Raw genomic sequence first — 224,699 nt, 5'->3', positions numbered from 1 at the left:
CGCTGCGCACCGAGAGCCACGACGGTCTCGCGACGGTGCGCGTGCAGGTGTCGTCGGGGCGCCCGGCGTGGGACATCGTGCAGCTCGGCGCGGAAGAGTGCGCAACCGGTAGCGCGCAGGGGCTGTTCGAGAAGCTCGACTACAAGCTGATCAACGTTGACGGCATCCCGGCCACCGCCCGCGCGGACGACTGGATCGCGAGCAACTACTACTCGGTCGTGCTCGCGTATCGCACCGACAAATACAAGAACAACCCACCGAAGACCTGGGCGGACTTCTGGGACGTGAAGAAATTCCCTGGGCGCCGTGCGTTGGCGCTGCAGCCGCAGGAAACGATGGAAGTCGCGCTGCTCGGCGACGGCGTGAGCCCGGACAAGCTCTATCCGCTGGACCAGAAGCGCGCGCTCGCGGCGCTCGGACGGCTGAAGCCGGACGTCGCCGCATGGTGGACGAGCGGCGCGCAGTCCGCGCAATTGCTGCGTGACGGCGAGGTCGACATGGAAGCGATCTGGGGCAGCCGGATCGCGCCGGTGATCGACTCGGGCGCACCCGTCGCCTTCACGTTCAACCAGGGGCTGCTCGCGTATGCGTGCCTCGCGATTCCAAAGGGTGCGAAACACGTCGCCGAAGCCCGCAAGGTGATCGCCGACGTGATGACGCCGCCGATCCAGGCCAACATTCCGGAGGTGATGCCGTTCTACGGGCCGGTCAACATGAAGGCGTTCGACGTGCGCAAGTTCACCACGGACGTGCTCGCGAAAGCGAATTCGTCGCCGCGCAATCGAACGATGCAGGTGCAGATGAACGGTACGTACTGGGGACAAAACCAGAACCTGCAGCAAGGCAACGAGGCGCTGCGCGCGCTGATCAGCCGGTAACGGCATGCCGCACGGCGGCTTTTGAGCGAGGTTGAAATGGCATCGCAAGTGTCGATCAGGAATGTCTGCAAGACGTACGAGAACTTCACGGCGCTGCGCGACGTGTCGCTCGACATCAGCGCGGGCGAGTTCGTCACGTTGCTCGGACCGTCCGGATCCGGCAAGACCACGCTGCTGATGGTGCTCGCCGGATTCGTCCGGGCCACATCCGGCAGCGTCATGGCAGGCGGCGACGAACTGCTGCTGAAGCCGCCGCACCGGCGCGGCATCGGCATGGTGTTTCAGAATTACGCGCTGTTTCCGCACATGACGGTCGCGCAGAATGTTGCGTACCCGTTGCGGCTGCGCAAGATGGAGCGGGCGCGGATCGCCGAGAAGGTCCGGCATGCGCTGTCGGTCGTGCGGCTCGACGATCTTGGCGGGCGCAACATCGCGCACCTGTCCGGCGGTCAGCGCCAGCGCGTCGCGCTGGCCCGCGCGATCGTGTTCGAGCCGGACATCATGTTGATGGACGAACCGCTGTCGGCGCTCGACAAGCAGTTGCGCGAGCACATGCAGATCGAGATCCGCCGGCTGCACGAACAGCTCGGGATGACGACCATCTACGTGACGCACGATCAGACCGAAGCACTGACGATGTCGGACCGCATCGCGATCATCAATAAAGGGCAGCTCGTGCAGTTCGATACGCCCGACACGATCTACGAGCGGCCGGCGAGCAAGTTCGTCGCCGATTTCATCGGCGAGACGGCGTTCGTGCCGCTCGACGAGCAGCGCGGCGAATTCTCCGCATTCGGCCAGCGGTTCCGGACCCGGGGGCCGATTCCGGACGGCGTCGGCCGGCCGTGGCTCGCGCTGCGTCCGGATCGCGCGATCCTGCTCGACGCGCCGGCGCCGGAACTGAACTGCCTGCCGGGCGTCGTGCGCCAGCGCATCTACCAGGGCGATTCGCACCTGTTCTATGTCGACCTGCCGCACGGGCACGAGATCATGATCCGCCGCGGCACGGGCGGCACCGACGGCGGCGCGCGCCGGCTCGAGCCGGGCGACCGGATCACGGTCGGGGTGCGCGCGGAAGACACCGTGGTGGTACGGGACTGACCATGAAAGACGCTACCGTGATGATGCATCCGATGCCGGCCGGGGCCGGCGGCGCCGAGAACCAGGCCGCGCTCGCGCGCAGTCGCTTCGTCGAACAATTGCGGCTCGGCGCGCTGATGGTGCCGGCGCTGCTGGTCGTGCTGGTGGTGCTGGTCGCGCCGATCCTCTGGCTCGGCTGGCAGTCGCTGTTCGACCTGTCCGGCATGCTGACGCTGTCGAACTACACGCGCCTGCTGACGCCGGTGTACCGCCATGCGTTCGTGTCGACGTTCGAAATGTCGGCGCTCGTGACGGCGCTCGTGCTGTTGCTCGGCTACCCGCTCGCCTACCTGCTGTCGCAACTGCCGGCGCGCGTCGCGTCGATCTGCATGGTGTTCGTCGTGCTGCCGTTCTGGACCTCGACGCTCGTGCGTACCTACGCCTGGATGGTCCTGCTGCAACGCACCGGGCTGATCAACACGTGGCTGACGAGTGCCGGCGTGATCGATCATCCGCTGCAGCTCGTCAACAACTTCACTGGCACCGCGATCGGCATGACGCACGTGATGCTGCCCTGCCTGGTGCTGCCGCTGTACGGCGCGATGAAGGCGATCGACCCCGTGTACATGCGGGCCGCGGCGAATTGCGGCGCAACGCCGGTACAGTCGTTCTGGCAGGCGTACTTCCCGATGACCGTGCCGGGGCTGTCGGCCGGCATCGTGCTGGTGTTCGTGCTTTGCCTCGGTTTCTACGTGACGCCGGCGCTGCTTGGCGGCGGCCGCGTGAACATGCTGTCGATGCAGATCCAGTCGGATGTCGCGATGTCCGGCGATCCGGGGGCGGCGAGCGCACTCGGCATCGTCCTCGTGATCCTGACGATGATCGTGCTCGCCGCGATCGGCAGGCTGTTCGGGATCGAACGCATGTATGGAGGGAAATGACATGTTCGGCTATGCCACCGACACCCAGATCACCCATGCGCAACGGCTCTGGCTGTATGCGTTCTGCGCGGTCGTGATGCTGTTCCTGATCGTGCCGTGCGCGATCGTCGTACCGATGTCGTTCTCGAACGCGAGCTTCCTGGAGTTTCCACCGCGCGTCTGGGGGCTCCGCTGGTATCACGCGTATTTCTCGTCGCACGAGTGGCAGGCGGCGACTGGCGTGTCGCTGCGCGTCGCGGTATCGGCGACCCTCGCGGCGGTGATCGCCGGCACGGCGGCAGCCTACGGGCTGCGCGCGATCGAGAGCCGCTGGGCGAAACGGCTGCGCACCGTGCTGATGCTGCCGATGATGGTGCCGCTGATCCTGGTCGCGATCGGCACGTTCTTCGTCTACGTGCGAGCCGACCTGAACAACACGCTGACCGGCCTGATCATCGCGCATACGATGCTCGCGTTGCCGTTCGTCGTGATTTCGGTCAACGGCGGCCTCGAGACCTACGACGCGAACCAGGAACTCGTCGCGCGCAGCCTCGGCGCGTCGCGGCTGACCGCGTTCCTGACCGTCACGTTGCCGCAGATCCGGCTGTCGATCTACGCCGCGGGATTCTTCGCGTTCGTGACGTCGTTCGACGAGGTCGTGATCGCGCTGTTCGTGTCCGGCGGCGAAAACGCGACGCTGACGCGGTTGATGTTCGAGGACATCCGCGATCAGCTGGATCCGACGATCACCGCGATCTCGACGCTGCTGATCTCGATTTCGGTGATCTCGCTGATCGCGCTGCAATGGGTCGGCGGGCGGCGCCGGGCGCGCGCCTGATCGCGCGACGCGGTCCAGCCGGCTTGGGCGGACCGGACCGCGGTTGACGCTCTGATAGACTGTGTGACGTTGTCATGCAATTCCGCCTGTCGTCGGACAGGCATCGTGGCGGGAGCAGAACGTGAGTACGTCGGAAAAAAAGAGCGGGCAGAAGCATCCGGATTCGAGCGTGGTGGGGCTGCGCGATTTGCGCGATCTGGTGTCGTTCCAGTTGCGCCAGTTGACCAACATCTACACGAAGGGATCGTCCAGCGCATACGAACGGCGCTTCAACCTGACGATGAACGAATGGCGCTGCATCGCGTTGCTGCACGGGCGGCGCGGCATCTCGATGAACCGTCTCGCCGAGCATGCCCAGTTCGATCGCGGCCTGACGAGCCGTACCGTACGCGGGCTCGAGGAGCGCGGACTGGTCGCACGCGAGGCCGACGAGCATGACGGCCGCGGTGTCGTGATTTCGTTGACCGACGCGGGCCGCACGCTGGTCGCGGAGGTCTTCCCGGTGGCCGACGAGCGCAATTCCCGGCTGCTGTCGTGCCTGACCAAAGCCGAGCGCGACATCCTGCCCAGCATCCTCGAGAAACTGACCCACCAGGCGCGCGCGATGCTCGACCAGGAGCGGGAGGAGGCTGGGGGGCACGACGAGCCCGGCGCACGCGAGCGCGCCTCCGGCTGACGTGACCGCACAGGCTGGCCGACGGTCAATCCGTCGACCGGCCGCGCACTTCCGATTCGTGCGCCGCGACCGGCGCACTCCCTGAACGAAGAACGATTCGCGTCATCCGGCGAAGGGTGTCGCTCGACTCAGGCCAGCATTGGCAACCGGATATTTTACTTAGCAGTGCAAATCTGTAGTGCAAGCCGATGGACCACGCAATTTCAATTCGGAGGAGACCAGGATGAGCAAGCGGGTGATGGCGGCAGGCGGATGGATCGTGGTGACGGGGCTCGCGCATGCACAAGGCAGCGTGACGCTATACGGGCTGATCGACGAGGGCGTGAACTATACCAACAACGTCGGCGGCAAGGGGCTCGTTGCGATGTCGAGCGGCGACGTGCAGGGCGGCCGCTGGGGGATGAGGGGCAATGAGGACCTGGGCGGCGGGCTGTCGGCTGTGTTCAGGCTCGAATCGGGCTTCGACGTGAACACCGGCAGGCTCGGGCAGCAGGGCCGTGCGTTCGGTCGGCAGGCGTTCGTCGGGCTGTCGAGCACCCGCTTCGGCACGCTGACGGTCGGGCGCCAGTACGATTCGGTCACCGACTACCTGGCGGGGCTGACCGCGAACGGCAACTGGGGCGGCGGCATGTTCACCCATCCGTACGACAACGACAACACCGACGATACGTTCCGGCTCAACAACGCGATCAAGTATGCGAGTGTCGATTACCGTGGTTTCAGTTTCGGCGGACTGATCGCGCTCAGCAACGGCACGTCTTTCGGCCGCAACCGCGCGGTGAGCGCCGGCGCGCAGTATCGGAACGGCCCGCTCGCGCTCGGTGCCGCGTATCTCGACATCGACTATCCGAACGCCGATTCATCGGGCGCGGTGTCGATCGGACCGAACGGCAATCCGGACGGCAGCTGGACCGCACGACGCCAGCGGATCTGGGGCGCCGGCGTGAACTATACGATCGACGCGGCCACGCTCGGGCTCTCGTTCATTCGGACCGATCTGGCGAATCCGACCGGCACGCAGTATGCGAACTACGCGGCCAGCTCGACCCTCGGCGCGGCATCGTCGATCCGCTTCGACAACATCGAATTCAACGTCAGGTATCAGTTCACGCCAGCCTTCTATGCGGGCGGCATGTACACCTACACCCGCGCGACGCTCGATGGCACGTCGGGACACAGCGCATCGCCGAAATATCACCAGTTCGGCGTGATGGCCGACTACAACCTGTCGAAGCGAACCGACGTCTATACGCAGGCCGCCTACGTGCTCGTCGCGAATGCGTCGTCGGTGGCCGGCACCGGTCTCGAATTCGCGGCGAATCCGGATACCGCCGGACCTTCGTTCACCAACCGTCAGGTGATGGCGCGGATCGGGATCCGTCACAAGTTTTGAGCGTCGTGTGCGCCGGCTCGGCACATGCCGCGCCGATGCGTGCCGACGGGTTCGATTGCGTCGGCGGCAGTGTGTGAATCGATCATGCACGTGCCGTCGATACCGCAGCGGCCGCGCGCGCGGCCGAAGAGGAGGGGAGTCGTGCTGGCTGTCTACCACCCGGATCAGGAAGCCCATCGACCGTTGACGCGGCTCGTCTACGGTGTGCTGAAAGACAACTTCGAAACGCCCGAACGCGCGACGCTGCTGCTCGACGCGTTGCATGCCGAGCGATCGCCGATCGTCGAGCCGAACGATTACGGACGCGATCCGTTGCTGCGGATCCATTCGAGCGACTACCTCGCGTTCATCGAGCACTGCCATCGCGAGTGGCAGGCAATTCCCGGCGCCGGCCCGGAAGTCAGGCCGAGCCTGCATCCGAATCGCTACATGGATCGTCGCCCGGACGACCTGCTCGGGCGCGCCGGCTATTACATGGCCGATGCGGGCTGCGTGGTGCTCGACGGCACGTGGAAAGCGGCGTACGCGGCGGCACAGACGGCGATCCATGCCGCCACGCTCGTCGCCGGCGGTGCGCGCGCCGCCTATGCGCTGTGCCGCCCGCCCGGGCATCACGCCTATCGCGATATGGCAGGCGGCTTCTGCTACCTGAACAACGCTGCGATCGCGGCCGGCGTACTGCGCGAGTCGTTCGGCCGCGTCGCGATCGTCGACGTCGACGTGCATCACGGCAACGGCACGCAGGAGATCTTCTACGCGCGGCCGGACATCGCGTTCGCATCGGTGCATGCCGACCCGCTGACGACGTATCCGTACTACGCCGGCTACGCAGACGAAACCGGCAGCGGGGCGGGCGCGGGCCTGACGTTGAACGTTCCACTGCCGCCTGGCAGCGGCGATTCCGCATGGCTGGACGCCGTCGGGCGGTGCATGCGGTTCGTGACCGGGACCGGGGCGGAAGCGCTCGTGATTTCACTGGGTCTCGACGCGTCGGCCAACGATCCGTTCCGCTGCATGCAGGTGTCGCATCGCGGGTTCGCGGCGATCGGGCAGCGGCTCGCGGCAGCCGGTCTGCCGACGGTGATCGTGCAGGAGGGCGGTTATGTATCGCCGTCGCTACCGGTCGATCTGGTTCATTTTCTGCGCGGATTCGGAACGGTTTGAATTCGCCGGTTCAACCCCGGGTGCGGATGCGTACGGTACCGGCCCGTCAGCGAGGAGAAGTCATGCGAAAGCAGTTCGGAATCGGCGGCAAGGCATCGCGATGCACATGCGTCGCGATGGCGGCCGCAGCCCTGTGTGCGTCCGCGCGGGCGCAGGATGTGGTCACGTTCGCGAGCTACGGCGGCGAATATCAGAAGAACATCGTGAAAGCGTTGATCGGGCCGGCAGCATCGGCTGCCGGTGTCGGGTTCCGGCAGGAAACGCACGACGGTCTCGCACCGGTCCGGTTGCAGGTACGCTCCGGCAGGCCGGCGTGGGATCTCGTGCAGCTTGGCACGACCGAGTGCTCGATCGGCAGCGCGGAAGGACTGTTCGAAGCGGTCGATTACCGGCAGGTATCGAAGGACGGACTGCCCGCCGATGCAACGAGCCGCGACTGGGTCGGCACGAACTACATATCGGTCGTGCTTGCATACCGGACCGACAAGTACCGCGATCGTCCGCCCCAAACCTGGGCCGACTTCTGGAACACGGCGAAATTTCCAGGCAGGCGTGCGCTGGAAGGGACGCCGGAGGAAACCATGGAGATCGCGCTGCTCGCCGACGGCGTCGCACCGGACAAGCTCTATCCGCTCGACCAGTCGCGCGCACTCGCCGCGCTGAAACGGATCCGGCCACAGGTGGTCGCGTGGTGGACGTCGGGGGCGCAGGTCACGCAGTTGCTGCGCGACGGCGAGGCGGACATGGTGCAGATCTGGGGCAGCCGCGTGCCGCCGCTGATCCGTGACGGTGCGCCGGTGGCATACACGTACAACGGTGCGCTGCTGACGTATTCGTGCATGGCCATTCCGAAGGGGGCACGTCATGCCGCAGCGGCGCAACGATTGCTCGCGCACATCGTATCGCCGGCCGTCCAGGCGAATCTGATCACGGTGATGCCGTATTACGGGCCGGTGAATACGCGCGTTTTCGAGCGCGGCAACTACACCGCGGCCCAACTCGCGGAAACCAATTCCGCGCCGGGCAATCGCGCGAAACAGGTCGTGCTCGACCCGGGTTACTGGAGCCGGCCGGGGTTGCAGCAAAAAGCGTCGCTCGCGTTGCGCGCGCTGATCAGCGAATAGCGGGCGCCGACATCGTGACGCACCATGCGCCTGCCGTCGTCGCGCATGGTGCGAGCGGTTCGACGTGATTGGGCGTGCAATCGGGCCGGCGCAATGTCGAGGTGGGTAAGGAGGCGCTTGAGAAAACCGGAAATAAAGGACGTTTAGCGGTATGAGGCCAAAGCGCCGCATTGGCATGAATCATCGACCCAGCGCTTTTAGCACGGCTATCAGCGCCTCTTGGTCCTCAACGACTTCAAAGAAGGCACGATCTGCATCTTCGACAACCTTCACCGCCCGGACGGCGAGGTCTGCGCCCGCGGGCGTGATGTCGATGATCCGGGCTCGCGAATCAGATGGATCAGGCATTCGCGTCAGCAGCTCTCGCTCAGCGAGTACACGGAGGACCTGCGAGGTCATCATCGGGTCGGTATTGGCGTGATCGGCAATACGGCGCTGACTTGGCGTCTCCCCGGCAACGCGTGTAATCCACCAGGTACTGGCCAGCAGGACGAATTGAACGTGCGTCAGCCCCAACGGTTTCAGCGCGGCGGTAATACGACGCTGCCAGCCCAGCGTCGCTCGCCATAGTAGAAGTCCAGGACTTTCGCCAGGGTGAAGGGATTCACTCACCCAGCTGCTCCGCCCGCAAACCAAGGGCAGCAATCACGTCTGCGAAGTCAGCCGTGACAGCCGCACCCACCGTCCCGGCTACCGGCTCGGGTCCATCGACTTCGCAGCGATACGTGATCTTCGTGCCGCGCTCGGTCGGCGACAGTTCGTGACGAACGCGAACAACCACGCCAGCGTCCGGTACTTCGGTGACATCCTCGAAGCCTTTGTCAGCCTCAACCCACGCGAAGCGGAACGGCAACCTCGTCAAGTCCGGCAGAACCATCACCGCCGTCGTGCCTGCCTGGAACGACCCGTGCATCTCGATGCTCAGGACACCTTCGTTCCATTCCGACCATTTCTCCGGCTCCGCCAGGACGCTGAAGACCTGTGCCGGTGTCGCGGCACATTCGCCTGTGACCTCAACTGTCCACATACCTGCTCCTTTTTTATAAATAGTATGCGCGCATACTATTCTGAACCAGGTTCCGTCGTCAACCATCTCACGGCCAGCAGCCGTGAGCCACGGTACTCCGGTAAGTGACGATGCTGCGGATGCTCGGCGCCGCTGGCATACAAACGGAAACGCTATTGGCGCGGCAGAGAGTGGGGCGACAACGGTCTGTCGCACGACGAGATATCGCCCCGCTATGCGTTACAGGCCGTGCAACGCCACCATCTCGTCGATCAGTTCGCGCTGAAGTTCGTCGAAACGACGGCCGGGCTGCATGAGCGCGAGGAAGCCGGACAGCGGATCGACGGCGTGGGTCTTGTGCCCGGTCAGCTCTTCCAACAGCGCAAGGCCGCAGAAGGGCACACAGGCCTCGGAGTAGCCGCCCTCGTGCACCAGCACCAGCTTGCCGCCGGTGTGGCGCGCGGCGAGTTGCCTGGCCTGTCGGGCGAGGAAGCGAAAGGCCTCCGGCGTGAGCTGCATCCGCGACAGCGGGTCCAGCGCGTTGGCGTCCAGACCGCTGGCGACGATGATGAGCTCAGGCTTGAAGCGGTCGATCGCCGGCACCACCATGCGCTCGAAGGCGTACGTATACGACGCGAGGCCGCCGCCGGGTTGCAGGGGGATGTTGATGTTGAATCCCAGGCCGTTGCCGGAGCCGCGATCCTCCGCACCGCTGTAGCCGGGCGGGAACGCGTGCTCCTGGTGCAGCGAGATGGTCAGCACGTCGTCCCGCTCATAGAAGATCTCCTGCGTGCCGTTGCCGTGGTGCACGTCCCAGTCGAGCACGACCACGCGGCCAAGGCCGTGGCGTGCCTTCATCGCCTCGATGGCCACCGCGATGTTGTTGAACAGGCAGAAGCCGAGGCCGAAGTTGCGGGTGGCATGGTGGCCGCAAGGCCGCGTCATTGCATAGGCGGTCGTGTGGTGTCCCAGCAGCACCGTCTCCACGGCGGCCAGCGCGAGGCCTGCCGACACGCGTGCAATGTCGTAGCCACCCGGGCCGTAGGCGGCCAACTGGCCCATGTCGCCGCCGCCGGCCTCGCTGCCCGCCTTGAAGCGATGCAGATAGTCCCGGTCGTGTACGCGCAACAGGTCTTCCTCGCTCACCATCGGCGCGCGGCGCACGTCCATCACGTCGCTCAGGCCGGCGACGTCGAGCAGCGACACCATCCGGCGCTTGCTCTCCGGCGAATCGACATAGCCAAAGCCCGACATCGGCTGCACCGAATGGCCGACCGGCGCGATGAGCGCGTACAGATTGCCGGGGGCGTGCCAGAGGGTCCGCTCGTCGTGGAAGAATGCAGTCTTGGTGGTCATGGCTCTCTAAAGAGTGAAGTGAAGAAAATGCCCGGCCAGGCTGTCGCGCCTTCAACCAGCGTCAACAGGCTGCGACGGGGGCGGCAGCGCGTCGGGCGGCACGCCACACGGCTGCGATGCGATCTTCCTGTCGTGTCACTTCCTGACGCTGATCACGTGTGGGCGTGTCAGTGTCTTCAGGCCTTCGATGCCGAACTCGACGCCCCATCCCGAGCGCTTGGCACCGCCGAAGGGGACCATCGGGTGGACGGCGCCGTGGTGGTTGATCCACACCGAGCCAGCCTCCAGCCGCTGCGCGATCGGCCTGGCCTGTTCCACATCGGATGTCCAGATCGACGCGCCAAGCCCGACATCGCCGCGGTTGGCGCGAGCGATCGCGTCTTCGATGTCGTGGTAGCGGATGATGGGCAGCACCGGGCCGAACTGCTCTTCATCGACCAGCGGCGCGCCGTCGGTGATATCGGTCACCAGTGTCGGCGGATAGAACAAGCCGGGCCCCGGCTGCGGCTCGCCGCCGCAGACGATGGTGGCGCCGTCGCTGCGCGCACGGTCCACCAGACGCGCGACCTTGTCGAACTGCATGCGGTTCTGCACCGGACCGATCGCGATGTCGGGCTGCATGCCGTCGCCCATCGGCATGGTCACGGCCAATTGCGCGAGCTCTGCCACCAGCGCATCGTGCTGACTCTCGTGCACGTACAACCGTTTGATGCACGCGCAGGTCTGGCCCTGGTTGAGGAAGGCGCTCCAGAACAGGCGCTTCGCGATGGCCTCGATGTCCGCCCCCGGCAGGACGATGGCCGGGTCGTTGCCGCCCAGTTCCAGTGTGGTGGGCGTCAGGTGTCTGGCCGCGGTGGCGGTGATTTTGGCGCCGGTAGCGCCCGAGCCGGTGAACACGACCTTGGCGACTTCCGGGTTGTCGACCAGCCAGGCCCCCACCTCGCCGGCGCCGGTGACCGTATTCAGCACGCCCGGCGGCAGCACTTCGTTCATCAGGCGCACCATCTCCAGCGTGCCGATGCTGGTGTACTCCGACGGCTTGATGACGATCGTGTTGCCGGCGCGCAGTGCGGGCACGATCTGCCAGATTGCGATCATCAACGGCCAGTTCCAGGGTGCGATGGCCGCGATCACACCCAGCGGCTTGCGGTGCACCTCGTCCCGGCGGGTCTCGTCCTCGAACACCACCTCGGGCGGCAGCGCGAGGCTGGCCGGCGCGCGGGTCCATGCCTCGCAGGCCCAGGCCTCGAAGCGGGCGCCCGGCACCTGGTCCGGGCCGACGCCGCCCAGCGGCTTGCCCTGTTCACGGGTGACCCAGGTGGCCAGCAATTCGGCGTTGTCGCGCAGTGTGTCGGCCACGTTCATCAGCATCGCCTGGCGGTCGGTATCGCTGCGCGCGGCCCAGTCGGGCTGAGCCTGGCGGGCTGCAGCGACCGCGGCGTCCACCTGCTCGCGCGTGCTGTGCGGCACCAGGCCAATCGTCTCGCCGTTGGCGGGGTTCCTGGATTCGAAGGTGGATCCGGCGCTCACCGCGCGCCCGTCGATGATGTTCGAGAAAGTCTGCATGGTCTTGTCCTGAGGAGGTGGCCCGCCAGCGAGTACGTGAGGATGCCTGCGACGTCAGGCGCTGAAGCCGCGACGCTTCGCGGTTTCGTCGACTACCGCGTTGGGCATTTCCTTGGCCAGGATCTCGTTGGCAGCCGCCAGCACCTCCGGCGGCGCGAGTTCGGGCAGGCCGGCGTGGTACGGCGGTTTCGGCGCGTACTCCATGCACAGCTGGGTCAGTTGCCCCGAGAAGTCACCGGCCCAGAGGCCAATCATGCCGAGCGCGAAGTCGATTCCGGCAGTCATGCCGCCGCCGGTCGCACGGTTGCGATCGACAACGATGCGCTCATTGACCGGCTCCGCGCCGAACTTGCGCAGGTAGTCGCGCGAGTACCAGTAGCAGCCGGCCTTGTAGCCCTTCAGCAGGCCGGCGGCGCCCAGCAGCAGCGAGCCGTTGCACACGCTGGTGACCCAGCCGGCCTTGGCGCCCAGGCGGGCTACGTGGTCGATGAAGCGGTCGTCCTGCAGCGCTTCGAATACACCGCTCGCGCCACCCGGAACCAGCAGCACATCGGGCTCCTGGAAGCAGTTGTCGAAGTCGTGCGTGGCGTTGACGGTCAGGCCGATGTCGGTGACCACCGGGCCGGCCGTTGCGGCCGCCAACTGGATCTGGACCCCCGGGATGAACATCCAGGTATTGGTGGGGCCGATCAGGTCGATGGCGGTGAAGCCCGGGAACAGGACGGCGAGAATCTTCATGCTGGGTCTCCGTGGGTGCGATGGTCAGTTGCCGGAGCCCGACGCGGCGCCGGGCATGACGAGCTGGATGTGCTGGCGGAGCATGTCCGGCGGGGCCACCAGTGTGCCGCCGGCGTTGACGTGCTCGAAGTAGTCATACCAGCCGGAACCGGCAACGGCCTTCTGAAACTCATCGAATAGCGCCCGGTTGGGCATGCGGTATACGCCGAAGGCGTCGTAGTCGGCACGACGGTCCATGCCGGGGTCGTTGTAGCCCCACGCGACGATCTCGATTCCCGCGGAGAGGAGGCCCTGCAGCGCAGGCAGCAGGTTTTCGACGTACTGGGTTCGAACGTCCACACCGGCGTTCTTCCAGCTGTCCTTGAATTTCCAGAGTTCGATGAAGATGTGTTCCATGACCAGCGCTCCTGCACGAGTTGACGGGGAAGGGTGTCGGTAGAATAAGCAGCCCACTCTTCACGCTTCGGACAATTGACTGTCAAATCCTGCCAGGGCTGCGGCAGTTCGATCGCGGCCCATCGTCGGCTCTCAAACGCTCCGCTACCATGACCCTGTCCTTTTCAGCTGCCCGTCAGCCGACCGCCGACGCGGCATCGCCGCGCACCGTCGTCATCCTCGCCTTTGACGAAGTGACCGCGTCGGACATCTCCAGTGCCGCCGACGTCTTTGCCGTGGCCACGAAGTTTCACCAGGGCCCGCGCAACTGCGTCTATCGGGTCGTGGTCGCCTCGGTGCACGGCCAGCCGATCACGAGCTTCTCGGGCATGACCATCGCCACCACGCCGCTGTCGGCGATCGACCCGGCATCGATCGAGACGTTGATGGTGCCCGGCGGCGGCCCGCCGGAGGCGCCGCCGGTGCCGCGGGACGTCGTCGAGTGGCTGGCACGCGAGGGGCGGAAGGTGCGGCGCCTGTGCGGCATCTGCACCGGCACCTTCCTGCTGGCCGAGGCCGGGTTGATTGGCCAGCGGCGGGTGACCACCCACTGGCAGGCGACAGAGGCGTTGAAGACGCGCTACCCCCGGTTGCGGGTCGAGCCGGACCGGGTCTATCTGCACGACGACGGGCTCTGGACCTCGGGCGGTTTCACCGCGGGCCTGGATCTCGGCCTGGCGCTGCTGGAAGAGGACCAGGGCCACGCCACGACCATGGCCGTAGCGCGCTCGCTGCTGCTGTTCGTCAAACGCCCGGGGGAGCACGCACAGGTTTCCGCCGCGCTGTCCAGTCAAGCCGCGTCGGATCGGCAGTTCAGCCACCTGCATGCCTGGATCCTGGATCACCTCGACGAGGACCTGCGGGTGGAGGTGCTCGCCGAGCAGGCCGGCATGACGCCCCGCACCTTCGCACGCCACTACACCAGGCAGACCGGCCGCACGCCGGCCAAGGCGGTGGAGGCCATGCGCATGGAAGCGGCGTTGCGCGAATTGAATGATGCCGGCACGAGCCTGAAGCAGGTGGCGCGCAGATGCGGTTTCGGCAACGAACAGAACTTGCGTCGTACTTTCCTTCGGCTGCGCGGCACCACACCCGAGCACTACAGCCAGCTGCGCCCGGGGCTCGATGGCACGGCGGGAGGGTGATCGCGCGCACCAACCGGCGGCGTAGGCCCTCTCAACCAGGTGGCAACGGCCAGCGCCACGCGTCGCAGGGTGGGGGGCTTTCTTTTGCTGCCGTTTTACGCGAACGCGAAAGGCCCCGTGCGCCGCTTCAGCGCCGCCCGCGAACGTGCGAGACGGCCCGCATCCGGACACGGGAAAGTCATTGCGTGAGCCACATTCAGTTGAAGTCGAAAGTGCGCTTCGACGCCTAGAGATCGATCACCAACTCGCTGGACCTGGCGCGCGAAACACAGATCATCAGCGATCGATTCGCCTTCTGCTCGTCGTCGTCAAGCACATAGTCGCGATGGTCCGCCTCGCCCGACAGCAGCGCAACTTCGCAGCTCCGGCACAGGCCCTCTCTACACGAATGCGCCGCCCGTACGCCGTGGCGCTCGAGACATTCGAGAATCGATTCGTCAGGCTCGACAACGCATCGCAGGCCCTGTCGGGCAAGCACGACGGAGAACGATCCGTTTTCCGCGACGTCCTCGCTTTTGGCGGGCGCAGCAAATCGCTCGAAGTGAAGCCGCTCCGGCGAGAGCGCTGCGTGTACGCCCTGTGCCGCAACGGCGTCCATCAGACCTGCCGGTCCGCAACAATAGAGATGCTCATCGGGAAACACATCGCGCATCATCGCGCCGACGTCGTGCGGAAGAGACCCTGCGTTCTCGTCGTCGGCGTACACGTGCACCGGTCCACCGAACGAGCGCAGTTCGTCCATCCATCCCGCATGGGCACGCGAACGAACGCAATAGTGGAGCTCCCACGGCAGTTCGTGACGCACGCACCAGCGGATCATCGCGAGTATTGGCGTAATGCCGATGCCGCCTGCAATAAACCGATGCCGCTTCGCGACAGGCGACAACCCGAACAGCGCGCGCGGCTTGCCGATCATCAGCGTGTCGCCGAGTCGCAGCCGTTCATGAACGTAGGCCGACCCGCCTCGCGACGTCGCGGATCGGCCGATCCCGAGGCAATAACGCGACCTGTCCCACGCCTCGTTGCACAACGAGTACTGACGCGTCATGCCATCGGGTAGATGAACATCGACATGCGCGCCCGGCTCGAAGGGCGGAAGCGGCGCGCCGTCAGTGGGACGCAAGTCGACCCCGACGATTCCTTCGGCCTCGATCCGCAGCGCCGTCACCTTCATCTCGATCATGTCAGCGCTCCGCACCGGCCTGTGTTCGGGCCTCGCCTTCTTCTTCCAGACGGGCTTTCACGGCCCAGCGAAACTGGGAAAGCGCCGAGTCGATACCGAAGGGCGTCATTTCAAAGCCGGGGTCGAGTGCGAGGTTTCTTTGCTGCGCCGTAATGATGTCCCGGTCTTCATCGAATGCATCGACGACGGACTGGTGAACGGAGTGGGTGACCTCAGGGTTATCGATCGCAAAGTTGTGGGGATGGGCGAAGAAGTAATGCGTCGAACTTTCCGTTTCGGGCGTCAGCGCCTGACATCCGCGAAATTCCGCCGCATCGACACGCACGCCGTCGCGCGCGCCCGTTCCCGTCGGCGCCATGCCCGAGTCCATGCGCAGAATGGCGGGCAGGGTGAAGTCGTAGATATTCCATCGATCCACCTTTCCGGGCCAGCCCTTGACAGCCGCCGCGAACGGCGGCGCATCGGTATCCAACACCCAGCGCGTGATGCGCACGCCGTTTTCGATACGCTCGACCTTAGGCTGCACTTTCGCGTAGTCCTCGGAGCCGCCGAGCGTCGTCGGATGAACGAAGGGCAGATGCGAGAAGTCGAGCAGGTTGTCGCAGATGAGCAGGTAGTTGACGTGATAGTGAATGTACCCGGGCAGGCTGCGCCATGAAGGATCGTCGACCCAATGCGTGTCGGGAATGGTGTTCGGGTCGGCAAGCGCGGGATCGCCCATCCAGATCCAGATCCAGCGATGCCGCTCGACGACGGGGTAGCTCCTGACTTTCGCGCGCGGCGGAATGCGCTGCTGAGCGGGTGCTTCAACGCATACGCCGGCGCTGTCGAACTTGAGTCCGTGATACATGCAGCGCACGCAATCGCCTTCGCGCCGGCCGACGGAAAGCGGCGCACCGCGATGGCAACACCGGTCTTCAAGGGCAACGATGCCGCCGTCATCCTTGCGATACATCACCACCGGTTTTCCAATGACGACGCGTGAAAAGAGAGCATCGGATGCGACTTCGTGAGACCACGCGACCACGTACCACGTGTTCTGGATGAACATGCTCGTCTCCTTGATTTCTTGTCTGCGCCGGCTCGTCGGGCGCTTGACGGCAAGATAGGATCGACGTGATGATGCGTCAAGCTAATGCCATTAATGGAGACAATGCACGCCATGCATATCAGAGACCTGGATCTGAATCTGCTGGTCGTGTTCGAAGCCCTGTTCCGCGAGCGGAGTGTGACGCGCGCGGCGCAGGATATCGGGCTGACGCAGGGCGCGATGAGTCACGCGCTCAACCGCCTTCGGACATTCTTCGAAGACCCGCTATTCGTGAAGACGGCGGAAGGCATGATGCCCACGGCGAAGGGCGATCAATTAGGCGGCACCATCTCGGAAGTGATCGCATCGATTCGGGAGAACGTCGTAGCCGAGGCCGGCTTCAACCCGCTGACGGCTCGGCGTGCTTTCGTGCTCTGCATGACCGACATGGGGGAGCTCGTCTTTCTGCCGCCGTTGATCCGCCGGCTGCGCAAGATGGCGCCGCACTGTACGTTGCGCTCGGTACAGGGGCCGCTGGAACAGATCGAAGGGATGCTGTCCTCCGGTGAAGCGGATTTGGCGCTTGGCTCGATTCACGCTGCGCCGGAAGGGCTGTATCAGCAGCAGCTCTTCATGCATTCGCTCGTGACGCTGGTGAGCGTGCGAAACCGGAAGATCGGCAAGACACTGACGCGTGAGCAATTCGAAGCGATGCCGCAAATCGTCGTCTCTCTGACGGGGCGGGCCAGCGCAGCGTACGACAGTGCCTTCGACGCCTATGGCATCAGACGGAACATCTTTCTTACCACGCCGCATTTCCTGGCCGTGCCGCATCTGATCGATGCACAACCGGACCTCATCGCGACCGTTCCGCTGGAACTGGGCAAGGTCTTCTCGAAACTGGGTACCGTCAGGATGTTGCCGCCGCCCGTCGAACTGCCGCCGTTCGCCCTTCGTCAGCATTGGCATTCCCGGTTGAATACCGATCCAGCCAACGTCTGGCTCCGCCATCTGATCAAGGAGACGTTCGAGGACTATCCGAACATCAATGAGCAGGATTGACGTCAAGGGCCGTTGTCGCGGTGCAAGCAGATGTTTGCGGAGTTGGCCGAGTTCGGCCGCCGGCATGCCCGGCTCGGCTTGCTTCAGTGCAAATCATCGCCGCGATCAAGAGGGGGGGCCGACGTGTCTATCGTGCCGGATATCGCCGTGCGATACGTGTGATGTCGCGGCAACCGGGCGCGCCGTGTTCCGAGGCGCGCCCGTTCGCAGGCATCAGGTGGTGAAAATCCGGCGTTGATAGTCGAGGATCAGCCGGTCGATGTCATGACCGGAACGCCGCGGCTGGCTTTTCGGCTCGAGCCAGATCCATCGCATCATCCGGTAACGCGCCTCGACGCACATGAGCCATGCATCCCAATCCGACCAGTTGCGCAGCAGCGGGATGTTGCGAATGTCCCGCAACCCGTCGCGAATCTCGTAGACGTGGAAATGCTCGCTGGCGCGCTGGCTCAGTTCGTCGAATGCGCGTGCGGCTTGCTCCGGGTCGGCAAGCAGGAAATCGTGGATTTCGATGATGACCTGGCTGCCGGAAAGCTGTTCCAGCAGCGCATTGTCGAACAGCTCGAACTCCGCGCCCTCGATATCGCACAGGATGACCCGTTCGGCCGGATCGCCACCGTGCTCCGCCAGGACGGCGGGCAGGTTGCGATCGGCCTGGCCGAACACGGCGACCCGATCCGCCAGCCCCATCTCCGCGGCCCGATGCTGGATAGCGTGGCGGCGTTGCTCGTCCATTTCGAAACACACGCTGCGGGCGAAGACGTTATTCCGGACCAGGCCGATGCCGAAAATCCCGTCGGCGGCCCCCAGGTCGACCAGCACCTTTTCGGGCGATCCGAGCGCTTCGAGAATCGCGCAAACGGCGATCTCGTACGTGCCGAGCAGGTAGCCGCCCACCGCGACTTCCGCCCAATGGCTGACGCCGATGGGCAATCCCCGCAGGATGCCGTACTGGACGATCGAGCCGGTCTGCTCACGCAGTAGCTGCGTCAGATAGTGCAGACGAAGATTCGCGGCCTGAATCGAGCTTTGGCTGAAGTACTGCGCGTGGTCCATTTTTCTCGGTCTCCCGGGGTGAAGAAGCGCGTCGGCAATGCGGCGATGACGGGTTGTCGTCTGTCGATGCGACGCGTGTTGCTTTGCGTTGCCTGGGAGGAGAATATAACGTGCTTGTTGCGGCAGGGGGCGAGAGCGGAGGGCGGCTGACATGGCATCGGTCGCGGATTCGCGAAGAGATGGATGCGGCGGCATTTTGGCGCCGTTCGCCCGCCGCCCATGTGGCACCCATCCAATTTCATTTGGAGGACTCCAATGATTGAACTCGAGCAATACTACGAAGGAGATGAATCCTGGGAACAGTTCTCCAGTTTATTTGCCAAATACATCGATCTCCCGGAAGTCAAGGAATTGGCTACCGATCTCAACGGCCATATTGATCTTGCTTATACAATCTATTGGGTGGCTGGCCCGAAATCGGCCAAAAAATGGATTGATTCGAATGTGCCGGCACTCGACGGAATTCGACCTGTCGATTGCGTCAATGATCCAGAGCTTGTCAAGCGTCTACGCGTGTGCCTGATGCGAATGCCTAGTTGAGAGGCGAAATACGTCTGAGATCCGGCGCCTATGAAGCCGTTCGGGTGCGTAGGTTCGTCAGGGGGATTGTGCTTCGATATTTCAGGCGCCCGTCACGTGAATAGAGTTTCGAGGCTTAATGAGAAATTGCGGGCAGCATATCCCCTTTGCAATACACTGCAAATCAAATTTAAATCGGTTGAAGTGTGCGCATGAAATTCAATGAAATTTACTTCTCCAGGGAAGACAGGTACTCGATAGGAGTTGAGCTTGACTCAGGCGCGCACTATCTATCGATTCCAGTCAGCAATAGACTGATTGATTACGAGGAATATTACGAAATAACCGAATCCCAATCGAAGGATTTCCTCGAAGACAGAATACTTGCCAATGACTTTGCGGATAAATGCAGGAGTCGAATGATGGATGATTTCCTGATAATCAAACCGGGAGCGGATCGTGGAATGCCATCCTGATGGGGGATGAAATATGCTTTACCACCATCGCGAACAAGAGTCCGAACGGATCGCCTCGACCTGACGAGGATGGTGTGGATGATCACTCGCCATGAAAGACATGATTTGACATAATCATAGTGATCAACATTTTTAATGTAGGAGCAAAGTAGTAATGTCGCATCTGAGCAAAGTTGAAATGTCGTAGTTCGAGGGTTTCGGCGCATGCTGGCGGCGGTTCGAACTGCCGGAGCGCATCGTGGGCCAACCTGGACTGATCACCATGAGCATGCGGGAGCTGGATCGTCTGAAGGTCGTGGAAGCCGTGATCGAGCAGCGTCTGATGCCTTGGCGAGCCGCGGAGCGGCTTGGGATCAGTCGACGGCAGATTGAACGGCTGGTCGCCCGGTATCGGGCTGCTGGCCCGGCCGGTCTGCTTTCGCAGCGCCGTGGCCACGCGAGCAACCATCAACTGCCCGAGGATTTGGCGCATCGTGCCTTGAGCCTGGTTCGGGAGCGCTACGCCGATTTTGGGCCGACGCTGGCCTGCGAGAAGCTTTGCGAATGCCATGGGCTGCAGTTGTCGAAGGAAACCGTCAGGAGGCTGATGACAGACGCTGGGCTCTGGATTCCGCGCCGGCAACGACCGCCGAAGGTCTACCAGCCGCGAGCGCGACGGGCGTGCCTGGGTGAACTGATCCAGATCGACGGCAGCGATCATCGGTGGTTCGAGGAACGGGCGCCGGCCTGCACGCTGCTGGTGTATGTCGACGACGCGACGAGCCGGCTGATGCATCTGCACTTTACGGCAACCGAATCGACCTTCAGCTACTTTGAGGCGACGCGGGCGTATCTGGAGCGCTATGGCAAGCCGGTGGCGTTCTACAGCGACAAGTACAGCGTGTTCCGCAGCCCGAATGCGGGCAAGACCGGCAGCAGCGTGACGCAGTTTGGTCGGGCGATGTATGAACTGAACATCGACACGTTCTGCGCGAACAGCAGTTCAGCCAAGGGGCGTGTCGAGCGAGCCCATCTGACGTTGCAGGACCGGCTGGTCAAGGAGATGCGCTTGCGCGGGATCAGCACGGTAGCCGACGCCAACGCGTATGCGCCCTCCTTCATCGCCACGTATAACGCCCGCTTCGCGAAGCCACCACGCAGCGACTTCAATGCGCACCGGCCGCTGCGTAACGATGAGAATCTGGATCGGCTGATGACCTGGCGCGAAACGCGCCGGGTATCGAAGTCACTGACGGTGTTGTACGACCGTGTGCTGTATCTGCTGGACGATACGCTCGAGAATAGGAAGCTGGTTCATCGCTATATCGACGTCTGGGAGTACCCGGACGGACGGATCGAAATACAGGCCGATGGCGAGGTATTGCGATGCCGCCTTTACGACAAGCTGGCGGAGGTTGATCAAGGCGCGATCATCGAACACAAACGCTTGAGTCACGCGCTGCAGGTCGCTGAAGCGATCCAGGCGCAGCGCGACAATCGACGGATCTCGGGATCGCCGTCGCGCGCCAATCGGGGGCTGCCGGTACGCGCCAAGGCATCGTTGCCCGGTGCCAAGAAGCAGCGTGCGTTCACCGAAGCCGACATCGAAGCAGCCATCCTGCAGGTCGCTTCGCAGACACATCAAGCAGAGTCGAACCGGCGGTCTGCCAAGGCCCGTGGGTGAACGTAAGCGCCCTGCTGCTTCAGGCTCGGCGCTTCAACACTGCATGACGGAAAACCGATGAAACATGCGACATCTGTATTTAGCTGGCGCTACGACATCTGAATCCGGGTATGACATTTAATGTGTAGCAGCCATATCCTAATGTCGTATTTTTGGTCGCTGGCATGCCATGCTACCCATTGGCGTCGCCGGATGCCCACGGGCCAAAAATCGCAATCTAGCCGTTTCCCGCAGCCTTGCGCCGTTACCTGTCCGGTTCCGGCAATTTTCTGGCCTTCGCCAGCGTACGAAATTGCCCATTTTATTGACCCGGACTGCAACCGTGTACAGTGGGCGCATCCCCGGAAGACGCAGCATCGATCGTTTTTCTCACCCCCCCGGGCTCCCCGCATACGCAAAGAAGATCCGCCATGCAGACTGCTGCCTTGCCGATCGAGCCGACGCTGCTTCGGCGCTATCGCTATTTCGAATCCGACGACCTCGACGACACGCGCGAACGCATTGCCGCGGTGCTGCAGCCGCATCGGCTCACGCCCGGCAGCTCGCGCGGCGGCTATTCCGCGTACATGGATCACGTCCGGATCGACAGCGTCGGATTCGGCACGATCGGCTATGCCGGCACCATGAGCGTCGATGCCGGCGAGATCGAGGACTACTATCTGGCCATCCTCAGCCTCGGCGGCTATGCGGACCTGAACGTCGGCGGCCGACGCACGATCGCCGGGCCGACCCAGGGCGTGATCGTCGGGCCGGCCACCCGGTTCGGCGGCACGTTCTCGCGCGACTGCGAGCAGTTCTTCGTGCGCATCGACAAGCGCGCGATCCTCGCGCATACCGGCTACGATCATCTGCAGATCGAGCCCACGCTCGACCTGACGCGGCCGGAGCTGCAGCCGTGGCTCGCGCAACTGCGCGTGATGGCGTCCTCACCGGAGACGGTCGCGCTCGCGCAGCGCGACCGCCGCATCGCGCTCGAATTCGAACGGCTCATCGTCTCGCTGCTGCTCGCCGGCCAGCCGCATCACTGCCAGACGCGGCCCGGCGGGACGGCGCTCGTGCCGCGCACGGTCAAGCGCGCGGAGGCCTATATCGCCGAGCACGCATGCGAGCCCATCACGCTGGCCGATATCGCGCTGGCGGCCGGCGTGCCGGTGCGCACGCTGCTCGACGGTTTCCAGCGCTTCTCGCACGGCAGTCCGATGCAGCTCGTGCGCGAACGGCGTCTCGAACGTGCGCGCGACCAGTTGTTGCAGGCGCGCGAGGCCGAACGCGTCGCGGACGTCGCGCTCGGCTGTGGCTTCGCGAATCTCGGCCGCTTCGCGATCTTGTACCGCGAAACGTTCGGGGAATCGCCGTCGGATACGCTGCGCCGCGCGCGCCGGTCCGCCAGCTGAGCACGTAATTCTGCGCACGCCGGACAGGCGCTGCGCTTGGTGGATATTCGCGGCCAATTCGTCCGCATACAGTCGATCCGTCCGAATTCGACGGAGCCGCTGGATGTCCCTGCTCAGAATCCGCGTCGCGCGCATCGAGGCGCTGACGCCCGCAATCAGACGATTGCACCTCGTCGCCGCGAACGGCGCGCCGCTGCCCGGGTTCGACGCCGGCGCGCATATCGGCGTGCACGTGCCGCTCTCCCCTCGCCCGCAACGACGGGCCTATTCGCTCGTGAACGCCGGCGCGGGCGCCGCTTCCGTCGACCACTATGAAATCGCCGTGCTGCGCGAAGCCGCCGGAAGCGGCGGCTCGCAATGGATGCACGCATGCGTGCCCGGCGACGAATTCGAAATCGATCCGCCCCGAAACGATTTCCCGCTCGCCACGAACGCACAGCGCCACCGGCTGATCGCGGGCGGCATCGGCATCACGCCGATCTTGTCGATGGCGCGCGAACTGGCGCACGCCGGGCACGCGTTCACGCTGCACTACGCCGCGCGCGACGCCGCATCGATGGCCTATCGGGGCGAAGTGGCTGCGCTGCCCGACGCGACCTGCTGGTTCGACGACGGCGACCCGGCGCGCGGCATGCCGTTGGCCGACACGATCGGCGCGCCCGAGCCCGGCACGCATCTGTACGTATGCGGCCCGACCGGGCTCATCGAGGCAACGCTCGCCGTGGCGCGACGTCTTGGCTGGCGCGACGAGGCGCTGCACAGCGAGCGCTTTGCGGCGGCCGTTCCGGCGGGCGGCGACGCGCCGCTCGAAGTCCGGCTCGCGGCATCGAGGCGCATGCTGGACGTGCCGGCCGGCACGTCGATCCTCGATGCGCTGATCGACGCAGGGCTCGACCCGCTCTACGACTGCCGGCGCGGCGACTGCGGTGTCTGCGCGGTCCGCCTGCTCGACGGCGAGCCCGATCATCGCGACATCTGCCTCACCGACGACGAACACGCCAGCGGTTCGTTTTGCCCGTGCGTGTCGCGCGCGAAAGGCGCGCGCCTCGTCCTCGATCTGTGAACCCGTCCCTATCGTCCCTCTCCGAGCAAGGAAACCGCATGAGCCTGACCAACGAAACCCTCGCGGGCCTGGTCCGCCCCGACAGCGTGCACAAGCGCCTCTATACCGATCCCGCGATCTTCGATCTGGAAATGCAACGGATCTACGGCCAGGCGTGGATCTACGTCGGCCACGAAAGCCAGGTGAAGGCCGCCGGCGACTATCACACGACGCGCATCGGCGACCAGGACGTCGTGATGGTGCGCGGCACGGACGGCGCGGTGCACGTCGTCTACAACCGGTGTCCGCACAAGGGCGCGAAGATCGTGCCGGACGGCGACGGTTGCGTCGGAAAATTCTTCCGGTGTCCGTACCATGCGTGGACGTTCAGGCACGACGGCACGCACCTGTCGGCGCCACTGCGCAACGGCCTGCAGAACACCTGTTTCGATCCGAAACATCCGGATTTCTCGATGCGCCGCGTCGCGCGCGTGGACAGCTATCGCGGCTTCGTGTTCGCCAGCCAGTGCGCCGAAGGGCCCGATCTCCGGACGTTCCTGAACGGTGTCGTCTCGTCGATCGACAATCTGTGCGACCGCTCGCCCGTGGGTGAAGTCGAAGTGACGGGCGGTGTGTTCCGCGTGCTGCAGCGCTCGAATTGGAAAGTGTTCTACGAGAACCTGCACGACACGATGCATGCGCCCGTCACGCATGAATCGTCGGTGGTGTCGGCCCGGGAGAAGGCCGCGAAGATGGGCGCGATGCCGTTCGAGCTGCTTATCATGGACGGCAACGGCGAGCCCTACGCGTTCTGGGAAAAACTCGAACTGCGCGCCTACGCGTACGGCCACGGCTATATGGAGGGGATTTTCGATCCGGCGGCCGCCGAGCGCGACCCCGTGTCGAGCGCGCATTTCGCGGTGCTCGCCGACGCCTACGGCGACGAACGCGCGCGCGGGATTCTCGGCATGAACCGCCACAACACCGTCATCTACGGCAGCGGTTCGCCGCATACCGTGTTCCAGCAGTTTCGCGTGATCCGGCCGATCGCGGTGGACAAGACGCTCGTCGAAATCCAGCTGTTCCGGCTGAAGGGCGCGCCCGACGCCGTGTTCGAGCGTGCGCTGACCTACGCGAACGTGATCAATTCGCCGTCGTCGAACGTGATGCCCGACGACGTCGAGGTGTATGCACGCTGCCAGGAAGGCAACCGGACGCGCGGCGGCGAATGGGTCAGCATGCATCGCTATGCGGGCACCGATCGCGCGACGGAAGACGGCTTCGTGTCGATCAACGGCACCAGCGAGCTGCCGATGCGCAACCAGTTCGCCGCGTGGAAGCGCTTCATGGCCGATGAAACCACCGCCCCCACCAACACTGTCGAAGGAGCTGCCTGATGCTGCACGACCCGGCTTTCGATCTGTCGACCGTGGCGGTCGACGCCGTCGCCCCTGACGCCACGCTGCAGGCGAACGCGGCCCAATTCCTGTTTCGCGAGGCGCGGCTGCTCGATACACGCGCGTTCGACCCGTGGCTCGACCTGTGGACACCCGACGGCATGTATTGGCTGCCGCACGAGCCGGGCCAGGCCAGCCCGCGCGATCATATCTCGCTGTTCTGGGAGGATGGGACGCTGCGCGAGGTACGCGCGGGCCGCGTGACGAATCTCCGCAACTGGTCGCAGCAGCCGACGACCCGCACGGCGCGCATCGTCGGCAACGTGATCGTCGACGGTCGCGATGCGGCCGGCCGGTTGATCGTCCACTCGACACTGATCGTCCACGAATGGCGGCTCGGGCAGCGCACGCTGGCGGGGCTCGTCACGCACAAGCTCGACACGAGCGGCGACGACTGGAAGATCTATCTGAAGCGCGTCGATCTCGTCAATTCGACCGACGCGCTCGCCAACCTGGAGGTGTTCGTGTGACCACCCCATCGCTGTCGGGATCGCTGGCGCGCACGGCCGTGATCGCACTGCATTACCAGAATGACGTGCTCGATCCGCGCGGCAAGATCCGCGTGGGGTTCGACGCGGACCAGCCCGAACGCGCGGCGGTGCTCGATGCGGCCCGCGCGCTGCTGGCCGGCGCGCGCGCACACGGCTTGCCGATCGTCCATGTCCGCATCGCGTTCCGCGACGACTATGCGGACCTGCCGCGCAACGCACCGATTTTCGTGCGCACGGCCGAAATCGGCGCGGTGCGCGACGGCAGTTGGGGCGCCCGCTTCCATCCGACGCTTGAGCCCGATCCGGCACGCGCGCTCGATTACGTCGTGCATCACCGGTGCACGAGCGGCTTCATCGGCACGCCGCTCGAACAGATGCTCACGGCACACGACGTGCGTCACGTGATCGTCGCGGGCGTCGCGACGCATTCGACCGTCGAAATGACGGCGCGTCACGCAGCCGATCTCGGCTACCGCGTGACCGTCGCGGCCGACGCGTGCGCATGCGCGGACCGCCGGCAGCACGACGCGTCACTCGAATCGATGCGATTGATCGCGACCATTTCCACCGTCGCCGAGCTGTTCGGCACGGGCTCGCAAACGGAGGGCGAATGAGCACGACGCCTACCCCGGAAGTACGGTCGCGCAAGGCGGCGGAGCGCCTCGAGGGCAAAGTTGCGATCGTGACCGGCGCGACGCAAGGGCTCGGCGCGGACATCGCGCGCTGCCTCGCGGAAGAAGGCGCGTGCGTGCTGATCGCCGGGCTCGACGCCGATGCGGGCCATGCGCTGGCTGCTTCGATCGGCGCATCGGCGCGCTTCGCGTCGACCGACGTCACCGACGACGCGCAGCTCGAACGCGCGATCGCGACGGCCATCGACGCATTCGGTGGCCTCGACGTCATCGTGAACAACGCGTGCAGCTACGACGACGCCGGCCTTGCGTCGACCCGCGCACAATGGGCGCGCCTGCTCGACGTGAATCTCGTGTCGGCGGCGATGCTGGCGCAGAAGGCGGCGCCGCATCTGCGGTGTGGCGGCGTCATAGTCAATCTCGGCAGCGTCGGCGGAAAGTTTGGTGCGGCCGGTCGCGCGTTGTACCCGGCGTCGAAGGCTGCGCTGCTGCAACTGACGCGCAATCTCGCAGTCGATCTCGCGCCGCGCGGGCTGCGGGCGGTCAGCGTGTCGCCGGCCTGGACGTGGTCGCCGTCGCTCGAGCGCCTCGCCGGCGGCTCGGTCGAGCGGGCGGATCGCGTCGGCCGGCCGCTGCATCCGCTCGGCCGCGTCGGCCGCGGCGACGAGATCGGCCGCGTCGTGGCGTTTCTCTGCTCGGACGATGCATCGTGGATCACCGGTGTCGACGTGCCCGTCGACGGCGGTTTCTCGATGCTCGGCCCGGATCAGGGCGTGTCGCCGCGCGAGTGGTTCGAACGACAGCATCCGCAGTAACGCGCGGTGCAAATCCGCGGTGTCTCCCCCCTACTCCATCGGGAATCCATCCATGACGAAGCAAATCAGAATCGGCAGCGGCGACACGGCATTCGACGCCTATCTCGCGCTGCCGGAAAGCGGCAACGGACCGGCCATCGTGCTGCTACAGGAAATTTTCGGCGTGAATGCCGAGATGCGTGAAGTCGCCGACCTGTATGCGGCGGAGGGGTACGTCGTGATCGCGCCGGACCTGTTCCACCAATTTGCACCGAACATCGAGCTGGGTTACGGCGATGAGGATCATGCGAAAGCCTTCGACTATTACCAGCGCTTCGATGTGGCGCGTGCCATCGCCGATATCCGCGCGACCGTCGATTACGCTCGCGTGCTGCCCGAATCGACCGGCAAGGTCGGCGTGCTCGGCTTCTGCCTTGGCGGCAAGCTCGCGTATCTCGCCGCGGCGCAGTGCGGCGTCGATTGCGCGGTCGGCTATTACGGCGTGGGCATCGAGCAGTCGCTCGATCTCGTGGAACGTATCGCGTGCCCGATGGCGCTGCATTTCGGTGCCGACGATCCGCTCAATCCGCCCGACACCGTGACCGCGATCCGCGCGGTGCTCGGCAGCAAGGCGAACGTGAAGCTGTACGAATACGCGGGCGCCGGCCATGCGTTCAGCCGCAGCGGCCCGACCTTCGTGAAGACGGCCGCGATGTCCGCGCATACGCGCAGCCTCGCGGTGTTCCGCAAGACGCTGGGCCCCGATTACGATCTCGGCGCGCTTGCCGATCATCACTTTTATCTGGAGTTCGCCGCGCGCGACCCGGAAGAAACGATGCAAACGATGGTGCCCGAACCCTACGTGAACCACGTGCCGACGATGACCGGCGGCACGGGTTACACGGAGCTCAGGCGTTTCTACACGCATCACTTCATCCACAACAACCCCGCCGACATGGCAATGGTGCCGATCTCGCGCGTGGTCGGCGTCGATCGCATGGTGGACGAGTTCATCCTGACGTTCACGCACGACCGGGAAATCGACTGGCTGTTGCCGGGCGTGGCTCCTACGGGCAAGCGCGTGGAGATTCCGATGCTCGTCGTCGTCGCGTTTCGCGGGCCGAAGCTCTACAACGAGCATATCTACTGGGATCAGGCGAGCGTGCTGGTGCAGCTCGGGCTGCTCGATCCGCAAGGGCTGCCGGTCTCGGGCGTCGAGGCCGCGCGCAAGCTGCTCGATGAAACGCGGCCGTCGAACACGCTGATGGCACGCTGGCGCGACAGCGAACCAGCACGATAGTGGCGCGCGCCGGAGGCGGCCCTCTGTTGTCCGCCTCGCGCGCGATGATCGGCGCTCGGGCCGGTGCGTCGCCGGCTCCCCGACTGCCTCGGCATTTGCGGATTTCCATGACGCGTACCCCGACGGTCAGCCCGTTTCAGTGGCTGAACGCACCGCCATGACCATGCGCGAACCGGACAAATTCACGGTCACGACGCATCAAGCCAGATACGCGGCAACCTCATCCGCCGTCAGGAACCGCACCAGCGTCACGGACGGGTTCTGTGCCGGATGGCAGACACCATTGAAGCCGTTCCAGCTCCGCTTGATACCCTCTTCCGTGTCCAGCGCGATCAGCACGCATTTACCGTGCTTGCGGTGGCTGCGCAGCGGCGCTTCCCCCCAAGCGAGCGCAAGGTTGTGGACCAGCACGCCGTTCTCATACGCATGCGCCTGCAGCCAGTGAAACTCCGACGTGTCCTGATCTTCGTCACCGCTCCTCGGCGCAATCGGCTTGCCGACGCGCAGCGTCTGCGCGTGCTCGCCGATCAGGCGCTGCAACAGCGTGAACGCGTGGAACGTGTTGTTGACCGCATGCACGCTGGCCACGAAGCCGGTGCCGGAAGCCGGCAGCACGACGACGCACTCCGGTTCATTGCTCATCGCCGACGCGAGGCACAGAAAGTACAACTGGTCGAACGGCAAACTGCCGTTGTCGGCCATCCGGTCCAGCAACGACTGCAACGCGGTATCGGCGACGAGATCGCCGTGATTGTCACGATCGCGCATCAGCATCGCCATCAGCGGCAGGACGAGCGTATCGACCGCGTCCCGCAGCGCATCGACCTCCCAACTCTGCTGCGCGCTCAGTGCATCGAGCCGTTGCCGGGCTGCCTGCCAGTCGCGCCGTTCGTCATCGGTGGCTTCATCGTCGCCCTCTTCGACTTCCGTTGCGCAAAACGGCGCGAGTTCGGGCAGCCATGCCTCAAGCCTCGCCTGCGCGGCAGGAAACAGGATGCGCGGATCGGCCCCGCGCTCGACGATCGCGCCACCGAGCAGCGCCAGCAACGCCGCGCGATTCGGATGCAGCGCCGGCAGTTCGGCCGCACACGCGCGCAGGATGGCGTCGGCGCGGGCAGGATCCTGCGCCTGCTCGCGCAAGTCGTCGACTTCGGTCAGTTCGAAGAAGTCATCGATCGTGAAAAGATCGGCTTCGCTGAGGACGGGCCGGTGCAGGACGGCAAGGAATTCAGGTGTGAGCAGCGTCATGGTGGGTGTTGTTGCAAGCAAGAACGATCGACGTTGAAGTGACCGAAGCGGACGGGGCAACGCCCACCCGCTTCAGTGGCAAGCGCGCGTTACTCCCGCATCCCTTCCAGATCGCGGATCAACTCGCTGGCCGAGATCTCGTCGAGCGTCGACAGCGCATCAGGCTCGCGAATGCTGCCCCAGCTCGACGGCGCACCGGCCTGCAACGCACCGAGCGCCTGATCCGGATACATGTCGATCGCCCCGACGATGATCCCCGGATCGAGCGACAGCTCGATCACCTTGCCGGCGCCGAGCGGCTTCGTGAAATACCAGATGCAGCCGCCATCCTCCACCTGGCCGCGGCGCCAGCCCTTGTTGACGAGCCCGAGCACGCTGCCGGTCGGTACCTTGACGCCCTTCCAGCGTTCGAGCAACCGCCCGTTGCGCTCATCGTCGGTCAGCCGGTACACGTCGCGGCCGAGCTGCGCGAACGGCTGCAGCAGTTCGTAGTCGGCGAACACCTGCCCGAACGCGGCGGCATCGGCCGGCGCGATTTCCAGCGCATGCGGGGCACCGATGCGGATCGTCGCGCCTTCCGGCAACGTGAACGCATCGTCGTCGGCCGTGGCTGCGGTGCCGTCTTCCGCCACGCGGAAACAGGCCTTCAGCGTGCCGCCGAAGTTGCCGCCGTCGTCGACTTCGTACACCCCCCACACGAGGCGCTGCACGAGGTGGCGCACCAGCGGATGCTCGGCGAGAAACGCGCGAAACACCTCGGGCGTCCAGCGGCGGCGTCCGCACATCGCGACCTCGAGCCGCGCAAGCTGCTGGCTCGCGATGGTGCGCGCATCCTTCTTCAGCAGCTTGAAGCGCTCGACCGCGTCCTTGCCCTTCACCGGATCGTCGGTCTTCTTCGGTTTCGGCAGGTCCGCCAGCCGCGCGCCGGGCACGCCGTCGGCCCCCGTCTCGCGCACATACGGTTTCAGCGTCTCGTCGAAGCCGACCTGGAACACGCGCGGACCGAAGTCGAGCAGCATCGTGCCCTGCGCATCGAGCCCGAGATCCGGCGCCAGGCGATCCTCCAGTTCCTCGGACGACAGCCCGCGCGCTTCCGCGATCGCCTCGATCTTCTCGCGCGCGCGGTCCTGCAGCGCGCGGAACTTGACCTTCTGTGCGATGCCATTGAGCAGCATCAACGCAACGTCGCTGCCGATCGAGGCCAGCACGTCGAGGCCGGTCGCCGCGCGAGCATGCGCCGATTCGCCGGGCCACGTGCGGATCAGCGGCGTCAGCTTGCGTGCGGTGTCGTCGTTGCCGAACAGGCCCAGCGCGGTCAGCGCCCAGCCTTCCTTGCCCGGTGCGCCGGCATCGAGCCAGGCGTTGAAGCAGTCCCACGCGAAGTCGGCCAGCGACTCCGCCGTGCACGCGTCCTTCACGACGTCGATGCCGCCGTAGATCTCTTCATTGGTCGGGAACGTCAGCATCTGGCCGAGATGGTCGAGCGCGTCGTCCGGCAACGCCTTGCCGTTCTTCAGCACCGGCCGGCGCCAGCCGCGCGGCTGCCAGAATTCGGGCAGCTTGCTGCGCTTGGTCGGGAAACGGTCGAGCGGGCTCTCGTCGAGCACCGCACGCACCGCCTGCTGCACCGTGTCGTCGGCATAGCGCGCGGCGACGTCCATCAGCAGCGCCTCGTGGCCGTTCGCCTGCAGCAAACGCAGCGCGGCGCCGGCGCAGTCGCGTGCTTCGCCCGGCTTGCCGAGCGACGGCGCGATCAGGCCGCTGGCCGCATGCTCGGGAAACTTCAGCAGCCACGTACGGCCTTCGTCGCGCAACGTCTTCAGCTTCGCAAATGCGCGTGCCGCGATCGGCGCGCATTCGACAGCGCCGTAGTTCAGCGCGCCGCCGAAATTCTCCGTCGGCTTGCTGCGCACGGCTGCGATGAGGCCGGGCAACGCGGGCAAGCCGAAGGTTGCCATCATCATGTTGACGCCCGCCGTGCTGAAATCGCCCGCAATCGCATTCCAGATATCGACCGCCACCGCGGCCGGCAACAGCGTCAGGTACTCGGCGCGCAACGTGTACCAGAAGTACCGCTCGCGCTTGCGCTCGTCGATCATCCCGCGCCACGCGGCGACGAACGCCGGTGCGTCGCCTTGCCGGATCGCCTTTGCCGCGGCCTCGCCGAGCGGCCCGTAGTACTTCTTGCTCGCCTCGAAACCGAGGCCGGCAACCAGCGTCAACGTGTTCTTCGCCGCCTCGGCAAGTCGCTTCGCCTCCCACTGGCCAGGCGTTTTCGCCTGGTTGCGCTTCGCTTCATCCCAGCATTCGATCGCTGCCAGTTCGAGCGGCTCCAGCGTCAGCGCAGCGGCCTTCTTCTGTCGCGCGGCAAGCCACGGCGGCGCGGCCAGCACGCCCGGCAATTCGTCGGCCGATGCAACGTCGACCGGGCCGGCCAGCAGCGCGAGCAGCTTGTCGATCACAGCCTGTGCCGGCGCGTCGAGCCACGGCCGCAGCCCGTCGACCTGCGCCGCCTGCGCGCGCAGCAGGCGCGTCAGGCTCGGCGTCAGCAGCCCGGCATCCTTGCCGCCCGCGGCCACGAGCCGCGACAGCGCGACCATGCCCGCCACCGGCCAGCGATCGAGCGCCAGCGACAGGCGTGCAAGCGCGCCCTTCGACCCGCTGGCGACCTTGCCCAGCGCGGCCACCGCGTCGGGCGTGCCGATCGCGGCAAGCCCATCGCCCGCCGCATCGTCGGCGGCACCGCGTTCCAGCGCATCGAACGCCGCCGCGCCGCGCTCGCGCAACACGGTCGCGACCATCCGCGACATTCCCCAGAACGAATAGCCAAAGCTGTCGGGCCGGATCTTCGCGGCAATCGCGATCGCGTCAGGGTCGGTCGCAGTCAGCAGCATCCAGTGCAGCGTCTCGGGCACGTTGCGCTCCGCACCCAGCCGGCGCGCCAGTGCATTCGACACGTGCGGCGCGTCGGGCAGCAGCAGTGCCGGTATCGGCTGGCGGGTCGGGTGCAGCGCCGGCAGTGCGGCCTCGATCCTGTCGACGCAGGCCTGCCAGTCCGCCTCGCTCGCGGCGGCGAGATACTCGCGCAGCGCCGCCTCGCCGCCGAAGATCGGCCCGCGCCAGCTACCGCGCACCGGGCCTTCGACATTCGTCGTGAAACGATGGACGCGGCGCTGCGCCTGACGGTCGTAGTCGGTGTGCACCTGGATTTTCAACGCGTCGAGCAGCACGTCGATCGCACCCGTCAGGCCGTATTGCGCGATCAGGTAGCCGACGACCGGCCGGCCGATCGTGGTTTCGCCGTGATAGTCGCCCAGGGTCATCGCGAGCGCGAACAGCGCCGCGTCGGCTTCGGCATCCGCCACCGGCCCGGCGATCGGCGTGCGCGCGGCCAGCCGGTCGAGCATCCGCTGGACGGCCGGGCGCAGCGCCGCGTCGGTCGCGCCGATGTCGATCGAGTAACCGTCCTTGTCTTCGATCTTCAGCCACGCGGCACGCACGTCGAGCACGGTCACCTCGACGGGAAAACGGCGCGATGCAAACGCTTCGCGCTGCATCTGCGGCGACAGGCGCACGGGGTCGCCGTGCGCAAGCCACGGCGGCGCGCCGGCGTCGGCGACCGCGGGCGCTGCGGGCGCCGGTGCGGCGGCCTCGGTCGCCACCGCCTCGCCAAGCGCCACGGCGGTCGCCTGCGCGTGGTCGTGCACGGCGGCCGACGTTCCCCAGCCATACAGCAACCGGCGCGCCTTGAGCAGGTCGAACGCCATCGCGGCGCCCTGGTCACCGACGTTGTAGCGGCGCTTGATCGCAGCGACCGTCAGCCGCTCGCCAGGCTTCATGTCGCCGTTCGCGATCTCCGCGCGCATGGTCTCGACGACGCGCTCGCACTGGGCATCGAAACTTTCGGCAGCAACGGGCGGCACGGGGGCGGGGTTGGTGGTGGAAGTGGTCGTAGAAGTCGGTGTCGATGCGGCCAGCTGGGGCGACGGCGTGGGCGCCGCGCTGTTCCCCGCCGTCACCGCCGCGGGTTGCGTACTCGCCGCCGGTTCTGCATCTGTCGATGCCTCCGACACCACGGACGAGCTTGCCGACGGCGCCGCGGCCGGCGGCTTCGCGGCGGTCGCGCCGATGCTGGCGCCGGCCGCCACCGCAACTTCCGCGTAGCCCTTGCCGGTCTTCTCCTTGACGAGCTTGTCGAGCGCGGCGCGCGCTTTCGCGTCGTCCGCGAACGACTTCGTCTGGCTCTGGCCCGCGGTGCCGATGCGGCCCCAGCGGATATTGAGCCCGGAGCCGTCCTGCTCCACTTCCCAGAACTTGCTGGAATTGCCTTCGATCAGTTCAAAACGACGCATCCGTTCCCTCTCACTCGGATCGACGACGCAGCACGATGCCGCGCCTGCATGCCGTGGCCGCCAGGCAGCCACGACGCCCTCTCGTTCATTCATCCCGCGATCCGTGCATCCTGCACGACGACTCGCGATGTCGGGCGCGACCTGCTCGCCCGGTCGACGGTCATGCCGTCATTGCTCGACGATGCCCAGCAGCAGCAACGTCAGCGAACCCAGTTGCGCCAGTAGCGACGCCGGTTGCGCGGCCCGCAGGCCGTCGGCCAGCAAGCGCAGCAGGCGGCCCGCGTGAGCGAGGCCGGCCCGCTCCAGCCGGGTGGCCTGCGCCCGCGCCCGCTCGACCGCGCCGCCACCCTGATGGCGCATTCCCTGGCGCAGCCACTCGGCCAAGAGCGCCAGCGTATCCTCCGCGAGCGCGACCAGCTCGGGCAACGGCGCGCGCCCGCCGGCCAGCGGCAGCGGTTGCGGCGCCGTCGCTTCGGTCTGCAGCACGACGGCGCGCTGTGCGGTCAGCACGGCCAGCGGCCGCATCACGGCCGTGCCCGCATGCAGGCGCACGGTGCCCGCCAGTGCGCGCAACCCGCCCCATTCGCCGGCCAGCGCGCGCGCCAGTGCATCGACGGCGCCAGGCGCCACGGCGCGATGCGGCAGCGCGAGGTGCAGCACATCGTCGCCGTCCACGCCGGTTGTCGCGGCTTCGCCGTGCGCGAGCCGGGCGTGAAGCACCTGCGCGGCCGCATCCCAGTGAACCGACCGCACGACCATCGGCTCGAACGCGACGACGTGCAGCGACCCGGCCGCACCGGCCGCCGCCCCATTCGCCGCCTGTCTCGGCCGCACGAAATCGGGCAGCGCGTCACGCAGGTGCGCGACGAGCGCCGCGATGCCCGGCTGGCGGATCGGCGCGGCAAGATCGTCCCAGGATTTCGGTGACAGCGGCAGCACGCCCGTCTGTCGTACGCCGGCGGCGATGTCGACCGCGCCGTTCGCGCGCCGCTTCGCGGTTTTCGTGACGACCTGCCCGGCCGCGATCTGCCGCAGCGGAAAACCCGCGACACGGCGTCCGGCCAGATCCGGCGCCCGGCCGCCGGCTGCGATGTCGGCGGCACGCGGCCAGTTTCGCGTGAGCACCATTACGGTTTGCGTATCGGGATCGGCGAACAGCACGCTCGCCCCCTCTTCCGCTTCGTCGGCCCACAGCTCGACGCCGAGCGACACCAGCCGCAGATGATCGAGTTCGACCTCGCCCTTCACGCCGATGCCGAGCATCTGGCGGGCCGGTACCGTGGCGCTGTCGGGCTGCGTCGCGGCGCCCCTCGCCGCGCGCAGGCGTGCCCACAGTTCGGCCAGCACGCGCACGAGCCGCAGCGGCTCGAAACGGCTGCTGCGCGCATGCTGCGCGAGCACGAGCTGCCAGGCTTCGTCGAGCGCGTCGTCGACCCACTGCCAGCCGCGCTCGCGCAGACGGCCGCGCAGTGACTCCACGCGCGCGGCCAGCGCGATCGGCGGCTGGCTCGAACCGTCCAGCCACAGGGCGTGTACCAGCCCGTCGAGGTCGGCGATCAACGCACGCGCCGCGTCGTCGCGCAGCGGTGAACGGTCGTCGTCGCTCTCCGCTTCATTGCCGGCCGGCGGGCGCACCTCGACGATCGTCTCCGTTGCGCCGTCGGCCGGTGTACCGGCCTGGCGAAACGCCCAGACGGCCACCACGACGTGCGCGCAGCCGCTACCCTGCCGGCAGTCGCAGCGCGCATGCGCGAGCGAGCGCCGCGAGAAGAACCGCACGGTGCACATCGGCAGGCGTGCAATCGGCGACGACTGCGCGTCGGACCACGGCTGCACGGCCACGACGGGGCGCGCGACCGCCAGGCGCGCGGCCTGTTCGAGCACCGACGGCGCGAAACTCGCCGCCAGCGCGGCATCGTCGAAATCGGCCGGGCTCCATGCGCGATCCGCGGACGACGTGCCGTTCGTGTCGTTGTCCGATGACGCATCGTCCGGGCCGTCGCGCGTTTCGCCGTTCGTTGCGTCATTCGGATCGCGGATCGATTCGTCGCGCGGATCGGCCTGCCCCGCCTTGCCGTCCCCGCCTGCATGTCCATCGCCCGACGCAGCCGATTCGGCCGCTTCGTTCGCCGGCGTGCTCGCCTGATAGGCCAGCACCAGCATCACGCGATGCCGGCACATGCCGCTCGCGGTGCAGCTGCACGCCGCGTCGCGCAAGGTCCGCCCCGGCGGCAGGCTGGTCCGCACGCCGTCGTCGAACGACGCATGCACCGTACCGTCGCCGTCGACCGCCAGCGCAGGCATCGCGCCGGCCGCGACATCCTTCTGTGCGCGCTTGACGAACCCGGCGTTGGCGAGCGCGGTCAGCGCCTCCGGCGTCAGTTCGAGCAGGTCGTCACGCATCGGCGCGCTCATCCCTGCACCTTCTCGGCGAGCCACGCGGCCAGTTGCCCGGGCGTCATCGCGCCGACTTGCGCACCGGCGTTCACGAGCCGCGCGGCCATCTCGCGGTCGTACGCAGGCTCGGCCGCCGAATCGAGCGCGGCCAGCCCGAGCACGCGCGTGCCGCTCTCGGCCAGCGCCTTCACACGGCGCACGAGTTCGTAGCCGCTGCCGCCTTCGTAGAAATCGCTGACGAGCACGACCACCGTGCGCGCGGGATTCGCGACGCAGGATTGCGCATACGCGACGGCCTTCGCGATGTCCGTGCCGCCGCCGAGCTGTACCTTCATCAGCAGCTCGACCGGGTCGGACACGTCGGCGGTCAGGTCGACCACCGACGTATCGAAGGCCACGAGCCGCGTGCGCATGCCCGGCAATTGCCACAGACACGCGGCCATCACCGCGCTGTGGATCACCGAGTTGACCATCGACCCGCTCTGGTCGACGAGCAGCACGATGTCCCACGGCTCGACCTGGCGACGCGTGCGGCTGTTGAAAACCGGCGTGTCGAGATACAGCTTGCGCCGCTCGGGATGCCAGTGGCGCAGGTTCGCGGCCAGCGTGCGCGTGTAGTCGAAATTGCGCGCGATCTTCATCCGCGAGCGCCGGCGCCGGTCGCGCGTGCCGCTGAAGGCCTGCCGCACCTCGGTCGCCAGCCGCTCCATGATGCGCCGGACGACTTCGGCCACCAGCCGCCGCGCGGCCGCCAGCACCTCGGGATTCATCAGGTGCTTGGTGTGCAGCACGGCGCGCAGCAGCGATTCGGACGGCTCGATCCGCTCCAGCACGTCGAGGTTCGTGACGACTTCGTCGATACCGAAGCGCTCGACCGCATCGCGTTCGAGCCGGTCGATCACCTCTTTCGGAAACAGCGTGTGGATCGTGTTGATCCAGTCCGGCGTGCTCAGCGCGGACGGCCCGAGGCCGGCACCGCGCTCGCCACGCTGCGCGCGGTCGCCGTCGCGGCCGTACAGCCATTCGAGCGCCGCATCGGCGGCCTGTGCATCGGCACCGGGCGTGCCGCACGCGGCTTCGGCCGGTTCGCCGAGCAGCAGCCGCCAGCGTTCGAGCGGACCGGGAATGTTCAGCGGCATGGCAGGACTCGTGGAAACCGCGTCGCGCAGTGCCGTGACGGAGCGACATCAGGGTGAAGGAAGGAGAAGCCGGGCGCGCGGCGGCCCGTTGATCGGCGCGTCACGATGCCTCCGGATCGGGCGTCAGCCCCCAGCGCCGCAAGCGGCCCAGCACCTGTGCCTCGATGCGTGCCGCATGCGCGGCCGCCTCGGGCGATGCCTCTTCCGCGTGCCGCTCGGTCAGCACGCGTCGCGACAGGTGGGTTGCCTGGTGCAGCGCGAGCACCTGATCGGCAAGCCGCCCGCGCTCCTGCGGCGGCAACCACGCGAACGCGCCGCGCAGCCCCGGCAGCGCAAGCACGAAATCGGCGTCGTCGAGTGCGCGCACGGTCGCATCCATGCCCGCGACGAACGCGGGCGCGCTCGCCAGCGTCTCGCGCGCCAGCGCCAGCAATCCGCCGAGCGCATCGCCGAGCGCGGCGGCCGGCATCGCCTGCAGCAGCGCCATCGCATCGTCGATGCCGGCGACGGGTTGACCGTCCTCGGCGCAGGCATGCGCGGCGAGATCAAGCAACGCCCCGAGCGCCGCGCCGCGACTCGCGGGTGCCGCCGCGGTATCGGCCGCCTTGCGCCGCCAGACGGCCAGCGCGCGCAACGGCTCGATCGCGAGTGGCGTGTGGGTGACACCCTCGGCGCCGGCCAGCACGTCGGCCACGATCCGGCGCAGCGCGACGTGCCCCTGCACATGGGCATCGAGATCGCCCGGCGCCAGCGCGGCGGCCGGTTCGAGCAACCACAGCGCGCGATCGAAACCGGCCTCGACGACGATCCGCAATACCGGCGCATTGTGCATGCCGAGCAGATGGCCGTGACGCAGCAACGTATGCAGATTCCCGAGCGCCGGTGCGAGCGATTCGAAGCGCTGCTCGCGCGCGACCGCGTCGTGCAGCGTGCCCAGCAAGCTGTCGCTCAGTGCCGCCAGCCCGGCCCATGCGGCGCGGTTCAGCCCGTCCGCGAGCGGCGCGATGCGGCCGCCCGCCTCACGCAATTCATCCTCGAGCCGCGCGCGCGCCGCGTCGGCCAGCGTCGCGCCCCACGCGCCGGCTTCGATCAGCGCGGCCTGTTGCTCGAGCGGCTCGCCGAGCTGCCAGACCTCGTCGCGCTCGCCCGACATCGCAAGCTGCGCGCCCTGGCAGCGCACGATGCCGGGCACCCGCAGCAGCGCCAGCCGGTGCAGCACGCGGCTGCGCGCGCGACCTTCATCGGTCAGCAGGTCGAGCGTCAGCGTGCCGCGCAGCACGATGCCGAGCGTGGCCAGCTCGTCGCGCACCGCGGCGACGAGCGGCGGTTGCGGCGTGCCGGGCGCAAGCTCGCCCGCGACGTCGCCGGCCAGCGCCGCCATCGCCTCGACCAGCACCGGATCGGTGCCGGCCCGCAGCGGCCCGCGATAGGTCCACGGCAGCGGCGCGTCGAGCGCGTCCTTGACCAGCGCGCCGGCCAGCGCGTCGAGCCAGTCGCAGCGCAGCGGCCGCGCGTGCCCGCGCAGGCGTGCCAGCCCTTCGGCCCGCACGTGCACGGCAATCAGGTCGGCCGTCGATACCGGCAGCTTGCGCGCGCGCAGCCGCTGCATCACGCTCTCGAGCACACGCCGCGCGGCCTCTTCCGCGCCGTACGCCCAGACCCACTGGTAATAGGCCGGCGAAGGCATGCCCGACGCGTAGCCCGCGAATGCGTCGAGGCGTTTGAACGTGTAAGGCACGAGATAGGAACCGTAGCGGACGCTGCGCGCGGCCCCGTCGGCGGTATTCGCATCCGTCCCGGGCACGCAGGCGTCGTCCGTCTGTTCAGCCTGTTCTTCGAGCACGGTGCAGGCGCCGCCGTCGAGCGCGCCGGGTTCGGGCGTATCGGGCAACGCGGCCGGCAGCGTGCGCCAGAGTCGTGCCAGCGCCGGCGCGTGATAGCCGCCGCAGACCACCAGCACGTCGTCCGCCCGCCCGCCGGCTTCGGCGACGGCCCACGCGATCCAGCGCGCCATCATCCGTTCGCGTGCCTGGTTGCCGAGCGAGCCCGGATCGGCGTCGCGCAGATGCGAGAAGTAGGTCGACAGGCGCTGCGCGAGCTCGTCCAGCGCGTCCGGCGTCTCGCCGACGTTCTCGAACAGGTGGTCCCAGAGCGCATCGCGGCCCTGCACGGCAAGCGTGTCCGCCAGCGCGCGCTCGTAGGCGTCGGCGCGTGCCTCGTGTTCGGCGTCCGCGACATCGGCATAGCGGTTCTCCCGCTGCGAGAACGCCGCGTGCCACGCGGGCAGGTCGATGAAGCGCACCATCGCGCCGACTTCGCGCCCCGCCTGCAAGGCCTGCCATTCCGGCGAATGCTCGGCGAACGGGGTCCACGAGCCGTAATGTGCGGCATCGCCGGACAGATAGCTGTAGATCGCGATCGGCAGGCGGTGCGGACGATACAGCTCGTCGAGCCGGCCATTGAAGTCGGCCGGCCCTTCGATCAGCACGTAGCGCGGCCGCCGCGCCCGGATACGCTCGGCCACCAGCCGCGCGCAGGCGGGGCTGTGATGCCGGATGCCGACGATGTGCGGGTTGCTGGACGTCTCGGTCTGCATGCGGCGCCCGTCAGTGGACGTCGAGGCATGCGGCGCCGGCGATGGCGCCCGACCTGCCCTTGTCGCCGTGCACGCAGTGCATGCCGTGTGCGTCGAACGCGTCGGGCGTAATCCGTCCCCGCCCCGGCATGCCGCCGTGATCGGTCGCCTTCATGTCGCGCGTCACGGCAGACGGTGGCGTGCCGCGTAGTACGCGCGCCAGTGCGCCCCTTCGCGCCGCGCCGCCTTCTGTTCGAAGTAGCGGCGCAGCTTCGCGCGATCGTCGGCGTTGTCCTTGACGACGGTGCCGGCGATGCAGTCGACGAGATCCTGCGGCGATCCTTCGCGTTGCTCGAGGAACCATGCGCGCACCCCGACCGCATGCGCGACGTTCACCGCCTCGGCTGTCGACATCACCGCCGTCAACCGATCCATCGCGCCGTCGCTGCCTGTGCCGTCGCCGGTCCCGCCGCGCAGATCGCGAAACGTGGTGATCAGCAGTTCCAGCACCGGCTGCGGCACGGCCGCCGGAATGCCGCTGCCGGCCAGCAGGCGTGCGCTGGCTTCGCGCACGAGCGCGAGTTCGCTGTCGAAGTCGAGAATCGGAAACACGGTTTCGAAATCGAAGCGCCGCTTGAGCGCCGCGCTCATCTCGTTCACGCCGCGATCGCGCGTGTTCGCGGTCGCGATGATGTTGAAACCCTCGCGCGCATACAGCATCCCGTGTTCGCCATGCAGTTCGGGCACCGCCATCACGCGATCCGACAGCATGCCGAGCAGGCAGTCCTGCACCTCCAGCGGCGCGCGTGTGATTTCCTCGAAGCGCACGATCTTGCCGTCGTGCATGCCCTGGTACAGCGGCGCAGGCACGAGCGCGCGCGGGCTCGGTCCTTCGTTGATCAGCAACGCGTAGTTCCAGCCGTACTTGATCTGGTCTTCGGTGATCGATGCGCCGCCCTGGATCGTCAGCGTCGACGTGCCGCTGATCGCGGCCGCCAGCAGCTCGGACAGCATCGACTTCGCGGTACCCGGTTCGCCGACCAGCATCAGTCCGCGGCCGGTGGCGAGCGTGACGAGCATGCGCTCGATGCTTGCGATCGGCGCGACGATCTTCGGCGCAATGCCGAGCGAGCGATCGCCGGCAATGAAGGCACGGGCGGCCGTCAGGCTCAGTTGCCAGCCCGGCGGACGGGGTTGGCCGCCATCCTGCGCCTTCAGCTCGGCGAGCTGATCGGCGTACAGGACTTCAGCGGGCGGACGCTGCAATGCATGCGGTTGAGACGGAGCCATGTCTGCTTCTTCTTGTCTTGTATTCGCGGTCGGGCTCGAATGCCCTCGGAGCGCGAATTATATCGCTGCGCGGCGACAAGATCCGTCAACATGCGTTTTGGCGATCGCGCGACTCGATCGCGGGCACCGGTTCGCGATGGAGTGGGTGCGATGAACACCGCAACAGGCTGCTCATCGCGCGTTCGACGCCGCTCGTTCGCCACCTTCGTCACCGAACGCCAGCGGCATCTCGCGTCTCACGTCGATATCAACCCGCGATACCTGCCAGTCGGCCGCGAATGATCTCCGTCGCCTCGTTCACGATGCGCTCGACGAGTTCCTTCACGGTCGGAATATCGCGGATCAACCCGACGACCAGGCCGCACGACCAGGCGCCCGCATCGAGCGCACCCTCCTTCATGATGCGCGGATACACGCCGGCGACCTCTTCGACGATATCGTCGAACCGGATGCTGGCCCCGAGCCTGCTTTCCTTTTCGAGGATGCGGTCGACCGCGGCATTGCGCAGCACGCGCTCGGTATTGCGCAGCGGGCGCATGACCAGCCGCGTGTCCAGTTCGGTGGCCGCGACCAGCGCCTGCTTTACATTCTCGTGCACCGGTGCCTCGCGGGTGGCGATGAAGCGCGTCCCCATGTTGATGCCGTCCGCGCCCAGCGAAAGTGCGGCAACCAGCGACCGGCCATCCGCCATGCCGCCGGAGGCCACGAACGGGATCTTGAGCTCGTCGGCCGCGCGCGGCAGCAGGATGAAGTTCGGAATGTCGTCCTCGCCCGGATGGCCGCCGCATTCGAATCCGTCGACGCTGACCGCATCGCAGCCAATGGATTCGGCCTTGAGCGCATGACGAACCGACGTGCACTTGTGGATCACCTTGACATGCGCGTCCTTGAGCGCGGCCAGGTAGGGCTGCGGGTTGTTGCCGGCCGTTTCGACGATCTTGACCCCGCCTTCGACGATGGCCCGGATATAGCCGGGATAGTCAGGGGACGTGACCGTCGGCAGGAACGTGAGGTTCACGCCGAACGGCTTGTCGGTCATCTCGCGGCAACGCCGGATTTCGGCGGCGAGATCCGCCGGCGATCGCTGGGTCAGGCCGGTAATGATGCCGAGGCCGCCGGCATTGGAGACGGCTGCCGCCAGCTCCGCGTACCCGACGTGGTGCATGCCGCCCTGGATGATCGGATAGTCGATGCCGAAGAGTTCGGTGATCCTGGTTTTCATGATGTTTTCGGTTCAGGTTGAGACGAAAGCGCCTTCGCAAGCCGGAAACGCGACTGGCCCCCGGTGGACCTGGACAGTTTCCTCGCAGTTCGGATTGCCGTACATTGGCTAAACTGACACATTGAGTGCGATATCCGACACGCCATGCCCCGCGCCGCCATCCTTGCGTATGACGATTGCTACGCCTCCAGCCTGGGCGGGTTCGCCGACATCCTCCAGATTGCGAACTCGCATTTGCGGCGACAGCGGGGCGATGGACATACGCAGTTCGAATGGCGGTTCGTTTCTCCGACGGGGAAGCCCGTCATGGCGAGCAACGGGCTACAACTGAACACGGAGCCGATCCGGCCGCAAGAGCAGTTCGACCTGGTTTTCATTCCCAGCGCGCACTATGCGAGCGGCAAGGCGTTCGACCAGTTGCTGGCACGACAGTCTGCCGCATGCGACTGGCTGGTTTCGCAATGGAACGCGGGGGCCTACCTTGCGGCAAACTGCACCGGCACGTTCGTGCTGGCCAACACCGGCCTCCTGGACGGACGGCCTGCGACGACCACGTGGTGGCTGGCCGACCAGTTTCGCCGGCGGTTTCCCCGTGTCGACCTTCAACTGGAACCCGTCGTCACCGAGGCGGATCGACTGATCTGTGCCGGTGCGTCAGCGTCCTACCTGCTGCAGACCATCCATGTCATCGAGCGGTTCTCCGGGGCGGTGATCGCCGCGCAGTGCGCCAAGACGATGCTGATCGACGTGAGCCAGACCAGGCAATCGCCGTACCTCCCGTTGCTGACGGACAAGACGCACGCCGACTCGCTGGTTCACCGCGCACAGCATTGGCTGCAGAAGAACATGGCGAAGGACGTGAAGATGTCGGCGATGGCGCATGACCTCGGCGTGAGCGAGCGCACGATCATCCGCCGATTCCAGGCCGCGCTGAATCAGCCGCCCTTGCGGTATTTGCAGAGCCTGCGCATCGAAGCCGCGCGCGGTTTGCTGGAGACCGGCGATCTCAGCCTCGAGCGGATCACGGCCCAGGTGGGATACAGCGATACGAGCTCATTTTGCCGGCTGTTCAAGGAGAAGGTCGGCCTCAGCCCGGGGGCGTATCGCGATCGCTTTCGACCCGCTGCGGAATCACAACAATGACCGATCGGCGGATTGCGGATGACAGTCCACCGGTCAGCATCCGCTCGCCATCGCCTCCCTTCCCCCACCCACGCGATTCGTTTGTAGAATCGGCGTGTTCGCCCTTCATGACACGGTAAAAGGCATGATCGTCAGCCGCCGCCCCGGCGGCGCCCTGCGGCCTTTCATCGACTCGGTCTGGGCGTCGGACCCGCCGCCTCCGATCCGGAATGAACTTTGCCGCGGGCTAGGCCGACCAGCCGCATTTCAACCGCGAGTTTCGCGCGTTCACGGGGCTGTCGCCGGAAGAGTGCCGGCAACGCGCGAACGCGAACGGCTTTCACGTTCCGCTCTGACCCGATGCCGGGCGAGGCGGTAAATTTTGTTCAACACCGGGCCCGCGAGGCCCGACAGGATCGAGCGACACCCACCCCATCACCCGGAGAGCACCATGGCGATTCACGAAGTCTTTCCCTATTTGCGCGCCAAGCACGCAGACGACGCTATCGCGTTCTATGCGAAGGCGTTCGGCGCGCAGGAGAAATTCCGCCTCGTCGAGCCGTCGGGACGCATCGGCCACGCGGAATTGCAGCTCGGGCCATGCACGCTGATGATCTCGGACGAGTTCCCCGAATACGATATCCTTGCCCTCGACCCGGATGGCAAAGCGCCGATGTCGCTTCACCTGCATGTCGACGACGCCGACGCGACGATCGCCGCCGCAATCGCGGCCGGCGCGCAACTGACACGCGCGATCCAGGACCAGTTCTACGGCGAGCGCTCCGGCAAGATTCGCGACCCGTTCGGTTACGAATGGCTGATCGGGCATACGATCGAAGCGGTCGAACCTGATGAAATGCAGCGGCGTTATACGGCACTACTGTCCGGCGACCAGCAGAAAACCTGAACGGCGCACCGCGCGCGCCGGTCGATCACTCCGACATTCGCGATGCACTATCACCCCGACGACATCCACCGGCTCTACCGGAGCGTGCCGACGCTGCTGCTGAACCGTCCCGCGCCGGCCGAACAATTCCTGGCCGCCGCCGTCGAGACCGGCGCCGAACTCGGGCATGTGCTGCGCGACTACCCGCAGGTCCGCTACCAGCCGCTCGACTTCCACTACCTGTGCCAGCAAAGCCTGTCCGTGCTGGACGACGCGCTGCTGGCCGATCTCACGTGCGACATGCTCCTTGGATGGCGCGGCGCGCAATGGGCCGCGCTGTTGATCGCGTTATCGGGCGACGCGCGCCATCTGCCGCACCTCGACGAAGTCAAGGGCCACCGCGGCGTCGAGTGGACGGCCGAGCTTGCCGAAGCCGCGTCGGGCCCCGATGCACGATCGTCGGCATTCCGTGGCTGCCGGTCGATCGTGCGCCTGCGCGATCAGCTTGCCGCGTTGCCGCGCGTCGCGGTTCGGTTGCGGCCCTGGCTCTCGCCGGAAGCGCTCGAAGCCCGGGCGATCGCCGTCCGCGCCGCGTATCGCAGCGGTGGCGTCGAAGCCGCGCTGCCGGTTGCTCGCCGTTAGACTGCTCGCCGTCGATCGCTCGACCGACGATCACGCGATGGCCGCCTGAATCCCCCGACGTCCCCCTCGAACGCATCGCCAACCCGGCGCTTTCGTTCCACCGCACCGCACGTCCTCGTCTTCCGTCCCGCCGCGATTCCGAGCGATTTCGCAGAGGACCTTTCCTGTGCAACGCCTTAATCGACCGCCGCACGATCTCCAATAATGCCCGCTCGATCCGCCGGCCACCGGGCCGGGAAAACGATAAAAACTCCTATGCATTCCTACAAAATGAACAAGCACGCCAGCACGCGACTCGCGGGGACCGCCATTGCCGCCAGCCTGACCGCCTTCGCGCCGGGCGGCGCGCACGCACAGAGCAGCGTGACGCTGTACGGCCTGATCGATACGTCGATCACCTACGCGACGAACCAGCGCACGCACGGCGCCGGCTCGCCGGGCAGCGGCACCGTCGCGATGACGAGCGGTGCGCTGAACGCGTCGCGCTGGGGGCTGCGCGGCCGCGAGGATCTCGGCGGCGGGACGGCGGCGGTCTTCACGCTCGAGAACGGCTTCTCGGGCACCACCGGCGCGCTGTCGCAGAAAGGCGTCGACATGTTCGGCCGCCAGGCCTGGATCGGCCTGAGTTCGAAGACGGCCGGCACGCTCACGTTCGGCCGCCAGTACGACCTGATCCTCGATTTCGTGACGCCGCTCGGCGCATCCGGCCCCGGCTGGGGCGGCAACCTGGCAGTTCATCCGTACGACAACGACGATTCGAACCGCAACCTTCGCATCAATCACGCGGTGAAGTACACGAGCCCGACGTACCGGGGGCTGACGTTCGGCGCGATGTACGGGTTCTCGAACACGGCCGGCCAGTTCGCCAACAACGCGGCGTGGAGCGCGGGGGTGTCGTATGCGAACGGGCCGGTGAAGCTCGGCGCGGGCTACCTGAAGATCAGCCGCGACCGCAATGCGCCGAACCCGAATGGCGCGCTCAGCACGGTCGACGGCTCGGCGACGATCACGGGTGGCAACCAGCAGATCTGGGCCGCGGCCGGCCGTTATGCGTTCGGGCCGCATTCGGTCGGCGCCGCGTGGTCGCATTCGACCACCGATGGCGTGACGGGTGTCCTCCAGGGCGGCGGCATCGCACCGCTGAAGGGTGAATCGCTGGTGTTCGACAACTTCACGGTCGACGGGCACTTCTTCGTCACGCGTGCGTTGAGCCTCTCGGCCGCGTACACGTACACGATGGGCCGCTTCGACACGCGCACCGGCCAGACGCGCCCGAAATGGAACCAGGTCGTCGCGCAAGCGGACTATGCGCTGTCGAAGCGCACCGATGCGTATCTCGAAGGCGTCTACCAGAGCGTGAGCGGCGGCAACGGCAATCCTGCATTCAACGCGACCGTCTGGACGCTGACGCCGTCGGCGAACAGCAACCAGGTCGTCGTCGCACTGGGGCTGCGGCACAAGTTCTGACGACGCGGTGCGGCGCGGTGCGGTGCAACGCCGCTACGCCGACCGCGTAAGGCATGCGTTCCGGCACTGCCCGATCGTCACGCCCCTGAGCCGAAAAGGCCGCGCCCGTGCGCGGCCTTTTCGCTGTGGCATCGCCCCGCACGAAGGCAAGAATGCCGCCCGGTCTGTCGCGTCGGCGCAAAAAAATGCGGAGAAACTGGTCACGCTGTGACATTTTTCCTAATCTGTTTGCAGCGACGCCGAGATTTGGCGTTCCGGTCGCGACACTCTTTCATATGGCGCACCACCGGCTTACGAACACGATTCACGTCGTGGGTGCCGGACCTTTCGCGCTGTCGAGGCCGGATACGGACGTGCCGATCGCACGCCCCACGCGTTCAACGCAGTCAACCGCAGGAGACGAACGATGAGCAAAACGAACCGAATTGCGGTCCTGGCAACCGTCGTACTGCTGGCCGGTTGCCACCACGCGGCCAAGACGCCCGAGAATGCCGGCATGGCGCCGACGCCCTCGAGCGAAGCCGTCGCAACGGTGACGGCCGACGAGCTCAATAATCCGAACAGCCCGCTCGCGAAGCGCAGCATCTACTTCGATTTCGACCAGTACTCCGTCAAGCCCGAATACCAGTCGCTGCTGCAGGCGCATGCCGACTACCTGCGCAGCCATCCGGCGCGGCACGTGCTGATCCAGGGCAACACCGACGAACGCGGCACGTCCGAATACAACCTCGCGCTCGGCCAACGCCGGTCGCAGGCCGTGATGAGCGGGCTCGAAACGCTCGGCGTGCCGGCCACGCAACTCGAGGCCGTCAGCCTCGGCAAGGAAAAGCCGGTCGCGCTCGGCCACGACGAGGATTCCTGGGCACAGAACCGCCGCGCCGATCTCGTCTATCGTTGATCGCGGGCCGCCGCGACGGCGGCTTCGGCTTCAGGACCAGCATGGCAGCCCGCAGGCCGCAGAAGCGGCCGAGCGGCGCCCCCGCTGCAGGCGCGCGATCGACGAGCACCCGATCGCGCACCGCTTCACGTTCAACGCCGGCGTTCGAGCCGTCGATGCAGCCAATACGACATCACGGCCGACGTCACGATCGCATCGAGCGTGGCGATCGCGTTGATGTCGCCGAATTTGTCGGATTTGATCAGGACCATCTCGAGTTCGACGAAGCCGATCATCGCGCCGGCGCCGACGATCATCCCCAGCAGCACGAACCAGCGCCGCCGGATCCGCGTGCCGATTGCACCCATGATGCCGCCCGTCACGGTCGCCGGCAGGAAATAGCCGAACAGGAACGATGCGAAGAAGATCAGCAGCACCATGCCGGCGCTGACTTTCAGCACCTCCCATGACGGGCCGTCGATCAACGACCACGCGATCAGCATCACGGCCGGCCAGGCGAGCGACGCGACCAGCGGACCGCCGACGGCAAATGACACGCAGCCGAGCACGACGGAATGGGACGGACGCGACGTCGGACGTTCAACGGTGGCACTCATGTTTTTGTAGTCGGAATCGGAATGGCGGCGTGCCGCAGTGTACCAAGGCACCGCGCGACGGCTCCGATCCGGCCCCTTCGCGTTCGACGATCCACAAAAAGCATGGAATAAACGGCCATCCCGAAACGTTTCGTGTTTCGTCAGCGCGCAGACGTGCGGTTCACGCGAACCGGCCTTTCCCGCGGCCTGCGCGTGGCAAGGAGGCGGACATGAAATCGGCAACGTTGGCCGCGGCGCTGATCGCCGCGCTGGTGCTCGTCCTGTCGGCGGGATGCATGTCGTCGGGGAGTGGCCCTGCGCAGGGACCGGGCATGAGCCGGTATGGCGGTGGCGGCGCGGGAGGCAGCGGAGGGGGTGGCGGAGGTGGCGGCGGCTACTGAAGAACCGCCGCAAGAAATCGGGCGACGCGTCGCGCGCGAGCACCGGAAACCGGCTGAATCGCGCGCGACGCCCTGCCCGGCGGCACGACTTAACGCATGGCCTTCACGTCGGCCGGCGTGACGCTCGCGGGCTGGCCGCCCCACGTCGCACGCAGGTAGTTCGCGAGCTGCGCGAGTTCGTCGTCGCTCAGCGTGTGCGCGAAACCCGGCATCGGCTGCAGGTTCTCGAACCCGGCAAACTTCTGCTCGCCGATGCCATCGAGCATCGCGACCAGCAGGTTGCGCGAATCGCCCTGGCGCACCGTCGAATTGCCGTTCATCGGCACCGCCACGTGCGGCTTGCCTTCGCCGTTGAAGCCGTGACAGCCCGCGCAGACCGCCAGATACACCGAGCGGCCGGCGGCGAGTTGCGCGGCGTCGGCCGACACCGGCTTCACCGGTTGCGGCGCGGGCGGCGTATCGCCCAGCAGGTACACGGACAGCGCGCGCAGGTCGTCCTTCGCCATGTACTGCGTGCTCAGGTGCACGACCGGGTACATCTCGCCGAATGCCGAACCTTGCGGTGCGATGCCGACGCCGAAGAACGTCTGCAGGTCGGCCCCCGTCCAGCCGCGCGCGGCCAGGCCGGCCGGCGTGATGTCGGGCGCCGCCACGCGGCCGAGCGCCGCGCCCGCGAACGGCTTCGCGCTGTCGAGCTGGCCCGTGAACGCGCGCGGCGTATGGCATTCCGCGCAGTGGCCGAGCGCGCCCGCCAGATAGCGGCCGCGCTGCCAGTCGGCGGACTGGCCGGTCGATGCATCGGGCAGGCTGTCCTTCAGGAACACCATGTCCCAGAAGACCATCCCGAAACGCAGGTTGTACGGGAACTTCAGCTCGTGTTCGCGGTTTTCCTGCGCGACCGGCTTGACCGACTTCAGGTACGCGTACATCGCGTCGGAATCGGCGCGCGTGAGCTGCCGGTACGACGTATACGGCATCGACGGATACAGGCGCTTGCCCGGCGCCTTGCCGTCATGCAGCGCGGCGTAGAAGTCGTCCGCGCTCCAGCTGCCGATCCCGTGATCCTTGTCGGGCGTGATGTTCGAGCCGTAGAACGTGCCGAACGGCGATTCGAGCGGCGCGCCGCCGGCGAACGGTGCGCCGTCCTTGGCGGTGTGGCACGCCGCGCAGTCGGCGGCCTTGACGAGATAGCGGCCGCGCGCGACCTGGTCGGCGCCGGGCGCGCCGGAAGCAGCGTTCGAGGCCGGTGCGTCATGGCCGCCGCACGCAGCGAGCAGCAGCGCGCAGGCCGCGGCGAGCGCGGGCAGGCCCGCAGCCCGCGCGACACGGTGAGCGTAGGTGCGTTTCATGCGGCGTCCTTCACGAGTCCCGGCGTCGTCAGCACCACGTCCTTGACGGCTTCGTAGTAGCGGACATAGCCCGTGCAGCGGCAGATGTGCGCGTCGAGCGATTCGGTGATCGTGCGTTCGACGTCGGCCTTCGCGATCGGCTCGCGCTTCAGGCGTTCGATCAGCACGGTCGCCGCGTTGACGAAACCCGGCGTGCAGTAGCCGCACTGGAAGCTGAAGTGCTCGAGGAACTTCTGCTGGATCGGCGACAGCTCGACCACTTCGCCGGCTTCGTTGCGCTTCGCGTGGCCTTCGATCGTGCGGATCGAGCGGCCGTGGAAGAAGTGCGCGCCGGTAATGCAGGTGCGCATTTCCTCGCTCGTGCCGTCCGGCTTGTCGACGATCACGACGCACGCGTGGCAGATCCCCTGCCCGCACCCGAGGCGCGAACCGGTGAGGCCCGCGTACTCGTGCAGGAACTCGATCATCATCAGCCCTTCCGGCACCTGCATCGGGCCGACGGACTTGCCGTTGATGTTGATCGACAGCGGCTTCGACTGGAACCGGACGAGCGGACGCTCGACGGCGGCCGGTGCAGATGCCGCAGCCGGCACTGCCGGGGCCGAGGCCGGTGCGGCCGAAGCCGCGCTCGGCGCGGAAGCGCCGGTCGCAGCGGCGCTGGCGCTCGCGGCCGAAGCCGCGGTTTGGGCGGTCGTCATGCGAGCACCTCCTGAATCTTTTGCGGGGTCACCGGCAGGTCGGTGAAACGATGGCCGATCGCGTGCGCGATGCCGTTCACGATCGCGCCGACGACGGGGATCATCACCACTTCGGCGACGCCCTTCGGCGGATCGGTCTCGGACAGCGGCGGCAGCACGTCGCCCGTCTGCGTCCACACGGCGACGTCGGACGCGCGCGGCAGCTGGTAACGGTTGAAGTTCCACGTGCCGTTGCCGGGGCCGTCTTCATACAGCGGCAGGTACTCGTGCAGCGCGTGGCCGATCCCCATCGCGAGACCGCCCTGCAGCTGGCCCGACACGAGCTGCGGCGAAATCTGGTTGCCGCATTCCATGACCGAGTGATGCGTGAGCAGCTCGACCTTGCCGGTCGCTTCGTGCACGGCCAGCTCGACGAGCGTGCCGACTGCCGTGTAGTACGTGACGGCCGCGTTGTTGCGGCTCGTCGGCGGGATGAACACGCGCTTGCGGTCCAGCACGCGATAGCCGTTCGCGGTCGGCGCCAGCGTGCCGCGCATCGCGGTCGCGCCGGCCGGCGCGGCGGTGCCGGGCACCGGGCCGTTGTCGCCCGTCTTCGGCGCGCCGACGCGCAGCGACAGCCCGTCGATCGGCAAGCGTTCGACCGTGCCGCCGACTTCGAACTCGGCGTCGGTCCACTGCCAGCGGTTGAACACGTGCACGACGGCGCCGGTCGGCAGGCCGAGCGCATAGGCCTGCTTCGCGAGCTGTTCGAAGCTCAACGGCTCGAGGCCGTCGGCGGTCAGCTTGCCGTCGACCCAGCGCGCGTCTTCGATGCGGATCGTATACGGCGCGGCCTGGCCGCCGCCGAGGCCGCGCGTCCAGATCGACATCGCCGCCGGCCACAGGCCGTAGCGGAACACCGCGCGCGCGGCTTCGCGCGTGCTGTGCGTGAAGTAGTACGCGGAGTTCGTCGCGCTCGACGGCGACGCATAGCTCGGCGACCAGCGCGGGTTCGCGCTCAGGCGATCCTGGTCGGCCTGCGACATGATGTACGGATCACCGCTGGTCTCGACCGGCAGGTCCGGCCATTCGGTCACGGCCACGCGCACTTCCGTCGCCGGGCGGCCCAGCCATTTCGCGACCGCGACGGCCTGCGACGTCGACATCCCGGTGCCGATCTCGGCCGCCGTGTGCTGCAGCGACACCTTGCCGTTCTCGTCGAACTCGACCTTCGCGAACGACGCTTCCGCGCCCGTGCCGAAGTCCTTCTGCACGCATGCGAAGCCGACGCCGTAGCGCTTGCCCGGGTTCGCCGCTTCGTATTCGGCCTTGCGCGCGACGCGACGCGTCCACAGCGGATGCTGCTTCGAGCGCTCGAGCACCTCGTCGACGCGCAGCGCGCCGGCGGGAATCGCACCCTGCGTGTTCTTCATCCCCGAACGCAGCGCGTTGCGCAGGCGGAACTCGATCGGGTCGATGTTCAGCTGCGCGGCGATCTCGTCGACCGCCATCTCGGTCGCGGCCATGCTCTGCAGCGTGCCGTAGCCGCGTGCGGAGCCGGCATCGATCGCGCGCGACGCGATCGCCACCGCGGCCAGGTCGCTCTTCGGGAAGTAGTAGATCGATTGCGCGGCCGTTGCGCCGACCATCGCGACCGACGGCGAGAAGTTCGAGCGCCCGCCGCCGTTCGCCTCGAAGTCGCCCTTGAACGACTGCAACAGGCCCGTGTTGCGGTCCACCGCGATCCGGTAATGCATCTTGAACGCGTGACGCTTCAGCGACGTCTGGAACTGCTCGTAGCGGTCGTTCGCGAAACGCACCGGGCGGCCGTCCGCGTACAGCGCGCAGACGAGGCCGTAGAACGGCACGTTGAAGTGATCCTTGGAGCCGTAGCCGACCGTGTAGCACGGATGCACGAACAGCTTCTTCACCGGCATGCGGCACTTCGCGACCATCTCGGCCGCGTGCTCCGCCACTTCCAGCGGCGACTGGGTCGGCACGACGAGGTGCAGCGACTGCGTCGCGGTGTCGTACCAGCAGTTTGCGTTGTCCGGTTCGAGCGCGGACGTGTCGACCGACTGCGTGTTGTACTCGCGGTCGAACACGAGCCAGTCGGCCGACGGATGGTCGAGCTCGCTGGCGATCTGCCCGGCCAGGAACATGCCCTGCTCGTCGAGCTTGCCGTGCTCCTTGCCGTCCGGCCACACCGGCAGGTGCTTGCGCATCATGCTCGGGAAGATCGGCGCGTCCTTCAGGCTCGAATAGACGTCGTCGTCGTAGGCCGTCTTGCCGCCCACCCGCACATAGCGGAAGGTGCCCCACGGGTCGCGCTCGAGCGGGCCCGTGACCGCGCCGTAGCGGATCACGTCGTCGCGGAACTTGAGCGCGTTCTTCGCGAAGCGGAAGCGCGCGAAGTCGTGGTAGATGAGGATCGCGACCGCATGGCCGAGATACGCGGGCGTCTTGCCGGCCGGCAGCAACATGTCGTCGCCGTAGAACGCCGGGAACGCGACGCCGTCGCGCGCGAGATCGTCGGCCGTGACCACGCGGTCCGGCTTCAGGTCGTCGCCGAGCAACGACAGGTCGAAGCCTTCGTAGGTGCGGTCGGCCTGCGTGACGCGCAGGATCAGCGCATGCGACTGCTGCTGCGGCCAGTGCGGCATGTCGGCTGCGCGCACGTCACGGGCGAACACTTTCGAGCCCGTGACCTTCGCGATGCCGTCGATGCGGAATTGGGGGATGCCGGTGACGCTATCCCATTTGACGGGGGTGAGGAGTTTTTCTTCGAAGAGCGCCGCGAATGCGCGGCTGCCCAGGGGCGCGACATACACTGCGACGCCCGCCAGCACGCTGGCTTTCAGAAAACCCCGCCGTGACAGGCCGTGGTTTTTCATTGGGGGGAACCTCCTGATGCGGCTCGGACGGCGATCGGGTGTCGCGACGTTCGGAGCGGCGCGCATTCTGGCATTGTTTTAGATATATCGCCTATAGTATTTCTCGCATGAAATACTTATCGAATTTCTTATAACGGTGTTCAGCCGGGCTGCGGCAGCCGGTCGCGGGTGGCGATCCGGCCGCGTCGCGTGATCGTTTGCCGCGGTTTCGATCGGATCGACCGCATCCGGCGGACCCGCGCCGCGTGCCAGGCGACCGGTCTCCCGTCGGTCGCCGAACCGCCTTCCGTTCGCAACGATGCTGCCGTGGCGCCGGCGAATGCGCAAGACTTTCGCGGGCGTGGTTTACGACTAGTGGCCGGCGCGGCGCCCGATGCGGCGCATGTTTCATGGTAATGTCGTGCGCATCCGGCCTGGCCGGGCTTCCGCCATGTGCCGTGCGGGCGCCGCCAGCCATCGCGACATCGTGTCGAGGTTAAAAACCATGGCAGTCAGGGCATCTCTCCTGCACTCCGTTCTCGCCACTCCCCCCTCCGGCAACCACCGTGTGACGGCCGCGCTGCGCCCGTCGATGCTCGTTACGCTGTTCGAAGACGTCCGCCCGATGGCACTCTCCGGGCTCGCGAGCGGCTTCGTCGCGGCCGTCGCGCTGATCCGGCTGCAGCAGCTCTGGTGCCTCGCGTGGCTGATCGTCGACGTCGGCCTGCTCGTCACGCGGCTCTCGATCGCGCGGGCGTACGCGGTGCGGCGCGACGCCGGCGACGACCGCGCCGAATACTGGGCGATGCACTATGCGCCCGTGTCGCTCGTCGCGTGCTTCGTGCTCGGCCTCGGCGTGATGGGCTGCGTGCAGGCCGTCGACGTCGAGCTCGGCACGCTGTCGGTGATGGTCGCGGGCGGCGTGTTCGGCGGGATCGCGTCGCGCAATTCGGCGCTGCCCCGCCTCGCGATGATGCAGGTCACGCTCGGCGTGCTGCCGATCGGCGTCGGCGCGCTGCTGGCCCACCGGTCGGGCGCATGGCTGCTGCTGCCGCCGCTCGCGATCTATCTCGCCGCGATGCGCACGGTCGTCCAGCGTCACTATCGCGTACTCGTCGCGCTGATCGCCGCGCGCCAGCGCAACGCCGAACTCGTCGCGCGCTTCGACGCCGCGCTCACCTACATGCCGCACGGCCTGTGCATGATCGACGGCGAGCGCCGCGTGATCGTCGCGAACCGGCGCACCGCGCAATTATTCGGCTCGCCGCGCGAGATCATGCTCGATACGCCGCTGCCGGCCGTCGTCGCGGCGCTCGGCGCGAACGACGCGACCGATCCCGGTGGCGCCAGTCTCGCCACGCAGTGCGAGCTCTGGCTGACCTGCGACGAACCCGCGCCGCTCGACGTCGTGCTCGCCGACGGCCGCCAGCTCGAACTCACGCGCCACCGCGTGCCGGACGGCAACGCGGTGATCATCGTCGAGGACGTCACCGCGCGCCGCCGGACCGAGCAGCACATCCGGCACCTCGCGCGGCACGATGCGCTGACGGGTTTGCCGAACCGCCACGAACTGCATGCCGAGCTCAAGCGGATGCTCGCGCGCCGGCCGCGCACGCCGGGCCCCGCGCTCGCCGTCATGTATCTCGACCTCGACGGCTTCAAGGCGATCAACGACCGGTTCGGCCACCACGCCGGCGACGACGTGCTGACGCAGGTGGCCGAGCGGCTCGGCAAGACGCTGCCGCCCGGCGAGCTGGCCGCACGAATCGGCGGCGACGAGTTTGTCGTCGCGCTCGACGACACGACGATGCACGCGTGCTCGCTCCTCGCCGCTCGCATCATCCGGCAGATCTCCGCGCCGTACACGCTATCGATCGGCGCGACCGTGAGCCTGGGGATCAGCATCGGCATCGCGCTCGACGACGGGCACGGCTCCCCCGATGAACTGATCCGGCAGGCCGACAGCGCGCTGTACGACGCGAAGTCGGCCGGCAAGGGAATCTACCGTTTCTATTCGAGCGGCAGCAGCCGCGTCGCGCCAGCCACCGTGAACTGACCCGGCTGCGCCGCCCTCTTTCCCCCGCGCTCGCCTCCTCCGACGATTCAAACCCGAAACGCTTTGCGTGACCGCACGTGGCGCCGCGCGTTCGCGTGTCACGTGACGTGTTCCGTAACACCGCCGCCTGCCACGCATCACGTTGGCTGCAGAAGCCGGCACGATCGAATCGGCGCCAGGCTTTTCAAACCTGGCACTTTTATTGCTCCCTGTCAGGGAAACAGGTTGTCAGGGAGACCCAACATGAATACCGTCGAAGTCCTCAGCCGCAGCGATACCATCGACGAACTGGATGTGATCGACGGCGCAGCACTGATCCGCCGGCTCGTATCCGAGCGCCGCATGCCGGTCGCACGCGAAGCCCGATGCGTCGACAATCCGCCGCTGACGCTCTACGGCGCGTTTCGCCAGGGCGTCGCCGATCACGGCGCGCACCGTGCGAATCCGTATCGTGCCGGCAGCCGTTTCTGGGCACTGTGGGAAGAAGGCCGTATCGAAGCTGAAACATCGGGCCGATAAGACGGCTGCGCGTGCCGGCCCTGTCGCTGCAAGGGGCCGGCGCGAAACATCGGACCGGAATGCGGCCGGCTCGCACGCCGGCATGCGTTCATCGCTGCAACATCGCGCGGGGTTCCGCGTATCGGCTGTGCAACTCGCCCGTACGCCTCCATGCGCTTGCGGGTCGATGGCGGTAGGCGTTGCACGCGCCCGGTACACCGCGCGGCGGTCGTTTCCCGATAAGATGGCAGATTCCGTTCATCGAACGATGCCGCCATGACCGCCTCTTCCTCGCACCGCAATCCCATCCACTGCGAAATCGATCTCGACGCACCCGGCAAGCACGCGGGCTACCTGCGGCTGCCGCATTCCGTACACCGCTCGGCGTACGGCTGGCTGCCGATCCCGATCGCGTCGATCCGCAACGGCGACGGCCCGGTCGCGCTCGTGATGGCCGGCAACCACGGCGACGAGTACGAAGGCCAGATCATCGTGTCGCAACTGATGCGCGAGATCGAGCCCGAGATGGTCAGCGGGCAGCTGATCCTGCTGCCGATGGCGAATTTCCCGGCGGCCGATGCGGGCCTGCGCGTGTCGCCGCTCGACGAAGGCAACCTGAACCGCAGCTTCCCCGGCGACCCGACCGGCACGCCGACGCAGATGATCGCCCATTACATCGAGCATGCGCTGCTGTCGCGCGCGCAGTATCTGGTCGATCTGCACTCGGGCGGCAGCTCGCTGCTGTACCAGGGCGGCAACATGCTCGCGATCGATCCACTCGACGCCGACGAAGCCGCGAAGCTCAACGGGCTGCTGGTCGCGTTCGGGTTGCAGAATGCGCTGCTGCACGCGCCGAACCCCGTGCATTCGGCATCGGCCGCGCGTCGCCAGGGCGCGATCTCGATCGTGACCGAACTCGGCGGCGCAGGCATGGCCGATCCGTCGCTGATCCGGCTCGGCCGCCACGGGCTGCTGCACTACCTCGGCTATATCGGCCTGCTGCACGGCGCGCTCGTGCCCGATGCGCCGCCGACCGTCACGCGCTTCATGCGCGTCGACGGCGAGCGCCACTTCGTCTACGCGTACGAGCGCGGGCTGTACGAGCCGCTCGTCGAACTCGGCGACCAGGTGAAGGCCGGGCAGCCGGCCGCATGGGTGCATTTCCCCGATACGCCGCTGCGTGAGCCGGTGCTGCACCGCTTCAAGGGCGACGGCGAAGTGGTATGCAAGCGCGTGCCCGCGCAGGTGCGGCGCGGGGATTGCCTGTTTCAGTTGGCGGAGTTGTCGACGCCGGCGCGTGTCATCGAGTGATCGCGACTGGCACAACCCGCCGCCGCGAAGGATATCGACAACGCGTCACAACCGTCGTACGCCGGCGCCAGTGCATATTGCAAACACGCTGACCGTCAGCCGGACGCCCCTGGCAACTCATTGTCCTGCGCAGCGCCACATTGGTGACAATGCGGGAAGAAGAAGAAATTCCGGCCGCCGCATTCGCAGACATTGAAAAGCCTCAATCCGCAATGTACGCAGAACGTGGAATCGTCGCCGCCGAGATTCCATTGTTTGTCGCATGACGGGCAGCGCTTTTTTTCGAGTGACCGAACGGCTTTTTCGTATCCGATCGTGCGCGCGCGTGCACCCTGATCCTGCTGCAATTCGAGCCGTTTGCGTTCGGCATAGCGCTGAAATGCCTTCATCATGTAAAGGCCGGCGAATACCGTGAGCGCAATGCCGACCAGAACCCGGACATAGCCGCCGAAATTCGGCAAATACGGAACCAGCTCAATGAAAAACGCACTCAGCGCAAACAGGCCAAAACCATACACGAAAGGCCAGTAGCGCACCTTGCGGTAGCGGATGAACAGCCAGATCGCAACCAGCAGTATCGGTAACGTCAGCGCCAGCCGCAGCCCGAACACCTGGATCTCGTAGTGCCGGGTTGCCTCGTCGAAGCGCCGTTCGGCTGCTGCGTCCGCTTCGGCGATTTGCGTGTCCACTTGAGTCTGCTGCGAGGCCAGTGCCCGTTGCTGGTCGCCGATCGCATCGATCTGATGCTGCCAGTTGACCACCACGGCCTGGAGCGTATCGAGTTTGTGCGTTCTGGCCAGAAGGTCCGGGTCCCTCGCACTGTCTCCTGTCACCGCGCGGGTTGCCAGCCAGTTGCGGAAACTTTCCTTCTCGGCCGAGTACTCCTTCGCGGCGCGGCCGCGCGCCACTTCCATCGTGTCGGCCTTCTCGACAAGCGCGTCGTGCTGAGCCTGCAGACGGCGCCGCGCCGCGTCCAGCCGCGCCTTTGCCTGGGTATCGGCGAATTGCTCGATGGCGGGCGGACCGCCGCTCGGCGCGAACGCCATGTCGCGAATCACGAGACTGCCGAGCATGTTCAGAAAGACCGCGAAGATGATCGCGATCGCCCATGACGCGAGTCGCAGGAGCCGCGCCGGACTGGTCAGGCCGTCACCGGAAGTCATCATTATTGTTTGCCCTCTGTTGGAATGGTTTTCATTGTCGTCAATCCCGATACAACCGTCGATTGTCTCTTTCTCGTCGATTTCAGCCCGGCGCCACGCCGATGCCGCATGCCGACCCGCAAGGAGCACTCGAGCTTTTCGAGATCGGCCATTCGTTCGATCAGAAAGTGAAGCGGGCGTGGAATCGCGGGATATTGGCGGCAGGCGGTGCCAAGCGGCACCGAACCAGTCGCTGCATATCGCCAGAGCCACCCGGACGTCGCCGTGCCGCTGCGAACCGCACCCGTTACCTACGCCTTAAAGCCCAAGCGCCTGTTCCAGTCGCCGCATCTCTTCCCGCCACTGTTCCTGCAGTTGCGGCTTTTGATGTTTCGGTTTGCGTGTGAGCTCTGCCGCCAGCCATGCCTCCAACTGACACCAACGTTGCCACTGTGCCTCAGCGTCACAGCTCGCGGATTGAACACCGGTGGGGTTCCGTGTCGTCGGAATCTGCTCGGGTGCAGCGGCATCACGAGAGGTGAACAAATTTCGATACGCGCTTTCAGCATCCGGCAATTCTTGCAAGCGCCCGTTATGGATTGCCCAAAAGCGATTGCAACTGTGCTCGATCAGTTCGCGGTCGTGCGAAACCAGGATGAAACCACCATCGAACGCCGCCAGCGCGGCAGCAAGTTCGGATTTACCTTCCATATCCAGATGATTGGTCGGTTCGTCAAGCCACAATAGGTGGTAGCTGGCCATGGACAGCGCGAGAAATAGCAGACGCGCCCGCTCGCCGCCACTCAGCGTGGCCACGGTCTGACCATGGCGTACATACGCAAACCCGGCAGAAATCAACGCCTGCCGTCGCTCTTTGTCGCCGACTGGCGCAAATTTATAGAGCGCGTCCGACAACGTGGCGTCGTCGGCCAGTTGATGCAACGACTGATCGTAGTAGGCGATGCGCGCCGCTGGATGATAACGCCAACCCATGCGCGCTTCTCCCTGCTGCAGATCGCTCCAGCACTGGCGTAGCAACGAGGATTTGCCCGTGCCATTGCGGCCCAGGAGTGCGATCTTGTCACCTGGCCGCAACCACAAATCGTGAACCTCGAACAGGATCGGTTCTTCTGCCTGAGCGCGGACATGCAGGCCTTCGAACGCCAACAGACGATCCGCCGCCAATGGTCTTCCTTGCAGCTTCAAGCGCCAGGGGCTGCCATGACTCACAAAGGTCTGGTCTTCCTTCAGTTTTTCGACACGCCTTTGCATGGACTTGGCCTGGCGCGACAGTTTCTCATTGTCGTGCTCGCGCCCCCAGATGGCCAGACGTTTGCTGCTGGCGGCTAGCCGGTCTATCTCGTTTTGCTCACCTGCATGACGCGCTTGTGCCGTTGCATCATCCTTGGCCAACGCGGCCATGGCCCGGCTGCACGGCATATCGAAACTGTACAAGCGCTGATCGCGCAGAATCCAGCTTGTGTCGCTGAGGGTGTCCAGAAGTCGCGGATCGTGCGAGACCAAGATGAAGCCACCCTGCCAGCGGCGCAGGAAATCTTCCAGCCACAATAACGAAGGCAGATCCAGATGATTGCTTGGTTCGTCAAGCAACAGCAGATTCGGCTGCTTAAGGACTGCACGTCCCAGCAGCAAACGAGTGTGCTGACCGCCGCTCAGGTCGGAAATGGGTGTATCCGCCACGGTGGCAAGCTCTAAATCGTCCAGCAGACTGTCTACCCGCCAATGCTCCGCCCGTTGCTCGCCGACGCTCTCCAGCAACGCCGCTCGTGTCGTCAGGTCGGCAAGTCCTGGCGGTAGATGCTGCTCGACGTGTTGCAGGCGGCACATTGCCGCATATTGCACGCTACCGGCACTGGGTTCGCGGCGGCCCGCCAATACATCAAGCAGACTGCTCTTGCCGCAGCCGTTGTGGCCAATCAGGCCGATACGGTCGCCAAGTTTTACAGTAAAGGAAAGATCCTGGAATAGCGGGCCATGGCCGGTTTCCAGTTTCAAGGAAAGTGCAGAAATCAGCGTTGTCATGCTCTTGCTCTCGTTTTTTCGGGACGTGTTTGTCCCTGTCAACAGGAGCGCTGGCGACAACCTTGGAGTCGAGAAAGGACTCGGGAGGAGAAGGCTTTGCTCTGACCGGGTTATCGCAGCGCGATGGAACTCAGGCAAGAGCGGGCGAATGTGCTGAATAAATGTGCCAACATCAGTGGGCGCACTAGCAAAACCATATTTACCTCCTTTTTTAAAAAGAGTGGAATGTAGCGTCGGAGTTTATCTCGGCTCACGTCGGTTATACAAGCCGCTGGCGTTACGGCTCCCGATTCTTTCCATGAGCGATCTCGGAATGCTCTGCGACAACCCGCTATTGGGCGGCCAATGTCTGCTTTAAAGAACGTGTTCTGAGTAACGGCTCCTGACCGGGAACCGTTACCGTCATATTGAATGACGCGCATTGCCCGTAGCCCTATGTGATTCAAGCACCTTCAGCTTCATCGTCTTCCGGCACCTAATCGGCACCTAATCGGCATGACCGGTAGGCCATCGAAACAACAACACCTGGCCGATCCACGGCGGTCATCTACGTCATACACACCTCGAACGGCCGCGGCTCGCCACCACGCCCGCTCGCCCCACCCCACTCCCCCTGCAAGCCTTCTTACACCACCCGCGAAATCCTTATCGAAATTGCTTCGTTCGCCTTTGCCGGCCGCGCCGCTAACGTGTTCGAAACGGCGGCGGTCCGCCATCTGCATCGCAGCAGGATGCACACCGGCCGCCGCCATCACGACAACTGCGTCGCGATAACGGAACAGACCGGACGGGCCGCGTGCCCGCACCCCGCCAGGAACGTCCGCATCGCGCGCCCTTCGCGACGCCCATGGCCACGACCGACCGCATCATCGACACGACGCCGCTCGACGTCCGCGCGCAACCGCTGATCGACGCACTGATCGACGAGTATTCGACCCGCTACAACGCGTATCGCCCCGACAGCCGTGCGTCCGCGCGTGACGAACTCGCGCGCTACCCGGCCGAACTGTTCGCGCCGCCCGAAGGCGCGTTCGTGCTGCTGCTGCGCGACGGCGAGACGATCGGCGGCGGCGCGTTCAAGCGCTACGACGCGCAGACCGCCGAGCTCAAACGCATCTGGACCCGCACGGACCTGCGCCGTCAGGGCCTCGCACGCCTCATCGTCGAAGCACTCGAACTGCGCGCCGCGCAGCAAGGCTATCGCCGCCTCTACCTGACCACCGGTTTTCGCCAGCCCGAAGCGTGGGCGCTGTACGACCGCACCGGCTATACGCGGCTGTTCGATCCGTCGATCGCCCCCGAAGCGTATTTCCACCTCAGGTTCGGCAAGGATCTCGCCGATCCGTCGCGCACGTCGACGCTGGCCGACCTGTGGGCGCCCGTGCCCGAACCGGTGCTGTCGCGCTGACCGCGACCGCGCCCCTGCCTCCCTCCGATCTCCGCTTGCCACCACAGGACGCTTTCATGCAACGAGCCGTACCGTTTTCTTCCCGTGCCGTGCGCACGCTGGCCGCCGCACTGATCGGCCTGACCGCGCTCTCCGCAGCCGCAGCCGCCGCCACGTTCGACCTGAGCCCCGAACAGCGCGGCCGCCCGCGCGGCGTGGCCGATGCGGCGGTCGAGCGCGCGGTGCCCGCGTCGTTCAAGTTCGCCGAGCCCGGCACGCTGACGATCGGCATCGCGCCGAGCCTGCCGCCGATCAGCTCGTATGCGACCGACGCGCGCACGGTGATCGGCTTCGACGCCGACATCGGCCAGCTCGTGTCCGACAGCCTCGGCCGCAAGCTGAAGATCGTCGCGCTCGCGTGGGCCGACTGGCCGCTCGCGCTCGAATCGGGGAAAGTCGACGCGGTGATCTCGAACGTCACCGTCACCGAGGAACGCAAGCAGAAGCTCGATTTCTCGACCTACCGCAAGGATCAGGTCGGCTTCTACGTGCGCAACGACAGCAAGATCCAGGCGATCCGCGAGCCGAAGGACGTCGCGGGGCTGCGCATCGTGACCGACGCCGGCACCAACCAGGAAAAGATCCTGCTCGCGTGGGACCGCGAGAACGTCGCGCACGGGCTGAAACCCGTGCAGATCCAGTACTACGACGACCAGGCGATGCGTATCGTCGCCGTGCAGTCGGGCCGCGCCGACGCGGTGTTCAGCGTGAACTCGGTGCTCGCGTACCAGAGCGCGCAGCAAGGCAAGACGCGGCTCGTCGGCGCGATCAGCGGCGGCTGGCCGCGCACGGCCGACATCGCGATCGCGACGCGACGCGGCAGCGGGCTAGCCGATCCGCTGACCGTCGCGCTGAACGGGTTGATCAGGAACGGCCGCTACCAGCAGGTGCTCGACCGCTGGAACCTCGCATCGGAAGCGATCGACCAGTCGCGTACGAATCCGCCGGGGCTGCCGAAGAGCTGAGCGCCGCGCGCCCCCACCGTCCATTCACGCTCACGCAGGAACGCCGCTCACCATGTCTTACTCGCTTTCGTTGCTGGACAAGAGTCCGATCGCCGCCGGCGCGAACGCCGCCGACGCGCTGCGCTTCACCACGACCCTCGCGCAGCGCGCCGAACAGCTCGGCTACGAGCGCTTCTGGGTCGCCGAGCATCACGGCACGCCGGCCTTCGCGAGCTCGGCGCCGGAGATCGTCGTCGCGCACCTGCTCGCACACACGTCGCGCATCCGCGTCGGCTCGGGCGGCGTGATGCTGCAGCACTACAGCCCGTTCAAGGTCGCCGAGACGTTCAAGGTCCTGGCCGCGCTCGCGCCGGGCCGCGTCGATCTCGGCATCGGCAAGGCGCCGGGCGGGTTGCCGCTGACCACACGCGCGCTGCAGTGGTTCCACGACAAGGCGCGCAAGCCGGACTTCGCGGGCCAGTTGGCGGAACTCGACGCGTTTCTCGGCTGGGGCGTTGCCGAAGATCACCCGCTCGCCGGTGCCGTCGCACTGCCGGTGCCGCCGCAGCCGCCCGAACGCATCCTGCTCGGCGGCTCGCCGGACAGCGGCGCGCTCGCCGCGCGCAATGGCTGGCGCTTCTGCTACGCGGGGCATTTCAACGGCGACGATGCGAACCTCGAACGCTCGCTGGATGCGTACCGCAGCGCGGGCGGCGCACGGCCGCTGGTCGCGCTGTACGCGGTGGCCGCGCCGACGCGCGACGAAGCCGAACGACTGATCGGGCCGCTGAAGATCTTCAAGCTGCAGTTCGCGGGCGGCCAGAGTTTCAATCTCGCCAGCGCGCAGGCGGCCGCCGAATTCGCGCGGCAGAGCGGCGCGTCCGACTACCGGATCGACGAGCTGCGCCCGACGGTGTTGGCCGATACGCCCGAGCGCGTGCACCGCGCGCTCGACACGCTGAGCCGGCGGCTCGACGTCGATGCGTTCGTGATCGATTCGCCGGTGACCGACTACGCGGCGCGGCTCGCATCGGCCGAATGGCTCGGCGGCGCGCTGTCGGCCACGCCGTTGCAGGCGGCCCTCGCGGCCGACCGCTCCCTTTCCCCTGACCAGAACGCGTGACGCTCCCATGACGACCCGACGATCGATCCCCTTCGGCCTGATGCTGCAAGGCGCAGGCAGCCACATGAACGCATGGCGGCATCCGAGCAACCCGCCGGACGCGAGCATCAACCTCGACTTCGCGATCGGCATCGCGCGCAAGGCGGAAGCCGCCGGCATCGCGTTCGCGTTCGTCGCGGACGGCCTCTACATCAACGAGAAGTCGATTCCGCACTTCCTGAACCGCTTCGAGCCGCTGACCGTGCTGTCGGCGCTTGCGGTCGCGACGCAGAAGATCGGGCTCGCGGGCACGATCTCGACGTCATACAGCGAGCCGTTCACGGTCGCGCGCCAGCTCGCGTCGCTCGACGCGATCAGCGGCGGGCGCGCGGGCTGGAACGTCGTGACGACGCCGCTCGAAGGCACCGCGAAGAATTTCGGCAAGGCGCATCCCGATCACGAACTGCGCTACGAGATCGCCGACGAATACCTCGACGTCGTGCAGGGCCTGTGGGACAGCTGGGACGACGACGCATTCGTGCGCGACCGCGCGACCGGCCGCTTCTTCGATCGCGACAAGCTCCACACGCTCGACCACCACGGGCGCTTCTTCCAGGTCGCGGGCCCGCTCAACATCCAGCGCTCGCCGCAGGGGCAGCCGGTGATCTTCCAGGCCGGTTCGTCCGACACCGGCATCGGGCTCGCGGGCAAGTATGCGGATGCCGTGTTCACGCATTCGCCGTCGCTCGACGAAACGGCCGCGTTCACACGACGCGTGAAGCAGAGCGCGATCGAGCACGGCCGGCCAGGCAGCGACGTGAAGATCTTCCCCGGCATCGGGCCGATCGTCGGCCGCACGGCGGCCGAGGCCGAGGACAAATACCAGGCGATCCGCAACCTGTTGACGATCGACGAAGCGCTCGCGTATCTGGGCCGCTATTTCGATCACCACGATTTCACGCAGTACGCGCTGGATGCGCCGTTCCCGGAACTCGGCGAGCTCGGCCGCAACAGCTTCCGCTCGACCACCGACCGGATCAAGGCCGACGCGAAACAGAAAGGGCTGTCGCTGCGCGAGACGGCGCTCGCGGTCGCCACGCCGCGCCCGAACTTCATCGGCACGGCCGAGCAGGTCGCGGACGAGCTGATCCGCTGGCACGACGCGGGCGCCGGCGACGGCTTCATCCTCGGCTTTGCGGTGCAGGCACAGGGCGTCGACGATTTCGTCGAACTCGTGATCCCGGTGCTCGAGGCGCGCGGCCGCTACAGCCGCGACCTGCCCGGTGCGACGCTGCGCGACCACCTCGGCCTGCCGCGCAAGGCGAGCCGCCACGCGGCGCCTGCCCCGTCGCACGAAACGGCGGCCGAAGCGCACGCCTGACGCCCGCCGCCGCGCCGCCCGTGCGCGGCGCGCCCGCCCGACCGATTCGAGGATTTCCACCGACATGAGCGACACGACCCACCTCGGCGGCGCGCTGCCGCCGCTCTCTTCCCCCGGCGCGCGCGACGCCGGCACGCGTTTCCGGATCGTGCCCGCGCGCCACCGGTCGCGCACGGCCGGCACCGTGTTCGCCGTCGCGCTGATCGCGATCGTCCTGCATTCGATTCTCGGCAACCCGCAATGGGGCTGGCCGGTGTTCGCCGAATGGTTCCTGTCGCCACCGGTGCTGTCGGGGCTCGCGCGCACGCTGGTGCTCACGCTGCTCGGGGCGGTGTTCGGCCTCGTGCTCGGCGCGTTCGTCGCGCTGGCCCGGCTGTCGCGTTCGCGGCTGCTGTCGGCGAGCGCGTGGACCTTCGTGTGGCTGTTCCGCTCGATTCCGCTGATCGTGCTGCTGCTGATCCTGAACAACCTCGGCTACCTGTACGAACATGTGCGGCTCGGCGTGCCGTTCACCGACATCGTGTGGTTCGACACGCCGACGACCGACCTGATCAGCCCGTTCCTCGCGGCCGTGCTCGGCCTCACGCTGCATCACGCGGCGTTTTCCGCGGAGGTGATCCGCGGCGGCATTCTCGCGGTCGACCAGGGCCAGCTCGAAGCGGCCGCCGCGCTCGGGCTGCCGCGCCGCCGCCAGACCACGCGAATCGTGTTGCCGCAGGCGATGCGCGCGATCCTGCCGACCGCGTTCAACGACCTGATCATGCTCGCGAAAGGCACGTCGATGGTCTACGTGCTCGCGATGCCGGAGCTGTTCTATACGGTGCAGGTGATCTATCGCCGCAATCTCGAAGTGATTCCGCTGCTGATGGTCGCCACCGTCTGGTACCTGATCATCCTGACCGTGCTGTCGGCGATCCAGGTCCAGGTGGAACGGCACTATGCGCGCGGTGCGCTGCGCAACCCGCCGCCGTCCGTGATCACGTTCGCGCTTGCGCGCCTCGGCGTGCTGTGGCGGCGTGTCGCGTCCCGCCACGCGGCATCGGTCGCGCAGGCTCACGGAGATAGCGACGCCGCGACCGCCGCCGCCCCGCGCGCCGGCGGCGAAGTGGCCGTACATGGCGTATCGAAGCAGTTCGGCATGCAGCGCGTGCTCGACAACGTGTCATTCGTCGCGCCGCGCGGCAGCGTGACCGCGATCGTCGGGCCGTCGGGCTCGGGCAAGTCGACGCTGCTGCGCACGATCAACCATCTGGAGCGCGTCGACGACGGCTTCATCGACATCGACGGCGAACTGATCGGCTATCGCCGCGACGGCGACGTGCTCTACGAGCTGAAGGAACGCGACGTGCTGACGCGGCGCACGGCCGTCGGGATGGTGTTCCAGAACTTCAACCTGTTCCCGCACCTAACGGTGCTCGAAAACCTGATCGAAGCGCCGGTCGTCGTCGGCGGCGTTACGCGCGACGCGGCCGAGCGCACCGCCCGCACGCTGCTCGCGCGCGTCGGTCTCGCGGATAAGGCCGACGCGTATCCGCGCCAGTTGTCCGGCGGCCAGCAGCAGCGCGTCGCGATCGCGCGGGCGCTTGCGTTGCGCCCGAAGGTGCTGCTGTTCGACGAACCGACGTCGGCGCTCGATCCCGAGCTCGTCAACGAGGTACTCGACGTGATCAAGGAGCTCGCGCGCTCGGGCACGACGCTCGTGATCGTCACGCACGAGATCGGCTTCGCACGCGAAGTCGCGGACAACGTGCTGTTCATGGAGCGCGGGCGCATCGTCGAGGCCGGGCCGCCGGCCGTCGTGCTCGATGCGCCGACGCACCCGCGTACCCGCGCGTTCCTGTCGCGGGTGCTGTGATGCGCGCCGCTCCCGCCTTGCGAGGTGCCGCACGATGACCAACCGACGCCAGTTCATGACCGCCGCGCTGGTCGCGGCAACGGGTAGCCTTCCATGGCGCGCGGGACATGCAGCCGCGGCGACCGCGGATCTCGATCCGCGTCAGGCGGGCCGCATTCGCGCCACACGCGATGACGCAGCCGTTCATGAGGCAGCCGGCTATCGCTGGGTACGCGACGGCGCGTTCACGGTCGCGATCTCACCGCACGCGCCGCCGGTGTCGACCTACGCGACCGACGCGCGCACCGTGGTCGGCGCCGATCCCGACTATGCGCAGCTCGTCGCCGACGCGCTCGGCCGCACGCTCGTGCTGCTGCCGATCGCGTGGGCCGACTGGCCGCTCGGACTCACGTCCGGCAAGTACGACGCGGTGATCTCGAACGTCGGCGTGACCGAGAAGCGCAAGGAGAAATACGATTTCACGACCTACCGGCTCGGGTTGCACGGCTTCTACGTGCGCACCGGCAGCCCGATCGCGACGATCGCCGCGCCGAAGGACGTCGCCGGCCTGCGCATCATCACGGGCGCGGGGACGAGCCAGGAACGCATCCTGCTCGAGTGGAACAAGCGCAACGTGGCACAGGGGCTGAAACCGGCCGAACTGCTCTATTTCGACGACGATGCGGCGTCGCGCGTCGCGCTGCTGTCGGGCCGTGCCGATGCGGAGCTGAACCCGAACGCGTCGCTCGCGTACGAGGCCGCCCGCACCGGCAAGATCCGCCGTGTCGGGGTCGTCAATGCGGGCTGGCCGGCCAACGCCGACGTGGCGATCGCGACGCGGCGCGGCAGCGGGCTCGCACCCGCGCTGACGCTCGCGACGAACGCGTTGATCGGCAGCGGTCGCTACGGGCAGGCGCTCGCGCGCTGGGGTTTGCAAAGCGAGGCGATCGCGCGCGCGGAGACCAATCCGCCGGGGTTGCCGTCGTTCTGAAAAGCGGCAGCGCGGCGCGCCATGCCGGTCACGCTTCGGCGAGCCCCGTCACGGGCAACGCGACGCGCGAGCCAGCTCCACGTCGGTCGTCGACACCTGCTTGCCGTTCACGTGCAGTTGCCGCAGCTTGGTCTCGAGCCCCCATTTCGCTTCATAGGGGAACACTTCATAGTCGAGACCCGGTTGCGGCACGAACGAACGCGCCACATGGTCGACGCGCTGGCTGATGGTGGTCGTGCCCACCGCGCCCATGTCGATTATCCGCTGCCCACCGATCTGAAACGTCATCGTGAGCGGCTGGTTCGCGTTGACCACGTACTCGTCGTAGTACTTGTAGGCGTCATCCGGCAGCGGCATGCCGATCGTCGTATTGCCCGCAAGTGCGCGCGTAAAACCCGGCACAGCGACATCCATGCCGGGCGGCCCCTTGAGCAACCAGGAGTCGCTCGGTTCGCAGGTGGTGTTGAAATAGAAATGGGAATAGGCGCCCAGATACACCCGAATCCGCGCTTCCGTTGCCGGATCGTACGCGCCGCTCCGATTCGCTCCCGTACTCGCACAACCGGCCAGCACCCCGCACGCCAGTAAAACCCCTGCCATCTTTCGCATGACTTGCTTCGCTTCGTTATTCGATTTCTGATTTCGAATCGGCTGACGGCGCTACTCGTGCGGCGCCTCGCGATCCCGCTCTCGTCGGCCATGGCCCATGGTCCGATGCGCGGATTGTAACCGGTGGCGGTTCGGCCCCGGCTCAGGGAGGCGCCATGCTCCATCGGTCGACAGTCGGCGTCGCACCTATGCCGGCAGTGCAGCCCCAGCCCTGTCGAGATTCGCGACCTGCGCATGAATCGCCGGAATCAGGTCGCGCCCGTAATCGAGCGCATCGTCCAGCGGGTCGAACCCGCGAATCAGGAACGTCGACACGCCAAGCCGGTAGTACGCGCCAAGCGCCTGCGCGACCTGTTCGGGCGTGCCGACCAGCGCGGTCGAATTCCAGCGCGCGCCGGTCAGGTTCGCGACGCCCATCCACAGCCGCTCGTCGAGCACGTCGCCTTGCGCGGCGGCGGCCATCAGCCGTTGCGAGCCCGCGTTCTGCGGCGCATGGCCGGCGATCGGCTGGCCGTTCGCGAGCCGCGCCGCGCGCACGCGTTCGCGAATCGCCTCGGCCTTCTCCCATGCGGCAGCCTCGGTGTCGGCCACGATCGGCCGGAACGACACGCTGATGCGCGGCGCCCGCCCGAACGGCGCAGCGGCAGCCCGCACGCGCGCGACCTGCTCGCGCACCGACGCGAGCGGCTCGCCCCACGTCATGTAGACATCGGCATGCTCGCCCGCGACCGCGAGCGCGGCCGGCGACGAGCCGCCGAAATAGATCGGCACGTGCGGCCGCTGCGCACCCCTCACGAGCGGCGACGCGCCGCGCAGCCGGTAGAACGCGCCATCGTGATCGACCGGCGCGTCGGCCTGCCAGATCCGTTTCAACACGTCGAGATATTCGCCGGTGCGGCGGTAGCGCGCATCGTGCGGCACGAAATCGCCGTCGCGCTGCAGGTCGGTATCGTCGCCGCCCGACACGACGTTCAGCGCGAGCCGGCCGCCGCTGAACACGTCGAGCGTTGCGATCTGCCGCGCGGCGGCCGACGGCACGATCACGCCCGGCCGGTGCGCGAGCAGGATGCGGATGCGTTCGGTCGCGGCGGCGGCGAACGACGCGACGATGAAACCGTCCGCCGCGTTGCTGAAATGGCCGACCAGGATCTGGTCGAAGCCGGCGGCCTCGTGCGCCTGCGCAAAGCGGCGCACGTAGTCGGGTTGAACGGCCGCGCCGCCCGGTACGTCGACCTCCGCGCCGGGCGTCGCGGTGATCATGCCGATGATGTCGACTGGCATGTCGGGATGTCCTTGTAGCTCTCGTTTGGAAATCGTGGCCGGGATGGTCCGCTTACTGCGCGGCGGCCGTCTTTTTCGCGGGCACTGCGAACGCACCCGCATACGAGCGGTCGAGCAGTTTCGACGTGTCGTACGCAGCCGGAATCACGCCAGCCTTGTGCAGGAAGTCGGCCGTGTTCTGCGCGTCCTTCGCGGCCGTCTCGTCGACCGGGCCGACGCGCTGCTTCGCGTTGTTGAGCCAGCGGTATGCGACGTCGGGTTCGAGCTTCGCGCGCTTCGCCCACAGGTCCGCATACTCGCGCGGATGGCTGTCGACCCACTGGCGCGCCGCAACGACGCGCCGCAGGAAATCGGTGATCTCGGCGCGCTTGCCTGACGCGGCCTGCTCGTTCGCGGCGACGAAGCTCAGTGCCGGCATCAGCCCCTGTGCGGTCGTCACGGGCCGCGCGCCCTGCCGCAACGCGAGCGTGCTGACGAACGGCTCCCACAGCGACACGGCGTCGACCGAGCCGTTCGCGAGCGCGTTGGTCGCATCGATCGGCATCAAGTACGCATACTTGACCGAATCCGCGCGCAGGCCGGCGTGTTCGAGCGCGCGCAGCACGAGCTGCTGGCTCCATGCACCGCGCCATACTGCGATGGTCTTGCCCTGCAGGTCAGCCACGGTGCGCACCGGCGAGTCCTTCGGCACGAGGATCGCGACGCCGTCGAGGCTCTGCCGCGACACGGCGACCACCTTCACCGGCGCGCCGCGCGCGGCCAGCGTGAGCAGCGCGGAATCGCCGAGAAAGCCGACGTCGATCGCATTGCCGTTCAGCGATTCGGCAACCGGCGCAGCGGCCTGGAAATGCTTCCACTCGATCGTGTAAGGCAGGTCCTTCAGCACGCCGGACGCCTCCATCGACGCCTGGATGTTGAAGTAGTTCTGTTCACCGACGCGCAGCGTGACGGTGTCCTTGGCAATGCCCGGCTGCGCGGCAAGCGCCAGCAAGAGTGCCGTGACGATTCGGCTCGACAACGTGATCTCCCGGAGGGTTGGCAGGCGGCCGCGCAATCGCAGCGCCTCGTGTTCCGCCGTGCGCGGCGGCCGGCGGAACGGATGGAACCGGTGAAGATACGTCGATCCGCTTCATGAAACAAACGCAATATTCTTCTATTCAAAGATGCAAATATTTTATGAAATGACCGGCAGCGCCGGATGCCGCCTGCCCCGTCCGGGAAACCTCGTTCGAATGAATCCTCGATAGATATTTCGCGCACGAAATAAATCACGGACTATATTTCGCATACGAAATATCTACCCGGAACGAGGACGGCCATGACCTCCCAACCCATCGAGTTTTCCGCCGTCGACGGCTACGCGCTGCACGGCACGCTGTGGACGCCGGACGCCGCGCCGCGCGCGCTGGTGCTGATCCATCCGGCGACGGCCGTGCCGGAGCGGCTGTATGCGGGCTTCGCGCGCTTCCTGACCGAACGCGGCTTCGCGGCGCTCACCTACAACTATCGCGGCATCGGCGCGTCGCGGCCCGCGCGCCTGGGCGCGCTGCAGGCCCGCATGCGCGACTGGATGGAGCTCGACGTGGGCGCCGCGACCGCGTGGGCACGGCAGGCGTACGAAGGCTTGCCGCTGCTGGCGGTCGGACATAGCGTCGGCGGGCATGCGATCGGGCTGTCCGCCGCGACGCCGCACCTGCGCGCGGCCGTGCTGGTCGCCGCGCATGCGGGCAGCACGCGACTGATCACGCAGGCGGCCGAACGCCTGAAGGTGCGGCTGATCCTGCGCGTGCTCGGCCCGTTGATGTCGGCGCTGCTCGGCTACGTGCCCGGCAAGCGGCTCGGGCTCGGCGAGGACCTGCCGGCCGGCGTGTTTCACGAATGGAGCCGCTGGACGACGCTGCCGCACTATTTCTTCGACGATCCGACACTCGGCGCGGCCGAGCGTTACGCGAAACAGCAGTTGCCGATCCTCGCGCTCGGCTTCGACGACGATCCGTGGGCGAACCCAACGGCCATCGGGCTGCTGGTAAGCTACCTGACCCGCGCGGCGGTCGAACGCCGCCAGATCGATCCGCACGCGGCGGGCAGCGGCCCGGTCGGGCACATGGGCTTCTTCCGCAGCCGCCCCGGCACCGTGCTGTGGCCAGACGTGGCCGACTGGCTCGCGCAGGCACTCGACGCGCCGCGAACCGCGGGCCGTCCCTCCCTTTCCATTGCAGCCGGGAACCCAGCTTGAGCGAAGACCGACGACTGTTTTTCATGTTGAACATCGGCCAGCGGCGCGTGCAGCGCTGGATCGACCGCAAGGCGGAGACCGAGACGCGCGCGAGCGCCGCGCAGGCCGGCGCGTTGTTCTGTCTCGCGAAGCAGGATGGCGCGCTGATCGGCGAAGTCGGCGCCGCGCTGCAGCTTGCGCCGTCCGCGATGACGGGGCTCGCCGACCGGATGGCGAAAGCCGGCCTCATTACGCGTCATGCCGATTCGGACGACGGCCGCGCGACACGCTTGTACCTGACCGACGAAGGCCACGCGGCGCTCAAGCGTGCACGCGTGCTGCTGCGCGAACTCAACGGCAAGCTGTGCGACGGGTTTTCCGACGACGAACTCGATGTCGTCGCGCGCTGGTTGCACACGCTGCAGGAGCGATTTCCGGTGGAACGCTGAGCGGCAGCGCGGCACCGTCGATCCGTTGACGGCACGCGCGCTGTGCCCCGCGCATCAATGCATGTCGGTCAGCACGATGCGCCCGTCGACCTTGCCTTCGCGCAGCTTCGCGAGCACGTCGTTGATGTTGCCGAGCCGGTCACGATGGATATGCGCGCGCACCAGGCCGTCGGCGGCGAAATCGAGCGATTCCTGCAAGTCGCGCCGCGTCCCGACGATCGACCCGCGCACGGTGATGCCGTTCAGCACCGTCGAGAAGATCGGCAGCGGGAAATCTCCCGGTGGCAAGCCGTTGAGCGCCACCGTACCGCCACGCCGCACCATCCCGAGCGCCTGCGCGAACGCGCTGCGCGACACGGCCGTGACGAGCACGCCATGCGCACCGCCGATCTCCTTCTGGATCACCTTGGCCGGATCGTCGATCGACGCGTCGATCGTCAGTTCCGCGCCGAGCTGCCGCGCCAGCGCGAGCTTGTCGGGTGAAATGTCGATGGCCACCACGTGCAGGCCCATCGCACGCGCATACTGCACGGCCACGTGCCCGAGGCCGCCGATGCCGGAGATCGCGAGCCACTGGCCCGGACGCGTATCGGTGACGCGAATGCCCTTGTAGACGGTAACGCCCGCGCACAGGATCGGCGCGATTTCGTCGAACGCAACCTGAGCGGGTAAATGGCCGACGTAATCGGGATCGGCCAGCACGTATTCCGCGTAGCTGCCGTTCACCGAATATCCGGTGTTCTGCTGGCCGTGACACAGCGTCTCCCAGCCCGTGTGGCAGTACTCGCAATGGCCGCAGGCCGTGTACAGCCACGGTACGCCCACGCGATCGCCTTCGCGCACGTGCGTGACGCCCGCGCCGACCGCGGCGACGATGCCCACGCCTTCATGGCCCGGAATGAACGGCAACGACGGCTTGACCGGCCAGTCGCCGTCGGCCGCGTGCAGGTCGGTATGGCAGACGCCCGATGCCTTGATGTTGACGAGGATCTGACCGGGCCCCGGCGTCGGCACGGGCACCTCCTCGATGCGCAGCGGTTCGCCGAACGCGTGCACGACGGCCGCTTTCATGGTTTGGGACATGTGTCGCTCCTGGCTGGTCGGTGAGCGATCCAGTATCCGGTTTCGGATTCGAACGACGTTGATGCGCGTCAATGCGCGGGCGATGCGCGGCGATGGCGGCTGCTTCAAGGCGTCGCATCGGGGCGCTCCGCAGGATTCACTGGCCCCTGATCCGATGGCGGATGTCCACGCCCGCGTCATCGATCGGCGTGCGGCTGTTTCCTGGCGAGCAGCGCCGACGGATCCCGAATGCGGGCGACACGAACCCGGCCGGCGCACGCGCAACGCGGCGACACGCGCGCCGCATCGCATCGCATCGCATCGCCCCGTTCAATCGATCGCTCCGAACATCGCGCAGCCGCTTTCCGCTCCCGCCGCCATTTCACCCATCCGACAGAAACCCGACAGGATCCTGCCATCCGGCTTGGAATTTGAAATGATATAACATATCATTTCGCGTGCTAGTCCGCCTGAAGCTGTTCCACCGTGGGTGGCCGAGCCTCGCCGAGCCATGTTCCAACGGGTCACTGCGCGCCAAAGACGCAACAATATATCGTATCCAGCCGTGACCTGCATCGCTCGTTATCCGATCCGACTCCAACCGATTCACCGACCATGCGCGACCTCCCTCGTCTACCGCTCCGCCCGCTCTCGTCCCTTTCGCTGATGCTGTTCGCCGCCGTCGCACACGCGCAGACCGCTACGCCCGCCGTCTCCGGCACGCCGCCGACCACCCCGCTCGCACCGATCTTCGTGACCGCGAACCCGCTCGGCGACAGCGACCTGATCGCGCCGACCGTCCAGCTTTCAGGCGATGCGCTGACGCGCCGCCAGGCCGATTCGCTCGGCGAGACGCTCAACGGGCTGCCCGGCGTGTCGACCACCACCTACGGGCCGATGGTCGGCCGCCCGATCATCCGCGGGATGGACGGCGACCGGATCCGGTTGCTGCAGAACGGCGTCGCGGCCTACGACGCGTCGTCGCTGTCGTACGACCATGCGGTGCCGCAGGATCCGCTGTCGATCGAGCGCGTCGAGATCGTGCGCGGCCCGGCCGCGCTGCTGTACGGCGGCAACGCGGTGGGCGGTGTCGTCAACACCATCGACAACCGGATTCCGCGCGAGGCGATCCAAGGCGTGACGGGTGCGCTCGACGCGCGCTATGGCGGGGCGAACTCGGTGCGCTCGGGTGCGGCGCAGGTCGAGGGCGGCAACGGCCGTTTCGCGTTCCACGTCGACGCATTCGACCGCGAAACGAGCAAGCTGCGGATTCCCGGCTACGCGCGCAGCAGCGCGCAGCGCGCGATCGACGGCCCCGACACGCCGCAACCGGAAGGCAACGTGCCGAACAGCGACGGCCGCGTGCACGGCGGCGCGGTCGGCGCGTCGTACACGTGGGCGGACGGCTTCGCGGGCCTGTCCTACAGCGGCTACGAATCGAACTACGGCTCCGTCGCGGAAAGCGACGTGCGGCTGCGGATGCGCCAGGAACGCCTCGCGCTCGCGTCCGAGGTGCGCAACCTGAGCGGGCCGTTCACGAAGCTGAAATTCGACTTCGCGTACACCGACTATCGCCACAAGGAAGTCGACAACGGCGAGACCGCGACCACCTTCCGCAATCGCGGCTACGAGGCGCGCATCGAGGCAACGCATCGCAAGATCGGCCCGTTCGAAGGCGCGATCGGCGTGCAGTTCGGCCAGAACACGTTCTCCGCGCTGGGCGACGAGATGCTCGTGCCGTCCACCCGCACGAACAGCGTCGCGTTGTTCGGCCTCGAGGAATGGCAGGTCGTCCCGGCACTCAAGCTGAGCCTCGGCGGACGTTTCGAGCACGTGAAGGTCGATCCCGATCCGGCCGGCGTCGAGAAATTCGCGGGGGCACAGCCGCGCGAATTCAACGCGGGCAGCCTGTCGGCCGGCGCGCTGTTCTCGCTGACGCCCGTGTGGTCGGTGGCGGCCAACGTCGCGTACACCGAACGCGCACCGACCTTCTACGAGCTGTATTCGAACGGCCCGCACGATGCGACCGGCCAGTTCCTGATCGGCAACCCGAACGCGTCGAAGGAAAAAGCGGTGTCGACCGACCTGTCGCTGCGCTACGCGAGCGGCCCAAACCGCGGCAGCGTCGGCGTGTTCTACAACCGCTTCTCGAACTACCTGGCCGAGTACAACACGGGCCGTGTCGTCGACGACGACGGCGAACCCGTCGCGCCCGGTACCGACGGCTCGCTCAACGAAGCGATCTATCGCGGCGTGCGCGCCGAGTTCTACGGCGTCGAGCTGGACGGCAAGTGGCGCGCGTTCGCGCGGCGCGGCCATACGGTCGACCTGGAACTGACGGCCGACTACACGCACGCGCGCAACGTCGATACGGGCCAGCCGCTGCCGCGCATCGCGCCGCTGCGCGCGACGCTCGCGGCCGACTACGGCTACGGCCCGTTCGGCGCGCGCGCGCAGGTCACGCATGCGTGGTCGCAGCACCGCGTGCCCGACAACGACTTTTCGACGGACGGCTACACGTCGCTCGGCGTGATGCTGACCTACAAGTTTCGCGTCGGTGCGACGCACTGGCTCGCGTACCTGCGTGGCGACAACCTGACGAACCAGGAAATCCGCTACGCGACCTCGGTCGTGCGCGGCTTCGCGCCGGAAGGCGGCCGCAGCGTGATGGCCGGGTTGCGCACCACGTTCTGACCCGCTCATGGTCCGCGGCGCCCGCCGCGGGCCTTGCTCCGGCGACGCTCGTCACGCCGCGAGTTTTCGTTTATCGGCCATTACTGCTCATCGCGCAGTGCACGCCGGCGACGCCTGCCCGCTCCCTCCCCAATTAAGCCGCGAGAAAATCCATTTATTCACCCATAAAACCAAACAAATTCATCAGACAATTATTAGCATAAAAACCGTTTCTGTTTTATCCAATAAAACCGGTTTCAAATTCCGCGTATAAACCTTTGAATCACGGGCGCTCCGGCGGTTTTTGATCGAAATCAAGAACCTACAGCCGACAAGGCTTTCAGCGCTAAAAAAACTAATATCAGGGTTTTCTACGGGTAAAGAATCATCAGCCACACCCGTTAATGCCGGCACGAGCCCGTATCTGGTCGAACAATAATTTCAATTTGCCAACCACTCGCGCAGGGGCACTACGTGAAAATCGCCAGAATGCGTATCAAAATAAAACTCCTTGGCGGCTTCGGCCTGCTCGCCGCGGTCGTCGTGATCGTGTCCGGCATGGCACTCAAGGCGCTATCCGATACCAATGCCGAGTTTTCCCGCTACATGAACGGCATCAGCGCGCGGGCGAACCTGTCCGCGCAGATCCGCACGGCCGTCGACCGGCGCGCGATCGCCGCGCGCAACCTCGTGCTCGTGACCAAACCGTCCGACCTCGAGCTCGAACTGGCCGAGGTGAACCAGGCGCACAAGGACGTGCAGGAGCATCTCGCGAAGCTCAAGGCAATGATGGCGGACGCGACCGACACGTCCGATCGCGCACGCGAACTCGTGGCCGACATCGTGCGCATCGAAACCAGCTACGGACCCGTCGCGCTGCGCATCGTCGGGCTCGCCCAGGCCGGCAAGAAAGACGAGGCGACCGCCGACATCGACGACAACTGCCGGCCGCTGCTCGCGCAGCTGGTGCGCGCGACCGACGCGTACGCGACCTATACGCATGAACGCGAACTCGCGATCGCCCAGCAATTCGCGGACCGCTATGCGATGGAGCGCAACCTGCTGGCCGGCATCTGCCTCGGTGCCGTCGCGATCGCGGTCTGCGGCGGCCTGTGGCTGACGCGCAAGATCACGGTACCGATCGGCTCGGCCGTGGACGTTGCACGCACGGTCGCGAACGGCGATCTCGGCAGCCGCATCGACGTGAGCGGCAACGACGAGACGCGCGATCTGCTCGAAGCGCTGCGAACGATGAACGAGCGGCTGATCGGCATCGTGGGCCGCGTGCGCGACTCGTCGAACAGCATCGCGCATGCGGTGAGCGAGATCGCGTCCGGCAACCTCGACCTGAGCCAGCGCACCGAGGAACAGGCCGCGTCGCTGCAGGAGACCGCCGCGACGATGGAGGAATTCACGTCGACGGTACGGCTGAACGCGGAGAACGCGCAACAGGCGAGCGCGCTCGCCGCGAATGCGTCGGATGTCGCGCATCGCGGCAGCTCGGTGGTCGGCCGCGTGGTCGACACGATGACGGAAATCGGCCACCGCTCGTCGAAGATCGCCGACATCACCGGCATCATCGAAGGCATCGCCTTCCAGACCAACATCCTCGCGCTGAACGCGGCCGTCGAAGCGGCACGGGCGGGCGAACAGGGCCGCGGCTTCGCGGTCGTCGCGAGCGAGGTGCGCAGTCTCGCGCAGCGCTCGTCGACGGCGGCGAAGGAGATCAAGGAACTGATCTCCGCGTCGGTGCAGACGATCCGCGACGGCTCGGCGCTCGCCGGCGAAGCCGGCAAGACGATGTCGGACGTCACGCAGGCCGTCGCGCGCGTGACGGACATCATGGGCGAGATCGCGGCCGCATCGGCCGAGCAAAGCCGCGGCATCGACCAGGTGAACCTGACGATCACGCAGATGGACGAGACGACGCAGCAGAACGCCGCGCTCGTCGAGCAGGCCGCGGCCGCATCGAAGTCGCTCGAGGCGCAAGGCCACGAGCTGTCCGAAACGGTCTCCGCGTTCCGGATGCCGGCCGGCACGCATGCGACGTCGCCGGGCGGGCACGCGCACGTGCCGGCCACGCAACACTGGCAACCGGCCACCGCGTAGCGGATACCGCACGGAGACGACGATGCGCACGCCGTTCCAGCGGTTCGCCTGCGTCACGCTTGCGCGCACCGCGCGATGTGCGGCCGCGCGCGGCACGCGGTGCGGCTGTGCATCGTCGCCGTCCGGCGCGGCCTGTGCACACGCACGACATCGCGCTTCGCCGATTCGTGTCGTGCGTTCGCGGCACGCGTGCGGGTAGCTCGCACGTCGACGTAACCGCGTCATCAGCGGTCGTCGCTGTCGACCGGTGCGACCTCGTGCGCGTGTCCTGAAATGCGCATCGTCACGAACGATCGCACGCCCTACGCACGCCGCCGCATCGCATCGCGCGCGCCGCATGTGCAGCGTTGCGCAAGTTTCGATCCCGCCCCGTGTTGCGTGCGTTGCCCTACCCATGACATGGAGATCGCGCTGCATTCGCACGCGCATTGCTCGCCGCCGCAGACTTTTAAAACCAACGAATGACGAGTATGCTTAAAAAAGCACTCCCCGTTCGGACGGCGAATCGCGTGCCCTGACTCCCTTCCGATCGCATTGCGGCCCCATCGCTTCGCGCCCCGCGCGTCGATGGCGGCGTCTGCTTCTCGCGCCACGGCCGCACGAACCTTTCCCCCAACAATCGTCAGGAGAGCTGGTGAGCCGACTCGTCGTCGTATCCAATCGCATTGCAGATCCCCGTAAAGCTGCGGCCGGCGGGCTCGCCGTCGCCGTGAAAGACAGCCTGCAGGAAACCGGCGGCGTCTGGTTCGGCTGGAGCGGCAGGCTGCGCGGCGGCGACGATCAGCCCACACATGGCGACGAGGTGCAGATTCAGAACGTCGGCGGCATCCAGCTCGCGACGATCGATCTCGACCCGCAGGATTACGACGCGTACTACCTCGGCTATTCGAACAACGTGCTGTGGCCGGTGTTTCACTACCGGCTCGATCTCGCGCAGTTCGACCGCCGCTTCGCCGACGGCTACCGGCGTGTGAACCAGCTGTTCGCACGCAAGCTGCGCACGCTGCTGCGGCCCGACGACACCATCTGGGTCCACGACTACCAGCTGATTCCGCTCGCCGCCGAGCTGCGCGCGATGGGCTGCACGAATCCGATCGGCTTCTTCCTGCACATCCCGATGCCGCCGCCGCCGATCATGGCCGCGATCCCGGAACACGAATGGCTGATGCGCTCGCTGTTCGCGTACGATCTCGTCGGGTTCCAGACCGAGTCGGATCTGCTCCACTTCGAGCATTACGTCGAAGCGGAAGCCGGCGCCGCGCGGCTGCCCGACGGCCGCCTGCAAGCGTTCGGCCGCACGCTGTCGGCCGGCGCATTCCCGATCGGCATCAACGTCGACGAGTTCGAATCGCTCGCGCGCGATCGCGACGGGATCGACATGTTCGAGCGGATGCGCGACGAATATTCCCGCCGCCAGTTGCTGGTCGGCGTCGACCGGCTCGACTACACGAAGGGGCTGCCGCAGCGCGTGCATGCGTTCCGTCAGTTGCTCGAACAATATCCGGAGAACCGCGACCGCGCGACGCTGATCCAGATCGCCGCGCCGAGCCGCGAGGATCTCGGCGCGTACGACGACCTGCGGCGCGAGATGGACAGCCTGTGCGGCGCGATCAACGGCGACTACGGCGAACTCGAATGGATGCCGATGCGCTACATTCACCGCACCGTCGCGCGCAAGCGCTTGCCCGGCCTCTATCGCGCAAGCCGCGTCGCGCTCGTCACGCCTTTGCGCGACGGGATGAATCTCGTCGCGAAAGAATTTCTCGCTGCGCAGGACGCAGCCGACCCGGGCGTGCTCGTGCTGTCGCGTTTCGCCGGCGCGGCCGAGCAGTTGAAGTCGGCGCTGCTCGTCAATCCGTACGACACGCAAGGCACCGCGCAGGCGATCCAGCGCGCGCTCACGATGCCGCTCGAAGAGCGTCGCCAGCGGCACGCGGCGCTGATGGCGATCGTGCGCAAGAGCGACGTGCACTGGTGGCGCACGCGCTTTCTCGACGCGCTCGCCGAAGCCGCCGAAGTCGCGGCCGCGACCGAATCCTGACGCGCGCTCACGCGTCGGTCGCCGCATATTCGAGCGCCGCGCCGTTCACATCGCACAGGTCGACCGAAACCGGAATGCCTTCGCGCAGGCTCTCCGTCAGTACGCAATACGCATCGAACTGATCGAGCACGCGCGTCGCCGCCGCGAGATCGGCCCACGTCTTGCCGATCGACAGCCGGACGGCCATCGCGCCCACCCGTACCCTGCCCGCTTCGTTCTGCACCATGTCGACGTCGATGTGCGCGGCAATCGGCTGCGGATCGACATGCTGTTTTTCCAGCGCGAACTGCAGGCTTGCCGCGAGACAGGTCGCGACGGCCGCGGCCAGCAGCCGGATCGGATTCGGCCCGCGCCCGTCGCCGAGCGGCGGCGGTTCGTCGGTGAGCACCGGCGCCAGCGTCGTGCCGGCAAATACCACTTCGAAACAGAAACGCGCCTGCTGCGCGACATCGACCGATACGTGCGCCTCGCTCATGGCGACTCCGTGGAGATCAACAGGGAAAGGAAGGCCGGCACGCCGTCGTATCGACGCGCGCGGCTCGCAGGTTCGCGGCATCTTCAGCGCTCGGGTTCGCGTGGCGGCCCGTACGCGACGAAATCGCGCTCGACCGCGGATGCCTGCTCCGTTTCGATCGCGCCGCCGCGTGCGCCGGCCCCGTCGTCCGGCGCGGACACCGGCGCCGTGGCGGACGGCGGTTCGGCGCGTCCATCGATCAACGCCTGCAACGCGTCGCGCTCGAGCACCTCGCATTGCAGCAGCCGGCGCGCGATGCGTTCGAGCGCATCGCGGCGTTCGCCAAGCGTCGTCGCGACTCGTGCATGCGCGTCGGTCAGCAGCGTGCGCACCTCGTCGTCGATCATCCGCGCGGTGTGCTCGCTGCAGCGCCCGTCGCCCGCATGCCATGCACCGGGTATGCCCGTGCGCGCATCGCCGTCGTCGAACGTCGCCAGCCCGATCTTCTCGCTCATCCCGTACTGCATGACCATGTGGCGCGCCATCGCGGTCGCGCGTTCGAGATCGTTCTGCGCGCCCGTCGACACGTCGCCGAACACGAGCTCCTCGGCCACCCGCCCGCCGAGCAGCGCATCGATCCGGTCGAGCAGTTCGCTCCGGCGCAACACGTAGCGATCCTCGGTCGGCACCTGCTGCGTATAGCCGAGCGCCGCGACGCCGCGCGGAATGATCGACACCTTTTTCACCGGATCGCAATGCGCGCGGCTTTCCGCGACGAGTGCGTGGCCGGCCTCGTGATACGCGATGGTCAGCTTCTCCTGTGCGTTCATCACGCGGCTCTTGCGCTCGAGGCCCGTCAACGCGCGGTCGATCGCCTCGTCGAAGTCGGTCATGCCGATCGCCGGCTTGCCGAGTTCGGCCGCATGCAGCGCGGCCTCGTTGACGACGTTCGCGAGATCGGCGCCGACGAAGCCCGGCGTGCGCGACGCGAGTTCGCCGAGATCGACGTCGGCCGCGAGCTTCACGTGCTTCACGTGCACGCCGAGGATCTGCCGGCGGCCGTTCACGTCGGGCCGGTCGATCGCGATGTGGCGATCGAAGCGGCCCGGCCGCAGCAGCGCGGGATCGAGGATCTCGGGCCGGTTCGTCGCGGCCATGATGATCACGCCGGAGCCGGCCTGGAAGCCGTCCATCTCGACGAGCAACTGGTTGAGCGTCTGCTCGCGTTCGTCGTTGCCCGACATCGGGCCGACGCCGCGCACCTTGCCGAGCGCATCGAGCTCGTCGACGAACACGATGCACGGCGCCTTCTGCTGCGCCTGCTCGAACAGGTCGCGCACGCGTGCCGCGCCCACGCCGACGAACATCTCGACGAATGCCGAGCCGCTGATCGAGAAGAACGGCACCGCCGCCTCGCCGGCCACCGCGCGCGCGAGCAGCGTCTTGCCGGTGCCCGGCGCACCGACCACGAGCACGCCCTTCGGGATCTTGCCGCCGAGCCGCTGATAGCGGTCGGGGTTGCGCAGGAACGCGACGAGCTGCTGCAGCTCGGCCTTCGCTTCGTCGATACCCGCGATATCGTCGAACGTGATGCCGGTTTCCTGCTGCACGTACACGCGCGCGCGGCTCTTGCCCATCCCGGTGAAATCCTGCAGCCCGCCGCGCCTGCGCAGCATCATGTTCCAGATGAACACGAACAGCACGAGCGGCAGCAGCCACGACGCAAGCGATGCGATCCAGCTCGTGTCGGGCGCGCCGTGATAGCGGATGCCGGCGGCGGTCAGCGTGTCGGTCAGGTGTTCGTCGGTCACGCGGTTGGTCGTGAAGCGCCACGGCGCGCCGGCCTGCTGCACGGCCGCGGTTTCGGAGGCCGGCAGCATCGCGCCGGCCTGCGGCATCTTCAGCGTGCCCGAGATCGACGCGGGGCCGACCTCGAGATCGTCGACGAGCCGTGCGGCGACCAGGCGGTGAAAGTCGCTGTACGCGATCGACGCCGACGACGGATGCAGCATCAGCAACTGCGCGGCGAACAGCACGAAGAAGCCCGCCGCGATCAGCAATCCCGGGTAGTCGAATTTCCTGTCCATGGCATCGGGCCGGACGTGCGCGCTACGCTGCGCGGCACGGCGAACGTGCGCGGACACGCGCGCAGCCGGCGCGCGGCATCGGCGGCCATGCGGAAGCGGCCTTCATCCACGCCATCGTCGTCTCGCTTCAACGCCTCGTTCGTCGCATCAATGGCGCCGCGACGACGCCGTCGGCCGGCGCCGCCGGGCAATCCTCGCCCGGGCGGCACGCCGCGACGCGCCGCCCCTGAATCCAGTCTAGTTCGCGCGCGGGCGTCGCGCATGGCCCGAGGCGTGCCTCGAATCGTCCGACAAACACCTTTCATCTGCCCCCGTTGCCGCGTTATAGTCGCATTCGTGACATTTTTGTGACAGTCATGCCGAAGCGGCCGGCACGCAACGCCGGCCATTGCTTTCCATCCTGCGGCGCGGCAGCCTGTGCGACGCCGCAGCGCATGACGCCCCGTCCACCCGCCCATTCGAGGAACCCCCGACGTGAACGACACGCCCGATCGCCCCGACGACCTTCCCGCCGATCCCGACCGCCGCCGTGTGCTCGGCGGCCTCGCCGCGCTCGGTGCGGGCGTCGCGCTCAGCGGCTGTGAAACCACGGCAGGCAGCGCGCCGCGTTCCGCCGCCGACCAGCGCATCGACGAAGCGTTGCGCCAGCGCGTGCGCCACATCGTCGTGATCTATGCGGAAAACCGCAGCTTCGCGAACCTGTACGGCGATTTCCCGGGCGTGCAGCATCCGTTGAGCGAGGTGCGGCCCGAGCACGCGCAGCAGCTCGATCGTGACGGCAAGACGCCGCTGCCCGTGCTGCCGAAGATCTGGGGCGGGCTCGTGCCGCAGGCGCAGGAAGTGGGCGGCAAGCGCTACGCGATCGCCGAACGCGACATCGACAAACTGCCGAACGCGCCGTTCCTGATCACGGACGCACAGGGCAAGGCGCTGCCGAACGGCGTGATCACGCGCGATCTGTGGCACCGCTTCTACCAGAACCAGATGCAGATCGCGGCCGGCCGCAACAACCAGTTCGCCGCGTGGGCCGATTCGGGCGGCCTCGTGATGGGCCACTACCGCAATTCGGCCGATACGCTGCGACTGTGGAATCTCGCGCGGCAATACACGCTGTGCGACAACTTCTTCATGGCGGCCTTCGGCGGTTCGTGGATGAACCACATGTTCCTGATCTCGGCGCAGCCGCCGCTGTATCCGGACGCGCACAAGCATCCGCATGCGGCGAAACTGCTGTCGAAGGTCGAAGGCGACGATCCCGCCGGTACGCGCCTGAAACTCGCCCACGATTCGCCCGCGTCCGCGCTCGACGGCCCGCCGAAGTTCGCGGCCGATGGCGCGCTGACGCCGGATGGCTACGGTGTGAACACGATGGCGCCGCCGTACCAGCCGAGCTACGTACCGCCGCCCGATCCGGGCAACGCCGCGTATGCGGATCCGGCCGACCATCGCGTGATGCCACCGCAGGGCTATGCGACGATCGGCGACCGCCTGTCGGAAAAGAACGTCGACTGGGCGTGGTACAGCGGCGCATGGCAGTACGCGCTCGAGCATCGCGACACGGGCACCGTGCCGGATTTCCAGTACCACCATCAGCCGTTCAACTATTTCGCGAACTACGCGCCCGGCACCGACGCGCGCAGCAAGCACCTGCGCGACGCAGGGCTCGGCGACGAGCCGTCGACCAACCGCTTCATCGCCGACATCGACGCGGGCCGCCTGCCGGCCGTCACGTTCTACAAGCCGCAGGGCAACCTGAACATGCACGCGGGTTATGCGGACATCGAATCGGGCGACCGTCACATCGCGACCGTGATCGACCATATCCGGCGCGGGCCGCAATGGGACAACACCGTGATCGTGATGACACACGACGAGAACGGCGGCTGGTGGGATCACGTCGCGCCGCCGGAAGGCGATCGCTGGGGGCCGGGCTCGCGGATTCCGGCGCTCGTGATCTCACCGTTCGCGAAGAAGGGTTTCGTCGATCACACGCTGTACGACACGAACTCGATCCTGCGCTTCATCAGCCGCGTGCACGGGCTCGCGCCGCTCGACGGCGTGGTCGCGCGCAACAAGGCGTTCGCCGCGCGCGGCGCGACGCCGCCGGGTGATCTGACGAACGCGCTCGATCTCGGCTAGGAACCGGCTGGCCTGATTGGTTGGCCGCTTGGCTGCTTGAAACGACGACGCCCCGGGCAATGCGATGGCCCGGGGCGTCGTTCATTTCCGGCCTGAAAACGCTACGCGGCGCTTCGCAGTGCGTCGCACCCCGCCTGCGCAGCGTGGCGCCCCGCCTGCCGGCCGAAGAACGTCGCGTCGGCCAGCGACAGCCCCGAGCTGTACCCGGCGCCCCAGCGCGGCAGCCCGCAGGTCGTGCGGCCCGCCGCATAGAGCCCCGGCACCGGCGCGCGCGCCGCATCGACCACCTGCCCGGTCGGCAGCGTGTCGAGCCCGCCGAGCGTGAAGTGCGGATAGAACGCATAGTCGATCCGGCAATCGAGCGCGACGAACGGCGGCTCGATCAGCGGCTGCAGCCATTTCTTCGCCTTGTGGAACAGCGGATCGGCGCCTTCGGCCGCATGGCGGTTGTAGACGTCGACGGTGGCCGTCAGCGTGCCGGCCGGCATCTGCAGGTCGCGTTCGACTTCCTCCCATGTTTCGCCGGCCGCCGCGATGCCGATCCGCGCGATCGCGGGCGGCTCCTGGTACGTCGCCTGGTCGACGAGCAGGTAGATGCGGTCGTCGGCCTGATGGAATGCGTGATGGCCCGTGCGGCCGTGATAGCCGTCCTCGTTGATGAAGCGTTGCCCGCGCGCGTTCACGAAGATCCCCCGGATCAGCGATTCGGGCGCGTAGAACGGCAGGCTGACGAAGCCCTGATCCATGTGGATCGCCGCGCCGCCCGCGCTCTGACCGAGCAAAATGCCCGAGCCATCGTCGCCGGGGCTGCCGATCGGCTCGTCCGAGCGCAGGAACTGCGGCGCATGCCGGCGCACCATGTCGCGATTCATCGCGAAGCCGCCCGCGCACAGGATCACCGCGCGACGTGCCCGCACGAATGCCGTCTCGCCATACGCGCGCAGCACGACGCCACGCACGGCGCCGCCGTCGTCGACGATCAATGCCTGCGCGCGCGTGTCGTAGCGCGTCGCGACACCGAGCGCCGCCACGCGTTCCGCCAGCACGCGCATCAGCATCTGCCCGCCGCCCCAGCCCGGCCATTGCGGCGTGTGCCCGCGCGGGCACGGCTTCGCCGCCTCGCTGAACGGCCAGGCTTCCTCGCTGCCCGACCAGATCAGGCAGTCGTCGGTTTCCGGTTCGACGATCCGCTCGGCAATGAACGTGTTCTTGTACGTGAGGCCCTGCGCGACGAGCCAGTCGTGGTGCGCGAGGCTTTCGTTCGCGTAGAGCCGCACCTTCGCGTCGTCGGCGTCGCGGCCGCCGGCCAGCATCAGGTAGCGGTACAGATCCTCGGTGGCGTCGGTAAAGCCGGCCTGCCGCTGCGCGGGCGTGCCGCCGCTGCCGCCGAGGTAGATCTCGCCGCCCGACAGCGCGCTCGTGCCGCCGTAGCTCGACGCGCGCTCGACGATCAGCGTGTCGGCGCCGGCGCTCGCGGCTTCGATCGCGGCGCAAGCGCCGGCCGCGCCGAAGCCGACGATCACGACATCGTGTTCGGCATCCCAACGATGTACGTCGCGGGTGTTCAGGGGGTGAGTCAGGGAATAGTCGGATGACATGAGGAATGGTCAGCGTTTAGGAGATCTGCGGGAAGCGGTGGGTGTGGCGAGGGCTCGCGGCCCTGATGCGGGCGTCGCTGCGCCGTCACGTCACGATGGCGCGTTGCTGTGATACCGCGTTGCCGGTACTGGCACGCGGCGGCGCCAATGCAAGCCGCGTGCGCTGCCATGCGCGACGGCAGTCGAATCGCGCGAAGCCGGACCCGCCGCGCCAGCCTGGCTGACGCACGACGACCGTGCGGCGATTTCGGCAAATGCGGACAACGCGCCGCCGCGCGACGACGTCCGGCCGGTTGGCGCGGCGCGCGGCCGCGCCGGCGTCACATGCCGCGCATCGCGGCGAAACCGAAGTGCGACGGATCGATCGGCACGCAACCGGTCGGCAGGCCGTTCACGTCGACGGAGCGGCATTGCAGGATGCCGGCCGCATACGGCGGCGACGGCACCTGATCGGCGCCGTATCGCGCCAGTGCCATGGCAGCGAACGTGCCCATTGCCAGTACGCACAGCTTGCGAGTCGTCAGTCTCATGATCGTGTCCCCTCCGGTTGTCCGCTGGTGCGGCTCGTATCCGGCGCATCGCATGCGGCACCGGATGACTGCACGGTAGCCAGCGCCCGGCCGCCGGCCATCGTCCGTTTCGACTAGGGGCAAACGCTGAGCGGACGGGGTACGGCCTGCGGCATCGCAACATCGAACGCCACGGCTTCGCATACGTGAAGGAAACACGACACGTCGCGCGCCTGTCGTAGCAGGCCGCGCCAATCGTCAGACGCATGTCGCACACCGGTCGCTGCGTCGCACCATCCACGCAGCCTCGTGCGATATAAGGCGGCCTGCCCCGGTGTTTTCCCCGACCCTCGCCCTGCTCCGTATGGATGATGAATCCCGGCCTGCCCGGTGCGAACCTGCCCGTCGACGTCGCAATGCCGCCGCGTCGGCCCGCTTCGCACGGCCGATGCGTTCCGTTTTTCCACGGGAGCCAACGCATGACCGATTCCAATCCCCGCCACGCGCTGTACGACCTTGCGTGCCGCTACGCGCAAGCCGTCGACCGGCGCGACTGGCCACGACTCACCGCCCTCTTCACCCCCGATGCCACCCTGGCCGGCCCCGGCTTCCGCTTCGACGATCGCGACGCGATCGTCGCGGGCATGCGCGTGATCGAGCGCTACGAAGCGACCCAGCATCATGTGCACAACCAGCTCGTCACGCTCGACGGCGGCGCGGCCGACGTCGAGACCTATGGCGTCGCCTGCCACGTCTACGTGCGCGACGGCGCGAAGCGCAAGCTCGACTGGGGGCTGCGCTATCGCGACCGCTGCGTGTTCGACGGCACCACGTGGCGCTTCGCCGCGCGCACGCTGCACGTCGACTGGGCGCAAGATCTGCCGCTGGAGGGCTGAACGATGCGCACCTCCGCTCCCCTCGACGGCCGCACCGCGCTCGTGACGGGCGGCGCCGGCGGCATCGGCGCGGCCTGTGCGTACGCGCTCGTCGCCGACGGCGCGGCCGTCGTGCTGATGGGCCGCCGCCGCGATGCGCTCGAACGCACGCAGCGGCACCTGACCGACGCGGTGCCCGGCAGCCGCGTCGCAATCCATGCGGGCGATGCCTGCGACGATGCCGACCTGCAGGCCGCGCTCGACTGCGCGTGGGCGCTCGACCATCGCCTCGACATCGTCGTGCCGACGGTCGGCGGGGCGGGCTTCCGGCCGCTGCTGCTGCACGACGCCGACACCTTCCGCGCCGAAATCGACCTGAACCTGCACAGCGCGTTCACCGCGATTCGTCATGCGGCGCCGCGGCTCGCCGACAGCGGCGGCGGCGCGATCGTCTGCATCTCGTCGACGGCCGCGCAGATCAACTTCCGTTGGCTGTCCGCGTACTGCACCGCGAAGGCCGCGCTCGAAGCGCTCGTGCGCGGCGCGGCCGAGGAACTGGCCGGCGCGAAGATCCGCGTAAACGCGGTGCGCCCGGGCCTCACGCGCTCCGAAGCCACGGCGCCGATGTTCGACAACCGCGCGCTCGTCGACAGCTTTCTCGAGCAGATCCCGCTCGGCACGCTCGGCGAACCGGCAGCGATCGCGCATGCGGTGCGCTATCTCGCGGGCCCCGAGTCAGGCTGGGTGACCGGCCAGAGCTTCGCGGTCGACGGCGGCCATGAGCTGCGCACCAACCCGCGCGTCGACGACACGATCGCGCAGATCTACGGCACGGCCGCGCTCGACGCGATCAAGGCCGGCCGCGTACCGGGCGCCGCATGAGCGCCCGCATTCTTTCAACGTCAAAGGAATTCGACCGACCATGAATCGAGTCGCAAACAAGGTCGCGCTGGTCACCGGCGCGGGAAGCGGCGTCGGCCGCGCGGATGCGCTGCTGCTCGCCGCCGAAGGCGCGCGTGTCGTGCTCACCGACATCGACGAAGACGCAGGCCGCGCGCTCGCACGCGAGATCGGCGACGCGGCGCTGTTCGTCCGCCACGACATTGCCGATGAGGATGGCTGGCGGCATGCGATCGCGTCGACGCTCGACCGCTTCGGCCGCCTCGACGTGCTCGTCAACAACGCGGCGATCTGTCCGGTCGGCTCGATCGAGGACACGAGCCTCGACACGTGGCGGCGCGTGATGCGCACCAACGCGGACGGCTATTTCCTCGGCTGCAAGCACGCGATCGCCGCGATGAAGGGCAACGACACGCCGGGCTCGATCGTGATGATGTCGTCGGTCGCCGCGCTCGGCGGGCTGCCGATGATGTGTGCGTACACCGGGTCGAAAGGCGCGGTGACGGCGCTCGCGCGCAGTGTCGCCGTGCACTGCAAGCGCAGCGGCTACCGGATCCGCTGCAACTCGATCCATCCGGACGGGATCTGGACGCCGATGACGCAGGCGTTGATGCCCGATCTCGACCCGGCCGCGCTCGGCATCGGCAGCGATCCGATGGCGCGCATGTGCGACCCGCAGGACGTCGCGAATCTCGTGCTGTTCCTCGCATCCGACGAATCGCGCTTCGTGAACGGCGCGGAGCTGCGGATCGACAACGCGCAACTGGTGTCGTCGCTGTGACGCGACGCCCTGCCTTCACGTTCAAAGGAGTCCATCGATGATTTCATTCACCGGCAAGAACGTGCTGGTCACCGGCGGCGGCGCGGGCATCGGCCGTGCGTGCGCGGAAGCGTTCGGCGCGGCCGGCGCGCGCGTCGCGGTGGCCGAGATCGACCCGGCCCGCGCGCAGGACGTGCGCCAGGCGCTCGAAGCGGCGGGCGTCGATGCGCTCGTCGGCACCGTGGACGTCACGCGCCGCGACGAGGTCGATGCGTTCGCGCGAACGATCGACACGCGCTTCGGCGGCCTCGACGTGCTCGTCAACAATGTGGGCGATTTCCTGCAGATCGCGAAACCGTTCGACGACTGCACCGACGACGACATCGCGCGGCTGTTCGATGTGAATCTTCGCCAGGTCTTCATCGTCACGCGCGCGATGCTGCCGTTGCTGCGCAAGCGCGGTGCGGGCGGCAGCATCGTCGGCGTGTCGTCGATCGAAGGCTTCCGCGCGATTCCGAACTGCACCGTGTACGCGTCGTTCAAGGCCGCGCTGACCGGCTTCACGAAGAGCCTCTCCGTCGAACTCGGCCCGGCCGGTATTCGCGTGAACCAGATCGCACCCGAAACCACCGAGACGCCGCAGGTGCCCGTCAGCGCCATGGTCGCGGCCGAGCATCGCGAGCACATCCCGCGCTGGATCCCGCTCGGGCGCTTCGGCGCGGCCGGCGATATCGCGGGAGCCGCACTCTTCCTCGCGAGCCCGCTCGCCGCGTGGGTCACCGGCACGACGCTGCATGTCGACGGCGGCGCGCTCGCGGCGGCCGGCTGGTATCGCGACCCGAACGGCTTCTGGACCAACCTGCCCGTCGTCGCGGGCAACGGCTTCAACTTCTGAGCGGCACCGCTCGCCTGTTCATTTCACGCGGCGCGGTTGCGCCGTACCGGGAGACACCATGAAGATCCTGATCGTCGGCGGCACCGGCCTCATCGGCGGCCATGCCGCGCTGCACCTGCATGCGCAGGGCAACCACGTCACGCTCGCCGCGCGCAAGCCGCCCGCCCCCGGCAGCGCGCTCGCGCAGTTCGACGTGCTGCTGCGCGACTACGTGTCCGGCAACTTCACGCGCGACGAGCTCGCGCCGTTCGATGCAGTGGTGTTCGCGGCCGGCAACGACATCCGCCACCTGCCGCCCGGCACCGACGAAGCCGCGCACTGGGAGCGCGCGAACGTCGCCGCGGTGCCGCGCTTCTTCGCGCTCGCGCGCGATGCGGGCGTGAAACGCGCGGTGCTGGTCGGCAGCTTCTATCCGCAGGTCGCCCCGGCGCTCGTCGATACGGTGCCGTACGTGCGCTCGCGGCATCTCGCCGACGAACGCGTGCGTGCGCTCGCGACGCCGTCGTTCGCCGTCTGCAGCGTCAATGCGCCATTCGTCGTCGGCTCGGTGCCGGGGCTGCGCAACGAGATGTTCGCGGCGTACACGGGTTATGCTCAAGGCCAGTTCGCGGGGCTGCCCGTGTTCGGGCCGGCCGGCGGCAGCAACTTCATCTCGACGCAATCGCTGTCGGAAGCGATCTGGGGGGCGCTGCAGCGCGGCGAAGCGGGCAAGGCCTACCTCGTCGGCGACGAGAACCTCAGCTTCGCCGACTACTTCGCGGCTTTCTTCCGCGCGGCCGGCAATCCGCAGGACGTGCCGTCGCTCGACCAGGAGCATCCGCTGCTGCCCGACATCGCGATCTACACCGGGCGCGGCAATGTCGTGTCGTACGAGCCCGATCCGGCCGACAGCGCGCTGCTGCGCTACCGGCGCGGCGACGTGCAGCGCGCGGTGAACGAAGTCGTCGCGCATTGCCGCGCGCAGTAAGCGAATAGCGCGTGTGGGGCGCGGATGCAAAAACGTCCCGCCGCCGGCATTCATGGCCGGCGGCGGGACGTCAGGATGACTACGCGAATGCGAACCGTCAGGCGCCGATGCGCTCCGCGATCTTCTTCATCGTGTCGGTCATTTCGGCCGGCAGGCGCAGCTTCAGCGTATCGAACAACGCCGCATGCAGCTTCAGCTCCTCACGCCATTCGTCGGCGTTCATCGACGTCACCGCATCGAACTGCTCGCGCGTGAAATCGAGGCCATCCCAGTGCAGGTCCTCATACGCGGGCGACACGCCGAACGCATGATCGCCGCCACCGCCGGTGCCTTCGAGACGGTCGAGCATCCACTTCAGCACGCGCATGTTCTCGCCGAAGCCCGGCCACACGAACTTGCCGTTCGCATCCTTGCGGAACCAGTTCACGCAGTAGATCTTCGGCAGCTTCGCGCCCGCGCCTTCGAGCTGCTTGCCGAGCTTCAGCCAGTGCGCGAAATAATCGCTGACGTTGTAGCCACAGAACGGCAACATCGCGAACGGATCGCGGCGCACGATGCCCTGCTGGCCGACCGCCGCGGCGGTCGTCTCCGAGCCCATCGTCGCGGCCATGTACACGCCTTCGACCCAGTCGCGCGCCTCGGTCACGAGCGGCACGGTCGTCGAACGGCGGCCGCCGAAGATGAACGCATCGATCGGCACGCCGGCCGGGTTCTCCCAGTCGCCGTCGATCGACGGACACTGCGCAGCCGGCGCCGTGAAACGCGAATTCGGATGCGCAGCCTTGCGGCCCGTTTCCTTGCCGATTTCCGGCGTCCACGGGTTGCCCTGCCAGTCGGTCAGCTTCGCGGGCGGCGTGTCGGTCAGCCCTTCCCACCACACGTCGCCGTCTTCCGTCAGCGCGACGTTCGTGAAGATCACGTTTTCGGTGAGCGTCGAGATTGCGTTCGGGTTGGTCTTCACGCCGGTGCCCGGTGCGACGCCGAAGAAGCCGGCTTCCGGGTTGATCGCATACAGTCGGCCGTCGGGGCCCGGTTTCAGCCATGCGATGTCGTCGCCGATCGTCGTGACCTTCCAGCCGTCGAAGCCCTGCGGCGGAATCAGCATCGCGAAGTTGGTCTTGCCGCACGCGGACGGGAATGCCGCCGCGACGTGATACTTCTTGCCGGCCGGCGACGTCACGCCGAGGATCAGCATGTGTTCGGCGAGCCAGCCCTGGTCGCGGCCCATCGTCGAGGCGATACGCAGCGCGAAGCACTTCTTGCCGAGCAGCGCGTTGCCGCCGTAGCCCGAGCCGAAGCTCCAGATCTCGCGCGTTTCGGGGAAATGCACGATGTACTTGACCGGGTTGCACGGCCACGGCACGTCCTGCTGGCCGGCTTCCAGCGGATGGCCGACGCTGTGCACGCACGGCACGAAATCGCCGTCTTCGCCGAGCACGTCGTACACCTCGCGGCCCATGCGCGTCATGATCCGCATGTTCACCGCGACGTACGGGCTGTCCGACAGTTCGACGCCGACGTGCGCGATCGGCGAACCGAGCGGGCCCATCGAAAACGGCACCACGTACAGCGTGCGGCCGCGCATCGAGCCGCGGAACAGCCCGTTGAGCGTCTCGCGCATTTCGGCAGGCTCGATCCAGTTGTTGGTCGGGCCGACGTCGTCGCGCGATGCCGCGCAGATGAACGTGCGATCCTCGACGCGCGCGACGTCGGACGGATCGGATTGCGCGAGATACGAGTTCGGGCGCTTTGCCGGGTTCAGGCGCGTGAGCGTGCCCTGGTCGACCATCGCCTGGCACAGCGCATCGTTTTCTTCCTGCGAGCCGTCACACCACACGACGCGCTCGGGCTCCGTGAGCGCCGCGATACGCGACACCCAGTCGATCAGCTTGCGATGTTTGACGAAAGCCGGCGGAGCGATCAGCGGGCCGTGTGTTGCCTCGGCCATAGTGTTTTGCGACATGAGGATGTCTCCAGATTATTGGGCGGGGATGGGGGATGCGGGTCGAACCCGCGAGATGGGGTATGCGATTGGAGCGCAGGATGCGGCGGCGCGCAGGACGGGACGCGCGAGCGGAGCGCGCGTCGATGCCGCGATGCGAGCGAGAGAAGGTGATGTCTCTTTAGTAATTGCGAACGCGAGTTTCGCCATACAAGCAACCTGCCGTACAACTCCATGACGGCCAGCATACCATCGCCGTTATTCGGCAAACGTTGCGTTGCAACAAGAAACAACTATGTCGGCGAGCCGGCACGCCGGTTGCCTGTGAGTTCTTTTTACAGCGCCATTGCGCGCGCTTTGGGGACGAAATGTCCGGGACGGCCGCCCGGCAAGGGTTTTGCGGGAGCGGCAAAATCGGCCTGCCGCTCCCGCGCATGGCAACCGCGAAAGCAAATTGCGCGAATTCGCGTTTTCGCTACTGCGGGAAACCCCGAATTAGGTTGCGTACACAAACATCTGACGTGACCGCGCGGCAAGCGCCCCTGCTCAAAACGGTGCGCCCGGCAATCCGGGGTAATACGCGCCCGCTGCCATCCCGCCGTCGACGGCCAGCTCGGCGCCGTTGCAGTACGACGCTTCGTCGCTCGCGAGGAACAGCGTCGCGCGGGCGATCTCGTCGGGCAGGCCGACGCGTTGCAGCGGCACGTTCGCATAATGCTTGTTGATTTCCTCGAGCGGCGCGCCGGTCGGATTCGACATCGCGGTGTTCACGCCGCCCGGATGGATCGAATTCACGCGCACGCCCTGATGGCCGAGTTCGAGCGCCGCGACCTTCGTCAGCCCGCGCACGCCCCACTTGCTCGACACGTATGCGGCCAGCGCGTTCACGCCGCGCAGCCCGTCCACCGACGAGATGTTGACGATCGACCCGCTTTTCTGCGCGATCATGCGCGGCGCGACCGTGCGGATCCCGATGAAGGTCCCGACGAGATTGATCGACACTGCGCGCTCGAAATCGCGTGTCGACAGTTCGATGATGCCGCCAAACGTCAGCACGGCCGCATTGTTGACCAGCACGTCGATACGGCCAAACTGTTCCTTCGTTGCTTCGGTTACGCGCACCCAGCTCGCTTCGTCGGCGACGTCGAGCCGCATGAAGCGCGCCGCGTCGCCAAGCTCGCGCGCGAGCGCTTCGCCTTCCGCGTCGAGCACATCGCCGATCACGACGCGCGCGCCCTCCGCGACGAACAGCCTGCACGTCGCCGCGCCCATGCCACGCGCACCGCCCGTGACGATCGCTACCTTGCCTTCCAGTCGACCCATGTCGTCCTCTCTTCGATTCCGGTTTGCCGGCTGCCACGCGCCTGGGTGCGCGTGCGTGCCGGATCGTGATTGGCACGCGGCGAGCGCCGCGCGCCGTCGGCCCTTGCGATCAGCCCCAGTAAGCCTGCCCGCCGTCGAGCGGCAGCGTCGCGCCCGTCAGGTACGCGGCGTCGCGGCTCGCCAGAAACACGATCGCGCGCCCGATGTCCTGCTCGCAGTCGCCGACGCGGCCGAGCGGAATCGTGCGGAAGAACGCGGCGGCTTCCTGCGGATTCGCGTCGACCCAGCCTTTCAGGCCCGGCGACAATGCATGCGGCGCGACCGCGTTCACGCGGATGCCATCCACGCCCCATTCGCAGGCGGCCGCGCGCGTCAGTGCGCGAATCGCCTCCTTGGTCGCGGCGTATGCGCCGTAACCCGACGCATCCCAGCGCACCGCGGCCGACGAAGCGAAATTGACGATCACGCCGTCGCCCTTCAGATGCGGATGGCACGCGCGCATCATCCGCAGCGTCGCAATCGGCCCCGATTCGAGTCCCGCCATGAAATCCGCGTCGGTCACGTCGAGCAGGCGGCCGAGCGGCACGACCTGCGCGTTGTTGATCAGGATCTGCACACCGCCGAACCGTGCGACGACGCTGTCGACGCACTGCGCGATCTGCGCGGCGTCCATCACGTCGCACACGAACGGCTCGGCCACGCCGCCGCGCGCGCGGATCGCTTCGCAGGTCGCGAGCAGCTTGTCGCGAGTACGGCCGACCACCGCGACGTGCGCGCCTTCCGCCGCGAGCGCATGCGCGACGCCCTGGCCGACGCCCTGCCCCGCACCCGTCACGAGTGCGACCTTGCCTTTCAGGATGCCCATGCGCGCACCTCAGGCGACGATCGCCGGATGCGCCTGCACGGGCCCGCCGAGCAGTTCGCGGTACGACGGCGGCTGCTTGCCGTCGAGATCGGCAATGCCGTACCGCAGCGCGGCTTCCGCGCCGACGAGCACCTGCCCCGACAGCGCCATGCGCTGCGGGTCGCCGTGGATCGCGTGAATCACGCGGCCCGTGAATTCGGGGCTTTCCGCGACGAGCGAGAATTCCTTGTACAGATCCGGGTGTTCTTCCCACACGCGCGTCGTACGCTCGGTGCGCAGCGGGCCCATCCAGATCGACACGGCCGCGACGTCGAACGGCTTCAGGTCGACGGCCATGTCCTTCGCGAACTTGTCGACACCGGACTTCTGCGCACCGTAGGCCGCGCCGTGCATGTAGCAGCTCGCGCCGAACGACGACGTGAACGCGATCAGCCCGCTGCGGCGCTTCGCCATCAGCGGCGCCGCGTGCCAGCTCGCGACGTACGCCGAGCGCAGCCCGACATCGAGGATGTTGACGAGGTCGAGCGACTTCTCCCAGAACGGGCCCGGCAGGATCAGTTGATCGTGCAGGTAGGTCGCGTTGTTGACGAGAATGTCGAGCCGCCCGCGTTCGCTTTCGATGCGCTCGAACAACGCCTTCACCTGCGCATCGTCCGCATGGTCGCAGGCCACCGCGATGCCGCGGCCGCCGAGCGCGTCGATCTCGCGCGCGGTCTCGTGGATCGTGCCGGGCAGCGGCGCATCGCCTTCGTTCTGCGAGCGGCCCGTGACATAGACGGTCATGCCGGCCGCGCCGAGCGCGCGCGCGATGCCCTTGCCCGCGCCGCGCGATGCGCCCGTCACGACGGCGACCGGCGCATCGTGGTTCTGTGTCATGTTCGATGTCTCCTGTTGAATGTGTGCCATGAGCGTGGCGCTGGCGTGCGTCAGGCGGCCGGCGGCTGCGCGCCGGCGAACAGCACGCCTGGCGCATCACCTTCGTAGCGGGCCGTCAGCGTCGACGTGACGACGCAGCGCGTGCCCGCGATCTTCCATTCGCCGTCGACCTTCCGGTATTCGTCGTCGTAGTACGCGCCGAGCTGCGTGAGCGTGCGCGCGTTCGTGTCGATCATCTGGTAGTGCAGACCCCACGTGCCGCGTGCATGGGTGTCGTCGAGCACGGCGATCTCGGGATTCACGCCGTGGTGCATCTCGACGATGTGCGGATGGCAGCCGAGTCGTGCGAATACGTCGACGAGCGCGTCGCGCGTGTCGAACGTGCCAATCTGGCCGTAGTCGATATGCACGTGGCCGGGCACGAAGCAGTCGCGCATCCCCTGCGGATCCTTGCGGTCGCAGCACGTGAAGTAGCGCGCCTTCAGCCGGCGGATCGCGTCGGCATCCTCGAGCCGGCGCACGCGCGCTTCCAGCGATTCGATGAGGGTCATCCCGTCTCCTTGTTCGATGCCGACGCGGTTCGAACGCCGCGTCGATGCCACGTTACCGCCGCGCGACGCACCGGCCATCACCCGTTCGGATGAAATCCGTGATTCGTGTCGGCAGCGCCGTTTACGTGCGGCAACGGCGTTCGTCCGAACAGACGATGTGATGCACCGGGCTTCGTTCCTACCATCGAACGACACCACCACGAGACCCGGCGATGGACGACACGACCCGCACGCTCCATGAGTACGAGCAGATCCGACAGCTGAAGTACCGGTATTTCCGCGCGGTCGACACGCACGACTGGGCGCTGCTCGCGGATTGCCTGACCGACGACTGCGAAGCACGGCTGTACGGTGGCCGCTACGCGTACGACGGCCGCGATGCGTTCGTATCGAGCCTGCGCGAGCTGATCGGCAAGCCGACCTTCCTGACGATGCATCACGGCCATCACCCGGAGCTCACGCTGGTCTCGGCCGATCACGCGTGCGGCGTGTGGTTTCTCGAGGATCACGCGATCAATCTTGAGGATAACTACCTGCTTCATGGCACTGCGTTCTACGACGACCAGTACGTGAAACGCGACGGCGTGTGGCGCATTCACGCGACGCGTCATGAACGGCTGTTCGAAACCGTCACGTCGCCGATCCCGCCGTCGTTCACGCTGACCGCGAACCGGTTCGCGCCGGGCGCGCACCAGGCGTCCGAAACGCCTGAAGCCGCTTCCTGAACCCCGGCGGCAGCGCCGCCGATCCCGTCATTCCCCTGGAGCCGAAGCAATGGAGAAAGTCATTTACGTGTTGTGGCGCGACGCACAGGCCGCGCCGGATCAATGGAACCGCACGGTGCGCGCGCAGCTCGCCGACAAGTTGCTGTCGCTCGGTGCGCACGGCGTACAAGTGAACGTCGCCGACGCGGAGGTCGCGCCGGCCGCCGGCCTGAAGCAGACCAACACGCACCCGGGCATCGACGGCATCGTCGCGGTGTGGGTCGACAGTGCGAACGCGATGTTCCGCCAGCCGTTCGACGATGCGGTGCGCGCGGTCGTCCCGCACATGGCTGCGTATCTGGTTACCGAGTCGCAGCCGATTCCGAATACGCGCTTTCCGGCGCGTCCGGGCGAGCGGACCACGGGCTTCTCGCAGCTCGCGTTCCTGAAACGGCCGCCGCGCCTCACGCATGAAGCATGGCTCGACGTGTGGCACGGGCATCACACGCGCGTCGCGATCGAGACGCAGGACAATTTCCTGTACGTGCAGAACGTGGTCGTGCGCGCGCTCACGCATGCGGCACCCGGCTACGACGCGATCGTCGAGGAGTGCTTCCCCGCTGCGGCGATGACCGATCCGCATGCGTTCTTCGATGCGGTGGGCGATGACGAGAAATTCCAGCGCAATGTGGCCGAGATGATGGACAGCTGTGGGCGCTTCATCGACTTCGACAAGATCGATGTGGTGCCGACGAGTCAGTATGTCGTGAAGGCTGTGCGGGGATAGGCCCAGGCGATCGCGCGGCGCGATCCTTGATGGCTACCGGGAGCAGTCGTTCGGCATCGTTGCGACGGCTTTCCCGGATCCCTTCAACTCACGCAAACCTGCCGAAACCCACGTCTTCCTTGACGAACGTTCCCGTCGACAGGAGTGCGCTTTCGATGTCCGAGATGATCGACGCGTTGTGGATCGTCGCGGTGACGAACAGCGCCCAGATATCGTCGTCTATTTCGTAGTGACCCCGCGCATATGTCCAATAGCTGAAGTAGCGATCCTGGGACAAGGCGACCGCAGGGTCATCGAGGCCGTCCGGATGCGGGACCTGGACAGCGTGCAGCGCATCCTGCAGGATCGCCGCGACATTTGGAAAATCCACGGCGCGATGGTCGTCGAGTATCTCGACCAGAAGATCGCTGCCGTGAAATACCGGCCGGACGCGGAATCGAATCGGGTTTGTCATGGTTCGTTTAAGCGATGGGTCAGCCCCTTGCGACCATGATCTTGTTCTCGTGCCGGATCCCGTCGAGCTCGAAGTACGCTATCCCCTCCTGCGTCATTCCACGGGAATGGTAGAAAGCGATTGCCTTCTCATTCTGCGAGTTGACGCTGAGCCAGAATGAGCGATTTCCGGTTCTTTCCTCTGCCACGCCGCTCGCATGAGTCAGCAGTGAAGATCCGATTCCACGGCCGGCAAAAGACGGCTGGATGTAGAGCGTTTCAATCTCGACGGAAACGTCCGCGTGGCGCGAACCCAGACGGATGGCGATATATCCGGCAAGATTTCCGTCTGCCTCGGCAACCAGCAGAACGACGCCAGGATCGTTCACCAGCGTCAGGATCCGTTCGCTCGTAAAGGTGCTCAGCACGTACTGTGCAATGACCTCGGACACGCCCGCCGCTGCATAGGTATGCACCCACACATGCGCGCCAAGCACGGCAATTCGCGCGGCGTCTTCGCGCCTCGCGGTTCTGATCGACAACATCGCGTTCATTTCGTTCTTTCCGCAGAGAATGGCCGAAACCGGGCTGTACGCATGGATACCCGAGAATCTACACTGACAATCCCGCTTCGACGATACGGATCATGCATGGAATCGCTTGCCCCCTTCAGTGGTTCAAAGATCGCGCTTTTCAAAGACCGGGAAATCCTCGTCTATCGACGCGACGACAAACCCGACATACCGTTTCCCGGTCTGTGGGATCTGCCCGGTGGAGGCCGGGAAGGCAACGAGACGCCCGAAGCGTGCGCGTTGCGTGAACTCCATGAGGAATTCGGACTGACGATACCGGGTAGCCGGATCGGTTGGTCCCGGGTCTATCCGTCGACCCGGCCGGACCGCCTGCCGCACTGGTTCTTCGCCAGCTGGCTGAGCGATGCCGAAATCGCCGCGATTCGTTTCGGCAACGAAGGCCAGGAATGGACACTGATGGACGTCGATGCGTATCTGCGGCTCACCGATGCGATCACGCATTTGCAGGCGCGCGTTTCGGATTATCTGCGGCGTTGACGGTGCACGATTTCCGGAGATCGGCGTTTGTCCATCGAGTGTCGCCTGCTGGCCGACGCCTGCTCGATGCGTTCGACCGACAGACGCACCAGACTCGACCGGGACTAGCGCCGGCTCACTGTCGATGCTGCACGAACGCCGAAATCGCCGCCACGACGCCATCTGCCAGCGGCAGATCCGGGTCCGAATAAGCGGCGAGGTTGTCTTGCCGCGCCGACGTGCGGACCGTCTTTAGCACATGATTGGCGTCGGCGATCAGCGCCATTTCGGCCCGCGGATTGGCCTCCTTCAGTCGTTCCGCGTCCTGTACGGCAACCTGGATATCCCGCGTTCCCTGCACGATCAGCACGGGCTTCGTATAGCCGGCCAGCAGCGCTGCCGGATCGATGGTCAATTCGCTCATCAGGAAGCGCTGGACTTGCGGTCTGAACAACGGCATGAGTGCTGGATCGATCCCGGCTGCGTCTACCCGTTTCCCGGCTTCCAGCGATTCGAGGATCGACAGTGCATTTTCGAGGATCGGCGCATTGGCCGGGTTCGATTGCAGTTGCTCCCTCAATACGGGCGCGAGCGGGCGTCCCGCCGTGGATACCAGGATCAGGCCGGCAATCTCGGCCATTTGCCTTGCCGCCAGCAATGCCACCAATCCGCCCTCGCTATGCCCCAACACCCATACGCAGGAAGCGCCGGTCTGCGCACGGATCGCGGCTACCCACGAACGGACATCGGCCGCGTACGCGTCGATCGTGACGTCATCGGCATCCGGTGTCGCCGACGCGCTGCCAAACAGGCCGCGCTTGTCGATTCGAACCGACGCGATACCTTCATCGAGCAATCCTTCCGCGAGCAATCGGTAGGTCGACGCCTGCACCCAGTGCGGTGAGTTGCCATTCCTGTCGGTCGCGCCGGAGCCTGGCACGATCAACACCACCGGGGCGTCACCGGTGTCCGGAAACAAGAGCGTGCCTTTCAGCGGGCCGGCTGGGCCCGGTGCTTCGATTTCTGTCTGCATGGTTTGTCAAGAACCTCTCGAATGAAGCGCGATAGCCATTGCGAATGGCGTATCGCTTGACGGGCATCCTGGATCTCCATACAAGCGGGACCACCGACCTGGCTGGTCCCAACCTGTCGATCGTGCCGCGGTGGCTAACGCACCCGATCGTTACGTGTCATCGCGGCCAGAATATATCCGGCGATTCTCGGATTCTCCTTGATTCGCCGGGTGCTGTAGCCGTACCAGTCCTGGCCGTACGGCACATAGACGCGCACATTGAATCCTTGCGCAAGCAGCGCGTCACGCGCCGGTTCGCACACACCGAGCAACATCTGGAATTCGAACCTTGACCTGTCGATCCGCTCGCGTTGCAGCCAGCCGGTCAGCGCATCGATCAACTGTGCATCGTGGGTGGCAATACCCACGAACGATCCCGCCTGTATTGCAGTCGAAACGTGCTGGACGAAGTGCGCATTGATCGCCGCCCGATCCCTTGACGCACCGTCAACGAGGTGCTCGCTCGCCTCCGCATAAATCCCCTTGCAGATACGCATGCGGCTTTTGCGCTCAAGCAGTGGCACGATGTCATCGCTCGTGCGCTTCAAATACGCCTGCAGTGCGACGCCGATCGCATGGCCTTCGGCTTCGAACGTCGAGAACGCATCGAGCGTTTTCCGGGTGCAGCGGATGTCTTCCATGTCAATGCAAGCACTGATCCCGTGCGCGGCCGCCGATCGCAGTATCGCCGAGACGCGCGCCAGGCATGCGGCTTCGTCGAGATGCAATCCGAGTGCAGTCAATTTGATCGACAGCTCGGCGGGTTCATGCGCTGAACCGAGCGCATCGATGAGATCGAGATAATCGCGCGTCATCGACTCTGCCTGTTCAGGCGATGACGCCGTCTCGCCCAACACATCGACGGTGGTTCGGAAGCCTGCTGCATGGAGCGCCTGGATGCGCGTACGCGCATCGCAAAGCGTTTCGCCGGCGATATAGCGGCGGGAGATCCTGCGGATCAGCGAACGGGGAACGAGCGGGATGGCGTGCGCCGCCATCGTATTGAAAATACGCATGTTGTGGTCTCTGGAAAACGCAGTCGCACGAATACAGACACGATCAGTCAATTCGAACGACATCGCCGGACTGTTGTTCAGCACAGTCCGGGACGAATACCCAGGCCGATGCAATGACTGCATCGCCGCTGGTTTTCAGTGCGTTTTCGAGGGAGGCCAGGCAGCTGCGTACATGATTCGAGTGGGATCTGTTGCGGTTCGCTACGGGTGGGTCAATGCCGGCTTTCGGCCATGTCACTCAGGCATCGCGAATCGTAGCACGAGCACACGAACAGCGGACGTGAGCCGAACCGAAGGCGGTCAATCGTTTCGTCCGCAACCAGCCGCACGCAGCGTGCGACCGTTTCATCCGATCCTGAGTGGCATTTCAGTGCCCGTCACCGGCGAATCGACGCGGCTGATAAGTCTTCCCGTTCCAGGTAAACCGCGCGGATTTGCCCGACGCGGCCTTGCCCTTCGGACGCACAACGAGATCGTAATGCCCGTTGGTCATGTGAGGGCTGAACGACAGCACGTAGTGAGCCTCCGTCGTGTTTTCCGCAGCGCACGCGTCCTGCTGTGCGTCGCCCGGATTTTTGCCTTTGTCCGCCTTCTCCGCTACACACTCCGCAGCCGCGTCCTTGTCATAGGTCGACCAGTCGGTCATTGCGGTGAAGATGGGTACCACACGAGCATCGGCATAGCGATACAGGCTCAGCATCTCGGTCGAATCGCTATGCGCAGTCGACGTGTAGTTATTGTTGAAGCGAACGCCAAAGGCGGTTTCCTGCGCACTGATTCGGTACGGAATCACGTCCATGGTCAGGGATGGGTTCCACAACAGCGGCGACGTATCGACGTGCTCGCTTCTATCGCTTGCGAGCAGGTGGAACCCTTGCCCGTCACGGGTCAGGACACCCGTCCACAACTCCGCGTCGACGTTCTCGGTCGAGCGCTGTACCAACGCGGCCACGACCCACAGCGGCCCGGACGCCGATGGCCCATGTGCCCACGGCGACAGCGCGACACCCTGGACGCTATCCGACGGTGCCGGATCGTTGCCCATCAAGGTATGCAACGCAGCTTGCTGCTGCTCGTCGTCACTCACGTCGCTCGCGGCAAACGTGCCATGCGCAACCAACGCCAGGGCGAGCGTCAGCACCGTTTGCGCGTAGAAGCGGCGTTTCCTGCCTGTTCGGTCGCCCGCGCATTGCAGCTTCGGGGACGATTCTGCTCCGCACGCTTCCTGCATGCCGCTCAACATGGCTCGTGGACTCCACATGGATACATTTTCCGACCGGATTCAAGGATGGTTACGACATCTTGTATGCAGCCATGCCGGACAAGCGCATCGCCGCTCATTGGCTGGCTGCCCGCCCGGATCTGACGACCCGGCCATTGACCACGCGTATCGCCCAGAAGGTACCCAGGCCGGATTGACGCCGAGCCACCGCGGCAATTCAACTCACGGCGCGTTGGCCAAAGCCAGAATGGCCTTCACCGCATCGTCCTCGATTCCCTTGAGGTCCGACGGGAACCGATTTCTTTGCGGGATCAACACGATGAGCCCCTCGATCTGTGCGGTAACCAGTGCAGCTCGCCGGGCGAGCGCTGCCCGCGACAGCGTCGGGTTGACGGCTTCGATGAATCCGGCGATCACGCCCCGTTGAAACCCGTATCCCTCTTCAAGCATTTTTCGTGCGAATTCCTGGGTCTGGGCCAGTGCCCAGAAATTCGCGAACAGGCTTTGGTTCTTGGGCCGCTTGCTGTCTTCGAGCAAGAGCCTGACCACTTTCTCCAGCCGGCCCTCGGGTGTCAGGGAGGCATCCTCCCGCACGCTCTCGTACGTATTGGCGTACACGTTCCTCGTCTCGGCAAGGATCGCCTCGAAGATGTCTTCGCGGGTGGGGAAATAGTGTTGCAGGTTCGACAGCGTCAATCCCGCTTTTGTCGCGACCTTCCGCATGGTCAGCCCACCGTAGCCCTCGACGACGAAGATCTCGAGCGCACTGGCCATAATTTTGTTCACTGCGTTCTTGCCGCGTTCGGTCAAGACGCGCCCGTTATCGAGAGCCGCCCTCTTCAAGAATTCCTCCTGCTGCGCGATGAGCGAATGCCCGGGCGATGATGCCGGTGACGCGTCGTCGCCGCCGATGCCGGCCGCATACCGACTGCATCGAGCGGGGATATGGGTCGGTCGACCGGATTTTGCAAAACATCGATACCTGACATTGGGTCGTGCCGGTTCCACTGCTGGGGCCGAAAGGCCGAACCAGACGGCGACATTCTACGCAGGTTTGGAAAACCGGGGAGCAGCGCCGGTATCGATTGGCGAGCGTATACAGGACTTGCTCGACACCCGTCGCAAAATGGGTCGAGTGACACATTTCCATCGATACGCCCGAACGCCCTCCACGCCCGGTCTCCCTCTTTGCCACACTCATGACAAAACGTCTATAATTGGACAATCCATCGACCGGCGCACTGAAGCATTCGCCCCCGAGCGCGCCTCGATCCCCTGGCCCCACCTGCCCGGAGCGACATGAGCGACTACCCCGTTTTCGACACGCTTTGCGATCTGCTGAACACGTCCGGCGCGCGGTTCCGCGTGCTGGAGCATCCGGCCGAAGGCAAATCCGACGCGATCGCCGCGCTGCGCGGCACACGCCCCGAACAGGGCGCGAAGGCGATGCTGTGCACGTTCAAGGATGGCGGCGACAGCACCGCGCTCGCAGTGATTCCCGGCCACCTGAAGATCGATTTCCGCAAGGTTGCCGATGCGGTCGGCCGCCGCAAGGCCACACTCGCGTCGCCCGATCTTGCGGCCGCCGTCACGCGCTGCGTGATGGGCGCCGTGCCGCCGTTCGCGTTCGACCCCAGCGTGACGCTCGTCGTCGATCCCGCACTGGTCGAATGCAACGCCGAGATCGCCTTCAACGCGGGCCGCCTCGACCGCTCCGTCGTGCTCGACGCGGCCGACTACGTGCGGATCGCGCAGCCGCTGCTCGCCGACATCACCCGGCCGGAAACCGCGGACGGCGCATAACACGCCGGTTGCCCCGTTCCCGACGCCATCGCATCGATCCGAAACCTGAACGCGAAACCATCATGACGACCACCCGGAAAAAAGCGCTGTCCGAGCAGGCCTCGCTGATCGAACAGGTGCAGCGCATTGCCGAAGGGCTCGGCGCGATGTTCGCGCCGTTCACCGAGGTCGTGGTTCACGACCTGCGCACGCCGAAGCACTCGATTCTCGCGATCCACAACAACCTGTCCGGGCGCGCGGTCGGCGATCCCACGACCGAGCTCGGCCTCGCGCGCATCGCGGACGACGATTTCCCGCAAGTGCTCGCGAACTACCCCAACCGCTTCGCCGACGGCCGCACCGCGAAAAGCACGTCGATCGGCATCAAGGATTCGACCGGCCGCTATGTGGCCGCGCTGTGCCTGAATGCCGACGTCACGCTGTTCCGCGGCTTCCAGGGCATGCTGAACCAGTTCTGCAGCACGGACGGCGAAGCCGTCGCCGAAACGCTCGACCCGGCCGGCGCGGACGCGATCCGGCAACGCATCGACGCATTCGCGATGCGTCTCGCGACGACGCCGCGCGAACTGAAGACCGACCAGCGCCGCGAACTGATGCAGACGCTGAAGGTCGACGGCTTCCTCGAAGTGCGCCGCGCGATGGAGATCGTGTCGCAACATCTCGGCGTCTCGCGCGCGACCGTCTACAACGATGCGAAATGACGCAAGCGCGTGGCACGCGCTGCTTTCCTGCTGAACGATTTCAACGACCATCGGGCAACCCATGAACTCTCCGACTCTCCCCACGTACGACGATGTTGCCGCCGCCGCGGCCCGCGTCGAAGGCCATGCGCACCGCACGCCGGTGATGACGTCGCGGACGATCGACGAAGCGCTCGGCGCGCAGGTGTTCTTCAAGTGCGAGAACCTGCAGCGCATGGGCGCATTCAAGTTCCGCGGCGCGTTCAACGCGCTGTCGCGCTTCGACGCGGAGCAGCGCCGCAACGGCGTCGTCGCGTTCTCGTCCGGCAACCATGCGCAGGCGATCGCGTTGTCGGCGCGCATGCTCGGCATTCCCGCGACGATCGTGATGCCGCAGGATGCGCCGGCCGCGAAGATGGCCGCGACGCGCGGCTACGGCGGCAAGGTCGTGACCTACGACCGCTACACCGAGGATCGCGAGCAGATCGGCCGCGATCTCGCGGCGCAGCACGGGCTCACGCTGATCCCGCCCTACGATCACCCGGACGTGATCGCCGGCCAGGGCACGGCGGCCAAGGAACTGTTCGACGAAGTCGGCCCGCTCGACGCGGTATTCGCGCCGCTCGGCGGCGGCGGGCTGCTGTCGGGCACCGCGCTCGCCACGCGCGCGCTGTCGCCGCACGCGACGCTTTACGGTGTCGAACCGGAAGCCGGCAACGACGGCCAGCAATCGTTCCGTTCCGGCGCGATCGTGCATATCGACACGCCGCGCACGATTGCCGACGGTGCGCAGACGCAGCACCTCGGCAACCTGACGTTCCCGATCATCCGCCGCGACGTCGACGATATCCTGACCGCGACGGACGCGGAACTGGTCGACTGCATGCGCTTCTTCGCGACTCGTATGAAGATTGTGGTCGAGCCGACCGGCTGCCTGTCGTTCGCCGCCGCGCGACGGATGAAGGACGCGCTGCAGGGCAAGCGCGTCGGCGTGGTGATCAGCGGCGGCAACGTCGATCTCGATACCTTCTGCGCGCTGGTATCGGCATCCGCATGAACATCGCGGCGCGCATGAATATTCCGTCATACGCGCCGCACCGTTCCTTCACGCCGCGTTAAGTTTCGCGCCCTAGACTGATTACGTTGTCCCTCAGTCAGTCGTGAAGGAGCCACCATGAAAACGCACGCGATCGTCGCCGCCGCCCTGGCGGCTGCTTCCCTGTCGGCGTTCGCTCAACCGGGCGTGACGTCATCCGGTTTTCCCGCCGCATCGCCCCATGACACCGTCGCGCAGGCGACGCACCGCTCGCCCGCCGCATTGCCGCATGCCGGCTTCGTGCTCGCGAAGATCGATCAGAACAATACGCCCCCCGATCGCGGCGGCGACCCGAGCGGCCGCACGCACACCGGCACGCACATGTGACGGCGCGCCGGGCGCGGCTGCCGCGCCTGGCCCTCAGAACGACGGCAGCGACGGATCGCGGGCGGCGAGGATGTCGTCGGTGCGCCGCTGCAGCGCGCCGTCGATCGTCTCCGGTTGCGGAATCAACCAGTAGCGCCCTGCGCGGATGCCGTCGAACACCCGTTCGGCGAACGCGTCGGGCGTGAGCCCGTGCGCGTTCAGCATCGAGCGCATCGTGTCGACGAAGCCGCGCACCTCGGGCCGGTCGTGCGCCGCGCCGAACGGGTCGTTGAAGATGCCCGACTGCACGGGGCCCGGCGCGAGCAACGACACGCCGACCGGCGCGCCCAGCATCTTCAGTTCTCCGTACAGCGATTCGGTCAGCGCGACCACCGCGAATTTCGTCGCCGAATACGGCGACATCAGCGGGCTCGGCAGGAACCCGCCCACCGATGCGGTATTCACGACACGTGCCGGCACGTTGCGTTCGAGCATCCGCGGCACGAAGCTGCGGATCCCGTTCAGCACGCCGTGCACGTTGATCGCGAAACTGCGCTCGAAGCGTTCCGGCGTGATTTCCCAACTGAAGCCGGTCGCCATCACGCCCGCGTTGTTGAACAGCAGGTCGACGCCGCCGAAGCGCTGCCACGCGGCTTCCGCCAGCGCGTCGACGGCTTCCGGCCGGCTGACGTCGGTCGGCACGCAGAGCACGTCGGTGTCGAGCGTCGCCGCGAATGCGTCGAGCTTCGCCGGGTCGAGATCGGCCAGCACGACGCGCATGCCGAGCCCGGCAGCGTGGCGCGCGAGCCCACTGCCGATGCCGCTGGCCGCGCCGGTGATCACGGCGGTGCCGCCATCGAAGCGAATCGAATTCGTCATATCAATCAGTGTCCTGTCGGGTCGATGTGGGGATGCGCATATGCGGGAATCACCGGCGACGGCAGCACCGTGCGGCCGTCGAGCGAGCGCACCGCGAGCTGCTGCGCGAGCGGGAAATGCAGGCTGTGCGTGACGAGGCCCGTGCGGTCGCGCGCCGGCAGGCTGCACAGCGCGAGCGCGGTTTCGGCGAGATACGCGACGTCCTCGGTCGGATAGCCTTCGGGGATGTAGCGCGCGGCGCCCGGCGTGCGGATCGCCGTGCTCGGCGCGACGAGATTCACCGCGATGCCGTCGGCTTCGAGTTCGGCCGCGAGCCCCTGCGTGAAGCGCGACAGTGCCGCCTTCACCGCCGCATAGACGGTCGCGCCGCCCGCGCGTGAGAAATCGTCGAACGGCCGCAGCGGCGGCAGCGCCGTCACCGAGCCGACGTTCACGATCCAGCCGGCGCCGCGTGCGCGCATCAGCGGGATCGCGGCCTGCGCCAGCGCGAACGGGATGCGCAGATAGTGTTCGACCGTCGTGTCGAACATCGTCATCGGCATCGCGTCGACGCAGGCGTAGTCGGCCACGCCCGCGTTGTTGACGAGGATGTCGAGGCCGCCAGCCGCCTGCGCCGCGCGACCGACGAGCGCATCGCGCTCGGCCGCGTTCGACAGGTCGGCCGCAAGCGCGATCGCGCGGCCGCCGGCCTGCTCGATCAACGCCACCGTTTCGGCGAGCGTGCCGGCGGTTGTGGCCGATTGCGTCAGGCTGCGCGCCGTCACGACGACGGTCGCGCCTTCGGATGCGAGGCGCTGCGCGATCGCGCGGCCAATGCCGCGGCTTGCGCCCGTCACGAGCGCGCACTTGCCGGCCAGTACGCCGGTTCGGGTATCGGTCATCGTTGTCTCCTGTGAGGTGCGTGCGGGCCGCTCAGCGGGCGATATCCGCAACATGAAGCACCAGCTTCGTTCTCGCCTCGCCCGTTTGAACGAGATCGAGTGCGCGGGCCGCCTGTTCGAGCGGAAAACGGTCGAAACGCGGCACGCGCAGTGCGCGCTTGTCGAGCTGCTCCGCGATCCGGGCGAGCGTGCCGCCGCTCGGCATCCGGCTATAGGTCATCGCGGTGCGCAGGCCGCGCCGGGCGGCTTCGGCGGCCGTCGCGGCCAGCCGTTCCGCATCGCCGGCCACGAGCGTCATGATGGTCACCAGCGTGCCGCCCGGTGCCAGCAGGTCGAGCGCATCGGGCAGCGTGTCGCCGCCGACCGCGTCGAGCACGAGGTCGACACCGCCGGGCGCCCATGCGCGCAGCGCCGCGGCGATGTCCTGCTCGCGATAGTCGATGCTGGCCGCCGCGCCCAGCGACTCGACCGTCTCGCGGTTGCGCGCCGAACACGTCGCCGCGACGCGCGCGCCGGCCTGCACCGCGAGCTGGATCGCGAACGTGCCGACCGCGCCCGCGCCGCCGTGCACCAGCACCGTCTGGCCCGCCCGCAGCCCGCCGTCGTCGAACAGGCCGGCCCACGCGGCGAGTGCAGGTGTCGGCACCGTGGCGGCTTCCGCCAGGCTCACCGCGTCGGGCACGCGCACGACCGAATCGTGGCGCACCGCGACGAATTCCGCATACGCGCCCCAGCGCCCCGCGCCGACGTCGGTCTGCGCGAACACGCGCATGCCGGGCGCGAAACCGTCGACGCCGTCGCCGACCGCTTCGACCACGCCCGCCGCGTCGAAGCCGATCACGAACGGAAACGTGTATTGCATGAACGCGCCAAGGTAGCCTTCGCGGCATTTCCAGTCGGCGGGATTGACGCCCGCGTAGGCCACGCGGATCAGCACATCGCCGGGGCCCGGCGTCGGTGCCGGCACGTCGGCCATCCGCAAGGCGTCGGAATGACCGACGCGGTCGATCAACAGGGCTCGCATCTTCGTGTCTCCAGGGTTGTTGTCAGCTTGATGTGTGCTGCGCGTCAGGCCGCCGTCTCGGCCAGCAGGCTCGACGCGAGCGGACAGAACGCATGCGAGATCGCATCGACCGTCCAGTCGGGGCTTTCGGCATCGAACCGGCGATCGACCCAGCCCCAGTGATACGGATGCATCAGGTATTCGCCGAGCAGATCGCCGACGTGCGCGAATTCCTGCTGCCACACGTGCGTCCATGCGCCGGGCGTCACGATCCGGCTCAGGCGCCAGTTGCGGATGCCGGGCATGAACGCGGGCATCCGCAGCAGTTCGCGTTCGAGCGCAGCGATCTGCGCTGCGCTCGCCTGCGGCCGCACGCGCAGCATCAGCGTGCGCCACACGCCGTCGCGCAGCGCCGGTTCGCGCAGGCCGCCGCCGATCGCGCGGCAACTGGCGCCGTCGATGCGCGCTATGCCAGGCAGGTGCGCCAGCGCGGCGAAATCCGCCGTGCCGTCGGCCGCCGCCTCGTCGCGCAGCACGTCGAGCGTGTAGTCGCCCGCGCCCCAGCTGCCGTCCAGATTTCGCGCCAGCACCACGCGTTTCGCGCCCGCCAGTGCGTGCGCGGCTTCGCGCAACGCGCGTTCGATGGCGTCGGCGTCGCGATCCGCCGACACGAATACCTGTGCCGTGTCATGCCGCATGATCGACCTCCTGCAGCGCGGGCAGCGGCGCATCGGCGTCCGTCATCACATGGCGGCGGCGCACGTCGCACAGCGCGTCGACGGCCATCCAGAAGCCGACCACGTCGGCATCCGTCAGCGCACGCATCCGGTAGTAGGCCGACGCGTCGGCCACCTGCCAGGTCAGCCACAGCGTGCTCGGCTGCCCCGGCACCGCGACGGGCGGCGATACCCAGCGGCCGGCCACCGTCAGCCCGCGCGCCGCGTGGCCCGGCAGGTAACGGTCGCGCAGCAGTGCAAGTACGTCGGGAATGCGCTCGGGCGCGAGCGTGATTTCGTCTACGATCTGGATCATTCGCGTGTCGTCCGTGGTCGTTCGTTACAGGGATGCGCGCCGGCCTACGCCGTTTCGGCGAGGCCGAAGGCAGTCGGCGTGGATAGCATTCTTGCGTGGTGACGGTTCCCGGACCCCTATCGACCCGCTCACCCACCCCTGTCGCAACGCTCAGATCGGGAAACTCATGAAACAGCGCGCCATGCCGGCCCGAGGCCGCGTCCTGCCGGGCCTCGGCGCGCGCCTGTTGAGCGAACTCACGCGCAGCGGCGCGCCGCCGGCCGACCGCGACGCACCGCCGCCGCAACCGGCGACGACGTCGGGCGATTTCATCGCGCTGTACCGCGACGCGATCGAACGGCTCGAAGCGCAGGTCGCGCGCGGCGATGGCCATCCGCCGATGCGCAAGCGCGAAGTCGACCTGATGTGCCGCTGCTTGCTGAGCTGCGCGACGCTGGCCGACGCGATCCGCTGCGCGCGCGAATTCTGCGAGATGCTGACGCCGCGCGCCGGCGCGCTATCGCTCGCGGTGCGCGACGGGCGCGCGACGTTCCGGATGGATTCGCTGCGCCGCACGCGCAGTCCGGCCGCGTGCCTCGTCGACCTGACCGGGTTGTTCTGCTATCTGCAGCTGTTCGGCTGGCTGATCGGGCAGCCGTTGCGGCCGATCGACGTGTGGCTCGGCCATCCGCGCCGCGACGACGCGATGCCGCTGCTCGGGCTGTTCAATGCGCCGGTCGAGGTCGGCCGCAAAACCTATGGCTTCGCATTCGATGCGGCGCGGCTCGAATGCCGTGTGATCCGGCAGCCGGCCGAACTCGACGCATTTCTCGTCGATTTTCCGTTTCGTCTGATTGATGCGGCGCCAGCCGTCGTGTCGTGGGCGCAGCAAGTGCGCGGTTTTCTCGATGCCGCGCTCGCGCATGAGCAGGCGTTGCCGGCGCTCGCCGAGCTGGCCGCATGGCTCGGCGTCAGCGAGGCAACGCTGCGGCGGCGGCTGGTGGCCGAAGGAAGTGGTTATCACGCGCTGCGGGAGCAGTGTCTCGCCGAGGCCGCGCAACGCTGGCTGCGCGAGTCGGACTGGGCGGTCGCGCGGATCGCCGCCCATCTCGGGTTCGGCGGCGAGGAAGCGTTCCGCCGCGCGTTCGTCCGGTGGACGGGTATCGCGCCGAGCCGGTTCAGGCGCGATTGCACGGCTGCGTCTCCTCCCGTTTCGTCAGACATGAAACGCAGCACCGACGCATAAAAGAAAGGATTTCGAAAGTTTTTGCGCGGTAATGACGTTTTTTCGCATCCCCGCGCGGCCGGACAATTGACGCGCCGGAGCGCACGCCATTACCCTTGCGCGCTGATGGTTCCCAGGGATGGGATCAAAAGGGAACGCAGGAGAGGCAACGCCTCGAATCTGCGGCTGCCCCCGCAACTGTGAGCGGCGAATCCGTGCCACTGCATGCCACTGGGAAACCGGGAAGGCCGGCACGAATGACGACCCGCGAGCCAGGAGACCTGCCATCGACCCGAGGTCCAAGCAGCCGCACCGGGCGGGGTGTCCCGGCGCGCCCGGCACCGCCGTTGGCGGTCGCCCGTTGCATGGACGGCCCGACCTCAGGATCCGCCCGATGTCCACCGTTACCGCATCCGCTTCCGCGCCGGAAGCGTCGCGCCGGCACGCCGCCGGCATGCACGGCCCGCACGCACGCGCGTGCCGTTCCATCTCGATCGCGCCCGCCGGCATGCGCCGCGCCGATGCCCGCAGCGACGGCGCACTGGGCTCGGTCCCGCGATCACCCGATCACCGATAACAAGACCGGCGCTGCCCGCCGCTCACGATCGACGCACGCGCAGCCCGACAACAACGACAGCCTCATGAAGATTCGACACCTCCTTGCCACGTCCGCCGCGACCGCGCTCCTGTCGCCCCTCGCCCACGCCGCCGGCGACACCGCGACTTCGCAACCGGCCCCGGCCGCCGAAGGCACCGACCTGCCGACGATCAACGTGACCGACACGCGGCGACTGCCCGAATCGTTCGACCAGCGCTATGCGACGACCCAGGTGCTCACGCGTACCGATCTCGACCGGCTGTCGCCGAGCGACCCGAGCATCACGCAAGCGCTCGCGACACTGCCCGGCGTGACCGTCTCGCAGAACGGCGGCCCGGGTTCGTCCGCGTCGGTCAGCATCCGCGGCTCGTCGGCCAGCCAGGTCGCCGTGTTCATCGACGGCATCCGGATCGGCTCGTCGACCACCGGCATCGCGCCGTGGTCGGACCTGCCGACCGAAGCGTTCGAACGTGTCGAAGTGATTTCGGGGCCGGCCGCCGCGTCGTTCGGTGCCAACGCGATGGGCGGCGTCGTGCAGCTCTTCACGCGCCGCGCCGGCAGCCAGCCGAACCAGACCACCGTGTCGTTCGGCGGCGGGTCGAACAAGACGTTCGACACGCAGCTCCGCACGTCGGGCACGGTGCCGTCGACCGGGCCGCTCGCCGCGCTCGGCGGGCTCACCTACTCGCTCGGCCTGCACTCGTACAACACGGCCGGCATCGATGCGACGCGGCCGTTCGCGTACGGCCATGAGGACGGCCGCAACCCGTACCACGCGCAGGATCTCGATGCGCGCCTCGGCTACGCGCGCGACAACTGGTCGATCTCGACGTTCGCGCTGTATCACCGCTCCGATCTGTCCTACGACAACAGCGGCTATGCGAACCGCCAGCTCGATCATCAGCTGACGACCGGTATCGCGTTCCACCTCGATATCACGCCGGACACGCAGTTCGACCAGTCCTTCGGTTATTCGAACGATCGCCAGTTCCTCTATGCAAGCGATCCGACCATCCCGACCGACCAGATCAATTCGCAGCGCATCAGCACGTCGACGTCGTTGACGCATCAGGAGCGCGGGTTCCATCTGTTCGGGCTGCCGCTGTCGGGCGAGACCAAGCTCGCGTACGACTTCACGCGCGAGCAGGCGTTCCTGCCGGTCGACGTTCCGAACGGCGTGCCGACGCGCAACGATTCCGCGTTCTCGCTGCACCAGTCCGCGACGCTCGGCAGCGTGACGATGTTCCTCGCGGGGCGTCATGAAATCATCGCCGGGCAGTCGGTGAATACGGGGAACGCGGCGCTGTCGTGGGCGATCACGCCGGTGTACACGGCGCGCGTGTCGTACGGCAATGCGTTCCGGCTGCCGACCTTCAACGATCTGTATTACCCCGGCTACGGCAATCCGAATCTCAGCCCGGAACGCAACACGTCGGTCGAGGCTGCGGTCGATGCGAACACGTCGTACGGCACGTTCACGGCGGCGATCTACGACACGCGGGTCACCAACCTGATCGCGTACAACCCGGCGACGTTCTCGCCGATGAACATCGGTCGCGCGCATATTCGCGGGATCGACCTGTCGTACAAGGGGACGATCGGCCGCTCGACGCCAGTGAGCGTCGCGGTCGGGATCCTGAATCCGCAGGACGAGACCAACAACTCGTGGCTCAACCGCCGGCCGCGCCAGACGGTCAGCCTGAACATCGACCACACGTGGGACGAACTGCATCTGCATGCGTTGAGCACGGGGGCGTCGCTGCTTTACGGCGGGACGACGTTCGACGATCCGGCGAACTCGACCTATCTGCCGTCGTATCTGACGGTGGGGCTGCGTGCCTCGTATCGGATCAATTCGCACCTGACCGTGTCGGCGACGGTGTCGAATCTGTTCGATCGGCAGTACATGACCGCGTATGGGTACAACACGCTTGGGCGGACGGCGTTCGGGAAGGTGAGTTATACGTTCTGATCGGGGATGGGAGGCCTTGGTGCGGCGTGCGGCGGGGCCTCCCATTTGAACGCTGTGTCCGGCGCCAGCGGATGCGTGACAGTGAAGCGTGAAATGGCCGATCGTCGCCGCCGAGCAGCCGTTCACAAGACAATGCGACAAACGGCCAAATCGGCTCCGCGGCCTAGGTGTGGCACATGCAAAGCTCGAACTCGTGTCCGTCGGGGCTGCACAGGACGATGCTTTTCATCGACTCGACTTTCAATCCGTCCACCACAACGGAGGCCCCGTTTTCTGTTGCCCGCTTCACGAATTCGTGTAGCGCGTTTTCTTCGAACTCAAAGACGGGAACCGAGCCGCTGCCTTTGAACTCGTCGCCAAAGTCGTTTAGCAGGAGGCCCAGACGATTTGTGCCGAGCATGAATTCAGTCCACTTCCCGGACTGCTTGACCGGTTCATATCCGAGAAGTCGTTGCCAAAAGGAAATGGCCCGCTCCATATCATTTACCTTCAAATAGACGGTTCGAAGCTTCATGACGTGTCCCCGAGATGGATACGCACGGAATGTATCAGACGCCAATATGATTGGCTTACAACAGCGTCCACACCGGCTTCATCAAGTGGTTGGCGCTTGACCGCCACTCGCGCAAATCCCCGACAGTCGCCAAGTGCAGCCACACGATCCGCTTCGACCGGAAGCGTGTCATCCATTGGCGGCACAGCATGCGCCCCACGCTCATCCCCGCTCGTGGGATTATGATGGCCCGATCGGCAGCCACGGAGGCCGCCTCCCGCGCTTCCCCGATGCCTATTCCGTCACGCAACACGCGATCTCGAGCGCGGCGACTGGAGTGAACCATGGATCAAGGCGAAGACTTCATCGTGCGCACCATGTCGGCCGACGAGGTAGCCATGTCGGTCGAATGGGCGGCGGCAGAAGGCTGGAACCCCGGCCTGCACGATTCACCCTGTTTCAGGAACGCGGATCCGGCCGGGTTCTTCGTCGGCGTCTGGCGCGGCGAGCCGATTGCGTGCCTCGCCGCTGTCGCCTACGACGAACGCTTTGGCTTCATCGGTCTCTACATCGTGAAACCCGGATTCCGCGGCCAAGGCTTCGGCATCCGAATCTGGCAGCACGGCATGCGTTACCTCGGCGTCCGCAACATCGGGCTCGATGGTGTCCTGGCCCAGCAGGCGAACTACAGGAAGTCCGGGTTCGAGCTCGCGTACCGCAATATCCGCTACGAGGGGCGGGTGGGCGGCATCGGTTGCGCGCACGTGGTGGCAGCGGCCGACGTGCCGTTCGAGCAGTTGCTCGCCTACGATCGCCAGTGCTTTCCCGCGGCGCGCGAGCGTTTCGTCTCCGCGTGGATCGCGCAGCCGGATGCGGTTGCGCTCGCGACGCTCGACGCCGGCCGTGTCGCCGGATACGGTGTCGTGCGCCGCTGCAAGACCGGCTGCAAGATCGGCCCGCTGTTCGCCGATGACGCGGGCGTGGCCACCGGGCTGTTTCGCGCGCTGGCGGCACACATGCCCGGCGAGATCATCGTGCTCGACGTGCCGGAAACGAACCCGGCGGCCGTCGCGCTGGCGGAGCGGCACGGCATGACGAGCGTCTTCGAAACCGCACGGATGTACACGAACGACGCACCGGCGATTGCGCTCGATCGCGTGTTCGGGGTCACGTCGTTCGAGCTGGGGTGATCGTCACGAAAACTGAACCTGTCGAGCGTCAACCCATGAACGGCAAACCACACAAGAACGACATCAGCATCGGTCCGGATCGCTGGATCGAATTCGGCGACCTGATGGGCGAGCAGGCGCAGGCGGTCGCGATCGATCCCTGTCTGGCCGGGATCATGCCGTTGCTCGATGCACTGGAGACGGACTGCGTCGCCGAATGCTGCGGCATCGACGCGTTCGTTTTCTGGCCGGACGAGATCGCGGGTGCGGTGGGCACGCGGGATCGCGCAGCGCTGGCGCAACTCGCCGACGATCTGCTGACGGTTCAGCGTTCGATCGACGCGTTGCCGTCCGATCTCGTCGTCAGCACACGAATGAACCAGTATTTTCGGAAAGCGGTCATGCTCGAGTTGCTCGCGCATCTCCGGACGACGGTCGACGCCATCCGGTCGCAACGCGCTGCGCGCGATGCGTCGACCTAGATGACACCGCGCATGCCCGCGACGACCTGAATCACGCCGAATCCCGCGATGACCGCGGCCGACACGCGCGACAGCCCGTGCATGAACGCGAACGACATCTTCGTGCGCAGCGCGGCGGTCGCGCTGCTCAGGCACAGCCACCACGTCGCGGAACCGATGAACACACCGGCGACCATCAGCGCCACGGCCGATCCCATCGCCCCTTCCCGCGCCCCCGACAGCGGGCCGAGCGCCGCGAAAATCCCGACGAACGACAGGATCGTCATCGGGTTCGACAGCGTCAGGCCGAACGTCGTCACGAAATCACGCAGGACGGACGTGCGCGGCAGGTCGCGTTGCAGCGTCGACACGGCCGGCGCCTGACGCGCGATGGTCCACGCCAGCCACACGAGGAACGCGCCGCCGCCGATTTTCAACCCGACGGTCAGCATCGGGAAGGCCGTGACGATACCCGCGATGCCGAGCGCACCGAGCAAGCCGTAGATCGCGTCGGCGCACGCGGCGCCGACGCCTGTTGCGAATCCCGCCTGAAAGCCGCGGCTCAGGCTGCGCTGGATGCACAGCATGCCGATCGGGCCGACCGGCACCGCGATCGACAGCCCCATCACGACGGATTTGATGAACAGCATCGCCTGCTCCTTGCGACATGTAATGTGTTGAACAGGCATCGTAGGGAAAGTCCGGTCATCGCTGAATGCGGTTTTTAAGGAAAAATGGCTACTCCACCTTAAAAATTCCCGCCGCAATGGACGATCTGGACTGGAAGGTAGTGGCGCTGTTGCAGGCCAACGGCCGTATCAGCTATACGGAGCTGGCGCGCCAGGTGCACCTGTCGGTGCCGGCGGTGACGGAACGCGTGAAGCGTCTCGAGGCGGCCGGTGTCGTCGAGGGCTACACGGCCCGGATCAATCCTGCCGGAGCCGGCTATCCGGTCAGCGCGCTGATCGGCATCACGGTGCAGCAACCGGCGAAAGCAAAATTCCTCCGGTTGCTGGAGACGATTCCCGAAGTCGTCGAATGTCATCACGTGACGGGCGCGGACTCGTACATGATGCGGCTCGTCGCGATCAGCATGTCCCATCTCGAGCAACTGATCGAACGCATCAACCTGTACGGCGAAACACGCACGTCGATCGTGATGTCGACGCCGCTGCCCGCGCGCGGTTTGGCGCGGCCACCGTCGCAGCGCGACATCACGCGCGATTGACGCATCGACAGGCCCAGCTCGCTTTCAGCGCGATCATCCCGACAAGCAGCTATCGTGCCATTACGATCGGCATCCACGACGACTTCATCGACCCGGAAGGCCGTCGCGCCCCGATGGCCTTCCGGGGCGCGACGCTGGGCCTCCGGCTTCAACCTCACATCGGCGACCAAGCCTTGCGTCCCGGGTAACGCACGCGTAACGCGGGCCCTGCGTTACGTAGCATCGCGCGGCAACGCAGTCCCCAACGCCAGCGCCGATGAGTCATACTCGCCGCACCACTGGTGCCCCGATTCCCGGAGAGGACAGACGATGAACACCCCGCCTGAAGTGCTGAAAGCCGCCGACATTGCAGCGATGGAACCGGAACACTCCGTCCATCCGTTGAACGGCAATGCCGTCCGCCTGAAGCGGTCGCTTGGCGACGCAACCGGGCTGACACAACTCGGCTTCCATCTGATGACCTTGATGCCCGGACGAGAATCCACCGAATACCACCGGCATCTCTACGCGGAAGAATGCGTCTATATCCTGTCGGGAACCGGCGAAGCAGTCGTCGATGGCCACACCTATGCGATCGGCCCGGGCGACTTCATGGGATTTCCGCGCGGCGGCACCGCGCACACGATGCTGAATACCGGCGATCTGCCGCTGGTCTATCTCGTGGCGGGCGACCGTCCGGAACACGACGTGTGCGACTATCCGAAGCTCGGCAAGCGGCTGTACAAGGCGGGCGCCGACAAGGTCTTCGTGGATCTCGGCACGCCTCCTGCGTGACGCACGCATCGCTCGATGCACGACCGGCCAAAGCCTGGCATCACCCGGCACACGGCGATCCCCTGCCCCCGCGCCACCTTGCCCGTCACGGCCGCTTCACGAGCTTCACGATCACAAGCTCACCCTTGACGCTTTCCACCCGAATCCTGACCTTGTCGCCCACACGAAGCGGCCGAAGCATGGCTGCGTCGGCACCCTTGAACGCCATCGTCATCGGCGGCATCCCGACGTTGTCGAGTGCGCCGTGCTTCAAGGTCACCACGCCGCGGCCGGCGTCGATCTCCTCGACCTCGGCATCGGTCAGCGCCGAATCCGGCGCCGACCTCTTCGCGGCTCCCATGTTCATGTCGGACATGTCACCGCCCGCGAACACCGGCATCGCAACGACCACCATTGCCAACAATACGGCGGCGGACTGCAAGCAGGTTCTCATCGACACGCTCCCGTCGGGCCGGGCACGCTGTCGCGACAGGCGCAGGCGCCCGTCACACGATCAGCGTCACCCCGGCCCACGCAATCAGGACGACGCCCAGCGCACGCCCGATACGTTCGCCGCAGGGCAGGATCTTTTCCGCGAACACGATCAACGACAGCGCCGCGATCCACACGACATTCATCACGCCGCCGACGAACAGCAACGCCATCAGCAACCAGCAGCAGCCGACGCAATACAGGCCGTGCCGCACGCCGAGCAGGAAACTGCCCGCGACGCCCGGTCGCCAGTGCGCGACCAGGAACCCGGCCGGCGCCCGGCATTGCCGCAGGCACGCGCGTTTCAGCGGTGAGAACTGATAGAGCCCGGCCAGCGCCAGCACGATCGCGGAAAGGACGGCGCTCTTCGACCACAGCATCATCGCGGAGATCAGCCCGGCCGGCTGCAGCATCGCCTGGAGCAGCGCCGCGCCGATCGAGAAGCCGAGCCACGCAGCCAGGTAACCGCCCAGCAGCGACACCGACGTGAACGCCGAACCCGCCCCGTCCGCGCCACGTTGCCGCAGCACACGCCGGTACAGCATCACGAGCGGCGCCGCGCTGGGCGTCATCATCGCGATCATCATCACCCACCACATCACGATCACGGTCGGCAGCGACGGATCCATGCTGCCCATGACGTTCGCCAGGCGATGCGGAAAGAGCGCGACGGTGGTCATCTCCAGCGCCGACATGCCGGTGCCCGCCCCGGTCCACAGGTAGAACCAGCACAGGCCGACGAGCGCCGCCATGCCGAGCAGCGTGATGACGCGCTCGCGCGCGAGCCAGTGACCGACGGGAATCATGCCGCGACGCGATGCCGGATCAACCCGTGGTTGTTCAGGTGCAGCCGCGCGAACTGCGCATAGGTGCCGTCGAGCGTCAGCGGAATATGGCCTTGCGAGCGCGACGTGCCCGAACCGATCTCGGCCAGTTCGTATTCGAAACCGTTCGGCAGGTCGATCCGCGCGCGATGCTCGGCGCCCGTCACCGGATTGCGGATCGGGTCGCCCGCGACGTCGAACACGCCGTCGACGTGGATCCGGCCACGCCGCGCGTCGACATCGACGTCGAAATCGATCTTCGTGAAGATCGGATCGAACGCCTGCTCGAGCGTCGACGCGAATACCGAGAACATCGTCGCAAACGGATCGGTATCCTGACCGGTCATGATCTTCAGCACCGCGTCGCGCTGCGCCGCGCTGGCGCGCTCGTCGACGATCGGCTGGCACCGGCCGCCGCCCTCGTGGATCGCCCCCGGCCACTCGAACACGACCGCGATCCGGACGCCGTCGAGCACCACGTCGCCGTAGTGGCCGCTGTCGATCGAAATCGCACCCATCGCTGCGCAATTGCCGTTGGTCGGCAGCGCATTGAACTGACAGGGACAACCGTATGAGCAATTGCAATTGATCAATTCGATGCCCTGAATCTCCCACGGCGTCATGACTCCACCTCGCGCTCGGTGACACGTGAACGCTTCGAATCTAGTGCACGCCAAAGGGGAAATCAAAGCCGCGATGGCGGCCCGAATCGACGCGTGAAAACCGTGTTTTCAGCGCTCATGCAAGACGCTTCGACAGGATTGCGCCGGGCCGCGCCGGCGCGCGGCGGCTCGGCCGAATCTCGCACGGTTCTCACACGACCAGCGACGCGACGATCGCACACCACAACGCACTTGCGCCGCACAGAAACACGCGCCGCGCGACGAACATCCGCGACTCGTCGTCGGGTGTCTTCATCGGCGATGTGGCGAGAAACGGCACGCTGACGAGGCACGCGAACCCGGCCAGCGCCGGCAGGATCACGACGTAGTCGCCGAACCGCCACGGCAGCGGCTCGTGCCACCCCCAGTAGCCGAGAAACAGCATGCCCATCGAAAACATCGTCGCGGCGGCCGAACTGAGCGCGACCACCGAACCCGTCGGAAATTGCATGGGAGCCTCCCCGCGCGCAGCGTGCGCGACGCCGGATCATTATCCCGGTACGGAAGGAAAAAAGCACAACGACAGCCGATGGCGGCGGATGGCGGGTGATGGGTGGCGAGGCGCGTGCCGGCGTCTGCACCGACCAGCGCGTCGACAGACCGGAACCCGATCCCGTTGGCCGGTTGCCCCTGCGGCGCGGGGATCCGGCTGCGGCACTGACGATTGCGGCGATGCCGCACGGACGATCGTTGTCACGGATTGACAGCGATCGGTTTTGCGTGAAAGAAGCGCCAGCCTTTCAACCTGGCTTCTTCGCGGCCTGCACGACGGCAATCCAGCCGACCACCGCCGCGGCGACCCAGCAGCACGCGATCATCAGATCGAGATCCATCCAGCCTTCGAAATTCGCGCTGTTTTCGAAACTGCAGCGCTGATGGCCCCTGACCCACACGCAACCACTGATGAACTGCTGGATGTGCATGTAAACGCTGTAGACGGCAAATGCCGACGCAATGACTGTGAGCCGCAAACGAACGTTCTTTTTCATGTGACGCGAATGCCGATGGGAAAGCCTGTGCCGATCTTACGGCAACGGCAACCTGCCCGGCAATCCGTCGCATCCAGACCCGCCCGGATGCCCGCTCACCCGTCGACCGGCCTGATCGTCCTCAGGCAGTCCGCCGCCAGTTGCTGATAGATCCGCGTGCCGTTCGCCTTCGCATCGATCTCCGCGTCGCTCAGCCGCCGCACGACACGCCCCGGCATGCCCGCGAGCAGCACGCCGCGCGGTACGTCGTAGCCGGCCTTCACGAACGCGCACGCGGCAACGATCGTCGTCGCGCCGATCGTCGCGCCGTCCATCACGACCGCGTTCATCCCGATCATCGTGTCGGGTTCGAGCGTCGCCCCATGCACGATCGCGCCGTGGCCGATGTGGCTGTTCACGCCGAGCCGGCACGTCTCGCCGATCCCGACGTGCAACACGCAGCCGTCCTGCACGTTGCTGCCGTCTTCGACGACGATCGCGCCGAAGTCGCCGCGCAGGCTCGCATGCGGGCCGATGTAGCAGCGCGCGCCGATCGTCACGTCGCCGATCACGACCGCGCTTGGATCGACATACGCGGACGGATCGACGCGCGGCCGCATCCCGTTGAATTCGAACAGCGGCATCGGTCAGAGCGCCGCGACCGCTTCTGGCACGAGCGTGAACAGGTCGCCGACCACACCGTAGTCGGCCACGCTGAAGATCGGCGCCTCCGGATCCTTGTTGATCGCGACGATCACCTTCGAATCCTTCATCCCGGCCAGATGCTGGATTGCCCCCGAGATGCCGACCGCGACGTACAGCTGCGGGGCGACGATCTTGCCGGTCTGGCCGACCTGGTAGTCGTTCGGCACGTAGCCGGCGTCGACCGCTGCGCGCGACGCGCCCAGTGCGGCATGCAGCTTGTCGGCCAGCGGCTCCAGCACCTTCGTATAGTTCTCGCCGCTGCCCAGCCCGCGGCCGCCCGACACGACGATGCTCGCGCTCGTCAGTTCCGGACGGTCCAGCTTCGTCACTTCACGGCTCACGAACTGCGACTTGCCGGCATCGAACGCAGCTTCAACCTTCTCGACCGTTGCGCTGCCACCTTCCGCCGCCACCGGATCGAAACCCGTCGCGCGCACCGTGATCACCTTGACCGGATCGCTCGACTGCACCGTCGCGATCGCGTTGCCCGCGTAGATCGGGCGCTCGAACGTATCGGCCGAAATTACGGCCGTGATCTCGGAGATCTGTGCGACATCCAGCTTCGCGGCAATGCGCGGCGCGATGTCCTTGCCGTAGGCCGTGGCCGGCGCAACGATGTGCGAGTAGCGCTTCGCGACGGTCATCACCGTCGCTTCGACGTTCTCGGCCAGACCGTCGGCCAGCTGCGGCGCATCGGCCAGCAGCACCTTCGACACACCCGCGATCTTCGCTGCCGCATCGGCCGCCGCCTGCGCGTCGTGTCCTGCGACGAGCACGTGAACGTCGCCGCCGCCCGCTGCATCGAGCGCCTGTGCGGCAGCGACGGCATTCAGCGTTGCCGCCTTGATCGACGCGTTGCCGTGTTCCGCAATCACCAGAATCGTCATGTCCTTGCGTTCCCTGTTACAGCACCTTGGCTTCGGTCTTCAGCTTCCCGACCAGCGTCTGCACGTCCGGCACCTTCACGCCGGCCGCGCGCTTCGGCGGCTCGTTCACGTTGAGCACCTTCAGACGCGGTGTCACGTCCACGCCGAGCTCGTCGGGCTTCACGATTTCGAGCGGCTTCTTCTTCGCCTTCATGATGTTCGGCAGCGTCACGTAGCGCGGCTCGTTCAGGCGCAGATCCGTGGTGATGACTGCGGGCAATTGAAGCGACAGCGTTTCAGCGCCGCCGTCGACTTCGCGTGCGACCGTCGCACGACCATCCGCCACCACCACCTTCGATGCGAACGTCGCCTGCGGCAAACCCGCCAACGCAGCCAGCATCTGCCCGGTCTGGTTCGAATCGTCGTCGATCGCCTGCTTGCCGAGGATCACCAGGTGCGGCTGCTCCTTGTCGACCAGCGCCTTCAGCACCTTCGCGACACCGAGCGGCTCGACGCCTTCATTCGATTCGACGAGGATCGCGCGATCCGCGCCGATCGCGAGCGCCGTGCGCAGCGTTTCCTGCGCCTGCGCGACGCCGACCGACACGGCCACCACTTCGGTCACGATGCCGGCCTCCTTCAACCGCACGGCTTCCTCCACCGCGATCTCGTCGAACGGGTTCATCGACATCTTCACGTTCGCGATGTCGACGCCCGTCCGGTCGGATTTCACGCCGACCTTCACGTTCGCGTCGACCACGCGTTTCACTGCCACGAGCGCTTTCAACTGCCTGTCTCCTGTTCCGTTGCGTGCGCCGCGTTGCGTCAGCGCGCGGTAAACCCGCCGTCGATCACGAGCTCCGCGCCCGTCACGTAACGGCCGGCCGGCGACACGAGATACAGGATCCCGGCCGCGATGTCGCGCGGGCTGCCGATCTTCGCCATCGGCACATTCGTCTGCATGTACTCGAACGCACGATCGGGATCCTGCCCCATCTGGCGGAACGCTTCCTCGAGCATCGGCGTGCGGATATAGCCGGGATGCACCGAGTTCGCCCGAATGTTCTTCGCCGCGTACAGCATCGCGTCGACCTTCGCCATCATCCGTACCGCGGCCTTCGATGCGTGATACGCGGGCACGTCGGGCCCGCCGACGATCCCGTACATCGACGACAGGTTCACGATCGAGCCGCCGCCGGCCGCGTCGATATGCGGAATCGCCGCACGCGTGCACAGGAACACGCCGTTGACGTTCACGTCCAGCACGCGCTGCCATTGCGCAAGCGTGAGTTCGTGCGTCGGCACGTTGTGGCCTTCGATGCCCGCGTTGTTCACGAGCACGTCCAGGCGCCCGAAGCGCGTGACGATCTCGCCGAACACGCGCGCCACGTCGGCCTCGTGCGTCACGTCGAGCGACCAGAACGCGGCCTGGCCGCCCTGCGCGCGGATTTCCTCGACCAGCGCTTCGGCCGGTTGCGACAGCACGTCGAGAATCGCGACGCTCGCGCCGGCGGCGGCCAGCGTGCGTGCGGTCTCCGCGCCGATGCCGCGCGCGCCGCCGGTGATCGCGGCGACCTTGCCGCGCAGGTCGAACAGGTCTTCGATAAGCTTCATGTCGTCTCCATGTATTTGTTCAGACGCGCCGGCCCGCATCGGGGCCGATCGTCAAGGGCATCCGGCGTTATCGCGTATTCCGCGTCGCAAGAAAATCGAGGCATTCCCGATTGAAATAGTCGGCGTGCTCCACCATCACCCAGTGGCCGCACCGGTTCATCAGCACGAAGCGCGCATCGCGGCAGCGTTCGAGGAACTTCAGCGCGCCGCCGACCGGATTGAAGCGGTCGTCCGTGCCCCAGAAACCGAGCACCGGGGTACGCAAGTCGCCGAGCGCGTCGGTCAGGTTCGGCACGCTCATCGTCGACAGCACTTCGGTCGGCTGTTCGACGCACACCTTCATCCGCTCGGCGACGAGCGCGTCGGTGACGATCGCCGGATCGTGCACGAGCAGCGTCAGCAGTTCGCGCATCGTGTCGTCATTCATCTGGCGATTCGTGAACAGCTTCACCATCCGCTGGATGCCTTCCATCCGGAAATAGGTGTCGCGATCCTCCACCCCGCCGGGCGCCATCATGATCAGCCCGTCGACTTCGTCCGGGTAGTCGAGTGCGTACTTGAGCGCAATCGCGCCGCCGAGCGAGTTGCCGAGCAGCACGGCCGGCCCGATTCCAAGCGCGTTCAGTTGCGCATGCAGCGCGCCGACGAAGAAATCGAGCGTATAGGCGACGTCGGATGGCTTCGACGACTGCCCGTAGCCGGGCAGGTCGACGACGATCGCGCGATAGCCGGCCGCCGCGAACGCGGGCACGTTGTGCTTGAAGTTGCTGAAACCGCTGGCGCCCGGGCCGCTGCCGTGGATGAACACCACGGGCCGGCCGCCGCCCGCCTCGTAGTGGTGCAGGCGCAGGCCGCCCGGCACGTCGGTGAAGATGCCGGCCGGCGGCGTCGTGGGGATCGTCATCGCGGGTTGTCTCCTTCGTCGTTCGATGGATGCCTGCCACGATGATTGCGCCGCCGGCGCCTGCCGGCATCATCCTTTCAGACTACGAAGCCGCGCGCGCTTCTTCCTATCATCGGCCCACCGAAACGGAGGCAACGATGAACGGATTCGACTACAGCGGCAAGACGGTGCTCGTGACGGGCGGCACCAAGGGCATCGGGCGGCGCATCGCCGAACGGTTTCTCGCGGCGGGCGCGCGCGTGTTCGTCTGCGGACGCAGCGCGCCCGACACGCCGCCTTCTGCCAGCGGCCGCACGGCGGCGTTCGTCGCGGCCGATCTGCGCGACATCGAACAGGTCGACGCGATGCTCGCGACGATCCGCGATGCGGCAGGCGGCCTCGACGTGCTCGTCAACAACGCGGGCGGCTCGCCGTTCGCGCTCGCGGCCGATGCATCGCCGCGCTTCACCGAATCGATCGTGCGACTGAACCTGATCGCGCCGCTTCAACTCGCGCAGCGCGTGAACGCAATCATGCAGCCGCAGCCGGCAGGCGGCGTGATGCTGTTCATCGCGAGCGTCAGCGCGTCGCGTCCGTCGCCCGGCACGGCCGCGTACGGCGCCGCGAAAGCGGGCCTCGTCAACGCGGTCACGTCGCTCGCGGTCGAGTGGGCGCCGCGCGTGCGCGTCTGCGCGATCAGCCCGAGCCTCGTGCAGACCGAATCGGCCACCGAAGGCCACTACGGCGACGACGCCGCGCTCGACGCGATCCGCGCGACGATTCCCGCCGGACGGCTCGCGACACCCGACGACGTCGCCGCCGCGTGCCTGTTTCTCGCATCGCCCGACGCGTCGTACACATCCGGCGCGAACCTGCGGCTCGACGGCGGCGGCGAGCGGCCCGCGTTCCTGCGGGCGGCGCAAGCGGCCGCGCGCTGATGCGTGCATTCCCGACGGTGCGGTGCGAATCGTTGCCAGTCCTAGGGAAGTCATCTAGTTCATTTTGACGATTCCCTGCTACCGCGATCTCCCTACTCTGCCTCTCACGACAACACACACAGTCGACCGTCGTCGATACCCCCAAGAGGAGACACCATGCATCAACGGATTTCGCGCCGTACCGACAAGCGGGCAACCGCCACGCTGTCGACGCTGGCCGCCGCGTTGCTGACGTGCGCCGTTCCCAGCGCGCACGCCGGCAGCACGATCGAGCTGGGCGCCGACACGACGCTGGACTACACGTTCACGCTCAGTTACGGCCTCGGCATGCGCACCCGCGCACCGAGCGGCAATCTCCTCACGCCGGCGAACATCAACGGCGACGACGGCGACCGCAACTTCGCGAAGAACAAGCTGATCGAGAACCAGGTCAGCCTGCTCGGCGAAGTGAACCTGAAGCACGACGACTGGGGGGTGTTCGTCCGCGCGGATACGTTCTACGACCAGGCCTATCACCGCCCGAACTACAACGATGCGCCGGGCACCGTGAACCACTCGGGCCAGTACAACGACTTCACGAGCGACGCACGCTACTGGTCGGGCGGCCACACGACGCTGCTCGCCGCGTATGCGTACAACACGTTCCACATCGGCTCGACGAGCCTGAACGTGAAGGTCGGCGACCAGGTCGTCGCATGGGGCGAAAGCCTGTTCTTCCCGAACATCGCGGGCGCACAGGGGCCGTCCGACGCAACCAAGTCGTACATGGCCGGCGCCGAGGTGAAGGACATCCTGCTGCCCGTGCCGCAGATCTCGACGCAGTGGCAGATCACGCCGAGCTTCAGCCTGCTCGCCTACTACCAGTTCTCGTTCCAGCAGAACCGGCTGACCGCGCCCGGCACGTACTGGAGCTACTCCGACGTCACCGGCCCCGGCGCGCAGTACATCATCGGCCCGGGCGGGATGGTGATTCCGCGCGGCCCCGACGAGAAGCCGAGCGCACGCAACCAGTGGGGGATCGGCGCGCGCTTCCGCGTGCTCGGCGACACCGAGCTCGGCCTGTACCACCTGCACTACAACGACATGAACCCGAGCGTCGTCACGACGTACTTCCCGACGCTCCAATACCAGCAGACCTATTTCAGCAACATCAAGCTGACCGGCGCGAGCTTCTCGACGCAGGTCGGCCCGGTGAACGTCGCGGGCGAAGTGTCGTACCGGCAAGGCGCGGCGGTGCTCGTCAACACGCCCACCGGCCCGCAGTCGACGCGCGCCAACGTGCTGCAGACCAACCTGTCCGGCATCTACTCGATCGGGCCGAGCTTCCTCGCGAACTCGCAGTCGCTGACCGGCGAACTCACGTACGTACACGCGGGCAGTATCTCGGCGCTCGACGGCTCGACCACGCTCGCGAATTCGCGCAACGCGCTCGCGATGGAGGTCGCGTGGACGCTCAGCTACAAGAACGTGTTCAACGGCTGGGATCTCGACGTGCCGCTGACCTACGCACACGACCTGACGGGCACGTCGCCGCTGGCCGGCGCGCTCGGCTCGCTGACGGGCCAGGGCGACCACCGCGTGACCGCCGGCGTGACCTTCACGCGCCTGAGCAACCTGCAGCTGTCGCTCGTCTACGCGAAGTTCCTCGGTTCGCCGAATCCGGCCACGCGGCCGCTCGCCGATCGCGACTACGTGCTCGCCACGGCGACCTACCACTTCTGAGCGGCCCGGCCGCTCGTCACCCAGCAAGATGAGGATAGTCATGAAACGCATTCATCTCCCCCTCCTGCGCGCATCGGTGATGGCCGCGTGCGCGGTCGTCGCGACGGCGTCGTTCCCGAAGGTGTCCCCGGATGACCTGAAGGCGCTCGACGGCCCGCTGACGCCGATGGGCGCGGTGCGCGCCGCCAGCAAGGACAGCGGCGTGCCCGAATGGTCGGGCAAGTGGCTCGGCACGCCGCCCGACGTGCAGTACAAGCGCGGCGGCCGCTACCCCGATCCGTTCGCGAGCGACAAGCCGGTCGCGACGATCACCGCGGAGAACATGGCGCAATACGCCGAGCACCTGACCGACGGCCAGAAGGCCATGTTCAAGCGCTATCCGGCCACCTTCAAGATCGTCGTCTATCCGAGCCATCGCGATTTCCGCTATACGGATGCCGTCTACAAGGACATCCGCACCTATGCGCCCGACTCGACGATGACGTCCGACGCGAACGGGCTCACCAACGCGCCGCCGCAGGTGCCGTACCCGATCCCGAAGAGCGCCGCCGAGCTGCTGTGGAACCAGCGCATGTCGTCGGCGATCGGCACCGAACAGGCCACCTACGACCAGGCGGTCGTCTATTCCGACGGCAACATGGCCTGGGGCAAGGTGCGCTACGACATCTACTCGCCGCGCAACGTCGGCAAGTACGACGTGAAGAGCGACCTGAACAACCGCACCTATGCGCGCGTCGCCACCGACCTACCGCTGTCCGACCGCGGCTCGCTGATCCTGTCGTTCACGAACTGGGACAAGGCCGGTGCGGACAACGCGTCGCGCACGTGGATGTACAACCCCGGCACGCGGCGCGTGCGGCAGGCGCCCGAATACGGCTACGACCAGCCGATGGGGCCAGGCGGCTTCCGCACCGTCGACGACGATCGCCTCTTCAACGGCTCGGGCGACCGCTACGACTGGAAGATTCTCGGCAAGCGCGAGATCTACGTGCCGTACGACAACTACAAGGCGATGGACACCTCGGTCAAGTACAGCGACCTGCTCGGCAAGGGCCACGAGAACCCGTCCTATATCCGCTACGAACTGCATCGCGTGTGGGTGCTGCAGGCGTCGCTGAAGAGCGGCTATCGCCATCAGTACGCGAAGCGCGTGCTGTACCTCGACGAGGATTCGTGGATCACGCTGCTCGCCGACAACTATGACGCGCGCGGCCAGCTCTGGCGCACCAACGTTGCCACGACGCTCTACGCGTTCGATGCGAAGACGTTCTATCCGGGCGTCGTGTTCTACCACGACCTCGTCTCGGGCGCGTACATGGCCGACCGCCTGACGAACGAAGGGCCGATGCCGAAGCTCGACAACAGCCCGCAGTTCACCGAGGCGTACTTCTCGCCGGACGGGATCCGCAGCTCGGGCAACTGACGCAGCACGCCCGCGCCCCACGCGCCGGAGCCCCGCTCCGGCGCACGACGCCGCCCGCGACGGCGGCCTGTTCCATTCAAGATTCGAGGGCTCTTTCATGTCTTCCCGCCTGCATACGACGCTCGGCGACGAGCTGTACGCCGCGTGGCACGCGCGCGCTCCAGTCGCGCCGCTGTCGAGCCGCCCGCGCCGCCTGTCGCTCGACGACGCCTACCGCATCCAGCAGCGCTTCATCGCACGCCGCGTCGAACACGGCGAGGCTGTGGTCGGCAAGAAGATCGGCGTGACGAGCCAGGCCGTGCAGGACATGCTGAACGTGCGCCAGCCCGATTTCGGCATCCTGCTGTCCGGCATGCACTATGCGGCCGGCGAGGCGATTCCCGCCGATTCGCTGATCGCACCGCGCGCCGAAGGCGAGATCGCGTTCATCCTCGCGCGCGACCTGCGCGGCCCCGGCATCGACCGCACCGACGTGATCGCCGCGACGGCCGCCGTCGCGCCCTGCTTCGAGATCGTCGATTCGCGCATCCGCGACTGGGCGATCCGCATCGAGGACACCGTCGCCGACAACGCGTCGTGCGGCGTGTACGTGCTCGGCGACGCGCGCGTCGATCCGCGCACGCTCGATCTCGCCGCGTGCGAGATGACGATCGAGAAAAACGGTGAGCCTGTCGCGCAAGGGCGTGGCGACGCGGCGCTCGGCCACCCCGCCGACGCGGTCGCGTGGCTCGCGAACACGCTCGCCGCGTACGACGTGCCGCTGCTCGCCGGCGAGATCGTGTTGTCCGGCTCGCTGGCGAAACTGATTCCGGTCACGGCCGGCGATGCGCTGTCGATGCACATCTCCGGCATCGGCAGCTGCGACGTCCGCTTTATCTGAATAAAAGGAATCCTGATGAAGAAAATCAAATGCGCACTGATCGGTCCTGGCAACATCGGCACCGACCTGCTGGTCAAGCTGCGTCGCTCGCCGGTGCTCGAACCCGTGTGGATGGTCGGCGTCGATCCGGCATCCGACGGCCTCGCGCGAGCGCGCGAGTTCGGCTTGAAAACGACTGACCAGGGTGTCGACGGGCTGCTGCCGCACGTGGCCGCCGACGACATCCGCATCGCGTTCGACGCAACGTCGGCGTACGTGCACCGCGACAACTCCGACAAGCTCACCGCGCTCGGCGTGAAGATGATCGACCTGACGCCCGCCGCGATCGGGCCGTACTGCGTGCCGCCGGTGAACCTCGACGCGCACCTCGACAGCGCGCAGACGAACGTGAACATGGTGACCTGCGGCGGCCAGGCGACGATCCCGATGGTGTACGCGGTATCGCGCGTGCAACCGGTTGCTTACGGCGAGATCGTCGCGACGGTGTCGTCGCGCTCGGTCGGCCCCGGCACGCGCAAGAACATCGACGAATTCACGCGCACGACGTCCGGCGCGATCGAACAGGTCGGCGGCGCACGCAAGGGCAAGGCGATCATCGTGATCAATCCGGCCGAGCCGCCGCTGATCATGCGCGACACGATCCACTGCCTGACCGACGGCCCGCCCGACGTCGACGCGATCACCGCGTCCGTGCATGCGATGGTCAAGGAAGTGCAGCGCTACGTGCCCGGCTACACGCTGAAGAACGGCCCGGTGTTCGACGGCAATCGCGTGTCGGTCTTCATGGAGGTCGAAGGGCTCGGCGATTACCTGCCGAAGTACGCGGGCAACCTCGACATCATGACCGCCGCCGCGGCCGCCACGGCCGAGCGTTTCGCCGAACAGATGCTGGCCGCGACGGCCGCCACCGCTTGAGTTGAGGAGCCACGCAATGTCACTTGCAGGCAAGAAGATCACCGTCCACGACATGTCGCTGCGCGACGGGATGCACCCGAAGCGCCACCAGATCACGCTCGACCAGATGCGCAACATCGCGCGCGGGCTCGACGCGGCCGGCGTGCCGCTGATCGAGGTCACGCACGGCGACGGGCTCGGCGGTGCGTCGGTCAACTACGGTTTCCCCGCGCATACCGACGAGGCGTACCTGAGCGCCGTGATTCCCGAACTGAAGCGGGCGAAGGTGTCGGCGCTGCTGCTGCCGGGCATCGGCACCGTCGAGCATCTGCGCATGGCGCACGCACTCGGCGTCGGCACGATCCGCGTCGCGACGCACTGCACCGAGGCCGACGTGTCGGAGCAGCACATCGGCCTCGCGCGTACGCTCGGGCTCGATACCGTCGGCTTTCTGATGATGGCGCACATGTCGTCGCCAGAGCAGCTCGTCGTGCAGGCGAAGCTGATGGAGTCGTACGGCGCGAACTGCATCTACATCACCGATTCGGCCGGACACATGCTGCCCGACGACGTGACCGCACGGATCGGCCAAGTGCGCGACGCGCTGAAGCCGGACACGGAACTCGGCTTCCATGGCCATCACAACCTCGCGATGGGTGTCGCGAACTCGGTCGCAGCGGTTGCCGCCGGCGCGAACCGGATCGACGCGGCCGCGGCCGGCCTCGGCGCCGGCGCGGGCAACACGCCGATGGAAGTGTTCGTTGCCGTGTGCGACCGGATGGGGATCGAGACGGGCGTCGACGTGTTCGCGATCTCGGACGTTGCCGAGGATCTCGTGGTGCCGATCATGGACGCGCCGATCCGCCTCGACCGTGATGCGCTGACGCTCGGCTATGCGGGCGTTTACTCGTCGTTTCTGCTGTTCGCGAAGCGTGCAGAGGCGAAGTACGGGATTCCCGCGCGCGACATCCTCGTCGAGCTGGGCCGGCAACGGCTCGTCGGCGGGCAGGAGGACATGATCGAGGATGCGGCGCTGACGATGGTGCGGGCGCGGGAGGTGGCGGCCTGAGTGGACCATCACGCGAGGACGCATGACGAGACGGGGCGCACGCCCCGTTTTGCATGTCGGGATACCGTCACATCGGCGACAATCATCATACAATTTCGCATCGTCCGTGGCCGCCCCTGATGCGGCTATCCAGTGTGGCGCTTTCCCCTGCTCCGTCTTCGATCGATTGCCCGTTCATGGCACATATCACTCGTATCGCGTTTTGCGGCCTGCGTCGGCTCAATGCGTTTCGCGGCTCCGGCGGCGATCCGTTTCTGGACTGGATTCGATCGCGGAGACCCTACTGCTTTGCCGACGTCAACATCCTGATCGGTGGCAACGGCGGCGGAAAATCGACACTGATCGATCTCATCGATTCGATCCGCGATCCTGATCGGCTGGTGAGCCTGCCTAGGGAAAACATGTGGGCCAACTCGGTATCGGCGTTCGAAATCGTGTTCGGCGACGGGAGCGTGTACGCCGGTCGCGCCATATCCAACCGGATTGACGGCGTGGCAGAGGCAGACAATGTGGCCGGCAACGACCGCGACGAACTCGATATCCAATACCTGGAATTGCGTTATCGCGGATCGGATCAGCAGCGCGCCAGTTTCGAGAAGAACGTCAGCAAAATCGGCCTCGACGATATATCGCGGGATGAGATTCACTCGCTCACGTCGATGCTTCCCTGTCACATCTGCTACTGGCAGGAACCCGTCGAACCCGACATGAAATCCGTTTGCCGGATCCTCAATCAGGCCGCCGAACATTTGCCCGGCATCCTGTCCGCATCCACCCTCCTCGGTGACGACGGACGTATCTTCGAGTCGACGCTAGCGTACAAGCGCGCAAATCCCTTCGGCCTGCATGGCGACGACAGGCTGGACATCTGGTTGTCGGACGATGTCAGGCAAAGCAACCATGTCCATTTCCATTCGCTTCCGGCCGGCTGGAAGCGGCTCGTATCGATCGTCCACTGGCTGGAACACACGGAAAACGGGTCGATCTGCCTGATCGAAGAACCCGAAACGCACCTGCACCCGACGCTCCAGCGGCACCTCGCACGCGAGATCGATCGCATCGTGCACGACAGGACCCTGCAACTCTTCATCGCAACGCACTCCCCGGTCTTCCAGCAGGTCAACGTCTGGGAAAATACGGCCAAGGTATTCGCTGCGGTTTCCAACGAGATCGTCGAATACACCGACGCCACCGGCATGCTCGACCAGCTCGGCATCAAGGCGTCGGACATTTCGCAAAGCAACGGGATCGTCTGGGTCGAAGGCCCGTCCGACCGGATCTACATCAAACACTGGCTGGCGTTATGGTGCAAAGCCAACGACAAGCCGGTGCCGATCGAGAATGTCGACTATTCGTTCTCGCTGTATGGCGGCGCATCGCTCGCTCATTTCAGCGCACAGGACACGAACGAATTCATCGCCATGCTCCGGATGAATCGTCATTGCGCGATCGTCATCGATCGCGATCGGGATTTCGAAGCCGACGCGCAAGGTCGACTCCGTTGCAGCCGCGCCGGCAGCGCGAAAGGTCGCGTGATCGACGAGCTCCACGATCGCCCTGACACCGCGGTATGGATCACCGAAAAGTACACGGTCGAAGGCTATCTCCCTCCGTCGTTCTTCAACCGGTACTTTTCGATCGACGAGCGGGACGTGATCTCGACCACCCGGCAAAAAGTATCGATCGCGCAGCAATACGTTCGCAGCGCCGACACGCTCGACGATTGCGCGCCCGGCACGGACCTGCTGCAGCAACTGGAACGTCTGCATACCGCCATTGACGCCTGGTCGCATTAGGCCGCGGGCATCCGGATTGCTCGCGGTCGAGGGGGTCGCCGCATCGCCGCGTCGTCTGCTGACACCACGCTGTCAGCAGACGGCGCCTAACCTCGACCGATCGCTCGAAACGAGGATTCCCACCGTGGCCCATCCCGGACAACGCGCCGAAGCGGCCTCCCGCACCGCCGAACGGCGCGGCATGACGCTGCTGACCCTCTGCCTCGCCGTCCTCGTCGCGCAGGTCGACACGGCCGTCGTGAATCTCGCGACGCGTGCGATCGGCGACTATTTCCACGCGGGCGTCGGCGCATTGCAATGGGTCGTCGACAGCTACAACCTCACGTACGCGGTGCTGCTGCTGACCGGCGGGCTGCTCGCCGACCTGCACGGTCGACGCCGCATCTTCATCGCGGGCACGGCCCTCTTCACCGTCGCATCGCTGCTGTGCGCGCTCGCGCCTTCGGTGCCGGTGCTGATCGCCGCCCGCGCGCTGGCCGGCGTCGGCGCCGCGCTGCTGCTCCCGGCGTCGCTCGCGATCGTGCGGGTGGTGTGGCGCGACCCGGTCGAGCGTGGCCGCGCACTCGGCATCTGGGCCGCGTGCAACGGCGTGGCAATGGCGATCGGCCCGACACTCGGCGGCGTGCTGATCCGGCACTTCGGCTGGCGCAGCATCTTCTTCGTTGTCGTGCCACTGAGCGTCGCCGCGATGCTGCTTGCCATCCCGGCGGTGCCCGAGTCGTCCGATCCGCGCGGCCGGCATGTCGACGTCGGCGCCCAAGTCACGGGCGCGCTCGCGCTCGGCACGCTCGCGTATGCGGCGATCGTGTTCCGCGATTCGCCGGTCGCGTGCGTGCTCGCGGGCTGCGTCGCGATCGCTGCGCTCGCCGCATTCGCGTCGATCGAACGGCGTCACGGCGCGGCCGCGCTCGTGCCGCTCGAACTCTTCCGGATCGGCGCGTTTCGCGGCGCGATCGCCGCGACCTCGGGCATGACGTTCGGGATGTACGGCGTGCTGTTCCTGCTGCCGCTCTACTGGCAAGGCACCGGCCGTCTCGATTCGACCGGCGCGGGCCTCGCGCTGCTGCCGATGGCGCTCGTGTTCGTCGTCGTATCGCCGTGGTCGGGGCCGCTGTCCGAACGCATCGGCTCACGTGCAACGACGGCCGGCGGGGTCGGACTGATCGCGAGCGGGCTCGGCGCGATCGGTGCGTCGGCCGGTTCGTCGAGCCTGCTCGGCGCCGAACTCGGGCTCGCGTTGACGGGGCTCGGTATGGGGATCGCGACGGGGCCGTTGATGACGGTCGCCGTCGGGGCGGTCGACGCCGCGCGTTCGGGCACCGCGAGCGCGCTCGTCAACGTTGCGCGCATGACCGGCGCGACGCTCGGCATCGCGGTACTCGGCACGCTGTTCGCGGCCGCGCACGGCGGTGCAGCCGGCTTGCGCGCGGCGATGTTCGCCGGCGCGGCCGTTCAGTTGGCCGGCGCCGCGGTGTCGGCACTCAGCATGCAAAGTGCGCGGCTGGCGGCATAACGCGTCGCGGCCTCGCTCATGCACCTGTCCATGCCGACATGGCTTCACGCCGCCCCAACCGCGCACCGCCCCGGCCGTCAGCGATGCTTCGCGCCGTGCCGTTTGCGCCGATGCGCCTCGCGCGCCTGCAGCAGCGACGGCATCAGTTCCTCGATGTATTGCCGCGCCTGCCCGCGCGTCACGACCTCGCTGAAACGCTGATGGGCCTTGTCATGGCCGACCAGCGCCGCATGCGCTTTCTTCAGGATGTGCAGAAACGCGATCAGGCTCGTGCCGTCGCGCACGGGCAGCGCATCGCGCGGGTCGAAGGCCGGTGTTGTGCTCATGATCCGATCCTTTGCGGGCAGTCGCTGCGGCACGTCGTGGTGACGAGCGCCAGCAGGTCGTTCGCGAGACGGTCGCGGTCGGTCAGCGGCGCCAGGCCGAACAGCCGCTCGAGCGTCGCCGCGACCGACGCATGATCGTATGGCGTATGGTCGACCTGCCCGGCCGCGACCCACGGCGAAATCACGATCGCCGGCACCCGCACGCCGTACAGGTCGAACTCGAAGCCGCTCGCGTTCAGCGTCGCCGCCGCGCCATCGTTCGGCGGCGGTGCGGCGCCTGGCCTGACCGAATCGTAGAAGCCGCCGTGCTCGTCGTAGCAGATCACGAGCAAGCTGTTGTTCCACAGCGGCGAATTGCGGATCGCGTTGTACACGCGCGCGGCGAGCTGGTCGCCGCCGGCAAGGCCGTCCATCGGGTGTTGCGAGCTGCCGTTCTGGTAGGTGCCGTGCACGATGTCGCCGTAACCGGGCTCGATGAACGTATAGCGCGCCGTATAGCCGGCCGCGAGATCGGCCTCGAAATGCGCGAGATCGTCGACGTCGAAGAAGCTGATGCCCTTCAGCGACGCGACCTGCGGCACGTGGCCGAGCGGATCGCCCGTCTGGTCCTGGTAGATGCGCCAGTTGTCGTCGCCGAGCGCGGCGAAGATCGACCCCTTCGGATACGGAAAGCCGTCGAACGCGTCCCACCCGGCCATTTCTTCCTTGGTCGGCGAATGGTCGAGCCCGGCCGACGACGCGCCGTGCAGGAAGAAGCGGTTCGGCCAGGTCGGCCCCGGCATCGACGCATGCCACGCGTCGCACAGCACGAACGCGTTCGCGAGCGCATACAGCGACGGCGCCTGCGTCGCGATGTCGACGCCCTGCATGATCTTGCCCGCATCGGCAGGCTGCGGCGGCGTGCCTTCGTCATGCGAGGTCGCGTAGTTCGACACGAATCCCGTATTGCCGACCGGCGGATACGGCTGCCCTTTCACGAACGGCACGCCCGCGCCGCAAAGCTGCTCGAGCACGTCGGTGAATTCGTGGCACGGATCGGTCGGCATCCGGTCGGGCGCACCGCCGCCGAACGGATAGACCGCGTCGCCGTACGCGTTGCTGTTGCCCGGCGACGCGGCGACGATCTCGGGGTAACCCAACAGCGCGAACAGGTGATCGAAGGAACGGTTCTCGAGCATCAGCACGAACACGTGCTGGATGCGGTCCTGAACCGACGGGGATGCGGGGGCTGCGTCTGCACTCATGGCGCCTCCTGGCGTCGCGCGACGAAAGTCCTGCTGGCACGGTCGTTGGCCCGCTGAAAGCCACTGAAGGAATTGAAAGCCGTGGCGCGGGCCGCGAATTGCCGACGAGTGTACGACCGCGCCGGCCCGCGCGTAAAGCTGCACGAGAACCGCGTTGCGGCCGGTGCGTTCAGCCGTCGGCCGACGCGGTTTTCAGCGTGACGACATCGCGCCGCGGCGGCGCACCGAACATCCGCGCGTATTCGCGGCTGAACTGCGACGCGCTTTCGTAGCCGACGCGATACGCGGCCGTTTCCGCGTTCGCCGCGCCCGCCCCCTCAGCGCATCGAGGTGTCGGGCGGGATGGCGCTCTGTGCGTTGACTTTCGTCGATCGGCCCGATACGATCGATGCACTTTCAAGACGCCCTCCCGGTCCGCCGGGAGGGCGTTTCGTTTTGGTTCCGCCAACCAAAAGGAAGCCCCTTGAAATGAACCGTATCGACACCCTCACTTCCCGCCCGAACAGCGGCCTCGGCTACCTGCAGCACGGCACCGGCCCCGAATGCGTGATGGTCATGCACGACTGGCTCGGCGACCATACGAACTACGCGGCGCTGCTGCCGTATCTCGACGAAGCAACGTTCACGTACGTGTTCGTCGACCTGCGCGGCTACGGCGAATCCATCCATCTGTCCGGCGCCTGTACCGTCGACGAGATCTCGGCCGACTGCCTGGCGCTCGCGGATCGGCTCGGCTGGCAGCGCTTCCACGTGATCGGCCATTCGATGACCGGCATGGCGACCCAGCGGCTCGCCGCCGACGCGCCGTCGCGCATCAAGAGCGCGATCGCCGTGTGTCCGGTGTCCGCGGCCGGCAATCGCCTGAACGACGACGCGCGCGCATTCTTCGCGCGCACGGCCGTCGATGACGATGCGTTTCGCCGGCTCGTACGATTCGTGACGGGGGGATTGTCGGCGCGCTGGGCCGACGTGAAGCTGCGGCAGAACCGCGAGCGCGTGGCGCCGGATTGCCGGCTCGCGTATCTCGACATGCTGACCGGCACGGATTTCGTCGACGACATCCGCGGGCTCGACACCCGCTTCCTGGTGATCGTCGGCGACAAGGATCCGGGGCTCGACGAAGCGGCGATGCAGGCGACGTTCCTCGCGTGGCATCCGAACGCGCGGCTCGTGACGCTGCCGAATTGCGGGCATTACCCGATGCAGGAATGTCCGCCGTACTTCGCGATGATCGTCGAGGATTTCCTGCGGGACGCGGCCGCCTGAGCGTTGCGCACGCGCGGCGGCCGGTAAAGGCGGTATTGGCCGCCGCGGCATGACGATGCCGGCGACGACCGGTGGACGGCACGCGATGTGTCGTCCACCCGGCTCGTCCGGCCTCGTCGGCCGGACGGGATTCGATCGGCACGCGGCGGCGCGCCGATCGTTACCGCTTAACGGCGCGGCTGGCCGGTTCGCGGCGGACGCGGGGAATTCGCGTCCTTGTGACGGAAGTTGATACGACCCTTGGTGAGGTCATAGACCGACAGCTCCAGCGTCACGCGGTCGCCCGCGAGAATGCGGATGTGGTTCTTGCGCATGCGGCCCGACGCGTACGCGCCGACCACGACGCCGTTTTCCAGCGTGACACGGTATTTGCTGTCCGGCAGCACTTCGTCGACGATTCCGTCCAGTTCCAGCAGTTCTTCTTTTGCCAAACCAATTCCTCCAGACAAGGTAATTGACCGCGGCCGCGGCGATCTGCCCGGCGCCGTGCCCACAACGGGACGGCGGCCGGCAGGCTGCCGGGGATCGGTTCGTTCAGACGGGCCATGGGCCTGTCTTGCGATCGGAGCCCGGCGCGTTGCGGCGTTCAGGCGGTCGGTGGCGGCGGCGCACGAAGCGCCGCGCAAGTCGGGACCGCGCCTGCTACGGCATGGCGGCGGTCTGCTCAGGTTGATGCGTTGAAGCGGTGATGCGCTCGCGAAGCGGCGCGCGCTTTGCGAAGGCGTTGCGTCGCACGCCATTCTGGCATGCGATGAAAGAGGCGTCACGACCGATGCATCGTGAATGTCGCGATGCATCGGTCGTGCGCATCGGAAACGCGCCGGCTGCCGCCGAAGCGGCGCCCTGCGCGCAAATCCATCCGGCAGCGGCCGCCGTGTGGCGGCCGTTGCCGATGCGGCTTACTGCGGCGTGATGTTCGACGCTTGCAGACCCTTCGGGCCGCGCTTCACTTCGAAGCTGACCTTCTGGCCTTCGGCCAGGGTCTTGAAGCCCGTGCCGCGAATTTCCGAGAAATGGGCGAACAGATCGTCGCCGCCGTTGTCAGGGGAGATGAAACCAAAGCCCTTGGTTTCGTTGAACCACTTGACGGTACCGGTATCCACAATTACTTCCTTAATACAAATGACGAATAATTGAACATGCGCCCTCGACGGGCACAGAAAGAATCAAAAGAGGGAGAGACCAACGACCGCCGCACGGAGTGCGGCCAATGATGAGCAATCGAACTTCTTGAACACTTCGGTCATGGACACTACGCGGTAGTGGCCGTTTCGTCAAGTCATTTTGATGCGGCGCACCAGCCCACCCGCCGCGTGCGCCTTATGCGGCGGGTGTTACCGGCCGACGGGACCTGTTTCGATACGCCCCCTTTTTCGCTCGGCCAGCCGGCTTTTACTGCGGCTCGAACACGTGATGCAGCGCCGGCGGTTCCGCACCGTCCCGGATCCGCATTTCGAATGCCTTACGCGCGACGCTCGTCGGCCGCACGTCCGCCACGTCCAGATAGAACTGCGAATACCAGTCGCGCATCTGGTACAGCGGGCCATCGCCTTCGCACAGCAGCGGGTTGTCGATCCGCGTCTTGCTGTGCCAGATGTCGACGTCCTCGTAGAACGCACGCTGCGCTTCCTTCACGTACGCGTTCGCGATCTCCATGTTCTGCGCGTCGGACAGCCCGGCCACCTTCTTCACGATCACGCCGTAGCGCAGCTCGAAGCTGTTCATGTCGATCGGCACGTGGCAGTTCAGCAGCACCGAGTGGATCGGCTGCCCGCCGCTCTGCCCCGTCATCTGCGTGATGTGCACGGCCGGCCCGAAATACGTCGACAGCGCGGTCAGCGCGTCGCCGCCGAGCTTCTCGCTGCGGCCGACCATCAGCTGCGTCGCCTTGTGATCCTCGAACAGGTTCGCGAAATAGTCGATCGGCGCGCGGTGGACGGTCGCGAAGTGCGCGACGTCCGAGATGTTGTCGACCAGTTCGCGGCAGTTGGCCTGGATCACCATCTTGTCGACGACCCAGTCCGACCATTCATCGGAGAAGCACACGTCGAGGCGCGGAATCGCGACTTCCGGCGGCGGCGCATTGCCTTCCGGGTCGTTCCACACGAACAGCAGGTTGTTCTCCTCGCAGGTCGGCCATGCGCCGATGCGCGCCTTCGGCGGAATCCGCTTGCAGTACGGGATCGACGCGCACTGCCCTTCGCCGCTCCACGCCCAGCCGTGGAACGGGCACACGAGGTGGTCGCCCTGCACCGTGCCGAGGCTCAGGTCGGCGCCCATGTGCGGGCAGTACGCGTCGACGACGTTGACCTTGCCGGTCGAATCGGCGAACGCGGCGAGCTTGCGGCCGAAGGCGTTCAGCGTGTGCGGCTTGCCGTCCTTGAAGTCGCGGGCGAGCCCGAGGCAGTGCCAGCCACGCGCATAGCGCTGCGCGAGCGGCTGGGCTTCGATCTTGTAAGGGCGTGCGGACATGTGGGTTGACTCCTCTTGTGGAGAGCGCGCGGCGGCCGGCCGCGCGCGGGGGAAATGGGGGCGCCGGTCAGCGCATCGGGTTGCCGGGTTCGAACGCGGGCGACGGCTTCAGCGACGCCGGGGCCGCGGGCGACGGCTGCTGCTTGTGCAGCACGCGGCGCTCGGCGCGCTCGACGCCGAGCCACGCGGCGAGCGCGGGCAGCAGGAACACCGCGCCGAACAGGTTCACGAGGAACATGAACGCGAGCAGCACGCCCATGTCGACCTGGAACTTCAGCGCGGAGAACGCCCACGTGCCGACGCCGATGAACATCGTGACCGCCGTGAACAGCGCCGCCGTGCCGCGCTGGCGCATTGCATCGGCGAAAGCGTCGGGCAGCGTCGCGCCGTGGCGGATGTCGTGCTGCAGGCGCTCGTACAGGTAGATCCCGTAGTCGACACCCACGCCCACGCCGAGCGTGATCACCGGCAGCGTCGCGACCTTCAGCCCGATGCCGAGCCGCGCCATCACCGCGTTGCACAGGATCGACACGAGCGTGAGCGGCACGATGATGCACAGCACCGCGCGCCACGAGCGGAACGTGACCGCGCACAGCAGCGCGATCGCGCCGAAGATCGACAGCAGCATCGCGACCTCCGCGTCGCCGACGGCCTCGTTGGTCGCGGCCATCACGCCGACGTTGCCGCCCGCGAGCCGGAACGCGACGTTCGGCGTCGGGTTCTCGGCCGCGAAGCGCTTGATCTCGTCGACGATGTGCGCGATGGTCGTGCCTTCGTGGTTCTGCGTGTAGATCAGCACCTGGATCGCCTTGCAGTTCGCGGTGTTCATCCCGTTGTCGGGATCGAACGCGTTGGAACCTTGCGTGAGCCCGTCGCTGGAGCGCGGCAGCGCGGCCCAGCGCGGATTGCCCTCGTTGAACGCGGCGATGAACACCTTGCCCTGCGACGCCACGCTCGTCACCGACTGCACGCCGGCCACGCCGCGCATGTTCATCTCGAACTTCTCGATCGCGCTCATCACCGGGTAATGCAGGCACGCGTCGTCGAAGCCGGTCGTCTCGACGATCACCGACAGCACGTCCACGCCGATGTTGTACTGGTGCGTGATCGCCGCGTTGTCGACGTTGTAGCGCGAGTTCGTGCGCAGTTCGGGCGCGCCGGTGCCGATGTCGCCGATCTCCAGCTTGCGCGATTCGAGCGTGCCGTACGCGAGCAGCGCGAGCGCCACCGCGAACACGCCGAGGGCGGGCGCCGGCCGTGCGAACACCGCGAAACGCGCCCACTTCCCGCTGCCGCCGGCCGCCGCCGTGCGCTGCGCGCGGGCCAGCGTGCCGCGTTCGAGGCGCGTGTACGACAGCAGGATCGGCAGGAACACCTTGTTCGTCACGATCATCAGCAGCACGCCGAGGCACGCGGTGATGCCGAGTTCGCGCACGATGTCGATCCGGATCCGCATGATCACCATGAAGCCGAGCGCGTTGGTCAGCAGCGCGACGGTGCCCGGCACGAACAGCTTGCGGAACGCGTCTCGCGCGGCATCGGCCGACGATGCGCCGCGCACCAGCGCCTGCTTCCACGCGTTCGTCATCTGCACCGCGTGCGACACGCCGATCGAGAAGATCAGGAACGGCACGAGGATCGACATCGGATCGATGCCGAGCCCGAGCAGCGGCAGCGCGCCGAGCAGCCACACGACCGGCAGCAGCGCGACGACGAGCGCCAGCACGGTGGTCTTCAACGAACGCGTGTAGGCGAACAGCAGCGCGGCCGTCACGAGGAACGCGAGCGCGAAGAACGCCATCACGCCCGCGATGCCGTTCTCGACGTCGCCGACCAGCTTCGCGAAGCCGATGATGTTCACGTCGATGCCCTGTTTCGCGTATTTCGCGCGGATCTCCTCGAGCTGGCGCGCGACCGCGCTGTAGTCGAGCCGCTTGCCGGTGGCCGGGTCGGTCTCGCGCAGCTCCGCGCGGATCAGCGCCGACTTCAGGTCGTTGCCGACGAGGCGGCCGATCTGCCCGGAGCGCGCGACGTTGCGGCGCACCTTTGCGAGATCGTCCGGGTTCGCGCTTGAGAACTGGCCCGGCACGACCACGTCGCCGCGAAAGCCGGCCTCGGTCACCTCGGTGTAGTGGACGTTCGGCGTGAACAGCGAGAACACGCGCGAACGGTTCACGCCGGGGATGAAGAAGACGTCGTCGGTCGCGTGGCGCAGCGCGTCCATGAAGGTCTGGTTGTAGATGTCGCCGTCACCCTTCCAGCGCAGGCTCACGAGGATCGTGTTGGCGCCGGGGAATGCCCCCGCGTAGCGCTCGAACACCTGCATGTACGGATGCTCCATCGGGATCATCTTGTTGAAGCCCGGATCGAGCTTCAGGCGCGTCGCGGACAGGCCGAGCGCGAGCGTCACCGCGACGCACAGCACCAGCAGCAGCCGGCGGCGGCGGATGATCGTGTCGGCGCAGCGCTCGACGAACGCGGCAAGGCGCGATGCGGGAACGGCTTCAGGGGGACGTGACAGGTCGTTCATGGGAATTCTCTTGTCGATGCGGACGATGCGAAATGAACGGAAACAGGCAGCAGGACCGCCGCGCGTCAGGACGGCCTGGCGGCCAGCAAGCCGGCGAGCGGCGCGACGCCGGCCTCGCCGCCGAGCAGCAGCGCGCCGTGGCCCATGTCGAGCACGGCCGCGAGGCTCTGCACGCCGCCGAGCTTGCGCACGTCGAAGGTCAGCCCGCCGTCGCGCGACGCGACGATCGCGCCGCCCTGCCCGACCAGCACGAGTTCGCCGTCGGTGAGCTGGGTCGCGCCGAAGTACGACACCGGTACATGGCTGTCGACGTGCGTCCAGGTCGCGCCGCGATCGGTGCTGCGCACGACGTTGCCGCGCATCCCGTAGGCAACCCAGTCGCCGTTCGCAAGCATCAGCGCGCCGAACAGCGAACCGGCGTACGGCGACGGCAGCTTGTCCCAGGTCGCGCCGTTGTCGGTCGAACGCAGCAGCGTGCCGCTCTCGCCCGCGATCAGCAGGCTGCCGTGGCCGTCGCCGACGATCGCGTTCAGGTGGCGGTCGCCGGCCGGGGTCTTCACGGTCTGCCAGTTGAGGCCCGCATCGTCCGAGCGCAGCAGCTGGCCGAAGCTGCCGGCCGCGAACAGCGGGCCGTCGGCCGTGCCCCAGATCGACAGCAACGGATCGGAATGCGCGTGATCCATGTACATCTCGCGCCAGTGCGCGCCGGCGTCGTCGCTGCGGACGATCCGGCCGTCGTGGCCGACCGCGATCCCGAGCGTCGGCGTGACGAAGCGCACCTGCGTGAGCGTCGAGCCCTGGTCGGGCGTGACCGACGCCGGCCGCCAGTGCGCGCCCGAATCGTCGCTCAGCAGGATCACGCCGCGCTCGCCGACCGCGACGATGCGCGCGCCGGCCTTCGCCAGCCCGTTGATCTGCAGGCGATCCGCCTGGATCGCGGTGACCGGGAACGCCGGCAGCGGGCGCGGCGAAAACGCGAACAGCGCGGCGCCGAGCACGAGCGCCGACATCGCGAGTCCGGGCAAAGTTCGTTTCATCGCTTGTCTCCTGTGTCTGCGTTCGACGACGGTTCGCGCCATGGCGCCCACCGCCGTCGCCTGCAAGTCTCCGGGCCCGTCGGTCGTTGCCGCGGCCTCGAATGGTCCTGAATGGAGGGCCGCTCGAGCGGCGCGGCCCGTCCGCGTGCCGCTACGCGCCGACTTCGAACAGCGCGGCGGCACCCATCCCGCCGCCGATGCACATCGTCACGACCGCGTGCCGCACGCCGCGCCGCGCGCCTTCGAGCAACGCGTGCATCGTCATCCGCGCGCCGGACATCCCGAATGGATGGCCAAGCGCGATCGCACCGCCGTCGACGTTCAGCCGCTCGTCCGGAATGCCGAGCGTGTCGCGGCAGTACAGCGCCTGGCACGCGAACGCCTCGTTCAGCTCCCACAGCCCGACATCGGCCACGGTCATTCCGAAGCGCGCCAGCAGCTTCGGGATCGCGAACACCGGGCCGATACCCATTTCGTCCGGCTCGCAGCCGGCCACCGCGAGGCCGCGGAACGCGCCGAGCGGCGTCAGGCCGCGGCGCTGGGCCTCGCCACGCGACATCACGACCACGGCTGCCGCGCCGTCCGACAGCTGCGACGCGTTGCCGGCCGTCACGAACTCGCCCTGCTCGACGACCTTGCCGCCGCTCCACGACGGCTTCAGCCCCGCGAGCCGTTCGGCCGTCGTGTCCGCGCGCACGCCTTCGTCTCGCGCGGCGTTCACGTCCTCGTGGCCGGCCGGGTTGCCTTCCTTGTCGAACAGCGCGCGCCGCACGTCGAGCGGTGCGATTTCCGCGTCGAAGCGGCCGGCCGCCTGGGCTTGCGCCGTGCGCTGGTGGCTCTGCAACGCGAATTCGTCCTGTGCCGCGCGCGAGATGCCATAGCGGCGCGACACGATCTCGGCCGTTTCCATCATCGCGATGTACGCCGCCGGCTGATGGTCGAGCACGGCCTGCGAACGCGCGCGATACGCGTTCTTGTGCTTGTTCTGCGTGAGCGAAATCGACTCGACGCCGCCCGCGACGACGATCCGCGCGTCGCCCGCGCCGATGCTGCGCGCGGCGCTCGCGATCGACATCAGCCCCGACGAGCACATGCGGTCGATCGCCATGCCGGGTACCGACGCCGGCAGCCCGGCCGCCGCAGCCGACAGGCGGCCGATGTTGTAGCCCTGCGTGCCCTGCTGCGCGGCGCAGCCGATCACCACGTCGTCGACATCGGCCGGCGCGACGCCCGCGCGGTCGAGCGCGGTGCGCACCACGTGGCCGCCGAGCGCGGGCGCCTCGGTGTCGTTGAACATGCCGCGAAACGCCTTGCCGATCGGCGTGCGTGCGACGGAAACGATGACTGCGTCTTCCATGTGTGTGGCTCTCTCGAACTAGAAGGTGTAACGGCTGATCGTGTCGGCGACGCAGCCGGGCTTGGCTTCGCCTTCGATCTCGACGGTCACGCGGATCCACGCCTGCACGCCGCCTTCGAGCGGCTCGACGCGCAGCAATTCGCCGACGCCGCGCACGCGCGCGCCGACCTTCACCGGCGCGGGGAAACGGATCTTGTCGCAGCCGTAATTGATGCCGAGCCGCGCGCCGTCGATCCGCACGATCTGCGGCAGGAAATAATTGACGAGCGACAACGTCAGGTAGCCGTGCGCGATGCACGCGCCGAACGGGCCGTCCTTCGCGCGCACCGGATCGACGTGCACCCACTGGTGATCGCCCGTCGCATCGGCGAAGCCGTCGATGCGGATCTGGTCGATCGCGAGCCATGCGCTCGCGCCGAGCGTGTCGCCGACGGCCGCCGCGAGTTCGCCGGGATGCGCGAACACGCGAGGCGTCGCGCGCACGGGGTCGAGGGTCGCGCTCATCATGCGTGCTGGCTGCTGACCGACAGCACTTCGCCCGTCATGTACGACGCGTAATCGCTTGCAAGAAACACCATCACGTTCGCGACCTCCCAGACTTCGGCGGCGCGCCCGAAGGCTTCGCGCGACGCCAGTTGATTCAGCAAGTCGGCCGGCGCCGACTTCTTCAGAAAATCGTGCATCGCGATGCTCGGCGCGACCGCATTGATGCGCACGCCGTACGGCGACGCCTCGAGCGCCGCGCAACGCGTGAGCGCCATCACGCCCGCCTTCGCGGCCGCGTAGTGCGCCTGTTCCGCCTGCGCGCGCCAGCCGAGCACCGATGCGTTGTTGACGATCGCGCCGCGGCCGCGGGCCTGCATGTGCGGCAGCATCGCGCGCGTCATCCGGAACGTCCCGGTGAGGCTAATGTCGATCACGCGCGACCATTCGGCATCGTCCATATCGACGATGCGGGTCGACCCGCCGAGCCCCGCGTTGTTGATCAGCACGTCGACGCCGTCGAGCTTGTCCTGCGCTTCGGTGACAAGCGCCTGCACGTCGGCCTCGACCGCAACGTTGCACAGGCGGCCGTACACCTGTTGCAGCCCCGTTTCGGCGCGCAGCGTCTCGACCGCCTGTTCGAGACGCTTTTCGTGGATGTCGGAGATGAACAACGCACGGCAGCCTTCCTCCGCACAGCGGCGGGCGGCCGCGAAGCCGATGCCGGCGCCGGCGGCGGCCGTGATCAGCACCGATTTGCCGGCGAGCAACTGGTGGCCCGGTACGTAGGCCGGTGCCTTCTGGATGATGGGTTCGGTCATGCTTGTCCTCGCGGTTCCCTGGGCATGCCGAGCCCGCGCTCGGCCATGATGTTGAGCTGGATTTCGTTGGTGCCCGCGTAGATCGTGTCCGCACGGGAGAACAGGAATACGCGCTGCAGATGGGTGAGTTTTTCGTCGGCCGGATCGATCACGTTCGCGCGGGACCCAAGCGCGTCCATCGCGAGTTGGCCGAGGTCGCGGTGCCAGTTCGACCAGTAGTACTTGTAGATCAGCGCCTCGCGGCGCAGCGGTGCGGAGCCGCCGTCGGCGTCGTCCGCGCCGGACAGCATCCGCAGCGCGTTGTAGCGCATCACGCGCAGCCCGGCCCACGCACGGCCGATCCGCTGGCGCAGCACGGGGTCGCGGTCGGTGCCCGCTTCGCGCGCGGCGTCGATCACCCACTCGAGCTCGCGGACGAACTGCATCTGCTGGCCGAGCGTCGACATCCCGCGCTCGAAGCCGAGCAACGTCATCGCGATCCGCCAGCCGTCGCCGGGGGCGCCGACGAGGTCGCGGGCGTCCGCGCGCGCGCCGTCGAAGAACACTTCGTTGAATTCGGCGCCGCCGTTGAGCTGCTTGATCGGCCGGATCTCGACGCCCGGCTGGTCGAGCGGCATCAGCAGGAACGACAGCCCCTTGTTGCCTTTCGACGCGGGATCGGTGCGCGCCAGCACGAAGATCCAGTTGGAATCGTGCGCGAGCGACGTCCACACCTTCTGGCCGTGGACGCGCCACGTTCCATCCGCGTCCTGCTCGGCGCGCGTGCGCACGTTGGCCAGGTCGGAACCCGCACCCGGCTCCGAATAGCCCTGGCACCAGAACTGCGTGCCGGCCAGGATGCCGGGCAGGAAGCGCGCGCGCTGGTCGTCGGTGCCGCATGCGACGAGCGTCGGCCCGAGCAACCCTTCGCCGATGTGGCCCATCCGCCCAGGGCCGCCGGCGCGCGCGTATTCCTCGTGGAAAATCACTTGCTCGGCGACCGAGAAGCCGCGCCCGCCGGCATCCGTCGGCCAGCCGAGGCCGGTCCAGCCGCCTTGCGCCAGTTCGCGTTCCCACGCCTTGCGCAGTTCGGGCCACGCTTCCTCGTCGCCGGGGCCACCGCGGTATTTCAGGCACGCGAAATCGCCGGTCAGGTGCGACTGCACCCAGTCGGCCACTTCGTGCCGCAATTGCTGTTCGCGCGTTTCGCTGTTCATTGGAGGGCTCCTGCGCGTGCTGCCGATGGACGGGAATCCACCGCAGCGGGTGGCGCGAACGCTCGATCGCGCTGCGATGCGCCGCCGTCGATCACATGGCTCGCGATCCATTCGAGCAGTTGCGGCGTCGTGCCGAACTGCGAACCCGATGCCTGTGCGCGCTTGAAATAGAGATGCGGGTCGTATTCCCACGTAAAGCCGACGCCGCCGTGCAGCTGGATCGCTTCCTGTGCGCAGAACGCGGCGGCGTCGTTCGCGGCGGATTTCGCGGCGGCGACGTCGACCCGCAGCGTCTCGCTGGGCACCGCGCTGCCGGCTTCCGCGTCCCACGCATGCGCGGCGCCGAGCACCGCCGAACGCGCGGATTCGATCAGCACCATCATCTGTGCGCAACGGTGCTTGACGGCCTGGAACGATGCGACCGCACGGCCGAACTGCACGCGCTGGCTCGTGTAGTCGAGCGTCAGGTCGAGGCATTGCTGAGCGCCGCCGAGTTGTTCGGCAGCCAGCGCGAGCGCCGCGAACCAGGCGGTGCGTTCCAGCACCTGTGCAACCACTGTGCCGCCAGCAAGCAACGCATCGCGACTCACACGGGCTTCGTCGAGCACGATCCGTGCGATCGGCCGAGTGGCGTCGAGCGTGTCGAGCGGCGTGACTTTGAGGCCCGACGCCGTTGCGACATCGATCGCGAACAAACCAATCGACTGCCCTTCATTCGCGATCCGGGCAGGAACCAATAGCAGGTCGGCGCGCGCACCGTCGATCGCCTGGGGAATCGTGCCGGTCAGCGCATAGCCGCCGGCCGTTTCTTCCGCGACGACCGGCAGCGGCCATGCACCCACCGGCGCATCGAGCGGCAGCGCCAGCGTCGCGCTGCATGCGCCTTCGGCAATCTTCGCGAGCCAGCCGTTTGCCAGCGACGTGCCTGCGCAGCCCGCGAGCGCGTTCGCCGCGAGGCACGCGGTCGAAAAATACGGCACGCACGCAATCCGCCGGCCGAGCTGTTCCATCAGTACGGTCTGCTCGACTGCGCCGAGCCCCAGCCCGCCGGCCGCCTCGGGCAATGCGAGCGCGTTCCAGCCAAGCTCGCCTCCCAGCGCAGCCCACAACGCATCGTCGCGGCCGGCCGACTGTTCGAGCGCGCGGCGCACGTCCGCGGACGCGCTGCGCTCGGCGAGCACGTCGGCCGCCGCGTCGCGGATCATGGCCTGTTCGTCGGTGAGCGCCAGATCCATTGCTCAGCTCCCGTACACGCGCTGCGCGGGACGCACATCGGCGAGCAACTGCGCCACCGCCGGGCCGACCTCGGCCGCCGCCCAGCGAGCGCCGCGATCGACGCTCGGGCCCGTGCGCCAGCCTTCCGCGACCGCGATCATCCCGCCCGCGACCTCGAACACCTGGCCCGTCACGTCAGCCGACAGCGCGCTGCCGAGCCACACGACCAGCGGCGCGACGTTGGCCGGATCGAAATAGTCGAAGCCGCCGTCCTCGGGCTTCTTCATCATGTCGGCGAACACGCCTTCCGTCATCGACGTGCGCGCGGCCGGCGCAAGCGCGTTCACGCGCACGCCGTAGCGCTGCAGCTCGGCCGCCTGCATCAGCGTGAGCGCCGCGATGCCGGCCTTCGCCGCGCCGTAGTTCGACTGGCCGATCGAGCCTTGCAGCCCGGCGCCCGAACTCGTGTTGACGATCCGCGCATCGACCGGCTGCCCTGCCTTCGCGGCATCGCGCCACACGCGCGCCAGCACGCTCGACAGGCAGAAGTGGCCGCGCAGGTGCACGCGCATCACGTCGTCCCAGTCGGTTTCGGTCATGCTCGTGAACATCTTGTCGCGGCAGATGCCTGCGTTGTTGACGAGCACGTGCACGTCGCCGAATGCATCGCGTGCCGCGTCGACGATCCGCTGCGCGGTGTCGACCTGCGTGATGTCGTCCGCGTTCGCGAGCGCGCGGCCGCCACGTTGCGCGATCTCGTCGACGACCGCTTGCGCCGCTTCGTGCCGAATGTCGTTGACGACGACCGCCGCGCCTTCGGCCGCGAATGCAAGCGCGTATGCGCGCCCGAGCCCGCCGCCCGCGCCGGTGATGATGACGGTGCGTCCGTTACAGATTCCCATGCTTGTGCCTCGTGGATCGTGAAGGTGACGCGCTCACAGGCGCTCGATGATCGTGACGTTCGCGAGGCCGCCGCCTTCGCACATCGTCTGCAGCCCGTAGCGGCCGCCCGTGCGTTCCAGCTCGTGCAGCAGCGTCGTCATCAGCCGCGCGCCGGTCGCGCCGAGCGGATGGCCGAGCGCGATCCCGCCGCCGTTCGGGTTGGTCTTCTCGTGCGGGAAGCGTGTGTCCGCGAGCCATGCCTGCGCGACCGATGCGAACGCCTCGTTCATCTCGACGACGTCGATCTGCGACCAGTCGAGGCCGGCCTTCTTGAGCGCAGCCTTCGTCGCGGGAATCGGTGCGGTCAGCATCCACAACGGATCGTCGCCGAGCACGCTCAGGTGATGGATGCGCGCGCGCGGCGTGAGGCCGTAGCGCTTCAACGCATCCTCCGACACGATCAGCAGCGCGGCGGCCGCATCGCAGGTCTGGCTCGCGACGGCAGCGGTCAGCGAGCCGCCCGGCGTCAGCGGCTCGAGCGTCGCCATCTTTTCCAGCGACGTATCGGGACGCGGCGTCTCGTCGTGCATCACGCCTTCGAGCGGCACGATCTCCCGCTTGAAATGACCGGCCTCGATCGCCGCGACCGCGCGACGATGGCTTTCGAGCGCATAACGCTCCATCGCGTCGCGCGACAGGTTCCAGTGATCGGCGATCCGCTGCGCGGCGACGAACTGCGACACCGGCGCATCGCCGAAGCGCGCGCGCCAGCCGGTGCTGCCCGAGAACGGGTCGTTGAAGCCGAGCGGCGCCGCGCAGGTCATCGCGGACGAAATCGGGATCTGCGTCATCGTCTGCACGCCGCCGGCCACCACCACGTCCTGCACGCCGCTCATCACGGCCTGCGCGGCGAAGTGCACGGCCTGCTGCGACGAGCCGCACTGGCGGTCGACCGTCACGCCCGGCACCTGCAGCGGCAACCCGGCCGCGAGCCAGCAGGTGCGCGCGATGTTGCCCGCGAGCGGGCCGATCGTGTCGACGCAGCCGAACACCACGTCGTCGTAGTCGTCGGCCGGAATCGCGTTGCGTTCGACGAGCGTCTTCAGCACGAAGCCGCCGAGGTCCGCCGCATGCACGTGCGCGAGCCCGCCCTTGCGGCGGCCGGTCGGCGTGCGCAGCGCGTCGACGATATAGGCTTGTTTCATCAGTTGGATTCCTCGAGGTCGAAGGTCTGCGCGGGGCCGATCGGCAACGCGTCGCCGAGGATCGCGTCGGCCACGCGGGCCTTGTGGAACGCGCTGTCGCCCCAGCTGCCGGACAGCGCCCAGATGCGCTTCATGAAGATCTGCAGGTCGAGTTCCCACGTGTAGCCGATCGCGCCGTGCACCTGCATCGTGTGGCGCGCAGCCAGTTGCGCGGCGGCAGTGGCCGCGAGCTTCGCGTGCGACACGAACACCGCGCGCTGCGGATGGTCGTCGGCGATCGCCTGCGCGGCGCGCGCGACCACCGGCCGCGCGAACTCGTAGCGAATCGCGACATCGGCGAGCAGGTGCTTGAGCGCCTGGTACGAGCCGATCGCCTTGCCGAACTGTTTGCGCTGCGCGCTGTAGTCGATCGCGACGTCGAGCACGCGCTGCGTGAGGCCGAGCAACTGCGCGGCGACCGCGAACGCGCCGTGGTCGAGCGCGCGATTCAGCAGCGGCGCGGCGTCGTCGGCGCTCGCGATGCGCGTGGCCGCCGACGGTTCCCAGTCGAGCGAAAACAGGCGCCGCGACGGGTCGACGCTGTCGACCGCGCGCCACGCGCACTGCGCGGGATCGACGCGGTGCAGCTCGCCGCGGTGCTCGCACAGCAGCGTCTGCGCGACGTGCACGTCGGCCGCATACGGGTTCACCGGATGCACGAGCGCGACGCGCGCGCGGCCTTCCGCGATGTCGCTCAGCAGCGCGTCGCGCCAGCCGCTCGCGGGCAGCCGCGCCAGCACGCCGGCCGACACGAGCGCCGTGTCGAGCAGCGGCTCGGGGCTGCCGAAGTAGCCGTAGGTCTGCGCGAGCAGCGCCCATTCGACTTCGGTCAGGCCGAGGCCGCCGTGCGCTTCCGGCACCGACACGGCGGTCAGCCCCTGCGACGCGAACAGCGCCCACAGGTCGTCCGAACGCCCGGTCGGCGTGGCCCACAGCTCGCGGATCAGCTCGGGCGTCATCTCGGTCATCAGCAGGCGCTTCACGCTGTCCGCGAGCGCTTCCTGGTCTTCATCGAATACGAAATCCATACGATGTCCGTTCAGTGAGGGAGTCGCCGGCGCGCTTACGCGCGCGGCATGCCGAGCATCCGTTCGGCGACGATGTTGCGCTGGATCTCGTTGGTGCCCGCGTAGATCGGGCCGGCCTGCGCGAACAGGAAGCCGTCGAGCCAGTGGCCGAGCGTCGCGTGCTGCGCGGCCGTCTGCGGAACGACCTCGCCGTGCGCGCCGAGGATGTCGAGCGCCGTCTGGTGCATGCGCAGGTCGAGTTCCGACCAGAACACCTTGTTGGTGCTCGACTCCGCGCCGATGTGGCCGCCCTTCAGCAGCCGGCTCGCGGTCGCGTAGGTCGACAGCGCGTAGGCCTGCGCATCCATCCATGCCTGCACCACGCGCTCGCGCAGCGTCGGATCGCGGTCCGCGCTGTCGCGGTGCGCGAGATACAGGTCGCGCAGCGCCTGCGCGGTGCGCTGGAAGCGCGCCGGCGAACGCAGCATCAGCCCGCGCTCGAAGCCGGCCGTCGCCATCGCGACCTGCCAGCCCGCGCCTTCGGCCGCGAGACGGTTCTCGACCGGCACGCGCACGTCGTCGAAGAAGATCTCCGCGAAGCCCGTCTGCCCGTTCAGCTGGCGGATCGGCCGCACCGTGATGCCCGGCGCGGACAGCGGCACCATCAGGAACGTGAGCCCGTGGTGGCGCGACGATTCGGGGTCGCTGCGGAACAGGCCGAACAGCCAGTCGGCCCACACCGCGCGGGTCGACCAGATCTTCTGGCCGTTCAGCACGTATTCGTCGCCGATCCGGGCAGCGGTCGTGCGGATCGCGGCCATGTCCGAGCCCGCGTTCGGCTCCGACCAGCCCTGCGCCCACACGTGCTCGCCGGCCGCCATCGCGGGCAGGAAGCGCGCCTTCTGCTCCGCCGTGCCGAAATCCATCAGCGTCGGGCCGAGCAGGAAGATGCCGTTCTGGTTCACGCGCATCGGTGCGTCGGCGCGCCAGTATTCCTCTTCGAAGATCAGCCACTCGATCAGGTCGCAGCCGCGCCCGCCCAGCTCGCGCGGCCACGTGACCATGCTCCAGCGGCCCGAGTGCAGCGTGCGCTCCCATTCGCGGTGCGCGGCAAAGCCTGCTTCCGTGTCGAAGCTCGGCAGCCGCTCGCGCGGCACGTGCGCGGCGAGCCAGTCGCGGATTTCCGCGCGGAACGCCTGCTGTTGCGGCGTATAGGTCAGGTTCATGCGCGTGCCTCCTCGGCGGCGGCCTGCGCGTCGAAGCGCGCGTCGCGCTTCTCGACGAACGCGGCCCGTGCCTCGGTCGAATCGTTCGTCATGTACGCCTGCAGCGTGAAGCCCTGCTCCCAGCGGTACTTGTCCTCGAGATCGCCGTCCTCGACGCCGTTCAGCGCCTCCTTCGCGAGCCGCACCATCGCGGGGCTCTTCTCGGCGATCTTGCGGGCGATCGCGAGCGCCGCGTCGCGCAGCGCGTCGCGCGTCACGACCTGCTCGACCGCGCCGAGCCGGTACGCTTCGGCCGCGTCGATCATCTCGCCGGTGAAATACATCATGCGCACCTTCTGCACGCCGAACAGCCGCTGCAGATGCGCGCCGCCGCCCATCGCGCCACGGTCGATCTCGGGCACGCCGAAGCGCGCGCAATCGGCCGCGACGACAATGTCCGCCGCACCGCAGATGCCGATCCCGCCGCCGAGCACGAAGCCGTGCACGGCCGCGATCACCGGTTTCGGGTTGCGGTGCACCGCGCGGAACGTCTCGTAGTTGCCTGCGTTGACCGCGACGATCCGCTCCGGATGCGCGGCCAGTTCCTTGATGTCGACGCCCGCGCAGAAGCCGCGGCCCTCGCCGCGCACGACGATCGCGCGCACGTCGTCGTCCTCGCCGAGCGCGTCGAGCGCGCGAGCCAGCGCGTGCCAGCCCTGTGCGTCGAGCGCGTTCACGGGCGGATGGGCGATCACCAGTTCGGCGATGCCGTCCGCGCGGTCGATCCGGAACGGCGTTGCGCCGGCCGGTTGGTTGGATGCTGTCATCTCCTCTGCCTCCCTGTGATTATGTTCACGCAGCCTGCGTCGCTGGCGCGCCGCGCAGCGCGGCCAGCGCATCGAGCCGCTCGCCGGCTTCCGCGACGATCCGCGCGATCAATGCGTCGCACGATTCGATCGCGCCGATCATCGCGGCCGCCTGGCCGCTCGGCAGCACGCCTTCGTCGGGGCGCCCCTCGACAATCGCGCGCTGAATCAGGAACGGCGCGTTCGCGGCCATCAGCGTCTGGCTCGCCGTGTAGTCCTGCGAGCGCAGCGCCTTGAGCGCGAGGCCGAGCATGTCGCCCGTGCTCAGCCCGTTCTGGCGCCGCCACGCTTCGGCCGTCTTCAACGCGAACCACGTGCGGCGCAGCGGGCCGAAGCGTTCGAGCTTCAGCAGATACGGGTTGTCGATCATCCGTTGCGGCAGCCCGTCGAGCGCGTCCGACACGCGGATCCGCGCCGGGTCGCCGACCGCGACGTAGCGTTCGAGCGTTTCGCGCGGCACCGGCGATTCGGCGCTCATCAGGAAGCGCGTGCCCATCGCGATGCCGGCCGCGCCGTAGGCCAGCGCGGCAGCCAGCCCGCGCCCGTCGAAGAAGCCGCCGGCCGCGACGACCGGCACCCGCACCGCGTCGAGCACCTTCGGCAGCAGCAGCGTGGTCGGCACCGCGCCCGTGTGGCCGCCGCCTTCCGCGCCCTGCACGGTGACGATGTCCGCGCCGAGCTCGACCGCCTTCGCCGCGTGCTTTGGCGCGCCGACGGTCGGCATGCAGACGATGCCGGCCTCCTTGAAGCGGCGGATCGTCTTCGCGTCAGGCCCGCGGCCGTAGCTGACCGCGCGCAGCCGGTGCTTGATCGCGAGTTCGACGACCTGCTGCGCGTTCTTCTGGAACATGTGGAAGTTGATGCCGAACGGCTGGTCGGTCAGCGATTTCACCTTCAGGATCTCGGCCTCGACCTGCTCGGGTTCGAGCGTCGCGCCAGCCAGGAAGCCGAAGCCACCCGCGTTACCGGTGGCCGCGACGAGGCGTGCGTCGGCCACCCAGCCCATCGCGGTCTGCACGATCGGGTAACGGCAGCCGAGCAGGTCGCACAGCGGCGTATGCAGCGTCGTGCTCATGCGGCGGCTCCGTTGACGGCGGCCGGTGCCGGCGCCTGCGCGTCGCTACGGTCGGCGCCGTTCGGCTGGCGCTGCGAGCTGGCCATGCTGCGGGCGTCGTAGCCGCCGAGACGGTCGCCGCTCACCAGCTCGTTGTGCGCATGCGCAAAGTGATGCCACGCGAACGCCGCATCCATCGCCGCGCGCTTGCCCTGCAGTTCCTCGACGTGGTTCAGCGCCTGCTTGGTCAGCGTGAGCCCGAGGCGCGGCATCGTCGCGATCTTCGCGGCGATCGCGTAGGTCGCGTCGCGCAACCGCTCGCGCGGCACCACGCGGTTGACCATGCCCATCTGGTACGCGCGTTCCGCCGGCATCCGCTCGCCGAGGAACAGGAATTCCTTCGCGATGCGCGGGTTCAGCTCGTACGCATGCGCGAAATACTCGACACCCGGAATCCCCATCCGCACGACCGGATCGGCAAAGAACGCATCCTCCGACGCGACGATCAGGTCGCACACCCACGCGAGCATCAGCCCGCCGGCAATGCAGGCGCCCTGCACCATCGCGATCGTCGGCTTCGGCAGGTCGCGCCAGCGCCGGCACATCCCGAGATACACCTCCTGCTCGCGTGCATAGAGGAATTCGCCGCCTTCCTTGTCGACGTGGTCGTACCACAGCGACTCGCGCTCGAACGACTCGTGGATATCGCGGCCCGGCGTGCCGATGTCGTGGCCCGCCGAGAAATGCTTGCCGGCGCCCGCGAGCACGATCGCCTTCACCGCGTCGTCGTGCGCCGCGCGCCGGAATGCCGCGTCGAGCGCATAGGTCATCTTCGAGTTCTGCGCGTTGTGGTACTCGGGGCGGTTCATCGTGATCGTCGCGATGCCGCCTTCGACCGCGTAATCGACGACGCCGTCGCCGAACGTCAGCTGGGTCGCTTCCATGTCTGACCTCATCCCCGGCGCGGCGCCGGATTGTTGCGCACGATCGTCGCGCGCAGGTTGTGCGGATCGAGCGATCGGACGATGCGCAGGTCTTCTGCGTTCGGCGCGGCCGTCGTGCCGAGGTCCGGTGCGGCGATCAGCGGGAAGCCCGTCGCGTCCTGCACCTCGTCGAAGCTCACGCCCGGATGCAGCGAGCGCACGCGGATCGCATGGTCGGGCCCGCCGAAATCCATCACGCACAGGTCGGTGACGATGCTGCGCAGGTCGACGAAGGTCTTCATCCCGGGCAGTCGACGCGCCGGGTTGTAGCCGACCGTGCACACCATGTCGACTTCGTGTTCGACGAACGTGCGCTTGCCGTGGCCGCTGACGAAGAACGAGTTCGCGTGGTTCGTCGTGTTGCCGGGGAAGCCGCGTGCACCGAGCAGCTGGGTTTTCGGGCGGGCGTAGTCGTCGCCGAGCCACGAGATGTTGGCCTGGCCGAAGCGGTCGATCTGCGTCGGCATCACGAGCGCATGGCGGCGGCCGTGCCACAGGCAGTCGAACACGCGTTCGTAGGTCATCCAGCCGCTTGCCTTCACGCGATAGCCGTCGGGGCGCGGCCCAAGCGGCACCGGCTCCTCGACGAGATACGCTTCGCCGTCGGTCAGCATCAGCCCGTTGTTGTATGCCAGGCGCGCGAGGCCGGCCGCGAGCCGCGGGCCCGTGCCGATGCCGGTCGCCAGCACTTCGCCGTCGTCGCGCCAGAGCCGCGCGGCCGCGACGATCATCAGTTCCGCGAGGGAATGGTCGAGAGATTCGCTCACAAGGCGCTCCTTTACAGAATCGGCAACGGCAGCGTCGTCACGTGCGACAGCCCGCCGACGCCTTCGAGGTACTGGCGTTCGTCCTGGCCGACCACGTCGCGCAGGTACGCCGCCGTCTTCACGTCGTCTTCCGCGCTCGTGCAGTACGCGCGCAGGTGCGGCAAGTCCCAGCCGTAGGCCGGCCCGCACGAGGTCGGGTGTGCGCCGCCCGGCGCATGCACGACGCCGCTGACGAGCGAACGCTCGAACGGGTTGCGTTTCGCGGCGTCGAGGTCTTCGCTCGCGAGCGACGCGTCGACCGTTTCCGCCGACACGTAGCAGCGCTGCGCCGCACGGGCCAGCCACGCGTCGAAGAACGGATCGGGACCGTCGATGCGCGTGTTGCCCATCCGGTCGGCCGCGTTCACGTGCAGCAGCGCGACGTCGAGTTCGATCGCGGGCATCGCGAGCAGCGTCTCGCCGTCGTCGTACGGCGATTGCACCGTGCGCAATTGCGGCGCGTAATCGAGCAGCGCGGTGCCGAGCCCGGCGCGCGTCGGCAGGAACGGCAGGCGCGCGGCGGCCGCGCGCAGGCCGAGCTGCAGCATGCCTTCGTCGAGTTCGAGCACGTCGACGCGGCCCTGCTCGCGGGCGCGGCGGAAATGCGGTTCGAGCGGAATCACGTCGAGCGACACGAAGCCGAACACCACCTTGCGCACCTTTCCCGCCGCGCAAAGCAGGCCGACATCGGCGCCGCCGTACGCGACGATCGTCAGGTCCTTCAGGTTCGAGCGCGCGATCTCGCGCACCAGCGCCATCGGCTTGCGCCGCGGCCCCCATCCGCCGATGCCGATCGTCATGCCGTCGGCGAGTTGCGCGACCACGTCGCGCGCGGACATCGTCTTGTCGAGAGGTTTCATCGTCATCGTGCTGGCTTACCGGTATCCGATGCTGAAGTCGTGGCCCCACTGGCTCACCTGAGTGGCCTCGAACACCGCGTGCTGCGACCAGTCGACCGTGAGGCCGCCGAAGCCGTATTCGAGATCGAAGCCGCCGGGGGTCTTCATGTAGAACGAGATCATCTGGTCGTTGCAGTGACGGCCGAGCGTCGCGGACAGCTTCACGTCGTGCGCGGCGACGCGATCCAGCGCGCGGCCCACCTCGTCCATCGAGTCGACTTCGGCCATCACGTGCACGCAGCCGGACGGCACGGCCATCTCGAACAGCGCGAGGCTGTGATGGCGCGCGTTGCGGCAGTGCATGAAATGGATGCGCTTCTCCGGCTCGGCCGGATCGGGCGTGAACTTCACGCGGTAGATGTCGGACAGCTCGAAGCCGAGCACGCCGCGCACGAACGCGTCGGTCGCGTCGAACTGCGGCGCCGGCAGCACCGCGTGGCCGAGCCCCATGTCGCCGGTGATGAAGCGCGACACGCCGAGCGGCGACACGAAACGGCGGAAGTCGCAGCGCGGCCCCCAGTAAAGTTCGTGGCGGTTGCCGGACGGGTCGGTGCACCACGCCATCGCCTGCACGCGGCGCAGCGCGGCTTCGTCGCGGGTGGCGCGCACGGGTTCGACGCCCGCGCGCTGCAGTGCCGCAAGCGCGGCGTCGAACGCGGCGCCGTCGGGCAGTTCCCAACCCGACGCGAAATAGCGGTCGGCCTGGCCGGGGACGATCACGTAGCGGAAATCGCGTTCGTCCATCTTCAGGTACAACGCGCCGTCGGGCGCGTCGATCGCCTGCATGCCCAGCACGTCTTCCGCATAGCGGCGCCACGCGTCGACGCGGGTCGCTTCGACGACCACATAGCCGAGTGCACGGACATCGATCATGTCGGCCTCCTCCTCGTTCAGAATCCGTTGTTCGTGAAAGGATTCTGGCCGGTCGGGGATGGCGTCACATCGTCTGTTGGGACGAGAGGCAGCGGGGAACGGGAGGTTCGCGAAAGCCCGGCGGGACGACGCGGGCATGCGGGAGGACCGGGAAAACCCGGACGGGTTGCCGTCGGGCTGTTGCCGGGTTGTTGCCGGATCCTTGCGAACCGGAAACGGGATCAGTTCATCGACCGTCTGCCCCGTGCATTCGCAGCGGCAGGAAGGTCATCACGCGCACGCCGGTGCGGCCTTCGATATGCATCCGGTGGTCGACACGGGGAGCCGGAGCGCTATGCCCCGATCCCCGCGCTGCGGTTCACGCCGGCGCGAACCGCACGCGCCGCCACGTATCCGGATCGACGCACACGCCTTCGTTGTCCGGCGTCACTTCGACGAGCCCGTGCATTTCGCCGCGTTCGCGTGGAATGCACACGAGGTCGAACGACCAGATGCCGTCGAACACGTTCTCCGGATTGCCGAGGAAGTTGAGGCGATTGAACACGGGCGTGATGAAATACCAGACGCGGTAGTCGAGCGCCGAGAAACGCTCGAGAAACGCCTTCGAGCCGTCACCCGTGTAGTGATTCAAGTATTCCAGATAGACGATCGGACGATGCCGGCGGAGTGTGTCACCCGCGCCGCGGATCAGGTTCGGCTCGAAACCTTCGACGTCCGCCTTCAGGAAATCGACCCGCGGCAAGTCGAGCGAGTCGAGCGTGCGCAGCGGTACCGGTTCGGTGTCGCGATTCGTGCCGAGCAGCGACGACGCGCCGAAGTTGTTCGGCGAGCGCGGATCGAAGACCGGGAACGGCACCGAGCCTTCCGCATCGCCGACCGCGCACTGCAGCGCGCGGACGTTCAACCGCTGGTTCAGCGCGAGATTCGCACAGAGCAACTGGAACGTATGACGCTGCGGCTCGAGCGCATATACTGCGCCGCGCTCCCCGACCGCCCGGGACAGCATCACCGTGTGCGAGCCGAGATTCGCGCCGGCCTCGACGACCGTGTCGCCTTCGCGGACCATCTGCGCGAAGAGGAACGACTCGGGCTCGGACCACTCGCCGTACAAAGACAGGCTGCGCCCCACAAATTCATCATTCGAATTGAACAGCATCGTGCCGTATCGGCATCGTTGTTGTGCGTAAAGCGTCATCGCGTCCCCGTTTGTTTTGATTGGTTTTCCGCGCGATTATACGGGGTAAAAAGAAACGGTTCGGGCAGGCCACGCGGCTAGTCGAACGGATTCGGCAACCGCACGCCGGTGTGCGAGAAATCGTCGACGTTGCGCGTGACCACGGTGATGAGATCGTTGATCCGCGCGGCGGCCGCGATCGGTTTGTCGCGTTCGTGCGCTGGATCGGGCACGCGCAGACGAGCGCGCAACCCGCAAGGATCTTCTTCAGCGCGGCTCAATACCCCTCGACCTTGAAAGAGAACGTGAGCGCGGTATGCGGCGATCCCGACGTGATCGTCACGGCCTGGTTCGTCGCCGACACCCAAAATGGAACCGCAGCCGTCGTTGGCGTAGCCTGAACGCTGACGACGGCATGCGGAAACCCTGCCGTCCGGTTGCCTTGATAGGTGGGGAATGTGAATGAACCACTCGTCGCGCCCGCCGGGATCGTGATCTGCCCGGCCTGCGTGATCTTTCCTGAATTGTCGACCTGGACATATCCGGGTGGGCTCTTCGTGAAATAGAACTGCCTCATCCCGGCCGGCGCATTGTCCTCACTCCACCAGAGCGTCGATCCGGGATCGACCGTCGGCATCGCTTGCGAGTTCTCGGCGTCGTACCATACGATATTGTTTCCCACCGCAGGATAGGCGAGCGGCTTGCCGGACGCGTCAACCCCCTGCGAATAAACGCCGCCCTGGTTGCCGTGCTGGCTGCCCCCCGTGCCGACCAGATAGAACGTGTTGTGACGCGTATTGGCATACGGCGACGTATTCGAGCCATTCAGCACGAGCCCTTTCGCGGTTCCATCCTTCGCGTTGTATAGATTGATCACGTCAAACCGTTCGCTGTCGTCGCCATTCAGCACGATACCGGGCGAATTGAAATAGACGGCTTGAATCAGGAAGAAGTGATTCCAGCAGGCATTGTGATCGTAAGCACTGTGCGTGATGAGCACCGACCCGTCAGTCGGCAGCGTTTGATACCCGGAAATATTGTAGAAAATGTTTCCCGTGACGTCCGAATTCTCCGTTGCCGCCGGCGAAATATCCGTCTGCACAAAAGCGGTAGCCCAGTGGGCTGCACGAATGTCGTAAGTCCCGTACCGGGCTGAAATCAGATTGACAGCGATACCGCCACGGGAATTGTTGCCATCCCAGAAGATCCCCATGACGCTGTTGTCTTCCGTCTTCTGATCACCGGACGGGGCGATCGTCAGCGCAGTGCCACCGCGCGGGCCGACCCAGCGATTGATCGTCGTCGCGTTGATCTTCGGCGCATTGTCGTTGTATCCACCCCCTCCAGAACCGATCAGCTTGACGGCCGGACAGTTGATCGTCACGTTGTGGTCCCAGAGATATGTGCCCGGCGGCTCATACACCGTCTTCTGCGACGGCGACACACACGCGTAGTTGATCGCATTCTGAATCGCCGTCGCGCTCGGTCGTGTGCCGGTCGGGTCCGCACCGAATGCGATCACCGAAATTTTCTGTTCCCGCAGAATCGCCTGCAACGCGCGATCGCTTTCGCCCACCCCACCGAAATTGAACAGTAACGACGGATTCGATGCAGATGCCGCAAGCGATGTGAACTTGCCTGAAGCCGGACGCGCACTCCCGATCGTCGCGCCGTTGATCGCACCGCCCTGGATCGAAGCCGTCCGCAACGCATCGTTAAGCTGCGTTGCAGTCAGAAGCTGCCCAGGCACACCCTGTGCATGCGCTGGATCGAACACTGCCGCTGCAACCAGGAGGCCTGCGATGCTGCGAAGCCTCGTGCGGAAAATTTTCATGCTTGTTGCACTCCTTGTTACGAGCCGCCCGGTGCCGCTCAAACGGCACCCTGCATTGCTTGAATGGTTGTTCCCGTGTTCACCTGCTTTCTCCCAGCGACCAACCCATCGCTTCCCGACCGACGATGACACCGGATTGCCACACTTTGTTCCGCAACGCATTCACGGAAGACTGACCGTTGCTGTTCGCACCGAGGCCAATCGTCTTCCCTCCGTCGCCGACGCGTCGTTGTCGTTCGACAAGAATCAGGCATTCGGGAATGCGATCGGGAGAAGCACGGAACGAGGTGAAACGCGTTCGAATTGTCCGCCGACATCGACATGGAAACGGTCGAATTCGAAACCGGGCGGAGCTGCTCGATGCCGATCTTCAAGGCGCTGTCGCGCAAGTTCCATGAAGACGCGATACGAAGGCGCTACTCGGCCATATGGCTGACGCGTCGGCCGAAACCTATGCAGATGCGCGAGGCGTCACGACCATTCAGGTGAAGGTGAGTTCTTGACGAATTCTGAACAGATTCAGAACATGCCCTTGTGCGCCAACGGTTTCCGGCCGAGCGCAGCGGCCAGAATGGCCGGATATTCGCCCTCCGCACGCCTGCCATTGGCCGCAGCCTGCTCGAGCAGGCGCTGAACGATATCGTCCACGTCACGCACCAATAGATTTGCCATGATTCCCTCCATCCAGGCCGATATCAATGATAGTGCCATGACACCACTTGCAATCACGGCTATCACCACCATTGACGGAGGGAGGACGGTGGTTGGCGTCGGCGAACGGCAATGGGGCGCATGAATCCTTTCGACATGCGCCGCTCGCCTGACACGTCGAACCGCTGGGTGCAAGGCAAGCCGGATCGGTCCGGCGGGAAAGACGGCCGATCAGCCAGTCGTCCCATCCGTTGAAGGCACGCGCAAACCGCCGCCGCACGCCGCGCTCGCGACGGTCGTCAGTTGCCACCCTTGCCGGCACCCGTTGTCCCGCCCGTATCGGCGCTGCCGGCCATCCCCGCCCGGCACACGCAACGGGAGCGCAACCGCTCAGAACCGATACGAAATCCCGATCTGCAAAACCGGATACCACCGATAGCGCGACATCACCTGCCGCAGCGAATCCAGCCCGCTCGAGACCAGGACCTGGCTCTTCGCCGGCCCGGCCGCGGCCGCCAGTTCCGGCGACAGCGTGTACGAACATTTCGGGATCCCGTACGCAACGCCGAGATCGGCGACGAATCCGAGCCCTTTCGACGCCGGCCGATGCCCGTAGCCGATCCCGACGTACGGCATCACGGTCGGATAGCGCGCTTCCGCCACCGCATACATCCCCGGCATCGCCGGATAGCGCTTGCCACCGAACACATAGGTGCCGTTGGTCGGCACCGATACGCCGCGGATATCGTCGTCGTTGAAGCGCATCCCGAGCGTCGCCCGGAAGCCGCTGCCGTGCCACGGAAAGATGTCCGCGTACAGGCCGCCCTGGCGCAGCTTCAGGTCGTCCTGATAGCGATTGCCCGCCACCGTGAAGTCATGCGAAAGATCGATCGCATTGAAGTCCGCATGCGCCCCCAGGATCGAATTGAAGCTCACGGCCGCGCCGATACCGACGCCCTGCGTGCCGCCCTGCAGGTAGATCTCCTGCGCATGCGCGCTCGCGGCGCACATCACCGCGACCGCTGCCCATTGGTTCACCGTTATTTTCACGGGCGCCTCCCCCGACATGTGTCGGGCGCGCCTCGCCAACGCATGCGGCCTGTGCCGCCCTGCGTGATGCGAACCCCGACACGACACCTTGCAAGCACGCTTGCTGTTCTACGGATCGGGCACGCGTTGCCCCGTGCGCATGGCCGATACGACATGCGCGGCTGGTGCGCCACCCCACGCGGCGCCCGCGGCCCGATCCGATTCCCCGATTGTTTCGATGTCGTTGCATGCCGACGATGCGTTCATCGTTGTTGCCCATTCCGTTTGCACCGGCGGCACCGGGTCAACCGCAAAGCGCGTGCCATACGGCGCAAACCGACGCGGGACAAGCGTCACCGCAAAACACGGAAGGTCGCGCGGGCGGTAACAGGAGGAAATGTTTCAGGCGCGCATCCTTATTCGGCGGTCGATGCCGGGACACGCGATCCGCCGCGCCGTGCATCGGTGCCGCAACGCGTGCCGAACGAGGCGGGACGGCCTTCAGCGCATACGTGTCGTCGTTGTCGTCGAGCGCGTGCGGCGCCATGCATTGAAGAATGCGTTGCAAGAATGTGACCTCGCGCCGGTCGCGCGCGAGGCCGATGTGCGATCGCGCGTGGCAATGCAGGGTGAATACCGATGCGTGCGCATCCATCTTGTCCGCGTCGTGCACCGGGGAGATAAGCGCGCCGAAACGATGCGCGGCAACCGGTCGACATATCGACCCGCGTCGTAAACGATTTCAAGCGCGGGAAAGGCAGGTCATGTCGGCGCCGATGAAGCTCGATACGGGAGCGCAATCGCTCGACCACGCATTTCGGCACCCCGCTACACTCCATACCCGGGCCGAGACAGCGCCCCGGGCAAGACCATCGAATTCACTGTCACGGCATGACGGTAGAATCGGCCGGCGCATGTCGCAACGGGCCACGCCGGTTGTCCGAATGGCTGAACCCGTCTACAAAAAACCAACGGCGTCGAACCAACGCCGATCCAATCCGAGAGAAACCGAATGAACCAGGACGAAGCGCAAGCGCTATGGCAACGCCGCGTGCTCGACTACGCCGAAGCGATCAACCGTTACGTGGCAACCGGGCTCGCCCAAGGCTGGGACGAGGCCGGCGATGCCCCCGAATTCTCGAACAGCGACGACCTGCTGCCTGCCTGGCTGGCATCGCTTCGCGAAGCCAATGCGTCCTCCGAGCGAAAGGACATCCGGGCTCAATGGCCGCTCGCGCATGAACCGTTGATGCCGTTGCTGGAGGAAAACGCGCAGAGCATTGCGGCCGTGCTCGCGCTGCGTGACGGTGGCATCCTCGTGCGCCTCGGTGCAACGTACGAACCTGGCAAGGTTCTGCATATCGACGGCGACACGATCACCGACATCCCGGACGTCCTCTTCTTCGGTCGCTGCCCGCGCCGGCGGTTCTTCGCCGTCGCGCGCGAGCAAGGCGTCGAGGTGACGGACGGCTGGCAAGGGCCGCGTGTTGCATGGTGCTCCTGGCCGACGGGCCAGGAAGGCATACCGGAGGGGTTCGACGTCCCGCCGCGCGAAACACACCCGAAGCCGACCCGGCTCATCCCGTTTCCGGACGGCAAGCGCGTGCTGCTGGTCTCCGCCGACGGCACATACGTCCTGGACGAACAACGCGCGCATTTGCTCCTGCCGACCCAGGAGCAAATGCAGGAGCATTTCGACTGGCTCCGCAAGAACTACCCGGACGACGCGCCCGACGTGTCGCTCGACATGGAGCACGGCGCGCTGTCTTCGGACGGATCGCTCATTGCAGTCGGCGCGCAGGACGGCGAGCATCGGGTATTCGACGCCCGCTTGCAATGCATCGCGACAGTCGGCCCGCACGGCGAGTATCCGCACCATGCCGTGTTCAGCGCCGACGGCAGCGTGCTCGCGCTGAACGCCTGCCACTTTTACAACGGCGCCACGATCGGCGTACAGGTCGACAAGCTTCCCGGGCTGCACTCGGATTTCTACGAGGACGCAGACGGCGTGAAAGTGATCGAGGGCAACGCACGCGTCTACGCATCCGCCGCGCGTCGCGACGAATTCATCCTCGGCGATGCCGGCGGCTATCTGCGCGCGGTCGACACGGACGGCAACGCCCGTTGGCAACATTTCGTCGGCTCGACGATCTGCGACATGGATCTGTCGGACGACGGCCGAACGCTCGTCGTCTCGACCTGTGCCGGCTACGTGTCGATTATCGAACTGGATGCCGGGCGGCAGCAGCCATACCAGATCGGCAACGGCATGCATCTCGAACGCCGGCGCTGGCTGTTCTGGAAAACGGAGCCGGCACCGCTGGCGTGGTGATCGCGACCCTCGGGTTTCCCCGCGTCGACGCTGACATGAAGCGGTCCGTCACCGGAATCCGCAAGCCGGCATGACGGCCACACGATGCCTGCTCCTCGCTCATGGGGCAGGCATCGCTGCAGCGCGCTATCGGAATCGCGGGCGCGCACTGCCTGCCCGCAGCACCTCAACCGTCACAGCCCATACCCGCCCGACACATTCAACTGCTGCCCGGTAATGTAATTGGCCCGGTCCGACGCCAGGAACACCGCCGCCCGCCCGACGTCGTGCGCCTTCCCCCAGCGCTTGAGCGCGAGCATCTTCTGCGTTTCGTCGATCCACGCCTGGTCGAACTGTCCCTGTTCGAGCAGCACCGGAAACATCCCGGCCTCGATCACGCCGACCAGGATCGAATTCGCACGAATGTCGTAACGCCCCTCCTCGCGTGCCAGCCCCTTGACCAGCGCTTCGTTCGCCGCCTTCGGCGCGACCGACAGCCCGTCGCGGTCGGGCCAGCGCAGGTGCCCGGCCGACCCGAGCGTCACGAACGATCCACCGCCCGACGCGCGGAAGTGCGGCAACGCGGCTTTCGCCGCCACGAAGAAACCGATCGTCTCGACGTCGATCGCGCGGCGCCAGTCGTCGTGCGTCATGTCGCCGATATGACGCTGGTTCACGAGCGGCCCGGCCGCCCAGACGACCGTGTGCACGCGGCCGTGCGCGCCGATTGCAGCAGCGAGCGCGGCGTCGACCTGGACATGATCGGTCACGTCCACGCAGTGCGTGGTCGCCGCGACGCCTGCGCCGCGAATGTCGCGCGCGACGCGCTCGGCCACGTCCGCCTTGCTGCGGTAGCCCAGCGCGACCGGCACGCCGGCGCGCGCAAACTCGAGCGCAACCCCCTGCCCGATCCCGCCGCTGCCGCCGAACACCAGCACCGCGCCCGACGGAAACCCGTTATCGTTCATGCGTTCATCCCGTTCGTGTGACGCGGCGGCGCTCAGGCCGCCGCCTCGATCCCCGCCCGCAGACGGTACTTCAGCACCTTGCCGGCGGCACTCGTCGGCAGTTGCTCGACGAACGTGAAATGCCGCGGCACCTTGTAGTTCGCCATGTTGCGGCGCGCCCAGTCGTTCAGTGCGTCAGCGTCGGCATGCATGCCCGGCCGCAGTACGACATACGCATGCCCGACCTCGCCGAGCCGCGTATCGGGCACGCCGACCAGCGCCACCTGCGCGATCGCCGGGTGCGCGGCGAGCAGCCGCTCGATCTCGGCCGGATAGCAGTTGAAGCCGCCGACGATGAACATGTCCTTGATGCGGTCGGTGATCTTCAGGTTGCCGTTCGCATCGACACAGCCGAGATCGCCCGTATGCAGCCAGCCGTCCGCATCGACGGTCTCGCGCGTCGCGTCCGGCTGGTTGAAGTAGCCGCGCATCACGTTGTAGCCGCGCACCCAGATCTCGCCGGTCTCGTCCGGCCCGAGCGGCGCGCCGCCCGGCCCCGCGATGCGCAATTCGACATCCGGCATCGCGCGGCCCGACGTATAGGCGACCGTCTCCGCATCGTCGCCTTGACGGCACAGCGTCGCGAAACCGCACGATTCGGTCAGCCCGTAGCCGGTCAGCACCGTCTCGAAGCCGAGCTCCGCGCGCATCCGTTCGATCAGGCTCGGCGCGATCGCCGCCGCGCCCGTGACCGCGATCCGCAGCGACGACAGGTCGCGCGTCGCGCGATCGGGTGCGTCGAGCAGCGCGTAGTACAGCGTCGGCGGGCCGGGCAGCACCGAGATGCGGTCATCGGCGACGCGCCGCAGCACGTCGGCTGGCTGGAACACGAGGTGCGGCAGCACGGTCGCACCGCTCGCCAGCGCGGCGAGCCAGCCGGCCTTGTAGCCGAACGTGTGGAAGAACGGATTGACGATCAGGTAGCGGTCGTCGGGCCGCACGCCGGCGATTGCCGCCCATGCCTGCGCAGCGCGCAGGTTCTGGCCGTGCGCGGTCATCACGCCCTTCGGGCGGCCCGTCGTGCCGGACGTGAACATCAGGTCCATCACGGTGTCGGGCGTCACCTGCGCCTCGCGTTCGCGCACCGCGGCCAGCGGCACCGAGGCGCCGCGCACGAGGAATGCGCTCCAGGTTTCGTCGCTCGCGCCTGAAAGCGGCTCGCCGTCGAACACGACGACGCGCTCGAGCGTCGCGGGCCGGTGCGGCGCGAGCATCGCCGGATAGGATTCGCCGAGGAAGGTGCCACAGCAGAACAGCAGCCGGGCGCCGCCGTCGTGCAGGATGCCGCCCACCTCCATCCCTTTCATCCGCGTATTGACCGGCACGAGGATCGCGCCGACGGTGTGGATCGCCAGCGCCGCGACGATCCATTGCGGCAGGTTCGGCGCCCACACCGCGATGCGGTCGCCGGCCGCGATGCCGCTCGCAAGCAGCGCGCGCGCGGCGTCGAGGCGTGCCGCGTCGAGTTCCGCGTAGGTCAGCCGGCCATGCGCCGATTCGATCGCCGGATGCGCGCCGTAGCGCGCGGCTGCCCGTGCGATCAGCGCGGGCGTGGTCAGGATTTCGTTGTCCATCGTCATAGGCATCAGGTGGCCGTGCGCGCCGCCGGCGCGCCACGGCTCAGTCGGGAAACACCACGCGCAGCGCGTCGCTCGCGGGCCGTGCGCAACAGGCGAGCGTCCAGCCGGCCGCGATCTCGTCGTCGTCGAGCACGTGGTTGCTGTCGAGCGCCACCTCGCCGCGCTCGATCCGGCACATGCACGCGCCGCATTGCCCCATCCGGCACGAATTCGGCGCCGGCACGCCCGCGCGCAGCATCGCGTCGAGCAGCGTTTCGCCGGGCGCGCTGTCGAACGCGAACGCGTCGCCGTCGAGCACCGTCTCGATCGCCGCGGCGCTCGACGTAGCCGTATCAGCAGCCTGTGCCGGCGCATCGGGCAGCGACGCAAAACGCTCCACATGCACGCGCGAACGCGGCAATCCAAGCCCGAGCATCGCGGCCAGCGCGTTCTCCATGAATAGCGCCGGCCCGCAGATGAAGGTCTCCTGCTGGCTGAACGGCCGCGCGAGTTCCTCGAGATGGCGCTGCTGCGGGATGCCCTGCACGCTGTCGAGCCAGTGGATCACGCGCATGCGGCCCGGGTGGCGCTGCGCGAGCTGCTGCAGTTCGTCGCGGAAAATCACCGAGCGTTCGTCGCGGTTCGCGTAGATCAGCGTCAGCATCCCGCGTCCGTGCACGAGCGCCGATTTCAGGATCGACAGCACCGGCGTGATGCCGCTGCCGCCCGCGAACAGCAGCAGGTCGCCGTCGAGCGTGCGCGGCGTGAACACGCCGGCGGGCGGCAGCACGTCGAGCGCGTCACCTGCCTTCACGCGATCGCACAGCCAGTTCGACGCGCGGCCGTCGCGCACGCGCTTGACGGTGATCTTCGGCGCGGCGTCGATGCCGGGCGCGCTCGACAGCGAGTAGCAGCGCGCGACGGTCGCATCCGCACAGGGCACGTTCAGCGTCAGGAACTGACCGGGCCGGTACGCAAATGCATCACGCAACGCGGCCGGCACGTCGAACACGAACGAGCACGCGTCGTCGCTTTCGGCAATCACGTCGGCCACGGTCAGCCGATGGAAGCGCGAATCGCTCATGGCCGGCTCCTCACGTCACGCGGCCGCACGGGCCAGCGGCGCGCCGGGCGTCGTGTACGCACCGTCGAGATAGACGAGCGGATCGACGTCGCCGCTCATCAGCACCTCGCGAATGCGGCCGATGAACACCGTATGCGTGCCGTATTCGAAGCGGCCGTCCTGCTCGCACACGAGGTTCGCCTGCGCGTCGCGCAGATACGGCACGCCGTGCGTCGACGTGTGCCAGTCGCCGGTCGTGAAGCGCGCCTCGCCCTTCAGGCGGCCGCTGCAATCGATCGCGATGCCTTCGTGGGCCGCCGCCAGCACGTTCACGCAGAACCCGGCGCCCGCGTCGAGCGGCGGATACAGCGACGCGCTGCGGTTGATGCAGATCAGCAGCGACGGCGGATCGGTCGACAGCGAATCGACCGCCGTCGCGGACATCGAGTAACGCCGGCCGTCGTGCGCGCTGCTGATGACCGTGACGGAGCGCGCGAGGCGACGCATCGCGAGCAGCATGTCGGTACGCAACGGATGGGTGGTGAGATCGCTCATGATCGGACTCCGTCAAGTTCAGTCGTGGATGGCCGGGCCGGTTGGCCGCCGGCGTCGGCTGCGCGAGCAGCCAGGTGGTCGGCGGCGAGATACCCGAAGGTCATCGCCGGACCGAGCGTCGAGCCCGCGCCGGGGTAGCTCGCGCCCATCATCGAGGCACTGGTGTTGCCGATCGCGTAGAGGCCGTCGATCGGCTCGCCGTCGGCGCGCAGCACGCGGGCGTGCACGTCGGTGACGAGCCCGCCCTTCGTGCCGATGTCGCCCGCGTCGATCCGCACCGCGTAGAACGGCGCCTGGTCGACCGGCCCAAGGCACGGGTTCGGCGTGTTCTGCGGATCGCCGTAGTACGTGTCGAACAGGTTGTCGCCCTTGCCGAATGCTTCGTCGATCCCGGTGACCGCATAGCGCGCCATGTCGCGCAGCGTGTCGTGCAGGCCGGCCGCGTCGACGCCGATGCGCGCGGCGAGCGCGTCGATCGTGTCGGCTTTCACGAGCACGTCGCGAAACGCGGCGGGAATCTTCGTGTCGGGCATCATCGATGCCGGCATGATCGGCCCGCACGGATACTTGCGGCGAAACCGCGCGTCGAACACCATCCACGCCGGCACGCTCGCGCCGGTGCGCGCGTGGTCGCGATACATCGCCGGCACGAATTCGGAATACGGCGCGGCTTCGTTGACGAAGCGCTTGCCGAGGCTGTTCACGATCACGCAGCCCGGCAGGTTGCGTTCGACGAACAGCGCGCGCTGCTTCTCCTCGCCCGCGACGCCGACCGTCGGCGCGCCCCACACGTGCGCCATCAGCGCCAGCGCGCCGCCGAGCCGGTGGCCTTCGGCGATCGCGTCGCCGGTATTGGCCGGCGGCGTCGCGCTCCATCGCGCCTGCGTCGGCTGCGGCAGGTAACGCTCGCGCATCGGCTGGTTGCGCTCGAAACCACCCGCGCCGAGGATCACGCCGCGTCGCGCGGTAATCGTCACGGGCTGCCCGAAGCGCTGCGCACGCACGCCCGTCACGCGGCCGCCCACGTCGAGCAGGTCGCGCATCGGCGTGTCGAGCCACACGGGCACGTTGCGGTCGAGCAGCGCGCGGCGGAGCCCGCCGATCAGCGCATTGCCGAGCGTCAGGCGCCGGTCGCGCCGTGTGCGGCGGCGCATCCCGATATCGAGCCAGTAGCGGCCGAACTGCGCGATCGCGAGCTTCATGAAGCCGGGCCCGCGCGAGAACAGCGTGTGCGCTTCCTTCGACGTCACCGCGACGCGCCCGCCGATCAGCGTGCCCGGCGACGGCGGCCGCAGCCGGTCGAACTCGTCGCCGAGCAGCCCGCCGTCGAACGGCAGCGGATCGAGCGCGCGGTAGCCCGGCATCGCGCCCGGTACCTTCTGGAAATAGTCCGCGTACTTCGGCAGCGACTGGTAACGCACGGGCGTCTTCGATTCCAGGTAGCGCAGCATCTCCGGCGCGCGGTCGAGATACGCGTCGATCTTCTCGGGTGTCGATTCGCCGGCCACGCAGGCTTCGATGTAGCCGCGCGCGGCCTCGCGCGAATCGGTCGCGCCCAGCTCGGCGATATGGTGGTTGCACGGCACCCAGATGCCGCCGCCCGACACGGCCGACGTGCCGCCGTACAGCGCCGTCTTCTCGATCACGACGACGGACAGGCCACGGTCGGCCGCGCGGCACGCGGCGAGCAGCGCGCCGGCACCCGAACCGACGACCACCACGTCGAACACGTATTGCTGTGCTTGCGGGTCGTTCATCGCGGCCTCGTCAGATGAAGAAGTCGGTGTTCTCGCGGCCGAGCATCACGGCGCCGAGGTTCTGGCCGAAGCGGTCCACGTTGTTCGCGTAGTGCGCGCGGGCCGCGTGCAGGTCGAGGAAGCGGCGCACCAGCGGATTGCGGTGATAGATGCCGTTGCCGCCCGCGTAGCGCAGCAGCGCGTTCGCGGCCTGCGCGCAGCGCTCGGCGACCTGGGCCGACTGGTAGCGGAAATGCACGCGGCGCTCGATCGACACGGCCGGGCCGCCCGTGACCGACGCCATCAGCTCCGCGAAATTGCGCTTGAGCAGCACCTGCATCTCGTCGATCGCGACGGCCGCGTTCGCGCACGCGCCCTGCGCGCCCGGATCGTCGGTCGTCTTCGCGCCGCTGTTGGCGGACACGCGCGTCGCCGCATAACCGGTGAAATCGTCGAGCGCGCCCTGCAGCGCGCCGATGCACGACGTGCACACCGCGCGCACGAAGATCTGCGCGAACGGCAGCTTGAACAGCGGCGCGTCGTTGACGGCCAGGCCGGGGCTCGTGCCCATCATCCCGTCGATCGCCTTGTGCGTGCGGTACGCGGGCACGAACACGTCGTCGACGACGATGTCGTGGCTGCCGGTCGCGCGCAGGCCGAGCACATCCCAGTCCTGCTGGATCCGGTAGTCGGCTTTCGGCAGCAGGAAGGTGCGGTATTCGGGCGGCTGGCCGGCTTCGGCCGGTGGCACCAGTGCGCCGAGAAACACCCATTCGCACAGCTCGCTGCCGCTCGAGAACTTCCAGTGACCGGACAGGCGGAAACCGCCGTCGACCGGCGTCACGCGGCCGACCGGCATGTAGGTCGACGCGATCAGCGTCGCCGGATCGTTGCCCCACACGTCCTGCTGCGCGCGCGCGTCGAACAGCGCGAGCTGCCAGTTATGCACGCCGACGACGCCGTACACCCACGCGGTCGACATGCAGCCGCGCGCCAGCGCCATCTGGATGTCGAAGAAGGTCTGCGGATCGAGCTCGTAGCCGCCGTAGCGTTTCGGCTGCAGCACCTTGAAGAAGCCGGCGGCCTGCATGTCGGCGATCGTCTCGGCCGGGATGCGGCCCTGCGCTTCCGCCTGCGCGGCGCGGCCGGCGAGCGTCGGCGCCAGCGCCTCGGCGCGGGCGATCAGCGTGGCGGCCAGTGCGTTCGAATCGTTGTCGCGATGCACGAATGTCTCCTGTGAAGCGGGTGATGCGCCGCGGCGCCTGCCCCGCTCTCGTTCAAAGTTGTTCGGCGCGGCCTGGCCGCGGGCGATGCTCGCCATCGTCGATGGTCGGCTTCGCGCCGCCGCGCCGCATCGTCCGACCGGACGACGGGCGCGGCCCGGTGCATCACGCGCAGGCGCGCTCCTTCTCCTTGTTGAAGAACGGGATCACGTGCTCGCCGATGTTGCGGATCGTCTCCATCTGCGCGTCGTGCGGCACCGTGCCCATCTGGCACAGGAACAGCACTTCGTCGACGCCGGCTTCCTGCAGGCGGCCGACATAGCCGATGCAGTCGTCCACCGTGCCGTACGCATGGTTCGGGTTCATCATCGCGAGCGCCGGGTCGGCGAAGTTCACGACGACTTCCTCCGACGCGAAGCGCGAGCGGATCACCATCTCGCCGGTGTCGGCCTGCACGAGATCGTCGCCCCACTTCGCCGGGTCCGGACGCTCGCCGCCCGTGTACCAGTACGCGAGCGATTCCATGAAATAGCGCTGGCCGCGGATGCCGATCTTGCGGGCGGCCTGGCCGTCGGCCATCACGACCGTCGGGCACAGCGCCGCGAGGTGCTGGGTCGGGCGGAAGCCGACCTGGTCTTCCGGCTTGCGGTTCGCCCACGCTTCGCGGTACACGGCGTTCTTCTTCGCGACTTCGTCGGGGCCGCCGAAGCCGAGCACCAGCGCGCCCATCCCGCGCTGGCCGGCGCGCAGCAGCGCGTCGGTGTTCGTACAAGCCAGGTACATCGGCGGGTGCGGATCCTGGAACGGCTTCGGGTGGATCGGGCGCTTCGGAATCTTGATGTACTTGCCGTCGTGCTCGATCTCGTCCTGCACGAACATCTTCGGCACGAGGTACATCGATTCGTCGATCATCGGCTGCAGTTCGTTGAGGTCGTAGCCGAACGCGCCGGCTTCCTGCTGGCTGCCGCCCTTGCCGACGCCGAAGTGCACGCGGCCGCCGGACAGGATGTCGAGCAGCGCGACGCGCTCCGCGACCTTGATCGGGTGGTTCATCGCCGGCGGCAGGCACACGACGCCGTGGCCCAGGCCGATGCGCGTCGTGCGGCCGGCCAGGTACGCAAGGAAGGTTTCCGGCGCACTCATGTGCGCATAGTTGGTCAGCGACGTGTGCTCCACGCACCAGATCGTGTCGAAGCCGACCTGCTCGGCGAGCAGCGCCTGTTCGACCGTCTCCTTGAATACCCGGTGGTCGCCCTCGCGCGATGCGTCGGTGGTCTGGGCTTCGTAGATGAGGGAAAACTTCATTGCGTGCGTCTCCATGGTTGTTGGACGAGTCGGGGTCGTGCAGCCCGCCCGCACGATACGGACGAAACGCGACGGTCCACGAATGGGAGTGTCGGCGCGCGGCCGGGTGCGGGCATCGTCTGTTCGGAGTACCGGCACGCCGGCGGGGACAGAGGGGTTTCACCGTCATCCGATCGGACTGCGTGACGCGGCGAACCGCGCGCTAGCATCGAACGGCGGCGCCTTGCGTGCGCCGGCCAACGACAAGGGAGAGAGGGAATGAAGGTATCGATGCTGCTGTATCCGGTCGCCGACATCGACACGGCGCTGCCGCTGTTCGTCGACGGCCTGGGCCTGAACGTGAAGTTCCGCGACGGCGACCGCTATTGCGCGCTCGACGGCGGCCCGCTGACGATCGCGCTGGTCGCGGGCGACGAGCAGATCGTCGAGCGCGCGGCGCTGACGCTGCGCGTCGACGAGGACGACGACCTGTATGCGGCGATGGCGCGGGTCGTGAAGGCCGGCGCATCGGTGCGCGTGCCCGTGCAGGCCGGGCCGCACCAATACCGCGCGGTGCTGGAGGACAAGAACGGCGCGCTGCTGGTGATTTCGCAGAAACGGGCCGCCTGACGCACAAGGTCGCACATGGTCGCACGCGGCCCGGCGGGCTGCACGGGCGCCGGCGCGTGGCGCCGCGCGTCGGGCCGTCAGCCCGTCAGCCCCGTCAGGCGGCCGTACCCGGCGCGCGCAGGTCGCTCGCTTCCAGCAATTCGAGCAGGGTGCGCGCCGGCTGGCTGAGCCGCTTCGCGGCCAGCGCGATGAATTCGATGTCGGGCAGCACGGGCAGCGCGTCGCCGTTGACCAGCGGCGCAAGCCCGCGCGTCGACAAATAGTGCGACGTCGCGGTCAGGCCGAGCCCCGCGCGCGCGGCCGCGATGCAGCCCGGCTGGCTGCTGCTCGAACACACGACTTCCCAGCCGATCCCCTTCTCCGCGAGCGCGTTCAGGACGATCCCGCGCGTCACGCTCGGCTCGGCGACCAGCACGAGCGGCAGCGGCCGCTCCGGATCAACGATCGTGCCCGGCCGCGCGACCCATTCGAGCCGCGCACGCAAGAGCGGCGTGCCGCGCCGCTCGCCGAGCCGCCGCTTGCCGATCATCAGGTCGAGCGCGCCCGCGTCCAGCCCTTCGTAGAGCCGGCTCGTCATGCCGGTGGTGATCTCCAGCGCGACGTCTGGGTGCGCGGCGCGAAACCCGGCGAGCACGTCCGGCAACGCGACGAGCGCGAGATCGTCCGGCGCGCCGAGCCGCACCAGCCCTTGCAGCCTCGGCTTGCGGAATTGCGATTCCGCGCGGTTCAGCGCCTGCAGGATCACGTTCGCATGCACGAGCAGCGCCTCGCCGTCGGCCGTCATCGCGATCGAATGCGTGTCGCGCACGAACAGGCGCCGGCCGACGCTCTCTTCGAGACGACGGATGTGTTCGCTGACGCTCGACTGGTTGAGCCCGAGCTGCCGGCCCGCTTCGGTGAAGCTGCGGCAGTTCGTGACGGTCGCGAACGTCTTGAGCCAGACGGGATTGAGCATCCCGCATTGTCATCGGCATGGCCGATGACAGTCAACGTCGTCAGGCAGCTTCCCGATGACCATCGGAATCGGTACCATCGAGCGCTTGAAGACCGGCAGGCGCCGTGGACCGCGTCAAGGCGCCGCCCGCGCCGGCCTTTGCACCACCGATTTCGCCATGTCCCGAGAACCCACACACACCGCGCTGCTCTGGATCGTCGCCGCTGCATTCTTCATGCAGTCGCTCGACACGACGATCGTCAACACCGCCCTCCCTTCGATCGCGCAAAGCCTGCACGCGTCGCCGCTCGCGATGCAGCCCGTCGTGGTCGTCTATACGCTGACGATGGCGATGCTCACGCCCGCGTCCGGCTGGCTGGCCGACCGGTTCGGCACGCGCCGCGTGTTCTCGCTCGCGATTCTCGTGTTCGTGCTCGCGTCGATCGGCTGCGCGGCGTCGCATACGCTCGGCCAGCTCGTCGCCGCACGCGCGCTGCAAGGCATCGGCGGGTCGATGCTGCTGCCGATCGGGCGGCTCGCCGTGCTGCGCCGCGTGCCGGGCGAACAGTACGTGTCGGCGCTCGCGTTCGTGTCGGTCGCCGCGCAACTCGGGCCGATCGCCGGGCCGACGCTCGGCGGCTGGCTCACGCAGGCGATCTCGTGGCACTGGGTGTTCATCGTCAACGTGCCGGTCGGCGTGGTCGGCTTCCTCGCGGTGCAGCGCTATCTGCCGCACGACCAGCTGACGCAGCCGCCGCCGTTCGACTTCGTCGGCTGCGCGCTGCTGTCCGTCGCGATGATCGCGCTGTCGCTCGCGATCGATCCGCCGATGCCCGCGCATCGCGCGGCGTGGTCGGCCGGGCTGGCCGTCGTCGGCCTGGCGAGCGCGCTGGCCTACCTGCCGCATGCGCGGCGCCGCGCGCAGCCGCTGTTCCGGCTCGGGCTGTTCCGCGAGCCGAACTTCGGCTCGGGGCTGCTCGGCAACCTGCTGTGCCGGATCGGCACGAGCTCGGTGCCGTTCATGCTGCCGCTGCTGATGCAGGTGCAGCTCGGCTATACGCCGCTGCAGTCGGGGCTGATGCTGCTGCCGGCCGCGATCGCGGGCGTCATCGCCAAACGCTGGATCGCGCCGCTCGTGAAGCGCTTCGGCTACGCGGCATTTCTGGTCGTGAATACGGGAATCGTCGGGTGTGCGATCGCGGGGTTCGCGCTGGTGTCTGCGCGGCCCGCGCCGGTGCTGGAAGGCGCGCTGCTGATCGTGTTCGGCGCCGCGAACTCGATGCAGTTTGCAGCGATGAACGGCGTGACGCTCAAGGGGCTGTCGCATGCCGACGCCGGCAGCGGCAACAGCCTGTTCACGATGATGCAGATGCTGGCGATGGGGCTCGGCGTGTCGATCGGCGGCAGCCTCGTCAACCTGTTTGCCGCCTATCGGGGCTCGATGGCGCACGGGTTCATGCTGTCGTTCGCGTGCATGGGTTTGGTGACGCTGCTGTCGTCCGTCGTGTTCCGGCGCATCGATACGGCAGCGCCGCCGGCCGGTGCGGCAGCGCGGCCGTCCGCGTGAGCGCGGCCGTCAGTTCGCCGCGCGGCGCTCGACGACGCGCTTGAGCACCCAGCGGATCGACGAGCCGTCGGCCGGCGGCTGCGCGACGCGGTATTCGTCGATTTCAAGCGTGTACAGGTAGCCGGGCTGGTACGCGAAGCCTTCGATGCCGGCGTACCACAGGCTCCACGGCTCGCTCGGGCTGCTGCGCACCTGCAGGCACTCCATCGGCGCGACGCCGGTGCAGCGCGCGGATTGCGGCGCGACATAGACAGTCTTCGTCACCGGCTTGGCATCGGCCGGGCGCACCGCGTTCGGCGACGTGGCGACTGCGTCGGTCTGGCATCCGGCGAGGAGCGTGCTGCCGGCAATGACGGCCGCGCCGAGCAGCGTTCTGGATGAGCAAATCATCTGATGGTCCTCAGGAAGCGTTGGAGGGCCGGTTAGACGGCCGGTGCGACGAGAAAGTTCACAAACAGCTTACAAACATCGATCTGCCCCTCGTTCGCCGGATGTCGCTTGCGAGTCTTCCCGTTGCGGTGAGCCGGTTCGGCCGCGTGCGTCGCCGCCAGAACGCCCCTCATGCGGCGGATCTATCGCTGATCGGCATCATGCGACAGGCGATGCTCATCGGGCCGTTGCCGAACCGCATACCGTCGCCTGAGCAAAGCGATCGTTGCCGGCCGGTTCGCCGTGTGGCGATCGTGTACCATCGGCGCTTCCCGATATGCCTGATCGCGCTGCGTTCGTCCGCCCGGCTCCCTGCGTACGATCCGCGCAACGCACCCCGCTTCGCATGACCTCACCCGTTCCGTCCGACACCGCGCTGCGCCCGCTGCCGATCGATGCGCTGACCGTGCCGGCCGCGCTCGACGGACGCACGGGCACCAACCGCTCGAACAGCGCGCATCCGCAGATTGCCGCGACCAACGATCTCGACGCGGTGCGCGCATGGCTCGCACGCTTCGTCGATACGCCGACCACGTTCCAGAACTATCGCAAGGAAGCCGAACGCCTGCTGCTGTGGGCCGTGATCGCGTGCGGCAAGCCGCTGTCGTCGCTCACGCACGAAGATCTGATCGTGTACCGGCAGTTCCTGCTCGCCCCCGCGCCGGCCGACCTGTGGTGCGCGAACGGCGGGCGCAAGCATCCGCGCGACGATCCGCGCTGGCGGCCGTTTTACGGGCCGCTGTCGGCGGCCAGCCAGCGGCAGGCGCTGGTGATCCTGAACGTGATGTTCTCGTGGCTCGTGCAGGCCGGCTACCTGGCCGGCAATCCGCTCGCGTTGTCGCGGCAGCGGCAGCGCCGGCCCGCGCCGCGCGTCACGCGCCATCTCGGGCAGCCGCTGTGGCAGTCGGTCAAGGACGCGATCGCCGCGATGCCGCGCGACGACGCGCGGGCGGGCTTCCATGCGGATCGCGCGCGCTGGCTGTTCACGCTGCTGTATCTCGGCGGGTTGCGCATCACCGAAGCGGCCGACACGACGATGGGCCAGTTCTTCTGCCGGCGCGACGCGGACGGGCGCGACCGCTGGTGGCTCGACGTGACGGGCAAAGGTGGCCGGCAGCGGCTCGTGCCGGCCACCGACGAAATGATGGCCGAGCTGTCGCGCTACCGGCGTGCGCATGGCCTGCCCGCGTTGCCGTCCGACGGTGAGCCCACGCCGCTCGTGCTGCCGGTCGGCCAGACGCGCAAGCCGCTCACGCGCGCGGCGCTGCACGGGATCGTGAAGCAGGTGTTCCGGCATGCGGCCGACCGGTTGCGCGCGAACAGCGAAGCCGGCGAGCAGCAGGCGCGCGTGCTCGAACAGGCGTCCGCGCACTGGCTGCGCCACAGCGCGGGCTCGCACATGGCCGACGGCCGCGTCGACCTGCGGCTCGTGCGCGACAACCTCGGCCACGTGTCGCTCACGACGACGAGCCAGTACCTGCACGCGGACGACGACTGGCGGCATCGCGAGACGGAGGAGAAACACCGGATCGGGTGGTAGGCCCGCACCGGCCTGACGGATCCCGGCTCGCGCAACGTGTCCGCGCTCAGTGATCGAGTTCGAGCCCGCCCAGGCCGCCATTGCTGCGGCATTTCGCGCGATCGCCTTTCACCTGCCAGTCGATTTGCCCGCACATCACGTCGATGCGTTTGCGGTAGCTGTCGATCAGGCACTGCGTCGTCGTGCAGCGGTTACGCGCCTTCAGCCATGCCTTCTGGGTCGCCATGAACTGCTCATACTCGGGCGGATCCTCGACCGGATAGTTGCTGAAGTCGTAGAGCATGTCCTGGTAATCCGCGTTGAGCGCATCGTCGAGACGCGACAACGTCGGGTTGGCGCAGATTTCGCGCTCCACGAACGTGGACGCTTTCGCGCAGTTGAACGACGCGGCGTGCGCGCCGGTCATGCCGGCCGCAACAGCCAGCGCAACGAGCCATGCTTTCATGTGGGTGCCGTGAGGTAGAAAACGGCGGCCGTGGATCGGCTCGCCGTGACGGACGAACGGGGATGCCCGTCGCCGGATGCCCGTCGCCGGGTGCCCGTCGCCGGGATCCGGCAGCTTAGGGCAACGCGCATCGCATTTCAATACGCTGCTCCGCCTCTTCCGCACCCGCGCCGCGGGGCACGTTACGCCCGATCAGTACACGCCCACCCAGTGCCCGGGCACCCACGCCCAGTGATTGCCGGCCCACCGGTAATGCCCCTTCGCCCAGCGATAGCCTGGCGCGGGCATCGGAGTCGGTACCTCGACGACCGGCGCCGGCTGCGGCGGTCGCACGGGTTCGACCACGCACGCGGACAGCAGCGTCGCACTGGCCGCGACCAGCACGGTGAGCGAAACGGATCGCATCTTCAACATCTTGGATTCTCCCTGTTGTGTAGTGGATGGACTAAATGCCGAAACGGCAACGCCGCGCGTCACGCGGCTCCGCGAATCAGCCCGCTCATCGGCCGCGTCGCACCGCTTTCCGCGAACAGCGCGGACGCGGTGCGGTGCGGATCGAGCCGCAGGCTTTCGGCGGCGGCGCCCGAGATCAGCGCGTCGAGCGACGCGGTCGGCTTCAGGTCGCGCCCTTCGTACAGGTCGCCCGGCCGTAAACCCGGCCAGTCGGCGATCACGCGGCCGCCGGCGACCGCACCGCCCGCGAGCATCGCGACCGACGCCTGCCCGTGATCGGTGCCGCCGGTGCCGTTCGCGGCAGCCGTGCGGCCGAACTCGGTCGCGACCAGCACCGTGGTCTGCTGCCACGCGGGCCCGAGGCCGTCGCGCAGCGCGGCGAGCATCGTGTCGAGTGCTTTCAGCTGATTCGCGAGCCGCGCGTTCTGCGCGCTGTGCGTGTCCCAGCCGCCCGTCTCGATCATCGCGATGCGCGGGCCATCGTCGCGCGCGAGGAACGTCGCGGCGAGCTTGCCGACACCCGCCGGATCCTGCCGCGCATGGGCATCGCCGGCGAGACCGCGCGCGTCCATCGCCGATTGCCACAGCGGGCCGAGCTGCGCGTCGGCCTCGTAGAGCGCCGACACGCGCGCGAGCAGGTCGTCCGGCGCGGCCGGCAACCCGGACGGTGCGTACGACGCAGCCTGCACGGTGCCGCGCAACGCGAGCGGCACGGTCGGCGCGAACGCGATCGCGCTTTCGCGCGTGGCCGGCAGCAACGCGGCGAGCCGGTTCAGCCAGCCGTCCTTCACCTGGTACGGTGCGCGGCCGCCGGTCTCGAGCACGTTCTGGCCGTCGAAATGCGAACGATCGCGATACGGCGACGCGATCGCATGGACGAACAGCGCCTGCCCGTCGCGGTACAACTGCGCGGTCTGCACGAGCGACGGATGCAGCGCGAACGTGCCGTCGAGCCGCGTCGCGGCCGACGTGTCGATCGCGAGCGGGCCGCGCAGCGCTGCATACGCGGGCTCGGCATACGGGACGACGATATTCAGGCCGTCGGCTGCGCCGCGCTGGATCACGAACACGAAGCGCCGGTCGGTCGCGACGTTCGCGAACACGATCCGCGGCGCGACGAGGATCGCGCCGGCGCCGGCGGCGGCCACGCTCAGGAATTGTCGGCGGGACAGTGCCATGGTCATCTCCGTTGGAAATCGGGTGAGACGAGCAGCAGCGCGAGCGACGTGGTCGCGCTTTCGGCGCGCGACAGCGCGGTCGCGGTCGGTGCGCTCAACGAACCGGCGAGCAGCGTGTTGCCGAGCGCGCGCGGATCGAGCCGGTCGCCGGTGCGCGCGGCCAGCCGCTGCGCAAGCTCGACGCGGCGCACGAGCGCGTCGGGCGCGGCCCAGCTCGCGGCAACGTCGTCGTATCCGGCCGGCGAGCCGGGCCGCCATACCGGCTGGCCGAGCTGCGCGAGCAGCGGTGCGGCCTTCAGGTCGCCCGTGTCGTGCCAGCCGAGCCCGCGCAGCGACGACACGGTCCACTCCCACGGCGTCTTGAACTTGCGGTTGACCGGCGACCACGCATCGGGTGAATCGACTAGCGCGCGATAGACGGTCGGCAAATCGCCGCCGCTCGCATCGAACGCGCGGGCCAGCCGGTCGGTCAGCGCGGGCGGCGGATTGTCGGCGACGAAATGACGAGCCAGCTGGAACGCGATATGCCGGCCGGTCGCCTCCGAATGCGCGAGGTCGTGCAGGATCGCGCGCGCCTGCGCTTCGCCGGGCTGGTCATAGCTGCGCCCCATCACGGTCCGTGCGCCGGGCTCGTGCAGTTTCGGGCGGAACACGAACGCGCCGGGCGCCGCGTCGCCGGGCTGCGGGCCGCGCCCGCCGGCGATGCTCCAGCCGGTCAGCGCACGCGCGAATTCCGTCACGTCGGCTTGCGTGTAACCCGTCCGTACGCCGAGCGTGTGCAGCTCCATGATTTCGCGCGCGAGATTCTCGTTGAGCCCGCGTTTGGCCGACGGATTGCGTGCTTCGGCACGCAGCGCGGCCGGGCTGTCGGGGCCGACCGAACGCGCCTGGTCGAGGAAGAGCTGCATCGCCGGATGCTGCTCGACGGCGACCAGCATGTCCTCGAAACGGCCGAGCACATGCGGGCGGATCGCGTCGCGTTCGAACGCGCCCGCGTAGGCCGCCACCGGCCCCTTGTCGACCGATACCGCAAAATGATTCGCCCAGAAATGCACGAGCCGCTCGACGAACGGCGCGGGCGTGATCAGCGCGCTGTTCAGCCGCGCGACGACGGCGCTGCGATACGTGTCGTTGCCGTCGCGCCGGATCGACTGCTCGGTCGCGCGCTTCGTTGCCGGATCGTTGGCCGTCATGGCGTTGCGTGCGTTCGCGAAGCGCGTGGCAAGCGCGACAGCGTCGGGCTCGCCGGCCCACGTGGCGGGCCGCGCGTCGTAACGGTCGAATTGCGCGACGAGCGCCGCCTTCGGGTCGGCAGGCGGCGCTTCGTCGGCCCGCGCGCCGAGACCGAAACGGTTCAGCGCGATGGCGGCCGGTGTGATGTCGTTCGGGTGGTCCATGACGGGGCTCTCGCGATGCGTACCCGTGTTTAACGCCGGTCGGCGGAAAATCCGTCGCTGGGAAGACGAATATTTCTCCGCGATGGTGCGGAAACGTTCGGCTTGCTGCTGGCTTTCAGATGACAGCCATCCACTGGCGATGCACCGACCTGTTGACTGCGGAGAAGGACAAGTTCGACCGTCGAGCCGTATCGGCTCGCAGCAACCCGGGTTTCATGAGTTGCTTAACTACCCGAAGGAAAAACTGATGCCTGCGTTGTTCCGGCAGTCGATCGTCAGGAAACACGGCCGGTAGGCAAATGGAGCATTGATATGGCCATTCGGCGTTGCCACAATTCCGAGAGTACCCGGGCGTGGGTTGCGTGCGCCATGCAGTGACGCGTGAAGGCTATGCCACTGATCCGCGATTGCGTTCTGCGGTGTTATCGCGACAGCCGGCCGTTGCTCGTCGACGAACGTTTCATTGCGGCCGACCCGGCTTCTGCGGCACGCCCGTGCCTGCGTTTGTAACGGGCGACGCGGAACATCATCCCGTGCTCACCGCGTCGCGGCGCCGGTGCCGATACTGCAGGCCCGAATGACGATTTGCCCTGACCAGACGGAGTTTCGCGATGAATTCGACACGTCACGAACTGATCACCATTGGCTCGCTGTCGATGCAGTTCCTGGTCGATGGCACGGACACCGCCGGCCATATGGCAATGGCGGAAATGGTCGTCCAGCCGTTCTCAAAAGTCCCGCCTCCGCATCGCCATGTCGACGTCGACGAAACGATCCGCATCGTGGAGGGTTCGCTGACCTACCGGGTCGACGACAGCGTACGCGTGCTGAACGCGGGCGATCATTGCTTCTCGCCCCGCGGCAGCGTTCATCATTTCTCCAATCCGGGCAATGTCCCCGTTCGTGCGCTTGTGGTGTTTACGCCTGCCAACATCGGGCCCGACTATTTTCGCGAGATGGCCGGGGTGTTGGTCGCGGACGGCCCGCCGGATCCAGAGCGGGTGAAGTCCGTGATGAGACGCCACGGGATCGAACCGGCATCCTGAACGGATGAGCCTGGCCGGCCCGGATCACGCCCAGGCAATCGTCACATGAATCACGGGATCTGCACCATGCCGCCGCATCGGGTCCGCTGGGCACTGGCCCTTCCCTGAACCGGCGCAAGACTCGAGAAGACGTATCGCCCCCGCGTCACGACAATATCGTCGTCTCGCCCGGGAGTAAAAAATCGGTACAACCGGAGACCCATCGTGACCAGGCTGCTCGCCCTCCTCCTGCTGACTCCCGTTATCGCTTTCGCCGATCAATCGGCCTTTCCCGAAGGTTCCACCACGCCTGCCGCCTCGGACATCCAGCAACGTCTCGCGGGCAAGGCATTCGACTTGACATCCTCCCCCGCCTGAAGACGGGGGATTCCTACCGCGTCTGAAACGATAATGCTTATCTCAGATCGCCTCGGCGGGTTCCTGCTTCACGGAGCGGCCCGACTGCACCGGCTCTCCACAGGCTGCAACGCGGTGTCCCCGCGCCAGAATGTTCAGAGCACCGACGACATCGGCGTTCTCCTCGTAACTGCATTCGACACAGGCGAATTTTTCCTGCGTGGTCCGGTTATCCGCACTCATGTATCCACAAGCCGGACACGTCCGGCTTGTATTCGCGGGCGGAACCGCCACGAGCCAGCCGCCATTCCAGGCCAGCTTGTATTCCAACTGCCGCCTGAACTCGAACCACCCTTGGTCGAGGATGGCCTTATTCAGACCGGACTTGGCCCGAACATTTTTGCCAGGCGCATCGGTGCTGCCTGCCGCCGACCTGGACATATTCCGAACCTGCAAGTCCTCGATACACACCATCGCGTGGTTTTTGCTGATCGTGGTCGTGGCCTTGTGCAGGTAGTCGCGGCGAGCATTGCCGATGCGCGCATGGATGCGCTGGACTCTGGTCTTGGCTTTTTTCCAGTTATTGCTGAACTTGACCTTGCGGCTCATCGCACGTTGGCATCGGCGCAGACAAGCCTCATGTTTCCTGAAACTGTTGAGCGATGCGAAAAATGTGCCGTCGCTCATCGTGGCGAAGCGGGCGATGCCCACATCGATGCCGATCACGCTGGTGGCATGGGGCACCGGCTGCTCGACCTCCCGCTCGGTCTGGATCGAGACGCACCACTTGCCCGCGTTGAAGCTGACCGTTGCGTTGCGCAGTTCGCCCAGCACGGGACGCGACAGCCTCAGCCGCATCCAGCCCAGCTTGGGCAGGAAAATGCGCCCATTGGGCTGGTCGAGCTTGAATTGCTTGGGGTCCGGGTAGCGAAAACTGTCGCGCTGGCCGCGCTTCTTGAACTTCGGAAACGCCGCTCGCTTGGCGAAGAAGTTCTTGTAGGCCCGCTCCATGTCTTTGAGGGCGTGTTGCAACGGGTGAACGGGGGCATCCTTGAGCCATGGCGTTTCGCCTCCGTTACGCCACTCCGTCAGATGCTTGGCCATTGCTACGTAGCCAATGAACTTGCCGCCCGCCTCGTAGTTCTCCTTCTGCAACGCCAGTGCCTTGTTGTAGACGAACCGGCACGATCCGGCGAAGCGGCGCATATCGCGCTGCTGCTCGCCGTTCGGCATCAGTTCGAACTTGAAGGCCTGGAGTCGTCGCATCGGACGATTGTATGTCTGGCCCACAAGAGCGAGTCAAGCCATTCGACGTGGTCGCAATTACGTCTTTCAAGTGCTACTCGAGCATTCGTAAAAAGCTGTGGGGCGGCGCGCCGTGGTCTCTGTCTTACATTGCCGGAAGTTGTGGCGGAGCGCCTGTCGAAATCGTTCGCAAATACATCGACCAACAGAAAACGCCCCACTAGCCGCCCGAAAGGATGCCTACGGCGTCCGCGCTATCCCCCCCCGCCCTGAAGGACGAGGTTTGACGTGCATTCAGATCAAACTGGCGGACGGTACCCAGTGGCATGTCCAATACGGCAACAGCGGCGACTACGATTTCAAGTCGAGCCAGGGGTTTGCCGATCACGGCGACTGGAAGGCCGAGGACGGCAAGGTCTGCAGCAAGGGCCGCAAGATCCCGTACTCGTGCAACGACGTTCGCGTGAAGGGCGACGACCTCTATCTCAAGCGCGACAACGGCGAAATCATTCAGTTCGTCGAATCGCATTGAACGCCGCGCGTCGAAACGAAGACGAGCGTTCGGGCAGCCACGGCTCGGCACACCTCGCGCCGACGTGGCGCCACTCCATTGACCAGGAGAAGCTGCCGCATTCCGGCCTGCCGCGGCGGAATGCACCGGCCACCACTACGATGCCCACTCTTCCCGTCAGCTTGCGTGCGCGGTTTCGTTGCTTCAGGTCGATGCGTCCGCCCACGCGCTGGACCCGTGCGTGGCTGCTTGCAATCGCGCTGACGCTGTACGGCTATCCGGCGCATGCGCAGAATCCGCCCAAGGTCGTCGACATTCCGACCCGTCCCGGCGTGACCCAACGGTTTCTCTTCATCGCGCCCGACGCGCCGAAGGCCGCGGCCATTCTTTATGCCGGCGGACACGGCGGACTGCAGCTGGATCCGTCCGGACGATTCGGATGGGGCGCAGGCAACTTTCTCGTCCGCACCCGGCAGCGGTTCGTGAATGACGGCATCGCGGTCGCGGTCATCGATGCGCCGAGCGACCGCCAATCCGCGCCTTACCTCAACGGCTTTCGACTTTCAAAGGAACATGCCGACGACGCGCGTGCGGTGATCGCCTGGTTGAGGGAGCAACTCCACGTACCGGTCTGGCTGGTCGGAACGAGCCGCGGCACCCAGTCCGCCGCGGCCATTGCGATTGCGCTGGCCGGCGGCGGCGGGCCCGACGGTATCGTGCTGACGTCCACCATCCTTCGCGAAGAACGAGGCGGTACCGCGGTCACGGACATGGACCTTGCCAGCCTCAGGATTCCGGTGCTCGTCGTGCATCACGAGAAAGACGGCTGCAGGAATTGTCCGGTGTCCGAAACGGATACGCTGATGAAGAAGCTGGACCAGTCTCCGAAGGCCGACCTGATGATCGTGTCGGGCGGCACGTCCCGGGGCGATCCGTGCGAAGCGTTTGCCTATCACGGCTTCAATGGCCTGGAGAGCGGCGTGGTCGACGCGATCTCCGCGTGGATGCTCGCTCGTTGAACGTGCGCGCCGCGTGGTGCAGTCGCGGTTGCCTCTTGTAATCCTTCGCTGTCACCTGCCTGCCAGCATGGACGGCCATGCCTTCCGCGTACGCGTTGCGCATCACTGAAACGGCACGCCGCCGCACGTCGCCCGCGCGGCGTTTGCTTACTTGCTCGCCGCGTCGCCCTGTTTCTTCTGCAACTTCGGCGGCAGCCGCCAGTTACCGCTACGCCGCAACCCGTCGACGAACTTCGCGCGCTCGTCCGGCGTCAGCGTCGCCGCGAAATCGACGACGCTGCGCTCGACCTGCGCACGCAGCGCGGTATCGGCCGCACGCGTGCGGTCGAGCGCGGCGTCGATCGCCGTCCGATCGAGTTGCGGCGCGGCGAGCAGATCCAGCACGGTGATCCGGCCGTCGCGCCCTTCCCGCGCGAAATCGCGGCCGTCCTTGCGCGCCGCCTTCAGCGCCGCGGCGAATGCCTGCTGGCGCGTATCCGGCAATTCGTCCGCCGCGAAACGCAATGCGGTGCGCGACGCCGGTGCGCCCGCGGCCCGCAGGTCGCGATGCGTCGAGAACCATTGATACGCGCCGCCGCCGATCGCGCCGAGCATGAATACGTTCAGCACGACCGAACCGACGAGGATGAATTTCCAGCCACGCTCACTCATTCATCACTCCAGTCCACGCTCGGTCCACCGAACGTCGTTGTCAGATAGCCGGGCTCATGCGAAGGCGGCACGCTGCCGAGCATCAGCATCGACACGGCCACCGCGCCCGCGAGCGCGCCGGCCAGGCCTACGCCCGCGAATGCCGCGCCCGACCACCACACGGCGCCCCGCCGCCGCGCGCGGCGCGGTGCGGGCGCCGTCGCAACGATGCGCTCGACGAGCGCCTGCGCGGGCGGTGCGACCGTATCGTTGGCGAGCCACGCATCGAGTTCGGCGGCATCGTCCAGCGCCGCCAATGCGTCGCCCGGATGCGCGCGCGCCCAGGCCTCGGCGGCCGCGCGCTCGCCGTCCGGCCAGCGCCGCGCATCCGAGCCGTACGCGGCGACGATGGTACGAAATCGTTCGGGTGTCATCGGATGTCCTCGCTAGGTGAATCGCCGGCCAGTTGCGCGCGCAAGTTTCGCCGGGCGCGCGCGAGCAGGCTTTCCAGCGCGTCGACGGTAATGCCCATCAGGTTGGCTGCCTCCACGTTCGACATTTCCTGATAGTACTGGAGCACGAGCGCTTCGCGCTGCCGCGCCGGCAACGCCGCGAGCGCCTGCCGCACGCGCGCGTCGCGCGAGCGGGTCTCCGCCCGGGTGGCCGGCTCCGGTTGCGGATCGGGCACGTCCGGCAACACGTCGACCGGTTCCTCGCGGCGGCCGCGCAAGCGGTCGTAGCACAGATTCAGCACGACGCGATGCAGCCACGTGTCGAACCGCGCCTCGCCTTCGCGCCAGCCCGGCGCCTGTTTCCAGATCCGCAAGAACGTCTCCTGGGCGACGTCCTCGGCTTCCGTGCGGTCGCCGAGCATGCGCGTCGCGAGCGCGAGCAGCCGCGGCAGCTTGCGCGCGACGAGCATGCGCACGGCCGACGCGTCGCGCGCGCCGACCCGTGCCACCAGTGCCGCGTCCGGATCGCCGTCGCTCAACGCGGGGCGCTCCAGCGCATCGCGCGTCTGTGCCGCGGCGCGATCGTCGATGCGCCCGCCGGCAGACTGAAGTTCATCGTCATGCTCTCCTTGCATGCGCCGCGCCATTACCCGGCCCCGCCACACCGGCGGTTCGGAATCGCCGCACGCATCGCGCACGGCATCGGCAAGATCCGTTTCATCGGCATCCGTTTCAGGCCGCATGGCGATCGTGTCGATCGGGTGCCGGCCGCCCGGACGCGTTCGCGTGAGCGGCGGCCGGCGCGCTCAATATACGACGACCGGCGCGGGCCGGTAATAGGCCGGGCGCGCCGGCACGACGACACAGCCGGCCAGCACGATGGCTGCGGCCGCCAGGATCACCACGGTTCGAAAAGGCATGGCTGCGACTCATGACGTTGCGGGAAGAAACCGCCGTGCCGGCACCGCGTGCCGTCCGGCGGCATGCGCATCAGGCCCAGTGACCCGGAACCCAGCGCCACGCCGGACCGCGCGCGGCCCAGTGGCCCGGCACCCAGTGATAACCGACACGCACCACTTGCCAGTGGCCTGGAATCCACACGTAGCGGCCCTGCCGCCAGTGCCAGTGGCCCTGGTCCCACACGTAGCCCGCGCGCGGCGCCGGCATCACTTCGACGCGAGGCGGCGGCGGCGCGTAAGGCGCGACGATGACGGCCTGCGCGAAAGCGGCGGACGCAGCCAGCGCGGCCACGCATGCCGCGGCAAACCGCAACGGGATGGAAAGCTTCATGAAAGACTCCGAAGTAGCGGGTATCGACCGGAAGCGGCCGTTCATGCGTTAAACGGCGCGGGCGAACGGAATCCGTCGCAATGTCGGCAAAAAAATTTCGACCGAACCGGACGCGCGTCGGCGCGGGCCGGATGCCGCGATGCGCAAGCCCGGGCATGTGCCGGCGCTTGTATGGGGTTGCCGTGCTGTCACAACCCGGCAAAACTGCCCTTCGACAATGTTCGGCACCGGGATCCCGCTCGTTTCCGGCCCACGCCCCGGCCACGCTTGCGCACGGCCAGGCGGTTCCACATCTCGCGTCTCCACCAACGAAAACACCGACCATGTCGAACCAGGACAACTCCCCGATCCAGCCGAACGAGCCGGCCGCGTCCGTGTCGCGTCGCGGCTTCCTGAAACTCGCCGGCGTGTCCGGCCTCGCCACCGCCGCCGGCGGTCTCGCGGCAGCCAGGGCCGCCGCGTCGAACCCGGACGGCACGCCCGAACAGGTCCACCTGACGTGGGGCAACGACCCGACGTCGGAAGTCGTGATCTCGTGGGCATCGCTCGCGTCGGCCGTCAATCCGCGCGCCCGCATCGTCGCCGACGGCGAGCCGCCGCGCACCGTGCACGGCGTCCAGCGCCTGTACACCGACGGCCTGAACGGCGAAACCGTGTTCGCGTACCACGCCCGCGTACACGGGCTGAAGCCGAATACGCGCTACCGCTACGAGATTACGGCCGACAACGACAGCAACGCCGCGCAGCCGTTCTCCGCGAATTTCTCGACCGCGCCGCGCGGCCGCGCGCCGTTCCGCTTCACGAGCTACGGCGATCTCGCGACGCCGAACGGCGCGTGGGTGCTGTCGTCGCCGCAGAGCCGCTTCGCGGTGCAGGCGGTCGAGCAGTTCCAGCCGCTGTTCCACCTGCTGAACGGCGACCTCTGCTACGCGAACCTGAACCCCGCGCACCAGCCCGAGGTGTGGCGCGATTTCGGCAACAACAACCAGACGTCGGCCGCCAATCGTCCGTGGATGCCGTGCCCCGGCAATCACGAGATCGAGTTCAACAACGGCCCGCAGGGGCTCGACTCGTATCTCGCGCGCTATACGCTGCCGGAGAACGGCACGCGCTTCCCGGGCCGCTGGTACAGCTTCCGCGTGAGCTCGGTGCTGTTCGTGTCGCTCGACGCCGACGACGTCGTGTACCAGGACGCCGCCGCGTTCGTCGGCGGCCCCGCGCCGCTCGTGCCGGCCGCGAGCACGGGCCGCCCGCCGATCGAGCCCGGCACGTCGTTCTACGTGCGCGGCTACAGCAACGGCGAGCAGACGCGCTGGCTCGAACACACGCTGCGCCATGCCGCGCATGACGACGACATCGACTGGATCGTCGTGCAGATGCACCAGGACGCGCTCAGTTCGTCGAAGACGGGCAACGGTTCCGACAAGGGCATCCGCGAAGCCTGGCTGCCGCTGTTCGACCGTTACGGCGTCGACCTCGTGCTGTGCGGCCACGATCACGACTACGAGCGCAGCTACCCGGTGCGCGGCTGCAATCACCGCGCGGGCGTCGATGCGACGACCGGCGAAGTCGTCGAGACGCTGCAGCCGCGCCCGGTCGGCTCGAACGACCCGGATCGCACGAAGTTCGACACGAGCCACGGCACGATCCACCTGATCCTCGGCGGCGGCGGCACCAGCGCCCCGCTCGACGTGTACGGCGAGAACCCGGCGACCGGCTTTGCGCGGGCGAAGGTGTTCACGAAGCCGAACCGGCCGGTGCCGGGCACGGCGCCCAATACGTTCGTGCGCGAGCCGGCCGATGCGCTCGAGGATGCGATCTGGTCCGCGCGGCGCGATACCGGCACCGGCTACGGGATCGCCGTGTTCGACTACGAGCCGGGCAAGCCGGACGGACACACGACGATCACGATGCGCTACTACCACGCACCGGGCGCCGACCAGCACCCGACCGCCGACTACGAGCTGTTCGAGACGATCGAACTGAGCAAGAAGCGGAACGAACGCTGATCGGGCGGGCGCCCGCTGCAACGGGCGCCTGCTGCTGCACGCAGCACGACTCGTTGCATGCGCAACGTTACGGGGCGATCAGGATGCCGCGGTTCGCGAAATAGCGGTCGAACGTCGCGCGCGGCATCGCCACATTCTGCTGCGTACGCACGTCGAACCCGGACGGGTTGTGGAACAACCAGTCGCCGGTGTCGCGGCTCGCGCCGAACACCAGCACCATATGCCCGCCGCGCGACGGCGGCTCGAACCCGTCGTGCCGGATGCCGGGATGAACCGATGCCATCAGCATGTGGCCGTCATGCAGCTTCGGTTCAAGCGCGGCCGAATCGATCCCTTCCACGACGTCGCCGTCGATCCCATACCGCTCGCGCACCCAGTGCACGAAAGGCCGGTAATGCAGGCGCTTGCCGGTGTCGCCGAGTTCGGGCCGGTAGACGCCGAACCCGACGGCTTCGCGTACCAGTTCGAGCAACGGCACGATCGTATTCGAACGGTGCGCGAGCAGCATCTTCAGGCACGCCATGCCGCAGATGCTCGGGCTCCACTGCGCATATTCTTCCGGCGTGCTCGCGCCGGAGCGATGCCACAACGGGTCGTCCTCCGAGCGCAGTTCGCGGGAGACGAACCGCGAAACCAGGTGCGACGATTCCCATTGCGCGAAATACGGCACTTCTTTCATGGCTTCCCTCTCTGAAAGCACGATGCGGGCGGCTCGCTACATCAGCGAGAACGTGATCTTCTCCTTCATGCGAATCGGGCGTGCGCCCTCGTCGGCGGTACAGTGAATGCGCATGAACGCCGCGGTCACCACGGCGTCGAGTTCCGCATGCCCGCTGCTCTCCAGCAGCGTCACGTCCGACACCGTGCCGTCCGGCAGCACGATGCCGCCGACCGTCACCTCCCCGCTTTGCCCGGCGTGACGCGCGCTGGCCGGATACGACACGTCGCGGGACTCGATCCGGGTGCAGCGCGTGACTTCGGATACGTAGAGGTAGGACGCGTCGGCACGCGCGACGCCGGAAAGCGCGGCGAAGGCGGCGGCGGAAATGGCGAGCAGTGAGCGATTCAACATGGATCTTCTGGTTGGTCTTATGGGATTCGATACATGCGACGACGGCTGCGTGACTATACCGCGATGGCGCGCAGGCGCCTGTCACACACCCATTGCAGGGCGTTGCGCCATGACACGCGCTAGACTGCCCGCCTCCCCCATCGGCCCATGAAGATGAGTTTCGAATACCGCATCCACACGATCCCGTCGGCCGACGCATTCGATGCCATCGCGAATGCGTTGCGGCAATCGCATGACGACATCGACATCGATCCCGACCGCCGACAGCTTGAAGTCCGTGGCGACACCCGCGGCTGGCCGCTGGTCAGCCTGTGGACCGACGACGACGGCTTCTTCCTGGCCACGACACTCGGGCGGACGCGATACACGATGCTCGACTCGATCGGCCGCGCGTTGACGGCAATCGGCGTGGCGTGGCACATCGACGACGCGTGACCGGCGCCCCCTTTCGACGGCTTGCCTGAATCGGCCCCACACGCCGAGCCGGCACCGCGCCAATGCCCGCCATTCGGCCGTCCCGACTTCGTCCCTTTAAGCTACGCATGTCAGGGCACGCCACCCTGCGCCCTCACCGGCCTCACCCGCGCGACGAGGTAAGGTGTAAACCCTTATTTTTGCTTGGTCTATTCTCAACCTAAACTGTGTCTACAGTTTGTAGACAATGAAATCATGTCCAGACAGAAGCTTCAGACCGCTGCACCGGATGCCGAATCCGGCGGTTCGGCGGATCGCAAGAACGTAATGGCGGAGACACTGCGGCGACGCATCGTGAGCATGGAGCTCGCGCCCGGCGCCGTGGTCGACGAGCTCGCGCTCAGCGAGGAATTCGGGCTCTCCCGCCCGCCGGTGCGCGAACTGATGCGCCAGATGGCGGCGGAAGGCTATCTCGAGCTCGAGCCGAACCGGCCGGCCCGCGTGTCGCCGATGGGTTATCAGTCGTTGCGCAGCTTTTTCCTGGCCGCACCGCTGATCTACGTCGCGACGACCCAGCTGGCGGCCAGCCACGCGACGGCGGAGGAAGTGGAACGGTTGAAGGCGATCCAGGCGCAGTTTCGCACCGCGATCGAGGAGAACGACCTGCAGGCGCGCGTGCTGCAGAACGATGCGTTCCACTTCGAGATCGGCCGGATCGCGCGCAACGCCTACCTGATGCCGAGCCTGCGCCGCGTGCTGATCGATCACGCCCGCCTCGGCAAGATTTTCTATCGCTCGCCGGAGACGAGCGACATGCAGCAGGACCTGGAAACCGCCGTCAGGCAGCACGACGAAATCATCGAAGCGATTGCGCAGCGCGATGCGCAGCGCGCCGGCGAGCTGGTCCGCAGCCACATGGAGCTGTCGCGCCGCCGCATGGCCGAGTACGTGATTCCGGAAGGCCTCGACGTACCGATCCAGTTTTAACGGCCGCACCAGACGGCGCACGCTTTCACGTGCGCCGCCTTCCCACGCCATCGATCAGGACTCTTTACCGATATTGGATTTAGGAATGCATAAGGTCACATCGCTTCCAGCCGACGACAGGATGTGCGGCTGGTACCACACCAGCCGGCAGCGTCAGCCCAGGCCATCGCACCGCGGGGAATCCAGCGCGCGCTGGGCCGTCGTCGGTGCGGGTTTCACCGGCCTGGCCGCCGCGCGGCAGCTCGCGCTGAATTTTCCGGATGACGAGATCGTCCTGGTCGACGCCCAGGAAGTCGGCTTCGGCACCTCGGGGCGCAACGCCGGTTTCGCGATCGACCTGCCGCACGACATCGGCGCCGACGACTACATCGGCGACATCCCCACCGCGCGGACGACGCTGAAGCTGAACGTGCTCGGCCAGACGATCCTGCGCCGGCTCGTCGCCGAGCACGGCATCGATTGCGCGATGAGTGCGTCCGGGAAATACCAGGCGGCCGTGGAGCCACGCGGGATCGCCGTGCTCGACGCCTACCGCCGCGGTCTCGACAAGCTCGGCCAGCCGTACGAAATGATCGAGGCCAAGGATCTGCCTGCGCATATCGGCACGTCGTTCTACCGGAAGGCGCTGTTCACGCCGGGCACCGTGCTGATCCAGCCGTCGGCGCTCGTGAAGGGGCTGGCCGACTGCCTGCCGCCGAACGTGACGCTGTACGAGCACACGCCGATCACCGACGTCGAGTACGGCGACAGGATCGTACTCGCGCACCGCCACGGCCGGATCACGGTCGACCAGTTGGTGCTCGCGAACAACGCGTTCGGCATGCGCTTCGGCTTCCTGCAGCACACGATGCTGCCGGTCTTCCTGTATGCGAGCCTGACGCGCCCGCTGACCGGCGCCGAACAGGCGCAACTGGGCGGCAAGCCGTTCTGGGGCGTGATTCCGGCAGACCCGTTCGGCAGCACGCTGCGCCGCACGCACGACAACCGCATCCTGGTGCGCAACAGCTTCAGCTTCAACCCCGACGGCCGCCCGCGCGAAAAGTACCTGCCGCGTTTCGCCGACCGGCACCGGCTGTCGTTCGAACGCCGCTTCCCGATGCTGCCGGACGTCGAGTTCGAGTACACGTGGAGCGGTTCGCTGGCGCTGTCGCAGAACCACAAGGGATTCTTCGGGCAGCTTGCGCCGAACGTCTACGGCGCGCTGTGCTGCAACGGCCTCGGCATCACGCGCGGTACCGTGACGGGCACGCTGCTCGCCGACTGGCTGGCCGGCAAGCGCAGCGAGCTGGCCGATTTCCTGCTGGAAACATCCGGACCGAACCGCACCCCGCCGGAGCCGTTCCTGTCGATCGGCGTCAACTCGACGCTCTGGTGGGGGCAGCGCAAGGCGGGACTCGAAAGCTGACCGGGCCGCGACGAGCGTAACCCCGCCAGGAAGCACCCTAACAACGATATCGATTCATGCATCACACTTAGTAGACCATATCAATAGATCGCGCGACGGTGTCCCGTGCGCAATTTCATGGAAGGAGACAGGCAATGTCAACGCATCACGTTTCCATCGAGGATGTTCCGCTCAATGGATTCCACCAGTTGCTCACGATCCGCTCGGGCGGCGGCTGGCTCATGGACGGCTACGTGCTGAGCATCATCGGCGTCGCGATGGTGCAGTTTTCCGACGCACTCGGCCTGACCGGCTTCTGGCAAGGCATGGTCGCCGCGTCCGCGCTGATCGGCATCTTCTTCGGCGGCTTCATCGGCGGCTGGCTCAGCGACCGGCTCGGGCGGCAGAAGCCCTACTTCTTCGGCCCGGTGATCTTCTTCGTCTGCTCGCTCGCGCAGTTTTGGGTCCAGTCGGGCGAAGCGCTGTTCGTGCTGCGCTTCCTGATCGGTATCGGCGTGGGCATCGAATATCCGGTCGCCGGCTCGCTGCTGGTCGAATTCATGCCGCGCAAGTATCGCGGGCCGCGCCTCGCGATGCTGACGATCATCTGGTTCTTCGGCGCGGCGCTCGCGTACATCGTCGGCAACATCATCCTCGGCAGCGGCGGCCCCGATGCATGGCGCTGGGTGCTGGCCAGCCCGGCCGTGATCGGCCTCGCGCTGTTCGTCGTGCGCATCGGCACGCCCGAATCGCCGCGCTGGCTGCTCAGCAAGGGCCGTGTGGCGGAAGCGGACAGCGTGATCCGGAAAGTCTACGGCCCGTCGTTCTCGGTGAAGAACCTGCCGGAAGAGCAAACCGAAAAGAAGATCTCGCTGTGGGCACTGCTGCACTCGGGCTACGGCAAGCGAATGCTGTTCGTGTCGGTGTTCTGGAGCTGCTCCGTGATTCCGGTGTTCGCCGTCTACTCGTTCGCGCCGCGCGTGCTCGAAGCGCTGCACCTGACCGGCAAGTGGGAATCGCTCGGCTCCGTCGCGATCACGTTGCTGTTCGTGGTCGGCTGCATCATCGCGACGTGGCTCATCAACGAACTCGGTCGCCGCGCGATGGTGATCCACAGCTTCCTCTGGTCAGGCCTCGCGCTGCTGGCCCTCGGCGCCTGCTCCGGCGGCTCGGCGGTGCTGATCCTCGTGCTGTTCGGTGCGTATGCGGTGCTGATCGGCGGCGCGCAGGTGCTGCAGCTCGTGTACCCGAATGAAATCTTCCCGACCGACATCCGCGCATTCGCGGTCGGCATGGGCGCCTCGCTGTCACGCATCGGCGCGGCGGTCGGCACCTGGCTCGTGCCGATCGCGCTGCAGACCGTCGGCATCGGCAACACGATGTACGCGGCGGCGGCCGTCTCGTTCGTCGGGCTGATCGCATCGCTCGCGCTGGCGCCCGAAACGCGCTCGCTCAGCCTGCAAGAGGCCGCATCACTCAACCACTAATCCCATCACCGGTGCGCCGCTGCGCTCGCAACGGCACACCGTTCGTCAACCCGACCGTTTCCCTTTCCGCGGAAGAACATCATGAATTTCGAAGGCATCTACACCCCGGCCATCACGCCCCTGAACGCCGCCGGCCAGATCGACAAGACCGCATTCGCCGACGTGATCGAATCGCTGATCGCGGCCGGCGTGCACGGCATCATCATCGGCGGCTCGACCGGCGAATACTATGCGCACACCGCGCAGGAGCGCTTCGACCTCGGCGCCTGGGCGCGTGAAGTGATCGGCTCGCGCGTGCCGCTCGTGATCGGCACCGGCGCGGTGCGCACCGAGGATTCCGTCGAATACGCGAAGGCGGCCAAGGCCGTGCGCGCCGACGCGATCCTGGTCGGCTCGCCGCCCTACGCGCTGCCCACGCAGCAGGAGAATGCCGCGCACGCGCTGGAGATCGATCGCGCGGCCGGCCTGCCGATCATGCTGTACAACTACCCGGGCCGGATGAGCGTGTCGATGGACCGCGAATTCTTCCGCACCGTCTGCGACGCGTCGAAGAACATCGTCGCGATCAAGGAAAGCTCGGGCCAGACGGGCCAGCTGCACATGCTGGTCCGCGAGTTCCCGAACATCAGCGTGTCGTGCGGCTGGGACGACCAGGCGCTGGAATTCTTCGCGTGGGGCGCGCGCAGCTGGGTCTGCGCGGGATCGAACTTCCTGCCGGCCGAGCATATCGCGCTGTACCAGGCGTGCGCGATCGAGAAGGACTTCGACAAGGGCCGCCGGATCATGTCCGCGATGATGCCGCTGATGGATTTCCTCGAAGGCGGCAAGTTCGTGCAGTCGATCAAGTACGGTTGCGAACTCGTGGGGCTGCGCGCGGGCGGCGTGCGCGCCCCGCTGCGCGGGCTCGACGAACCGGAAAAGCAGGCGCTGGCCGCGATCGTGGCCGGCATCAAGCGCGAAGTCGCCGCCGTCACCGGAGGCCAAGCCTGATGACCGACCTGCTCAGCGCGTCCGAATACGCGGCGCTGGCCGCGGCGTTGCGCTTCCCGACCGGGCCGTTCATCGACGGCGCATTCCGCCAGGCCAGCTCCGGCGACACGTTCGCGACCGTCAATCCGGCCACCGACGCCGTCCTCGCGCAGATTGGCGCGTGCAATGCGGCCGACGTCGACCTCGCGGTCGCCCATGCGCGGCAGGCGTTCGAGGACGGTCGCTGGCGCAAGCTGGCGCCGTCGCAACGCAAGGCCGTCCTGCTGAAGTTTGCCGACCTGCTCGAGCAGCACGCGCACGAACTCGCGACGATGGAAAGCCTCGACAGCGGCAAGCCGATCCGCGAATGCCAGAACACCGACGTGCCGGAGACGATTCATACGATCCGCTGGCACGCCGAGCTGATCGACAAGATCTACGACAACACGGCCCCCGTCGGCGGCAACGCGCTGGCGCTCGTCGTGCGCGAGCCGATCGGCGTCGTCGGTCTCGTGCTGCCCTGGAATTTTCCGCTGCTGATGCTCGCGTGGAAGATCGGCCCGTCGCTCGCGGCCGGCTGTTCGATCGTGGTCAAGCCGGCCAAGGAAACGACGCTCACGGCGCTGCGCGTCGCGGAACTCGCGCACGAAGCCGGCGTGCCGGCCGGCGTCTTCAACGTGCTGCCGGGCGGCGGCAAGGAAGTCGGCGAGCCGCTGGGCCGTCATGCGGACGTCGACATGGTGAGCTTCACCGGGTCGACGGATACCGGGCGGAAGTTCCTCACGTACGCGGCCGAATCCAACCTGAAGCGCATCGTGCTAGAGTGCGGCGGCAAGAATCCGGCGGTCGTGCTGCCCGATGCGCCCGATCTCGACGCGGTCGCGCAGCACATCGTCAACGGCGCGTTCTGGAACATGGGCGAAAACTGCTCGGCGTCGTCGCGGCTGATCGTCCATGCCGACATCAAGGACGAACTGCTGCGGCGTATCGGCACGCACATGCGCGAATGGACGATGGGCAACCCGCTCGACCCGGCGCACCGGATCGGCGCGATGGTCAGCAAGGCCCACTTCGAGAAAGTGCGCTCGTACCTCGAGCAGGCCGGTGCGGAACGCTTGAAGGTTGCGTTCGGCGGCCAGACCGACGGCGGCATTTTCGTCGAGCCGACCGTGGTGGACGGCGTGAGCCCGCACAGCCGGCTGTTCCGCGAGGAGATCTTCGGCCCGGTCCTGTCGGTGACGACGTTCACCGACATCGGTGAGGCGATCACGCTGGCCAACGACTCGGTGTACGGGCTCGCCGCTTCGGTCTACACCGGCAACCTGAACCAGGCGATCCGGCTGTCGCGCGAGATCCGCGCGGGCGTCGTGACCGTCAACTGCTTCGGCGAAGGCGACGTGACGACGCCGTTCGGCGGTTACAAGGCATCCGGGTTCGGCGGCCGTGACAAGTCGATCTGGGCGCACGACCAGTACACCGAGATCAAGACCATCTGGATCGACGTACCCGTGGACCCCACGTAAGCGGGCTGCATGGGATTGCCGGTTGGCGCCGCCCTGCGGGACGGCGGCAACCGGCTCATTCCGTCCGCCATCGCGGTTCGTGCGGGCGGAACCGAATTATCTGAAATCGAATTTGAATGTTGAAACAGGCAGGAAGCATGAAGCGCAAGAATAAGGCAACGCTCGCCGGGCTCGGCGCGGTGTTGTTGTGGGCCTCCGTCGTCGCTCTCGTTCGCGGCGTGAGCGAAAGTCTCGGCGCGACCGGCGGCGCCGCGATGATCTATACGGTGGCGTCCGCGCTTCTGCTGTTTTCGGTCGGCTTCCCCGATCTGAGCCGGTTCCCGAAAAACTATCTGCTGTGGGGCGGGCTGCTGTTCGTCGCTTACGAGCTGTGCCTGTCGCTGTCGATCGGCTATGCAAGCAACGGCCAGCAGGCGATCGAAGTCGCGATGGTCAACTATCTGTGGCCGAGCTTCACGCTGGTCGCGGCAATCGTGTTCAACAAGCAGCGCGCCAACCTGCTGGTCGTGCCCGGCGTCCTGCTGTCGATGCTCGGCATCTGCCGGGTGCTCGGCGGCGACCAGGGTCTCGATCCGGCCGGCATGCTGCACAACGTCACGGACAATCCGCTGAGCTACGGCCTCGCGTTCGTCGGCGCGCTGATCTGGGCCGGCTATTGCACGGTGACGGCGCGCATCGCCGACGGCAAGAACGGTGTCACGCCGTTCTTCATGCTGGTTGCGCTGGTGCTCTGGATCAAGTTCGCGATCGAAGGCGGCGGCGGCATGACGTTCAGCCTGCATGCGGTCATCTACATCGTGCTGGCGGCATCGGCGCTGGGGTTCGGCTATGCGGCCTGGAACACCGGCATCATGCACGGCAACGTGACGGTCATCGTCGGCGCGTCGTACTTCACCCCGGTGCTCGCCGCCATGCTCGCCGCGACGCTGCTGCATGCGCCGCTGTCGATCGAATTCTGGCAAGGCGCATCGATGGTATGCGGCGGGTCGATCCTGTGCTGGCTCGCGACGCGCGGCCGGCGCCGTGAAAAAGCCGCACCCGTTCGGGTCGGCAACGAAGCGCAGGGCAATTGCCAGGGCTGACGGTACCGGGCGCTTTCGTCGCGCTGCAAGTCGAACGCCCCCGGCGGTCCTGCAAACCGCCCGTCACTCGCGCTAGCGCGACTCCAGCGCGATACGCACGGCCAGTCCGGCCAGCACCGTGCCCATCAACCAGCGCTGGGCCAACGCCCAGACCGGCCGCCCCGCCAGAAAGCCCGCGATGGCGCCGGCCATGCACGCAATCAGCGCATTCACGCTGACACTGACCGCGATCTGCACGCAACCGAGCGCCAGCGATTGCGCGAGTACGCTGCCGTGCCCCGGCGAAATGAATTGCGGCAGCAGCGACAAATACATCACCGCGATCTTCGGATTCGCGAGGTTCGTGACGAACCCCATCGTGAAGAGCCTGGCGCGACTGTCATTCGGCAACTGCTTGACCTGGAACGCCGAGCGACCGCCCGGCTTCAGCGCCTGCCACGCCAGGTACGCGAGATAAAGCGCGCCGGCAAAGCGCAACGCGTCGTACGCATACGGCACGGCCATCACCAGCGCGGTGATGCCCAGCGCCGCGCACACCATGTAGAACACGAAGCCCAGCGCGACGCCGCCGAGCGACACCAGCCCGGCACGGCGGCCCTGGCAGATCGAGCGCGAAACCAGGTAGATCATGTTCGGCCCTGGCGTCAGCACCATGCCGAGCGACACGAGTCCAAATGCAAGCAAAGTGGGCAAGGCCGGCACGGCAATCTCCTTCGGGGCGAAGCGGTCAGGGGCGAGTTCGAACAATGTATTGCATCTCGACCTGCATCGTCATGAATAAACTGCAAGCCGCTCATGAGCGCGGTTCATCGCACCGGCCGCACGCTACCTGCCCTTTTTCGCGCGCGTGTGGAGCGCCTTCCCTGCCTTCGCGCGTTGTGCGTCGACGAGCCGCACGAACTCATCTGCGACCGCATTACCCGCCGTATTCCACGATAACCGCACCGAACGATGCAGCCTCGGCGACAGCTCCAGCACGCGGCCACCGAATGGCGTGTACGTGAGCGTGATGCGCGGCACGATCGACACGCCCATGCCGGCCTCTGCCATCGACAGGATGGTGCGCATCTCGACCACGTTGAACGCGGCCCGCAGCGGCGCGTCGCTGCGCGCGAAGTAATCGGCGATCACCGGCCCGCATCCTGCCTTCGAGAAAATGAACGGGGCCGTGGACAACTGCTTTGCCGACACGCTCTTGCGGTTGGCGAACATGCCGTCCGCCGCCACCGCGACAAAGTCCTCGTCGAGCAGCGGCAGATTGTGCGCGAACGTCTTCGTGCCGGCCACCACACCGATATCGGCCGTCCCGTCGTCGATCCACCCTTCGACTTCGCTGTCCGTGCCTTCGAGCAGCACTGCCGACACGCCCTGGTGCATCTCCTTCAACGCCTCGAGCGCGGGCACGACGAATGCCAGCGACACGCTCGGCAGCGACGCGACCACCAGCTTCCCTTCCAGCTTGCCGCGCGACAGGCTGAACTGCTGGCGCAACAGCTGCGCTTCGCGCACCACGGTCTGGATGGACGGCCACAGGCGTTCGCCCGCCGCCGTCAGGACGACCGGCTGCCGGTCGCGCCACAGCAGCTTGACCTCCGTGAGGTCTTCCAGCTCGGTCAGGGCATGACTGATCGCGGATTGACTGCGGTTCAACCGGTCGGCCGCGGCCGTGAGCGAACCGAGTTCGACCACGGCCGCCAGGGCCTGCAACTGGGCAAGGGTCATCGGGTCTCCTCATTCCGGGATATGTAGGTTGTGCATGATGCGGCAAGCTGTCGTGAATTATATTGAACCGCGAACCTGGTCGGGCCGACGATACCGGTGGCGCGCCGCGACCCGCGTCGAATGTCCGCCGCGCCGCTCAGGTAAGATGCATCCTCGAACCGCGTGCCGATTGCCTGCGGCCCCGGCCGCACGACGGCGCGGCGCCATGCGATCGCCTTCCGGTTCGAGCCCAACCAGAACAAATGCGTGCAACCTGCACGCGACCGCAACAGGCTCCGTCGGCAGCGCTCGCTGCCGGATAGGCCGCGACATGCCATTCCATGATGCATTTCAATCTGACTGAAGGTGTGCTGGTCTCCAGCCTGCAGGGGCTCAGCGCGTTCGATCTGGCCGGCATCGCCGTCGCGCTGCTGCTGGGCGGCATGGCCAAGGGGATCACGGGCATCGGCGTGCCGCTGATCGCGATGCCGATACTCAGCCAGTTCCTGCCGATTCGCCATGCGGTGCTGCTGCTGTCGATGCCGATCATCCTCGGCAACATCCCGCAGGCGCTGGAAGGCGGCCAGGTGCTGGCGACGGCACGCAAGATCGCCGCGCCGATCGCGGGCACCGTGATCGGCAATATCGTCGGTGTCGCAATCCTGCTCTCGCTCAACCCGGGTCATGCGCAAGCGGCGTCCGGCGCGCTGCTGATCGTGGCCGCGGCGCTGATGCTCGCCGCGCCGAAACTCAACCTGCCGGACGCATGGCAAAAGCCCGTCGGCTTCGCACTCGGCTTCGGCGCCGCGCTGATGGAAAGCATCGCGTCGGTGCCGGGCCCGCTGCTCGCTACCTACCTGATTTCGTCCGGCGCGACCGGGCGCGTCTTCACGAAGCAGATCGCGATCATCCTGGTGGTGTCGATCGTCACGCTGATCACGACGTTCAGCGGCGCCGCGCACGCGAGCGGCGCCGACCTCGCGATCTCGGCGGCGGCCAGCCTGCCGGCCATTGCCGGCATGTGGCTCGTTCGCCCGCTGCGGGACAAGATGTCGCCCCGGATCTTCAGGATGGTCGTGCTGCTGTTCGTGCTCGCCGCGGCGTCGCAGATGATCTGGAAATCGGGCGTGCTCCGGCACGGCGGATCGCCCGTTACCCAGATGAACAACGCGCACGCGGGCAAAAACTGAGAGATGGCGTAAAGCCATCGATCGCGCATGCGTTCTGAAAGCTGCAAAGCGTAGTATTCGCGGACCCGGCGTATCGCCCCGCCCAACGGTGCGGACGATACGTCACCGACTTTGCTGCTCGCACGCCGATATCCACATCGGCGCTGCCGCGCTTTCAGAGGCATGAAATGGAAACCTACGTGTTGCTCGGCTGCGGATTCGGCCTTGGCCTGTTGATCGCCATCTGGGGTATCTGGCAGCTCAAGTAACGCTCGCCAGGCCCGTCCGCGCGCAAGCCATCCGTAGGGAGATGGACGGGAAATTGTAGTTGACGGCTGTACCCGCCGCCCAACTATTTCGCACTCCGACCCACCTGTCCGGCAGCATCGCCTACGCGTGCCGGCTTCCGTTCGACAGCAAGCGCGATCGGGCGGCACCGAAGCGCGCGCACTCGGCCTTGAGCCAGTCCGAAAAAACGGCGGTACGCGGATCGTCGGGATTGCGCGACAACAGCATGTAGCGCGCCGGCGCACGCACGTGCGTGCCGAAGACATCCACGAGCCGTCCGCTCGCGATTTCGTCGTGCACCAGCGCGGCGCGCCCCATCGCGACACCCTGATGGTTCAGCGCAGCCGTGATGGCAAGGCTCGAGAAATTGAACTGCGGGCCGTCGAGATGCGCCGTCCACGCCGGACGGACCTCGTCCAGCCACGTGCGCCACTCCACGAACTCGGGTGCGCCGCCCCACGGCGCGGCGTCGTGCAGCAGAACGACGCCGTCCAGCGATTCCCCGCTCGCAAAGGACGGATGCTGCGCCAGATACGCGGGCGTGGCGACCGGAAACAGGATTTCGTCGAGAATCGCCTCGGCATGCAGCCGCGCATAGTGCACCGGGTCGTAGCGCACGGCCACATCGATGTCGTCGGTCTCCATCGCCTGGCGATCCAGCACCTGAAACTCGGCCTTCACGCGAACCGGCACGTTCGGTTGTTGCCGGTGAAATTCGGACAGGCGCGGCATCAGCCATTGCAGCGCGAGCGACGGCAGGCAGCTGACCTGCAGCGGAGCATCCGACATGCCAAGCGCCTGAAGCGTGCGGTTGATGTCGACGAACGCGCCCGACATCGTCCCGAGCAGGATCCCGCCCTTCTCGGTCAGCTTCAGGCCGCGCGCCTGGCGCACGAACAGCGGATAACCGAGCCGGTCCTCCAGGTTCCGGATCTGCTGGCTCACCGCGCTTTGCGTCAGGTTGAACGCCTGCGCCGTCTTCGTGAAGCTCAGCAACCGGCCGGCCGTTTCAAAGCAGAGCAACGCACCCAGGAGCGAACCGTCGAGTCGCATAGATATCAGTCAGGCTAATGGATTCATTAGAAATCGGCGCTTTTGCGCAGGCTGCCGGAATCGTAGCATTCCAGCCATTCTCCCTGCTTATCCGATGCAAGACCGATCCATGACCCTCACGCTCCAACCCGCCGATCTATTAGGCAAACTGCAAGCCCGCCACCCGTTGCTGTGGCTGAATCCCCATGCCGGCAGCCCGCTGCCGCCCGACGCGCCGGCGCTCGACGCGATTGCGATGGCCGAAGCGCGGCTCGCGCGCTGCGAACCGCTGATGGCCGAGCTGTTTCCCGAACTCGCGGCGAGCGCGGGAAAAATCGAGTCGCCGCTGATGCCGGCCGACGGCCTGCAGCGCAGGTTGTCGCTCCCCGCAGACGCACACGGCGCCTGGTTCATCAAGCGCGACGACGCGTTGCCGGTCGCCGGCTCGATCAAGGCGCGCGGCGGCTTTCATGAAGTGCTCGCGCTCGCGGAGTCGATCGCGATCGAACACGGGCTGCTCGAACCCGCGGGCGACCGCCGGATCCTCGCATCGGCCGCCGCACGTGAACGGTTTGCCGCGCACACCGTCATCGTCGGCAGCACCGGCAATCTCGGCCTGAGCATCGGCGTGATGGCCGCCGCGCTGGGGTTCGAGTCGGTCGTCCACATGTCGACCGACGCGAAGCCGTGGAAGAAGGCACGCCTGAGACAACGCGGCGTTCGCGTGATCGAGCATGACGGCGACTACGCGCAAGCCGTCGCGGCCGGACGCGCGCAGGCACGCAATCGGCCGCGCAGCCACTTCGTCGACGACGAAGGCTCGCTGCTGCTGTTCCTCGGCTACGCGGCCAGCGCCCGGCCTCTCGCCGCGCAGCTCGCCGCGGCGGGCCGCCGCGTGGATGCGGCGCACCCGCTCTTCGTCCATATCCCGTGCGGCGTCGGCGGCGCACCGGGCGGCATCGCGTACGGTCTCAAGGCGCTGTTCGGCGAGCATGTGCATTGCTTCTTTGCCGAACCCGTTGCTTCGCCGTGCATGCTGGTCCAGCTGGCCGCCGGCCCCGGCAAGCCCGTGTCCGTCTACGACGCGGGGCTCGATAACCGGACCGAAGCCGATGGCCTCGCCGTCGCGCAGGCATCGCACCTCGTCAGTCCGCTGATGGCGTCGTTGCTGTCGGGCGTCTTCACCGTCAGCGACGCGCAGCTCTACGCCCAGTTGCTCGCGGTTCAGCACGCGACGGGCGTGGCGCTCGAGCCGTCGGCCGCCGCTGCCGTCGGCGGTCCCGGCTGGCTGGCGCAGTCCCCGGCCGGTCGCGACTACGTGGATCGCCACGCGATCGACCTGCGCCGGTCGACGCACGTGATCTGGGCGACGGGCGGCTCGCTCGTGCCGCCGGAAGAACACCGCCGCTTCCAGTCGCATGCACAAGCGCTCGCCGCTACCGCACCCGGCGCGTGACACGTTGGGGCCGGCGCCCCGCCCGGTTCCCGAAGACGCGTTAGACTGTCCGGATGGAACAATGCCGTTATTGCCAGAGAATCCGCGATGAATGGGATTGCCACGGTGACGAATGCCGCCGGGCAATCGCCAAGGCGCTGCGCCGGCAGCGTGCGGGCCTGCCCATGGTGCCCGATCGCATCCGCAACGAACTGCCGTCCGGCGCGCCGACCCAGCAGGTGATCGCCGTGCTGTCGCGCCAGCGCCTGCGCGCGCGCCGCGGCAACGAGGAACGCCGGGAACGCAAGGAAATCGACGACGACGTCTGATCCGGCAGCATCGCAGCCCCGGCCCCACCCTCGTCCTCTCCGCCCGCGCCTTCGCCGCCGGGCGCCCATCCGTGCACGCCCCCTGTGCCGCGCGCATCCGCCCCCTCGCCCTTGCAAATCCGGCAACATCGAATAGGGACAGAAGGCGTTTATCTAGGAATTATTGCCCCGGTTGCAAGGATCTTTCACTGAAACCCACGTTTACCCTAGGTCACCCGACGCCTACGATGTAATCAACCGCTTACGACATGGTGTCGAACGCGGAAGCCAATAAACATCGGAGGTCATCATGAAATCGCTCGTTTCCGCAGTCGTTGCCGCTGTCGCCCTGTCCGCCTCGTTCGGCGCATTCGCCCAAAGCACCGTGACCCGCGCTCAAGTGCGCAACGAACTGGTCCAGCTTGAAAGCGTCGGTTACAAGCCGAGCCAGTCGAGCCCGCACTACCCGGCCGACATCCAGGCCGCACAAGCCCGCGTGCACGGTGCCGACAACAGCGGCTACGGTGCGCAACCGGCCGCAGCCGTCCAGGGCGGCGCACCGGCCGTGAAGGTGCAAAACCCGCGCGACTCGATCTACTTCGGCCACTAAGCCTGCCGCTGCGCGCCTTCGCGCGCAGTCCGCCCCGGCCACGAGCCCGTCCCGCGACGGGCTCGTCGCGTTTGCATCGCGCGTATCAGCGGCCGGCGGTCACCGGCTGCCGCCCGACGCGACCCGGCCGGCCGCTTCGTCCGTCCCGCTGCCGGTGCCGCTCCCGCTGCCGACCAGTTCCTGATAGCGCACGAACGCGCGCTGCGCGGACGCCTTCGCCGCGTACATCGCGGCGTCGGCCTTGACGAGCAGTTCCTCGGCCGACGCGCCGTCGGCCGGAAACTCGCTGACGCCGATGCTCGCGCCGACGGCCATACGCCGGTCGCCGAATTCCAGTTCCTCGGCCATCACGAGCTGGATGCGCGACGCGACGTCGCCGATCACCGCCGGTGAACGCACGTCCGAAATCAACACGATGAATTCGTCGCCGCCGAGCCGCGCGACCATGTCGCCGCCGCGCAGCACGAGGCTCAGCCGCTTGGCGACCGCGACGAGCGCGCGGTCGCCCGCCGAGTGCCCATGCTGGTCGTTGATCTGCTTGAAGCGGTCGAGATCGACGAACATCACGGCCAGCCCTTCGTGCATCGCGGCCGCGCGCCGGATCGCGGCGTCGAGGTGCTCCATGAACAGCAGGCGGTTCGGCAGCGCGGTCAGCGCATCGTGGCCCGCGAGGTGCGTGAGCTCCAGCTGCTTCGCGCGCAGCATTGCGACCTGCGTGCGGATCTCGACGCGCATGCTGTCGAAACAGCGCGCGAGCACGCCGATCTCGTCGGCGCGCCCGACCGGCAGCTGCTCGGCGGCCGGATCGTCGAACACGTGCGTCGCGGCACGCGCGAGCGTCTGCAGCGGCCGCGTGATCGCACGCGCGAACAGGATCGCGAGGATCACCGCGAACAAGCTCGACACGAGCACCATCCGGACGATCCGTTCACCAAGCATGCCGGCCGGCGCCAGCACGTCCCCCAGCGGGCGCGCCATCCCGAGCACGACGAAGCGGTTGCCCTCGTCGTGCCCGAACGGCGTGCGCGCGAAGGCGAACATCTGCCCCGGTGCCTCGGCCGGATTGGCAAGGCCATTGACCGTAGCGTTGACGCGCGTACTGTCGAACAGCGCGCGCGTAACGGCGAAGCGGTCCTGCATCAGCACGCGCCGGCCGCGATCGAAGCCGAACGTCTGCGACGGATCGGGATGCACGAGGAAATCGCCCCACTCGTTCGCGAGATACACCCCATAGTCTTCTGGCAGATCGCGCTCGAGCCGGTCGAACACGCGCGACAGCTCGACGTCGACGACCAGCGCGCCAACCGTCTGGCCCGACGTGTCGACCACCGGCGTGCCCACGCGCAGGATCGGCAGCCCTTCGGCTGCGTGCGACCCCGTCTCGTGGTTGATCACGATCGGCGACAGGTAGATATGGCCGGGCGCCGTCGCGAGCGTATCGAATACGTAGGAAAACTGTCCTTTCTCCTGGAACACGCTGTCCGGCAGCACGACGATGCCGTGCGCGTCACGATCGACGCGGATGCGTTCGAGCCCGAAATCCCCGCGCGCGATCAGCCGGATCTGCAGGTATTCGGGGTGGTTTCTCATGAAGCTGTAGAACACCTGCTCGAGCCGTGTGCGTGGCGCGCCATCCCGGTTGTCGCCGTCCGAGACCAGCGCGCACGACGGCAACTGCGCGAGCACGAGCGCATCGTCCGCAACGTCGGACAGCGCAGTGGTAAAGCGCTGCCCGAGCAGCTGCGTCGACATCAGCAGACTGTGCTGCGCTTCCTGCACGAGCATCGCGCGGTTCGCGCGATACGTGTAATAGCCGGTCGCGCCGGACGCGATCACGCCGATGCATGCGAACAGCACCGAAAGTTTCGACGTGAGCCCGAGCCGGATCATTTTTCGAATCGCTCCGGACGGTCGCCCGACACGATGCGGCTCCACAACGATTCGCGTCGCGCGATGTCCTCGACGGGCTGGAGCCAGACGAGATGCTGGTGCCCGGTGTCGAGGCCCGGCGGCGGCGCAAGCGTGTTCGCGAGACCCTGGCGTTCGGTCAGCAGCGCGCCGATCGCCGGTTCGAGCATGTAGTTGATCCACGCGAACGCGAGCTCGGGATGCTGCGCGCCGCGCGTGACGGCCCAGCAGTCGAGCCATGCGAGCGCGCCTTCGTCCGGGATCACGTAGCCGACGTCCGCGCCGGCGCGCCTGAGCAGTTCGACCTGCTGCGTGCCGTAATTGCCGAACATCAGCGCCGCGCGATGCTGGACGAACAGCGCGGTCGCCTCTTCAGGAAGCGTGTAGTACGTCAGCAGGTTGCGACGCAGGTCGATCAGCTTGTGCGCGACCACGAGCGTCTGCGCGGGCGACAGGCGAAACGGATCGGAATAGCCGAGCGCCAGCGCCGTGAACGAAAAATTGTGCTGCGCACTGTTGAAGTCGAGCACCTTGCCGCGATAGCGAGGATTCCACAATTCCCGCATCGAGTGCGGCGCAACCGGCACCTGCTTGCGGTCGTAGATCAGCCCCATCGACGAATACGTGAACGGGATCGCGTACGTGGCGCCCTCTTCCACGAGCCCGCCGATCGTCGCGAGTTGCTGGAAGTTCGGCAACTGCCGCCGCCGGTTCGGGATGCGCGACAGGTCGATCGGCGCGAGCAGACGTTCGTGCGCGTAGCGCTGGATCTCGGCCGTGTTCGCGGCCAGCACGTCGTACGGCGGTGGCGCGGCGCTGTGCATCCGCGTCCACAGTGCCTCGTCGGAATCGACGAACGTCACTTCGACGCGTACGTGAAATTGCGCCTCGAACGCACTGACGACGTCGCTGTCCGCATAGCCCGGCCATGCAAGCACGCGCAGCACGTTGTCGTTGACGGCTTCGGGAGGGGCGGCGAACGCCGCAAGCGCGGCGGCAACCAAGCCCGCCGTCAAAATGATGAGCAGCCCGAACACGGCGATACGTACGCGCGTACGTGCGCCGATTCCCCTGATCAATCGGTCCCCGTGTGAATCGCCCGGCTGCATTCGACTGTCCTTTTTCGAGTCGATGCGATATCCCGCAACAAGACCATAAAACCTACGGTCGCGCAATCGGAAGAAGCCGTATACGGCGGTGCCGGCGCGGCCTCACCGGCGTCATTGCACGTGCATCAAAGCCCGTCGGGCAAGCGGCCATTCATCAGTCGAAAGTACGCCATCACCGCGTCGCCCGTTCGGGAACGGCCCCATCACGCCTGCGCGTCGCGATGCCCGTCGATGGTGCGCGGCACGCCCTGCGGATTCGCGTCGCGCAGCGCATCGGGCAGCAGCGCGTCGGGCACGTCCTGATAGCAGACCGGGCGCAGGAAGCGACCGATCGCGAGGCTGCCCACCGACGTCGAGCGTCCGTCCGACGTCGCCGGATACGGACCGCCGTGCACCATCGCATGCCCGACCTCGACGCCCGTGCCGAAGCCGTTCACGAGAATGCGCCCCGCGCGCCGCTCGAGCAGCGGCATGAAGGCGCGCGCCGCAGCGTGATCGCCGTCGTCGACATGCAACGCCATCGTGAGCTGCCCGTCGAGCCGCTCGACGAGCGCATGCATCGTGTCGAGATCCGGGCAGCGCACGACGAGCGAGGCGGGGCCGAACACTTCGTCGTGCAACTCGGGCTGACGAGCGAACCGGTCGGCCTGCGTGGCGAACAGCGCGGCGCGGCCCGCATGACGGATTCCGTCACCGGCCGCCGCGCCGCGCGCAAGCAGTTCGACACCGGCCTGCGCGCCCAGCCGCGCGACCGCCTCGTCGTACGCGCGGTGAATGCCGGGCGTGAGCATCGCGGCCGCGGGCAGATCGGTCAGCGCGGCGGCGGCCGCAGCCTCGAAGCGTCGCAGCGCGGGGCCGTCGACGCCGAGAATCAGCCCCGGATTCGTGCAGAACTGACCGACGCCGAGCGTCAGCGCCGCCGCGAATGCGCGGCCGATCGCCTCCGCGCGCGCGTCGAGTGCATGCGCAAACAGCAGCACCGGATTCACGCTGCTCATCTCCGCGTAGACGGGTATCGGCTGCGGTCGCGCAGCCGCGAGCGCCATCAGCGCGACGCCGCCGTGGCGCGAGCCCGTGAAGCCCACCGCCTGGATGCGCGGATCGCGCACGAGCGCGGCACCCACGTCGTAACCGTCGTCGAACAGCAGCGAGAACGTGCCATCCGGCATCGCACATGCGTCCACGGCATCCCGAATCGCACGGCCGACGAGTGCCGACGTGCCCGGATGCGCGGGATGCGCCTTCACGATCACCGGGCAGCCGGCCGCCAGCGCCGACACCGTGTCGCCGCCAGCGACCGAGAACGCCAGCGGGAAATTGCTCGCACCGAACACGGCGACCGGGCCCAGCGCGACGTGCTGCATGCGCAGGTCGACGCGCGGCAGCGGCTGACGCGCCGGCTGCGCGGGATCGATGCGCACGCCGAGGAAATCGCCCGCCCGCACGACCTGCGCGAACATTCGAAGCTGCGCGACGGTGCGTGCGCGCTCGCCTTCGATGCGCGCGCGCGGCAGACCGCTTTCCGCGACGCAGCGCTCGATCAGTAAATCGTCGAGCGCGAGCAGCCCCTCGGCGATCGTGTCGAGCAACGCCGCGCGCGCGTGCAGCGACGTATGTCGATACGCATCGAATGCCTGTGCGGCCAGCGCGCAGGCCGCGTCGACGTCTTGCGCCGACGCGCGGCCGAACACGGGGGCGAGCGCCGCGCCGGTTGCCGGGTCGATCGCCTGGAATCCCGCGGCGCCGACCACACTGCGCCGACCGATCAGGGAAGCGCCAGAAATCTGCATGAATCGTCCTCGTTGAACATCATTGAATATCGTTGCATCGTGAAAGCGTCGAATCGTGCCGTCGCGCGCCGCGCTCAGCGGCCCCAGCGCAGTACGAGCGGATCGAGCGAGCGGGCGATCCGCAGCAGGCTCGCTCGCGTGTCGGGGTGCATCGTCGGCAGCGGATGACGCACGGCGTCCGACGCGATCACGCCGCCGGCCTTCATCAGCGCCTTCGCGGTCGCGATGCCGCCCTGGCGGTTCTCGTGATTGATCAGCGGCAGCCAGTGCGCGTACTCGCGCTCGGCTTCGTCCGCACGGCCGGCAGCCCACGCGTCGACGATCCGGCGGATCCCGTCCGGATACGCACCGCCCGTCATGGCGCCCGTCGCGCCCGCTTCGAGATCGGCCATCAGCGTGATCGCCTCTTCGCCGTCCCACGGCCCGACGATCGCGTCGCCGCCGAGCCGGATCAACTCGCGCAGCTTCGCGGCCGCCTGCGGCACCTCGATCTTGAAGTACGACACGTTCGGAATCTCGATCGCCATCCGCGCGAGCAGCGCGGCCGGCAGATGCGTGCCGCTCGCCGGCGCATCCTGGATCATGATCGGGATGTCGATCGCATCGGAGACGCTGCGGAAGAACTCGACGATCGCCGCCTCGCCCGCGCGAAACGTCGCGCCGTGATACGGCGGCATCACCATCACCATCGCGGCGCCCGCGTCCTGCGCACGGCGGCTGCGCTGCGCGCACACGGTCGTGCCGAAATGCGACGTGGTGACGATCACCGGCACGCGACCGGCCACGTGCTCGAGCACGCAGTGCATCACCGCGTCTCGCTCGTCGTCGGCCAGCGAAAACTGTTCGGAGAAGTTCGCGAGCACGCACAGGCCGTTCGATCCCGCATCGATCATGAAGTCGACGCAGAGGCGTTGCCCGTCGAGGTCGAGACGGCCATCGTCGGTGAAGATCGTCGGTACGACGGGAAACACGCCCCGATAGCGCGTGGTTGAAACGTTCGATTGCATCAATGGCACTCCTTGCCGCAGGGAATTCAAATCAGGTAATCGCGCCGATCTGCCACGGCACGAATTCGTTCTGCCCGTAGCCATGCAGCTCGCTGCGCGTCGGACGGCCGGACGCCGCGTCGAGCATCATCCGAAACAGCGTCGCGCCGAGCGCATCGATGCGCACACCGCCGTCGAGCACGTCGCCGCAGTTCAGGTCGATGTCGTCGGCCTGCCGCCGCCACAGCGCACTGTTGGTCGCCAGCTTCAGCGACGGCGTCGGTGCGCAGCCATATGCGGAGCCGCGCCCCGTCGTGAAGCAGATCAGGTTCGCGCCGCCCGCGACCTGCCCGGTCGCGGAGATCGGGTCGTAGCCTGGCGTATCCATGAACACCAGCCCTTTCGAGCGAACCGGCATCGCGTATTCGTAGACGTCGACGAGATTCGTGCTGCCGGCCTTCGCGATACCGCCGAGCGATTTCTCCAGGACGGTCGTGAGGCCGCCTGCCTTGTTGCCGGCCGACGGGTTGTTGTTCATCGCCGCGTGATGGCGCGCGCAATAGTCCTCCCACCAGCGGATGCGCTCGACCAGCTTCTCGCCCACGTCGCGCGACACTGCGCGACGCGTGAGCAAATGCTCGGCGCCGTAGATCTCCGGCGTTTCGGACAGGATCGCGGTACCGCCGTGCTTCACCAGCAGGTCGACCGCCGCGCCGAGCACAGGGTTCGCGGTGATGCCCGAATAGCCGTCGGAGCCGCCGCATTGCAGGCCGACCGTCAGGTGGCTCGCGTCGACGGGCTCGCGCCGCACGTCGTTCGCGGCGGCCAGCATCGACTCGACGAGCGCGATGCCCTTCTCGATCGTCTTGCGCGTGCCGCCGCTGTCCTGGATCGTGAACGTGCGCAGTCGCGCGTGCTCCGTCAGCCCCTGGGTTTCGAGCAGGCGCGGAATCTGGTTGGTTTCGCAACCCAGCCCGATCACCAGCACCGCCGCGAAATTCGGATGGCACGCATAGCCGCCGAGCGTGCGCTGCAGGATCGCGAGCGCATCGCCGTCGGGATCGACCGCGCAGCCGACGCCGTGCGTCAATGCCACCACGCCGTCGACGTTCGGATACGCGGCAAGCGCGTCGGGGTGGATGTCGCGGCGGAAATGATCGGCGATGGCGCGCGCGACCGTCGCCGAGCAATTCACCGACGTCAGGATGCCGATGTAGTTGCGCGTCGCCACCCGGCCGTCGGCGCGCACGATGCCGTCGAACGTCGCGCGCTGCGCGTCGGGCACGAACGCGGTGTCGCGCGTGCCTTCGCCGAACGCGTAATCGCGCGCGAACTCCCCCATGTCGAGGTTGTGCGTGTGGACGTGCTGGCCGGGCCGGATCGGCTGGCTCGCGAAGCCGATGATCTGGCCGTAGCGGCGCACGGGCGCGCCGGCGTCGATCGCGCGCGTCGCGACCTTGTGACCGGGCGGGATCAGCCCCGCGACGCTCACGCCTTCGTCATCGAGGCGCGTGCCGCTGACGAGCTGCTCGACGGCGATGACGACGTCGTCGGCGGGATCGAGCCGGATCGTGCGTGCGCGCGACGCGGCCGGCGCCTGACGGGTTTCGGTGGGAAATGACGACATGATTCGGTTCCGGTTGAATCGGGCGACGGGCTTCAGTCGAGGCCCCGGTCGCGGTAATCGATGAGGCTCGCGCAGACGGCCAGGCCGAACGCCGCGACGACGAAAAACATCAGCGCAAGGAAATAGGTGCCGGTGAACTGCACGATGAGGCCGATCAGGATCGGCACGATGACGCCGACGATGTTGCCGCCGAAGTTCATCGCGCCCGCGAGCAGGCCCGCACGGGACTGGCCGCCGAGCGTCGCGGGCACGCCCCAGAACATCCCGCACCAGCGGATGAAGAACAACGCGATCGACAGCAGCACGACGACGCTGACGAGCCCCGTCGCGAAGCTCACCGCGAGGATCGCCGCGGCAGACGCGAGGCCCGCGACCGAGAACATCACGCGCATCACGCGGTTCGGCGCGCCGCCGGCCGCGCGCCACTTGTCGGCCAGCCAGCCGCCGAACAGCTCGCCGATGAAGCCGCACATGAAGATGATGAAAGTCGCGCCGCCCATCTGCTTGAGGTCGAAGCCGTGCGCCTTGTGCAGGTAGCTGGGCATCCACGTCATCAGCCCGTAGAACACGCTGTTGTAGCAGGCCCAGCTCGCGAACATGAACAGCACGGAACGGTCGCGCAACAGCTCGCGAAACGGCACGCTCGCCTTCGGCTCGCCGGCGCGGGCCGCGGCCGCATGCACGGTCACGTGCTCGAGCTCGGCCGCGTTCACGCCGGCATGCTCGGACGGATGGTTGCGGATGTACCACCACGCGAAGATGCCGACCACGATCGTGCCCGCCCCCGCGACGACGAACGCGAGCCGCCACGAGCCGAGGCCCGCGATCAGCGCCGTGATGATGATCGCGCCGCACGCCGAGCCGAGCGGTGCCCCGCCGTCGAGCAGCGCGGCGCCGCGGCCGCGCTCGGCCGGCGTGAGCCATGAACCCGCGAGCTTCGCGCCGGCGGGCATGATCGGCGATTCGGCGATGCCGAGTCCGAGCCGCGTCAGCAGCAGCGGCACCCAGCTGAAGCACACGGCCGCGACGGCCTGGCAGGCGCCCCAGCCGATCGTCGCGAGGCCGACGATGGTGCGCGCCTTGTAGCGGTCGACCAGCAGCCCGCTCGGAATCTGCATCAGTGCATACGTCCAGAAGAATGCGCTGAGCAGCACCCCTTCCATCGCGGGCGACAGACTGAATTCGGTCGAGATGATCGGCAGCGCGACGGACAGCGACGCGCGGTCGATGTAGTTGATCGACGACAGCAACAACAGCAGCCAGAAAATCCGCCAGCGCACGGCGGTCGGCGCGGCGGTCGAGGCCCGGGCCGTCGGGCGGGGGCCTGCTGAGTCTTCGAGGTGCATACGTGTCTCCTGTGGGGATGAGTCGCCGGTCGCGCCTTCTTCGAAGCGTCGGCCAACTAATATATTAGTTGGCAATTATAGAGATGCCTCCCGGTGTCGATACGGGGGTAAACCCGGGAATCGGTCGACCGACGATCCCCGCCGAGCCGCCGATATCGAGTTGCGCATTAATATATTGGTCGACCGGCATCCATCGATGCATGCCGGCCCGCCTGCCACCCTCTAGCCAATTCATGAAGTCAGAACGCACCACCCAGGACACCTTCATCGCCCGCCTGATCCCCGCCGATTTCACACTGGACCGCTCGCAGGCCCTGTCCGTGCAGATTCACGCGCTGTTGCGCGACGCGATCGTGACGATGACGCTGCTTCCGAACGACGTCATCTACGAGCGCGCCATCGCGGAGGCGCTCGGCGTGTCGCGCACGCCCGTGCGCGAGGCGCTGCTGCAGCTCGCACGCGAGGAGCTCGTGCTGATCGCCGCGCAATCGGGTACCTTCGTCGCGCCCGTGAAGCGCGAGCAGTTCGTCGAGAGCGCGCTGATCCGCAAGGTGCTGGAGACGGCCGCGATCCGCCGCGCGGCCGAAGTCATCAGCGCGCGCGAGCTCGAACAGCTCCACGACATCCAGGATGCGCACCGGCGCGCGATCGAACGCGGCAACGCGGTCGCGGCGATCGCGTGCGACAACGCGTTTCATGCCACCGTCAGCGCGGCCGCGCGGCTACCGCGCGTGCAGCAGCTCGTCGAGATCGTGCGCGCGCCGATCGACCGTGTGCGGCACGTCACCGTCCGCGATCCGATCGTCGGCGAGGTCACGCTTGCGCAGCACCAGAAAGTGCTCGACGCGCTCGAGCGGCACGACCCCGATGCGGCCGAGCGCGCACTGCACGAGCATCTCGACGATGCGTACGCACGGCAGCAGCGCGCGTACGACCAGCATGTCGGGTTGTTCGAAGGGATTTGAAGGTGGTCTAGCGGCGGCCGGCGGCCAGCAACCGGCGCGTCAGCGCCACGCCTGAGTGAATTCCGCGATCACGCGCGACAGGTGCGCAGCCATCGCATCGCGTGCGGCAGCCGCGTCGCGCGCCATGATCGCCGCGAAGATCCGCTGGTGATCGTCCTGCGACGCCTCGCGCAGCGCGGTCGAGTGAAAATGCTCCTCGATCTTGTCCCACAGCGGATCGCTGCGCGCGCAATCCCACATCGCCGTGACCATGTGCAGCAGCACCGTGTTGCCGGTCGATTCCGCGATACGCAGGTGGAACTGGCGATCGGCCGCGTCGTAGGCGGCCTTGTCGTCCATCTGCTCGCGCATCGTCGTCAACGAGAAGAACAGCCGGTCGAGATCCGCATCCTTGCGTTCGGTCGCCGCGAGCGCCGCGACTTCCGCCTCGATCAGCCCGCGTGCGCGCAGCGTCTCGATCGGCCCCGGGCCGCGCGGCACCTCGAACGTCACCGGCCGCGCGGCATCGGCCGCGGACACATAGATACCCGAACCGATCCGCACCTCGACGATCCCCTGCACTTCGAGCGCAATGATCGCCTCGCGCACCTGCGTGCGGCTCACGCCGAACTGGTCGGCCAGGCTGCGCTCGGACGGCAGCCGCGCGCCGGCCTCGAACGCGCCGGCGGCCACCATCGCGTGAATCTGACGCGCCAGGCCGATATAGGATCGGTCCGCGGCATCGGTGTCGCGGCTGGCGGGCAGGCTGGAAAGATCGGTCATCGAAAGGCTCGCAACGGGCTGGCCGGCGCCGTCGCGGCACCGGATCGCCAAAATGGTACACCAATTCTGGCCCGCATCCGGTTCGGCGTGTTGGTCGATGTGCCGGGGTCCTGACTGCAGTGCCATGCCAGCCGGTTCCGAACCCGACGACTGGTAAACCACTATCCCGCACAACTGGCATACCAATCATAATCCGCACACCGGAGACGGGCCGGCCGCTGTCGCCCGTCCGCCCGATGCAACAACCGCCAGCCAGGAGCCGCTCCAGTGAAGATGTCATTCCGTTGGTACGGCGAGTCCGATCCGGTCTCGCTGCAATACATCCGCCAGATCCCGGGCGTCACGCATATCGTGTCCGCCATTTACGACGAACCGGTGGGCGAAGTCTGGCCCGCGCACAAGATCGATGCGCTGAAGGCGACGATCGAGCGCGCCGGCCTGCAGTTCGAAGTCGTCGAATCGGTGCCCGTCCACGAGGACATCAAGCTCGGCAAGCCGGGCCGCGACCGCCTGATCGACCACTACCGTCAGACGATTCGTCATCTCGGCGCGGCCGGCGTGCGCGTGATCTGCTACAACTTCATGCCCGTGTTCGACTGGACGCGCACCGAACTGTCGAAGACGCTCGACGACGGCTCGACCTGCCTCGCGTTCAGCACCGACGCGGTCGACCGGATCGATCCGGACGACGGCATCGCGCTGCCGGGCTGGGATTCGAGCTACCAGCCCGACCAGTTGAAGGCACTGCTCGCCGAGTATCGCGACGTCGACGAGGCGGCGCTGTGGGCGAACCTCGAATACTTCCTGAAGGCGATCATCCCCGTCGCCGAGGAAGCCGGCGTGAAGATGGCGATCCACCCCGACGATCCGCCGCGCCCGATCTTCGGGCTGCCGCGCATCGTGAAGAACCGCGACGATCTCGCGCGGATCCTGCGCATCGTCGACACGCCCGCGAACGGGCTGACGCTGTGCTCGGGCTCGCTCGGCGCGGGCCCGCAGAACGATGTCGAGGCACTCGTGCGCGAATTCGGCGCGATGGGCCGTATCCACTTCGCGCACATCCGCAACGTGAAGGTCGACGCGAACGGCGACTTCGAGGAAACCGCGCATCTGTCGAGCTGCGGTTCGCTCGACATCGCCGCGATCGTGAAGGCGTACCACGACACCGGCTTCACCGGCTACGTGCGCCCCGACCACGGCCGCATGATCTGGGGCGAGACGGGCAAGCCCGGTTACGGCCTCTACGACCGCGCGCTCGGCGCGGTCTACCTGAACGGCCTGTGGGAAGCGCTCGCGAAGTTCGACCGCACGCCGTCGCACACCACCCGATAACCCGCCCATCGAGACGGCCGGCGCAGCGGATCGCCGGCCGCCCGTCACGACATTCCGCGCGGAGACACCACATGCCACGCATCCGATGGGCCATGATCCTGATGTGCTTCCTGGCCAACGTCATCAACTTCATCGACCGCGCAAACCTCGCGATCGCGGCGCCCAGCATCCGCGCCGATCTCGGCCTCGACGCGGTCGGCATGGGGCTCGTGCTGAGCGCGTTCTTCTGGACCTACGCGTTCCTGCAACTGCCGGCCGGCTGGTTCATCGACAAGGTCGGCGTGCGCGTGAGCCTTGCGCTCGCGGTCGGCTGGTGGTCGGTGTTCACCGTCGCGACGGGCGCCGCGCGCGGCCTCGCACAGCTCGTCGGCGTGCGGCTGATGCTCGGCGTCGGCGAAGCGGCCGCGATCCCGTCGTTCGCGAAGGTCGCGTTCAACTGGTTCCCGCGCAGCGAACGCGGGCTCGCGAGCAGCATCTTCGACAGCGGCTCGCGCGTCGGCTCCGCGCTGTCGCTGCCGCTCGTCGCGTGGCTGATCTCGATCGTCGGCTGGCGCGGGTCGTTCGCGATCACGGGCGGCATCGGCATCGTGTGGGCACTGGCGTGGTGGTTCGTGTATCGCGACCCGGAACGCTATCGCGCAATTGCGCCCGATGCGGTCGATGCGCTGCTCGCGCAACGCGGCGCACCAACCGTTGCGGCCGCAACCGACGGCCCGAAGGTGTCGTGGCTGGACCTGTTCCGCTACCGCACCGTGTGGGGGATGATGATCGGCCTGTTCTGCCTGAACTTCGCGATCTACTTCTTCATCACGTGGTTCCCGAGCTACCTGCTGCAATCGCGCGGCTTCTCGCTCGCGTCGCTCGGCACGTGGGGCATGCTGCCCGCGCTGCTCGCGATTCCGGGCGGCTGGCTCGGCGGCTATGTGTCCGACAGCCTGTTCCGCCGCGGCTGGAGCGCGACCGCCGCGCGCAAGACCTGCCTCGTGATCGGGATGCTGCTGTCTTCGTCGATCGCGCTGTCGGCGTTCGTCGAAAACGTGTGGGCCTGCCTCGGCCTGTTCGCGCTGGCTTATGCGAGCCTGTCGTTCGCGGGCGCCAACGTGTGGACGCTCGTCGGCGAAGTCGCACCGACGCCCGCGCATGTCGCGTCGCTCGGCGGCATCCAGAACTTCGCGGGCAATCTCGCGGGGATCTTCATCACGACGTTCACGGGCGTGATGCTGTCGATCACGAAGGGCTCGTTCGTCGTGCCGCTCGCGGTGGCCGGCGCGTTGTGCGTGGTCGGCGCGCTGTCGTACCTGTTCATCGTCGGTAAGGTCGAGCCGTTGCCGCCGCTGCGCGGCGCCGCGAACCGGCAGAACGTCGAGCCGAACGCGGCCTGACCCAACCGGAAAGCGCGGCCGACGCGCCTGCGCTTTCCTTTTCGGGCCGCGCATCGGACAATGAGCCGCGCCCGCCGGCGCGGCGCCGCTCCGGCCCGCGCGTGGCGACGGCGCGCGCCACCCTCGCCGATGAAACGCTACGAAACCCTCGCCCACACGATCGCCGACGACATCCGCAACGGCAACCTCGCCGTCGGCACGCGCCTGCCGTCGTTACGGCAGATCATTGCGCAGCACGGCGTGAGCCAGTCGACGGTATTTCGCGCGTACTACCTGCTCGAGCAGTGGGGGCTGATCCGCGCGCGCGAACGTTCGGGCTACTACGTCGCGCCGGGCGCCACGCCGGCAGCGAGCCCGGCTGCCAAGCGCCGCGCAAGCCGTGCCGGCGCCACGCGCAAGGTCGACATCAGCAGCCTCGTGTTCTCCGTCCTCGACGCGGCCACGCAACCCGGCATCGTGCCGCTCGGCTCCGCCTTCCCGGCGCCGCAACTGTTTCCGCTGCCGCGTCTCGCGAAATCGCTCGCGCAGGCCACGCGGCTCGTCAGCCCGTGGAGCACGGTCGTCGACCTGCCGCCCGGCAACGAGGCGCTGCGCCAGCAGATCGCGCGGCGCTATCTCGCGACGGGCATCTCGCAGCCGATCGACGAGATCGTCGTCACGAACGGCGCGCTCGAAGCGCTGAACCTGTGCCTGATGGCCGTCACGCGGCCCGGCGACGTCGTGGCCGTCGAAGCGCCCGGCTTCTATGCGGCGCTGCAGGCGATCGAGCGGCTCGACCTGCGCGCGGTCGAGATTCCCGTCGATCCGCGCACGGGCCTCGACCTCGAAGCGCTCGCGAACGCGCTCGACCGGCACGACATCCGCGCGTGCTGGTTCATGACCAATTTCCAGAATCCGACCGGCGTCACGCTGTCCGCGGAGAAAAAGCGCGCGCTCGTCGAGTTGCTCGCCGCGCGCGAAGTGCCGCTGATCGAAGACGACGTGTACGGCGAGCTGCACTTCGGCCCCGACTATCCGCTGCCCGCGCGCGCGTTCGATCGGCACGGCCTCGTGATGCACTGCAGTTCGTTCTCGAAGACGCTCGCGCCCGGCTACCGGATCGGCTGGGCCGCCGCCGGCCGGTTCGCGGAGAAGGTGCAGCGGCTCAAGCTGATGACGACGCTGTCGGCCAGCATTCCCGCGCAGGTCGGCATCGCGAACTATCTCGAGCACGGCGGCTACGACCGGCACCTGCGCAAGCTGCGCGGCGCGCTGCACACGCAGCTCGACCGGATGGACGACGCGCTGCGGCGCTGGCTGCCGGCCGGCGTCGAGTGGGTACGGCCCGAAGGCGGCTATTTTCTGTGGCTCGCGTTTCCCGACGCGATCGACGCGATGGAGCTGCATCGCCAGGCGATCGCACGCGGGATCAGCTTTGCGCCGGGGCCGCTGTTTTCGGCCGCGCACGGCTTCGAGCGTTGCGTGCGCGTGAACTTCGGCCATCCGTGGAGCCGCGACATCGAGCACGCGATCCGCGTGCTCGGCGAGCTCGTCGCGCAGCCTTCGGTGCGCAAGGGCGGTTGAATCGCGCACGGTGCGCATGGTGCTGCACGCAATCCACCCGCGGGTTACAGTGCTGATCCCGCCGCCCTTCATGAATTCCCATGAGTCAACTGCCCTACCTCGATCACGACGCGCTGTTGAAACTGACGGCTGAAGCCGCGCACGTCACGCAATCGTGCACCTGCACGAAAACGCCGCTCGCCGGCTGGACGACCCTGCCGCTGTCGCTGCAGGACGCGCAACTGATCGAAGTCGCCACGCTCGCGCCGCCCGGCGACACGGAGCCGACCTACGCCGAATATCATCCGGGCGGCACGCACTACGCGTCGGACGACGCGCCGATCGCCCTGCGTCATTTCCCGTACAACCGCTGCACCGTCAATCGCTGCCGCTCGTGCGCACGCCTGTTCCTGCGCTACCAGGAAGGCGGCGGCTACTTCATCGACCAGCGCATCCGCGCGCTCGATCCGGCGCGCGTCGTCGACGCCGACGCATAACCACCCGCCACGGGCATGCAAGCATGCCCGCCCCGCGCCGGCGCCACGCCGGCCATCTGCTGCGCCCTTTTCGTCCCGATCTGCTGCTTGTCCCGCCGCACCGCGTTCCCTACGCTGTCTCCGGTTGCCTGACACCCGTCGCAACGTCTGTCCCAAGCCGCGCGCTTCGCGCCGCGGCGCCTCTCGCGTATCACGTCATGTATCGATATACCGTTTTCGACCGGGCGCTCGTGCACAGCCGCGCCGCCCAGTTTCGCGATCAGCTCGAACGCTGGCAGCACGGCACGCTGAGCGAAGACGCGTTCCGGCCGCTGCGCCTGCAGAACGGCTGGTACGTGCAGCGCCACGCGCCGATGCTGCGCGTCGCCGTGCCGTATGGCGAACTGTCGAGCGCGCAGCTACGCGTGCTCGCGCGGATCGCGCGCGACTACGACGTGCCCGACGACGCCACCTACCGCGCCGCATGCGACGCGCAGGCGTTGCTCGGCACGCTGCGCCTGCCGACCCGCAGCGCGCACTTCACGACACGCACCAACGTGCAGTTCAACTGGATTCCGCTCGCGAAAGCAGCCGACGTGATGGACCTGCTCGCGACCGTCGACATGCACGGCATCCAGACGAGCGGCAACTGCATCCGCAACATCTCGTGCGACGAGCGCGCCGGCGTCGCGCCGGACGAGATCGCCGATCCGCGCCCGTTCGCCGAGGTGATGCGCCAGTGGACGACGCTGCACCCCGAATTCGCGTTCCTGCCGCGCAAGTTCAAGATCGCGATCACCGGCGCGGCCGAAGATCGTGCGGCCACCGACTGGCACGACGTCGGGCTGAAGCTCGTGCGCGACGACGCGGGCGCGCTCGGTTTCCGCGTGAGCGTCGGCGGCGGGATGGGCCGCACGCCGACGATCGCGACGCTGCTGCGCGCGTTCCTGCCGTGGCAACACGTGATGAACTACATCGAGGCGATCGTCCGCGTGTACAACCGCTACGGACGGCGCGACAACAAGTACAAGGCGCGCATCAAGATCCTCGTGAAGACCGAGGGGCAGCGCTACATCGACGACGTCGAGGAGGAGTTCCGCCAGATCGTCGCTCACGACGGCGCGCCGCACACGATTCCGCAGGTCGAGTTCGACCGCGTCG

At 67.1% G+C, this 224,699-nt stretch carries 210 protein-coding genes, 4 pseudogenes and 1 riboswitch (2 of these 215 running past the window's edge); of the genes and pseudogenes, 97 read left to right on the top strand and 117 right to left on the bottom strand.

Annotation, left to right across the window (positions count from 1 at the left end):
• The 8 genes from ACN8ZM_RS34930 to ACN8ZM_RS34895 all read left to right on the top strand — a co-directional run.
• Positions 1-878, top strand: the 3' portion of a protein-coding gene (locus tag ACN8ZM_RS34930) for an ABC transporter substrate-binding protein (protein WP_420213301.1). It extends 181 nt beyond the left edge of the window; only the last 878 of its 1,059 coding nucleotides appear in the window; its start codon lies beyond the left edge, outside the window; it ends in the stop codon at positions 876-878.
• A gap of 36 nt (positions 879-914) precedes the next feature.
• Positions 915-1,979, top strand: coding sequence for an ABC transporter ATP-binding protein (locus ACN8ZM_RS34925; RefSeq protein WP_089454432.1), 1,065 nt, complete (start codon positions 915-917; stop codon positions 1,977-1,979).
• A 2-nt stretch (positions 1,980-1,981) separates the two neighbouring features.
• Complete coding sequence (locus ACN8ZM_RS34920; RefSeq protein ID WP_218829750.1) at positions 1,982-2,899, top strand: ABC transporter permease; 918 nt, start codon at positions 1,982-1,984, stop codon at positions 2,897-2,899.
• 1 nt (position 2,900) lies between these two features.
• Positions 2,901-3,716, top strand: coding sequence for an ABC transporter permease (locus ACN8ZM_RS34915; protein WP_420213300.1), 816 nt, complete (start codon positions 2,901-2,903; stop codon positions 3,714-3,716).
• A gap of 121 nt (positions 3,717-3,837) precedes the next feature.
• On the top strand, positions 3,838-4,392 hold the full coding sequence (locus ACN8ZM_RS34910; RefSeq protein WP_051890197.1) for a MarR family winged helix-turn-helix transcriptional regulator: 555 nt from the start codon (positions 3,838-3,840) through the stop codon (positions 4,390-4,392).
• Between the two features lie 223 nt (positions 4,393-4,615).
• Complete coding sequence (locus ACN8ZM_RS34905; protein WP_420213299.1) at positions 4,616-5,785, top strand: porin; 1,170 nt, start codon at positions 4,616-4,618, stop codon at positions 5,783-5,785.
• 141 nt (positions 5,786-5,926) lie between these two features.
• Entirely contained in the window at positions 5,927-6,949 is a 1,023-nt protein-coding gene (locus ACN8ZM_RS34900) for a histone deacetylase family protein (protein ID WP_089454435.1), read from the top strand.
• Positions 6,950-7,011: 62 nt separating this feature from the next.
• A complete protein-coding gene (locus ACN8ZM_RS34895; protein ID WP_179258882.1) occupies positions 7,012-8,073 on the top strand; it encodes an ABC transporter substrate-binding protein in 1,062 nt (353 codons plus the stop codon).
• 180 nt (positions 8,074-8,253) lie between these two features.
• Here ACN8ZM_RS34895 and ACN8ZM_RS34890 read toward each other — a convergent pair whose 3' ends face one another.
• The 6 genes from ACN8ZM_RS34890 to ACN8ZM_RS34865 all read right to left on the bottom strand — a co-directional run bounded on the left by ACN8ZM_RS34890 (position 8,254) and on the right by ACN8ZM_RS34865 (position 13,135).
• Entirely contained in the window at positions 8,254-8,685 is a 432-nt protein-coding gene (locus ACN8ZM_RS34890; RefSeq protein WP_420213298.1) for a MarR family winged helix-turn-helix transcriptional regulator, read from the bottom strand.
• Positions 8,678-9,100, bottom strand: coding sequence for an SRPBCC family protein (locus tag ACN8ZM_RS34885; protein ID WP_420213297.1), 423 nt, complete (start codon positions 9,098-9,100; stop codon positions 8,678-8,680). The genes ACN8ZM_RS34890 and ACN8ZM_RS34885 overlap by 8 nt, the downstream gene beginning before the upstream one ends.
• 219 nt (positions 9,101-9,319) lie before the next feature.
• Complete coding sequence (locus tag ACN8ZM_RS34880; protein ID WP_420213296.1) at positions 9,320-10,435, bottom strand: class II histone deacetylase; 1,116 nt, start codon at positions 10,433-10,435, stop codon at positions 9,320-9,322.
• Between the two features lie 135 nt (positions 10,436-10,570).
• Positions 10,571-12,001, bottom strand: coding sequence for an aldehyde dehydrogenase family protein (locus ACN8ZM_RS34875; protein ID WP_420213295.1), 1,431 nt, complete (start codon positions 11,999-12,001; stop codon positions 10,571-10,573).
• 54 nt (positions 12,002-12,055) lie between these two features.
• Entirely contained in the window at positions 12,056-12,739 is a 684-nt protein-coding gene (locus ACN8ZM_RS34870) for a DJ-1/PfpI family protein (protein WP_420213294.1), read from the bottom strand.
• A 24-nt stretch (positions 12,740-12,763) separates the two neighbouring features.
• Positions 12,764-13,135, bottom strand: a complete 372-nt coding sequence (locus ACN8ZM_RS34865; RefSeq protein ID WP_420213293.1) for a DUF6616 family protein — start codon at positions 13,133-13,135, stop codon at positions 12,764-12,766.
• Positions 13,136-13,284: 149 nt separating this feature from the next.
• On the opposite strand from ACN8ZM_RS34865, the gene ACN8ZM_RS34860 reads away from it, so the two are divergent.
• The gene (locus tag ACN8ZM_RS34860) at positions 13,285-14,319 is read left to right on the top strand and encodes a GlxA family transcriptional regulator (protein WP_420213292.1); all 1,035 of its coding nucleotides are present in this window, start codon (positions 13,285-13,287) and stop codon (positions 14,317-14,319) included.
• 226 nt (positions 14,320-14,545) lie between these two features.
• Here ACN8ZM_RS34860 and ACN8ZM_RS34855 read toward each other — a convergent pair whose 3' ends face one another.
• Entirely contained in the window at positions 14,546-15,502 is a 957-nt protein-coding gene (locus ACN8ZM_RS34855) for a PDR/VanB family oxidoreductase (protein WP_420213291.1), read from the bottom strand.
• A gap of 1 nt (position 15,503) precedes the next feature.
• Positions 15,504-16,553, bottom strand: coding sequence for a Rieske 2Fe-2S domain-containing protein (locus ACN8ZM_RS34850; RefSeq protein WP_420213290.1), 1,050 nt, complete (start codon positions 16,551-16,553; stop codon positions 15,504-15,506).
• A gap of 111 nt (positions 16,554-16,664) precedes the next feature.
• On the opposite strand from ACN8ZM_RS34850, the gene ACN8ZM_RS34845 reads away from it, so the two are divergent.
• Positions 16,665-17,594 carry a LysR family transcriptional regulator gene (locus tag ACN8ZM_RS34845; protein WP_043187692.1) on the top strand — a complete coding sequence of 310 codons (930 nt, stop codon included), beginning with the start codon at positions 16,665-16,667 and terminating at the stop codon, positions 17,592-17,594.
• 213 nt (positions 17,595-17,807) lie between these two features.
• On the opposite strand, the gene ACN8ZM_RS34840 is transcribed toward ACN8ZM_RS34845, so the two are convergent.
• Positions 17,808-18,650: a hypothetical protein gene (locus tag ACN8ZM_RS34840; protein ID WP_420213289.1), complete on the bottom strand. Its 843-nt coding sequence runs from the start codon at positions 18,648-18,650 to the stop codon at positions 17,808-17,810.
• A 255-nt stretch (positions 18,651-18,905) separates the two neighbouring features.
• Here ACN8ZM_RS34840 and ACN8ZM_RS34835 point away from each other — a divergent pair, with 255 nt between their 5' ends.
• The 10 genes from ACN8ZM_RS34835 (at position 18,906) to ACN8ZM_RS34790 (ending at position 28,418) form a co-directional block, all read left to right on the top strand.
• Positions 18,906-19,190: a hypothetical protein gene (locus tag ACN8ZM_RS34835; RefSeq protein WP_420213288.1), complete on the top strand. Its 285-nt coding sequence runs from the start codon at positions 18,906-18,908 to the stop codon at positions 19,188-19,190.
• A 191-nt stretch (positions 19,191-19,381) separates the two neighbouring features.
• Complete coding sequence (locus ACN8ZM_RS34830; protein ID WP_420213287.1) at positions 19,382-19,645, top strand: hypothetical protein; 264 nt, start codon at positions 19,382-19,384, stop codon at positions 19,643-19,645.
• Between the two features lie 262 nt (positions 19,646-19,907).
• On the top strand, positions 19,908-21,308 hold the full coding sequence (locus tag ACN8ZM_RS34825) for an ISNCY family transposase (RefSeq protein ID WP_420210992.1): 1,401 nt from the start codon (positions 19,908-19,910) through the stop codon (positions 21,306-21,308).
• Positions 21,309-21,718: 410 nt separating this feature from the next.
• Positions 21,719-22,702, top strand: coding sequence for an anthranilate 1,2-dioxygenase regulatory protein AndR (gene andR / locus ACN8ZM_RS34820; RefSeq protein ID WP_420213286.1), 984 nt, complete (start codon positions 21,719-21,721; stop codon positions 22,700-22,702).
• Between the two features lie 103 nt (positions 22,703-22,805).
• A complete protein-coding gene (locus ACN8ZM_RS34815; RefSeq protein ID WP_301767637.1) occupies positions 22,806-23,765 on the top strand; it encodes a PDR/VanB family oxidoreductase in 960 nt (319 codons plus the stop codon).
• A 38-nt stretch (positions 23,766-23,803) separates the two neighbouring features.
• Positions 23,804-25,141, top strand: a complete 1,338-nt coding sequence (locus ACN8ZM_RS34810) for an aromatic ring-hydroxylating dioxygenase subunit alpha (protein WP_420213285.1) — start codon at positions 23,804-23,806, stop codon at positions 25,139-25,141.
• Entirely contained in the window at positions 25,141-25,671 is a 531-nt protein-coding gene (locus tag ACN8ZM_RS34805; protein ID WP_205824629.1) for an aromatic-ring-hydroxylating dioxygenase subunit beta, read from the top strand. The genes ACN8ZM_RS34810 and ACN8ZM_RS34805 overlap by 1 nt, the downstream gene beginning before the upstream one ends.
• Positions 25,668-26,306 carry a cysteine hydrolase family protein gene (locus ACN8ZM_RS34800; protein ID WP_205824628.1) on the top strand — a complete coding sequence of 213 codons (639 nt, stop codon included), beginning with the start codon at positions 25,668-25,670 and terminating at the stop codon, positions 26,304-26,306. The genes ACN8ZM_RS34805 and ACN8ZM_RS34800 overlap by 4 nt, the downstream gene beginning before the upstream one ends.
• On the top strand, positions 26,303-27,139 hold the full coding sequence (locus ACN8ZM_RS34795; protein WP_420213284.1) for an SDR family oxidoreductase: 837 nt from the start codon (positions 26,303-26,305) through the stop codon (positions 27,137-27,139). The genes ACN8ZM_RS34800 and ACN8ZM_RS34795 overlap by 4 nt, the downstream gene beginning before the upstream one ends.
• 52 nt (positions 27,140-27,191) lie before the next feature.
• The gene (locus tag ACN8ZM_RS34790; protein WP_420213283.1) at positions 27,192-28,418 is read left to right on the top strand and encodes a dienelactone hydrolase family protein; all 1,227 of its coding nucleotides are present in this window, start codon (positions 27,192-27,194) and stop codon (positions 28,416-28,418) included.
• 198 nt (positions 28,419-28,616) lie between these two features.
• On the opposite strand, the gene ACN8ZM_RS34785 is transcribed toward ACN8ZM_RS34790, so the two are convergent.
• From ACN8ZM_RS34785 to ACN8ZM_RS34750, 8 genes are all read right to left on the bottom strand, one after another.
• Positions 28,617-29,666: a hypothetical protein gene (locus ACN8ZM_RS34785; protein ID WP_420213282.1), complete on the bottom strand. Its 1,050-nt coding sequence runs from the start codon at positions 29,664-29,666 to the stop codon at positions 28,617-28,619.
• A gap of 89 nt (positions 29,667-29,755) precedes the next feature.
• Positions 29,756-34,018 carry a DUF4132 domain-containing protein gene (locus ACN8ZM_RS34780; protein WP_420213281.1) on the bottom strand — a complete coding sequence of 1,421 codons (4,263 nt, stop codon included), beginning with the start codon at positions 34,016-34,018 and terminating at the stop codon, positions 29,756-29,758.
• Positions 34,019-34,186: 168 nt separating this feature from the next.
• The gene (locus tag ACN8ZM_RS34775) at positions 34,187-36,433 is read right to left on the bottom strand and encodes an SWIM zinc finger family protein (RefSeq protein ID WP_420213280.1); all 2,247 of its coding nucleotides are present in this window, start codon (positions 36,431-36,433) and stop codon (positions 34,187-34,189) included.
• The gene (locus tag ACN8ZM_RS34770) at positions 36,430-37,554 is read right to left on the bottom strand and encodes a vWA domain-containing protein (RefSeq protein WP_420213279.1); all 1,125 of its coding nucleotides are present in this window, start codon (positions 37,552-37,554) and stop codon (positions 36,430-36,432) included. The genes ACN8ZM_RS34775 and ACN8ZM_RS34770 overlap by 4 nt, the downstream gene beginning before the upstream one ends.
• 100 nt (positions 37,555-37,654) lie before the next feature.
• On the bottom strand, positions 37,655-40,150 hold the full coding sequence (locus tag ACN8ZM_RS34765) for a DUF5682 family protein (protein ID WP_420213278.1): 2,496 nt from the start codon (positions 40,148-40,150) through the stop codon (positions 37,655-37,657).
• Between the two features lie 10 nt (positions 40,151-40,160).
• Complete coding sequence (locus ACN8ZM_RS34760) at positions 40,161-40,304, bottom strand: hypothetical protein (protein WP_420213277.1); 144 nt, start codon at positions 40,302-40,304, stop codon at positions 40,161-40,163.
• 8 nt (positions 40,305-40,312) lie between these two features.
• The gene (locus tag ACN8ZM_RS34755) at positions 40,313-41,419 is read right to left on the bottom strand and encodes an ATP-binding protein (RefSeq protein WP_043186792.1); all 1,107 of its coding nucleotides are present in this window, start codon (positions 41,417-41,419) and stop codon (positions 40,313-40,315) included.
• 247 nt (positions 41,420-41,666) lie between these two features.
• Positions 41,667-42,641 (bottom strand): NAD(P)H-dependent flavin oxidoreductase, encoded by a 975-nt coding sequence (locus ACN8ZM_RS34750; protein WP_043186790.1) that lies wholly within the window; start codon positions 42,639-42,641, stop codon positions 41,667-41,669.
• A gap of 144 nt (positions 42,642-42,785) precedes the next feature.
• On the opposite strand from ACN8ZM_RS34750, the gene ACN8ZM_RS34745 reads away from it, so the two are divergent.
• From ACN8ZM_RS34745 to pal, 5 genes are all read left to right on the top strand, one after another.
• Positions 42,786-43,784 (top strand): GlxA family transcriptional regulator, encoded by a 999-nt coding sequence (locus tag ACN8ZM_RS34745; RefSeq protein WP_420213276.1) that lies wholly within the window; start codon positions 42,786-42,788, stop codon positions 43,782-43,784.
• A gap of 430 nt (positions 43,785-44,214) precedes the next feature.
• Positions 44,215-44,670: a VOC family protein gene (locus ACN8ZM_RS34740; protein ID WP_043186786.1), complete on the top strand. Its 456-nt coding sequence runs from the start codon at positions 44,215-44,217 to the stop codon at positions 44,668-44,670.
• A 42-nt stretch (positions 44,671-44,712) separates the two neighbouring features.
• Positions 44,713-45,291: a hypothetical protein gene (locus ACN8ZM_RS34735; protein ID WP_420213275.1), complete on the top strand. Its 579-nt coding sequence runs from the start codon at positions 44,713-44,715 to the stop codon at positions 45,289-45,291.
• Between the two features lie 255 nt (positions 45,292-45,546).
• Positions 45,547-46,758: a porin gene (locus ACN8ZM_RS34730; protein WP_420213274.1), complete on the top strand. Its 1,212-nt coding sequence runs from the start codon at positions 45,547-45,549 to the stop codon at positions 46,756-46,758.
• 406 nt (positions 46,759-47,164) lie between these two features.
• Positions 47,165-47,656 carry a peptidoglycan-associated lipoprotein Pal gene (gene pal, locus ACN8ZM_RS34725; protein WP_043186780.1) on the top strand — a complete coding sequence of 164 codons (492 nt, stop codon included), beginning with the start codon at positions 47,165-47,167 and terminating at the stop codon, positions 47,654-47,656.
• A gap of 131 nt (positions 47,657-47,787) precedes the next feature.
• Here the strand turns inward: pal and ACN8ZM_RS34720 are convergent, their stop codons facing one another.
• From ACN8ZM_RS34720 to ACN8ZM_RS34705, 4 genes are all read right to left on the bottom strand, one after another.
• Positions 47,788-48,252, bottom strand: a complete 465-nt coding sequence (locus ACN8ZM_RS34720; protein ID WP_043186778.1) for a hypothetical protein — start codon at positions 48,250-48,252, stop codon at positions 47,788-47,790.
• 469 nt (positions 48,253-48,721) lie between these two features.
• Positions 48,722-49,981: a cytochrome c gene (locus ACN8ZM_RS34715; protein ID WP_043186777.1), complete on the bottom strand. Its 1,260-nt coding sequence runs from the start codon at positions 49,979-49,981 to the stop codon at positions 48,722-48,724.
• Entirely contained in the window at positions 49,978-50,679 is a 702-nt protein-coding gene (locus tag ACN8ZM_RS34710; RefSeq protein ID WP_089452929.1) for a (2Fe-2S)-binding protein, read from the bottom strand. Before ACN8ZM_RS34710 ends, ACN8ZM_RS34715 begins: the two co-directional genes overlap by 4 nt.
• The gene (locus ACN8ZM_RS34705; protein ID WP_089452928.1) at positions 50,676-53,552 is read right to left on the bottom strand and encodes a xanthine dehydrogenase family protein molybdopterin-binding subunit; all 2,877 of its coding nucleotides are present in this window, start codon (positions 53,550-53,552) and stop codon (positions 50,676-50,678) included. The genes ACN8ZM_RS34710 and ACN8ZM_RS34705 overlap by 4 nt, the downstream gene beginning before the upstream one ends.
• 484 nt (positions 53,553-54,036) lie before the next feature.
• On the opposite strand from ACN8ZM_RS34705, the gene ACN8ZM_RS34700 reads away from it, so the two are divergent.
• The 3 genes from ACN8ZM_RS34700 (at position 54,037) to ACN8ZM_RS34690 (ending at position 57,396) form a co-directional block, all read left to right on the top strand.
• Positions 54,037-55,587: a diguanylate cyclase domain-containing protein gene (locus tag ACN8ZM_RS34700; RefSeq protein ID WP_420213273.1), complete on the top strand. Its 1,551-nt coding sequence runs from the start codon at positions 54,037-54,039 to the stop codon at positions 55,585-55,587.
• A gap of 243 nt (positions 55,588-55,830) precedes the next feature.
• The gene (locus tag ACN8ZM_RS34695; protein ID WP_420213272.1) at positions 55,831-56,106 is read left to right on the top strand and encodes a hypothetical protein; all 276 of its coding nucleotides are present in this window, start codon (positions 55,831-55,833) and stop codon (positions 56,104-56,106) included.
• Positions 56,107-56,361: 255 nt separating this feature from the next.
• Positions 56,362-57,396 (top strand): succinylglutamate desuccinylase/aspartoacylase family protein, encoded by a 1,035-nt coding sequence (locus ACN8ZM_RS34690; RefSeq protein WP_205823848.1) that lies wholly within the window; start codon positions 56,362-56,364, stop codon positions 57,394-57,396.
• A gap of 95 nt (positions 57,397-57,491) precedes the next feature.
• Here ACN8ZM_RS34690 and ACN8ZM_RS34685 read toward each other — a convergent pair whose 3' ends face one another.
• Both ACN8ZM_RS34685 and ACN8ZM_RS34680 read right to left on the bottom strand, forming a co-directional pair.
• A complete protein-coding gene (locus ACN8ZM_RS34685) occupies positions 57,492-58,559 on the bottom strand; it encodes a hypothetical protein (protein WP_420213313.1) in 1,068 nt (355 codons plus the stop codon).
• A 297-nt stretch (positions 58,560-58,856) separates the two neighbouring features.
• Positions 58,857-60,581 (bottom strand): ABC-F family ATP-binding cassette domain-containing protein, encoded by a 1,725-nt coding sequence (locus ACN8ZM_RS34680; protein WP_420213271.1) that lies wholly within the window; start codon positions 60,579-60,581, stop codon positions 58,857-58,859.
• 847 nt (positions 60,582-61,428) lie between these two features.
• On the opposite strand from ACN8ZM_RS34680, the gene ACN8ZM_RS34675 reads away from it, so the two are divergent.
• The 6 genes from ACN8ZM_RS34675 to ACN8ZM_RS34650 all read left to right on the top strand — a co-directional run bounded on the left by ACN8ZM_RS34675 (position 61,429) and on the right by ACN8ZM_RS34650 (position 68,280).
• Positions 61,429-61,989, top strand: a complete 561-nt coding sequence (locus tag ACN8ZM_RS34675; protein WP_043186758.1) for a GNAT family N-acetyltransferase — start codon at positions 61,429-61,431, stop codon at positions 61,987-61,989.
• 56 nt (positions 61,990-62,045) lie between these two features.
• Positions 62,046-62,993 carry an ABC transporter substrate-binding protein gene (locus tag ACN8ZM_RS34670; RefSeq protein ID WP_043186757.1) on the top strand — a complete coding sequence of 316 codons (948 nt, stop codon included), beginning with the start codon at positions 62,046-62,048 and terminating at the stop codon, positions 62,991-62,993.
• 52 nt (positions 62,994-63,045) lie between these two features.
• The gene (locus ACN8ZM_RS34665) at positions 63,046-64,095 is read left to right on the top strand and encodes an LLM class flavin-dependent oxidoreductase (protein ID WP_420213270.1); all 1,050 of its coding nucleotides are present in this window, start codon (positions 63,046-63,048) and stop codon (positions 64,093-64,095) included.
• A gap of 7 nt (positions 64,096-64,102) precedes the next feature.
• Positions 64,103-65,455, top strand: a complete 1,353-nt coding sequence (locus ACN8ZM_RS34660) for an LLM class flavin-dependent oxidoreductase (protein ID WP_420213269.1) — start codon at positions 64,103-64,105, stop codon at positions 65,453-65,455.
• A 64-nt stretch (positions 65,456-65,519) separates the two neighbouring features.
• Positions 65,520-67,310 carry an amino acid ABC transporter permease/ATP-binding protein gene (locus tag ACN8ZM_RS34655; protein ID WP_420213268.1) on the top strand — a complete coding sequence of 597 codons (1,791 nt, stop codon included), beginning with the start codon at positions 65,520-65,522 and terminating at the stop codon, positions 67,308-67,310.
• Positions 67,311-67,344: 34 nt separating this feature from the next.
• Complete coding sequence (locus ACN8ZM_RS34650; RefSeq protein ID WP_420213267.1) at positions 67,345-68,280, top strand: ABC transporter substrate-binding protein; 936 nt, start codon at positions 67,345-67,347, stop codon at positions 68,278-68,280.
• 48 nt (positions 68,281-68,328) lie between these two features.
• Here ACN8ZM_RS34650 and ACN8ZM_RS34645 read toward each other — a convergent pair whose 3' ends face one another.
• The 3 genes from ACN8ZM_RS34645 to ACN8ZM_RS34635 form a co-directional block, all read right to left on the bottom strand.
• Positions 68,329-68,889: a hypothetical protein gene (locus tag ACN8ZM_RS34645; protein WP_420213266.1), complete on the bottom strand. Its 561-nt coding sequence runs from the start codon at positions 68,887-68,889 to the stop codon at positions 68,329-68,331.
• A 186-nt stretch (positions 68,890-69,075) separates the two neighbouring features.
• Entirely contained in the window at positions 69,076-70,170 is a 1,095-nt protein-coding gene (locus ACN8ZM_RS34640; protein WP_420213265.1) for an LLM class flavin-dependent oxidoreductase, read from the bottom strand.
• Positions 70,171-70,222: 52 nt separating this feature from the next.
• A complete protein-coding gene (locus ACN8ZM_RS34635) occupies positions 70,223-71,188 on the bottom strand; it encodes an ABC transporter substrate-binding protein (RefSeq protein ID WP_420213264.1) in 966 nt (321 codons plus the stop codon).
• Between the two features lie 300 nt (positions 71,189-71,488).
• Here ACN8ZM_RS34635 and ACN8ZM_RS34630 point away from each other — a divergent pair, with 300 nt between their 5' ends.
• Both ACN8ZM_RS34630 and ACN8ZM_RS34625 read left to right on the top strand, forming a co-directional pair.
• Positions 71,489-72,406 (top strand): serine aminopeptidase domain-containing protein, encoded by a 918-nt coding sequence (locus tag ACN8ZM_RS34630; protein ID WP_420213263.1) that lies wholly within the window; start codon positions 71,489-71,491, stop codon positions 72,404-72,406.
• A complete protein-coding gene (locus ACN8ZM_RS34625) occupies positions 72,403-72,834 on the top strand; it encodes a MarR family winged helix-turn-helix transcriptional regulator (RefSeq protein ID WP_174940953.1) in 432 nt (143 codons plus the stop codon). The genes ACN8ZM_RS34630 and ACN8ZM_RS34625 overlap by 4 nt, the downstream gene beginning before the upstream one ends.
• 54 nt (positions 72,835-72,888) lie before the next feature.
• On the opposite strand, the gene adhP is transcribed toward ACN8ZM_RS34625, so the two are convergent.
• Positions 72,889-73,917 (bottom strand): alcohol dehydrogenase AdhP, encoded by a 1,029-nt coding sequence (gene adhP / locus ACN8ZM_RS34620; protein ID WP_175024544.1) that lies wholly within the window; start codon positions 73,915-73,917, stop codon positions 72,889-72,891.
• Positions 73,918-73,978: 61 nt separating this feature from the next.
• On the opposite strand from adhP, the gene ACN8ZM_RS34615 reads away from it, so the two are divergent.
• From ACN8ZM_RS34615 to otsA, 4 genes are all read left to right on the top strand, one after another.
• On the top strand, positions 73,979-74,341 hold the full coding sequence (locus ACN8ZM_RS34615; protein ID WP_420213262.1) for a hypothetical protein: 363 nt from the start codon (positions 73,979-73,981) through the stop codon (positions 74,339-74,341).
• Positions 74,342-74,511: 170 nt separating this feature from the next.
• Positions 74,512-76,590, top strand: a complete 2,079-nt coding sequence (locus ACN8ZM_RS34610; RefSeq protein WP_301767662.1) for a TonB-dependent receptor — start codon at positions 74,512-74,514, stop codon at positions 76,588-76,590.
• Positions 76,591-77,058: 468 nt separating this feature from the next.
• Positions 77,059-78,678: a methyl-accepting chemotaxis protein gene (locus ACN8ZM_RS34605; RefSeq protein ID WP_420213261.1), complete on the top strand. Its 1,620-nt coding sequence runs from the start codon at positions 77,059-77,061 to the stop codon at positions 78,676-78,678.
• A gap of 634 nt (positions 78,679-79,312) precedes the next feature.
• Complete coding sequence (gene otsA / locus ACN8ZM_RS34600; protein ID WP_043186714.1) at positions 79,313-80,719, top strand: alpha,alpha-trehalose-phosphate synthase (UDP-forming); 1,407 nt, start codon at positions 79,313-79,315, stop codon at positions 80,717-80,719.
• Between the two features lie 7 nt (positions 80,720-80,726).
• Here the strand turns inward: otsA and ACN8ZM_RS34595 are convergent, their stop codons facing one another.
• Complete coding sequence (locus ACN8ZM_RS34595; RefSeq protein WP_043186713.1) at positions 80,727-81,194, bottom strand: OsmC family protein; 468 nt, start codon at positions 81,192-81,194, stop codon at positions 80,727-80,729.
• An 83-nt stretch (positions 81,195-81,277) separates the two neighbouring features.
• Entirely contained in the window at positions 81,278-83,260 is a 1,983-nt protein-coding gene (ftsH, locus tag ACN8ZM_RS34590) for an ATP-dependent zinc metalloprotease FtsH (protein ID WP_301767672.1), read from the bottom strand.
• Positions 83,261-83,734: 474 nt separating this feature from the next.
• Between ftsH and ACN8ZM_RS34585 the strand changes: the two genes are divergently transcribed.
• Positions 83,735-85,399 (top strand): acid phosphatase, encoded by a 1,665-nt coding sequence (locus tag ACN8ZM_RS34585; RefSeq protein ID WP_420213260.1) that lies wholly within the window; start codon positions 83,735-83,737, stop codon positions 85,397-85,399.
• Between the two features lie 101 nt (positions 85,400-85,500).
• Here the strand turns inward: ACN8ZM_RS34585 and ACN8ZM_RS34580 are convergent, their stop codons facing one another.
• Together ACN8ZM_RS34580 and ACN8ZM_RS34575 are read right to left on the bottom strand one after the other, a co-directional pair.
• A complete protein-coding gene (locus ACN8ZM_RS34580) occupies positions 85,501-86,997 on the bottom strand; it encodes an FAD-dependent oxidoreductase (RefSeq protein ID WP_420213259.1) in 1,497 nt (498 codons plus the stop codon).
• 320 nt (positions 86,998-87,317) lie between these two features.
• Positions 87,318-87,527, bottom strand: coding sequence for a hypothetical protein (locus tag ACN8ZM_RS34575; RefSeq protein WP_043186702.1), 210 nt, complete (start codon positions 87,525-87,527; stop codon positions 87,318-87,320).
• 458 nt (positions 87,528-87,985) lie between these two features.
• Between ACN8ZM_RS34575 and ACN8ZM_RS34570 the strand changes: the two genes are divergently transcribed.
• The 5 genes from ACN8ZM_RS34570 to ACN8ZM_RS34550 are packed head-to-tail and all read left to right on the top strand — an operon-like array spanning position 87,986 to position 91,903.
• Positions 87,986-88,402, top strand: a complete 417-nt coding sequence (locus ACN8ZM_RS34570) for a nuclear transport factor 2 family protein (RefSeq protein ID WP_420213258.1) — start codon at positions 87,986-87,988, stop codon at positions 88,400-88,402.
• A gap of 3 nt (positions 88,403-88,405) precedes the next feature.
• Entirely contained in the window at positions 88,406-89,263 is an 858-nt protein-coding gene (locus tag ACN8ZM_RS34565; RefSeq protein ID WP_420213257.1) for an SDR family NAD(P)-dependent oxidoreductase, read from the top strand.
• A gap of 40 nt (positions 89,264-89,303) precedes the next feature.
• Positions 89,304-90,062, top strand: coding sequence for an SDR family oxidoreductase (locus tag ACN8ZM_RS34560; RefSeq protein WP_420213256.1), 759 nt, complete (start codon positions 89,304-89,306; stop codon positions 90,060-90,062).
• 37 nt (positions 90,063-90,099) lie between these two features.
• The gene (locus tag ACN8ZM_RS34555) at positions 90,100-90,936 is read left to right on the top strand and encodes an SDR family NAD(P)-dependent oxidoreductase (RefSeq protein ID WP_420213255.1); all 837 of its coding nucleotides are present in this window, start codon (positions 90,100-90,102) and stop codon (positions 90,934-90,936) included.
• A 58-nt stretch (positions 90,937-90,994) separates the two neighbouring features.
• On the top strand, positions 90,995-91,903 hold the full coding sequence (locus ACN8ZM_RS34550; protein WP_420213254.1) for an NAD-dependent epimerase/dehydratase family protein: 909 nt from the start codon (positions 90,995-90,997) through the stop codon (positions 91,901-91,903).
• Between the two features lie 97 nt (positions 91,904-92,000).
• On the opposite strand, the gene ACN8ZM_RS34545 is transcribed toward ACN8ZM_RS34550, so the two are convergent.
• From ACN8ZM_RS34545 to ACN8ZM_RS34525, 5 genes are all read right to left on the bottom strand, one after another.
• Positions 92,001-93,866 carry a phosphoenolpyruvate carboxykinase (GTP) gene (locus ACN8ZM_RS34545; protein WP_205824380.1) on the bottom strand — a complete coding sequence of 622 codons (1,866 nt, stop codon included), beginning with the start codon at positions 93,864-93,866 and terminating at the stop codon, positions 92,001-92,003.
• 525 nt (positions 93,867-94,391) lie between these two features.
• On the bottom strand, positions 94,392-95,168 hold the full coding sequence (locus ACN8ZM_RS34540) for a glucose 1-dehydrogenase (protein ID WP_420213253.1): 777 nt from the start codon (positions 95,166-95,168) through the stop codon (positions 94,392-94,394).
• A gap of 109 nt (positions 95,169-95,277) precedes the next feature.
• On the bottom strand, positions 95,278-96,033 hold the full coding sequence (locus ACN8ZM_RS34535; RefSeq protein WP_301767681.1) for an SDR family NAD(P)-dependent oxidoreductase: 756 nt from the start codon (positions 96,031-96,033) through the stop codon (positions 95,278-95,280).
• 9 nt (positions 96,034-96,042) lie between these two features.
• The gene (locus tag ACN8ZM_RS34530; RefSeq protein ID WP_043186690.1) at positions 96,043-96,909 is read right to left on the bottom strand and encodes an SDR family NAD(P)-dependent oxidoreductase; all 867 of its coding nucleotides are present in this window, start codon (positions 96,907-96,909) and stop codon (positions 96,043-96,045) included.
• 50 nt (positions 96,910-96,959) lie between these two features.
• Positions 96,960-97,460, bottom strand: coding sequence for a nuclear transport factor 2 family protein (locus ACN8ZM_RS34525; protein WP_205824384.1), 501 nt, complete (start codon positions 97,458-97,460; stop codon positions 96,960-96,962).
• Positions 97,461-97,672: 212 nt separating this feature from the next.
• On the opposite strand from ACN8ZM_RS34525, the gene ACN8ZM_RS34520 reads away from it, so the two are divergent.
• Together ACN8ZM_RS34520 and ACN8ZM_RS34515 are read left to right on the top strand one after the other, a co-directional pair.
• Positions 97,673-98,185: a nuclear transport factor 2 family protein gene (locus ACN8ZM_RS34520; protein ID WP_301767684.1), complete on the top strand. Its 513-nt coding sequence runs from the start codon at positions 97,673-97,675 to the stop codon at positions 98,183-98,185.
• Between the two features lie 49 nt (positions 98,186-98,234).
• A complete protein-coding gene (locus ACN8ZM_RS34515) occupies positions 98,235-98,951 on the top strand; it encodes an EthD domain-containing protein (protein WP_420213252.1) in 717 nt (238 codons plus the stop codon).
• An 88-nt stretch (positions 98,952-99,039) separates the two neighbouring features.
• On the opposite strand, the gene ACN8ZM_RS34510 is transcribed toward ACN8ZM_RS34515, so the two are convergent.
• Both ACN8ZM_RS34510 and ACN8ZM_RS34505 read right to left on the bottom strand, forming a co-directional pair.
• Positions 99,040-99,405 carry a hypothetical protein gene (locus ACN8ZM_RS34510; RefSeq protein WP_420213251.1) on the bottom strand — a complete coding sequence of 122 codons (366 nt, stop codon included), beginning with the start codon at positions 99,403-99,405 and terminating at the stop codon, positions 99,040-99,042.
• Positions 99,406-99,424: 19 nt separating this feature from the next.
• Entirely contained in the window at positions 99,425-99,937 is a 513-nt protein-coding gene (locus ACN8ZM_RS34505) for a GNAT family N-acetyltransferase (RefSeq protein ID WP_420213250.1), read from the bottom strand.
• Positions 99,938-100,033: 96 nt separating this feature from the next.
• On the opposite strand from ACN8ZM_RS34505, the gene ACN8ZM_RS34500 reads away from it, so the two are divergent.
• Positions 100,034-100,453 carry an NUDIX hydrolase gene (locus ACN8ZM_RS34500; protein WP_043186685.1) on the top strand — a complete coding sequence of 140 codons (420 nt, stop codon included), beginning with the start codon at positions 100,034-100,036 and terminating at the stop codon, positions 100,451-100,453.
• 115 nt (positions 100,454-100,568) lie between these two features.
• On the opposite strand, the gene ACN8ZM_RS34495 is transcribed toward ACN8ZM_RS34500, so the two are convergent.
• From ACN8ZM_RS34495 to ACN8ZM_RS34480, 4 genes are all read right to left on the bottom strand, one after another.
• Positions 100,569-101,465 (bottom strand): alpha/beta hydrolase, encoded by an 897-nt coding sequence (locus ACN8ZM_RS34495; protein ID WP_420213249.1) that lies wholly within the window; start codon positions 101,463-101,465, stop codon positions 100,569-100,571.
• 134 nt (positions 101,466-101,599) lie between these two features.
• Entirely contained in the window at positions 101,600-102,520 is a 921-nt protein-coding gene (locus ACN8ZM_RS34490) for a proline dehydrogenase family protein (protein WP_420213248.1), read from the bottom strand.
• A gap of 367 nt (positions 102,521-102,887) precedes the next feature.
• Entirely contained in the window at positions 102,888-103,763 is an 876-nt protein-coding gene (locus ACN8ZM_RS34485) for a hypothetical protein (RefSeq protein ID WP_420213247.1), read from the bottom strand.
• Positions 103,764-103,964: 201 nt separating this feature from the next.
• Entirely contained in the window at positions 103,965-104,585 is a 621-nt protein-coding gene (locus ACN8ZM_RS34480) for a TetR/AcrR family transcriptional regulator (protein ID WP_205824390.1), read from the bottom strand.
• 456 nt (positions 104,586-105,041) lie between these two features.
• Between ACN8ZM_RS34480 and ACN8ZM_RS34475 the strand changes: the two genes are divergently transcribed.
• The 4 genes from ACN8ZM_RS34475 (at position 105,042) to ACN8ZM_RS34460 (ending at position 107,648) form a co-directional block, all read left to right on the top strand.
• Positions 105,042-105,545 (top strand): YbaK/prolyl-tRNA synthetase associated domain-containing protein, encoded by a 504-nt coding sequence (locus ACN8ZM_RS34475; RefSeq protein ID WP_043186675.1) that lies wholly within the window; start codon positions 105,042-105,044, stop codon positions 105,543-105,545.
• Positions 105,546-105,607: 62 nt separating this feature from the next.
• The gene (locus ACN8ZM_RS34470) at positions 105,608-106,246 is read left to right on the top strand and encodes a helix-turn-helix transcriptional regulator (protein ID WP_420213246.1); all 639 of its coding nucleotides are present in this window, start codon (positions 105,608-105,610) and stop codon (positions 106,244-106,246) included.
• Between the two features lie 61 nt (positions 106,247-106,307).
• Positions 106,308-107,282 carry a threo-3-hydroxy-L-aspartate ammonia-lyase gene (locus ACN8ZM_RS34465; protein WP_420213245.1) on the top strand — a complete coding sequence of 325 codons (975 nt, stop codon included), beginning with the start codon at positions 106,308-106,310 and terminating at the stop codon, positions 107,280-107,282.
• 117 nt (positions 107,283-107,399) lie between these two features.
• On the top strand, positions 107,400-107,648 hold the full coding sequence (locus ACN8ZM_RS34460; RefSeq protein WP_043186668.1) for a hypothetical protein: 249 nt from the start codon (positions 107,400-107,402) through the stop codon (positions 107,646-107,648).
• 33 nt (positions 107,649-107,681) lie between these two features.
• Here the strand turns inward: ACN8ZM_RS34460 and ACN8ZM_RS34455 are convergent, their stop codons facing one another.
• Genes ACN8ZM_RS34455 through ACN8ZM_RS34435 form a run of 5 tightly spaced genes read right to left on the bottom strand, consistent with a single transcriptional unit; the run spans position 107,682 to position 111,422 of the window.
• Positions 107,682-108,506, bottom strand: a complete 825-nt coding sequence (locus tag ACN8ZM_RS34455; protein WP_043186665.1) for an SDR family NAD(P)-dependent oxidoreductase — start codon at positions 108,504-108,506, stop codon at positions 107,682-107,684.
• A gap of 5 nt (positions 108,507-108,511) precedes the next feature.
• Positions 108,512-109,387, bottom strand: a complete 876-nt coding sequence (locus ACN8ZM_RS34450) for an SDR family NAD(P)-dependent oxidoreductase (RefSeq protein ID WP_420213244.1) — start codon at positions 109,385-109,387, stop codon at positions 108,512-108,514.
• Positions 109,388-109,418: 31 nt separating this feature from the next.
• The gene (locus ACN8ZM_RS34445; protein ID WP_420213243.1) at positions 109,419-110,411 is read right to left on the bottom strand and encodes an NADP-dependent oxidoreductase; all 993 of its coding nucleotides are present in this window, start codon (positions 110,409-110,411) and stop codon (positions 109,419-109,421) included.
• A 44-nt stretch (positions 110,412-110,455) separates the two neighbouring features.
• Positions 110,456-111,088, bottom strand: a complete 633-nt coding sequence (locus ACN8ZM_RS34440; protein ID WP_420213242.1) for a Dabb family protein — start codon at positions 111,086-111,088, stop codon at positions 110,456-110,458.
• Complete coding sequence (locus ACN8ZM_RS34435) at positions 111,078-111,422, bottom strand: hypothetical protein (protein ID WP_420213241.1); 345 nt, start codon at positions 111,420-111,422, stop codon at positions 111,078-111,080. Before ACN8ZM_RS34435 ends, ACN8ZM_RS34440 begins: the two co-directional genes overlap by 11 nt.
• Positions 111,423-111,588: 166 nt before the next feature.
• Between ACN8ZM_RS34435 and ACN8ZM_RS34430 the strand changes: the two genes are divergently transcribed.
• Together ACN8ZM_RS34430 and ACN8ZM_RS34425 are read left to right on the top strand one after the other, a co-directional pair.
• Positions 111,589-112,647, top strand: a complete 1,059-nt coding sequence (locus tag ACN8ZM_RS34430; protein ID WP_301767697.1) for a helix-turn-helix transcriptional regulator — start codon at positions 111,589-111,591, stop codon at positions 112,645-112,647.
• Positions 112,648-112,736: 89 nt separating this feature from the next.
• Positions 112,737-112,930, top strand: a riboswitch (cobalamin riboswitch).
• 337 nt (positions 112,931-113,267) lie between these two features.
• Positions 113,268-115,196, top strand: a complete 1,929-nt coding sequence (locus ACN8ZM_RS34425; RefSeq protein WP_420213240.1) for a TonB-dependent receptor domain-containing protein — start codon at positions 113,268-113,270, stop codon at positions 115,194-115,196.
• 163 nt (positions 115,197-115,359) lie between these two features.
• Here ACN8ZM_RS34425 and ACN8ZM_RS34420 read toward each other — a convergent pair whose 3' ends face one another.
• Positions 115,360-115,710, bottom strand: coding sequence for a VOC family protein (locus ACN8ZM_RS34420; protein WP_420213239.1), 351 nt, complete (start codon positions 115,708-115,710; stop codon positions 115,360-115,362).
• Positions 115,711-116,033: 323 nt separating this feature from the next.
• Between ACN8ZM_RS34420 and ACN8ZM_RS34415 the strand changes: the two genes are divergently transcribed.
• Both ACN8ZM_RS34415 and ACN8ZM_RS34410 read left to right on the top strand, forming a co-directional pair.
• Positions 116,034-116,879, top strand: a complete 846-nt coding sequence (locus ACN8ZM_RS34415) for a GNAT family N-acetyltransferase (RefSeq protein ID WP_420213238.1) — start codon at positions 116,034-116,036, stop codon at positions 116,877-116,879.
• Positions 116,880-116,914: 35 nt separating this feature from the next.
• Positions 116,915-117,340, top strand: a complete 426-nt coding sequence (locus tag ACN8ZM_RS34410; RefSeq protein WP_420213237.1) for a DUF6331 family protein — start codon at positions 116,915-116,917, stop codon at positions 117,338-117,340.
• Here ACN8ZM_RS34410 and ACN8ZM_RS34405 read toward each other — a convergent pair.
• Positions 117,337-117,969, bottom strand: a complete 633-nt coding sequence (locus ACN8ZM_RS34405; protein ID WP_420213236.1) for a LysE family translocator — start codon at positions 117,967-117,969, stop codon at positions 117,337-117,339. The genes ACN8ZM_RS34410 and ACN8ZM_RS34405 overlap by 4 nt on opposite strands.
• A 116-nt stretch (positions 117,970-118,085) precedes the next feature.
• On the opposite strand from ACN8ZM_RS34405, the gene ACN8ZM_RS34400 reads away from it, so the two are divergent.
• Both ACN8ZM_RS34400 and ACN8ZM_RS34395 read left to right on the top strand, forming a co-directional pair.
• The gene (locus tag ACN8ZM_RS34400; protein ID WP_420213340.1) at positions 118,086-118,547 is read left to right on the top strand and encodes an Lrp/AsnC family transcriptional regulator; all 462 of its coding nucleotides are present in this window, start codon (positions 118,086-118,088) and stop codon (positions 118,545-118,547) included.
• A 309-nt stretch (positions 118,548-118,856) separates the two neighbouring features.
• Positions 118,857-119,321, top strand: coding sequence for a cupin domain-containing protein (locus ACN8ZM_RS34395; RefSeq protein ID WP_301767705.1), 465 nt, complete (start codon positions 118,857-118,859; stop codon positions 119,319-119,321).
• 85 nt (positions 119,322-119,406) lie between these two features.
• Here ACN8ZM_RS34395 and ACN8ZM_RS34390 read toward each other — a convergent pair whose 3' ends face one another.
• The 10 genes from ACN8ZM_RS34390 to ACN8ZM_RS34345 all read right to left on the bottom strand — a co-directional run bounded on the left by ACN8ZM_RS34390 (position 119,407) and on the right by ACN8ZM_RS34345 (position 126,335).
• A complete protein-coding gene (locus tag ACN8ZM_RS34390) occupies positions 119,407-119,754 on the bottom strand; it encodes a copper-binding protein (protein ID WP_420213339.1) in 348 nt (115 codons plus the stop codon).
• A 52-nt stretch (positions 119,755-119,806) separates the two neighbouring features.
• Entirely contained in the window at positions 119,807-120,598 is a 792-nt protein-coding gene (locus tag ACN8ZM_RS34385; RefSeq protein ID WP_420213235.1) for a DUF2182 domain-containing protein, read from the bottom strand.
• Positions 120,595-121,239: a DUF1326 domain-containing protein gene (locus ACN8ZM_RS34380; protein WP_420213234.1), complete on the bottom strand. Its 645-nt coding sequence runs from the start codon at positions 121,237-121,239 to the stop codon at positions 120,595-120,597. Before ACN8ZM_RS34380 ends, ACN8ZM_RS34385 begins: the two co-directional genes overlap by 4 nt.
• Before the next feature lie 190 nt (positions 121,240-121,429).
• Positions 121,430-121,729 (bottom strand): hypothetical protein, encoded by a 300-nt coding sequence (locus ACN8ZM_RS34375; RefSeq protein WP_043186617.1) that lies wholly within the window; start codon positions 121,727-121,729, stop codon positions 121,430-121,432.
• A 289-nt stretch (positions 121,730-122,018) separates the two neighbouring features.
• Entirely contained in the window at positions 122,019-122,267 is a 249-nt protein-coding gene (locus tag ACN8ZM_RS34370; protein WP_043186615.1) for a hypothetical protein, read from the bottom strand.
• Between the two features lie 95 nt (positions 122,268-122,362).
• Positions 122,363-122,890, bottom strand: a complete 528-nt coding sequence (locus ACN8ZM_RS34365; RefSeq protein ID WP_205823282.1) for a transferase hexapeptide repeat family protein — start codon at positions 122,888-122,890, stop codon at positions 122,363-122,365.
• A 3-nt stretch (positions 122,891-122,893) separates the two neighbouring features.
• A complete protein-coding gene (locus ACN8ZM_RS34360) occupies positions 122,894-123,838 on the bottom strand; it encodes an electron transfer flavoprotein subunit alpha/FixB family protein (RefSeq protein WP_420213233.1) in 945 nt (314 codons plus the stop codon).
• Positions 123,839-123,854: 16 nt separating this feature from the next.
• Positions 123,855-124,604: an electron transfer flavoprotein subunit beta/FixA family protein gene (locus ACN8ZM_RS34355; RefSeq protein ID WP_420213232.1), complete on the bottom strand. Its 750-nt coding sequence runs from the start codon at positions 124,602-124,604 to the stop codon at positions 123,855-123,857.
• 38 nt (positions 124,605-124,642) lie between these two features.
• The gene (locus ACN8ZM_RS34350; RefSeq protein ID WP_420213231.1) at positions 124,643-125,431 is read right to left on the bottom strand and encodes an SDR family NAD(P)-dependent oxidoreductase; all 789 of its coding nucleotides are present in this window, start codon (positions 125,429-125,431) and stop codon (positions 124,643-124,645) included.
• A gap of 67 nt (positions 125,432-125,498) precedes the next feature.
• Complete coding sequence (locus ACN8ZM_RS34345; protein ID WP_420213230.1) at positions 125,499-126,335, bottom strand: alpha/beta fold hydrolase; 837 nt, start codon at positions 126,333-126,335, stop codon at positions 125,499-125,501.
• Positions 126,336-126,472: 137 nt separating this feature from the next.
• Between ACN8ZM_RS34345 and ACN8ZM_RS34340 the strand changes: the two genes are divergently transcribed.
• The 8 genes from ACN8ZM_RS34340 to ACN8ZM_RS34305 all read left to right on the top strand — a co-directional run bounded on the left by ACN8ZM_RS34340 (position 126,473) and on the right by ACN8ZM_RS34305 (position 136,549).
• Positions 126,473-127,252, top strand: coding sequence for an SDR family oxidoreductase (locus ACN8ZM_RS34340; RefSeq protein ID WP_420213229.1), 780 nt, complete (start codon positions 126,473-126,475; stop codon positions 127,250-127,252).
• A gap of 156 nt (positions 127,253-127,408) precedes the next feature.
• The gene (locus ACN8ZM_RS34335; RefSeq protein WP_175023297.1) at positions 127,409-128,974 is read left to right on the top strand and encodes a DUF1302 domain-containing protein; all 1,566 of its coding nucleotides are present in this window, start codon (positions 127,409-127,411) and stop codon (positions 128,972-128,974) included.
• 40 nt (positions 128,975-129,014) lie between these two features.
• Positions 129,015-130,397 (top strand): DUF1329 domain-containing protein, encoded by a 1,383-nt coding sequence (locus ACN8ZM_RS34330; RefSeq protein ID WP_043186603.1) that lies wholly within the window; start codon positions 129,015-129,017, stop codon positions 130,395-130,397.
• Positions 130,398-130,494: 97 nt separating this feature from the next.
• On the top strand, positions 130,495-131,277 hold the full coding sequence (gene dmpE / locus ACN8ZM_RS34325; RefSeq protein WP_089452856.1) for a 2-oxopent-4-enoate hydratase: 783 nt from the start codon (positions 130,495-130,497) through the stop codon (positions 131,275-131,277).
• Between the two features lie 15 nt (positions 131,278-131,292).
• Positions 131,293-132,192: an acetaldehyde dehydrogenase (acetylating) gene (locus tag ACN8ZM_RS34320; protein WP_089452855.1), complete on the top strand. Its 900-nt coding sequence runs from the start codon at positions 131,293-131,295 to the stop codon at positions 132,190-132,192.
• A 16-nt stretch (positions 132,193-132,208) separates the two neighbouring features.
• Positions 132,209-133,240, top strand: a complete 1,032-nt coding sequence (gene dmpG, locus ACN8ZM_RS34315) for a 4-hydroxy-2-oxovalerate aldolase (RefSeq protein WP_420213228.1) — start codon at positions 132,209-132,211, stop codon at positions 133,238-133,240.
• A 176-nt stretch (positions 133,241-133,416) separates the two neighbouring features.
• Positions 133,417-135,036, top strand: a complete 1,620-nt coding sequence (locus tag ACN8ZM_RS34310) for an AAA family ATPase (protein WP_420213227.1) — start codon at positions 133,417-133,419, stop codon at positions 135,034-135,036.
• A gap of 181 nt (positions 135,037-135,217) precedes the next feature.
• Positions 135,218-136,549: an MFS transporter gene (locus ACN8ZM_RS34305; RefSeq protein ID WP_420213338.1), complete on the top strand. Its 1,332-nt coding sequence runs from the start codon at positions 135,218-135,220 to the stop codon at positions 136,547-136,549.
• A gap of 77 nt (positions 136,550-136,626) precedes the next feature.
• Here the strand turns inward: ACN8ZM_RS34305 and ACN8ZM_RS34300 are convergent, their stop codons facing one another.
• The 3 genes and pseudogenes from ACN8ZM_RS34300 to ACN8ZM_RS34290 form a co-directional block, all read right to left on the bottom strand.
• Complete coding sequence (locus ACN8ZM_RS34300) at positions 136,627-136,875, bottom strand: hypothetical protein (RefSeq protein ID WP_089452845.1); 249 nt, start codon at positions 136,873-136,875, stop codon at positions 136,627-136,629.
• Positions 136,872-138,119, bottom strand: coding sequence for an alkaline phosphatase family protein (locus ACN8ZM_RS34295; protein ID WP_420213226.1), 1,248 nt, complete (start codon positions 138,117-138,119; stop codon positions 136,872-136,874). Before ACN8ZM_RS34295 ends, ACN8ZM_RS34300 begins: the two co-directional genes overlap by 4 nt.
• A 169-nt stretch (positions 138,120-138,288) precedes the next feature.
• Positions 138,289-138,429, bottom strand: a pseudogene (locus ACN8ZM_RS34290) (AraC family transcriptional regulator); the annotation flags it as partial.
• Positions 138,430-138,587: 158 nt separating this feature from the next.
• Here ACN8ZM_RS34290 and ACN8ZM_RS34285 point away from each other — a divergent pair.
• A complete protein-coding gene (locus ACN8ZM_RS34285) occupies positions 138,588-139,385 on the top strand; it encodes an alpha/beta fold hydrolase (protein WP_420213225.1) in 798 nt (265 codons plus the stop codon).
• A 167-nt stretch (positions 139,386-139,552) separates the two neighbouring features.
• On the opposite strand, the gene infA is transcribed toward ACN8ZM_RS34285, so the two are convergent.
• The 23 genes and pseudogenes from infA to ACN8ZM_RS34170 form a co-directional block, all read right to left on the bottom strand.
• On the bottom strand, positions 139,553-139,816 hold the full coding sequence (gene infA / locus ACN8ZM_RS34280; RefSeq protein ID WP_011355053.1) for a translation initiation factor IF-1: 264 nt from the start codon (positions 139,814-139,816) through the stop codon (positions 139,553-139,555).
• Between the two features lie 468 nt (positions 139,817-140,284).
• The gene (locus tag ACN8ZM_RS34275) at positions 140,285-140,488 is read right to left on the bottom strand and encodes a cold-shock protein (RefSeq protein ID WP_006483056.1); all 204 of its coding nucleotides are present in this window, start codon (positions 140,486-140,488) and stop codon (positions 140,285-140,287) included.
• Between the two features lie 289 nt (positions 140,489-140,777).
• A complete protein-coding gene (locus ACN8ZM_RS34270) occupies positions 140,778-141,857 on the bottom strand; it encodes a Rieske 2Fe-2S domain-containing protein (protein ID WP_089452841.1) in 1,080 nt (359 codons plus the stop codon).
• Between the two features lie 67 nt (positions 141,858-141,924).
• Positions 141,925-144,387, bottom strand: a complete 2,463-nt coding sequence (locus ACN8ZM_RS34265) for an efflux RND transporter permease subunit (protein ID WP_420213224.1) — start codon at positions 144,385-144,387, stop codon at positions 141,925-141,927.
• A 65-nt stretch (positions 144,388-144,452) separates the two neighbouring features.
• Positions 144,453-145,424, bottom strand: coding sequence for a WD40/YVTN/BNR-like repeat-containing protein (locus ACN8ZM_RS34260; RefSeq protein WP_420213223.1), 972 nt, complete (start codon positions 145,422-145,424; stop codon positions 144,453-144,455).
• Positions 145,425-145,575: 151 nt separating this feature from the next.
• The gene (locus ACN8ZM_RS34255) at positions 145,576-146,781 is read right to left on the bottom strand and encodes an acetyl-CoA C-acyltransferase (RefSeq protein WP_420213222.1); all 1,206 of its coding nucleotides are present in this window, start codon (positions 146,779-146,781) and stop codon (positions 145,576-145,578) included.
• An 18-nt stretch (positions 146,782-146,799) separates the two neighbouring features.
• Positions 146,800-147,285 carry a MaoC family dehydratase gene (locus tag ACN8ZM_RS34250; protein WP_420213337.1) on the bottom strand — a complete coding sequence of 162 codons (486 nt, stop codon included), beginning with the start codon at positions 147,283-147,285 and terminating at the stop codon, positions 146,800-146,802.
• Positions 147,285-148,085, bottom strand: a complete 801-nt coding sequence (locus ACN8ZM_RS34245) for an SDR family oxidoreductase (protein WP_420213221.1) — start codon at positions 148,083-148,085, stop codon at positions 147,285-147,287. The genes ACN8ZM_RS34250 and ACN8ZM_RS34245 overlap by 1 nt, the downstream gene beginning before the upstream one ends.
• On the bottom strand, positions 148,082-149,281 hold the full coding sequence (locus ACN8ZM_RS34240) for an acyl-CoA dehydrogenase family protein (RefSeq protein WP_420213219.1): 1,200 nt from the start codon (positions 149,279-149,281) through the stop codon (positions 148,082-148,084). The genes ACN8ZM_RS34245 and ACN8ZM_RS34240 overlap by 4 nt, the downstream gene beginning before the upstream one ends.
• Positions 149,278-150,516 carry an acyl-CoA dehydrogenase family protein gene (locus ACN8ZM_RS34235; protein ID WP_420213218.1) on the bottom strand — a complete coding sequence of 413 codons (1,239 nt, stop codon included), beginning with the start codon at positions 150,514-150,516 and terminating at the stop codon, positions 149,278-149,280. The genes ACN8ZM_RS34240 and ACN8ZM_RS34235 overlap by 4 nt, the downstream gene beginning before the upstream one ends.
• Positions 150,517-150,519: 3 nt before the next feature.
• Positions 150,520-151,398, bottom strand: a complete 879-nt coding sequence (locus ACN8ZM_RS34230) for an SDR family oxidoreductase (protein ID WP_420213217.1) — start codon at positions 151,396-151,398, stop codon at positions 150,520-150,522.
• A gap of 33 nt (positions 151,399-151,431) precedes the next feature.
• Positions 151,432-152,583 carry an acetyl-CoA C-acetyltransferase gene (locus ACN8ZM_RS34225; RefSeq protein ID WP_301767723.1) on the bottom strand — a complete coding sequence of 384 codons (1,152 nt, stop codon included), beginning with the start codon at positions 152,581-152,583 and terminating at the stop codon, positions 151,432-151,434.
• A complete protein-coding gene (locus ACN8ZM_RS34220) occupies positions 152,583-153,650 on the bottom strand; it encodes an acyl-CoA dehydrogenase family protein (RefSeq protein WP_420213216.1) in 1,068 nt (355 codons plus the stop codon). The genes ACN8ZM_RS34225 and ACN8ZM_RS34220 overlap by 1 nt, the downstream gene beginning before the upstream one ends.
• Positions 153,651-153,685: 35 nt before the next feature.
• Complete coding sequence (locus ACN8ZM_RS34215) at positions 153,686-154,855, bottom strand: acyl-CoA dehydrogenase family protein (RefSeq protein ID WP_043186566.1); 1,170 nt, start codon at positions 154,853-154,855, stop codon at positions 153,686-153,688.
• Positions 154,852-155,661: an enoyl-CoA hydratase family protein gene (locus ACN8ZM_RS34210; RefSeq protein WP_043186564.1), complete on the bottom strand. Its 810-nt coding sequence runs from the start codon at positions 155,659-155,661 to the stop codon at positions 154,852-154,854. Before ACN8ZM_RS34210 ends, ACN8ZM_RS34215 begins: the two co-directional genes overlap by 4 nt.
• 25 nt (positions 155,662-155,686) lie before the next feature.
• A complete protein-coding gene (locus tag ACN8ZM_RS34205; protein WP_420213215.1) occupies positions 155,687-156,775 on the bottom strand; it encodes an NAD(P)H-dependent flavin oxidoreductase in 1,089 nt (362 codons plus the stop codon).
• The gene (locus ACN8ZM_RS34200) at positions 156,772-157,698 is read right to left on the bottom strand and encodes an enoyl-CoA hydratase (protein WP_205824006.1); all 927 of its coding nucleotides are present in this window, start codon (positions 157,696-157,698) and stop codon (positions 156,772-156,774) included. The genes ACN8ZM_RS34205 and ACN8ZM_RS34200 overlap by 4 nt, the downstream gene beginning before the upstream one ends.
• A gap of 8 nt (positions 157,699-157,706) precedes the next feature.
• Entirely contained in the window at positions 157,707-158,504 is a 798-nt protein-coding gene (locus tag ACN8ZM_RS34195; protein WP_420213214.1) for a CoA-transferase subunit beta, read from the bottom strand.
• Positions 158,505-158,515: 11 nt separating this feature from the next.
• On the bottom strand, positions 158,516-159,409 hold the full coding sequence (locus ACN8ZM_RS34190) for a CoA transferase subunit A (protein ID WP_420213213.1): 894 nt from the start codon (positions 159,407-159,409) through the stop codon (positions 158,516-158,518).
• A gap of 9 nt (positions 159,410-159,418) precedes the next feature.
• Positions 159,419-160,315 (bottom strand): VOC family protein, encoded by an 897-nt coding sequence (locus ACN8ZM_RS34185; RefSeq protein ID WP_205824008.1) that lies wholly within the window; start codon positions 160,313-160,315, stop codon positions 159,419-159,421.
• A 358-nt stretch (positions 160,316-160,673) separates the two neighbouring features.
• Positions 160,674-161,471, bottom strand: a complete 798-nt coding sequence (locus ACN8ZM_RS34180) for an FkbM family methyltransferase (RefSeq protein ID WP_230624453.1) — start codon at positions 161,469-161,471, stop codon at positions 160,674-160,676.
• Between the two features lie 116 nt (positions 161,472-161,587).
• Positions 161,588-161,728, bottom strand: a pseudogene (locus ACN8ZM_RS34175) (VapC toxin family PIN domain ribonuclease); the annotation flags it as partial.
• A 38-nt stretch (positions 161,729-161,766) separates the two neighbouring features.
• Positions 161,767-163,323 carry a glycosyl hydrolase family 28-related protein gene (locus ACN8ZM_RS34170; RefSeq protein WP_420213212.1) on the bottom strand — a complete coding sequence of 519 codons (1,557 nt, stop codon included), beginning with the start codon at positions 163,321-163,323 and terminating at the stop codon, positions 161,767-161,769.
• Between the two features lie 321 nt (positions 163,324-163,644).
• On the opposite strand from ACN8ZM_RS34170, the gene ACN8ZM_RS34165 reads away from it, so the two are divergent.
• Positions 163,645-163,812 (top strand): hypothetical protein, encoded by a 168-nt coding sequence (locus ACN8ZM_RS34165; RefSeq protein ID WP_420213211.1) that lies wholly within the window; start codon positions 163,645-163,647, stop codon positions 163,810-163,812.
• Positions 163,813-163,872: 60 nt separating this feature from the next.
• Here ACN8ZM_RS34165 and ACN8ZM_RS34160 read toward each other — a convergent pair.
• A pseudogene (locus ACN8ZM_RS34160) lies at positions 163,873-163,995 on the bottom strand (FitA-like ribbon-helix-helix domain-containing protein); the annotation flags it as partial.
• 369 nt (positions 163,996-164,364) lie between these two features.
• Positions 164,365-165,042 (bottom strand): hypothetical protein, encoded by a 678-nt coding sequence (locus ACN8ZM_RS34155; RefSeq protein ID WP_089452824.1) that lies wholly within the window; start codon positions 165,040-165,042, stop codon positions 164,365-164,367.
• Between the two features lie 973 nt (positions 165,043-166,015).
• On the opposite strand from ACN8ZM_RS34155, the gene ACN8ZM_RS34150 reads away from it, so the two are divergent.
• Positions 166,016-167,335 (top strand): WD40 repeat domain-containing protein, encoded by a 1,320-nt coding sequence (locus ACN8ZM_RS34150; protein WP_420213210.1) that lies wholly within the window; start codon positions 166,016-166,018, stop codon positions 167,333-167,335.
• Positions 167,336-167,508: 173 nt separating this feature from the next.
• On the opposite strand, the gene ACN8ZM_RS34145 is transcribed toward ACN8ZM_RS34150, so the two are convergent.
• The 7 genes from ACN8ZM_RS34145 to ACN8ZM_RS34115 all read right to left on the bottom strand — a co-directional run bounded on the left by ACN8ZM_RS34145 (position 167,509) and on the right by ACN8ZM_RS34115 (position 175,762).
• Positions 167,509-168,282 carry an SDR family NAD(P)-dependent oxidoreductase gene (locus ACN8ZM_RS34145; RefSeq protein WP_420213209.1) on the bottom strand — a complete coding sequence of 258 codons (774 nt, stop codon included), beginning with the start codon at positions 168,280-168,282 and terminating at the stop codon, positions 167,509-167,511.
• Between the two features lie 32 nt (positions 168,283-168,314).
• Entirely contained in the window at positions 168,315-169,901 is a 1,587-nt protein-coding gene (locus ACN8ZM_RS34140) for a FadD3 family acyl-CoA ligase (protein ID WP_420213208.1), read from the bottom strand.
• 40 nt (positions 169,902-169,941) lie between these two features.
• Entirely contained in the window at positions 169,942-170,964 is a 1,023-nt protein-coding gene (locus ACN8ZM_RS34135; RefSeq protein ID WP_420213207.1) for a 2Fe-2S iron-sulfur cluster-binding protein, read from the bottom strand.
• A 15-nt stretch (positions 170,965-170,979) separates the two neighbouring features.
• The gene (locus ACN8ZM_RS34130; RefSeq protein WP_420213206.1) at positions 170,980-171,498 is read right to left on the bottom strand and encodes a flavin reductase family protein; all 519 of its coding nucleotides are present in this window, start codon (positions 171,496-171,498) and stop codon (positions 170,980-170,982) included.
• Positions 171,495-173,255, bottom strand: a complete 1,761-nt coding sequence (locus tag ACN8ZM_RS34125; RefSeq protein WP_420213205.1) for an FAD-dependent oxidoreductase — start codon at positions 173,253-173,255, stop codon at positions 171,495-171,497. Before ACN8ZM_RS34125 ends, ACN8ZM_RS34130 begins: the two co-directional genes overlap by 4 nt.
• A gap of 10 nt (positions 173,256-173,265) precedes the next feature.
• Positions 173,266-174,459 carry an acyl-CoA dehydrogenase family protein gene (locus tag ACN8ZM_RS34120; RefSeq protein ID WP_089452817.1) on the bottom strand — a complete coding sequence of 398 codons (1,194 nt, stop codon included), beginning with the start codon at positions 174,457-174,459 and terminating at the stop codon, positions 173,266-173,268.
• Positions 174,460-174,622: 163 nt separating this feature from the next.
• Positions 174,623-175,762, bottom strand: coding sequence for an LLM class flavin-dependent oxidoreductase (locus ACN8ZM_RS34115; RefSeq protein ID WP_039350902.1), 1,140 nt, complete (start codon positions 175,760-175,762; stop codon positions 174,623-174,625).
• A 258-nt stretch (positions 175,763-176,020) separates the two neighbouring features.
• Between ACN8ZM_RS34115 and ACN8ZM_RS34110 the strand changes: the two genes are divergently transcribed.
• Complete coding sequence (locus tag ACN8ZM_RS34110; protein ID WP_420213204.1) at positions 176,021-176,371, top strand: VOC family protein; 351 nt, start codon at positions 176,021-176,023, stop codon at positions 176,369-176,371.
• 94 nt (positions 176,372-176,465) lie between these two features.
• Here the strand turns inward: ACN8ZM_RS34110 and ACN8ZM_RS34105 are convergent, their stop codons facing one another.
• Positions 176,466-177,326, bottom strand: coding sequence for a LysR family transcriptional regulator (locus ACN8ZM_RS34105; RefSeq protein ID WP_420213203.1), 861 nt, complete (start codon positions 177,324-177,326; stop codon positions 176,466-176,468).
• A 157-nt stretch (positions 177,327-177,483) separates the two neighbouring features.
• On the opposite strand from ACN8ZM_RS34105, the gene ACN8ZM_RS34100 reads away from it, so the two are divergent.
• Positions 177,484-178,872, top strand: a complete 1,389-nt coding sequence (locus ACN8ZM_RS34100) for a DHA2 family efflux MFS transporter permease subunit (protein WP_420213202.1) — start codon at positions 177,484-177,486, stop codon at positions 178,870-178,872.
• Positions 178,873-178,881: 9 nt separating this feature from the next.
• Here the strand turns inward: ACN8ZM_RS34100 and ACN8ZM_RS34095 are convergent, their stop codons facing one another.
• A complete protein-coding gene (locus tag ACN8ZM_RS34095; RefSeq protein ID WP_089452815.1) occupies positions 178,882-179,262 on the bottom strand; it encodes a DUF4377 domain-containing protein in 381 nt (126 codons plus the stop codon).
• On the opposite strand from ACN8ZM_RS34095, the gene ACN8ZM_RS34090 reads away from it, so the two are divergent.
• A complete protein-coding gene (locus ACN8ZM_RS34090) occupies positions 179,250-179,651 on the top strand; it encodes a hypothetical protein (RefSeq protein ID WP_420213201.1) in 402 nt (133 codons plus the stop codon). The genes ACN8ZM_RS34095 and ACN8ZM_RS34090 overlap by 13 nt on opposite strands.
• On the top strand, positions 179,648-180,841 hold the full coding sequence (locus ACN8ZM_RS34085) for a tyrosine-type recombinase/integrase (protein WP_420213200.1): 1,194 nt from the start codon (positions 179,648-179,650) through the stop codon (positions 180,839-180,841). Before ACN8ZM_RS34090 ends, ACN8ZM_RS34085 begins: the two co-directional genes overlap by 4 nt.
• 46 nt (positions 180,842-180,887) lie before the next feature.
• On the opposite strand, the gene ACN8ZM_RS34080 is transcribed toward ACN8ZM_RS34085, so the two are convergent.
• From ACN8ZM_RS34080 to ACN8ZM_RS34065, 4 genes are all read right to left on the bottom strand, one after another.
• The gene (locus ACN8ZM_RS34080; RefSeq protein WP_420213199.1) at positions 180,888-181,286 is read right to left on the bottom strand and encodes a lysozyme inhibitor LprI family protein; all 399 of its coding nucleotides are present in this window, start codon (positions 181,284-181,286) and stop codon (positions 180,888-180,890) included.
• Between the two features lie 192 nt (positions 181,287-181,478).
• Entirely contained in the window at positions 181,479-181,697 is a 219-nt protein-coding gene (locus ACN8ZM_RS34075; RefSeq protein WP_089452947.1) for a YXWGXW repeat-containing protein, read from the bottom strand.
• Positions 181,698-181,759: 62 nt separating this feature from the next.
• Positions 181,760-182,917, bottom strand: a complete 1,158-nt coding sequence (locus ACN8ZM_RS34070) for a DUF1501 domain-containing protein (protein ID WP_420213198.1) — start codon at positions 182,915-182,917, stop codon at positions 181,760-181,762.
• Positions 182,918-182,919: 2 nt separating this feature from the next.
• Complete coding sequence (locus tag ACN8ZM_RS34065) at positions 182,920-184,314, bottom strand: DUF1800 domain-containing protein (protein ID WP_420213197.1); 1,395 nt, start codon at positions 184,312-184,314, stop codon at positions 182,920-182,922.
• A 611-nt stretch (positions 184,315-184,925) separates the two neighbouring features.
• Here ACN8ZM_RS34065 and ACN8ZM_RS34060 point away from each other — a divergent pair.
• Positions 184,926-185,360, top strand: coding sequence for a cupin domain-containing protein (locus ACN8ZM_RS34060; protein WP_089452810.1), 435 nt, complete (start codon positions 184,926-184,928; stop codon positions 185,358-185,360).
• 204 nt (positions 185,361-185,564) lie between these two features.
• On the top strand, positions 185,565-185,717 hold the full coding sequence (locus ACN8ZM_RS34055; RefSeq protein ID WP_179258801.1) for a hypothetical protein: 153 nt from the start codon (positions 185,565-185,567) through the stop codon (positions 185,715-185,717).
• A gap of 42 nt (positions 185,718-185,759) precedes the next feature.
• Here ACN8ZM_RS34055 and ACN8ZM_RS34050 read toward each other — a convergent pair whose 3' ends face one another.
• Positions 185,760-186,962: an RNA-guided endonuclease InsQ/TnpB family protein gene (locus ACN8ZM_RS34050; protein ID WP_420213195.1), complete on the bottom strand. Its 1,203-nt coding sequence runs from the start codon at positions 186,960-186,962 to the stop codon at positions 185,760-185,762.
• Positions 186,963-187,036: 74 nt separating this feature from the next.
• On the opposite strand from ACN8ZM_RS34050, the pseudogene ACN8ZM_RS34045 reads away from it, so the two are divergent.
• From ACN8ZM_RS34045 to ACN8ZM_RS34035, 3 genes and pseudogenes are all read left to right on the top strand, one after another.
• Positions 187,037-187,165 (top strand): annotated as a pseudogene (locus ACN8ZM_RS34045) (transposase); the annotation flags it as partial.
• A gap of 59 nt (positions 187,166-187,224) precedes the next feature.
• On the top strand, positions 187,225-187,473 hold the full coding sequence (locus tag ACN8ZM_RS34040) for a hypothetical protein (RefSeq protein ID WP_420213193.1): 249 nt from the start codon (positions 187,225-187,227) through the stop codon (positions 187,471-187,473).
• A complete protein-coding gene (locus ACN8ZM_RS34035; protein ID WP_420213191.1) occupies positions 187,470-188,471 on the top strand; it encodes an alpha/beta hydrolase in 1,002 nt (333 codons plus the stop codon). Before ACN8ZM_RS34040 ends, ACN8ZM_RS34035 begins: the two co-directional genes overlap by 4 nt.
• Positions 188,472-188,618: 147 nt before the next feature.
• On the opposite strand, the gene ACN8ZM_RS34030 is transcribed toward ACN8ZM_RS34035, so the two are convergent.
• The 4 genes from ACN8ZM_RS34030 to ACN8ZM_RS34015 form a co-directional block, all read right to left on the bottom strand.
• Positions 188,619-189,122, bottom strand: coding sequence for a periplasmic heavy metal sensor (locus ACN8ZM_RS34030; protein WP_089452798.1), 504 nt, complete (start codon positions 189,120-189,122; stop codon positions 188,619-188,621).
• Complete coding sequence (locus ACN8ZM_RS34025; RefSeq protein WP_043190986.1) at positions 189,119-189,535, bottom strand: hypothetical protein; 417 nt, start codon at positions 189,533-189,535, stop codon at positions 189,119-189,121. Before ACN8ZM_RS34025 ends, ACN8ZM_RS34030 begins: the two co-directional genes overlap by 4 nt.
• Complete coding sequence (locus ACN8ZM_RS34020) at positions 189,532-190,296, bottom strand: RNA polymerase sigma factor (protein ID WP_089452797.1); 765 nt, start codon at positions 190,294-190,296, stop codon at positions 189,532-189,534. Before ACN8ZM_RS34020 ends, ACN8ZM_RS34025 begins: the two co-directional genes overlap by 4 nt.
• A gap of 247 nt (positions 190,297-190,543) precedes the next feature.
• Positions 190,544-190,843, bottom strand: a complete 300-nt coding sequence (locus tag ACN8ZM_RS34015; protein ID WP_043190991.1) for a YXWGXW repeat-containing protein — start codon at positions 190,841-190,843, stop codon at positions 190,544-190,546.
• Between the two features lie 323 nt (positions 190,844-191,166).
• Here ACN8ZM_RS34015 and ACN8ZM_RS34010 point away from each other — a divergent pair, with 323 nt between their 5' ends.
• Positions 191,167-192,852, top strand: a complete 1,686-nt coding sequence (locus tag ACN8ZM_RS34010; RefSeq protein ID WP_043190994.1) for a purple acid phosphatase family protein — start codon at positions 191,167-191,169, stop codon at positions 192,850-192,852.
• Between the two features lie 67 nt (positions 192,853-192,919).
• On the opposite strand, the gene ACN8ZM_RS34005 is transcribed toward ACN8ZM_RS34010, so the two are convergent.
• Positions 192,920-193,531 carry a hypothetical protein gene (locus tag ACN8ZM_RS34005; RefSeq protein WP_420213190.1) on the bottom strand — a complete coding sequence of 204 codons (612 nt, stop codon included), beginning with the start codon at positions 193,529-193,531 and terminating at the stop codon, positions 192,920-192,922.
• Positions 193,532-193,567: 36 nt separating this feature from the next.
• Positions 193,568-193,924 (bottom strand): energy transducer TonB, encoded by a 357-nt coding sequence (locus ACN8ZM_RS34000; protein WP_420213189.1) that lies wholly within the window; start codon positions 193,922-193,924, stop codon positions 193,568-193,570.
• A gap of 147 nt (positions 193,925-194,071) precedes the next feature.
• Here ACN8ZM_RS34000 and ACN8ZM_RS33995 point away from each other — a divergent pair, with 147 nt between their 5' ends.
• The 7 genes from ACN8ZM_RS33995 (at position 194,072) to yddG (ending at position 201,770) form a co-directional block, all read left to right on the top strand.
• Positions 194,072-194,359, top strand: a complete 288-nt coding sequence (locus tag ACN8ZM_RS33995; RefSeq protein WP_420213188.1) for a hypothetical protein — start codon at positions 194,072-194,074, stop codon at positions 194,357-194,359.
• Positions 194,360-194,593: 234 nt separating this feature from the next.
• Positions 194,594-195,325 (top strand): GntR family transcriptional regulator, encoded by a 732-nt coding sequence (locus ACN8ZM_RS33990; RefSeq protein ID WP_043191002.1) that lies wholly within the window; start codon positions 194,594-194,596, stop codon positions 195,323-195,325.
• A gap of 85 nt (positions 195,326-195,410) precedes the next feature.
• Entirely contained in the window at positions 195,411-196,730 is a 1,320-nt protein-coding gene (locus ACN8ZM_RS33985; protein ID WP_089452791.1) for an NAD(P)/FAD-dependent oxidoreductase, read from the top strand.
• A gap of 134 nt (positions 196,731-196,864) precedes the next feature.
• Positions 196,865-198,196, top strand: a complete 1,332-nt coding sequence (locus ACN8ZM_RS33980) for an MFS transporter (RefSeq protein WP_089452790.1) — start codon at positions 196,865-196,867, stop codon at positions 198,194-198,196.
• Between the two features lie 81 nt (positions 198,197-198,277).
• A complete protein-coding gene (locus ACN8ZM_RS33975) occupies positions 198,278-199,186 on the top strand; it encodes a dihydrodipicolinate synthase family protein (protein WP_043191010.1) in 909 nt (302 codons plus the stop codon).
• Positions 199,186-200,688 carry an aldehyde dehydrogenase gene (locus tag ACN8ZM_RS33970; RefSeq protein ID WP_420213187.1) on the top strand — a complete coding sequence of 501 codons (1,503 nt, stop codon included), beginning with the start codon at positions 199,186-199,188 and terminating at the stop codon, positions 200,686-200,688. Before ACN8ZM_RS33975 ends, ACN8ZM_RS33970 begins: the two co-directional genes overlap by 1 nt.
• A gap of 137 nt (positions 200,689-200,825) precedes the next feature.
• The gene (yddG, locus tag ACN8ZM_RS33965) at positions 200,826-201,770 is read left to right on the top strand and encodes an aromatic amino acid DMT transporter YddG (RefSeq protein WP_420213186.1); all 945 of its coding nucleotides are present in this window, start codon (positions 200,826-200,828) and stop codon (positions 201,768-201,770) included.
• A 72-nt stretch (positions 201,771-201,842) separates the two neighbouring features.
• Here yddG and ACN8ZM_RS33960 read toward each other — a convergent pair whose 3' ends face one another.
• Together ACN8ZM_RS33960 and ACN8ZM_RS33955 are read right to left on the bottom strand one after the other, a co-directional pair.
• Entirely contained in the window at positions 201,843-202,472 is a 630-nt protein-coding gene (locus ACN8ZM_RS33960; RefSeq protein WP_420213185.1) for a LysE family translocator, read from the bottom strand.
• Between the two features lie 123 nt (positions 202,473-202,595).
• Positions 202,596-203,492 (bottom strand): LysR family transcriptional regulator, encoded by an 897-nt coding sequence (locus ACN8ZM_RS33955; RefSeq protein WP_420213184.1) that lies wholly within the window; start codon positions 203,490-203,492, stop codon positions 202,596-202,598.
• Between the two features lie 320 nt (positions 203,493-203,812).
• Between ACN8ZM_RS33955 and ACN8ZM_RS33950 the strand changes: the two genes are divergently transcribed.
• A complete protein-coding gene (locus ACN8ZM_RS33950; protein WP_420213183.1) occupies positions 203,813-204,661 on the top strand; it encodes a sulfite exporter TauE/SafE family protein in 849 nt (282 codons plus the stop codon).
• Between the two features lie 369 nt (positions 204,662-205,030).
• Here ACN8ZM_RS33950 and ACN8ZM_RS33945 read toward each other — a convergent pair whose 3' ends face one another.
• On the bottom strand, positions 205,031-205,981 hold the full coding sequence (locus tag ACN8ZM_RS33945; protein WP_205821950.1) for a LysR substrate-binding domain-containing protein: 951 nt from the start codon (positions 205,979-205,981) through the stop codon (positions 205,031-205,033).
• Between the two features lie 109 nt (positions 205,982-206,090).
• Here ACN8ZM_RS33945 and ACN8ZM_RS33940 point away from each other — a divergent pair, with 109 nt between their 5' ends.
• From ACN8ZM_RS33940 to ACN8ZM_RS33930, 3 genes are all read left to right on the top strand, one after another.
• Positions 206,091-207,416, top strand: a complete 1,326-nt coding sequence (locus tag ACN8ZM_RS33940; protein ID WP_420213182.1) for a D-serine ammonia-lyase — start codon at positions 206,091-206,093, stop codon at positions 207,414-207,416.
• A 53-nt stretch (positions 207,417-207,469) separates the two neighbouring features.
• Positions 207,470-207,724, top strand: a complete 255-nt coding sequence (locus ACN8ZM_RS33935) for a hypothetical protein (protein ID WP_027791787.1) — start codon at positions 207,470-207,472, stop codon at positions 207,722-207,724.
• Between the two features lie 289 nt (positions 207,725-208,013).
• Positions 208,014-208,313 carry a DUF4148 domain-containing protein gene (locus tag ACN8ZM_RS33930; protein ID WP_175025163.1) on the top strand — a complete coding sequence of 100 codons (300 nt, stop codon included), beginning with the start codon at positions 208,014-208,016 and terminating at the stop codon, positions 208,311-208,313.
• A 99-nt stretch (positions 208,314-208,412) separates the two neighbouring features.
• On the opposite strand, the gene ACN8ZM_RS33925 is transcribed toward ACN8ZM_RS33930, so the two are convergent.
• The 6 genes from ACN8ZM_RS33925 to ACN8ZM_RS33900 form a co-directional block, all read right to left on the bottom strand.
• A complete protein-coding gene (locus tag ACN8ZM_RS33925) occupies positions 208,413-210,203 on the bottom strand; it encodes a diguanylate cyclase domain-containing protein (RefSeq protein WP_420213181.1) in 1,791 nt (596 codons plus the stop codon).
• A complete protein-coding gene (locus ACN8ZM_RS33920) occupies positions 210,200-211,330 on the bottom strand; it encodes an extracellular solute-binding protein (RefSeq protein ID WP_043191034.1) in 1,131 nt (376 codons plus the stop codon). Before ACN8ZM_RS33920 ends, ACN8ZM_RS33925 begins: the two co-directional genes overlap by 4 nt.
• A 203-nt stretch (positions 211,331-211,533) precedes the next feature.
• Positions 211,534-213,120 (bottom strand): aldehyde dehydrogenase (NADP(+)), encoded by a 1,587-nt coding sequence (locus ACN8ZM_RS33915; protein ID WP_420213180.1) that lies wholly within the window; start codon positions 213,118-213,120, stop codon positions 211,534-211,536.
• A gap of 74 nt (positions 213,121-213,194) precedes the next feature.
• Complete coding sequence (locus tag ACN8ZM_RS33910) at positions 213,195-214,127, bottom strand: dihydrodipicolinate synthase family protein (protein ID WP_420213179.1); 933 nt, start codon at positions 214,125-214,127, stop codon at positions 213,195-213,197.
• Positions 214,128-214,158: 31 nt separating this feature from the next.
• Positions 214,159-215,733 (bottom strand): UxaA family hydrolase, encoded by a 1,575-nt coding sequence (locus ACN8ZM_RS33905; RefSeq protein WP_420213178.1) that lies wholly within the window; start codon positions 215,731-215,733, stop codon positions 214,159-214,161.
• 32 nt (positions 215,734-215,765) lie between these two features.
• Entirely contained in the window at positions 215,766-217,079 is a 1,314-nt protein-coding gene (locus ACN8ZM_RS33900) for an MFS transporter (RefSeq protein WP_089452778.1), read from the bottom strand.
• A gap of 233 nt (positions 217,080-217,312) precedes the next feature.
• Here ACN8ZM_RS33900 and ACN8ZM_RS33895 point away from each other — a divergent pair, with 233 nt between their 5' ends.
• The gene (locus ACN8ZM_RS33895) at positions 217,313-218,044 is read left to right on the top strand and encodes a GntR family transcriptional regulator (RefSeq protein ID WP_051890403.1); all 732 of its coding nucleotides are present in this window, start codon (positions 217,313-217,315) and stop codon (positions 218,042-218,044) included.
• Between the two features lie 39 nt (positions 218,045-218,083).
• On the opposite strand, the gene ACN8ZM_RS33890 is transcribed toward ACN8ZM_RS33895, so the two are convergent.
• Complete coding sequence (locus ACN8ZM_RS33890; protein ID WP_043191108.1) at positions 218,084-218,806, bottom strand: FadR/GntR family transcriptional regulator; 723 nt, start codon at positions 218,804-218,806, stop codon at positions 218,084-218,086.
• A gap of 267 nt (positions 218,807-219,073) precedes the next feature.
• Here ACN8ZM_RS33890 and uxuA point away from each other — a divergent pair, with 267 nt between their 5' ends.
• From uxuA to ACN8ZM_RS33865, 5 genes are all read left to right on the top strand, one after another.
• Positions 219,074-220,138, top strand: coding sequence for a mannonate dehydratase (uxuA, locus tag ACN8ZM_RS33885; RefSeq protein WP_179258800.1), 1,065 nt, complete (start codon positions 219,074-219,076; stop codon positions 220,136-220,138).
• A 71-nt stretch (positions 220,139-220,209) separates the two neighbouring features.
• Entirely contained in the window at positions 220,210-221,520 is a 1,311-nt protein-coding gene (locus ACN8ZM_RS33880; protein ID WP_043191046.1) for an MFS transporter, read from the top strand.
• Positions 221,521-221,649: 129 nt separating this feature from the next.
• Complete coding sequence (locus ACN8ZM_RS33875) at positions 221,650-223,083, top strand: PLP-dependent aminotransferase family protein (protein WP_175025153.1); 1,434 nt, start codon at positions 221,650-221,652, stop codon at positions 223,081-223,083.
• Positions 223,084-223,163: 80 nt separating this feature from the next.
• On the top strand, positions 223,164-223,559 hold the full coding sequence (locus ACN8ZM_RS33870; protein WP_089452775.1) for a hypothetical protein: 396 nt from the start codon (positions 223,164-223,166) through the stop codon (positions 223,557-223,559).
• Between the two features lie 197 nt (positions 223,560-223,756).
• A protein-coding gene (locus ACN8ZM_RS33865; RefSeq protein ID WP_420213177.1) for a nitrite/sulfite reductase crosses the window boundary here: on the top strand, positions 223,757-224,699 show its 5' portion. It continues 842 nt past the right edge of the window; 943 of the gene's 1,785 nt are visible here — the first part of the coding sequence; its start codon is at positions 223,757-223,759; its stop codon lies off the right edge, out of view.

The sequence above is a fragment of the Burkholderia aenigmatica genome, from assembly GCF_048627025.1.
Taxonomy (GTDB): Bacteria; Pseudomonadota; Gammaproteobacteria; order Burkholderiales; family Burkholderiaceae; genus Burkholderia; species Burkholderia aenigmatica.
This window is presented reverse-complemented; position numbering and strand designations above follow the sequence as displayed.

What these genes read in the sequence shown, in the direction of transcription:
- ACN8ZM_RS34925 (WP_089454432.1), top strand. Translation starts at nt 915, where the DNA reads ATGGCATCGCAAGTGTCGATCAGGAATGTCTGCAAGACGTACGAGAAC.
- ACN8ZM_RS34920 (WP_218829750.1), top strand. Translation starts at nt 1,982, where the DNA reads ATGAAAGACGCTACCGTGATGATGCATCCGATGCCGGCCGGGGCCGGC.
- ACN8ZM_RS34915 (WP_420213300.1), top strand. Translation starts at nt 2,901, where the DNA reads ATGTTCGGCTATGCCACCGACACCCAGATCACCCATGCGCAACGGCTC.
- ACN8ZM_RS34905 (WP_420213299.1), top strand. Translation starts at nt 4,616, where the DNA reads ATGAGCAAGCGGGTGATGGCGGCAGGCGGATGGATCGTGGTGACGGGG.
- ACN8ZM_RS34895 (WP_179258882.1), top strand. Translation starts at nt 7,012, where the DNA reads ATGCGAAAGCAGTTCGGAATCGGCGGCAAGGCATCGCGATGCACATGC.
- ACN8ZM_RS34885 (WP_420213297.1), bottom strand. Translation starts at nt 9,100, where the DNA reads ATGTGGACAGTTGAGGTCACAGGCGAATGTGCCGCGACACCGGCACAG.
- ACN8ZM_RS34880 (WP_420213296.1), bottom strand. Translation starts at nt 10,435, where the DNA reads ATGACCACCAAGACTGCATTCTTCCACGACGAGCGGACCCTCTGGCAC.
- ACN8ZM_RS34875 (WP_420213295.1), bottom strand. Translation starts at nt 12,001, where the DNA reads ATGCAGACTTTCTCGAACATCATCGACGGGCGCGCGGTGAGCGCCGGA.
- ACN8ZM_RS34870 (WP_420213294.1), bottom strand. Translation starts at nt 12,739, where the DNA reads ATGAAGATTCTCGCCGTCCTGTTCCCGGGCTTCACCGCCATCGACCTG.
- ACN8ZM_RS34865 (WP_420213293.1), bottom strand. Translation starts at nt 13,135, where the DNA reads ATGGAACACATCTTCATCGAACTCTGGAAATTCAAGGACAGCTGGAAG.
- ACN8ZM_RS34860 (WP_420213292.1), top strand. Translation starts at nt 13,285, where the DNA reads ATGACCCTGTCCTTTTCAGCTGCCCGTCAGCCGACCGCCGACGCGGCA.
- ACN8ZM_RS34855 (WP_420213291.1), bottom strand. Translation starts at nt 15,502, where the DNA reads ATGATCGAGATGAAGGTGACGGCGCTGCGGATCGAGGCCGAAGGAATC.
- ACN8ZM_RS34850 (WP_420213290.1), bottom strand. Translation starts at nt 16,553, where the DNA reads ATGTTCATCCAGAACACGTGGTACGTGGTCGCGTGGTCTCACGAAGTC.
- ACN8ZM_RS34845 (WP_043187692.1), top strand. Translation starts at nt 16,665, where the DNA reads ATGCATATCAGAGACCTGGATCTGAATCTGCTGGTCGTGTTCGAAGCC.
- ACN8ZM_RS34840 (WP_420213289.1), bottom strand. Translation starts at nt 18,650, where the DNA reads ATGGACCACGCGCAGTACTTCAGCCAAAGCTCGATTCAGGCCGCGAAT.
- ACN8ZM_RS34835 (WP_420213288.1), top strand. Translation starts at nt 18,906, where the DNA reads ATGATTGAACTCGAGCAATACTACGAAGGAGATGAATCCTGGGAACAG.
- ACN8ZM_RS34830 (WP_420213287.1), top strand. Translation starts at nt 19,382, where the DNA reads ATGAAATTCAATGAAATTTACTTCTCCAGGGAAGACAGGTACTCGATA.
- ACN8ZM_RS34825 (WP_420210992.1), top strand. Translation starts at nt 19,908, where the DNA reads ATGAGCATGCGGGAGCTGGATCGTCTGAAGGTCGTGGAAGCCGTGATC.
- andR (WP_420213286.1), top strand. Translation starts at nt 21,719, where the DNA reads ATGCAGACTGCTGCCTTGCCGATCGAGCCGACGCTGCTTCGGCGCTAT.
- ACN8ZM_RS34815 (WP_301767637.1), top strand. Translation starts at nt 22,806, where the DNA reads ATGTCCCTGCTCAGAATCCGCGTCGCGCGCATCGAGGCGCTGACGCCC.
- ACN8ZM_RS34810 (WP_420213285.1), top strand. Translation starts at nt 23,804, where the DNA reads ATGAGCCTGACCAACGAAACCCTCGCGGGCCTGGTCCGCCCCGACAGC.
- ACN8ZM_RS34805 (WP_205824629.1), top strand. Translation starts at nt 25,141, where the DNA reads ATGCTGCACGACCCGGCTTTCGATCTGTCGACCGTGGCGGTCGACGCC.
- ACN8ZM_RS34795 (WP_420213284.1), top strand. Translation starts at nt 26,303, where the DNA reads ATGAGCACGACGCCTACCCCGGAAGTACGGTCGCGCAAGGCGGCGGAG.
- ACN8ZM_RS34790 (WP_420213283.1), top strand. Translation starts at nt 27,192, where the DNA reads ATGACGAAGCAAATCAGAATCGGCAGCGGCGACACGGCATTCGACGCC.
- ACN8ZM_RS34785 (WP_420213282.1), bottom strand. Translation starts at nt 29,666, where the DNA reads ATGACGCTGCTCACACCTGAATTCCTTGCCGTCCTGCACCGGCCCGTC.
- ACN8ZM_RS34780 (WP_420213281.1), bottom strand. Translation starts at nt 34,018, where the DNA reads ATGCGTCGTTTTGAACTGATCGAAGGCAATTCCAGCAAGTTCTGGGAA.
- ACN8ZM_RS34775 (WP_420213280.1), bottom strand. Translation starts at nt 36,433, where the DNA reads ATGAGCGCGCCGATGCGTGACGACCTGCTCGAACTGACGCCGGAGGCG.
- ACN8ZM_RS34770 (WP_420213279.1), bottom strand. Translation starts at nt 37,554, where the DNA reads ATGCCGCTGAACATTCCCGGTCCGCTCGAACGCTGGCGGCTGCTGCTC.
- ACN8ZM_RS34765 (WP_420213278.1), bottom strand. Translation starts at nt 40,150, where the DNA reads ATGCAGACCGAGACGTCCAGCAACCCGCACATCGTCGGCATCCGGCAT.
- ACN8ZM_RS34760 (WP_420213277.1), bottom strand. Translation starts at nt 40,304, where the DNA reads ATGAAGGCGACCGATCACGGCGGCATGCCGGGGCGGGGACGGATTACG.
- ACN8ZM_RS34755 (WP_043186792.1), bottom strand. Translation starts at nt 41,419, where the DNA reads ATGGCTCCGTCTCAACCGCATGCATTGCAGCGTCCGCCCGCTGAAGTC.
- ACN8ZM_RS34750 (WP_043186790.1), bottom strand. Translation starts at nt 42,641, where the DNA reads ATGAAAACCAGGATCACCGAACTCTTCGGCATCGACTATCCGATCATC.
- ACN8ZM_RS34745 (WP_420213276.1), top strand. Translation starts at nt 42,786, where the DNA reads ATGCCCCGCGCCGCCATCCTTGCGTATGACGATTGCTACGCCTCCAGC.
- ACN8ZM_RS34740 (WP_043186786.1), top strand. Translation starts at nt 44,215, where the DNA reads ATGGCGATTCACGAAGTCTTTCCCTATTTGCGCGCCAAGCACGCAGAC.
- ACN8ZM_RS34735 (WP_420213275.1), top strand. Translation starts at nt 44,713, where the DNA reads ATGCACTATCACCCCGACGACATCCACCGGCTCTACCGGAGCGTGCCG.
- ACN8ZM_RS34730 (WP_420213274.1), top strand. Translation starts at nt 45,547, where the DNA reads ATGCATTCCTACAAAATGAACAAGCACGCCAGCACGCGACTCGCGGGG.
- pal (WP_043186780.1), top strand. Translation starts at nt 47,165, where the DNA reads ATGAGCAAAACGAACCGAATTGCGGTCCTGGCAACCGTCGTACTGCTG.
- ACN8ZM_RS34720 (WP_043186778.1), bottom strand. Translation starts at nt 48,252, where the DNA reads ATGAGTGCCACCGTTGAACGTCCGACGTCGCGTCCGTCCCATTCCGTC.
- ACN8ZM_RS34715 (WP_043186777.1), bottom strand. Translation starts at nt 49,981, where the DNA reads ATGAAACGCACCTACGCTCACCGTGTCGCGCGGGCTGCGGGCCTGCCC.
- ACN8ZM_RS34710 (WP_089452929.1), bottom strand. Translation starts at nt 50,679, where the DNA reads ATGACGACCGCCCAAACCGCGGCTTCGGCCGCGAGCGCCAGCGCCGCT.
- ACN8ZM_RS34705 (WP_089452928.1), bottom strand. Translation starts at nt 53,552, where the DNA reads ATGAAAAACCACGGCCTGTCACGGCGGGGTTTTCTGAAAGCCAGCGTG.
- ACN8ZM_RS34700 (WP_420213273.1), top strand. Translation starts at nt 54,037, where the DNA reads ATGGCAGTCAGGGCATCTCTCCTGCACTCCGTTCTCGCCACTCCCCCC.
- ACN8ZM_RS34695 (WP_420213272.1), top strand. Translation starts at nt 55,831, where the DNA reads ATGAATACCGTCGAAGTCCTCAGCCGCAGCGATACCATCGACGAACTG.
- ACN8ZM_RS34690 (WP_205823848.1), top strand. Translation starts at nt 56,362, where the DNA reads ATGACCGCCTCTTCCTCGCACCGCAATCCCATCCACTGCGAAATCGAT.
- ACN8ZM_RS34685 (WP_420213313.1), bottom strand. Translation starts at nt 58,559, where the DNA reads ATGACTTCCGGTGACGGCCTGACCAGTCCGGCGCGGCTCCTGCGACTC.
- ACN8ZM_RS34680 (WP_420213271.1), bottom strand. Translation starts at nt 60,581, where the DNA reads ATGACAACGCTGATTTCTGCACTTTCCTTGAAACTGGAAACCGGCCAT.
- ACN8ZM_RS34675 (WP_043186758.1), top strand. Translation starts at nt 61,429, where the DNA reads ATGGCCACGACCGACCGCATCATCGACACGACGCCGCTCGACGTCCGC.
- ACN8ZM_RS34670 (WP_043186757.1), top strand. Translation starts at nt 62,046, where the DNA reads ATGCAACGAGCCGTACCGTTTTCTTCCCGTGCCGTGCGCACGCTGGCC.
- ACN8ZM_RS34665 (WP_420213270.1), top strand. Translation starts at nt 63,046, where the DNA reads ATGTCTTACTCGCTTTCGTTGCTGGACAAGAGTCCGATCGCCGCCGGC.
- ACN8ZM_RS34660 (WP_420213269.1), top strand. Translation starts at nt 64,103, where the DNA reads ATGACGACCCGACGATCGATCCCCTTCGGCCTGATGCTGCAAGGCGCA.
- ACN8ZM_RS34655 (WP_420213268.1), top strand. Translation starts at nt 65,520, where the DNA reads ATGAGCGACACGACCCACCTCGGCGGCGCGCTGCCGCCGCTCTCTTCC.
- ACN8ZM_RS34650 (WP_420213267.1), top strand. Translation starts at nt 67,345, where the DNA reads ATGACCAACCGACGCCAGTTCATGACCGCCGCGCTGGTCGCGGCAACG.
- ACN8ZM_RS34645 (WP_420213266.1), bottom strand. Translation starts at nt 68,889, where the DNA reads ATGCGAAAGATGGCAGGGGTTTTACTGGCGTGCGGGGTGCTGGCCGGT.
- ACN8ZM_RS34640 (WP_420213265.1), bottom strand. Translation starts at nt 70,170, where the DNA reads ATGCCAGTCGACATCATCGGCATGATCACCGCGACGCCCGGCGCGGAG.
- ACN8ZM_RS34630 (WP_420213263.1), top strand. Translation starts at nt 71,489, where the DNA reads ATGACCTCCCAACCCATCGAGTTTTCCGCCGTCGACGGCTACGCGCTG.
- adhP (WP_175024544.1), bottom strand. Translation starts at nt 73,917, where the DNA reads ATGTCCCAAACCATGAAAGCGGCCGTCGTGCACGCGTTCGGCGAACCG.
- ACN8ZM_RS34615 (WP_420213262.1), top strand. Translation starts at nt 73,979, where the DNA reads ATGCGCGTCAATGCGCGGGCGATGCGCGGCGATGGCGGCTGCTTCAAG.
- ACN8ZM_RS34610 (WP_301767662.1), top strand. Translation starts at nt 74,512, where the DNA reads ATGCGCGACCTCCCTCGTCTACCGCTCCGCCCGCTCTCGTCCCTTTCG.
- ACN8ZM_RS34605 (WP_420213261.1), top strand. Translation starts at nt 77,059, where the DNA reads ATGCGTATCAAAATAAAACTCCTTGGCGGCTTCGGCCTGCTCGCCGCG.
- ACN8ZM_RS34595 (WP_043186713.1), bottom strand. Translation starts at nt 81,194, where the DNA reads ATGAGCGAGGCGCACGTATCGGTCGATGTCGCGCAGCAGGCGCGTTTC.
- ftsH (WP_301767672.1), bottom strand. Translation starts at nt 83,260, where the DNA reads ATGGACAGGAAATTCGACTACCCGGGATTGCTGATCGCGGCGGGCTTC.
- ACN8ZM_RS34580 (WP_420213259.1), bottom strand. Translation starts at nt 86,997, where the DNA reads ATGTCATCCGACTATTCCCTGACTCACCCCCTGAACACCCGCGACGTA.
- ACN8ZM_RS34575 (WP_043186702.1), bottom strand. Translation starts at nt 87,527, where the DNA reads ATGAGACTGACGACTCGCAAGCTGTGCGTACTGGCAATGGGCACGTTC.
- ACN8ZM_RS34570 (WP_420213258.1), top strand. Translation starts at nt 87,986, where the DNA reads ATGACCGATTCCAATCCCCGCCACGCGCTGTACGACCTTGCGTGCCGC.
- ACN8ZM_RS34565 (WP_420213257.1), top strand. Translation starts at nt 88,406, where the DNA reads ATGCGCACCTCCGCTCCCCTCGACGGCCGCACCGCGCTCGTGACGGGC.
- ACN8ZM_RS34560 (WP_420213256.1), top strand. Translation starts at nt 89,304, where the DNA reads ATGAATCGAGTCGCAAACAAGGTCGCGCTGGTCACCGGCGCGGGAAGC.
- ACN8ZM_RS34555 (WP_420213255.1), top strand. Translation starts at nt 90,100, where the DNA reads ATGATTTCATTCACCGGCAAGAACGTGCTGGTCACCGGCGGCGGCGCG.
- ACN8ZM_RS34550 (WP_420213254.1), top strand. Translation starts at nt 90,995, where the DNA reads ATGAAGATCCTGATCGTCGGCGGCACCGGCCTCATCGGCGGCCATGCC.
- ACN8ZM_RS34545 (WP_205824380.1), bottom strand. Translation starts at nt 93,866, where the DNA reads ATGTCGCAAAACACTATGGCCGAGGCAACACACGGCCCGCTGATCGCT.
- ACN8ZM_RS34540 (WP_420213253.1), bottom strand. Translation starts at nt 95,168, where the DNA reads ATGGGTCGACTGGAAGGCAAGGTAGCGATCGTCACGGGCGGTGCGCGT.
- ACN8ZM_RS34535 (WP_301767681.1), bottom strand. Translation starts at nt 96,033, where the DNA reads ATGGGCATCCTGAAAGGCAAGGTCGCACTCGTGACGGGTGCGGGGCAG.
- ACN8ZM_RS34530 (WP_043186690.1), bottom strand. Translation starts at nt 96,909, where the DNA reads ATGACACAGAACCACGATGCGCCGGTCGCCGTCGTGACGGGCGCATCG.
- ACN8ZM_RS34525 (WP_205824384.1), bottom strand. Translation starts at nt 97,460, where the DNA reads ATGACCCTCATCGAATCGCTGGAAGCGCGCGTGCGCCGGCTCGAGGAT.
- ACN8ZM_RS34520 (WP_301767684.1), top strand. Translation starts at nt 97,673, where the DNA reads ATGGACGACACGACCCGCACGCTCCATGAGTACGAGCAGATCCGACAG.
- ACN8ZM_RS34515 (WP_420213252.1), top strand. Translation starts at nt 98,235, where the DNA reads ATGGAGAAAGTCATTTACGTGTTGTGGCGCGACGCACAGGCCGCGCCG.
- ACN8ZM_RS34510 (WP_420213251.1), bottom strand. Translation starts at nt 99,405, where the DNA reads ATGACAAACCCGATTCGATTCCGCGTCCGGCCGGTATTTCACGGCAGC.
- ACN8ZM_RS34505 (WP_420213250.1), bottom strand. Translation starts at nt 99,937, where the DNA reads ATGAACGCGATGTTGTCGATCAGAACCGCGAGGCGCGAAGACGCCGCG.
- ACN8ZM_RS34500 (WP_043186685.1), top strand. Translation starts at nt 100,034, where the DNA reads ATGGAATCGCTTGCCCCCTTCAGTGGTTCAAAGATCGCGCTTTTCAAA.
- ACN8ZM_RS34495 (WP_420213249.1), bottom strand. Translation starts at nt 101,465, where the DNA reads ATGCAGACAGAAATCGAAGCACCGGGCCCAGCCGGCCCGCTGAAAGGC.
- ACN8ZM_RS34490 (WP_420213248.1), bottom strand. Translation starts at nt 102,520, where the DNA reads ATGCGTATTTTCAATACGATGGCGGCGCACGCCATCCCGCTCGTTCCC.
- ACN8ZM_RS34485 (WP_420213247.1), bottom strand. Translation starts at nt 103,763, where the DNA reads ATGTTGAGCGGCATGCAGGAAGCGTGCGGAGCAGAATCGTCCCCGAAG.
- ACN8ZM_RS34475 (WP_043186675.1), top strand. Translation starts at nt 105,042, where the DNA reads ATGAGCGACTACCCCGTTTTCGACACGCTTTGCGATCTGCTGAACACG.
- ACN8ZM_RS34470 (WP_420213246.1), top strand. Translation starts at nt 105,608, where the DNA reads ATGACGACCACCCGGAAAAAAGCGCTGTCCGAGCAGGCCTCGCTGATC.
- ACN8ZM_RS34465 (WP_420213245.1), top strand. Translation starts at nt 106,308, where the DNA reads ATGAACTCTCCGACTCTCCCCACGTACGACGATGTTGCCGCCGCCGCG.
- ACN8ZM_RS34460 (WP_043186668.1), top strand. Translation starts at nt 107,400, where the DNA reads ATGAAAACGCACGCGATCGTCGCCGCCGCCCTGGCGGCTGCTTCCCTG.
- ACN8ZM_RS34455 (WP_043186665.1), bottom strand. Translation starts at nt 108,506, where the DNA reads ATGACGAATTCGATTCGCTTCGATGGCGGCACCGCCGTGATCACCGGC.
- ACN8ZM_RS34450 (WP_420213244.1), bottom strand. Translation starts at nt 109,387, where the DNA reads ATGACCGATACCCGAACCGGCGTACTGGCCGGCAAGTGCGCGCTCGTG.
- ACN8ZM_RS34445 (WP_420213243.1), bottom strand. Translation starts at nt 110,411, where the DNA reads ATGCGAGCCCTGTTGATCGACCGCGTCGGTCATTCCGACGCCTTGCGG.
- ACN8ZM_RS34440 (WP_420213242.1), bottom strand. Translation starts at nt 111,088, where the DNA reads ATGCGGCATGACACGGCACAGGTATTCGTGTCGGCGGATCGCGACGCC.
- ACN8ZM_RS34435 (WP_420213241.1), bottom strand. Translation starts at nt 111,422, where the DNA reads ATGATCCAGATCGTAGACGAAATCACGCTCGCGCCCGAGCGCATTCCC.
- ACN8ZM_RS34430 (WP_301767697.1), top strand. Translation starts at nt 111,589, where the DNA reads ATGAAACAGCGCGCCATGCCGGCCCGAGGCCGCGTCCTGCCGGGCCTC.
- ACN8ZM_RS34425 (WP_420213240.1), top strand. Translation starts at nt 113,268, where the DNA reads ATGAAGATTCGACACCTCCTTGCCACGTCCGCCGCGACCGCGCTCCTG.
- ACN8ZM_RS34420 (WP_420213239.1), bottom strand. Translation starts at nt 115,710, where the DNA reads ATGAAGCTTCGAACCGTCTATTTGAAGGTAAATGATATGGAGCGGGCC.
- ACN8ZM_RS34415 (WP_420213238.1), top strand. Translation starts at nt 116,034, where the DNA reads ATGGATCAAGGCGAAGACTTCATCGTGCGCACCATGTCGGCCGACGAG.
- ACN8ZM_RS34410 (WP_420213237.1), top strand. Translation starts at nt 116,915, where the DNA reads ATGAACGGCAAACCACACAAGAACGACATCAGCATCGGTCCGGATCGC.
- ACN8ZM_RS34405 (WP_420213236.1), bottom strand. Translation starts at nt 117,969, where the DNA reads ATGCTGTTCATCAAATCCGTCGTGATGGGGCTGTCGATCGCGGTGCCG.
- ACN8ZM_RS34400 (WP_420213340.1), top strand. Translation starts at nt 118,086, where the DNA reads ATGGACGATCTGGACTGGAAGGTAGTGGCGCTGTTGCAGGCCAACGGC.
- ACN8ZM_RS34395 (WP_301767705.1), top strand. Translation starts at nt 118,857, where the DNA reads ATGAACACCCCGCCTGAAGTGCTGAAAGCCGCCGACATTGCAGCGATG.
- ACN8ZM_RS34390 (WP_420213339.1), bottom strand. Translation starts at nt 119,754, where the DNA reads ATGAGAACCTGCTTGCAGTCCGCCGCCGTATTGTTGGCAATGGTGGTC.
- ACN8ZM_RS34385 (WP_420213235.1), bottom strand. Translation starts at nt 120,598, where the DNA reads ATGATTCCCGTCGGTCACTGGCTCGCGCGCGAGCGCGTCATCACGCTG.
- ACN8ZM_RS34380 (WP_420213234.1), bottom strand. Translation starts at nt 121,239, where the DNA reads ATGACGCCGTGGGAGATTCAGGGCATCGAATTGATCAATTGCAATTGC.
- ACN8ZM_RS34375 (WP_043186617.1), bottom strand. Translation starts at nt 121,729, where the DNA reads ATGCAATTTCCGACGGGTTCGGTGGTCGCGCTCAGTTCGGCCGCCGCG.
- ACN8ZM_RS34370 (WP_043186615.1), bottom strand. Translation starts at nt 122,267, where the DNA reads ATGAAAAAGAACGTTCGTTTGCGGCTCACAGTCATTGCGTCGGCATTT.
- ACN8ZM_RS34365 (WP_205823282.1), bottom strand. Translation starts at nt 122,890, where the DNA reads ATGCCGCTGTTCGAATTCAACGGGATGCGGCCGCGCGTCGATCCGTCC.
- ACN8ZM_RS34360 (WP_420213233.1), bottom strand. Translation starts at nt 123,838, where the DNA reads ATGACGATTCTGGTGATTGCGGAACACGGCAACGCGTCGATCAAGGCG.
- ACN8ZM_RS34350 (WP_420213231.1), bottom strand. Translation starts at nt 125,431, where the DNA reads ATGAAGCTTATCGAAGACCTGTTCGACCTGCGCGGCAAGGTCGCCGCG.
- ACN8ZM_RS34345 (WP_420213230.1), bottom strand. Translation starts at nt 126,335, where the DNA reads ATGACGATCCCCACGACGCCGCCGGCCGGCATCTTCACCGACGTGCCG.
- ACN8ZM_RS34340 (WP_420213229.1), top strand. Translation starts at nt 126,473, where the DNA reads ATGAACGGATTCGACTACAGCGGCAAGACGGTGCTCGTGACGGGCGGC.
- ACN8ZM_RS34335 (WP_175023297.1), top strand. Translation starts at nt 127,409, where the DNA reads ATGCATCAACGGATTTCGCGCCGTACCGACAAGCGGGCAACCGCCACG.
- ACN8ZM_RS34330 (WP_043186603.1), top strand. Translation starts at nt 129,015, where the DNA reads ATGAAACGCATTCATCTCCCCCTCCTGCGCGCATCGGTGATGGCCGCG.
- dmpE (WP_089452856.1), top strand. Translation starts at nt 130,495, where the DNA reads ATGTCTTCCCGCCTGCATACGACGCTCGGCGACGAGCTGTACGCCGCG.
- ACN8ZM_RS34320 (WP_089452855.1), top strand. Translation starts at nt 131,293, where the DNA reads ATGAAGAAAATCAAATGCGCACTGATCGGTCCTGGCAACATCGGCACC.
- dmpG (WP_420213228.1), top strand. Translation starts at nt 132,209, where the DNA reads ATGTCACTTGCAGGCAAGAAGATCACCGTCCACGACATGTCGCTGCGC.
- ACN8ZM_RS34310 (WP_420213227.1), top strand. Translation starts at nt 133,417, where the DNA reads ATGGCACATATCACTCGTATCGCGTTTTGCGGCCTGCGTCGGCTCAAT.
- ACN8ZM_RS34305 (WP_420213338.1), top strand. Translation starts at nt 135,218, where the DNA reads ATGACGCTGCTGACCCTCTGCCTCGCCGTCCTCGTCGCGCAGGTCGAC.
- ACN8ZM_RS34300 (WP_089452845.1), bottom strand. Translation starts at nt 136,875, where the DNA reads ATGAGCACAACACCGGCCTTCGACCCGCGCGATGCGCTGCCCGTGCGC.
- ACN8ZM_RS34295 (WP_420213226.1), bottom strand. Translation starts at nt 138,119, where the DNA reads ATGAGTGCAGACGCAGCCCCCGCATCCCCGTCGGTTCAGGACCGCATC.
- ACN8ZM_RS34285 (WP_420213225.1), top strand. Translation starts at nt 138,588, where the DNA reads ATGAACCGTATCGACACCCTCACTTCCCGCCCGAACAGCGGCCTCGGC.
- ACN8ZM_RS34270 (WP_089452841.1), bottom strand. Translation starts at nt 141,857, where the DNA reads ATGTCCGCACGCCCTTACAAGATCGAAGCCCAGCCGCTCGCGCAGCGC.
- ACN8ZM_RS34265 (WP_420213224.1), bottom strand. Translation starts at nt 144,387, where the DNA reads ATGAACGACCTGTCACGTCCCCCTGAAGCCGTTCCCGCATCGCGCCTT.
- ACN8ZM_RS34260 (WP_420213223.1), bottom strand. Translation starts at nt 145,424, where the DNA reads ATGAAACGAACTTTGCCCGGACTCGCGATGTCGGCGCTCGTGCTCGGC.
- ACN8ZM_RS34255 (WP_420213222.1), bottom strand. Translation starts at nt 146,781, where the DNA reads ATGGAAGACGCAGTCATCGTTTCCGTCGCACGCACGCCGATCGGCAAG.
- ACN8ZM_RS34250 (WP_420213337.1), bottom strand. Translation starts at nt 147,285, where the DNA reads ATGAGCGCGACCCTCGACCCCGTGCGCGCGACGCCTCGCGTGTTCGCG.
- ACN8ZM_RS34245 (WP_420213221.1), bottom strand. Translation starts at nt 148,085, where the DNA reads ATGACCGAACCCATCATCCAGAAGGCACCGGCCTACGTACCGGGCCAC.
- ACN8ZM_RS34240 (WP_420213219.1), bottom strand. Translation starts at nt 149,281, where the DNA reads ATGAACAGCGAAACGCGCGAACAGCAATTGCGGCACGAAGTGGCCGAC.
- ACN8ZM_RS34235 (WP_420213218.1), bottom strand. Translation starts at nt 150,516, where the DNA reads ATGGATCTGGCGCTCACCGACGAACAGGCCATGATCCGCGACGCGGCG.
- ACN8ZM_RS34230 (WP_420213217.1), bottom strand. Translation starts at nt 151,398, where the DNA reads ATGGGAATCTGTAACGGACGCACCGTCATCATCACCGGCGCGGGCGGC.
- ACN8ZM_RS34225 (WP_301767723.1), bottom strand. Translation starts at nt 152,583, where the DNA reads ATGAAACAAGCCTATATCGTCGACGCGCTGCGCACGCCGACCGGCCGC.
- ACN8ZM_RS34220 (WP_420213216.1), bottom strand. Translation starts at nt 153,650, where the DNA reads ATGGATTTCGTATTCGATGAAGACCAGGAAGCGCTCGCGGACAGCGTG.
- ACN8ZM_RS34215 (WP_043186566.1), bottom strand. Translation starts at nt 154,855, where the DNA reads ATGAACCTGACCTATACGCCGCAACAGCAGGCGTTCCGCGCGGAAATC.
- ACN8ZM_RS34210 (WP_043186564.1), bottom strand. Translation starts at nt 155,661, where the DNA reads ATGACAGCATCCAACCAACCGGCCGGCGCAACGCCGTTCCGGATCGAC.
- ACN8ZM_RS34205 (WP_420213215.1), bottom strand. Translation starts at nt 156,775, where the DNA reads ATGAGCACGACGCTGCATACGCCGCTGTGCGACCTGCTCGGCTGCCGT.
- ACN8ZM_RS34200 (WP_205824006.1), bottom strand. Translation starts at nt 157,698, where the DNA reads ATGGAAGCGACCCAGCTGACGTTCGGCGACGGCGTCGTCGATTACGCG.
- ACN8ZM_RS34190 (WP_420213213.1), bottom strand. Translation starts at nt 159,409, where the DNA reads ATGACGATGAAACCTCTCGACAAGACGATGTCCGCGCGCGACGTGGTC.
- ACN8ZM_RS34185 (WP_205824008.1), bottom strand. Translation starts at nt 160,315, where the DNA reads ATGATCGATGTCCGTGCACTCGGCTATGTGGTCGTCGAAGCGACCCGC.
- ACN8ZM_RS34180 (WP_230624453.1), bottom strand. Translation starts at nt 161,471, where the DNA reads ATGCTGTTCAATTCGAATGATGAATTTGTGGGGCGCAGCCTGTCTTTG.
- ACN8ZM_RS34170 (WP_420213212.1), bottom strand. Translation starts at nt 163,323, where the DNA reads ATGAAAATTTTCCGCACGAGGCTTCGCAGCATCGCAGGCCTCCTGGTT.
- ACN8ZM_RS34165 (WP_420213211.1), top strand. Translation starts at nt 163,645, where the DNA reads ATGGAAACGGTCGAATTCGAAACCGGGCGGAGCTGCTCGATGCCGATC.
- ACN8ZM_RS34155 (WP_089452824.1), bottom strand. Translation starts at nt 165,042, where the DNA reads ATGTCGGGGGAGGCGCCCGTGAAAATAACGGTGAACCAATGGGCAGCG.
- ACN8ZM_RS34150 (WP_420213210.1), top strand. Translation starts at nt 166,016, where the DNA reads ATGAACCAGGACGAAGCGCAAGCGCTATGGCAACGCCGCGTGCTCGAC.
- ACN8ZM_RS34145 (WP_420213209.1), bottom strand. Translation starts at nt 168,282, where the DNA reads ATGAACGATAACGGGTTTCCGTCGGGCGCGGTGCTGGTGTTCGGCGGC.
- ACN8ZM_RS34140 (WP_420213208.1), bottom strand. Translation starts at nt 169,901, where the DNA reads ATGACGATGGACAACGAAATCCTGACCACGCCCGCGCTGATCGCACGG.
- ACN8ZM_RS34135 (WP_420213207.1), bottom strand. Translation starts at nt 170,964, where the DNA reads ATGAGCGATTCGCGCTTCCATCGGCTGACCGTGGCCGACGTGATTGCC.
- ACN8ZM_RS34130 (WP_420213206.1), bottom strand. Translation starts at nt 171,498, where the DNA reads ATGAGCGATCTCACCACCCATCCGTTGCGTACCGACATGCTGCTCGCG.
- ACN8ZM_RS34125 (WP_420213205.1), bottom strand. Translation starts at nt 173,255, where the DNA reads ATGAACGACCCGCAAGCACAGCAATACGTGTTCGACGTGGTGGTCGTC.
- ACN8ZM_RS34115 (WP_039350902.1), bottom strand. Translation starts at nt 175,762, where the DNA reads ATGAAGTTTTCCCTCATCTACGAAGCCCAGACCACCGACGCATCGCGC.
- ACN8ZM_RS34110 (WP_420213204.1), top strand. Translation starts at nt 176,021, where the DNA reads ATGAAGGTATCGATGCTGCTGTATCCGGTCGCCGACATCGACACGGCG.
- ACN8ZM_RS34105 (WP_420213203.1), bottom strand. Translation starts at nt 177,326, where the DNA reads ATGCTCAATCCCGTCTGGCTCAAGACGTTCGCGACCGTCACGAACTGC.
- ACN8ZM_RS34100 (WP_420213202.1), top strand. Translation starts at nt 177,484, where the DNA reads ATGTCCCGAGAACCCACACACACCGCGCTGCTCTGGATCGTCGCCGCT.
- ACN8ZM_RS34090 (WP_420213201.1), top strand. Translation starts at nt 179,250, where the DNA reads ATGAGCAAATCATCTGATGGTCCTCAGGAAGCGTTGGAGGGCCGGTTA.
- ACN8ZM_RS34095 (WP_089452815.1), bottom strand. Translation starts at nt 179,262, where the DNA reads ATGATTTGCTCATCCAGAACGCTGCTCGGCGCGGCCGTCATTGCCGGC.
- ACN8ZM_RS34085 (WP_420213200.1), top strand. Translation starts at nt 179,648, where the DNA reads ATGACCTCACCCGTTCCGTCCGACACCGCGCTGCGCCCGCTGCCGATC.
- ACN8ZM_RS34080 (WP_420213199.1), bottom strand. Translation starts at nt 181,286, where the DNA reads ATGAAAGCATGGCTCGTTGCGCTGGCTGTTGCGGCCGGCATGACCGGC.
- ACN8ZM_RS34070 (WP_420213198.1), bottom strand. Translation starts at nt 182,917, where the DNA reads ATGGCACTGTCCCGCCGACAATTCCTGAGCGTGGCCGCCGCCGGCGCC.
- ACN8ZM_RS34065 (WP_420213197.1), bottom strand. Translation starts at nt 184,314, where the DNA reads ATGGACCACCCGAACGACATCACACCGGCCGCCATCGCGCTGAACCGT.
- ACN8ZM_RS34060 (WP_089452810.1), top strand. Translation starts at nt 184,926, where the DNA reads ATGAATTCGACACGTCACGAACTGATCACCATTGGCTCGCTGTCGATG.
- ACN8ZM_RS34050 (WP_420213195.1), bottom strand. Translation starts at nt 186,962, where the DNA reads ATGCGACGACTCCAGGCCTTCAAGTTCGAACTGATGCCGAACGGCGAG.
- ACN8ZM_RS34030 (WP_089452798.1), bottom strand. Translation starts at nt 189,122, where the DNA reads ATGAGTGAGCGTGGCTGGAAATTCATCCTCGTCGGTTCGGTCGTGCTG.
- ACN8ZM_RS34025 (WP_043190986.1), bottom strand. Translation starts at nt 189,535, where the DNA reads ATGACACCCGAACGATTTCGTACCATCGTCGCCGCGTACGGCTCGGAT.
- ACN8ZM_RS34020 (WP_089452797.1), bottom strand. Translation starts at nt 190,296, where the DNA reads ATGCGGCCTGAAACGGATGCCGATGAAACGGATCTTGCCGATGCCGTG.
- ACN8ZM_RS34015 (WP_043190991.1), bottom strand. Translation starts at nt 190,843, where the DNA reads ATGAAGCTTTCCATCCCGTTGCGGTTTGCCGCGGCATGCGTGGCCGCG.
- ACN8ZM_RS34010 (WP_043190994.1), top strand. Translation starts at nt 191,167, where the DNA reads ATGTCGAACCAGGACAACTCCCCGATCCAGCCGAACGAGCCGGCCGCG.
- ACN8ZM_RS34005 (WP_420213190.1), bottom strand. Translation starts at nt 193,531, where the DNA reads ATGAAAGAAGTGCCGTATTTCGCGCAATGGGAATCGTCGCACCTGGTT.
- ACN8ZM_RS34000 (WP_420213189.1), bottom strand. Translation starts at nt 193,924, where the DNA reads ATGTTGAATCGCTCACTGCTCGCCATTTCCGCCGCCGCCTTCGCCGCG.
- ACN8ZM_RS33995 (WP_420213188.1), top strand. Translation starts at nt 194,072, where the DNA reads ATGAAGATGAGTTTCGAATACCGCATCCACACGATCCCGTCGGCCGAC.
- ACN8ZM_RS33990 (WP_043191002.1), top strand. Translation starts at nt 194,594, where the DNA reads ATGTCCAGACAGAAGCTTCAGACCGCTGCACCGGATGCCGAATCCGGC.
- ACN8ZM_RS33985 (WP_089452791.1), top strand. Translation starts at nt 195,411, where the DNA reads ATGCATAAGGTCACATCGCTTCCAGCCGACGACAGGATGTGCGGCTGG.
- ACN8ZM_RS33980 (WP_089452790.1), top strand. Translation starts at nt 196,865, where the DNA reads ATGTCAACGCATCACGTTTCCATCGAGGATGTTCCGCTCAATGGATTC.
- ACN8ZM_RS33975 (WP_043191010.1), top strand. Translation starts at nt 198,278, where the DNA reads ATGAATTTCGAAGGCATCTACACCCCGGCCATCACGCCCCTGAACGCC.
- ACN8ZM_RS33970 (WP_420213187.1), top strand. Translation starts at nt 199,186, where the DNA reads ATGACCGACCTGCTCAGCGCGTCCGAATACGCGGCGCTGGCCGCGGCG.
- yddG (WP_420213186.1), top strand. Translation starts at nt 200,826, where the DNA reads ATGAAGCGCAAGAATAAGGCAACGCTCGCCGGGCTCGGCGCGGTGTTG.
- ACN8ZM_RS33955 (WP_420213184.1), bottom strand. Translation starts at nt 203,492, where the DNA reads ATGACCCTTGCCCAGTTGCAGGCCCTGGCGGCCGTGGTCGAACTCGGT.
- ACN8ZM_RS33950 (WP_420213183.1), top strand. Translation starts at nt 203,813, where the DNA reads ATGATGCATTTCAATCTGACTGAAGGTGTGCTGGTCTCCAGCCTGCAG.
- ACN8ZM_RS33945 (WP_205821950.1), bottom strand. Translation starts at nt 205,981, where the DNA reads ATGCGACTCGACGGTTCGCTCCTGGGTGCGTTGCTCTGCTTTGAAACG.
- ACN8ZM_RS33940 (WP_420213182.1), top strand. Translation starts at nt 206,091, where the DNA reads ATGACCCTCACGCTCCAACCCGCCGATCTATTAGGCAAACTGCAAGCC.
- ACN8ZM_RS33935 (WP_027791787.1), top strand. Translation starts at nt 207,470, where the DNA reads ATGGAACAATGCCGTTATTGCCAGAGAATCCGCGATGAATGGGATTGC.
- ACN8ZM_RS33930 (WP_175025163.1), top strand. Translation starts at nt 208,014, where the DNA reads ATGAAATCGCTCGTTTCCGCAGTCGTTGCCGCTGTCGCCCTGTCCGCC.
- ACN8ZM_RS33925 (WP_420213181.1), bottom strand. Translation starts at nt 210,203, where the DNA reads ATGATCCGGCTCGGGCTCACGTCGAAACTTTCGGTGCTGTTCGCATGC.
- ACN8ZM_RS33920 (WP_043191034.1), bottom strand. Translation starts at nt 211,330, where the DNA reads ATGCAGCCGGGCGATTCACACGGGGACCGATTGATCAGGGGAATCGGC.
- ACN8ZM_RS33915 (WP_420213180.1), bottom strand. Translation starts at nt 213,120, where the DNA reads ATGCAGATTTCTGGCGCTTCCCTGATCGGTCGGCGCAGTGTGGTCGGC.
- ACN8ZM_RS33910 (WP_420213179.1), bottom strand. Translation starts at nt 214,127, where the DNA reads ATGCAATCGAACGTTTCAACCACGCGCTATCGGGGCGTGTTTCCCGTC.
- ACN8ZM_RS33905 (WP_420213178.1), bottom strand. Translation starts at nt 215,733, where the DNA reads ATGTCGTCATTTCCCACCGAAACCCGTCAGGCGCCGGCCGCGTCGCGC.
- ACN8ZM_RS33900 (WP_089452778.1), bottom strand. Translation starts at nt 217,079, where the DNA reads ATGCACCTCGAAGACTCAGCAGGCCCCCGCCCGACGGCCCGGGCCTCG.
- ACN8ZM_RS33895 (WP_051890403.1), top strand. Translation starts at nt 217,313, where the DNA reads ATGAAGTCAGAACGCACCACCCAGGACACCTTCATCGCCCGCCTGATC.
- ACN8ZM_RS33890 (WP_043191108.1), bottom strand. Translation starts at nt 218,806, where the DNA reads ATGACCGATCTTTCCAGCCTGCCCGCCAGCCGCGACACCGATGCCGCG.
- ACN8ZM_RS33880 (WP_043191046.1), top strand. Translation starts at nt 220,210, where the DNA reads ATGCCACGCATCCGATGGGCCATGATCCTGATGTGCTTCCTGGCCAAC.
- ACN8ZM_RS33875 (WP_175025153.1), top strand. Translation starts at nt 221,650, where the DNA reads ATGAAACGCTACGAAACCCTCGCCCACACGATCGCCGACGACATCCGC.
- ACN8ZM_RS33870 (WP_089452775.1), top strand. Translation starts at nt 223,164, where the DNA reads ATGAGTCAACTGCCCTACCTCGATCACGACGCGCTGTTGAAACTGACG.